Raw genomic sequence first — 230686 nt, 5'->3', positions numbered from 1 at the left:
CACACGATGGACATTCCCGGCGTCGCCATCCTCATCTCTGCCGGCAAGCGCGTGGCCAGGGTGAGCACGCCCGCGGTCCTCGGCGGCTGCATCGGCATCGCGGCGCGCACCGGTGCCCACGTGCTGCTGGGGTAGCTGCACTGTCAGTCCATGCGATGCCGCTTCGTGGCGCTTTTGTGAAATAATCATTGAATGACATCTCGCCGGCGCCAGACCGGAAACAGGATGGCATGGCGCTTGCAGACCCTGCATCACGCGCAAGCGTTCCCTTACTCCAACAGAGAAACGAGGACGACATGAATCTTGCCGATATCAGCAAACTGGGCGTTGCCAACCCGTTCCGCGAACGCTACGACAACTACATCGGCGGCCGCTTCACGGCGCCGGTGAAAGGCGAATACTTCGCCAACGTCACCCCGATCACGGGCCAGCCATTCTGCGAGGTGGCCCGCTCCACGGCGGAAGACATCGAGCTGGCGCTGGATGCCGCCCATGCCGCCCGTGAAGCCTGGGGCAAGACATCGCCGGCCGAGCGCGCGAACATCCTGAACCGCATCGCCGACCGCATGGAGCAGAACCTGGAGATGCTGGCCACCGCCGAGACCATCGACAACGGCAAGCCGATCCGCGAAACGAAGGCGGCCGACCTGCCGCTCGCCATCGATCATTTCCGCTATTTCGCCAGTTGCATCCGCACGCAGGAAGGCGCGATCTCCACGATCGACCATGAAACCTACGCCTACCACTTCCACGAGCCGCTCGGCGTGGTGGGCCAGATCATCCCGTGGAATTTCCCGATCCTGATGGCCGTGTGGAAGCTGGCCCCCGCGCTGGCGGCCGGCAACTGCGTGGTCATCAAACCGGCCGAGCAGACACCCGCGTCGATCATGGTGCTGGCCGAACTGATCGGCGACCTGCTGCCGGCCGGTGTGCTCAACATCGTCAACGGCTACGGGCTCGAAGCAGGCAAGCCGCTGGCCTCGTCCAAGCGCATTGCCAAGATCGCGTTCACCGGCGAAACGGCCACCGGGCGCCTGATCATGCAATACGCGGCGCAGAACCTGATCCCGGTAACGCTGGAACTGGGCGGCAAGTCGCCGAACATCTTCTTTGCGGACGTGATGGATGCGGACGACGATTTCTTCGACAAGTGCCTGGAAGGCTTCGCCATGTTCGCGCTGAACCAGGGCGAGGTGTGCACCTGTCCTTCGCGCGTGCTCGTGCAGGAATCGATCTACGAGAAATTCATCGAGAAGGCACTGGCCCGGGTGGCGCAGATCAAGGCCGGCAACCCGCTCGACGCGAACACGATGATCGGCGCGCAGGCTTCGCAGGAGCAGCTGGAAAAGATCCTCTCGTATCTCGACATCGGCCGCCAGGAAGGGGCGGAGGTACTGGCCGGCGGCGAACGCGCCACGCACGAAGGCGACCTGTCCGGCGGCTTCTACGTGCGGCCCACCGTGTTCAAGGGCGACAACAAAATGCGCATCTTCCAGGAAGAGATCTTCGGCCCGGTCGTTTCCGTGACCACGTTCAAGGATGAAGCCGATGCGCTGCGCATCGCCAACGACACGCTGTATGGCCTGGGCGCCGGCCTGTGGACGCGCGACGGCAGCCGCGCCTTCCGCGTCGGCCGCGCGATCCAGGCCGGCCGCGTGTGGACCAACTGCTACCACCTGTATCCGGCGCACGCCGCGTTCGGCGGCTACAAGCAGTCGGGCATCGGCCGCGAAAACCACAAGATGATGCTCGACCACTACCAGCAGACGAAGAACCTGCTGGTCAGCTACAGCCCGAAGGCGCTGGGTTTCTTCTGATGGCGCACGGCGACGCGATGACGGAACCCGTCCCACGCGTGACCGCGACCCCCGCCGCGCTGGCCTTCATCGGCGAGCTGCGGCGGCGCCACGGCTCGGTGATGTTCTTCCAGTCCGGCGGCTGCTGCGACGGCAGCGCGCCCATGTGCTACCCGGACGGCGAATTCAACGTCAGCGACACGGACGTCCGCCTGGGCGAGCTCGATGGCGCGCCGTTCTACATGGGCGCCGAGCAGTTCGCCTACTGGGAGCACACGCAATTGATCATCGACGTGGTGGAGGGCAACGGCGGCATGTTCTCGCTCGATAACGGCACGGGGCGGCGGTTTCTCACGCGCTCGCGGCTGTTCACGGACGAGGAGTGCGAACGGCTGCGGGCAGGCGGTTCCGGCCGCCGGTAGCCGGCCCACCGGGCTCCCATGGTCGCTTGCGGGCGCCATGCGCGCCCACGTCATTTCGGCTGCGGCATGAAGGCGTGGCCCATCGTCCATGCCGCGACCTTCCTGCCCACTTCGGCCCCGGCGGCGGTCGCGTAGCGGAAGTGCATGCCGCCGTAGATGCGCGCCATCCTGCTTTCGTCGGCCAGCGCATCGGTGTCCGTGTACGTGCGTGTTGCGTTGGTGACCTTGCTGTCCCAGGTGAAGGTGACCTGTTCGGTGCCGTAGTACTGCCGCAGCAACTCGCCCAGGGTGGCGGCGGAACAGGAATGCGCCGCGGGATATTCGGGATGGTTCGGCGTGGGCAGCACTGGCGTCCACGCGGGGTCGGCGGCGGTGGCCGGGTTGCCGTCCGTTCCCGCCAGTGGAATGGCGCTCTGCGGCCGCCATGTGTCGTAGTGGTACTTCGCTTCCAGGCACGCGCCGATGGCATCGGCATAGTTCGCGTAGATCGCCGCCATCAGCCGGGACGCATCGGCGGCATCCGCCGTGGTGCGGGCGAAGCGTCCGAAGTTGCGGATGAAATAGGCGGGCGGCGGTTCGGAATGGAAGCGCGCCGTTTCCAGTTGCTCCGCCGTGCGCCGCGTACTGTGCATTCCGCCGAGCTCCTTGACCTCGTTGAAGTCGGCCGCATACTCGGCGCTGTCGAGCGCGGGTGGTGGCGGCGGCCGGAACTGGGCGATGGTCGTCAGCGTGAAGGGGCGGATCGCCGGCCAGTGGCGGTTGATGGGGTCCTTGCCGCGGAACCGGCCCGGCGCTTCCCGCGCCTCGTAGCCGGGCAGCGAAGTCGCCCGGCCGTCGGCCGCGCGCCGCTCCAGGTGCGCCGCCGCGGACGCCTTGCCGAGCGCAATGCCGCGCGCCCTGGCGGCATCGTCGGGAAGCGCCGCGATGAAGCGTTCGTGGGCCTGGCGGTACTGGCCGGCACGGCCGGGAAAGAGCGCCAGCAGCACCTCGTAGGCGGCACTGCCCGCGGCCGCGTCGACGGAGGCTCCCGCGTCGGGCCGCTGCGGGGCATACAGGAACGGGCGGTAGCGGCGGTCGATGGCCATGACCGCGTCGTACATGGCCAGGTGCAGCGTCGCCATGTCGGCCGGGAACGCGGCATATTTTTCCGCCTCGGTCGTCGCCCCCGCGGCCTTCGCGGTGACGGTGGCCGCACCGATATCGTGCCAGTGGGCGATCGCATTGGTCTTGTCGGCTGCCAGGATGACACGCTGTGCCCCGGAAGCCTGGGCGTTGGCAGGGAAGGGGGCCATGATCGCGACAAGGGCGGCGCACAGGCACAGGATGGTGGCATGCATGAGTGTTCCTTTCGATGACAAGGCGGGGCGATTCTCGCGTGACTTCGCCACGCGAGATCAAAGGCGATAGTGCACCCGTTGCGCGGTGCGCTGTGTCACCGGTTGTCGTCGGTCTGTAAGGAACTGTACGTGTGGGTGGCGTGCAATGGCGATGGCGGCATCAGCGGCAACGCAACGGTGAAAGTGCTGCCCTTGCCGGCACCCGGGCTGGCCGCCGTGGCGCTGCCGCCATGCAATTCCGTCAGCCGCCTGACCAGCGACAGGCCGATACCGAGGCCGCCTTCGGTCCGGTCGGGCGTCAGCGCGGCTTGCGAGTACGGGTCGAATACGTGCGCCAGCATGTCGCCGGCGATGCCGATGCCATTGTCCTCCACCGTCACGACGGCGAATTCGTCGCGAGTAGCCAGGCGCACGGTGATGGACCCGCCCGCGGGCGTGTACTTGGCCGAATTGTTCAGCAGGTTCGACAGGATCTGCACCAGCCGTTTGGCATCGCCGCAGACGTGGACAGGCTCCGGCGGCAGGTCGACCCGGCATGTATGTTCCTTGCGTGCGATCAGCGGCCTCGCCTGTTCCAGCGCGCCCGCGACCTGCGTTCGCAGGTCGAGCACATGCCTGTCCAGTGCGATGCGGCCGCTGCTCAGGCGCTCGATGTCCAGCAGGTCGTTGACGAGGTGGACGAGATTGCCTGCCTGCGCCGCGACGATGCCGCCGATGCGCTGCCGGTCTTCCATTCTTTGCCCACCGCCCTGGCGCAGTACCTCGGCCGCGGCGGTGATGGGGGCGAGGGGATTGCGCAACTCGTGGGCGAGCGTCGCCAGGAAACGATCCTTCCTGTCCTGCTCGGCGCGCAGGTCGCGCAGGGCGCCCTGCAATTCGCGCTCGGCATTGAAGCGGGCCACGTCGGCGGACGAGAGCCGCAGCGCGAAGCGCCACGTAATGAGCAGGAACAGCACGATCATCGTCCACACGAACAATGGCAGCGTGGTTCCCGAGTCATGCAAACCATGGTGCGCCGCGATCACCGCTATCGTGCCCGCCGCGATCGGAACCACGAACGCGGAAATGAGCAGGCGGCGCGAGACGGCGGCGCCAGGCAGGTCGCCCGTCACCGCCGCCATCATCCCGCGGCGCGGATGGGCGAACAGGATACCCAGCGCGAGCAGGATTGCCTGGACCGTGGTCAGGATCGACGTGCCGCGGCCCGGCAGGAACTGGTACAGCACGGTATCGCGGAACAGGTAGCCGCCGAGGTTCAGCACCGCCAGCATGCACACCGCCAGTGCGGTGCCCTGTGCCACCATGATCCGTGTGCCGGCCGCCGACAGCAGCAGCGCGCTGCCCAGCAGGAAGAACATGAAGGCAGTGAGCGGCGAAGGCAGGCTGGCGGGGAATTCGCGGCCGCTTTGCGCGAGCCTGAAAGGCTCCGGCGCGGCCCCGGCCAGGTAGCAGATGCCGATGGCCGAGCAAAGCGCGATTGCCAGCGCAGGAAAGGCCCTGCCCAGGCCAGTGCGCCCCGGCCAGCGCCAGTGCACCCATAGACCCGCGGCGGCCAGCAGCGCAAGTATCGTGGTGACGGGAACCATCGACGGCAGGCCGGGCGCGACCGAAACGAGGAACTGCGCGCCGCCGATCCAGCCCGCCAGGTTCGCCGCGCCGATCAATGCGCAAAGCGCAGCCACGACGGGCGGCACGATCACGCTCGGCCCGTCGCTTGCCCGTCCATCCTTGTATTCATCCATGCCTGACCCGCGGCGCGGCGCATTGCCGCCCACAGGCTCCCCGATCAGTGTTCGTCATGCCATGGCCTGCCAGGTCGAAACCGCCATGTTGGCAGCGGCTGCGCGCACGTACTGTACGCGCGGCTACACAGGGAATGGAAAAGTGCGAATTACCGGTATGCAATCTTGAGCGATGCGCTGGACGTGAGCGATGCGCTGCCGCGCTGCGGCCGCCAGGCGTGGTGAAAGCGGTATCAGTGCGCCGCTTCCGGTGCCATCACGGGCCCGGCCGGCAGCGCGGCGATACCCTTCGGCTGGTTGACCGTCAGCGACGTGACATAGCTGGCCGAGGCATAGGCCTTGCCGGCCCGCTCGCCACCGGCCTTGTCCGTGTGCTTCGTCTCCAGCACATACATGCCGCGCCACGGCAGGTCGAACTGCACCGCGCCCTGCTCGTCGGTCGTCGCTTCCTTCGCCCAGCCGCTCGGCACGGTGGCGGCCACGGCCACCTTCGGCAGCGGCTGCCCTTTATAGAACACCTTGAACTGGCCGGCCTTGCCCGTGGGGACGATGTCCAGCGCCAGTTTCGGCTGCTGGGCGGCGAAGCTCGTGACCAGGCGCGCGGCCGGGATCCACACGTGCGTGCTGACCTGGCCGTCCTTGTTCGTTTCCCAGGAAGGGTAGTTGGCTTCCTCGGCCACGACCGATTCGCCGGCAGCCGGCGCGGCCGACATCACGAAGCCCTTCGCGGTCTTGTCGGCCGTGAGCGCACGTTCGCCGGAGGCGCCGATCAGCGTGGCAGTCGGGGCAACGAACTTGTCCAGCAGGCCGGGCGTGGTTTCGCGCTGGTTCAGGCCGAATTCGCCGAACTGCAGCTTGACGGTCTTGCCATCCTGCTCCAGCCAGACATGGTGGGCCTGGGCGGCCGGGGCGGCCAGGATGGCGAGGGAAAGCAGCAGTTTCTTCATGGGGTCGGTTTGGCGGTTGATGATAAGCATCGCATTGTAATGCGAATCATTCGCATCGGCAAACCGGGTGCCGTCAACCGTTGGCGTTTCGTTAGCGCAACTGGGAATGTTGCAAGAATACCGGTGACAGACACCGGTTTCGATATGCAGGCAAAAACCGGGGTCAGTCCCCTCGGTCTGCGCCAGCAACCGCGACCGCGGCAACAACTGGCGGGGACAGACCCCTGAGACTCGACCGCTCTTTCCACTTCATCCGCTGCTAACCAAGCGGCATTGGTGTCTGTCACCGGTTTTCAGGCTGCTGATGCAATCGCGTCAGCAAGCCGTCGGCTTGGCCCGCTCCACTTCGAGCCCGAACAGCGGGCGCAGTCGCGTACCGACGACGTTGCCGGCGAATGCCACCACGAGCCACAGCCAGCCGTGCAGGCTGCCCGAGACGATGCCGCTGAAGTACGCGCCGATATTGCAGCCGTAGGCCAGCCGCGCGCCGTAGCCGAGCAGCAGGCCGCCGACGATGGCCGCGACCAGCGAGCGCAGCGGGATGCGCCATACCGGCGCGTAACGGCCGGCCAGCGCGGCGGCCAGCATCGCACCGAGCACGATGCCGATGTCCATCACGGACGTCACGTCCTGCCAAACCGGTGCTGCAAGCGCGGCGGCGTTCTTGCCGGTGGACCAGTAGGTCCAGCTGCCGACGTCCACGCCGAGCAGCGCGGCACCCTTGGCGCCCCACAGCGCAAAGGCGGACGTCACGCCCCACGGCCGGCCGGACAGGGCCAGCGTGGCGAAATTGAGCACCACCAGCGCGATGGCACCGGCCACCAGCGGCCACGGGCCGTGCAGCCACGGCGACGCGTGCGCCGGCTGGGTGTGCGCAGCAACGAGCTTGCCATGCCGGCGCTTTTCAACCACGACGGTGATGGCCGCGATGGCCGCGAAGACGATCCAGTTCAGCGCCAGCGCGGGCGCCAGGCCCAGCGCCTTGACGGCGGAGATCGGCGCGAGCTGGGGCATCGACGTCCAGAACGGCATGTGCGCCGTGCCGATCACCGAGCCGGCGACGAAGGCGGCGAGCGTGACGATCATCCGCGTGCTGCCGCCGCCCACCGTGTACAGCGTGCCGGAAGCACAGCCACCGCCCAGCTGCATGCCGATGCCGAAAATGAACGCGCCCACGATCACCGACGTGCCGGCCGGCGACACGAGGCCCGTCACGGGATTGCCGAACAGGGTTCCCGCGGCGAGGGCAGGGAAGAACAGCGCCACGCCGATGGCAAGCATCAGCATCTGCGCGCGCAGGCCGGCACCGCGGCCATCGGCGATGAATACGCGCCAGGCGGACGTGAAGCCGAACGCCGCGTGGTACAGCGACACGCCGAGCAGCGCGCCGACGACATACAGCGCGGCCTGGGCCGGACCCACCGCCCGGGCCAGGAACCACGCGCCGAGCACGATCAAAAAGAGGGCTGCGCCGAGCGGCTTCGGATTGACGGCAGCGCGGCGGGGAAGGGTTGCAGTTGCAGAAAGAGACATGGCGAAGATACCGGAAAATTTCCTAAGCCCTTATTTTCGCTCGTTTTTTTGTTTCTTGCAGGACGTTGCCGGAACGTGGAAATACCGGCAATGGCCGCAATGGCACTATTTCGGCACCACGCGCCAGATCTCGCCCGTCACGTCGTCGTCCACCAGCAGCGAGCCATCGTCCTGCACCACCACCGAGGAGGGCCGCCCCCACACCTCCTTGTCGCTGACGACGAAGCCGGTCATGAAGTCCTGGTATTTCCCCGTCGGCACGCCATCCTTCATGAACACGCGCACCACCTTCGAGCCGGTGCGCGTGGCCCGGTTCCATGACCCATGCAGCGCCAGGAACAGGTCTCCTTCGTACTCGGCCGGGAAGCGCGCCTTCGCGCCGGCCGGTGCGCCGTACATGATCATCCCGAGCGGTGCCGAGTGCGCGGTCAGCAGCAGGTCCGGCGCCGTCACCTTGCCTTGCAGGTCCGGCCGGTGGCCCTTCAGCCGCGGTTCCTCGTGGTTGCCGATGTAGTACCACGGCCAGCCGTAATGGGCACCGGCCTTCACGCGCGTCAGGTAATCCGGGGGCAGGTTGTCGCCCAGGAGGTCGCGTTCGTTCACGCTGCACAGCAGGTCGCCCGTGCGCGGGTACAGGTACATGCCCACGCAGTTGCGCAGGCCCGTGGCGAAGGTGCGCCGGTTCTTGCCGTCCGGGTCGAATGCCAGCACGAGCGCGCGGTCGAACTCGGAACCCCATGGGGCACCCAGGCCGTGCTTCTTCTCCCATTGGGCAAGGGGTTCCGGTGGTCTCGGGCCGATCTCCTCGGCCACGTTCGAGGCGGAGCCGATCGACAGGAACATCGTCTTGCCGTCCGCGGAAAACACCAGCGTGCGCGACGAGTGGCTGCCCGTTTCGGCCGTCAGCCTCGGCACCACGGTTTCAGGTTCCGCGGTAGCCACCAGGTCGCCGTTCCTGTACGGGAAGCGCACGATCGAATTCACGTTCGCCACGTACAGGTATCGGGGATCCGGGCCGGCGGGCCAGAACGCAAAGCCGAACGGCCGGTCGAGCTTTGCCGCGAATACGCTGACCCGGTCGGCTTTCTCTCCCGTCGACGAACGGAATACCTTGATCAGCCGCTTCGTCGTGGAAGAGATGAAGATATCGCCGTTCGGAGCCTTCGCCATCACGCGGCCGCGGTCCGGGTCCGTCGCCCACAGGTTCACCTTGAAGTTGTCCGGTACGGCGGGCAGCACGCCCTGCGGCCGCGGCACGGTGCGCGGGTTGTTGCCGGCGCTGGCGCTGGCGAACGGCGGCGGCAGGTCCGCCATGCGCACTGCATGGATGCGGCCCGGCTTGTCGTCGCTCCAGTGTTCCTCGCCGTCCCGGGCCGTGGCCTGCGCCGGCGCAGCCGCCGATTCCTTTCCTTTTGCCGTGGCAAGCCAGGCGACGAAGGCGGCCCGTTCCCCGGCATCCGGCACGGCAACCGGCATCGTCGTTCCCGGTGCATAGGCTCCCGGGTCCTTCAGGAACAGGTCCAGCTCCCGCGCCGTCCAGCGCTTGCCCTTCGCGCCGATGGCGGCCAGCGCCTCCGAATAGCCGAAACCGGGCACGCCGGCCACCTTGCGGCCGATCGTGTTGAACAGCGGCGGGCCGGCCAGCGCCGCCATGTCCGGGGTCGCCGTATGGCAGATCGCGCAGTTGTTCTGGAAGATGCGCTGGCCGTCGGGTATCGACGGATCGGCGTGCGTGGAGGTGGCCAGGGCCAGGCCCAGGGCGGCCAGTCCCGCCGCGGTGATGGAATGCATGGAGTTCCCGTTGATGGTAGACGTAGCGTGGCAATCAGGTGGCCAATCAGGTGGCCGGCCACGCCATTGTCATCCGCCCGCGGGAAGCGTTTCAATCATTTGCGTGAGAAGATGCGCACGTCCACGCAGCGCCGGCAGCAAACGCGGTTGCGCACATGGGCACCGAACAGCAGCAGGGCGCCGGCCACGCTCACCGCCGCCTCGGCGCCGTGCCCGTAGCGCGGTTCGACGACGAACATGGCAATGGCCAGGCAGGCCAGGCCCGCGCCACCCAGCAGCGGCACGGCGGGGCGCCGGTGCGCCAGGTAGCCCGGCCCCAGCGAGACGACCGCGGCCAACAGCGCAAAGCCGAGCAGCACCTCGTGCAGGTGGTCATCCTCGGTCCAGCTCATGGCAGGCAGCACGGCCAGCAGCAGCGGCATGGCCAGGCAGTGGATCATGCACAGGACGGCGGCGAAGATGCCGGCGGCATCGGCCGCGCCGGTCAGTCTGTTCATGGTGATTCCTTTCAGAAGAAGTAGCGCAGCGAACCTTCGACCTGCGTGCGCGGCACGGTCGATACGAGCAGGCCGGCGGCGGTGCCGTAAGCGATGTCGCTGGCAAATTCGTGCGGCTGCACCACCAGCGACAGCGAGGCCTGCACTTTCCCCACGTCGTAGCCGGACTTGAAGGTGTAGCGCACAAAGGTCGGCATGTCGCGCTGTACGGAGGGCGTGCCGGTGTAGTAGGGATTGCGGGCCGTTACATACACGTCGCCATTGAGCGTGAGCCTGCCGGGGCCGAGCGCGCCGCGGTACTGGGCGCCGGCCTTCCACGTGTGCGCGGGCACGGACAGCAGCGCGCCCGCGCCGGGCGCCGGGTTGTCGATACGGGCGCGCAGGATGCGGCCGTAGCTCAGGTAGGCACCGAGCGCGCGGCCCGGCTGCCAGTTTACGTCCAACTCGTAGCCGCGGCGCGTGGTCTGGCCGGAAGGCAGGAACACGTCCGGCGCGGTGTTGACGATCTCGTCGTCGTTGCGGATGTCGTACATGGCGGCCCCCGCGTTCCATCCGGTGGCGGGGCGGGCGCCGATGCCGATGTCGCGCGAGCGCACTTTGCTCGGGTCGATGCCGGCATTGATCCGGCCGCCCGGCGCGCCCAGCGGGCCAAGGCTGCCGCTGGCGCTGATCTGCTCCGCGGCGGGCGAGCGGAAGCCCTGCGCCACGTTGGCGAACACGTCGAGCCAGGGCAGCGCGCTCCACGTCGCGCCGTACTTCGGCGTGAAGGCGGCGCCGCGGTAAGCGGTCGACGCGGCCGGCAGCTTGCGGTTGACGATGTCGTAGTCGAACCGGTCGTAGCGGGCGCCCGCGTGCAGCTTCAGCGCGGGCATCACGCGGTACTGGCCCTGGGCGAACGCACCGTAGGTGAGCAGGTCGAGATCCTGGTTGTTGACATAGTTCGCGGTGGGCTGGCGGTCCCGGTAATGGCGGCGCAGCGCGTCGCCCTTGTCGGTGCGCGTCTCGGCGCCGGCCGTCAGCACGGCCGTGTCGCCGAAGGTCCACGTATTGCCGGCCCGGCCGCCGTAGATCGTGCGGTCGTCGTAGCCGAACGTGTGCAGCGTGGCGCTGTTGGCGATCGCGCGGCCGCGCTGGAAATCCTCTGCATAGACGGTGGCGAACCAGCCGCCCGCGCCCGTCGGCTGGCGGTTGAACACGAGCGTCTTGCGGTGGGCGTCGCCAAAGCCGGGCAGGCCGAATTGCGTGGCATGCGGGTCGAGCCCCGCTTCCAGCGCCGGCAACGACAGGTAGCCGGCGCCCGCGTAGTCCGACCGGTAATAGCTCGCGCGCAGGCTGTAGAGGCCGTCGTCGAGCGTCGTCGACAGCTTCCAGAACAGGTTCGTGCGATCGTTGCTTACGCCGTGGCGGAAACCCTTGCTGCGGTAGCGGTCCGCGACCAGCAGCGAGCGCACGGCGCCATATTCGCCGGACAGCGTCAGCGAAGCGCGCCTGCCGCCGTAGCCGGCCAGCGTGATCGTCGCGCTCGACGGCGTGGCGGCGCCGCCTTCGCGCGTGGCGATGGCGATGGCGCCGGCGCGGTTCTGGTCGCCGAACAGCGCCGACACCGGGCCCTTGATCACGTCGACGGTGTCGATCATGTCCGCCGTCATCCATTCCAGGAAGGCGGGGCCGTGCCCGGCGCCGCCCTGGCTGGAGGGAATGTTCTGAGGCACCCCGTCAATGGTGATGGCGGTGTCGGCGCCGTGCGTGCCCTGCGTGGCGAAACCGCGCATGCGAAAACCGTTGCCCGTGTCGCCCTGGTCGATATTGTTGGCCACCACGCCGGGAATGCGCTGGAACACGTTCGAGATGTCGCGGCCGATGGCCAGCGTGGCGATGTCGTCGGCCGTGATCGTGTCGACGGTGCCTGGCAGCGCACTCGCCGCGACGGAAGGTTCGGTGCGGCTTTCGCCTTCCTTGCTGCCGCGGATCTCCACGACCTGGGGCAGGTCCAGTGGCTCCTCTTCTGCGCATGCGATGCCTTGGATGGCGCAGGCGATGAACACGGCGCGTGGCAGGGCCTGGACAGGCAGGCGGGAGGGGATGGGGCGGCGTGGCAGGGAAACCAAGGTGGGACTCCGGAGGGTGGCAGGCCTGTACTATACGATAATGAGAATGCATTATCAAGTTAACGTAAGGACGCTGCACCAAATGCGAACGGCGACCGAAGTCGCCGTACTATGACTGAAGCTTGCAAGATTCAAAACCGGGGTCAGTCCCCTCGGGACGTCAGCAGCAAGCGCCTCTGCCAACACTTACCGGGGACAGGAAGGAATGATCCCTTGCAAGGGATCACCGCTACGCAGGCGAGGAGCATGCTCCTCGAAACCCCTGCTACGCCCCCTGCGGCTCGGTAGCCATTTGCGACATCGAATGGCCAGCCCAGTCTGCGGGAGATGCGGCCGGTCAGATCGGGGCGAGCCGGCCCGTGCCCAGCAATGCCAGCAGCACGATGCCCAGCACGATCCGGTAGATCACGAACGGCATGAAGCCCCGGCTGCTGACGATCTTCAGGAAGCCGACGATGACGCCGTAGCCCACGAAGAACGCCACCACCGTCGCCAGCGCCGTGGGGCCGGGTGCCACCGGCCCGACGACGCCCCAGGTCTTCACCAGCTGGTAGCCGCCGGATGCCATCACGGCGGGAATCGCCAGCAGGAACGAGTAGCGCGCCGCCGCTTCGCGGGTATAGCCCATCAGCAGGCCGGCGGTGATCGTGCCGCCGGAGCGCGACACGCCGGGGATCAGCGCCATCGCCTGCGCGAAGCCGAAGATAATGCCGTCGCGCCAGGTCATCTGGCCAAGGGTCAGTCGCTGCTTGCCGGCGCGGTCGGCGGCGCCCAGCAGCACGCCGAATGCGATCAGCATCGTCGCCGTCAGGTACAGGTTGCGCAGGTAGGTTTCGATGGCGTCCCGCAGCAGCAGGCCCAGGACCGCGATGGGAATCGACCCGACGATGATCAGCCACCCCAGGCGCACGTCCGGATCCTTGCGGACCGTGGGGTCGGTAAGGCCGCGCAGCCAGGCGGTGGCGATGCGCGCGATGTCGTGGCGGAAGTAAAGCAGCACGGCGAGCTCGGTGCCGATCTGCGCGATGGCGGTGAAGGCGGCGCCGGGATCCATGCCGGAAGGCAAGAACGGGCCAATGATGCGCAGGTGCGCGCTGGAGGAAATCGGGAGGAATTCGGTCAAGCCCTGTATGAGTCCCAGAAATGCGGCTTCGAGCCATCCGATCGATGTTGCGGTCATGCGATGTTCATCCTGTCATGTCAAAAGTTCATCATGATAAACAACATTGCCTTGATCGCAGCAAAAATAACACCGGAAACCAGCACAGCCGATACCGCGGCGGTTACCAGGCCCGCCACGATCCACAGGCCATCGCGCTCGAGGATGCCCAGCGCCAACATGCTGATGGCCGCCGCGGGCAGCATGTTTCCTAGTGGAATTGGCAGCAGCACCACGATCGCCAGCAGCAGGCAGATCAGGCCAACGAGGTATTCCATCGGCGGCAGCGCCCAGGCGCTGCCGCGCGGGCGCAGCATGCGTTCGGCGCGCTGCAGCCAGGGGATGATGCGGGCGATCAGCGCCTGGAAATCCTTGCGCGCCATCGACCGTGTGGCGATGAACGCGGGCAGCCAGGGTTTGCGGGCAAACGCCAGCTGGGCCGCCAGGATCACCAGCGGCGCACCGAGGATCGCCGACGTGCCGGGCAGCGTCGGCAGCACGTTGGGGCAGGCGAACACGAACAGCAGGGCGGCCAGCGCCCGGTCCGCCAGTGCCGTCAGCAGGTCGCCGATCGAAACGCGCTCGCGCGCGACGTCGTCGGCGAGCTGGCGCAGGATCTCGGAGAGGGCCGGACCACCGGAATGCTTCGTCATGCGAGGGCCTCCCCGGTGTCGGCGGTGTCGATCCGGCGGATCGACACCTTGACGATGCGCCGTTCCTCCGCCGCCAGGATCTCGTAGCGCAGGCCGTCGATCTCGAGCGCCTGGCCCGTTTCAGGGAAGCCCTCGAAGCGGGCCAGCAGGAAGCCGGCCAGCGACGCATAGTCGTCGTCCTCGCTGACGAGCGCCGAGGTCTCCAGCACTTGTTCGAGCAGGTGCAGGTCCGCGGCACCGTCGACTTCCCATTCGCCTGGCGCCTTCGCCTGGATGGCCAGTTCCTCGTCCTCGTCGGGGAATTCGCCGGCGATCGCCTCCAGGATGTCCACGGGCGTGAGCAGGCCCTGCACCACGCCGTATTCGTCCGTCACCAGCACCACCTGGCCGTGCGCGCGTTTCAGCGTTTCCATCGCCTTCAGCACGCCGGCCGTATCGGGCAGCACGATCGGGGCGCGCATCTTGCCGGCGGCCGTATCGTCGATCCGTCCGCGCAGCAGCAGGTCGCCGATCAGGTCCTTCGTGCGGGCGATGCCGGCCACCTCGTCGAGCTGGCCGCGGCTGACCGGCAACCGGCTGTGCGGGGTCTGCTGCAACTGGCGCAGGATCGTGGCGGCGTCGTCGTCGAGGTTCACCCACGATATCTCCGAGCGCGGCGTCATGATCGAACGCACCGAACGGTCGCCCAGTGTCAGCACGCCGCTGACCATGTTGCGCTCCTCGACAGCGAAGGCTTCGCGTTCCGCGGCGGGCTTGTCGCCCTGGTCGTCCGAGGCGGCGTCCGCGCGCTTGCGGCCGCCCATCAGGCGCAACACCGTGTCGGCGGTGCGGTCGCGGAACGGCATGCGCGCCTCGTTCTTCAGGAAGTTACGGCGCGCGAACTGGTTCAGCGTCTCGATCACGATCGAGAAGCCGATGGCGGCGTACAGGTAGCCCTTCGGGATATGGAAGCCCAGGCCTTCGGCCACCAGGGACAGGCCGATCATCAGCAGGAACGACAGGCACAGCACCACCACGGTCGGATGCGCGTTCACGAAGCGCGTCAGCGGCTTCGAGGCCAGGATCATCACGCCGATCGAGATGACCACGGCCGCCATCATCACGGCCAGGTTGTCGACCATGCCGACGGCGGTGATCACCGCATCGAGCGAGAACACGGCATCGAGCACCACGATCTGCGCCACCACGGCGCCGAACCCGGCGTACACCTTGGAACCGGTTTGCACGTGCGTGATCCCTTCGAGCCGTTCATGCAGCTCGATCGTGGCCTTGAACAGCAGGAAGACCCCGCCGGCCAGCAGGATCAGGTCGCGCCCGGAAAAGTCCTGCGGGCCGATCGAGAACAGCGGCGTGGTCAGGGTGACGAGCCACGACACGATCGTCAGCAGGCCGAGCCGCATCAGCATCGCCAGCGACAGGCCGATGAGCCGCGCCTTGTCGCGCTGGTGGGGCGGCAGCTTGTCGGCCAGGATGGCGATGAAAATCAGGTTGTCGATGCCCAGGACGATTTCCAGGACGACAAGCGTCAGCAAGCCCGCCCAGATAGCCGGGTCGAAAAGCCATTCCATTTGATAAAACCTCGTTAAGACAACATCGTTGATGGCGCGCGGTCGCAACGGGCGACGGCGTGGCCGGGATCGGAAAAGGGGAGCAGCCGGGCGGCGCTGCGGGGCTACGCGCTGGGAGGCGGTTTTATCGGCGGCAGGGGATCGAGCCCGCGCCGGGGCGGCACGGGCAGGGTGGCCGAGCGCTCGGGCGGGATGGCAGCCGGCACGCGTTCGGCGCCATGCACGGTATCGTGGAAATCCATGCCTGCCGGCGGTGGCGGTTCGTCCGGATCGATGTCGTAGGCGATGTCATCGCCGGCCATATCGGGCGACGCCATGACCGCGTCGAACAGCGATACCACGGCGGCGCGTTCCGTCGCGCCGGTGCCCGGCATGGCCAACGTGGTCATTGCAGACGCGGGTAGCGACGACGCAGGCATGAACGACACCGACATCGACAGCGCGAGCACATTCAGGGGGAACAGCAGGGCAAGGAAGATGACGAATAATCGTCTCATAAACATAACGTTACACGGAACAAGGCCAGTGTACCACGCATTCATGCGGCCAGCCGACCGCACGGTTCGGGTACCATGGCGTCCGATCCAGAAAGTGTTCAAGGGGCAGCATGGCAGTCATACAACCAGGCGAAGTCGAGTTCACCGCCATCCGCGCCCAGGGGCCGGGCGGACAGAACGTCAACAAGGTGTCGTGCGCCGTGCATGCGCGCTTCGATATCGCCGCGTCATCGCTGCCGGAGCGGGTGAAGGAACGCCTGCTGGCGCTGCGCGACGCGCGCATCACGCAGGAGGGCGTGCTGGTCATCAAGGCGCAGGCGTCGCGCAGCCTGGAACAGAACAAGGAAGACGCGCTGCGTCGCCTGCAGGAGCTGGTGGACGCGGCGGCGCACGTTCCCGTGGTGCGCCGCGCCACGAAACCGACGCGCGGCTCGCAGGTGCGGCGCGTCGATGCCAAGGTGCGCAGCGGTAAGATCAAGGCGTTGCGGGGCAAGGTCACCGACTGACCTTCGGTGACCGGCTTCCTGCGGCAGGCTTCCGATGACCGGCTTCCGATGGCCGACTTTCAGCGCCCGTCGGTTTTCGCCGCCTTCGGGGCCTTCACCGGTGCCACGAACGCCAGCGCCTCCTCGAACGATTGCAGCACCATGTCCACCCGTTCGGCCACCTGTGCCGCATCGGCCGCCTGGCCATCCTCGCGCGGCCGGATCGTCACCAGCGGCACGTCCGGCAGGTTTTCGCGCAACGCGGCCACGGCTTCGCTCCATTCCACGAACGCCGTATCGATCGGGTAGACGACGAACACGGTCGACACGAGGTGCTCGGCATCCGGGCGCGTTTCGTCGTCGTCGGCGTCCAGCATGATGCTGCGCGCATCGATGCCCCCTTCGCGCAGCGCCAGCACCAGCAGCTCGGTGCGGAATTCCTCGCGGATGTTGGAAAAACCCACGCTCAGGACGATCGACCGCGCGGGCACGTCGAGCGAGCCTTGCCAGCGTCCCAGCCGTTCCTCGCGCAGGTGCCGCAAGTGCGCACCCACGCTCTCGTTGAGCATCGACACGTTCAGGCGGCGCGCCCGGCCCGTCGCCCTGCCGGCGGCCAGCGTTTCCGCCACGAGCGCGATGGTGGCGCGCAGGCGCTGTTCCTGCGCGTTGTCCGTCATCCCGCTGCGCAGGTCGCCGATGGCCATCGCCAGGCCTGGCAGCATCACCTGGTCGCAGTAGCGGGCCAGCGTCGACTTGCGCAGGAAGATGCGGGCATGGCCGATGATCGCGGCGGCATCGCCGGACAGCGCGCGCAGGTAGAAGCGCTGCGCCGCGCTGGCGTCCGGCATCTCGGCCAGCAGGATCGTGACCGGCTCGAGCACCTTGATGTAACGCCCGGCCACCACGAGGCACAGCGTGAGCGGCGTGGCCAGCAGCAGGCCCACCGGCCCCCACACGGCGCTCCAGAACAGCGCCGACACGATCACCGCCAGCGGCGACATGCCCGAGCTGTGGCCATACACGCGCGGTTCGATCACGTAGGCCAGCACTACCTCGAGCGCGACGAACAGCCCGAGGGCCACGAGGGCGAGCGTCCAGCCCGGGTCCACGGCCGCGGCGAACAGCGCGATCGCGCCGCCGGCGATCAGCGCGCCGATATAGGGCACGAAGCGCAGCACGGCACACAGCGCGGCCCACAGCACGGCATGGGGAATGCCCAGCAGCCACAGGATCGCGCCGATGACGGCGCCGAACACGATGTTGACGACGAACTGCGAGAAGAAGAAGCTGGACACGCCCTGCGCCGCGTCTTCCAGCCCTTTCAGCGTGCGGCTCACTTCGCGGTTCCCGGCCAGGCGAACGAGCCGGTCGCGCAGGTTTTCCTGGTCGAGGAGGATGAACACCAGCAGCACCAGCACGAGGCCCACCGCGCCGAGCGGGCCGGAAACGACGCCGATGGCCCGCGTCAGCGAATCCTGCGTGGACGTGGACTCGCGGATCACCACCGGCACCGGCTGCGTGGTGCCGCGGCGGGCGCGCAGCGACGAATTGGCCTGCGGCGTACCCGGCACCCCCTCCAGCAGCTCCGTCGGCAGCCGCGCCAGTGGCCGCTCGGTCAGTACCTGCACTTCCTTCAGCTTGGCGCGGATCTCGGCCCGGTATTGCGGCAGGTCGGTCGTCAGCGCGAACAGCTGGGCCACCAGCACGACACCCGCCCCGGCCAGCGCCGAGATCGACAGGCCCAGCGTGACGAAGGTGGCCGTGGTGCGCGGCACGCCCAGCGCGACGATGGAGCGGATCAGCGGCGCCAGCGCCAGGCTGAGCACCAGGGCCAGCGTGATCGGCTGCAGCACTTCGCGGCCGAAATGCAGCAGCGCGATCCCGCAAAGGATCGTCAGCAGGAAATTGGAGGAACGTTTCGGAAGCATGGAAACCGTTTATACGTATCCGGCCGGGGCGGGCGGCCGAATGGACGAGTTGGACATTGCGGGATGATAGTGCACTTTCCCGCCGGTGGCGCGACCCCATATCGGAAATCGCGTGCATGGCCGGTCTACGGGGGAGGGGGAGCGGGCGCAAGGCATGTGCATGCACCGACCGGAAGTCTGATATAATTTTCTAGTGCAATTATTATTTATATAAAGAAATAATAAGCTTTGCACCTGCAGCTTGCACCCGATGCGACGAAAAAAGTCCGCCGGGTCGTCGTCGGCCCAAACATCGCCGGCAGTTTTCCCCCACTGTCCGTTGTTACTGGAGCCTGCCCCATGCGCCTCAAATCCGTCCTGCTGTCCCTGTTCGCCGTTGCCACCCTGGGCACCGGCCTTGCCCACGCAAGCACCAATCTCGTCTCGAACGGTAACTTCGAGAAAACCACCAACGGCACCAACAAGCAGCTGTCCGCCACGATCACCAGCGAAGCGACGCGCACCACGATCAGCGACTGGACGAGCAGCAACGGCAACGATGGCGGCTACAACTTCGTGCTCGACGCGAAAACCGCACCCACGTGGGATTCGGCGATCTGGCTGAAAGGCACGAACAATGGCTACGACCCGCTGGATCAGCGCGGCAACATCTTCGCATCGGATTCGCAGTATTGGCCCGGCGTGCTGTCGCAGACGGTTGGCGGCCTGACGACCGGCAGCGCCTACACGCTGACGTTCGATTACGCGCTGGCCCAGCAGGTCGGCTTCGATGGCGCCAACGCCGACAATTACTGGCAGGTCGGATTCGGCGCCGCGACGCAGGACAGCACGGCGCTGTCGATCGACAACGGTGGCTTCAGCGGCTGGAAGACGGCGACGATGACGTTCACCGCCACGGGTGCCAGCCAGATCCTGACGTTCCTGGCCAAGGGCACTGCGCCTGGCGCGCCGCCTTTCCTGCTGCTCGACGGCGTGTCGCTGGTCTCGGCCGTGCCGGAACCGTCGACGTGGGCCATGCTGCTGGGCGGGATCGGCCTGGTGGGCTTTGCCGCGCGTCGTCGTGCAAGGAAGCCGGCATAAGCCTGCCACGGCTTTCACGCTTTCACGCTTTCACGCATTCGATCGATGGCAATGGTGAATGAATTCGCCGTCACCGCGCTGCGCCTGTTCCTCTGGCTGGCGCTGCTGACGGCACTCTTCGTGCCGCTCGAGCGGTGGTTCGGTGCGCACCAGCCGGGACGGTCGCGCCGCGAGCGGTTGCACGACCTGGCGTACTACGTGATCAGCAGCCTGGTGCCGATCGTTCTGCTGGCGGCGCCCATGGCGCTGCTCGCCGCCGCCGCGCAACACGTGGTGCCTGCCGCGCTGCCAGACGCCGTCGGCCAGCTGCCGGTGGCTGCGCGCATCGCGCTGGCCTTCGTCGTTGCCGAAACGGGATTCTATTGGGGGCACAGGCTCAGCCACGAATTGCCCTGGCTATGGCGCTTCCACGCGCTGCACCATGGCACGGAACACATGCACTTTCTCGCCAACACGCGTTCGCACCCGGTCGACATGGTGGTCACCCGCCTGTTCGGCCTCGTGCCGCTTTACCTGCTGGGGCTTGCCAGCCCCGGCGTGGCCGGCAGCGGCGCACCGGCGCTGCTGCTGGTGACCGGCACGCTGTGGGGGTTCTTCATCCACGCCAATGTGCGCTGGCGCCTCGGGCCGGTGGAATGGCTCGTCACGACGCCGGCCTTCCACCACTGGCACCACAGCCGCCGCGACCACATCAACCGCAACTACGCCTCCACGCTTCCGGTGCTGGACCGTCTGTTCGGCACCTACTACCTGCCGCGCCACTGGCCTGCCGAAGTAGGAACGGATACGCCGCTGGCGGCATCGCTGGCAGCGCAGCTGGTCGACCCGCTGCTGCCGTCGAAGCCGCCGCGGCGGTCCCCGGCCAGTCAGTAGACTTCACGCCGATCCATGGGCGCATGAGGATCGCCACGATCGGTAGTCCCTTGCGCCGGCCTCCCATGTCTTCGTCAGGCGACACGCAGCCGGTGGGCGGCACACGCTGGCCCGGCCGCGCAGGCTTGGAGGAAGGGGATTGCCGAATCCGTCGTCGCCACCCTCATGTTTTCACAATGCAGGGTTTTACAAATGCATGCACGGCGGGTCCGATGCCCGCCCGATCCCGGTATCAATCCAGGTAATCCGCATACTCCCGCTGCGCATACCCTTTCAGCTTCTGCCACGGCAGGTCCCGGGTCAGCCCCGCCGCCACTTTCAGTTCCGTGCGGTAGTAGAACGTGCCCGCCTTGTCGCCGCTTTCGATCACGAGCGGCAGCTGCTTCCTGTCGTCCCACAGCACCCGCTCGTACAGGCCGTTGCGTTCGCGTTCGCGCCAGCGCGCGCCGGGCACGGTCGATGCGCGCCTGGACACGGCCATGGCTTGCAGGCCCTTGGTATCGAGCAGGTGATAGGCATGGTCCCATGAGCCGTCGAAGCCCACGTTGTCGAACTCGCCCTGGGGAATCGAGATCAGTTCCTTCGTGTGCGCGTCGACATAGGCGAGGCGCAGCTTGCCGTTCTCCATGGCCACATGGCGCGGCAGCGTGACGGGGTTGAAGTGCTTGTGGCCGACGCTCTTGCGGGGCGCCGTCGTGTGCACGGCCTTGTGCGCCCCGGCTTTGGCGCCATGGCCGTGGTCATCGCCATGGCCATCATCGTGCTCGTGTTCGTCGCCATGTCCCTGCGTGGCCGATGGCAGCACGCGCGCGGTCCATACGTGGCCGGCGCGGCGCAGCATCGTTTCCTCGTAGCGGGCTTCGCGCGTCAGCCCCTCCGCGGTGACGACCTTGCTGTAGCGGGTGATGCGCAGGTCGACGTCGGCGCCGGCATGGGCGCTGCCCGCCGCGGCCACGGCGGCGGCAATCAAAAGAAGGGATTTCATATGCTCTCTCATATGCGTTCTTGTTATGCTGTCTTGAATGACAAGAAGCGGGCAAGCCCGCTCCCGAGGTTTCGACATCCTTGCAGGCCCTAAACTGCGGGCCCCGAATTGCACGTGAATTACACGTGAATTACAGGCCCGATGCGGTCCGCAGCAGGTTGAACACCTTCGTGTTGTCCAGCGTGCCCTTGAACGTTTTCGCGCCGGCACCGGTGGCGAACAGCTTCACGTCGCCGCCGCCGTGCGTTTCGCTGGACAGGCGCACGCCGGTCTCCTGCAGGTAGTTGTCGGCCAGCACGGTGTTGCTGTCCAGGTTCGTGCGCACGTTCGGGCGGTTCGGGCCGTTGCCGAACACGAGTGTCGTGTACGTGTTGCCGTCGGCATCGCGGTTCGGCTGGTTGTCCCGGTAGCCGCGGTTGATGTCCAGGATCGGGTTGCCGCGCTTGCCGTAGCCGTTGATCGTCAGCGTATGGTCATGGTCGGCAGTGACGACGACCAGCGTGTTGGCCAGCGTGGGATCGGTCTGCCTCGCCTTGGCCAGCGCCGCCTTGATGGCATCGTCGAACGCGATCGTGTCGGTCAGCGCGCGCTTGGCATTGGTGCCGTGCAGCGCGTGGTCGATGCGGCCGCCTTCCACCATCAGGAAGTAACCGTTCGTGTTCTGGCCCAGCAGGTCCATCGCCTTGACGGTCATCTCGGCCAGGCTCGGCTGGTTCGCGCCTTCGCCGACCGGCGGCGTGGCCGTGCGGTCCAGCTCATATTCGAGGTGGCTGCGGCTGCTGTACAGGCCGATGAATTTCTTGCCGGCCGCCGCCGCGTTCATCTCGGCCTTGTTGGCCGCCACCGTGTAGCCCCGGGCCGCCATTTCCGCCAGCAGGTTGCGGCCATCCGCGCGGCCGGCCGCATTGGTGCCGGCCACGAACGGCGTGAAGTGGTTGCGGCCGCCGCCCATCAGCACATCGACACCGTCGCCCAATGCGGCGTTGAAGCCGGCGCCGCCCGGCACCAGCTGGGCCGCGATCGCGTATTGCGCGTTGCGGTTGCAGATGTGCGACCAGGCGGTGGCCGGCGTGGCGTGCGTCAGCTCCGTCGTGGTGATCGTGCCCACGGCCTTGCCCCTGGCCTTGGCCAGTTCCAGGATCGTCACCGCCGGCGTGCCGTTGCCGGCGGCGCAGTTGTCGACGCCCAGGTTGCCGTTGGCATCGCGGCCCGGATTGGTGGCCACCGTTTCCGGCGACATCGAGATGACCTCGTTGTTCATCTTCACGCCGGTCATGTAGGCGGCCATCGACGGCGCGCTGTCGGTGGTTTGCGCATCGTGCGAGAACGTCTTGATGCGGGCGGTGCGTTCCAGCGTGTCCATCGTGAGGCTGCCGTCTTCGCCGTATTTGTAGATGCGGGCGGCGGTGATGGTGGAGGGGCCCATGCCATCGCCCAGGAAGAAGATGATGTTCCTGGCCTCGCCGGCGGCGTGCGCGGCGGTGAAGGAGAGCGCCAGCGCGGCGCCTAACATAGTGCGTTTCATGTTCGGTATCCGTATCGGGTTATTTTTGGTTTGCAGGCCTGGCTTACAGGCCGGCCGCAGTCTTGACCAGGCCGAAGACTTTCGTGTTGTCGATGGTGCCGCTGAACGTGTCGGCGCCCTTGCCGATGGCGCCCAGGAACACGTCGGTACCGCCGTGCGTTTCGCCGCCCACGCCCATGCGTACCGCCGCTTCCTGGTGGTAGGTGTTGGCGCTGGTGGCGTTGTCGTCCAGGGCCACCTGGCCGGCGCGGCTGGCCTGCACGCGGTTCTCGCCGTTGCCGAAGCCGATGATGGAGTAGGGTGCGCCATCGAGGTCCTTGTCGACTTCGCCCGTCACGTAGTTCTTCACCACGCCCAGCACGCCGGCATTGCCGGCCGCCGTCTTGCCCGTGCGCTTCGCGTAGCCGTTCAGCACCAGCGTGTGGTCATGGTCGGCCGTGACGACGATCAGCGTGTTCTTCAGGTCCGGATCGGTCGTCTTGGCTTTCGCGATCGCCGCCTTGATGGCGTTGTCGAAAGCCACCGTGTCCTGCAGTGCCTTCTTCGCCGTGGTTTCATGCAGCGCATGGTCGATGCGGCCGCCTTCGACCATCAGGAAGTAGCCCTTGCCGTTACGGGCCAGCACGTCCATCGCCTTGGTCGTCATGTCGGCCAGGCTGGGCTCCTTTGCCGGATCGCGGTCCAGGTCGTAGCTCATGTGGCTCGACGTGAAGAGACCCAACAGCTTGTCCGTCTTCGTGCCGTCGATGGCGGCGAACTCGGTGGCATTGCTGGCGTAGGCGTAGTTCTTCGCCTTCAGTTCGGTGGTCAGGTCGCGGCCGTCGGCACGCTTGCCGCCATCCTTGACCGGCTTGAAGAACTGGCTGCCGCCGCCCATGATCACGTCCAGGCCCGTGGTGCCCAGTGCGCTGTTGTAGCCCGTGGCGCCCGGCACGAGGGCCGCGGCGATGTCGTTTTCCAGGTCGCGGTGGCAGATGTGGCTGTAGGTGGCGGCCGGCGTGGCATGCGTGATGCGCGCGGTCGACACGACACCGGTGCCCAGGCCCTGCGCCTTGGCCAGTTCCAGCAGCGTGACGGCCGGCGTGCCGTTGTTCGTGCCGCAGTTGTTGCCCAGCCGGTTGCCGGCGGCGTCAACGACGGGATCGATCGCCCGGGTGTTCTGCGACATCGAGATGACTTCGTTGTTCATCTTCACGCCGGTCATGTAGGCCGCCATCGACGGTGCGCTGTCGGTCACCTGCGCATCGTTCGAGAACGTCTTCACGAACGCCGTTTCCGGCAGCGTGTCCATCGTCAGTTCGCCATCCTCGCCGACCGAGTAGATGCGCGCCGCCGTCATCGTCGTCAGGCCCATGCCGTCGCCCAGGAAGAAGATCACGTTCTTCGGGGCGGGCACGTCGACGCCGGGCGCCGGCGGTGGCGTGAAGATATCGGAGGTCTTGTTGTTGTCGCTGCCGCAGGCGGACAGCAGCGCCATGCTCAGGCCGGCGATGAAAATGGACTTGCGGTTCATGTTGTGGATCGGCTGTTGGAAAAGCCGAAACTTTAATCATGCAAGATGACCGCATGATGACGGAGCGATAATGCCGCTGTCCGATCATTTTTCCAAAGGAGGAATCCATGAGCTTCAGGCACCTTCGTTTCAGGCACCTTTGCCGGGCCGCTGCCGCGGCGCTGGCGATCGCCGCAGCCGGCGCTGCCCTGGCCGCCGAACCGCCCACACCGCTGGTCCGCATTGCCGAACTGAGGATCAAACCGCAGGACCTGGAGCGCTACAAGGCGGCGGTGCGCGAGGAAATCGAGGCATCGGTGCGGATCGAGCGGGGCGTCCTGGCGATCTACTGCGTGGCCGAGAAGGACGATCCCACGTCGCTGCGCTTCTTTGAAATCTATGCCGACGAGGCCGCATACCAGGCACACATCGCGTCGCCCCATTTCAGGAAATACTTCGAGACCACGAAGGACATGATCGTGTCGAAAAAGCTGATCGATACCGAGCCTGTGCAGCTCAGCGCGAAGTAGACACCTCCGTCGTCAGCGAGCCGGGGCCGCGACGAGCTCGATCCTTGCCCGCTGCGGGGTGCGTCGCCGCAGGATCCCGATATCCGAATCCATCGTTCCCAGCTTGACCAGGCCCTCCGAATAGCGGAACCCCTTGTGGAACAGCGCGAGATTGCCCCACGGCGCGAAATACGCGATGTCGCCCGGGCGGGGTTCATGGCCGGGCGGCGCGCCCCTGGTGTCCAGGCGTCTGGGCAGGTCGGCGATTTTCTCCGTGGCGGCGTAGTCGGTCAATGCCAGTGTCATTGGCAACAGGGCCGCAAAATCCCTGCCCGCCGCGCTGTCGGCAAGCGTGCCGGTAATGATGATGTCATCGATAGTGATCTGGATTTTCATTGGCTGTGAAGGTTGTGCCACGGCTGGATGCGCCAGTGCCGTTGCACCGGCAAAAAGGCAAAGGGCGGCCATCGCAGAATGCTTCATGTTGGCTCCGGGCGTAAACGTTGTCGATGCTGGATTGTAGGACGTTCGGGCGGTGCCATGGGCAGGCCTGCTTGGCGCTCGGCGAAGTGGCTTTCAGCGTCAGCGCCGTGCCCGAGCCGGAGCAGGCGCTGATGCTGCCCGCGGGCCTGCTGATGCTGGCCGCCTGGCGTGCCCGCCGCAACCGCCGCGCCGCCTGATCCATCAGCGAACGCCTTGAAGGGCCGGTTCCCGATCCTTCAGGAACGTCTGGCCGTTGACCAGCCATGCCACGCCGAACGCCGCCACGGCGCACGTTTCGGGCCAGAACACGGACTGGCCTTCCAGCGCGAGGCCCATGAACGCGATCGCCACGAACGACAGCAGCATGACGGCGCCGCAGATCCTGTACACGGCCCGCCGCCTGAGCGCTTGACGGTTCGCCGGCGCCGCTCCGGCGCCGAAACGGAAGAACACGAGGTAGAACGACAGCGCCGCGAACGTGATCGCGAAGGCCAGGTGGTAGCCGAGGATGCCGTGGTTCGAATAATGGGCCTGCGTGCCCAGGTCGGGATAGCGGGCCAGCAGTTCGGCCGCATACGTGGGGTCCATCGGGAACAGCGCCGCGCCGATCGCCGCAAGCCCGGCGACCGTGGCCACGATATTGTCGTGCAGATGAGCGGTGCGGTAGCACGCCAGCAGCACCCCGGTCAGCACGGTGGTCGCCACGAAGATGTCGCGCATGCTGGTGTAGTAATAGGCGCTGATCGAATCGGTGGTGCGGATGCCTTCGAGCAGCAGGCCGCCGCCCCGCACGGCCAGCGGCATCAGCAGCCCGGCCCAGCCGATCGTGTTCCGCAACGCCAGGTAGGAAACGATATAGTTATTTTCCATATGGTCATTTTCAACATGGCCATTTTCAACATGATCATTCTTGACATGATCATTTTTATCTGCACGCATGCTTTTCTCCGCAACGCCCGGGACGCCGATATCTCCATTGTAGGCAGCGTGACAAAGTGTGCATTTTTTTTCGATCCTGCGGTGCTACCCTGAGCCGGGGCCTGGCATCCGCCGGGCCATACGGGAAAAGGAACCGCCGATGGGAGCGCCAAGCGTTTTTCAGCAACTCTTCTACTTGATCTTCTTTGTTTTCTGGATCGGCGTGGTCGCCGTGCCCCTGTGGCGCATCGCGGTCAAGGCGGGCTACCCGGGTGCGCTGTCGCTGCTGATGTGGATCCCCCTGGTGAATATCCTGCTCCTGTGGCTGTTCGCGTTCATGAAGTGGCCGGCCGAGCGCAAGACGCAACTCGAATACGGCGGCGCGGTCGCGGGAAAATCGGCCGATTGATCGGTTGGCAGGCCGCATTCCGTTCATTTCCTTCTACAATCCAGTTTTCGTTCATCGAAGAAGGCTGGCCATGCTGAAATCCGTTGCGGGCGCGCTTGCCCTCGCCATCGTCACGATCGCCCCGGCAGGCGCCGAGCCGGCCAAAGCGGCCGCGCCGGTGAAAATCCTGATCGTCAGCGGCGGGTGCTGCCACGACTACCCGCAGCAGCGCAAGCTGCTCGAAGAGGGTCTGAAAGAGCGCATGGCCGCGCAGGTCAGCCACGTGTTCCACGATCCGAAGTCCGGCGAGAAAGCCACCCGCCCCGCGCTGCCGATCTACGGCAACCCGGATTACGCGAAGGGCTTCGACGTGGTGATCCATAACGAATGCGCGGCGGACGAAGACAGCGCGGCGGCCCTGGATGCCGTGCTGGCGCCGCACCGCGCGGGCGTACCCGCCGTGAACCTGCACTGCGCGATGCATTCCTATCGTTCGGGGGAGTGGAAGAAACCGGTGGCCGCCGGCGCGCCGAACGCGCGCTGGTTCGAGTTCACCGGCATCCAGTCCAGCGGCCATGGTCCGCAATCGCCGATCCGGCTGACGGCGGCGAACACCGGGCATCCGGTCGCCGCCGGCTTCCAGCCCTACACCACCGGCAGCGATGAGCTGTACAACAACCTGGCCACGTTCGACGTCACGCCCGTGCTGTACGGCGTGCAGCCGGAGTCGCAGGTGGCGGCGGACCGCGACAAGACCTATACGGTGGCGTGGACGCACCTGTATGGCCCGAAGCGCACGCGCGTCTTCAGCACCACGCTGGCCCACAACGAGGCCGTGATGGCCGATCCCCGCTACCTCGACCTCGTCGCCCGCGGTGTGCTGTGGGCGGTAGGACGCCTCTGATTTTCCGCAGGATTTCTTGTTTCTGTACCTGATTCCATCGCGAGGCAGTTCATGGCGGCGGCGCATCAGGGGTCTGTCCCCGCTAAGTGGTCGCATAATGCCCGGTCGTTAGCGTATCAAGGGGACTGACCCCGGTTTTCTGCCAGCGTACCGGTCTCTGGTGTGAAACATTCGCCGGGTATCGGGCACCAATCCCTCGCTTCCATCGCTCAAACTTTGCGTATCGTTTCGCTTGTTGTGGAAACGCTACCACCCTGCCATGAAATCGCTTTCATAATTACCAGCTCTCCGTTACCATCGTCGTCGGTACGTAATTACATAACAACAACGATTGGAGACCCATGAATACCACCGAAGTATTCCTGCTGGCGATGCTGCTGATTTTCGTCGTGCCATTCCTGATCTGGCGCGTCGGCAGGACCGATTATTTCGCACCGCTGGCCATCGTGCAGATCATCATGGGCATCGTGCTGGGGCCTGGCGTGCTGGGCGTGGCGATGCCCGAGTACTACGGCTTTGTCTTCACACCCGACGTGATAAAAACGCTCAACGGCATCGCGCTGTGGGGCGTGATGCTGTTCGTGATGCTGGCCGGCATCGAGCTGGATCTGAAAAAGGTGTGGCAATACCGCCGCGAAAGCGCCACCACGGCCGGCCTGTCGCTGGGCATGCCGCTGCTGTTCGGCTGCGGCGCGGCCTTCCTGCTGCTCGCGTATCCGGGCTGGGTCGGGCCGAAGGCGGCCACCTGGCAATTCCTGCTGGGCACCGGCATGGCCTGTGCCGTGACGGCGCTGCCCGTGCTGGTGCTGCTGATGGAAAAACTCGACATCCTGCGCCAGCCGATGGGCCAGCGCATCCTGCGTTACGCCAGCCTGGACGACGTGGCCATCTGGGGCGTGCTGGCGCTGATCATGCTCGACTGGGAACGCGTGGGCCGGCAGGTCGGCTTCCTCGTCGCGTTCGGTGTGCTGACGATGCTGTATCGCCGCCTGATGGCGCGCCTGTCGCGCAGCGACCGCTGGTACGTGGCACTGATCTGGCTGGTGGCGTGCGGCTTCGGCGCCGACTGGGCGGGCCTGCATTTCATGGTCGGCGCCTTTCTTGCCGGCGTGGTGATGGATGCCGACTGGTTCGGCCAGGAAGAACTCGACAACCTGTTCAAGAACGTGCTGCTGGTGATGATGCCGGTGTTCTTCCTCAGCACCGGCCTGAAGACGAAGTGGGATCTGGGCGGCTACGCGGTCTTCTTCGTCGGCGGCCTGCTGCTGCTTGCATCGGTGGGCGGCAAGCTGGCCGGCGCCCACATCGCGGGCCGCATGCTGGGCTGGAAGCAGGGCGAGGCCACGATCATCGGCTGGCTGCTGCAAACCAAGGGCCTGATCGAGATCATTTTCGCCAACATCCTGCTCGACAAGGGCATCATCACCAGTGAAACGTTCACCGCGCTGCTGCTGATGGCGGTGGGCAGCACGATGCTGACGATCCCGGTCGTGCATCCACGGCTGAACCGGGCGCAGAACCGCGACCTGGTCGGCCAGGCCAGTTCCTGAAGGAGGCAACCATGGCACGCAGCGGACTCACGAAACAGCAGGTCAGGGCGGTGCGCGACCAGCTGCTGGCGGCGGGGCGCTACCCGTCCGCCGACGCGGTGCGGCATGCGCTGGGCGATACCGGCTCGAAGTCGACCATCCACAGGTACCTGACGGAGCTGGCGGAGGAAGATCCGGCGAACGCCGCGCGGCGCGACGAGACCGAACACGCGCTGCTGGCGCTGGTCGGGCAGCTGGCGGAACGGCTGCATGCGGACGCCGAAGGCAGCGTGGGCGCGCTGCTGGCCGAACGGGACCGCGCATTGCGCCGCAAGGACGAGGAGCTGGCGGAACTGCGCCGCACGGTGGCCGCGCTGACTGCCCGCGTGGCCACGCTGGAAGGCCAGGTCGTTCACGGCAATGCGGCACCGGAGCCACACGAACGCGCGATGAACGAACGCTCGATGAACGAACGCGCGATACAGCGCAGCGGCCGCATCGAAGGCTTCGGCGATTTCGGCACGCTGCTGTCGAACTCGCGCTGCGGGCACCGCGACAGTTCGCCGTTCAGCATCCTGCTGGGCGGCGGCCGCTCGGAAGTGCTCGATCCTGGCGGCGACTGGCCGCAGCCGCTCTGAAACAGGGCGTCAGCGCGAAGGCGCGATGCGTTCCAGCTTGCGGTCGAGCGCATCGGAGCGCACGTCCAGGTTGCGCTCCGCCTGGTGCAGCTTGCGTTCGCTGGCATCGTCGATGGCGATGCCGCCCGGCGGCACGATGCGCGGCGTGATGACCACGATCGTCTCCGTCGACAGGCCGCCGTCGTCCGTGCTGGAAAACGCCTTGCCCACCACGGGCAAGTCGGCCAGGAACGGCACACCCTGGCGGCGATACGTGCGGCTGCTCTTGATCAGGCCGCCGATCAGCACCGCCTGCCCGTCGTTGGCCACCAGCTGCGTATTGACCTCGGTGGTCTTCTTCGACGGGATGCCGGCCGATACCGTGCCCGAACTGACCTCTGGCCGCACCTTCAGCACGATGCGGCCATCGGCGTCGACGGACGGCGTCACGCGCAGGATCACGCCCGTATCCAGGAACTGGATCGACTCGGACGTGACGTTGTTGATCGTCGTCGTCAGCCGGTAGCCCAGCTGGTCGCCCACGTTCGTCGTGGCTTCCTGGTCTTCCAGCGCCAGCAGGCGGGGCGTGGCCAGGGTGTGCACGCGGCCCTTGTTGCTGAGGGCACTCAGGTAGGCTTCGATGCTGTTGTTCACCACGTTCAGGTAGAAACGCGGGCCCACGCGGGTGGCGAAACCGGCCGCGCCCACCACGTCCGGCCCGTTGCCGTTGAAGACGCGCGACCAGTCGACGCCGAAGTTCTCGGCCTGGTCCAGCGTGATCTCGAGGATCTTCGCTTCGATGAGGATCTGCTGGGGCGCCACGTCGACCGCGCGCAATGCCTGCGTGGCGCGCTCGATGCCGGCCGCGGTGGATTCGATCACCACGCTCTTCGTTTGCTCCAGCACCGTCACGGTGCCCAATGCGCCCACCTGGCGCGCGAGGATCTCGCCCACCTTCTTCACGTCCGCATAGCGCACCTTCAGCGATTTCACCTGCGTGCCCGCGGCATCCTTCGCGCCGGCCTTCGGGTCCGAGATCAGGAAGCCGCCGGGCCGCTCGCTGACCGTGTAGCCGCCGGCCTCCGCGATGGCGTTGATCGCTTCGCGCACGGTCAGGTCGTACAGGTTGATCGACACATTGCCGTCCACGCCGCGTCCCAGCACGATGTTCACGCGGGCCGTACGCGAGATCATGTTGAACAGTTCGGCGACGGGCGTGTCGCGGAACGTGTACGACATCACTGCAGCCGGCGCCGCCGTAGCAACGGGAGCGGCGGGAGCCACGAGAGCCACGGGAGCGGCCGGGGTGGCCAGTGCGGCGTGGCCGGGCAGCAGCGCGCACAGCATGGCCAGCAGGATCGGTCGGTGCCGGAATTTCATTCGGTTTCCTTGTCATGTGGGCGTTCCTGCCCGGGTTCGCCCATCACGAGCAGTTTCTGGCGGCCGCCTTGCGCCACCAGCACGCCGCGCGCATCGATGCGGAGCACGGTATAGCCGGGCGCCTGGTCGCCCACGGCCAGCACGTCGCCGTCGATGTTGGCCAGCGAGCGGGCGCCGTTCAGGATCAGCGCACGCAGGCGCAGCGGCGGTGGCGGCACCATTGCCGCTGCCTGTACCTGTGCCGCCGCCGGCACGGCCGGGGCGGGGCGGGCGAACGGGTCGCGCAGTTCCGCCGCAAGGGCGGGTACCGCGGCGCAGAGGAGGATCGTCAACACGTGTTTCATGGCGAGGCAGGCGGGCCGTAGATGGCCAGTTGCAGCGTGACCTTGCGCTGCGCGCCGGCATCGCCGGGTTGCATGTCCAGTTGCACGATGCCCACGGCGGGCTGCGTGCGCTCGATGTCGTCCAGCCACGCGTGGATGGCGGCGTACGGGCCCGTGGCGGCGATGTCCACGGTCTGCTGGCGCAGGCCGGCCACGGTCCGTTCCGCGCCCTGCGCTGCCGAGGACACGGCCACGCCAGCCAGCTTCGCGCCCTGGCTCACCGTGCCGATCAGCACGAGGGGCGTGGGCGTCGCGGGCTGTGGGGCCGGCTTGGCGGCCGCCGCGAGCAGCGCGATGCCGGCGCTCGTGGCGGCCATGGCGGCATTCGAGGCCTGCAAGGCCATCACCGCCGCGCGCTGCTGGCGCCATGCGGCGAGCGGCGCACGCACGCCCGCACTCCACGCCAGCATCGCAGCAATCGCCACCACGCCGATGCAGAGCAGGTTCAGCTGACGCGCGGGCATGGCCGCCAGCGCGGCGCGAAGTCGTTCGTTCATGGCTGGTCCTTCCAGGCTAGCGTGACGACGGCGTGGAACGCGATCTCACCAGCGTCGGCGGCGCCGCTCGATTGCAGCTGCACGGTGGCCACCCCCGGCGCACGGCCGAGCTGGGCGAGGAACGCGGTCACGGCCGCATAATCCAGCGCCTGGCCGGACAGTTCGACGATGCTGCCGGCCGGCGCAGGATCGGCTGGCGCAGGGGCCGGCTGCGCGTTGCCGGATCCGATGGCGGCGCCGCCGACCGCCAGCACATCGCGGCGCAGCACGATGCCGGTCAGCCATGCATCGGGCGGCAGGGCGGCGTCGATGGCGCCCGCCAGGGTGGCCAGTTCGCCCTGGCGCCGCAGCGTGCGCAGCAGCGCTTGCTGTTGCGCGCGCTGTTCCTGCTCGGCGTGCACGGCGGCGTCCCGCGCCTGGTCCGATTGCGCCTGCGTGGCGGCTTCACGCAACTGCGCTGCCTGCCGTTCGAAGGCGGCGGCCTGCCAGCGCAGCCACCCGCTGCCCGCCGCGCCGGCCAGCACCACGATGGCCAGTGCGGCCCCGGTGCGGCGCAGCGCGCGGCGCACGCGGATGCCGTCGCGCCAGCTGCGCGGGATCATGTCGATATCAGCCATGCAGGCCTCCCCGCAGGGCCAGGCCTGCCGCCAGCGCGACCGGCGTAGCCAGTTCGGCGGCGCGAGCTTCCGGCAACACGTGGTCGAAGGCGCCCAGCGGATTGAGCAGGTGCACCGGCACGTCGATCAGTTCGCCGATGCGCGCATGGATGTCCGGATAGCGCGCCAGGCTGCCGTTCAGGTAGACGCGGCTGATCGAACTGCCGCGCGTGCGCGATGCCACGTAGACCTGGGTATGCGCCAGTTCGTCGGCCAGTGCCCGGCAGTCGGCATGCAGGATTTCGCGGATGGCCTGGCCCAGTTCGTCCTGGGCGCTGGCGCGGCCGCCGATGCCGTGTTCCCGCAGCAGGTGCGTGGCCGTGTCGACCGGCAGGTCCAGCGCGGCGGCAAGGCTGCGCGCCAGGCGGTCCTCGCCGAAATCGATCTCGCGGTCGAGCATCAGGCGGCGGCCCCAGATCACCGTCAGGTAGCTCTTGCTGCCGCCGAAATTGAGCAGCGCCACGGATTGCCCGACTTCGTTGCCGTGCATCGTGCCCAGCAGCCGGCTGATCGCGGTGGGGCCGATGTCGAGCGCCAGCGGTTCGAGCCGGGCCGCTTCCAGCGTGGCCAGGTAGGCCAGCACCCGCGACTGCAATGCCGCCGCCACGAGCACCTGCCGCTCGGTGCCGTCGGCATCCGCGCCGCGCACCTGGTAATAATCGAGCACGTAGTCCGCAGCGGTGCTGCCGAGTTGTTCGGCGGCCGCTTTCGCCACGGCCTGCGCTTCCGGCTGGCCCGCCGCGAGGTGCACGGTGAGGGGCAGGATGCGCACGTCCGCCGGCGGCAGCGCCGATACCACGCGGCGGCCCTGGAACGGCGCCGATGCCAGCGCCGCGTCGACGAAGCGCGCCAGCTGCTTCGGCGCGGCGAACAGCTCCGCGCGCGGCACCGGATACGGCACCGATGCCGCGGCGCGCAGGCGCCAGCGCCCGTCGTGCACGTCGGCCTGCACGAGGTTCAGGCGGCGCGCCGCGAAGTCGGCGCCGATGGGACGTGCGGTCGGTCGCTGGGCCGGCCGGGCAAACAGGGATGTCAGGCGTTTCATGGCGTCAGCAGGCTTTCGCGGTAACGACGCGCAGCACGGGACGCTGCTTGGCGGCGGCGTCGAGGCTGTGGAACGTGACAGCCTGGCCAGGATCGGCGAGGCGCAGCAGCATGCCGTAGTTGGCCAGGCGGCCGGTGGCCCAGCCGTCGACCAGGCCGGTCACATCCCATGAGTACGTGCTCGCGCCCACAACGGGCACGGTGGAGACGGCGGTGGTGCCGTAATCGCCACCGGTCCAGCCCACGTAGGCACGCGCGTAGCGCCAGGTGGCATAGACATCCCATTGCGTCGTCATGCGGTGCACCGAGACCGGCCGGCGCACGATGCTCGTGCCGTCCTGCGTGAGAATCAGGGTGGCCGACACCACGCGCGAATCCGCCGGAACTTCCAAAGCGGGCCAATACAGCAGCGCATGCGAGAGGTTCGAGACCAGGGCCAGTTCCCCGCGACCGCTGTCGGGCAGGAGGCGGCCATAGTCGATCGTCGTGTCGAGCGCGGCGCCGCCCAGGTCCTTGCTTTCGGTTTTCGAGAAATCGACGATATCCATGGTCGGGGGCGAGAGCGTACGGACCATGTCGCCCATGGTGGCGGTGGCGGTGATGTTCAGGCGCTTCGACGATGCCGTCTTTACCGTCGTCACGAACATGCCCGGACCGAACGCCGTGAGGGGAACCGCCGTGCTCGTACAACCCTTGATCTGGTTGCTCCATTTTGTCGCGGCGACGGCCGCCTCGGCCAGGTAGTCCACGGCGCGGCTGTCGTAGTCGCCCTGCACCGAGCGCGCATCCATGCCGGCAGCCCGGTTCAGCCCGAACGACAGCGCGGCCATCGTGGCCAGCAGCAGGGCCACCATCAGCAGCAGCGCGCCGGATTGCCGGCGCTTGTCCCGTCTCCTGTTCATGGCTGCACTCCAATGCGAACCGTGCGCGTGCGGGCCACGGTGTTGCCTTCGGCGCTCAGCGTCAGCGCGATGACCAGCAGTGGCCGGCCGTCGATGACTTCCGGCGCGGTCAGCCGGAAAGCCGTGACGTTGGAGGCAATGACGCTGGTGGTTCCCGCGTCCTTTTCCACCAGGTCGGTGCCTGCCAGCGTGTAGGTCACGGGCGCCAGCCAGGTTGCCGGTGCCACATCGGCACCCACCACCACCGGTTTATTCGCATCCTTGCCTGCCTTGGCCGCCTGCGCGGCGATGCGGCCCAGCGCAAAGCGGGCATCCCCGTTGAGATCGAGCGCGGCGCGCGTGATGCGCGCACTGTCGGCGCCGGTGCGCAGCATGTCGGCCAATGGCAGCACGAGGATCGCGGCGATGGCGAGGCCGGCCAGCAGCTCGACCAGCGTGAAGCCGCATTGCGCGCGCCGCCCAATCATCGCGCCACCAGCGTCGTCAGCGGATACGCATTGCCGGCCGTTGCATCGGCCAGGCGCACGCTCACGTACAGCAGGTTGTTGCCCGCACCGGCGGTGCCCAGCGTTTTCGTGGTGTCGTTGCCGTAGCGGGCGATGATCACGGCGAGGGCCGGACACGCAGCATCGGCGTTCGTGGAATAACTGGACTGCGCCTGGATCGTGCCCGCCGCCGCCAGCAGGCGGCTGTAAGGTTCGGCCAGCACCGTTTCCATCCGCGCGCTCACGCAATCGAGGTCGCGGCCTGCCAGCGCCGTGTTGCCGGGAGCGGCAAGGGCGCCGCGCAAGGCATTCGCGGCCGGCACGAGGCAGACGGAAAGCAGCAGCAGCGCCACGACGGCTTCCACCAGCGTCATGCCGGCGGCTGCCCGCTGCAGGGGGCTGGAAGGAAATGAAACGGACATGTTGTCGGAAGACGGTGTAGTCAGGAAGTTGTCACACGGCCGGTCACGTCGACCGTGACCGTCCGCGTGACGTTGCCGGTACCGAGCACGATCGCGCCGGATGTCAGCGCCTTGTCTCGAACGGTGGCGCTGCCCGTGCCGCGCACCGGGTTGCCGGCGGCGTCGAAGGCAACCGCCGATGCGGTGCCGCCATCGGCGAATACAAAAGTGCAGCGGGCGAGGGCGATATTGCTGCCCGCCGGTGCCGTGGCAAGCTGCACCGTGTAGGGTTTCCGGTCGACCGGATGAAGCACCGCCGAGGATTCGACCAGGATCGCGCCGCTGGCCGCCAGGCCCACGACGCGTATCTCGTTCGACTGCGGTTTGCACGTGAACACCCTCGGTTCGCCCGTGCGCAGCGCCTCGTCGCGGGCGAACCGCAATGCCAGCACGACTTCGCCGGCCGCGGCATCGGCGCGGAATTCCGCGACCGGCTGGGTCGATGGAATCGCCACCGTCGCCGCGATCGACAGCACCGCGCAGACGGCCAGCATTTCGGCCAGCGTGTAGCCGCGGTGAAATCGCCTGGTCACGGGCCAGGGAAAATCAACGTTCCGAGTACTTGCCGCCGTTCGGGTGGGCTGCCGAGTTGTTCATGATGAACTGGCCAGTGCCGGCGTTATAGGCCCAGCCGCTTCCATCGGCGGCAGGTGAAATGGCGTCCGTGGTGTTCGTGTACGTGATGGTAGCCGAGTCCTTGACCGGTTCCGCCGGGATGCCACGCGGCAGGTAGGGGCCGAAACGATAGGCAGCATCAGCGACGCTGCAAGTCTGGCCTTGCGCATTTGACGCGAACTGCAATTGGTCTTTCACTGCCTGCTCCGTTCCTGCTTCACCGGTTCCTTCGTCACCGGTGCACCCAGTACCGCCCTTCGACGCCTTCACGCCTGCCCGCGTCATGCCCGCATGCTGCAGGCGATACTGCTCGAGAGAGGTACGGATGCTGGCCAGGTTTGTATCGAGTGCGGCCAGCTTGGCATCGTCGGTACTTGCCGAAAACTGCGGAATCGCAATCGCCGCCAGAATCGCCAGGATAATGACGACGATCAGCAATTCGATGAGGGTAAAGCCGGCCGAAGCGGCGCGCTTGAAGGTCTTGGACATGATGTGCTCTAGGGGTAAAAAAGCCATCCTGGACGGCTTTATTGGTAGAAATGCGTAATTCCGTAGAGTAACACGAAGATATTGCTCTACGGACTCAAACTTTTGAACGCTCACTCTATTTGTCGTGCATCCGAAACACTTCAACGCGCCGCGCTCGATAGTTTGAAGATAGGCAGGATCAGCGAGCTGACGATGGTTCCCACCATCACGCCCATCACCAGCAGCATCACCGGCTCGGCCAGTTTCGACAGCCGGGCCAGCTGGCGGGTCAGCTCGCGGTCGTAGGAGTCGGCGATGCGGCCCATCACGCGGCCCAGCGTGCCGGTGGCCTCGCCGGTGGCGATCATCTGCCGCACGGCGACGGGCACGAACGGGCTGTTGTTGAATCCCGCGGCGATGCCCTTGCCCTCGGTGACATCCGTTTCCAGGTCGAGGATGAGACGCTGCACGTCGGCGTTCGTCACCACGGCGCGGCAGGCTTCCAGCGTGGCCAGGATCGTCACGCCCCGTTCCAGCGAAATCCCCATCACGCGCAGCAGCCGGGTCATGTAGATCTTTGCAAAGATATCCTTCAGCAGCGGGGTGCGCAGTTTCAGGCTGTCGATCCTTTCCCGCACGTCCGGCCGGCGGGCCAGCAGCCAGCCGCCGCCGCACAGCAGCGCCACGATGGCCGCGACGACGGCGCCGTGCTGCGTCAGCGCGTTGCTGACGACGAGCAGCACGCGCGTCGTCCACGGCAGCTGGTCGTGGATCGATGCGAACAGGGTGGAAAATTTCGGAAACACGGAAACCAGGATGAACAGCACCACCGCGCCGGAAAACGCCATCAGGAACAGCGGGTAGGACAGGGCGGAGACCAGCGTGGCGCGCAGCCGCGCCTCGTTCTCGTCCATCTCCACCAGCTGGGCCAGCACTTCGCCCATGAAGCCGCCGGCCTCGCTGGCCGCCACCAGGTTCACGTAGGTGACGGGGAACAGCGGGTGTTTCGCCAGCGCGGCGGAAAAGCGTTCGCCGGCCAGGATGTCGTCGGAAATCGTGCCGATCATCTGCTGCAGTTGCGGCTGGTCGGTCTGCTGGAGCAGCGATTGCAGCGCCGCGTGCAGCGGCACGCCCGTTTCCAGCAGCAGCGCCAGGCGTTCCGTGAACATCACGCGCTCGCGCACGCCGGGCGGCCGTTCGCCGAAGGCGATTTTCCGTGCGGCCCGCGGGGCGGCAGCGGAGGCGGGCGGGTCGAGTTCGAGCGGCATGGTTATGGACGATGCGTCACAGCGAGTGCACCACGCGGGCGATCTCTTCCGGCGTGGTGTGGCCTTCGAAGGCGCGCGCCATGCCGTCGGCGTACAGGTCGTGGTGGCCGGTGGCATTCACGTGCGCCGCCATCTGGTCCTTGCTGGCGTTCGCCACGATCATGCGCTGCAAATCATTCCCCACTTCCAGCAGTTCGTAGATGCCCATGCGGCCCTTGTAGCCCGAGTCGTAGCACGCCGGGCAGCCACGGCCGCGCATGAGGCGCAGGTCACCCTTGCCCCGGTAGCGGTAGGCGGCGGCCGCTTCCGGCGTGGCCAGGTAGCTGGTGCGGCAACCCTGGCACACGCGGCGCACGAGGCGCTGCGCCATCACGCCGATCAGCGCGGACGACAGCAGGTAGGGTTCCACGCCCATTTCCACCAGGCGCGACACGGCGCCCAGCGTGTCGTTGGTGTGCAGCGTGGTGAGTACCAGGTGGCCCGTCAGCGCGGCCTGCACCGCGATCTCGGCGGTCTGGCGGTCGCGGATCTCGCCGATCATGATGATGTCCGGGTCCTGCCGCAGCACGTGCTTCAGGATCTTCGGGAACGTCAGCCCGATCGCATCGTTGACCTGGTTCTGGTTGATGATGTCGAGCTGGTATTCGACCGGGTCCTCGATCGTGACGATGTTCTTCTCGATGCTCTTGAGGTGGCTGATCGCCGCATACAGGCTGGTGGTCTTGCCGCTGCCGGTCGGTCCCGTCACGAGGATCAGCCCGTGGCTGCGGCCCAGCAGGCGCTTGAACGACGTGACCGCGCCATCGTTCATGCCCAGCTTGTCCACGTCGAGGATCGACTGGTTCTTGTCGAGCACGCGCAGCACCACCTTTTCGCCGTAGATGCCGGGCAGCGACGAAAAGCGCAGGTCCACGGTGCGCCCCTGCGTGGCCACCTGGATGCGGCCATCCTGCGGCAGCCGCCGTTCGGCGATGTCCAGGTTGGCCATCACCTTCAGCCGGGACACGATGGCCGGATGCTGGTCCACCTTCGGCGCCATCACTTCATACAGGATGCCGTCGATGCGCAGGCGGATGCGCGCACGGTTGCGCGAGATCTCGATGTGGATGTCGCTGGCGCTGTCGCGGATCGCCCGCTGGATCACGGCATTGACCATGTTGATGACGGGGCTCGCGCCGGCCATCGCGTCGATCTGCGTGTAGTCGTCAGGGATCGTCGATTCGATCAGTTCGAGGTCGCTGGCCTCGGTGTGCACGAACTCGGGCAGCGTGCCGCCATACGCATCGTCGGCCACGCGGCGGATCTCGGCCGGCGGCGCGATCGCGATGCGGATGCGGCAACCGGTGCGGTTGCGCAGCTCGTCGATGTGGTGGATCGCCTGCGGGTCGGCGCTGGCCACCGTCAGCGTGTCGCGCACCTGGAACAGCGGCAGCACGTTCAGGCGGCGCGCGGCATCCTTGTCCAGCAACGCCAGCGCGGCCGGGTCGTACAGGCCGGCGCGCAGGTTCACGTAGGGAAGATCGAGCTGGTCGGCCAGCGCGGCGTACAGCGCCGCCTCGCTGATCCACTTGCGCTCCACCATGATCAGGCCCATGCGCTTGCCCGTCTGCTCCTGCAGGCGCGCCGCCTCGGCCACCTGTTCGGACGTCGCGGCGCCCCGTTCGACGAGGATGTCGCCCAGCTTGCTGCCCGGTTCGCGCGGGCGGCGCGGCGCCGCCGTGCGGGCGTCGAACGGCGGCAGCTGGTCATGCAGGCCGGTGGCCGCCAGGATCTCCTGCAGCAGCGGGTTCGGGTAGGCGAGTTTCAGCCAGCCGCCCAGGCCGGCCAGCCGTGCGGCCATGTCGGCCATCATGCCCAGCGCGCGGCCGCACAGCATCGGCACCTTGCCCAGGTCGACCACGATCGACACCTGGTGCTGGCCGATGCATTCGTTCAGCGCCGCTTCCAGCGCGCGCACGGCCTCGTCGGCCACGAGCGCCGTCACCGGCGCGAGATACGTCATCGCGCCGATGCGGCTGCGGGTGATCGTGTCCCCGCCGGCTAGCGCGCTGGTGAGCCCGCCGGTAAGCCCGCTGTTCATGCGGCAGTGGTCTCCGGTATGGCGTCGCGGGCGATGCCGAATGCGGCGATCCAGTCCGGCTCCGTGCGGCACACGATCGCGAAGGCGTCGACCACGGCCGGATCCAGCTGGGTGCCGGCCACCCGCGCGATCTCGGCCATCGCCACCTCGTGGCTGCGGCCGGCGCGGTAGGCGCGCGAGCTGGTGATCGAGTCATACGTATCGGCCACGGCGATGATGCGCGCGTTGTACGGGATGTCGTTGCCTTCCAGGCCGTGCGGATAGCCGGTGCCGTCGTACTTTTCCTGGTGGTGCCGCGCGCCCGGCACGGCACCCTTCAGGCGGTCGATGTGGCGCAGGATCTCGTAGCTGCGTTCCGGGTGCACCATGATGAAGGTGAACTCGTCGCGCGTCAGGCGGCCCGGCTTGCACAGCACCGCGTCGGGAATGCCGATCTTGCCCACGTCGTGCAGCAGCGAGCCCCAGAACAGGTTGTCCAGCTCGCGCGGCGGCAGCCGCAGCGCGCGGCCGATTTCCATCGAGATGTGGTGCACGCGCTCGGAGTGGCCGCGGGTATACGGGTCCTTGGCTTCCACCGCCTCGATCAGCGCGGCCGCCATCTGCTGGTTGAATTTGCTCGTTTCAGCCAGCATGCTGTGCATGCGCGACAGGCTCGAAAGATGGTTGGCGAGTACTTCGCCCAGCTTGCGGTCGCTGTTCGTGAAATCTTCCTTCTCCGCGTGGTTCAGCAGCACGAGGATCGCCACCACGGATTTGTCCTGGAACACCGGGCAGCACAGGATCTTGAACGGCATGTCCGTGAAGATGTAGGCGCGGCGTGGATCGTTCGTGTCGTTCATCACGATCGGCTGACGCGAGGAGTGCGCGAAGCGGTACAGGTCGCCGCGCATTTCCACCAGGACCAGGTCGAGGTTGTGGATCGGCGCGGACAGGTTGGTGGCCGACACGCACAGGTTGTCGGCCGGCTTGATGAAGGCGGCCACGTCGGCATTCATGTGCTCGGCCCAGCTTTCCAGCAGGGTGCCGAACACGTCTTCGCCGCTGGTCATGTCCTGCACCTGCTTGTCGATCGCATACACCAGGTGCAGTTCCTCGTAGCGGTCCGACAGTTCGTCGGCCATCGCGTTCAGTTCGCCGTGGGTGACGTAGTCGTCGCCGATCGACGCGGCGATGTCTTCCAGCGCCTCGGCCAGCGCATCCCATTCGAACGGCGCGTTGTCCGCGCCATCGACGCGGGCCACGCGCACCGCCAGCCAGCCGAGCCGCCGGCCTTTCGACATGACCGGCTGGTACAGCAGTGTCGCGTCGGGCGCGTCGTGCCGCTGCATCCCTTCGCCGTCGGCCTGCCACACGAAGCCCTCGGGGTTCAGGTGCAGCAGCCAGTGTTCCAGGTCGGCGTGCCCCGGCGCCGTCCAGCAAGGCACGCCGGCGCCGTCGCACACGGCCAGCGCCTGGTCGGCACCGGTGACGCGCAGCAGCCAGCGGGCGTGGCGGGAATGATCGAGACTGGACAGGAAACTACGGGGCATGGCTGGACTCCGGCGGGTTGCTCGCTGCCGCCAAAGCAGCGAAGTGGCGCCCCAGCCGCGCCACCAGCTGGCGCGGACTGAGGGGTTTTTCAAGGAATTCGGTGTTGGCAACGGCGCGCGCCCAGGCGCGTTCATCGAGTGCCGTCATCGACGTCATCACGAGGATCAGGAACGGATGGTCCGGGTACGTGCTGCGCGCCAGGGGGCACAGCGTGCGGCCATCCATGCCATCCATCTGGATATCGCTGATCAGCACATCGGGCAGGCGCTGCGCCATGGCCGCGAGCGCCGCATGGCCGTCGCTGGCGGTGGCCACGCTGTAGCCTTCGCGTTCGAGCGCGAGCCGCAACACGCGCAGCACGTGCGGCTCGTCGTCCACCAATAGAATGTGATGTTGGGTCATAGGACTGCCGCGCCGGTCGGGGCTGGGGCGCTTTTCAAGTGAATGGAGAACGTGCTGCCGACACCGGGTTCGCTGTCGACGGCGATGCGGCCATGGTGCAGTTCGACGATCTGCGCGGTCAGGTACAGGCCCAGGCCATGGCCGCCACGGGTCACCGGCGCGCCGCTTTCGCTGACGCGGTAGAACTTTTCAAAGATGCGGTCGCGGTCCGGCGCGGCGATGCCGATGCCGGTGTCGCGCACGCTGATGACGATCTCGTGGCCGTCGTTGCGCGCGGCCAGCGTCACGCTGCCGCCCGGGCGGTTGTACTTGATCGCGTTCGTCAGCAGGTTGTTCAGCGCGATGCGGAACAGGTCCTTGTCGATGGTGACGGCATCGAGGTCGCGCGGCAGGTCGAGGGCCACGTGCAGGCCCTTGCCTTCGGCGCGCGGAATGGCCTGGTCGTAGGCGTCGCGCAGCATGTCGTCGAGGCGCACGCGGTTGCGCTCGGGGCTCATGCTGCCCGCATCGAGCTTGCTCACGTTGAGCAGGTTGCCGACCAGCGCGTTCATGCGCTCGATTTCATCCTGGATCACGTTCAGCGATTCCACGCGCAGGCTTTCCTCGTCGGCATCGGCCAGCATCTCGGCATACATGCCGATCACGTTCAGCGGCGACTTCAGCTCGTGCGACACGTGGGCCACGAAGTCGTTGCCGGCCTGGCGCGCCAGGTGTTCTCGGGTCACGTCGCGCAGCACCACGAGCGTGCCGAACGACATCGCGCCATGTCCGCCGCTGAGCGGCTGCGCGGTGGCGCACAGCTGGCGGCCTTCCACGTTCGCCGGCGCGAAGTCCACGCTCTGCGGGCGCGCGCCCTCGCGAGCGGTGCCGGTGTAGCGGGCGAGCAGCGTGCGCAGCGCCGTGTCGCGGCACCAGTCGTCGACCGGCTTGCCCAGCAGCGCATCGGCGGGAATGCCGAGCAGCGGTTCCACCTTGCCGGAAACGAACGTCACGTCGCCGCCCGGATCGAGCATCAGCAGGCCGTCCGGCAGCGACTGCAGCGCGGCATTGAGTTTCTTGCTGCCGTATTGCAGCAGGCGGTTGTCGGCGGTCGAGTTGCGTGCGCCAAGCTCCAGCCGGGCGACGCGTTCGCCGGCCTGCGCAAGGTAGCCCTGCATGCCCGAAACGAGTTCGCGCATGTCGGCCACCCGGGCCAGCGGCTGGTCCGGCACGGCAAGCTGGCGCAGCTGGTCGTGCAGGCCGGCCAGCGGCGCCATCTCGCGCTTGATGACCAGGTAGATCACGGGCACCACGAGGAACATCATCAGGGCCAGCAGCGCCAGGAACGACACGTCGCGCGCCAGCACCGCGAAGCGCGGCTGCTGGAAGCCCACGCGCACGAAGGCGGTGCCACGGCTGCGGTCGGCCATCGGTCCATAGAATTCGCGCAGCGCGGGGCCGGTTGCGGAAGGGGGCAGTTCCCGCTCGCCGAAGCCGGTGGCGGCATCCGGCGGCAGCGGCGTGCCCGGTGTCATCGTGCCGCGGCTGGCCACTTCGGCCAGCGTGCGGCCGTTCGCATCGGTGATCGCGGCATAGGCGAAGTTGCCGTCGTCGTGGTAAGCCAGCAGGGTATTGAGCAGGCCGGCCGTCTTGCCGTCGTCGAGCTGCGCGACGGGGATGCCGCTCAGCGACTTCGCCAGCCCCACGCCCTTCACGCGCACCTGTGTCGACTGGCTGTCCTGCTGGCGCATGACGAGCAGCGTGACCACGAGCGTGATCGCCGCGAGCGCGCAGGCGATCAGGATGATGCCGATACGGGTGAGCTTCATTGGGTGACTGGAATGGAATACGGACGGAATTAACGCCGTGCAACTATAAAGCCGAAGTTGCATTGAGGCAAATCAAATTGCATGAATCTTGCATGAACGGGGGTTGGCATACAACACCCGGCCACGTTGCATGGCCGGACTGGCAAGATTTCAGGCGGGTGTCGAACCAGGGCGTTATACCCATGTCAACGTCCGCGCTGCATCGCCTCAGCGCCGGTCGTTCTCGCCCTTCGGCGGCTGCGCCAGCACCCACATGAAATACAGCGCCTTGGCAGCCTTGGCGCGCGTCACCCGGGTTTTCGGTTCCAGCAGCCGCCCGTTGACCATGCGCCCGCGCGCAATGCCGGCTTCCGACCGGATCAGGCCAAGTTCATAGGCGTCGCGCAATTTGTCCGCGTAGGCGGGCGCGATGGCGGCCGTGTCCTGCAACTGCGTCCAGCGCACGAGCGGGTAGTACATGGCGCCCTGCGCGCCGCTGTCCAGGTTCGGGTCGTAGCCGGGGCTGCCGGGCAGGGTGGTCTTGCCGTTGTAGTCGGTCATGTAAGCCGGCTTCGCGGTGAACTTCGTGTGATACGCATCGTGCAGGATGGCGCCCATCGTTTCGCGCGTCAGCGGGCCATCCCCGTAAGCTGGTAAATTCGCGGCCAGCGACGCAGCCGGCAAGGCCATCGCCTTCTTCAACGCCCCGGCGAATTCGTCGGTCCGCATGAGCGCCTGCGGATTGAAGTTGCCTTGTGCATCCTTGCGCAGCACGCCCAGCTGCAGCAGTTTTTCGATCTGGTTGCGGTAGTAGGCGCCATCGCCGCTGACGATATCGTTCGCGATCTCCGGGTAGATCGCGGACCAGTCGTTCGCCGCCACCGCCGCGCGCACGTCGCCGTCCAGCTGCGCCACGATGCCGGCCGCCACCTTGTCGCCTGCCGCGGCCAGGCGGGCAAGCTCCGTCACCACCAGCCGTGCGTACTGCTTCGACAGCGCTTCCTTGTAGTGCGTGCCGTCGATCTTGTTCGCCGGATGGCCATTGGCATAGCTGCCATCGTTGGTCTTGCCCGGCGTTTCGCCGGCCTCGATCGACATCACCATCGCCGTGATCGCATCGACGCCGGCGGCGTTGTAATACGCCACGCTGCGCGCGTTCAAATCCACCACGGTCACGCCCAGTTCTGCGCCCAGCTTCCTCATCAGGTCGGGAAACTTGCGCTTGCCGAACGAGTTCACGTAGGGCTCGTCCGGCTTCTGCGTGCCATTCACCCGGGACATCGGCGTGACGAACACCGGCACCATGCCGCGCGCGCGGATCGCCGGCAGGTACACCTCGCGGATCATTTCCTCGTACATCGCTTCGGTGGCGCCGCGGCCGTAGCGTTTCGTCTCATCGACACTTTCATCGTTGTGGCCGAACTGGATCATGATCACGTCGCCCACCCGGCCGGCCATCAGCAGGTCGTTCAGCCGGCCCTCGGCGTAGGCGTTGCGGAACGAGCGGCCGCCCATCGAGTAATTGAGCACCTTCACTTTCGCGGGATCGAACAGGCTGTCGAACACCTGGCCCCAGCCGCTCATCGGCGCCTCGTCGAACGTGTAGGTCTTCACGGTGGAGTCGCCCAGCGTGAACAGCGCCGGGCGCTCGCCGGCCGGCCGCCCCTGCGGCGCAATCGGCGTGAGCACGATCTCCGCCACGCCGACCGGTACGCCGGCTTTTCTTGGCTCGATCTCGATGTCGATGAAGCCGCGCCCGTTCACGTAGCGGTAGGCCCAGTCGCGCCCTTGCGCCGTCACGCGGGTCTGGTTGGGCATCAGGCTGGCCGCATCCCAGAAGACGGGGGAGGTCAGGCGGCTGGTCTGCATGCCGGTGACCGACACGATCGTATCGGCGGCGTACGACGTGGTGCGTACCTTCACCGCATACGCGCCCGGTGCCGCCTTGATGCGGAAGGCCATGCCGAAGTGGTTGTAGTGGTCGGGCACGCCGGTATCGATGGCCGCTTCGGTGATCGTGCAGCCATCGCTGCCGCAGCGGATGCCCTCCGTATGCACGGGGCGGGCGGGCAGGGCGGCCGTCCGGTTGACGAAGCCGTGGCCAGTGGCGGCATCGTACAAGGGCGCGTGGCCATTCCACTTGACCGCCACCGCGCCCGGCGCGGGACGTCCCGTGAAGTCGAAGCGCAGTTCGCCCTGCGGCGCCTTGTCCTGTACTGCGCCGTGCGCCGCAGGCACCGCCATGCACGCGGCGAGCATGAACGACACCGCACACCGGTGTTGATTATTCACTATGAACATCTTGTAATTTCTCCCCTGGTCGACAGATACTCGGCGGCTCCGGAAGGAGCCGCCCTCCTACTCATTTGAAAGGAACCATGTCCAGCCACCTGCAGCAATTTCTGCCGGGCCTGCTGCCAAGCCTGCGCCGCCGCTACGATGCCTTCATGGAAACCGTGCTGGCGATTCCCGCACCCGATTCCGCCGGCTTCACGTTCGACGAACAGGAAGTCGCCGCCCTGCACGAAGCCACGGCCGGCGCGGCGGGGGATGCCGTCGACGACCAGACGTGGCGCGACCTGCTGGCCGGCCGCTATCTCGCCACGCTGTCGGATGGTACCGGCATCTTCGGCCAGCAGGAGCTGTATCGCCGGCTGCGCGCCGGCACCGACGACACGACCTGCCATGCGCATGCGGACAGGATCCGTGCGCTGACGGCCGACGGCAAGCTGCGCGAATCGTTGGCCGGCGCATGCGCACCGCTGCGCCGCGCCAGGGTCGAGGTGGCGCGGCTGCTGTTCGCACCGGCGCCCGTCGAACCGGCGCCATGGTGGACGCACTGTTTCGGCGTGCTCGGCCCCGCATTCGTGCTGGCCGTGCTGGTATCGTTCGCCTGGCCCGCCGCCTGGCTGGCGGCCGGCGTGCTCGGCGTGCTGCTGGTGGCGACCAGCATCCGCTACAGCCGCGCCGTGCGTCTCTGGGAAATGCAGGCGGAAGCGCTGCAGCTGATGCTGGTGGCGTGCGAGATGCTCGGCGCGCGCGACGAAGCCATGCTCGCGCGGTTTCGCGACCTGCGCAGCCAGGCGGGAAAACTGCGCCGCGGTGTATCCCGTTCGCCGGTCGTGATGCGCCTGCCCGGCCTGAAAGAGTATGTGAACTGGTTCCTGCTGGGCGACGTGCGGCACTGTCTCAAGGGCCGGCGCCGCGTGCGCGCCGGCCTGCCCGCACTGCAGGAATGCTTCCTGCTGGTGGCCGACCTCGAAGCGGACCTTGCGCTGGCCCGCCACCTGGCCGCCGTGCCCGGGTTCTGCTGGGCCGAACGGCATCCCGGCAAGGCCATCGCGCTGGACGGCGTGGTCAATCCGCTGCTGGCGCAGCCGCTGCCGCTGTCGATCCACGTGGAAGGCAAGGGCGTCTTCCTGTCCGGCCGCAACGGCGTGGGCAAGAGCACGCTGCTGCGCACCGTCGGCCTGAACCTGCTGGCGGCGCGCGCGTTCGGCTTCTGTTACGCAACCGCCGCGGCGGTATCGACGCGCGTCGTCCACGCCAGCATGCAGAACGAGGACTCGCTGCTGGGCGGCGAAAGCCTGTACGTGGCTGAACTGCGGCGCGCACGCGAACTGCTCGCGTCGGCGCAGGGGCCGGATGCGGGCATCTACCTGATCGACGAAGTCTTCCGTGGCACGAATCATCTGGAATCCATTTCGGCGGCAGCCGCGGTGCTCGACGACATCGCCCGCCACGGCCTTGTCATCGTGTCCTCGCATAACCTGGTGCTGGCGTCGATCCTCGGCCACTGCCTGGCACCGATGCAGGTCACTGCCGGCGCTGGCCGCCTGGCGCTCGTGCCGGGCGTGCTCGTGGAAACGAACGGCATCGCGCTGCTGGCCGAGAAGGGGTTCGACGCGCGCGTGCAGGCGCGCGCCAACAAGGTGTTCAACTGGCTGAACGGCTACCTTGCCCACCCTGTCGGCGCAGTCGAGTTCTGACCAGGGGCTTGGCTGCCAGGGCGCCGGCTGCTACGGCGCCGGCGGCTGCGGCTTTTTCGGCCCGTAGTGATACGTCTTCACCTTGTCGGTGATGACCACGTCCGGGTTGTTCAGCAGCTTGATCATCTCGAAGCCGGCCAGCAGCACGGGTCCGTAGCCGGCCATGGCATTGATGCTGGTCGGCCGGTTGTAGTAATACACATGGTCGCTGGCGAAGGTGGTCGCCGTCACGCCGTCGACGACGCTGCCATCCGGCTTGATGCGGGCCGAGATGCCGGCCCATCCGGCCTGCGCGATGGAGCCATACGTGGTGGGGCTGATCCAGCCCTGGTTGATCGCATGCGCCAGCGCATAGACGAACATCGCCGTGCCCGACGTTTCCAGGTAGGAGTCGTGCCGGTCCAGCATCTGGTGCCACATGCCTTCGCCGGACTGCTGCTTGGCGATACCGCGCAGCGCGCGCCGGTGCTGCGCCAGCACTTTCGCGTAGCCGGGGTGGCTCTTCGGCAGCACGTCGAGCAGGTCGGACATGGCCAGCACCGCCCAGCCGTTCGCGCGGCCCCAGTAGAACTCGGGCGCATCCGGGTTGTTCATGTTCCAGCCATGCGTGTACAGGCCGGCCTGCTTGTCGAACAGGTATTTCGAGATGCCCAGCACGTTCTTCACGGCGTCGTCGTAGTAGCGCTTTTCTCCCGTCATGCGGCCCATCTCGGCCAGCGCGGGAATGCTCATGTACATGTCGTCCGCCCACACGGACCATGCCTGCGGGCGGTTGCGCGCCAGCGTGCCGTCCTTCAGCCGCACCTGCCTGCTGTGCACCCAGTCGGCGAGGGTGGCGATGACGGGCGACATGTCCGGCCCGATCTTTTCCAGGCGCGCGCGCACCAGTGCCGCGCACATGGAGCCTGAATCGTCGAGCGCATGGGGTTTCACCCAGCGCGCGAAGCTGTTCGCGCGGCCCAGCTTGAACTGCTTTTCCTGTTCCTGGAAGTAGCCGAGGCGCTGATGGAAGAAATCGAGGTGGCGTTCCGTCATGGCCGTCCACTTCGGATCGCCCGTCACGCGCCGGCCCAGCATCAGGCCCGCATGCACCACGCCCATCTCGTAATTCATGATGCCGAAATCGTTCGGCGACGGTTCCACGATGGCGCCGGCGACCGGCGCAGCGAAATCGGCAATGGGCTGGCCAGTGGCCTTGTCGACGATGCGGCTCGGCGTGGCGCGGTCGATGAAGCCGCGCACGGCGTCGAGCTGCGCGGTGATCTCGGCCACCACCGGCAATTTATAGGGCACCGGGTAGGTGCCTTCCAGCGGATCGTTCAGGTTCTTGTTGTCCGGATTGCGATACGGGCCGGCCGCCTGTACCGCGGTGACCGCGAGGGCGGACAGCAGCACTGCCAGTGCGAGCTTCTTCATTTGGTCACCCGGAAGTAGTCGGCATCGAGCCATGCGCCGGATGGTTGCAGCGCATCGCTGGCGCTATACAAACCCATCTGCGCGCCGACCCAGTGCCCCTTCGTGGCGGCGAACGGCGGGCCGGCATCCACGAACGTCTTGCCGTCCACGCTGTACTGGAAGCGGGCATTGGCGCCTTCGGCCATCGCCATGCGCAGCGTCAGCGCGGCGGGCGCCTTCGGCAGCAGCACGGTGGCGCTTTCCGTGCAGCGCGGCTTGAATGGCGTGCAGGTGGTGTACACCAGTTGCAGGTCCTTGCCGCGCTGGTGCAGGCCCAGCGCCGCGTAGCTCTGGCCGTTCAGGATCAGGCCCGCGCGGTCGCCATCCTTCGCGCCGCGCAGTTCGATGCGCGTCTCGGCGGTGAACGCGGCGGCGGGCAATTTCTGCGTGAGGATGTTCGGCGCGGCGCGCACGAAATCCTTCGATGCCGGCACGGCCTGCACGGGCAGGCGCAGGTGGCCGGGACGGGCGGCCAGCGAATACCACCCATCGCGCGGGTTGGCGTTCCACTGCCACTGCAGGCCCAGCGTCTTGCCGTCGAATTCGTCGGTGGTGGCCGGCACCAGGAACGGCAAGCTCGCGGGCTGCCCCGCCACCGGCTTGTCGTAGGTGGCAACGGGGTTGCCGACGCCGGGCTTCGGCCCCTGCTGGCCGATGACGGGCCAGCCGTCCCGCCACGCCATCGGCTGCAGGTGCACCACGCGGCCGTAGGCCTTGCGGTCCTGGAAGTGCAGGAACCAGTCCTTGCCGTCCTGCGCGCGCACCCAGGCGCCCTGGTGCGGGCCGTTGACAGGCGTATCGCCCTGTTCCATCACGATGCGGTCTTCATACGGCCCGTCGATGGTGCGCGAACGGAAGACCGATTGCCAGCCATGCTCCACGCCTCCGGCGGGCGCGAACACATAGTAATAGCCGTCGTGCTTGTAGAACTTCGGCCCCTCCAGCGTGCGGTAGCCCGGCAGCTTGTCGCCATCGACGATGACCTTGCCTTCGCCGTCGAGCAGCCGGCTGCCGTCCGGCGCCATGCTGCGCAGGGTCAGCCGGTTGTTGATGCCGGCACGGCTCTTCGCCCAGGCGTGCACGAGGTAAGCCTTGCCGTCGTCGTCCCACAGCGGCGAGGGATCGATGATGCCCTTGCCCGGCAACAGCAGGTGCGGCTCGCTCCACGGCCCCTTGAAGTCCGTGGCCGTCGTCACGTACACGCCGTGGTCCGGATCGGGATAGAAGATCCAGAACTTGCCGTCGTGGTGGCGCAGGCAGGGTGCCCACACGCCGCCGCCGTGGCGCGGCGTGGAGAAATGCGCGACGGGTACCTGTTTCGGCAGGGCGTGACCGACCAGCTGCCAGTTCACCATGTCCTTCGACTGCAGCAGCGGCAGGCCCGGTGCGCTGTTGAAGCTCGACGACGTCATGTAGAACGTGTCGCCGACGCGCACCGCGTCCGGGTCGGAGTAATCCGCGTTCAGCACCGGGTTCTGGTATTTGCCGTTGCCGAGATCCGGCACCCACGCCTCGGCGGCGTGGCCGGGGAGGGCGAGGAAGGACAGGCAAACGGCCAGGGGAAGCGCGCGCAGCGTGGTGGTCATCTTCATGGCGGCCTCAGAAGGTGTAGTTGGCGCGGATGTTCCAGGCGCGGCCGATCGGCTTGGACACGTTCTGGGCGAACACCACGCGCGAACCGATACGCTGGTTCGACAGCGGCGGGTCGTCGTCGAGCAGGTTGTTGACGCCCAGCGTGAGCTTCAGCTTGTCCGAAACGTTCCAGTTCGTGGCCAGGTTGTACAGGGTGTAATGGTCGATCTGGTTGAAGAACGGCTGGCCCGGCTTCTGGTTCGGCTGCGCATTCGTGTCCTCGTAGTGCGACGTGTAGGCCTGGGTCAGCTGCACGCCGAACTTCCGGTAATTCCACGAGACGCGCAGGTTGTGCTTCCAGCGGTACACGTAGGTATTGGCCGACGTGGACCCGGTGGCCAGCGCGCCCGGCCTGCCCACGCTGTCGACCCATTCGCCGCCTTCGTCGTTCTGGCCCTCGTAGCGGTCCACGTAGGTGCCGTCCAGGCCCACGCCGAACTTGCCCCACTGGGTGGTGGGCCAGGTGTAGGTGACGGCGGTATCGATGCCGCGCGTGCGCAGGCCGCCCATGTTCAGGCGCGTCTTGACGATGTAGTCCAGCGTGCCGTCGGCGTTGCGCACGAACAGGTCCTGGTACTGCCCCAGGTTGTCGAAGATGGAATCCTCGGTGATCTGCGCGATCGTGCGTTTCATCTTGATCGACCACCAGTCGAACGACACGGAGAGGTTCTTCACGGGCGAGAGCACGATGCCGGCGGTGAGGGTGCGGGCCTTCTCCGGCTCCAGGTCCGGGTTGGCGCCCTGCAGCGTGACCAGGTTGGTGTTGCAGACGCGCGCCGGGTCGAGATTCAGCCCCGCGTAGCGCGGATCGGTGGTCAGGCTGCCGGTGCCAGGCACGGAAGGCGTGGCGCTCGGGCACAGCAGCGGGTCATCCCACTTGCCGGTCGATGGCGTGCGCGTCTGCGGGGTGCCGTACAGTTCCGGCAGCGTCGGCGCACGGAAGCCGGTGCTCGCGGTACCGCGCAGCAGCACGGTCTGCGTGGGCTGCCAGCGCACGCTCAGCTTCGGGTTCACGGTGTTGCCGAAATCGCTGAAGTGGTCGGCGCGCACGGCGCCCGTCAGGGTCAGATCCTTCGTGACCGGCGCATCCGCTTCCAGGTACAGGGCCGATACCTTGCGTTCGCCGCGCGGGTAGGAATTCGGCGTGCCGGACACTTTGTAGGTCACCTCGTTGGCCACCGGGTCCGTCGCGTCGCGATAGGTCTCGCGGTGCCAGTCGCCGCCGATCGCCAGCGTCAGCGGGCCGCCCGGCAGGTCCAGCAGCGGACGGGCGATATTGAAGTCGGTACCCACGTAGCCCACGCGGGCGACGCGGTAGGTGAGGTCGTCGCGGCGGATGCTGTCCAGGTAGGCGGCGCCCTCGGCGTCCTGTGCGCCGAACGGGTTCAGCGTGCCATTGGCCACGCCCGCGTAGATGCCGTCGGTGGCGAAGAAGCCGCTCCTCCAGCCGACCGCGCGCTTGCTTTCGGCGGCGGTGACGCCGACGCGGTAGTCCCAGCCCATGAATTCGCCCTGGTCGGCGATCACCAGGCGGCGCGTGTTCTGGCGGTCGTCCGTCCTGGCGGGGCCCACTTCGTCCATGCTCCAGGTCAGCGCCAGGTCCTGGTTCGTGATGCCGGCGACGCCCGGCACGCCGCCGCTGCCGCCCGGATACCACCTGGAGGACGGTGTGATGAACAGCGGCTTGCGCACGCCGGGGTTGTACTTGTCGTAGTCCGTCTGGGCACCGAAGATCTGCGGCGGATTCTGCGCCTTGATGAACGATTCCGTGGCCAGCAGTTCGACCGTCAGCAGGCTGTCGCCATGGTGGCGCAGCGAGGCGCGCGTGAACAGCGAAGCCTGCATGTTATCGGGCAGCAGCTGCGGGTACAGGTCCGGGTCGAGGATGCAGGTGCCGACGCCGGCGCCAGTGGTCCTGGTCGATGGAATCGTGTACTGCGCGCCGCCGTACGGGGCGGCGCAGCCGTTGGCGAAATACGGGTTGCCGGTGCGGGTGGTGGGCCTGCCGTTCTGGTAGACGGTGAAGTTGGCCGGCGCCGACGACGACCCCGCAACGTCGGACGTGAACGGATTGCCGCCCAGCTGGGCGATCAGGTTCGGATCGCTGATATTGGGCCGGTCGCTCTGCGCCAGCCGGGCGCGCTGCTGGAAGTCCAGCGCGGCATACACGTTCCAGCCCTGTTCGGCCAGGTCGCCGATGCCGCTGACGATGCTGATGCGCTGCTGGTCCCCGCCGCCATGGCGCTCCGGCTGCACCCAGCCGCCGGTGACCGTGGTACCGGTATGCGTGCGCTTGGTGATGAAGTTGACCACGCCGGCGATGGCATCGGTGCCGTAGATCGACGAGGCGCCGTCGCGCAGCACTTCCACGCGCTCCACGGCGCTCATCGGCACCACGTCGACGTTGACGGAGCTGGCGCCGATCGCCTCGTTCGGCAGGCGCCGGCCGTTCAGCAGCACCAGCGTGCGGTTCGTGTTCAGGCCGCGCATGTTGATCATGGTGCCGCCGCCACCGCCGCCCACCGGTTCATTGGTGGAGCCGACCGTCAGCGACGTGGCCACCTCGGACATCGTGGTGAGCCCGCGCGCCACCAGTTCCTCGGACTTGATGGTGGTAAGCGGCAAGGCATTTTCGGTGGCCAGCTGGCGGATCGACGAGCCGGTGACTTCCACGCGCAGCATGGGCGATTCGGCTTGCGGTGCGGCTTGCGGCGCGGCCTGGGACGAGATTTGCTGGGCGGCTGCCGTTTGCGCGAGCGAGGCGGTGGCAAGGGCGATCGCGGTCAACGCGATCCGCTGGGGAATACGGTGCATCTGGTCTCCTGTTCGTTCTTTGACGGTGCTGTGTGCACGGTGGTCAGGCCGCTGAGTATTTGGCCTGACCAACCTTTTTTTAGGATGGCTTAAAATGCATGTTTACGCAAACAGTTTTCTACCGGGCAGCGTTAGGAAATTTACTTTTCACTCTGTTTTGGCCCGGTAGCGCAATCATCGGGGTGCTGGCGTTGATGGCCTGACCTGTTGTAAAGTGGTCAGGCCAGAAGCATCGGTGTCTGACACCATTTCCTCCGGAAATAGTGTCAGACACCGGTTTTTGCCAACAAAAACAGGGAGACACGGATGATGAGTCCAAGGGTTGCCGCATGTGCGGTCATGGTGGCGGTATCGATATCGGCCGTGGCAGCCAACCAGGTCGTGCGCATCGAAGCCGACGCTCCCGTGCGCACCGCCGGCGCGACAGCCGCCGATGCGTACGTCGAGGCGCGTTTCCGGCCGCTGGCCGGCGAACAAGGCGACGGCAAGCTGTATGTCGTCGGCCGCTACCAGGACGAAGGCAACTGGTATGGCGCTGGCCTGAGCTTCCAGTCCGCGGCGAAGCGCATGCAGGTGGAGATCGTGCGCATGCAGGGCGGGCAGCTCACGCGCCTGAAAGGCTTCGGCCGCGCCGCCGTCACCGATGGCCGCTTCCACACGGTGCGGCTCGAAATGGCCGGCAGCATGCTGGTCGTCTACCTGGACGGCGAACGGGTCACCAACGTCACCGATACGGCATTGCCGCTGGGCGGCCGGACCGGCGTGGTCGCCAGCGGCACCGCGTTCGAAGCAAGCATCCCGGTCACCGGCGACCCGGCGCAGAAGCCGGCGCGCCTGGCACTGGCTCGCGCGCCGCGGCTGGCGCAACTGACGCTGGGCGACGGCCCCGCGCGGCTCGACGTCAGCGCGCTGGGTACTTACCGCCAGGCCGGCGATCCCGCTTCCGCTGCGCCTCCTTCTACCGCATCCGCCGGCAAGCCCGGCACGTTCCTCACCACGGCCAGCCCGCCGACCGCCACCGCGTTCGGCGCCATGCCCTTCCGCTTTACCGCCTCGGCCGCGAATCCGTCCCTGGTGCGCGCGGAGGTGGGCGAAGGTTTCGTCACGCTGACGCCGCTGGCGACAGGCGCGACGACGGTGACGCTGGCCAGCCTGGACGACCCGAACGTGCAAACCGTTTTCGACGTGCGAATCGCGCAGCGCAAGGTGCCATCGGGCGCCGCCCATGCACTCGGCGGCGCGGTCGCTCCGGCCATCGGCGAGCGCAATGTGCCGTACGACACGCCGCTGCGCCTGCGCTTCGACGCGATGCCCACGCTGGGCACGGCCGGCGCGGTGCGCATCCACCGCAAGCGCGACGGCGCACTCGTCGACACGATCCACGCCGGCGGCGACTACGACCAGCTGGGCTACGCCGGCCAGGAGTACCGCCGCGCGGTGCGGCTGCAGCCGATCGCCATCGAAGGCCGCACTGCCGTCATCCACCTGCACAGCGCGAAGCTCCAGCCTGGCGAGGAATACGTCGTCACCATCGACGACGGCGTCTTCACTGGCAGCTTCAATGGCCAGCCGTTCGCCGGCATCGGGCCGCAGCAGGGCTGGACGTTCCGCACCCGTGCCGCCATCCCGCGCAGAGACAAACTCGTGGTGGACGACGACGGCGCGGCCGATTTCCGCACCGTGCAGGGCGCGCTCAATCACGCGATGCGGCATGCGCCCCGCAGCGCCCCCGTGACGGTGGACATCCGCAATGGCCGCTACCAGGAGCAGCTGTACCTGCGCGGCAAGGATAACGTGACCCTGCGCGGCCAGAGCCGCGACGGCGTGGTGATCGACGCGCTGAACGGCGATGGCCTGAACCCGGGTTCGGGCACGGCCCAGGATGCGCGATCGCCCGGCATCAACGGCGGCCGCGCGATCTTCCTCGTCGAGGATGCCGACATGCTCACGCTCGACACGCTGACGATCCGCAACAGCATGCTGCGCAATGCGCCCGACGGCGGCCAGGCCGAAACGGTGTTCTTCAACAGCGAAGGCCGGCTGGTCGCGAAGAACGCCAGCTTCTTCAGCGAGCAGGATACGATCCAGGTGCGCGGCTACGCGTGGTTTTACCGGACCCTGATCGCCGGCAACGTGGACTTCATCTGGGGAAATAGCCGCGCCGCGCTGTTCGAGGACAGCGAAATCCGCACCGTGGGCGACAGCGCCAATTCGAGGAACGGCGGCTACCTGCTGCAGGCACGCACGATGTCGGCTGCCGACAAAGGCTTCCTGTTCGTGAACAGCCGGCTCACGCACGGCCCTGGCCCGACCGGTAACGACGTTCCCGCCGGCGCCACCTGGCTCGCGCGCAGCCCCGGCTACGCGGGCACGTGGGACCACATCGCCTTCGTCAATTGCCGCATGGGGCCGCACATCGCGCCCGGCGGCTGGGCCGGGCCGAATGCGAAGCAGCCGGTGCCCAATCCTGCCGTGGCCACGGCTACGGCCGGGTGGCGGGAGTTCGGCTCGATGGATCTGGAGGGGAAGCCGCTCGATGTGAGTGGGCGGGTGCACGGGGCGGTGCTCGATGCGGAGGGGGCCAAGGCGGCCTACGGTTCGCGCGCCGCATTCTTTTCGGAGTTCGATGGCGGGAAGGGGTGGAAGCCGGTGCCGTGACGGCATCTGCTGTCAAGACACGAATACCGGTCCATCTTTCCGCAACAGCACCCGCGCGCCGGTGCCGTTTTCTTCCTCCTTGAGGGCCATTCGACGCAGGTCTGCGTGGCGTGGCCGAGTGTTGCCATGGGGTGCGGACAACGGGCGCGCTCGGTGCACGACCGTGCCATTTGCATGCGCAGTCAGTGAATCGTCGTTTTCCTGCAAAAAAGTTCCTTATAGCAAGCTGTTTCTCTAGCGTAACTGAGAAGCACGAACTATCATGCCAATAGGTCGTTCCCAATAGTATCGGTCACAGCCTCGCCGCAATGTCCGGCGGCGCTGGTCCGTTGATCGCGCCCCATCCCCGCGCTGTCGTCTCTCCAACTCGCCATTCCCATGAAAGGCCCCATGGCCCGTTCATTCGTACCCGCTCGCCTGGCTTGCCTGCTGGCGGCTGCTTTCACACTGCCCGCCGCCACGGCGCAAACCGTTGTCGACAACGCCACGCGCCAGGCCGATGTGCTGCAGCGCCAGAACCAGGAACGCATCCAGCGCGATATCGAAAACGCGTTGCCGCGCGATCGCACGCAGCCGGGCATCGACACGCGCGCGCTGGTGCCGCAGGTCGACGCGTCGGCGGCCGGCCGCAAGTGCCACCAGATCCACACGATCGCGATCGAAGGTGCGCCGAACCTGGACGGCAAGGTGCGCACCGACCTGGTCGAGCGCTTTTCGAACCAGTGCCTGGGCGTGGCGGAAGTCGAGCAGATACTGGGCGAGATCACACGCGACTACGTCGTGCGCGGCTACATCACCACCCGCGCCTACCTGCCGGCGCAGGACCTGTCCAAGGGCCGGCTGGTGATTCTCGTCCTGGAAGGGAAGATCGAATCGATCGAGCTGGAAGAGGGCGCGCGGCGCATCAACCCATGGAACCTGTTCCCGCGTGCCGGCGGTCTGTTCAACCTGCGCGACTTCGAGCAGGGCATCGAGCAGGCAAACAAGCTGGCCTCGAACAATGCCACGATGGACATCCAGCCCGGAGCCGAGGCGGGGGCGAGCAAGATCGTGATCCGAAACACGCCCGCGTTTCCGCTGCATGCCGGCCTCTCGGCCGACAACACGGGTTCCGAGAGCACCGGTCGCAACCAGCTGGGCGTCACAGCCAGCGCCGATGGCGTGCTGGGCTTGAACGAACTGCTGCTGTTCACCTATCGCCGCTCGCAGCCGAACGACCGCGCGCGCAAAGGTTCCACCAGCAAGAGCATGTCGTTCATCGTGCCGTTCCGCCATGTCACGCTGTCGTATTCCGGCAGCCGCTCCGAGTTCACCACGTCGGTGCCGGTGCCGAGTGGCGACCCGCTGCCATTCCAGGGCGAATCGAAGAACGACTCGCTGCGCGCGGACTGGATGGCTTACCGCGGCCAGGTCACGCGCCAGACGCTGTCGGCCACTGTGACCGTCAAGGACACGAAGAATTACCTGGCCGGCAATTATCTTGCCGTGTCCAGCCGCAGGCTGAGCATTCTCGACCTCGATGCGAACACCAGCACTGCGCTGTGGGGCGGCGCCTTGTCGCTCGACGCGGGCTGGTCGCAGGGCCTGTCGATCGCCGGCGCGCTGGACGACGCCGACGGCCTGCCGGATTCGGCGCCGCGCGCGCAGTTCGGCAAATTGCGTTATGGCGCCAGCTGGATGCGGGCCTTCCGGGCCGCTGGCGTGGACGCCACGTGGACCTCGGCGCTGACGGGACAGAAATCGCGCGACGTGCTGTACGGGTCGGAACAGGTGCTGATCGGTGGCCTGTACAGCGTGCGCGGCTTCGTGGACAACACGTTGTCCGGCGACGACGGCTGGTACGTGCGCAACGAACTGGCGGTGCGTCCCGTGCTGCCGCTGGTCGGGCTGCCCGTGCGCCTGTATGCCGGCATCGATTATGGCCGCATCACCAACCGCGCCGATGCCGCCGCGAGCGGCAGCCTGGCCGGCACGGTCATGGGCGTTTCGTTCGCCTGGAAAGGCATGTCGGTCGATGTCTCGACCACCCGCGCGCTGCATGAGCCGGGCGCGTTCAAGCGCGAGAGTGCGCAGACCTGGGTACGCCTGAACTTCGGCATCTGAGAATACACATAGAAAGCACCGATCCATGAACCGTTCGTACCGCCAAGTCTGGAGCGCCGCCCGCGGCGCCTACATCATCGCTCCTGAAACCGCCCGCGGCAGCGGCAAGGCCGGCCGCAGCGTGCGCGTCGTGCGTGCCGCGGCCGCGCTGGCCGCCGCCGCGGTTCTCGCGCAGGGCGCCACCGCGGCACCCGGCACGCCCTCGCTGGGCCCCGCGGCCACCACCGTAGTGCCCACCGGCGGCAATGCCAATGCCTACGTGTCCGCCAACGGCGTGCCGGTGGTGAACATCAATGCCGCCAACGCGGCCGGCCTGTCCCACAACCAGTTCACCCGCTACGACGTGGACAGCAAGGGCATGGTACTGAACAACAGCAGCTTCGCCAAGGCGGCGGTGGTGCAGTCGCAACTGGCGGGCCAGGTGGTGGGCAACATCAACCTGGGCGAACAGGCAAAAGTCATCCTGAACGAAGTGGTCTCCACCAACCGCAGCACGCTGGCCGGCTATACCGAAGTATTGGGCGGCAAGGCCGACGTGATCGTCGCCAACCCCTACGGCATCACCTGCTCCGCCTGCGGTTTCATCAACAGCGACCGGGTCACCTTGACCACGGGCGTGCCGTTCTTCAACGCGGATGGTTCCGTGGGCGGCTTCGACGTGCGCCGCGGCGATGTGCTCATCGATGGCGCGGGCCTGAATGCCAGCGCCCAGCAGATCCTGGATATCGTCACCCGCACCGTGCGCCTGGATGGCCAGGTCAACATGGCGGCCACGGGTGAACTGGGAATCTACGCGGGCCCGGTGCAATGGGCCTACGACAGCCGTACCGTCAGCGGCGCGGCGCAGGCCGATGGCGCCGCGCCGTCGTATGCGATCGATTCGAGCGCGCTGGGCGGCATGTACGCCGGCCGTATCCGCCTGATTGCCACCGAGGCGGGCGTGGGCGTCCGCATGCTGGGCGATGCCGCGGCGAGCGGTGCCGACTTCCGGCTCGACGCGGCGGGCAAGGTGCAATTGCAGGGCCGCGTATCGGCCAACAAGGATATCGCCATCACCCAGGCTGGCACGCAGGGTGCCGCGCAGCTGGAAATCGGCGGCGCCAATGCCTCGCTGACGGCGCAGGACAATGTCACGCTGACCGCCGCTGGCGGTATAACGCTGGACGAAGGCCCGGTGAAGGCCGGCAAGGACCTGCTGGTGCATGGCGCCAGCCTGGACGACGTTTCCAGCACGAACGCCACGCGCAACGCGGGTGGCAATGTCGACGTGGCCGTTGCCGGCAACGCGGCCATTGCCGGCACCACGTGGGGCGCCGGCGGTAGCCTGAAAGTCGCCGCGGGCGGCGATGCCGCCGTCAATGGTGCCACGCTGTACAGCGGCGGCACCGCCACGGCGGCTGATCGCGCGCTCGCCATCTCGGCCGGTGGCGATGCCACGTTCGCGAAATCGAAGGTGACCGGTACCGATGCGGTGACATTCGCTGCGGGCGGCAAGCTGGCCGCCGACGCGGGCACCGAGGCAACGGCTGCCGCCGACATGACCATGTCCGCCGCCGCCGGGTTCGATAACGCCGGCAAGCTGCTCTCAGGACGGAACATGCTGCTCCAGGGAAGCGCCGGCATGGCGGCGGCGAATGCCGGCCTGCTGCAGGCGCAGGGCGCGCTGGTACTCGGCGGGGATGCCAGGCTGGCGCTGGCCAACGTCGCCGGCGGCAAGCTGCTGGGCGGCAGCGTGGCCATCGACGCGACCACATTCGACAATGCCGGTACCGTGCAGGGTATCGACGGCGTCGTCGTGGCCGCTTCCGGCGCCTTCGCCAATGCCAGGGACGCGCTGGTGCTGGCGACGGCGGCCGGCAAGGACGTGACGATCCAGGCCGCGGCGCTGGACAATGCGGGGCGCATCCAGTCAGCCGGTGCGCTCGGCGCGACGGTCATGGGTGATCTCGCCAACAGCGGCGAACTGCTGACCACCTCGGCGGCTGATGGCGGCGCGAACGGCTCGCTCGCTATCGGGGCAATGAATATCGACAACCGTGGCCTGGCGGTCGCCGCCGGTGCCGCCACGCTGGACGCAACCGGGGCACTGGTCAACAGCGGCCAGGTCCAGGGCACCACGCTGGTCGTGGAAGCGGGAAGCTCGATCACGAACCGGGGCCCGGGCGGCGTGCTGCTGGCGCAGGGCGATGCCACCCTGCGCGGCGCGTCGCTGGACAACAGCGGCGCGGTGCAAGCGGGCGCCAACCTCGCCGTGAAAGTCGCCAACGCGCTGGTCAACAAGGGTGCACTACAAACCCGCGACAAGGCTGGCCAGCTGACGCTGGACGCGGCCACGATCGAGAATGCGGCGGCCGGCACGGTGGCCGCCGCCGGTGATGCCGCCTTGCGTGCAGCACACGGCGACCTGGCCAACGCGGGGCAGATCGACGTTGCCGGCGCGCTGGAATTGGGTGCCACCCGGGGCATCCTCAATCGCGGCGTGGCGGTTGCTGCCGACGCGGTCACGGCGCGTGGCGCCACCTTTGAAAACTCCGGCATGCTACAGGGCGGCGCGCAGCTTGCCGTGACGGCCAGCGGCGCCATCGGCAATCTGGGCACGTTGCAAGCTGTCGGCGCGAATGGCGCGGTGACGCTGCACGGCGCATTGATCGAAACAAGCGGCACAGTGCAGGCGGCCGGTTCTGCGACCTTGCAGGCGACGGGCAGGGACGTTGTCAACCGGGGCAAGATCCTGGCCGGTGGCAATCTCGCGATCACCGCCAGCGCATTGGTCGGCAACGCTGGAGCCGATGCCGTGATGGCTGCCCAGGCCAGCGTGACGCTGCGCGCCGCCGCACTGGAAAACGCCGGGACGATCGAGGCCGTGACCGGCTTGCAGGCCGATGTCGTGGGCCGCTTCAGCAACGCCGGCACCGTGCGGTCGACAGGCGATGGTCAGTCCCTGTCGGTCACGGCAGGGGATCTGGTCAACAATGGCTTCATCCTCACATCCGGCAAGGCCCGCGTGACCACGACGGAGGCCTCGCTGTACAACCACGGCGAAATATCCGCCATCGACGAGATGACGTTGCGGGCCGCGACAACGCTGGTCAACCGCGGGAGCCTCCTGTCGTACACCAGCCTGGCCGCGAAGGCCGCCGACTTCGACAGCCGCGGCACGGTACAGGGCGAGCGGGATGTGGAGGTCACGGCGACGGGCACGCTGACCAACAGCGGCCTGATGCTGACACGCTCGGCGGCCGGTGCGCTGGCACTGCGCGGTGGTTCGATCTCGACCAGCGGCACCGTGCAATCGGCCGGTACCGCGGTGCTGACATCCACCACCGGCGCGGTCACGAACAGAGGCAACATCACGGCGGACGGCGATATCGCCATCGACGGGGCCACGGCCTTCGACAATGCCGGCCCATCGAGCCAGGTCATCGGCTCGCAGGACGTGACGATCGGTGGCGGCAGCGGCTTCACCGCCGGTAACGCGGGCCGCGTGCAGGCGGCCGGCGACCTGGCCATCGGCGCGGCCAATGGGCGCGCCGCATCGCTGGTGAACACGGGCACGCTGTTCGGTACCGATGTCTCCGTGCATGGCGGCACCGTCGTCAACGAGGGGCGCCTCCAGGCGCTGGGCAACGGCACCGTCGACGCGGCGAGCCTGGACAACCAGGGCAGCACGGCAGTGCTGATTTTCGGCATCGACGAGGGCGATGCCGCCATCACGCTGACTGGCGAGCTGAGCAACAGCGGCGCCCTGCATTCCGGCGGCAACCTGTCGATCCGCGCCGCACGGGTGCAAAACACCGACACGGCCGGCATCTCGTCGCTGGCCGACACGACGATCACGGCGACTTCCGGCGGCATCAGCAATGCCGGCGCGCTGTATGCGGCCGACACGCTGGCCGCGACGGCCGCCGGCCAGGTCATCACCAATACCGATTCCGGCACGATGGATGCGACCGACATCGCCATCTCGGCCGGCACGTTCAACAATTACAATACCGTCATCGCGACCAACGATACGTCCATCACGACGACCGTCGCGTTCAACAACCTGCCGACCGGCCGTGTGCCCGACATCATCGTCGCGGACACCAGCTACGGCGCGGTCACCGTGCCGCACGATTCGGGCGAATACAACTGCAACATCCTTGGCGACTATTGCGACCAGATCCGCGTGTATGCGCAAAGCTACAAGGTCACGCAGGGCCTGGATGCGCCGATGCCGACGCAGAAAGGCGAGATCATCGCCGGCAACAAGATCACGATCTCCTATGGCCAATCGGGCCGCAACCAGGCCTCGCTGATCTCCGCGCCGACGATCGACATCAGCGGCGCGGGCACGTTCACGAACGAAGACCTGCACCTGGAAGAAATCAGCTACGTGCGCCGCTGGCGCGACTACAAGACCGACAGCACGTTCGGTTCGCTGAACCATGACTGGACATTCCCGACGACCACCGGGCAGTTCGGCTGCAATGACGGCGCCTGCTTCACGGGCACCGCCGGCAGCGCCAACGACGCGGCCAACAGCTCGGCGGCGCTGGAGACGGGCCGCCGCGTGATCCAGATCTGGCGCGCCGGTATCTATGCGACGAACCTGAACTTCAATGGCGGCGCGCTCATGAACCTGGGCTCGCCGTATGAGCAGGCCCCCGACGCCACCACGCAAACCGGCACCGGTGCCGCGACCGCCACGCAGGTATCGGGCAGCAGCGTGACGCCGTCCGCGGGCGGCCTGTTTCCATCGCTGACGGGCGTGAAAGTGAAGCCCCAGGCGGACAACCGCAGCGTGAAGGTGGACGCCGCGAATGCCGTGAGTTTCGTTGGCCTGAACCTGGCATTGCCGACCAACCCGAACGGCTACTTCGTGGCGGTCAAGGATCCGAAGGCGAACTACCTGGTCGAGACGAACCCGCTGTTCCAGGTGGGCAGCAATTCGGTCGGTTCCGACTACCTGTCGAAATTGCTGGGCATCGATCCCGACAAGCAGCAGAAGCGCCTGGGCGACTCGAATTACGAGGCCAAGCTGGTACGCGACCAGCTGATCGCGCAGACCGGCAACAACATCATCAAGGGCATGGCAAACGAGGCGGCGCAGATCCAGGCGCTGATGGACAACGCGGCAAGCCAGGCGGCCGGCCTGGGCCTCGCGTTCGGCCAGCCGCTCAGCAAGGAGCAGGCGGCTGCGCTGACCGAGGACATGGTGTGGATGGTCGAGCAGGTGGTCAAGGGCCAGAAGGTGCTGGTACCGGTCGTCTACCTGGCGCAGAGCACCCGCGACGCGATCGAAAAGGGCGGTCCGGTGATCTCGGCCACCAACGCCAATATCAAGGCCGGCACGCTGGCCAATACCGGCGGTACCATTGCCGGCGACACGCTGGCCATCGAGACCGAAGGGGACGTGCGCAATACGGGCGGCAAGATCAAGGGCGGCGACGTATCGGTGAAGTCGACCAATGGCAGCATCATCAATGAAACGGTGGCGCAGACCCAGGGCGGCAAGGACTTCGCCCGCACCGTGATCGGCGCCACCGGCTCCATCGAAAGCACCGGCAACCTGTCGCTCGACGCCGCCAAGGACATAACCGTGAAGGGCGCGAGCGTGAAGGCGGGCGGCGACGCCAGCCTGGCTGCCGGCGGCGCCGTCACGTTCGATACGATCCAGGACAAGAGCGCCGACACCACCTACAAGGCAACCGAGGGCCTGTGGGGCCTGTCCGGTTCCAGCGAAAAGACACATACCGCCACCACGACCAATATCGGGTCTACCCTGGAGACAGGCGGCAACCTGAAGGTGAAGAGCGGCGGCGACACGACGATCGCCGGTTCGAACGTGAAGGTGGGCGGCGACCTGGCCATGGATGCGGGCGGCGACGTCAACATCGTCTCGCGCCAGGACACGGTGGAAACCAGCAATTCGTCGAGCAAAAAGGGCCTTGGCGTGGGCGGCGGACTGTATGGTTCCACCGAGACCACGACGGATACCTTCAAGGGCCGCAACGTGGCGTCCGGCATCGAAGTGGGCGGCAATGCCACCGTCAACACGGATGGCACGCTGACCTTGCAGGGCTCGAAGCTGAAGGTCGGCGGGGACGCCGAGCTGAACGCGGCGGACGTGCAGGTGTTGGCCGGCAAGGACGAGGATCGAACCACGACCACGACGACCACCACGTCCTTCCTGAAGCTCTCGGCCGCTTCCGGCAGCGCCGATTCCGGCGCGGGCGCCCAGTCTGGCGCCGGTTCGTCGGCATCGTCCAGCAAGGGGAAAGGCGGCGCGCAGGCGGACGCGCAGGCAGGCGCCGCGGCGTCGGCCGGTGCCGAAGCCAGCGCGTCGGGCAGCGCAGGCCTGACCCTGGCCGAAACCACCACCACGAACTCGATGGACTACAAGTCGCGCGCTGTGGGATCGGAAATCGACATCGGCGGCAACCTGAAGGTCGATTCGAAGAAGGACATCGTGCTGCAGGGCGCTAACGTGAACGTCGGCGGCGACGCGGAGCTGAAGGCGGCGCAGGATGTGAAGATCCTCGCTTCGCAGGATATCGACATCTCGACCAGCAAGACCAGCACCACGCAGATCGGCCTGTACGTGGATTCGGAAAACAAGGCTTCCGCGGGCGCCGAGGCATCGGCAAGTGCGAACGCCGGTGCCAGTTCCGGGCGCAACGGCAGTGCCGCCGGCGCCAACGCACAGGCCGGGGCCCGTGCCGGCGCCGAGGCGTCGTCCGACACGAACATCGACCTGGTACGCACGCAGACCACCGAGACCAACAGCCTGGACATCCGCAACAATGGCACCACGCTGAACACGGGCGGCAAGCTGAAGATCGACGCGGGCAACAAGCTGACGGTGCAGGGTTCCGATGTGGCGGGCGAAGGCGGCGTGGCCCTGAAGGCGAAGGACATGGAGTTCCTGGCCGCGGAAGACGTCAGCGTGACGTCGACCAAGACCACGAAGACCAGTGCCGGCCTGTATATCAGCGGCAGCGCCAGTGCGGAGGCGGGCGCCTCGGCATCGGCCAGCGCCAGCGCCGGCCAGAACGCGGGTGGCCAGAACGCCAGCGCCAGCTTCAATGCGGAGGCGGGCGCCTCGGCCGAAGCAAAGGTCGGCGCGGGCATCCAGGCGCGCCATTCCACCGAATCGTCGACCGAAGGCTCGACGACGGCGCGTGTGTCGACGATCCGCTCCGGTTCGGGCGACATCGAGCGCACCGCCACCGGCAAGATCACCGACGTGGGCACGGAAATCGAGGCGGCGGGCGACTTCAGCCAGTCGGCCGAGACCATCGAGAGCCACGCCGCCAGGAATACCACGTTCTCGAGCAGCGAATCGCAATCCGACTCGATGAAGCTGGGCGTGTATGCCAAGGCGGGCGCCGAAGCCAAGGCCGAGGCCAGCGGTTCGGCCGATGCCGGCGCCGGCCTGCTTGGCCCGGGTATGGGCAGCGGCACGAAGAGCGGCGCCGAGGCGGGTGCGGACGTGAGCGCAGGCGTCGAGGCGCAGTATGCGCATTCGTCCAGCAGTTCGAGCAGCAACAGCAGCGAGGCGGTGGTGTCGACGATCAAGGCGGGCGGCAAGGTCACCAGCAAGTCGACCGGCAAGACCACGCTGGAAGGTACCCAGATCGCCGGCGGCGGTGACGTGTCGCTGGAAGCAAAGGAGCTGGACTTCAAGGCGGCCCGCAACACGGAATCGTCCAGCGAATCGAACCTGGACGTGAACGCGTCGGCCAGCGTCGGCCTGAACCTCGGTTCGTCCGGCGCAGTCGACGGCGCGCTGGGAGGTGGCTTCGAGAAGGGCAATGGCAGCGCATCGTCGTCGACGGCCGTGACGGGCAGCATCCAGTCAGGCGGGAACCTGGCAATCAAGACGCAGGGCGATGCCCGCTTCGAGGGCACCGATATCGGCGCCGGGGGCGATGCGTCGGTGGCGGCGGGCGGCAAGCTGGCGTTCGACGCGGCCCGCAACGAGAGCAGCGAAAGCAGCAGCTCGTCGAATGCCCAGGTCGACCTGTCGATCTCCAAGTCGCGTGGCGGCGACAGCGAATCGTCGGCTGGCCTGGAGGCATCCGGTGGCTTCGCCAACGACAAGTCGACGTCCAGCGAGGCGGTCACCGGCAAGATCGCCGCCGGGGGCAACCTTTCCCTTTCGTCGGGCAAGGACATGAAGTTCGAAGGCACCAGCGTGGCGGCGGGCGGCGATACCGATATCGCGGCCGGCGGCAACGTGGACTTCGCCGCTGCGCGCAACACCAGCAGCAGCACTTCGACCAGCGCTTCGGCCAGCCTGAGCCTGTCGGCATCGTCCAGCAGCGACAGCGCGGCCGGCACGAGCGAGAAGAGCAAGAGCGGTGCGTTCGGCGTCGAAGGCGGCTATTCGACCGAGAAGAGCTCCGAGGCGGTAGCCGGCTCCCTGGCGACGGGCGGCAACCTGAAGGTGAAGTCGGGCGGCAACGCCACGTTCGAGGGCACCGACATCGCGGCCGGTGGCAAGGCGGCCATCGACGCCAAGGGCGACGTGAACTTCAAGGCGGCCGAAACCACGTCCGAATCGTTCGGCGTGTCCGCGTCGATCGGCGCGGAAGCGACCAATACGACGAAGACCGGTGGTACGGCATCCCCGGGCGCGGCGTCCACGGGTCCCGCATCCACAGGCGCCGCGGCTGCGGGACCGGAAGTCGAGAAGGAGCGCGGCGGCAGTGTCGGCTTCGAGCTGGGCAAGTCGAGCAGCAGCGACAAGAAGGCGGCCACGATCAGCGCCGGCAGTATCGACATCACGTCGGGCCGCAACACGAACTTCGAAGGCACCAAGGTGGCCGCCGATGGCGACATCAATGTGGCGGCCAGGGGCGATGTCAATGTGACGACCGCGAAGAGCACCAGCAGCAACGTGGGCGTCTCGCTGAGCGGCGGGCACGAGTCGAGCGGCAACCCGGCCGATGCGGACAGCAAGGCATCGTCCACGCGAGTGGGGGCCGGCTTCGAAGTCGGTTCCTCGTCGACCAACGATGGGGCATCGTTCACGTCCGGCGGCAAGGTAGCGATCGGCGCCGGCGGCCGAGCCAATCTCGTCAGCACCGAAGTGAAGGCGGATGGCGGCCAGCAGGTCACCGCGGCAGGCGGCGTGACTCGCAGCACCGCCGTCGACACCGATAGCGGGTTCGGCATGTCGGCAGTGGCGCGTTCCGACACGAAGCCAAAGGAGGCCGCCACGCCCGCGGCCGGCGCGGCGGCTCCGGCGGGCGCCACCGTGGCGCCGCAGGCCGAAGCGGCACCGGCGGGTGAGGTGGTCAAGCCCGGCGCGGCGCAACCCTAAACCGCCCAGGCCGCACCGTCGGCCGTGGCGGCGAAGAAAGCGCCTGCCAGGAAGGCACCGTTGAAGAAGACCGTGGCGAAAGCCGCGGACGACGCGACAAAGTCCTGATTTACCACCAGGACGGGTAAAACCCCGATCAACGGCGGCCCGCGGGCCGCCGTTGGCTGTTTACAGTGGCGCGCACGGCGCAAACGCTCCGCGCCTGCGCGAAACGCTCAATTGATTGACCAATGAGCCCCCATGTCTCGCAGGCAAATGGCTTTATGATCTGGCACTGTCCCATAGACCACATCCAGAAGCCCCGATGCCCAAGATCCCCGCCTCGCTCCGTCGCCGCTGCCTTCCCCATCTCCTCCAATTGAGCCTTGCCGCGCTGGCGCTGCAGGCCGGCGCCCAGGAACTGGGCATTCCGCAGGCCTCCGATGCGCAGCAGCGCCAGGCGCAGGCCAACACCGCCGCCAATGCGCCGGTATTGCTGATGGCGGCCGTGCCGCTGTCGGCGCAAGGGAAGTTCAGCGTGTACTCGTCCAGCGATGGCGTCACGTTCACCACGCTGGCTTCCGAGGCGCATGCGCCGCAGGGCGCCACGCTGGCCGATCCGTCGATCGTGCGGCACGAAGGCCGGTACTACGCTGTGTATGCGCAGGGCGCGAACCTCGGCATCGCCCGCTCGGCGGATTTGAAGACGTGGGAAGCGGTCCGCACGGCGCCGCTGGCGCTGGCCGGCGGCGCGCAGGTGTCCGCGCCGCGCTGGGTGCGGGAACGGGACGGCGCCCTGAAAGTGGTCGTCGCGGCCGGAACGCAAACCTATATCGTCGCGCCGGATGCCGGCTTCACGGCGTGGTCCGCACCGCAGGCCGTGCAGGGGCTGTCGGGCGGCGCATCGGTCGTCGCCACGGAGAGCGGCGATGGTGCCTACACCGCGCTGGTGCGCAATGCCGGCAGCGGCGCGCTGGAAGTGGCCACCGCGCAAACCCTGGCGGGGCCTTGGGTCGCACAGCAGGGCAGCGGCCCGGGCGGATCGTCCGGCGGCCAGTCGCTGGTGAAGCTGGCCGACGGCACGTGGCGCGCCTACTTTGCCGACGCCGGGCAGTACTGGTTCTCGGACAGCCGCGACCTGCGCGCCTGGTCGCCGCGGGCGAAGGTGGGCGGCGTATCCGGCATGATCGGCGCCGCTTCCGTCATTGCCGAGGAGCGCAAGGCCTTCGCGGCGGCGACGAAGCCGAAAGGCCAGCCCAGGAAGGTGTCGTGGGACGAGCATTCGCTGAAAGTGGACGGCAAGCGCATCGTCGTCTGGTCCGGCGAGGTGCATCCGTTCCGCCTGCCCAGCCCCTCGCTGTGGCGTGACGTGATCCAGAAGATGAAGGCGCTCGGCTTCAACGGCATCGCCTTCTATTTCCACTGGGGCTACCATTCGCCGGCGCCGGGCGTGTACGACTTCAACGGCATCCGCAACGTGGAGCGCGCGATCGAGATCGCTGAAGAGGAGGGCATGTACATCATCGCCCGCACGGGCCCCTACATCAATTCGGAGCTGACCGGCGGCGGCTATCCGGGCTGGATGTTCCGCAACCGCGCCGAGGCGCGCACGGACGATCCGGTGTACCTGGCGGCGTCCGACGAGTGGATGACCCAGATTAACGCGATCATCGCACGCCACCAGGCCACCGATGGCGGCGGCAACATCGTCGCCTACCAGCTGGAGAACGAACTGGGCAAGGTGGAGCCGAAGCACGTGCGCCAGATGGACCACCTGGCGAAGAAGGCGCGTGCCGATGGCATCACCGTGCCGTTCTTCCACAACGCGGCGGGCCGCCTGCCCGACTGGACGCCGAAGAATTCGACGGCGCCTTGGGCAAACACCGGTCCGACCGACATCTACGCGTTCGACGGCTACCCGGGCGGCAGCTGCAACGTGTTCGCCGATCCGTCCGGCCCGAACAAGGCGCCCGACTGGGGCATCTACGCGCAGCCGGGGCCCAAGGCGGGCGCGCTGTCGTCGCCCGGCACGCCGGGCTTCGCGGCGGAGCTGGGCGGCGGCTGGTTCGATTACTGGGGCTCGAACGGCACCTACAACTGCACGGCCGAACGCCAGGGCAAGGGCTACCAGCGGGTGTTCTACGGCACCAACCTGATCAACCGCATCACGATCCACAACGTATACATGACGTTCGGCGGCACGTCGTGGGGCTGGCTGGGCGGGCCGGTGGTCTACACGTCCTACGATTACGGCGCGCCGATCTCGGAAGACCGCGGCCTGCGGCCGAAGGCGCTGGCGCTGAAGCAGCAGGGCATGTTCGTGCAGGCGGCCGAACAGGCCATCGCGCAGATGGACAAGGGACCGGCCATCGCCACGTCGTCGAACCGGGTCAAGGTCTACCACAACGTCAATCCGGCATTGGGATCGCACGTGCTGCTGGCCGTGCACAGCCCGTCGGACCTGCTGACCGACGACAGTTTCACCTTCGATCTCGCCACGAAGGACGGCGGCTACCGGGTGCCGCTGCGCCTGAACGGCCAGGATGCCAAGATGTTGCTGGCGAGCTATCCGCTGGAACGCCAGCACCTCGTGTATTCCACGTCCGAACTGCAGACGCATTTCAGGAACGGCGAGCGCGACATCGCGCTGCTGCATGGCCGCGACGGAGAAGCCGGCGAAACGGTGCTGCGCTTTACCGGCGCGCCAAAGGTGGAAGTCCTGGCCGGCAAGGTCGCTTCCAGCTTCGACGCGGCGAAGGGCGACCTGAAGCTGACGTACACGCACGATGGCCTGGCCCGGGTGCGCATCACCGGCGGCGGCCGCGCGCCCCTGCTGCTGCTGCTGGCCGACGAAAAATCCAGCCTGCAATTCTGGACGCAGAAAACGCCGGCAGGCCAGGTGCTGCAGATGACGCCCGCGCTGGTGCGCAGCGCCACGCTGGCCGGCGGCAAGCTGGCGCTGACGGGCGACACCACCGCGGCGAGCACGATCGAGATCTGGGGTCCGGCGTTCAGCGCCGCGACATTCAACGGCGAGGCATTGTCGTTGGCCGCGCAGCCGGACGGCAGCTTCAAGTCGAACGCGGTGAGTGGCCCGGCCGCCGTCAGGCTGCCGGATCTCGCGGCGCTGCCGTGGGTGCGCCGCACCGACAGCCCTGAGGCACAACCGGGCTTCGACGATGCCCAATGGGTAAAAGCGGACAGCCGCGCCTCGGCGGCGCAGACGTGGACGATGCCCGAGCGCGGCCAGCCCACGCTGGCGATGAGCGACTACGGCTTCCACCATGGCGACGTGTGGTACCGCGGGCACGTGGAGATCAAGGACAAGGGTAACGGTAAACCCACTAATCAGCTCGAACTGTTCTACGGCGCGGGCGGTGCCGGCATGCTGCAGGCATGGATCGACGGCCGCTTCGTCGGCCAGCACGAAATGGATACGGGCCGCTCGTTCCCCGAAACGACGGACAGCGTGAAGCTGTCGCTGGGCGACCTGAAACCGGGCAGGCACGTGATCGCCGTCATGGTGCGCAATAACTCCCATAACTGGAACCTGATGGCCGACGATTACCACCGCGAGGCGCGCGGCCTGATCTCGGCATCGCTGACGTCGAAAGGCGGCAAGCGCTTCGGCGTGCCGATCGACTGGCGCATCCAGGGCCGCCGCGGCGGCGAAACGCTCGTGGACGTGGCGCGCGGCCCGCTGAACAATGGCGGCCTGCATGGCGAGCGGGAAGGCTGGCATCTCCCATCGGCAGGAAAAGCCGCCGGCTGGACGGCGGCGAAACCGACCGATGCGCCACCGGCGGCCGGCACCTACTGGGTAAAGACCGGTTTCGACCTGGACCTGCCAACAGGGCACGATGTGCAATTGGGCCTGGCGTTCGGCGATGCGTCGCAACCCCGTTCCGACCGCGAGAACCGGGCACTGATCTTCGTGAACGGCTGGAACATGGGCCAGTTCATCGCCCATATCGGTCCGCAGCGCACGTTCGTGATCCCGCCGGGCATCCTGAACCCGAACGGCCGGAACACGATCGCGCTGGCGGTCACGACAGACGGCAAGAAGGAAAACGCGCTGGAACCCGTGCGCCTGGTCAACCTGCGCACCGCGCGGGGCGGCGTCCCGCTGGAGGTGGTGGCAACGCCGCAGGACCCGGCGCCGCAAAGGTAACGCCGCAGGAGGGCGGCCCTGCCAATGGCCCGGTCCGCGCCGGGCCATTGCCATGCCGGGTAAGTGCGCCAGCTAACGGACGGCGAGCCGCGACGGGTCCACCCTGTGACGGAACACAGGAGGATCCATGGACGCAGGGTATGTGAAGCTGAGCAATGAACCGGCGCTAGCGCAACTGGTCACGCGCACGGACCCCACGCTGGCCTGCTGGGCCGCGCTGGTGCAGGTGTGGGACGGCATCGAAGGCACGCTCGACGAGACCGACCCGCCCGGCAGCGCGGAGAACGCCACGCCGATGACGGCGGTGCGGCCGTTCGTCTGACCGCATCGGCCCTTTTGCCGGTTTCCTTCGTCGGAACTCAGCGCGGCGCCACCTTGGCGCCGCCGAACAGCTGCAGCGGTACCGCTTCGGCCATCGCGGCCATGCCCGCGTCGTTCGGATGCAGGTGGTCGCCGCCGTCGTATTTCGCCTGCAACCGCGATGGCCGCGCCGGATCGCGCAGCGCACGGTCGAAGTCGATCACCGAGTCGAACTCGCCGCCCTCGCGTATCCATTTGTTGACGGCCTGCCGCACGGCTTCCTTGGGCGCCGTGTAATAACCCGGGAAGACAGTGCCCTCGAACGGCGTCAGCGTGGCGCCGTGGATGGCGATGCCATGCGCGCGGGCGCGGGCGATCACCTGCCGGTAGCCGGCGATCAGGTCTTCCGCCGTGGGGCCCTCCGCGGCCGGCATCGAGCCGGTGCCGGGGTGGCCGATGTCGTTGATGCCGACGAGGAGCACCACATGGCGCACGCCCGCGGTGGCCAGCACGTCGCGATCGAAGCGGGCCAGCACGGCGCGGCCGAACGGCGGCCATTCGCCGGGATCGCGCAGCAAGCGGTTGCCGCCGATGCCGCGGTTGACGATACCGAAGGTCACATCGGGACGGCCCGTCTGCAGCCGCCGCGCCAGCACGTCGGGCCAGCGCCGGTTCGTGTCGGCCGTCGTGTTGGAGCCGTCGGTGATCGAATCGCCCAGCGCGACGATCGTCCCGGCCCCCGGGGCCATCACATCCACCGCCGTCAGGAAGGGCCATGACGTGATCGTGCGCTGCGTCGGGAACGCCGCGGCAGCCGTGAAGTTGCCGGGGCCGGACACGTAGCTGGTCTGGAATGCGTTGTTGTGGACCGTCGTTGCCCGTGCCTCGCCCGGCAGGTGCAGGCTCACGGCGAGGTCCGACCGCGCCGGTACGGCCAGGTCCACCGGGTCGGACAGCACCGGCGCGCCGGGCGGAATCACCACGGAGGGCCGGCCGCCGAATGTCAGCGCGCGGCCTGATTCGGCAACGATCCCTGCGCCGCCGGCGCGCAGCGCCAGGTGCGCCGCGCCGATGCGCAGCGGCGCGCTACCCAGTTCGTTCGATAGCCGGATACGTACCTTGCTGCCGCCGATGCTGGTGTGGACGATCAGCCGCAAGGTCTGGTCGTTGAACTTTTCCAGCGTCTTCGATGCCGCGTCGGCCGGTGCGGTGCCCCACGTGCCAGCCCAGTTGTCGTCCTGACCCCCGCTCGCTTCGGGTGCGCCATGGGCGAATGGCATGCCGGCCAGCGTGGCCAGCGCAAGGGCGGCGGCCAGCAGGTTGCGCCGCGCGGGCGCGAACGTCGTCTTCAAATCGGTCTCCTCGTTCGTTGCGGTCCCGCGTGTCGGGGCCAGGCGACACTGTAAGCAGCGCCGCCGTGGCGCGCAAGGGCGCATGGCGTTGTTCAAAGCACACAGCATCGTCAGCTTTTGCACCGAAACCGCCCATAACGGCTCAACTGCGTGAGTGATTGGTGCTCGGATCGCCTCGGCAAAATGATCTCGTCCTAAGATCGAACCGACTCCGGCAAACGGAGCATTAAAAAAACGAGGAGACGGTATGAAGTCCACGAAGCACATGGGGCATCGCGCGCTGCCGGCCGCGCGGTTGACCAGCCTGGCGCTCGCGATCGCCACGCTGGCGGCGCAGGCGGCCGCGCAGGAGCAGGTACAGGAACCGACGCCGCAGCCAGGCGCACAGCAAACCGCACCGCAAGCGGCGCAGCAGCCGGCACAGGATCCGAACGTCGTCGTCGTGACGGGGTTCCGGGCCAGCCTGAACAGCGCGCTGAACACGAAGAAGAATTCCGACGGCATCGTCGATGTGATCAAGGCCGAGGATATCGCCAAGTTCCCGGATGCGAACCTGGCCGAGTCGCTGCAGCGCGTGCCCGGCGTGGCGCTGGCGCGCGGCGACGGCGGCGAGGGCAAGCAGATCACCGTACGCGGCCTGAATGCCGGCTTCACCAGGGTGCGCATCAACGGCATCGAAGGCGTGGCGGCCACCGGTTCGTCGGACATCAACGGCAGCACGAACCGCGGCCGCGGCTTCGACTTTTCCGTGTTCGCTTCCGAACTGTTCAACAGCCTGGAAGTGCGCAAGACATCGGAGGCCGCCGTCGAGGAGGGCTCGCTGGGCGCCACCGTCGACCTGCGCACGGGGCGCCCGTTCGACTTCAAGGGCCGCACCGTCAGCGTGGGCGCGCAGGAGTACTACAACGACCTGTCGAAGAAAACGCAGCCGCGCGTGACCGCGTTGCTGTCGGACCGCTGGGAAACGCCGTACGGCAAGGTGGGCGCGCTCGTGTCCGGCGCCTGGTCGAAGCGCCGCGCGCTGGAAGAGGGTTATGAGGCGGTGGACCTGCTGTCGGCCAACGCCGACGGCGGCTTCTGCTCGCCGGCCGGCTTTGCGCCGCAGAATCCCGCGAACAGCGCGGCGAAGGGCATCGACGCGGCCAACTGCGGCTTCGGTGAACCGCGCACGTCGAACCTGGCGGCCTGGAACGACGTGATGGGCCGCACCGACAACAACGGCGGCACGATCGCCAGCCCTGCGGCCGGTTCGGGCGCGTTCCACCCGCGCATTCCGCGCTACCGCCGCTCGATGACGGACTACGAACGCACGGGCCTCACCGGTGCGCTGCAATGGAAGCCTTCGGCCGACACGGACGTCAACCTCGACCTCATGTACGGCAAGTTCGAGAACCGCCGCTACGACAACTACATTTCCGCGATCTCGTTCGGCCGCACGCTGCAGACGGCGAACGGCAAGCCGCAGACATCGATCGTGGAATCGCACTTCAACGACAACGGCAGCTGGGATTACGGCAAGTTCAACGGCGTGGACGTGCGCAGCGAAGGCCTGCTCGACGTTTACACGACCACGTTCAAGCAGTACGTGTTCTCCGGCGGCCACCGCTTCAGCGACCGCTTCAAGGTCAACTTCCTGCACGGCACGTCGAACTCGGAGCTGGACGAACCGATGCGCGCGACCGTGCAGTTCGATTCGCCGAACGTGGACGGCTTCTCGTACGACTTCCGCAACAACCGCAACGTGCCGGCGCTGAACTTCGGCATCGACGTGTCGAACCCGAACAGCTTCACGTTCGGGCCGCAGGAAGCGGACGGCACGCTGCATGGCCAGTTCGTGGGCCGCTACCTGAACACCCGCAACAAGCTGAAGACGACGGAGCTGAACGGTTCGTTCGAGCTGAACGACAACCTGACCTTGCGCGGCGGTTACTCGAACCGCAAGAACACGTGGAGCAACGTGGAGATCGGCTCGGGCGGCAACGGCCTGGCATTGCCGGCCGGCGTGACGGTGGCCGATATCTCGCAGCAGGTCTCGGGCTTCGGCAAGGGCCTCGGTGCGAACGTGCCGTCGTCGTGGGCGGCGGTGGACCTCGACAAGCTGCGCGCCATCTACGACATCGAATGCCACTGCGACGCGGTGCCCGGTTCGCAGTATGCGTACCTCACGCAGGCCAATCGCGCGGTGGAGGAAAAGATCGATGCGCTGTACGGCATGGTCGACTTCAACTACGACCTGTTCGGCATCGGCTGGCGCGGCAATGTGGGCGTGCGCGGCGCCGAAACGAAGGCCACGTCGATGGCGCTCATCAACGTCAACGGCCAGCTGCAGCCGAACATCGTCACGAAGAAGTACCGCGACTGGCTGCCGGCGTTCAACCTGACGGCGCAGCTGCCGCAGGACGTGTTCCTGCGCTTCTCGGCGGGCAAGACGCTGTCGCGGCCGGAATACGTGGACCTGGCGCCGTCGGCCACCGTGTCCGGCCAGTCCGGCACCGTGGGTATCGGCAACGGCGACCTCGATCCGATCCGCGCCAGAACGTACGACCTGCAGGCCGAGTGGTACTACGCGAAGAACGCCATGGTGTCGCTGGGCGTGTTCCGCAAGGAGATCGACAGCTTCATCCAGACCGTGTCCGAGCGCGCCGTGTACAACACGCTGGGCCTGCCGAACGACCTGCTGGTGTTCAACGGCTGCTCGATCACGGGCGGCACGCCGGGCTGCCCCACGTCGCCGACCGATTCGGTGGTGGTGAGCCGCAAGGTCAACACCCCGGGCGGCCCGCTGAACGGCCTGGAATTCAACCTGCAGGCGCCGTTCACCTTCCTGCCCGGCGTATGGAAGAACTTCGGCATGCTGGCCAACTACACGTACGTGAAGTCGAAGATCACCTACATCACGCGGGTCGACAATCCGCGCACCGACGCGAACGAGCTGCTGAGCGTGCGCGCCAACTTCACGGGCCTGTCGCCGCGCGCGCACAACCTGACGTTCTTCTACGAGGACGAGAAGTTCTCGGCGCGCGTCTCGAAGGCGCACCGTTCGTCGTACCTGCAGGCCGTGCTGGGCGACGTGCAGGGCCACGACTTCACGATCGTGGACGGGTCCACCAACATCGACGCCAGCGTTTCGTACCAGCTGACGCCGAACCTGCGCATCTCGCTCGAAGGCCAGAACCTGACCGACGAGCCGCTGCGCTATGGCCGCGACACGCAGCGCAACGACACGCTGCTGTACGTGCACTCGGGCCGCTCGGCCGTGCTGGGCCTCAGCTACAAATTCTGATTCCGCAGTAACACCGAACCCGCAGCCGCGGGTTCGGCGCATTCGCCAGTGTCTTGAATCGGTAATGAACATTCAGGGCACGAGACATCAACGCAAAAGAGGATGAGACATGCAAAGACCGCAACCGAAGTTGATAGCGCTTGCAGCACTGGCTGTGTGTGCGATGGCTGCCCACGCCAATGCCCAGCAGGCCACGGGTGAGGCGGGGCAGCCGGGTGGGCAGCAGGGAATCCAGACTGCGCAGGCAGCCGTGCCGGCGGACGCGCAGCCGGGCGTGCCGGCGGCAGGATTGGCCCCAGCATCGGCTGCAGCATCGGCCGCAATGCCGGCCACAGCAGAGGCCACGGCGCAGGCGCCCGCGCAATCGAGCGGCCAGTCCGGCGGGCAGGGCGCCACGGGTTCCTCCGCCCAGCCGGCCAGCCAGGGCAGTGGTGCCGAAGCCAATACCGTCGTCGTCACCGGCTTCCGGGCAAGCCTGAACAGCGCGCTGAACACGAAGAAGAACGCCGACGGCATCATCGATGTCATCAAGGCCGAGGACATCTCGAAATTCCCGGACGCGAACCTGGCCGAATCGCTGCAGCGCGTGCCCGGCGTGGCGCTGGAACGGGGCGATGGCGGCGAGGGCAGGCAGATCACCGTGCGCGGCCTCAATTCCGGCTTCACGCGGGTGCGCATCAACGGCATCGAAGGCGTGGCCGCGACCGGCGCCTCGGACATCAACGGCAGCACGAACCGGGGCCGCGGCTTCGACTTTTCCGTGTTCGCCTCGGAGCTGTTCAACAGCCTGTCCGTGCGCAAGACCGCCGAGGCGGCCGTGGAAGAGGGCTCGCTGGGCGCGACCGTCGACCTGCGCACGGGCCGCCCGTTCGACTTCAAGGGCCGCACGATCAGTTTCGGCCTGCAGGAATCCTACCGCGAGATGGGCAAGAAAACCCAGCCGCGCGTGACGGGCCTGATCTCCGACCGCTGGGAAACGCCGTATGGCCGCTTCGGTGCGCTGATTTCCGGCGCCTGGTCGAAGCGACGGGCGCAGGAAGAAGGCTACGAGGCCGTGAGCATCGTGGCCGCCAACACCGACGGCGGCTTCTGCTCGCCGGTCGGCGTGACGCCGCAAACGCCGCCCAATGACCCGCTCAAGGGCGTGAACGCCACCTCGTGCGGGCCGGGCGCCGACCGCCTCACCGACGCCACGGCCTACAACGAAGTGTTCGGCCGCCGCGACGACTACGGCGGCCTGCTGACCAACCCGGCCGCCGGCAATGGCGCGTTCCACCCGCGCATTCCCCGCTTCCGCCGCTCGATGACGGACTACGAGCGCCTGGGCCTGACGGGCGCGCTGCAATGGAAGCCGAATGCCGATACGGATGTCAACCTGGATCTCATGTACGGCAAGTTCGACAACATCCGCTACGACAACTACATCTCGGCCATCTCGTTCGGCCGCACGATGGCGCAGGCCAACGGCAAGCCGCAAACCTCGATCGTGGATGCGGAATTCAACGAGAACGGCCGCTGGATGTACGGCAAGTTCAACGACGTCGACATCCGCAGCGAGGGCCTCGTCGACATCTACAAGACCATCTTCAAGCAGCACGTGTTCACGGTGGGACACCGCTTCAGCGATACATTGCGGGGCAACTTCATGCACGGCGTGTCCGACTCGGAGCTGAACGAACCGCTGCGCGCCACCGTGCAGTTCGATGCGCCGAACGTCGATGGCTTCTCGTTCGACTTCCGCCAGAACCGCGACGTGCCGATCCTGAACTTCGGCATCGACGTGGCGAACCCGGACAACTTCACGTTCGGCCCGCAGGAAGCCAACGGCACGCTGCACGGCCAGTTCGTGGGCCGCTTCCTGAACACCACGAACCGGCTGCAGACCACGCAGGCCGACGTGGAGTGGGAAGTCAACGACAACATCACGTTCAAGACCGGCGTCTCGGCGCGCAAGAACCGCTGGACCAACCTGGAGCTGGCATCGGGCGGCAACGGCCTGCCGCTGCCGGCGGGCACCACGGTGGGCGACTACACGCAGCAGATCACCGGCTTCGGCAAGAACCTGGGCGGCACGGGCGTGCCGACATCGTGGGCCACGGTCGACCTGGACAAGTTCCGCTCCGCCTGGGATATCGAGTGCCACTGCGCCGCGGTGCCGGGCTCCGAGTACAACTACCTGACGCAATCGAACCGCTACGTGGAAGAGAAGATCAACGCGGTGTTCGCCAGCGTGGACTTCAAGTACGACGTGGGCCCGGTCACGCTGCGCGGCAATGCGGGCGTGCGCGGCGCCGAAACGAAGCTGAACTCGATGGCGCTCATCAACGTGAACGGCCAGCTGCAGCCGAACTACGGCTACAAGAAATACCGCGACTGGCTGCCCGCGCTGAACCTGACGGCGATCCTGCCGAACGACGTCTTCCTGCGTTTCTCGGCCGGCAAGGTGCTGTCGCGGCCCGACTACGTGGGCCTGACGCCTTCGGTTTCCGTCAACACCACCGGCCAGTCGGTCTCGATCGGCAATCCGAACCTGGATCCGATGCGCGCCGACACGTTCGACCTGCAGGGCGAATGGTATTACGCGAAAAACGCCATGGTGGGTCTTGGCCTGTTCCGCAAGAACATGAAGTCGTTCATCCAGGGCGCTTCCGAGCAGGCGATCTACTCGACCTTGGGCATTCCGAACGAACTGCTGCAGACGCCCACCGGCTGCTCGATCACCGGCGGCACGCCTGCATGCCCCACGACGCCCGACACGCTCGTGACGGTCAGCCGGCAGGTGAACACCAGCGGCGGCCCGCTGAAGGGCCTGGAATTTTCGTGGCAGACGCCGTTCTCGTTCCTGCCGGGCGCCTGGTCGAACTTCGGCATGATGGCCAACGTGACGCGCGTGCACTCGAAGATCAAGTACCTGACGCGCCTCGACAATCCTCGCACCGCGCCCAACGAGGAACTGTTCATGATCACGAACTTCACGGGCCTGTCGCCGCGCGCGAACAACCTGACCATCTACTACGATGACGAGAAGTTCAGCGCCCGTGTCTCGCGCGCCTACCGCTCCAGCTACTACCGGGGCATCCGCGGCAACGTGGACGGCCACGACTACCTGGTCGCCGACGGCTCGACCACGTTCGACATGAGCACGTCGTACCAGGTCACGCCGAACCTGCGCATCTCGCTCGAGGCGCAGAACCTGTCGAACGAACCGACCCGCTATTACAACGACACGCAGCGGCAGGATACGCTGCTGTACGTGAAGTCGGGCCGCACGGTCGTGCTGGGGGCGAGCTACAAGTTCTGATGTAAAGGCGGCAGAACCGGTGCCGCTCGTGCGGCACCGGTTTCATCGCTTTCCCGCTGTTCGTTCCGGCGGACGCACAGGCGGCCGACCGGCGCGGGAAACGCGCGCCGCTGACGCCGCCCGGCCATCAATGCTGGGCTCGGGTTTCGACATGATTGAGCTTGCGCCGGAACTATGGTGGATCAGTGCGTGTCTGCGTATCCGGGGTGCCGGATGCGGTTCCTCTCCTGCCGTTTTTCGTGCCTTCCGCAGGCGCTGCGTGATTTTGTACACCTGGCGAGAGGCCAGGCCCGACCGGCGTTTCCTTGTCGCCCCGAGCCAGTTTGTCCAGCATGTCGGGAACCAGCCGCTCTGCAAAGCCCGCGATGAAACACCACACCAACAGGCGGCCAAGGTCTTTTGCCGATTCCGGGATAAGACTGTTGAATACCGTCTGGATGGGCTTGCAATCGCCGGGACATTCGGACTGGAACTTGGGCAGGATATCCAGTGCCAGCAGCTTTTGCGCGATTTCGGAGACAAAGAGGAAGTACATGACGAGTGCGAATGCGCCACCGATGATGATCGACAGCTGTATTCCCGCGTCGCCGTTCGCTATCGTCGACATCCGCATGACGGGATCGGTGTCGCCCAGCGGCACGTCGGCAGCATCCTTGACGCGACGCGTGATGCTGATGGTCGCTCCAAGGATGCCCGCATAAATCGCCAGCAGGATGACGTTCAGCGCCCGGCCGTAGACGGCATGCGAGACGGCATGAGGGGCCGTTCCCATCATCACCGCGCCGTGGATTGCCACAATCAGGTTGAGCACGAGCATCGCCAGCAGCCCCAGGGTCATCCATCTGATCAACGTGAAACGGTAGCGCCGCATCCCATGTTCCATGACGATCGCGTTCAGATACCACCAGTGCCTGCCTTTCACCAGGTCGATCAGGTCGGCGCGGACATCGTCGATATCCGCCAGCTGCGCATCCGGCGGCCCGCTCGCAATATACTGGTTGTAGATTTCCGGACCGACCAGCTTGGAGTAGGTCGATCTGGTGCTCCATATCTTCGCGCGCACTGCGCGCTCCGGCATTGCACACAGCAACAGCATTTCCAGTTCAAACAGGTCGGCAAGCTTGACCTTGCACTTCGGTAACTGCTTGATCCTTGCGAGCCTTCTCAGGAACTTCGTGCGCGCCGGCTGCTCCGCCAGCGTACCGGCACCAAAGCTGGCAAACTCGCTCACCAATGTTCTACAGAAATTCCCGTTGTATTCTTTGCGCAGCTCGATGGCATGGGAAGAGCCAAGAAATAGTGCCTTCAATGCGCGCAATATCCGCGCGACTAGCCCGGGATCGTCAGTACTCTCCTCGCAATCCGCGCAGCCTGCAGCACGCCTCACATCGCGTTGACCGGTTCTCATGATTGCTCCTGTATCAAGCAAAGCCGTTGCCGCGCGAGCGACGCACCTCCACGATTCCCATCGTCGCAGCTGCCTCGTGCGGTTTGCAGCCACGTTTTGATCTAAGTCAAACGAAGCAAGGGGCGTTCCATACAAGAATTGTCATTCATAATCAATTCGATTGCATGTTGCAAGTTCCATTCTTCCGAGAGGAATGTAAGGCCTGCCGACACGCACTGCGGGGAGCAGGAGTACCCAGCGCCATGTAACCCGGTATTTTTTCCGGCGCGTCAGGCGCGCTGCACGATCTCCGCCAGCTTCGCATCCAGCCCCGGCACCGCCTCCGCCGCCAGCCCGAACGTGTTTTCCAGCAGGTGGAGCAGGGCGGCCGGCGTCGCGAGTTCCTCCCGCGTGGCCGTGCCATCCACCGCATAGAACGAGTACCGCCCGTTGTGCAGCACGTGCCGGCCATTGGCAACGGTGCGCACGGCGATCAGGTCGCGCGTGAAGTGGGAGACGGGATGGGTGGACACATACCAGTTCGACATCTCGAAGTCCACCGGATAGGCGGGCCGCAGCTCGAACGCATACAGCGGCGCCCAGCCGTCGCCGGTGTCCGTCTCGAGCAGGTAGCCCTCGTCTTCGGGCACGAGCCGGTACGTGCCGTGCGGCGTGGATTGCGCCAGGCCGGGCACCAGCCGCAGCGGCGCGGTGGGCGTCGCCTTGCCGAAGCCTGTATCGGACAGCCACTGTTCGCCGTCCACCTCCACCAGCAGCAGCATGTGCGTGCGCGGCGTAACGGTGCCCGGCGCTGCGTTGACGCGCACCCGGGCCAGCAATGGCGTGGTGCGGTAGCCGATCGCGTCGAGGGCGTGGCGGTACAGCAGGTTGTGCTCGAAGCAGGAGCCGCCGCGGCGGTGGGTGAACTTGTCCAGCAGGGCAGGGATGTCGAGCGGCACCTTCAGCCCGGCCAGCGGATTCAGGTTCTCGAATGGAATCGCCATGATGTGGCCGAGCTGCAGGCGGGCCAGCCCGGCGAGCGAGGGGCCGCCGGGGGCGGGCTGGCCGACCAGGCCGAAGTAGGAATCGATGGAGGCGTTGATGGAGGCGGTCACTGGGGTCTCCCGGATAACGATCACGGGAGCAGTGTAACCGCGGCCCGCTCAAGCCTGCACGAACCCTTCCACGTTCTCGGTCGTCACCGGCGTGCCGGTCACTTTCGCCACCCGCACGCCGCGCATCGACACGTTGCGGACCGGCGCCTCGCGTTCGGCCTTGATCAGGCAAAGGAACGTCGCGTCGCCCACGGTGATATTGGAAACGTGCAGGCCAGGCCCGCTTTTCCCTTTTTTGATGTTGCTTTGTGGAATTTTTGGCGTTAGTATCGGGTCATGGCCATCTCCGCAACCAGCGCGCTTGCTTCCGGCGTTTATACCCCGACAACGACCACGGTCGCCCGCACCAGCAATTCCATGCTGGCTGCCAAGGCGGCCAGCCTGTCGTCGACGGCCGGTATCGTCGCCACGATGAAAGGATCGTCGGGCGCGCAGGTCTATTCCCCGGCCGGACTGCTCAACACCCTGGTCAATGCCGGCACCGCATCGGCGGCGACCGGCAGTAGCGGGACAGGCACCGATACCAGTGCCGGCGCACTGGCGAACAGCGGCAACTGGGCGTCGATCCTGAAGGCCAACCCCTCCGCCGCGGCGTTCGTCATCGGCGCCTCCTACACCAGCGGCATCATCGATACGTTCGCCTGAGTCCGCAGTAAAACGTCAGGCCTGCATCGCGTAGCGCTCGAGCCAGTGCGCGTACGGCGCCGGCAGCACCCACGACGGACGGTCGAGCCCCAGGTCCTTGGCGGCGCGGTACGGATAGTGCGGATCGGCCAGCAGTGCGCGGCCCACCATCACCAGGTCCATCTGGCCATCGGCGACGACACGGTTTGCGATCGTGGGCGAATCGATGCCCCACGAGGCGGCTACCGGCAAGCCGGCTTCGCGGCGCACGCGTTCGGCGATCGGCGCCAGGAATGCCGGGCCCCACGGGATGGCCGTCTTCGGGATCGTGAAGCCGACCGACACGTTCAGCAAATCCAGGCCGCCGGCCTTCATCTTCTGCGTCAGGGCGATCGCTTCGAGCAGCGTTTCCTCGTCGCGGCCATCGTATTCGACGACGCCGAAGCGGGCCGTCAGCGGCAGGTTTTCCGGCCACACTTCGCGCACCGCGGCCAGCGTCTCGAGCAGGAAGCGGCCGCGGTTCTCGGCATTGCCGCCATAGATGTCGTCGCGCTGGTTCGAGTGGGCCGAGAAGAACGACTGGGCCAGGTAGCCGTGGGCAAAGTGCAGTTCGAGCCATTCGAAGCCGGCATCGCGGGCGCGCCGCGCGGCCTGCACGAAGCCGGCTTTTACCCGTTCGATGTCGGCGATCGTCATTGCCTGCGGCACTTTCGGCAGGTTGGCGCCGAAGGCGATGGCCGACGGGGCGATCGTCTGCCAGCCGCGCGGGTCGGTATCAAGGATATGGTCGTCGCCTTCCCACGGGCGGTTGGCGCTGGCCTTGCGGCCGGCGTGGGCGATCTGGATGCCCGGCACGGCGCCGCCGGCCTTGATCGCGGCGGCGATGCGCGCCATGCCGTCGGCCTGGCCGTCTTCCCACAGGCCCGTGCAGCCCGGCGTGATGCGGCCTTCCGGCGATACGGCGGTCGCTTCGACGATCACCAGGCCGGCACCGCCGCGCGCGATGCTCGTGTAGTGGGCCAGGTGCCAGTCGTTGGTGTAGCCGTCGACGGCGCTGTACTGGCACATCGGCGGCACGGCGATGCGGTTGCGCAGCGTGACGTCTTTCAGGGTGAATTCGGTAAAGAGTGCGGACATGGGGTTTCAGGTAAATAGGGAGGCTGCACTGTAAGCGGCCGCCGGCATCATGTAAACTGATGGCTCCTTATGTATCCCATTAGAGTTGCTTATGCATCCGCCGCAATGGCTGCAATCGTTCACCGCGCTGGCCCACACCGGCAGCTTTACCCGGGCTGCGGAACGGCTTGGGCTCACGCAGGCCGCCGTGAGCCAGCACGTGCGCCAACTGGAAGACCGCCTGGGGCCTCTGCTGATCCGCCGGCCGCGCGCCATCGAGCTCACGCCGGCGGGCGCCGCGCTGCTGCAGTACTGCGCCGAAATCGAGGAGGCGGACCGCCGCCTGGCCGTGCGTATCGCCGACGAGGAGGCGTGCTGCGGCGACGTGGGCCTGGTCACGCCGGGCAGCCTGGGCCTGTTCCTGTATCCGCTGCTGCTGGACTTCCAGCTGGCGCATCCCGGCCTGGCGATCCGCCACCGCTTCGCGCCCGACCGGGAAACGCTGGCCCAGGTGCTGGACAAGCGCTATGACCTGGGCATCGTCGCGCTGAAGCCGGACGATGCCCGGCTGGCCGCCACGCCGTTCGCCGAGGAAGCGCTGGAACTGGTGGTGCCGGCCGCCAGCGAGGTGCGCGGCTGGCAGGACCTGCAGGCGCTCGGCTTCATCGACCACCCGGAAGGACATGCGATGGCGACGCGCCTGCTGAGCCGCGCATTCCCGGGCAATCCCGGCATCGCCACCGTGCCGGCGCGCGGCTTTTCCAACCAGGTCGGCCTGCTGCTGGAACCGGTCGCGCGCGGGCTCGGATTCACCGTCATTCCCACGCATGCGCGGCGGGTCTTCGCGCGGCCCGATGCGATCCGCGTCATCGACATGGCCACGCCCGTCGTCGATACACTGTGGCTGATCCATCGCGCCGAATGGCCGCTGCCGGCGCGCGCGCGGCGCGTGGCCGACTACCTGCACGAACACATTTCAAAGAGGACCATCCGATGACCGAATACCTGGACTTCGCCCGCGAACTGGCCGATGCCGCCGCCGCCGCGGCCATGCCGCACTTCCGCACCCGCATCGAAGTGGAAAACAAGGAGCAGGGCGCCTACGACCCCGTCACCATCGCCGACCGGGCCGCCGAGCGGGCGATGCGCGACATGATCCACGCGCGCTACCCGGAGTACGGCATCGTCGGCGAGGAAGAGGGCATCCACCAAGGCAGCAGCCCGTATCATTGGGTGCTCGATCCGGTGGACGGCACGCGCGCGTTCATCTGCGGCCTGCCGCTGTGGGGCACGCTGATCGCACTGAACGACGGCACCCGGCCCGTCGTGGGCGCCATGTACCAGCCGTTTACGCGCGAGCTCTACACGGGCACGCCGCAAGGCGCGTGGCTGAACGGCGAACGCCTGCGCACGCGGCCCTGCGCGAACCTGGCTTCCGCCCGCATGATGACGACGGCGCCGGAAATCCTGCGCGTGCCCGCCCAGCGCGCCGCCTTCGATGCCCTGGCCGCCGAAGCCCAGCTGGTGCGCTTCGGCGCGGACTGCTATGCCTTTTGCATGCTGGCGGCCGGCCATATCGATGTCGTCGTCGAGGTGGGGCTGAAGCCGTTCGACATTCAGGCGCTGATCCCGATCGTCGAAGGCGCCGGCGGCATCGTCACGTCGTGGGACGGCGGCGACGCGCAGCACGGCGGCACCGTCCTCGCCTGCGGCGACCCCGTTCTGCACGCGCACTTGGTTTCCCGGCTGCGCGACGTTGTCTAATTAAAACATTCCTGAAAACAGGGGTCTGACCCCTGTTTTCAGGAAATTTGTTAAACAACGAAATGCACCAAGGGGCTTGCAAACGTTGTCAAGAAACGCAATGATGGGCGGTCATTTTCACAATTGCGGCTGGAACATGCTGTGATCAAAATGCTAAGCTATCGTTCGTTGCGCCGAGACCACACAAAAACAGGGCGCGTGCAGGAGAGCATGGGGAGACCAGGAATATGCTGAGAACGCATCGCATCGCGCTGCTTTTCAATGCAAACAAGATTTTCGACCGCGAAGTCATCACCGGCATTGCCGGCTACCTGGCCAGCACGCGCACGGCGTGGGACCTGTTCCTGGAAGAGGATTTCCGGCTGCGCCTGACCGGCATCGACGGCTGGCAGGGCGACGGCATCATCGCCGATTTCGACGATCCGCTGGTGGCCAGTGCGCTCGCGGCCACGCGCGTGCCGCTGGTGGCCGTCGGCGGCTCGTACGAGAGCCCGGCCGACTACCCGTGCGGCGTGCCCTACGTGGCCACCGATAACTTCAAGCTGATCAAGCTCGCCTACGACCACCTGATCGAGGCGGGCCTGCGCAACATCGCCTGTTTCAGCCTGCCCGAAGCGCAGGAGAACCGCTGGGCGCAGGAGCGCGAGAAGGCCTACTGCAAGCTGCTGTTGCGCGACAAGCTGCAGCCCGAGGTGTACCGCGGCCATGCCACCAGCGCGCAGCACTGGAGCGAGGCCGTGGAGCAGCAGATCGCCTGGCTGCACAGCCTGCCCAAGCCGGTCGGCATCATCGCCGTGACCGATGCGCGGGCGCGCCAGCTGATGCAGGCCTGCGCGCTGGCCGGCATCGAGGTGCCCGAGCAGGTGGCCGTCATCGGCATCGACAACGACCCGCTGGCGCGCATGCTCACGCGCATCCCGATGAGTTCCGTGATCCAGGGCGCGCAGGAAATGGGCCGCACGGCCGCCCACTTGCTGGACCAGATGCTGCACGGCGTGCGCCTGCCCGATACGCGCATCCTCGTGCCGCCGTCCGGCATCAACGTGCTCGCGTCCAGCAAGCACGAGGCGGGCAAGCACCCGCACGTGATGCGGGCGCGCCATTTCATCCGCCAGTATGCGTGCCAGGGCATCAAGACCGACCAGGTGGCCGAATACGTGGGCATCTCGCGCTCGTCGCTGGAGGCGCACTTCCGCGCCGAGCTGGGGCGCAGCGTGCATGACGAGATCCTGCGCCTGCGCCTGGAGGCCGCCACCGGTTTCCTGGCCCGCGGCACCTGCAACCTGGCCGACGTGGCGGTGCGCTGCGGCTTCACGTCCAGCCAGTACATGCATTCGGTGTTCAAGCGCGAACTGGGCTGCACCCCGCGCGCCTGGCAGGAGCGCCAGCGCAGCGCCGACGCGGCGAGCGACGTGCCAGGATGAACATCATGCCCCCCATCGCCGCCTCCGCCGCCACGGCCCAGCAATTCACGCTGACCAACGCGTGGGGCATGCGCGTGACGATCAGCGAGCGCGGCGCCGCGCTCGTGTCGTGGCAGGCGCCGGACCGCTATGGCCGCATGGCCGACATCCTGCTCGGCTATCCCGAGAACGAATACCTGCGCCATCACCGGCACGCCTGGTTCGGCGCGATCATCGGCCGCTGGGCCAACCGCATCGCGCGCGGCCGCTTCAAGCTCGACGGCCGCGTGGTGCAGGCGGACGTCAACGACCGCGGCAATCTGCTGCATGGCGGCGACGCCGGCTTTCACACCGCCCACTGGGATGGCGAGATGGCCCATGGCGGGCTGGCGCTGTCGTACGTGTCGCCGGACGGGCAGGGCGGCTTTCCCGGCACGCTGGCCGTGCAGGTGTTCTACCAGCTCGACGACGACGGCAGCCTGTCGATCGAATACCAGGCCACCTGCGACGCGCCCACGCCCGTGAACCTCACGTCGCACCCGTGCTTCAACCTGAACGGCGGCACGGCCGACGTGGGCGACCACATGCTGCGCATCGATGCCGATTACTACCTGGCCATCGATGAACTGGGCATTCCCGTCGGCCGCGCCGAAGTGGCCGGCACGCCGTTCGATTTCCGCCAGCCGGCCGCGATCGGGCCGCGCATGCGCTGGCCCGATCCGCAGATCCGCGTGGCCGGCGGCTTCGATCATTGCTACTGCCTGCCCACCGACCCGCGCGAGCCGGGCCGGCTGCGCAACGTGGCGCGCGTCATCGACCCCGGTTCCGGGCGCCAGCTGGACGTGGCCACCACCGAGGCGGGCCTGCAGTTCTACAGCGGCAATGGCCTGACGGGCGTGCGCGGCCGCCATGGTGTGACATATTCGCGACACGACGGCTTTTGCCTGGAAGCGGGCGCCTACCCCGACCAGCTCAATGGCAAAGGCGCCGCGGCCGTGATCCTGCGGCCCGGCCAGGTCTATCGACAGACCACCGTGTACAAGGTATCGCTGCAAACGTGAAATATTGTTTGACCGGCTGGTGAATTTCGTAATTGATGTGCGCAACCGTCCACGTCCAGAATGCTGGCAGAACCATAATGACGAGACGCCATGCGCCAAACCCTTTCGCCGCTGTTGCTGGCTACCCTGCTGGCGGGTGCCTCCGCACATGCGGCGGCTGCCGGGGCGGCCACGCCCGACCAACTGACGCTGTTCAAGAACCGCCCGGGCGCCGGCTGGCAGGTCACGGTCGCGGACCCGGAGAACGCCGTGCCGCTGCGTGGCGCAAGCACCGTCGTGCCGGCATCGGAAAAACAGCCGGAGGCCGTCGTGCGCGGCAAGGCCGGCAAGGTGGCGGGCCGCGATGCCCTCACGCTGGCGTGGCAAAAAACCTGGTATGCAAGCCTTCGTATTGAACACTCACCCGGGCACGCGCCCATCGATTTGCGTCCCTATGTCGACAAGGGCATCGTTGCGTTCGACCTGAACGTCGTCGAGATGGCGAGGGGCGGCATCGACTTCAAGCTCGATTGCGGCAAGGATTGCGAGCGCAAGGTGCCCTATGTGCTGCCGGGGCGCGCCGCCGCGGGGCAGGGCTGGAAAAGCGTGTCGTTCGCGTTGAGCTGCTTCGTCCGCGAGGGCGATTTTTTTGAAACGGTCATGAAACCGTTTTCAGTGGAGGCGACGGGGCAGGGCGAAGTGGCCATCGCCAACGTGCGCATCCTGAAATCCGGCACGCCGAACACCTCGTGCCCCGACTACCGGACGCGCTCCGTCACGCCCGAACCTTTGAACGAATCGTGGGCCATCGACTGGTGGATGCCGCGCCACGAGGAGAAGGTCAAGGACAACGCCCAGCGCCGCGTAGCCGGCACGCTGCCGCAACTGGTCTTCATCGGCGATTCGATCACCGAAGGCTGGGCCAAGGACGGCAAGGAAGAATTCGCGCGCCGCTACGCCCGCTATCACCCGATCAACCTGGGCTTCGGCGGCGACCGCACGGAAAACATCCTGTGGCGCGTGCAGCATGGCGAAGTCGACGGACTCGACCCGAAAGTGGTCGTGCTGATGGCCGGCACCAACAACACGGGCAGCCGGCAGGAAGACCCGGCGACGACGGCGGCCGGCCTGCGCCGCGTGATCGACGAGCTGCAGAAGCGCCTGCCGAACGCGAAGATCCTGCTGCTGGGCGTGTTCCCGCGCGACGCGGCGGACAGCGCGTCGCGCCGCATCAATAACGCCATCAACGAGCGCATCGCGACGTTCGCCGACAACCGCCGCGTATTCTTCGCCGATATCGGCAGCGCCTTCCTCGACGAAAACGGCACGCTGTCGAAGGACATCATGCCCGACCTGCTGCACCCGAACGCGCGCGGCTACGAAATCTGGGGCAGGGCGATGGACCCGGTCCTGCAGCCGCTGCTGACCGGCTACCGGTGGGACAGCGTGGCCATCGGCGGCGGCGGCTTCGTGCCGGCCGTGATCCCGACCACCGAGAAGGGCGTCGTGTATGCGCGCACGGACGTCGGCGGCGCCTACCGGTGGACAAGCGACAAGTGGGTGCCGCTGCTGGACTGGGTATCCGAAGACCAGACGGGCTTCCTGGGCGTGGATTCGCTGGCGGCCGATCCGCGCGATCCTTCAAAGGTTTACCTGCTGGCCGGCATCGCGTATCACAACGGTGGCCGTTCGGCGATCCTGCGCTCGCGCGACTACGGCAAGACGTTCGCGATCACCGATGTGACCGCACAATTCAAGACCCATGGCAACGGCGCGGGCCGCAACAACGGCGAACGCCTGGCCGTCGACCCCGGCGCCGGCAACGTGCTGTACGTGGGCACGCGCGCCAATGGCCTGTTCCGCAGCGACGACTTCGGCGCCACATGGAAGCGCCTGCCGGGCCTGGACGTGACGGGCACGCCGAACGGCGCCGGCATCGCCTTCGTTATCGCCGATCCCGCCAGCGTCAAGGAGGGCGGCACGGCGCAGCGGCTGTTCGTCGGCGTGTCGCGCGCCGGCACCAACCTCTTCCGAAGCGACGACGGCGGCGCCACCTTCACGCCGATGGATGCCACGCCGGACGGTCTGATGCCCCAGCGCGCCGCGCTGGACGGCGCCGGCCACCTGTACGTGACGTTCGCCAACGGCGCCGGCCCGCATCCGCGCGGCGACGAAAAGATGGACCAGGGCGCGGTGCGCAAGTACGGCATCGGCACTGGCGCAGGGCAGGATGTCACGCCGAAGGGCCCGGCCGCGTCATACTCGGGCATCAGCGTGGACCGCAACGACGCGCGCCGCCTGATCGCATCGACCATCAGCCTGTACGCACCGCAAAGCAGGGAGAAGGGCGCCGCGAAGGGCGACCGCTTCTACCTGTCGACCGACGGCGGCGCCACGTGGACCGACCTCGTCGCCCGCGGCTTCGAGATGGACGGCGCCGGCGTGCCGTGGGTGAAGGGCCATGCGATCCACTGGGCCAGCACCATCGCGTTCGACCCGTTCGATGCCAAGGCCGCGTGGGTCACGTCCGGCAACGGCGTCTTCAGGACGTCGAACCTGGAAGCGACGCCCACCGTATGGCGCTTCGACGTGAAGGGACTGGAGGAAACGGTGCCGCTGGGCCTCGTGAGCCGCGCCGGCGCGCCGCTGGTTTCCACGATCGGCGACTACGATGGCTTCATCCACGCGGACCTGACACAGTACGGCCGCATCCACGAACCGCAGATGGGCACCACGTTCGGCCTGGCCCATGCCGCGCTGCAGCCGCAGGTGCTGGCGCGCGTCGGCAAATCGGTCTACGTGACGCGCGATGGCGGCGCCACCTGGCGCAAGGCCCGCTCGATGAATGGCACCAAGGGCCAGCTGGCGCTGTCGGCCGATGCCAAGACGCTGCTGCATTCGCCGGAAAGGTCGCGTGTGACTTTCGTTTCGACAGACGATGGCGATTCGTGGACGGCCTCGAAGGGCATCGAAGGCGTGCGCCCCGTGGCGGACCCGGTCGATGCGAACCGCTTCTATGCCTACCAGGACGGCGCCTTCCTCGCCAGCACGGACGCCGGCCGCACGTTCGCCGCGAAGGCGCAATTGCCGAAGGGCGGTTCCGATGTGGTGCGCGCAGCCCCCGGCCGTAGCGGTGACGTGTGGGTAGCGCTGAAAAATGGCGGCCTGGCGCGTTCAGGCGATGCCGGCGCCACGTTCGCGATGCTCGATGGCGTCACGTACGCGGGCGCGGTCGGTTTCGGCAAGGCCGAGCGCGAAGGCGCCTACCCGGCCGTGTACATCTGGGGCACGGTCGATGGCCAGCGCGGCATCTGGCGCTCGCTCGACGAGGGCCGCAACTGGGTGCGCATCAACGACGACGCGCACCAGTACGGCGGCCCCGGCGACGGCCGCTTCATCGTGGGCGACATGAATGTGTTCGGCCGCGTCTACATGAGTACCGCCGGCCGCGGCATCGTTTATGGGGAAATCGCCAAATGATACGGATCGTCTTCACCGCCATGCTCGCTTCCTGCACGTTGACGGCTGCTGCCGCCCCTGCTGATTCCCGGACTGCACCGGACCTGACGCTGCGCTACGACCGCCCGGCCACCGACAACGCCGACGGCTGGGAGCGCGAGGCGCTGCCGGTCGGGAATGGCCGCATCGGCGCGATGGTCTTCGGCCAGCCGGGCCGCGAGCACCTGCAGTTCAACGACATCACGCTGTGGACGGGCGACGCGACATCGATGGGCGCGTTCCAGCCGTTCGGCGACCTGTATGTCGACCTGCCGGCCCACGCCGGCGCCACGGATTATTCGCGCACGCTGGACCTGGCGCGCGGCCTGCACACGGTCACGTATGTGCACAACGGCGTGCGCTACAAGCGCGAGACGATCGCCAGTCATCCGGCGGACGTGATCGTGCTGCGGCTGTCCGCCGACAAGCCCGGTGCCTACACGGGCGTGGTGCGGCTGACCGACCAGCATGGCGCGCACATCAATGCCTGGGGCAACCGCATCCATGCGACCGGTTCGCTGGCCGGCTTCGTGGTGCCGCGCGAACGGGGCAACCAGTGGACGCCGGCCCAGCAGCCGCTGACCGGCAACCAGATGGACTATGCCGCCCAGGTGCAGGTCGTGAACGAGGGCGGCAAGATCACGATGGAAGGCGACACCGTGCGCTTCGAGAACGTCGACGCGCTGACCCTGGTGCTGGGCGCAGGTACGAGCTATGTGCGCGATGGCAGCGTGAACTTCCAGGGCGCGCATCCGCTTTCGCGCGTCTCCGCGCAAGTGGACCGGGCGGCCGCACGCCCGTGGTCCATTTTGCAGGTCGAGCAGGAAAACGATTTCAAGAGCCTGTTCGGCCGCTTGAGCCTCGACGTGGGCCGCGCTGCCGACGAGCGCCGCGCATTGACGACGGACCGCCGCCTGACCGCCTACACGCAGCACGGCAACGACCCGGAACTGGAAGCGCAAGTGTTCCAGTATGGCCGCTACCTGCTGATCGGCAGCTCGCGCGGCCCGCTGCCGGCGAACCTGCAGGGCCTGTGGAACAACAGCCTCACGCCGCCGTGGAACGCCGACTACCACACCAACATCAACATCCAGATGAACTACTGGCCGGCGGAAACGGCCAACCTGTCCGAGATGGCGCAGCCGCTGTTCGGCTTCGTCGAATCGATGGTGCCGTCGTACCGCCGGCTGGTGGCCGAGAGCGCCGCGAATCCTTCGCGCGACGTGGAAGACGGGCAGGTGGTCGAGACGTTCCTGCGCAAGGACGGCAAGCCGGTGCGCGGCTGGACCGTGCGCACGGAAACCAACCCGTTCGGCTACATGCGGTGGAAGTGGAACAAGACGGCCAACGCCTGGTACGCCCAGCACTTCTGGGAACACTACGCGTTCACGCGCAATAAGCCTTTCCTGGCGAAGGTGGCCTACCCGCTGATGAAGGAAGTGAGCCAGTTCTGGCTCGACTACCTGAAGGAACTGCCCGATGGCAGGCTGGTGGCCCCGAACGGCTGGTCGCCCGAACACGGCCCCGTGGAAGATGGCGTGACCTACGACCAGCAGATCGTGTGGGACCTGTTCCAGAACACGGTGGAAGCCGCGGGCGAACTGAAGACGGATGCGGCGTTTGCCCGCCAGGTAGCCGCCGCGCGCGACCGCCTGGCCGCGCCGAAGGTGGGCAGCTGGGGCCAGTTGCTGGAATGGATGGAGGAAAAGAAGGACCCGGTCCTCGATACCCCGAACGACAACCACCGCCACGTGTCGCACCTGTTCGGCGTCTTCCCCGGCCGGCAGATCACCCCAAGCCGCACGCCGGTCCTTGCCGAGGCGGCCCGCGTATCGCTGGCGGCGCGCGGCGATGCCGGCACGGGCTGGTCGATGGCCTGGAAGGCCGCGTTCTGGGCCCGCTTGGGCGACGGCGACAAAGCCCATACAATGCTGCGCGGCGTGATCGCCACCCCTGGCGCACGGGCACAAGAGCACAAACCAGGCACCGAAGAGAACACGGCGGGCGGCATGTACCCGAACCTGCTGGACGCGCACCCGCCGTTCCAGATCGACGGCAATTTCGGTACCACCGCGGCCATCTGCGAGATGCTGCTGCAGTCGCACGACGGTGTGCTGCACCTGCTGCCGGCATTGCCCGCGGCGTGGAAAAACGGTTCGGTCGCGGGCCTGCGCGCGCGCGGCGGATATGAAGTGGACATGACGTGGCGCGACGGGCAGGTGACGTCGGCGACCGTCAAGGCGAAACCGGGTAACGGGACCGGCACCGTGCGCGTGCGCACGGGTGCGAAGACCGTGGTAGTGAGACTGAAGCAGGGTGAAACCAGGGAGCTGCCGGTGCTATGACGGCGCTGCGCTGAACGGTGCACGCCGGCCGCCAGTCCCGACGGTCGACTTCCCAGCAGCCCGGAAGATCATATTTTTAAGGAGATGCAGTTGAATCAATTCAAGCTCAACGCGATGGCGCTTGCCGCCGCACAGATCGCGTTCATGGCCGGCGCGGCCCACGCGCAAACCGCCGATACCGGCAGCGCGGCCAATACCGCCAACACCGCGACCGTGGTGGTGACGGGCCAGCGGGCCTCGCTGGAGAATGCCCAGAAGATCAAGCAGAACTCGGACGAGATCGTCGATTCGATCGTGGCCGCCGATATCGGCAAGCTGCCCGACAAGTCCGTGACCGAAGTGCTGCAGCGCGTGGTCGGCGTGACGATCGACCGCACCATGTCGCGCGGCGACCCGGAACACTATTCCGTCGAAGGTTCCGGCGTCTCGATCCGCGGCCTGTCGTTCGTGCGTTCGGAACTGAACGGCCGCGATGCGTTCTCGGCCAACGGCGGCCGCTCGCTGAATTTCGAGGACGTGCCGCCCGAGCTGATGGCCGGCCTGGACATCTACAAGAACCCGTCCGCCGAGCAGATCGAAGGCGGTATCGGCGGCCTGGTGAACCTGCGCACCGCGCTGCCGTTCGACTTCAAGGGCCGCAAGGTGGCGCTGTCCGCCTCGTCGACGTATTCGGAGCTGAAAAAAGGCAAATGGTCGCCGTCCGCGTCGATCCTGCTGTCGGACCGCTGGAAGACGGGCTTCGGCGAATTCGGCGTACTGGTCGACTTCGCGCACTCGGAGAGCAACACCCGCACCGATGCGTTCCAGGTCGAGCCCTACTTCCCGCGCGATAACGTCGTGGACGGCGAGACCGTGTGGATCCCGAAGGGCGCGCAATGGCGCACGCTGAACTTCAACCGCGAGCGCCAGGGCATGTACGGCGCGCTGCAGTGGAAGAAGGATGCCAACCTGCGTTCGCACGTCACGTTCTTCAAGTCGAAGTACCAGATGGACTGGGACGAGAACGCGATCTTCTCTTCCGCCGATCCGTACAAGATCATGGCCAGCCCGAATTCCACGTACGGCGCCAACAATCAGTTCCTGACCGGCACGCTGACCGCGCCGACGGAAAACGGCATCGACTTCGGCGCCGATACCCGCATCGCCAACCGCAAGTCCGACACCACCGACATTTCGTGGAACGTGGAATGGCGCGCCGGCGACAGCTGGACGTTCACGTCCGACCTGCAGCGCATCAAGGCGAAATCGAACGGCTTCGATTCCACCGTGGCTACCGCCGTGAAACTGCCCGGCCAGACGCTGGACCTGACCGGCAACGTGCCCGTGCTGAGCTTCACCGATGCCCAGCGCGCGCATATCGCCGATCCGAGCAAGTACTACTGGAACTTCACCCAGGAGCACATGGACCGCAGCGTTGCCGAGTCGAAGGCGCTGAAGCTCGACGCGAAGTACACGTTCGACAACCCGGTGCTGCGCGACCTGCGCTTCGGCGTGCGCTTCACGAAGCGCGATTCCACCAACGAAAACTCGAACCCGAGCTACAACTGGGATGCGATCACGGCACCGTGGATGGGTAACCTGAACGGCAACCTGGCCTACATGTCGGATCCGCGTTTCGCCGCGCCGACGATCCTGGGCACGTTCCCGAACTTCTTCAACGGCAAGGCCAGCGTGCCGGCCGTCGTGTTCCCCGGCGTTTCGCTGGCGCAGAACTACCCGCAAAGCTACACGCAGCTGCACGAGTTCTACCAGATCCTGTGCCGCGAGAATCCACCGACCGACGGCTCGGGCTGCGCACCATGGAATCCGGCGAAGTTCGGCGGCAACGCGGCCGGCATCAACGACCAGACGGAAAAAACCAAGGCCTTCTACACGCAGCTGCGCTTCGGCTTCGACGACTGGAAGTACCCGGTCGACGGCAACATCGGCGTGCGCTACGTGAAGACGGACATGAACGCCTATGGCTACACGGTGTTCAACGACACGAGCGACGACCATTACGGCAAGCCCGGCGCGCCGATCCCGGTCATGCCGGCCTACGAGTCGCCGCGCAACTACGACAACTCGTACCAGAACGTGCTGCCGAGCCTGAACCTGCGCCTGAAGGCGCGCGACGACCTGCAGTTCCGCTTTGCGATCGCCAAGGCCATCTCGCGCCCGGACTTCACGCAGCTGCAGGGCTACACCACGCTGACCCAGAGCGCGAACACCATCAACAACGGCAGCTTCGTCAGCAACGTGTCGCAAACGGGCGAAGGCCTGGGCAACCCGATGCTGCGCCCGGTCAAATCCGACCAGGTGGACCTGACCGGCGAATGGTACTTCGGCAAATCGTCGTCGATCACGCTGGGCCTGTTCCACAAGCGCCTGAAGGACGTGATCGTCAACCAGACCTACGGCTATGAACTGGCGGACGTGAACGGCACCCCGTACATGTTCAACGTGACGGCACCCGTGAACGGCGCGCGCGGCCGCGCCAGCGGCTACGAGATCGCCTACCAGCAGTACTTCAGCAACCTGCCGGGCGCATGGTCGGGTCTGGGCGTGCAGGCGAACTACACTTACGTGAGCAGCAAGACGAAGCTGTACAACGACAACTTCTCGGCATACTGCTCCGTCGGCAACACCGCGGCCAACATCAACCTGAACCAGAACGGCTGCGACACCAACGGCCAGGCGTTCGGCGACCTGCCGCTGCAGTACCTGTCGAAGAACTCGTACAACCTGGCGATCCTGTACGACTACGGCAAGTGGTCGGCCCGCGCCGCATGGAGCTGGCGTTCGAAGAACCTGCAGGGCGTGAACGTGAGCGGCAGCCGCGGCGACAACGGCACGGACACCAATCCGGACAGCCCGACCCGCGGCGCCACCAACATCGGCTGGGCAACGCCGCTGTGGGTGGACGATTACGGCCAGCTCGATGCTTCGGTGTCGTACCAGGTCAACGAGCGCACGCAGATCCTCGTCGACGGCACGAACCTGTCGGACTCGAAGTACAAGCAGCTGCAGCAGCAGGGCATCGGCATGATGGGCCGCGCCTGGTTCGTCTCCGGCCCGCGCTATTCGGCGCGCGTCAGCTACTCGTTCTGATAGAGGACCCATGAAAGCATACGCTGAGCCGATGTTGAAAAGAACGCTGGCTGCCGGTGCGTGCGCGATGGCGATGGCGATGGCGATGGTGGCGGGGTTGACAAGCCCTTCCACCATCGCCGCCGAACTGCCGCGCGTCGTATCGAAGGATGGCCGCCATGCGCTGATGGTCGATGGCGCGCCATACCTGATCCTGGGCGCGCAGGCGCACAATTCCAGCAACTACCCGAAGGCGTTGCCGCAGGTGTGGGCCGCCGTCGCCGATGCGCAGGCCAACACGCTGGAAATCCCGATCGCGTGGGAGCAGGTCGAACCTGTCGAGGGCAAGTTCGATTTCAGCTTCGTCGACACGCTGGTGAAGGAAGCGCGCGACAAGGACGTGCGCCTGGTGCTGCTGTGGTTCGGCACCTGGAAGAACACCGCGCCGGCCTACCTGCCGGAGTGGGTCAAGTTCGACAACAAGCGCTTCCCGCGCATGGTGGACGAGAAGGGCAAGAGCAGCTACAGCCACTCGCCGCATGCCGTTGAAACGCTGAAGGCCGACAAGCGCGCGTTCGTGGAGTTCATGAAACACCTGAAGGCCATCGATGGCGACAGGCAAACCGTCATCATGGTGCAGGTGCAGAACGAAGTGGGCACCTACGGCCTGGTGCGCGACCATAGCCCGGCCGCGCAGAAGGCGTTCAACGCCCCGGTGCCGGCCGCCGTGCTGGCGAAGCAGAAATCCCCCGTTGCCGGCAAGCGCTCCGGTACATGGAAGGAAGTCTACGGCGACTACGCGGACCAGTATTTCCACACGTGGGCGGTGGCCAACTACATCGAGGAAATCGCCAAGGCCGGCCGTGCCGTCTACGACCTGCCGATGTTCGTCAACAACGCGCTGCGCGATCCGGTGGAACCGCTGGCGCCATGGAAGGGCAACTTCGCCAGCGGCGGGCCGACCTACGACGTACTGGGCATCTACGAAGGGGCCGCGCCGCACATCGACGTGGCCGGCCCGGACATTTATCTGCACGAGTCGGACAAGATCGCCAAAACCCTCGAACAGTTCCACACCAGGGACAATCCGCTGTTCGTGCCGGAAATCGGCAACTCGGAAGACTTCGCGCGGGTGGCCTACGCCGTGTTCGGCCAGGGCGGGATCGGCTTTGCGCCGTTCGGCATCGACTACTTTGCATTCTCCAACTACCCGTTGGGATCGAAGGCCACCGACAGGACGATGACCGAGCCGTTCGGCAAGGTGTACGGCGCGTTCCGGCCGATGATGCGCGAATGGGCGAAGTGGGGCTTCGAAGGCCGCACCCGCGGCGTGTTCGAACATGACGACCGCAAGCCGCAGGACATCGCGCTGAACGGCTGGGAAGCCACCGTGAGCTTCCGCCAGCGCCAGTTCGGCGACTCGATGGAAAAGAACGATCCGATCGAAGGCACGGAAAAGCCGAATGGCGGCCTGGCCATCGCGCAGATCGCCGACAACGAATTCATCGTCGTCGCGCAGAATGCGCGCATCAAGTTCGACCCGGCCGGCCGCAATGCCGGCAAGTCGTCGATGTATGCGCGCGTGGAGGAGGGGCAGTATGCCGATGGCAAGTGGGTGATGGAACGCGTGTGGAACGGCGACCAGACCGACTACGGCCTCAACTTCGGCGCCAAGCCTTTCGTACTCAAAATCAAACTGGGGACCTATCAATGATCAACTCGAATATCAAAGCAGTGAGCCTGGCATGCCTGATGGTGGCGGCGGGCGCGCCGGCATGGGCCGGCACGTTCCAGCAGACTTCCACCGGCGTGACGATCGCGCCGGACAATGGCGCACGAGGTGGCAACGTCAAGGAGATCCGCCTCCAGGTCATGGCCGACAACATCGTCCACGTCGTGAAAGTGGACCAGGCCGGCAAGGAACTGACGCCGTCGCTGATGACGATCGCCAAGCCGTGCGCCTGCACGTTCGACGTGAAGAAGAGCGGCGACAGCGTTTCCCTGAGCACGAAAAAGCTGGTGGCCACCGTGTCGCTGAAGGACGGCCGCGTGCAGTTCGCCGATAAAGGCGGCGCCGTGTTCCTGAAGCAGGACGCCGAGGACATGCAGCCCGTCTCCGTGGGCGGGAAGCCGTACTTCGCCGTGAAGCAGGGCTTCAACTACGGCACGAAGGATGCGTTCTACGGCACCGGCCAGCACCAGAACAACCAGATGAACCTGAACGGCGAGGACGTCGATCTCCTGCAGCACAATATGGACATCGCGATCCCGCTGGTCGTCTCCGACAAGAACTACGGCATCCTGTGGGACAACAACGGCATCACCCGCTTCGGCGATGCCCGCCCTTACGGACCGATCGGCCGCGACCTGAAGCTGACGGACGCCGCCGGCAAGGAAGGCGCGCTGACCGCCCGCTACTACATCGGCGGCAAGCTGGCGCTGGAGCGCCGCGAAGACAAGATCAATTACCAGTACCTGAAGGACGTCGCCGAGTTCTGGCCGAAGGAACTCAAGCCGCTGAAGGAACTGAAGGACGTGAAGGTCGTCTGGGAAGGCAAGCTGGCCAGCGACAAGCCCGGCGTGCACAAGATGAAGCTGTACTCGTCCGACTATGCCACGCTGACCGTGGATGGCAAGCAGGTGATGGACGTGTGGCGCCAGGGCTGGAACCCGTGGTACCACAACTTCGAGGTGAACTTCGGCGCCAACAAGCCGGTGGACTTCAAGCTGGAGTGGAAGCCGGAAGGCGGCATGATCTACGTGGCGCACAACAATCCGCTGCCGAAAGCCGAGCGCCACTCGCTGCAGTTCTCGTCCGAGATCGCCGAAGGCCTGAACTACTACGTGATCCGCGGCACCAGCATCGACAACGTGATCGGCGGCTACCGCGTGCTGACGGGTACCCAGCCGCTGATGCCGAAGTGGGCCTATGGCTTCTGGCAGTCGCGCCAGCGCTACGAGACGCAGGAACAGCTGCTCGACACCGTGAAGACCTACCGCCAGAACGGCTGGCCGCTCGATAACATCGTGCAGGACTGGTTCTACTGGCCGGAAAACGGCTGGGGTTCGCACGACTGGGATCCGAAGCGCTTCCCCGACCCGAAGGGCATGGTGGATCAGGTGCACAAGATGAATGCGCGCATCATGCTGTCCGTCTGGGGCAAGTTCTACGAGAACACGGACAACTACCAGGAACTGAAGGCCAAGGGCCACATGTGGACCAAGAACGTCGAGGATGGCGCGCTGGACTGGGTCGGCCCGGGCTACAAGAACAGCCACTATTCGCCGTACACGCAGGAAGCCCGCGACATCTACTATCGCCAGATGAAGACCAAGCTGGTCGACCTGGGCTTCGACGCGTGGTGGCTGGACAATACCGAGCCGGACGTGCTGTCGAACTCGCGCCTGGAGGATTTCAAGGGGCTGATCGGCCCGACCGTCTACGGTCCCGGCGAAATCACCTTCAACTCGTACAGCCTGGTGCAGACCCAGGCGCTGTATGACGGCCTGAAACGCGACCAGCCCAACAAGCGGCAATTCATCCTGTCGCGCTCCGGTTTCGCAGGCGTGCAGCGCAACTACGTGGCCACGTGGAGCGGCGACACGGTGGGCCGCTGGAACAACCTGTACGACCAGATCTCGGCCGGCGTGGGCTCGACGATGTCCGGCGTGCCGAACTGGACGCACGATATCGGCGGCTATGCGCAGGAAACCCGCTTCCAGAGCGGCGAACTGGGTTCGGCGCAGGAAAACCGCGGCATCGGCGGCGTGGAAATCAAGCCGGAAGACCTGAAGGAATGGCGTGAGCTGAACCTGCGCTGGTGGCAGTTCGGCGCATTCACGCCGCTGTTCCGCTCGCACGGCGAAGTGGTCAAGCGCGAAATCCAGAACATCGCGCCGGAAGGTTCGCCGATGCGCGACTCGATGGTGTGGTACCTGAAGCTGCGCTATCGCCTGATGCCTTACATCTACGCGACCGCGTCGAGCACCTACTTCGACGAAGGCTCGATCATGCGCGGCCTGGTGATGGACTTCCCGACCGACCCGGGCTCGAAGGACATCAAGGATGAATACCTGTTCGGCCATGCCTTCCTGGTGGCGCCGGTGTCCGAGTACGGTGCCCGCGAGCGCAAGGTGTACCTGCCGAAGGGCGCGCAGTGGTACGACTACCATACCGGCGAGCGCCTGCAGGGCGGCCGCACGGTGACGGCCGCTGCGCCGGAAACGCGCATGCCGCTGTTCGTGAAAGCCGGCTCGATCGTGCCGATGGGTCCCGTGACGCAGTACGTCGACGAGAAGCCGGACGCGCCGATCACGCTGAAGGTATACACGGGCGCCAATGGCCAGTTCAGCTTCTACGAGGATGACGGCGTGACCGAGGACTACCAGCGCGGCAAGTACTCGCGCATCCCGCTGTCGTGGGACGAGAAGAAGGGCACGCTGACGATCGGCCAGCGCGGCGGCGACGGCTACGAAGGCATGGTGGCGAAGCGCACGTTCCGCGTGCATTTCGTGAAGCCGGGTGTTTCGAGCTCGGAAACGTTCGACGCGTCCGACAAGGAAATCGTTTATGAAGGCAAACCAGTGACGGTGAAACTGTAATGGTGGTGATGAAGAAAGTACTGGCCGTCGCCGTGGCGGCGGCCTTTGCCGGCGCGGCGCACGCTGCGCCCGATCCAGACAAGCGTGCCCAGGATACCGTGGCGCAGATGACGCAGGCGGAGAAGATGCTGCTCGTCTTCGGCTACTTCGGTGCCGAATTCGCCGGCGTCAAGCCGCCGAAGGATGCGATTCCGTACACGGCCGGCTATGTGCCGGGCGTGCCGCGGCTGAACATCCCGCCGCAGTGGCAGACCGACGCGGGCCTGGGCGTGGCGACGCAGCCATCGCCCGCGCCACGCGAACGGACGGCGCTGCCGTCCGGCATGGCCACGGCGTCCAGCTGGAACACGAAGCTGGCATACGAGGCGGGTGCGATGATCGGCCGCGAGGCGCGGCTGTCCGGGCACAACGTGATCCTGGGCGGCGCCGTGAACCTGCAGCGCGATCCGCGCAATGGCCGCAATTTCGAGTATGCGGGCGAGGATCCGCTGCTGGCCGGTATCATCACGGGCGAACAGATCCGCGGTAACCAGTCGAACAACATCGTCGGCACGATCAAGCACTTCGCGTTCAACGACCAGGAAACCAACCGCAACACGATCGACGTGAAGATCGACGAGCCGGCCGGGCAGATGTCCGACCTGCTGGCGATGCACATCGCGATCGAGCGGGGCGATCCGGGCTCGGTGATGTGCGCATACAACCTGGTCAACGGCGTGTATGCGTGCGAAAGCGACTGGCTGCTCAACCAGGTGCTGAAGAAGGACTGGGGCTATAAGGGCTTCGTGATGTCCGACTGGGGCGCCACGCACTCGACCACGCAGGCCGCCAATGGTGGCCTCGACCAGCAGTCCGGCTGGCCGTTCGACAAGTCGATGTACTTCGGCCCGGCGCTGAAGGAAGCGGTGGACAACGGCCATGTGCCGAAAGAGCGGCTGGACGACATGGCCCGCCGTATCCTGCGCGCCATGTATGCCAACAACCTGATGGACGCCCCGCAGCCGAAGGTCGAACCCGAGAAGATCGACTTCGCGGCCCACGCGAAAGTGACGCGGCAGGTGGCGGAAGAGGGCAGCGTGCTGCTCAAGAACGCCGGCAATGTGCTGCCTTTGACCGCTGATGTGAAGTCCATCGTCATCATCGGCGGGCATGCCGACAAGGCGGTGATCTCGGGCGGCGGCGCGGCGCAGGTGCACCCGCACGGCGGCAGCGCGGTGAAAGGCGAGGGGCCGAAGGGCTTCCCGGGCCCGATCATCTGGTTGCCGTCGTCGCCGATGAAGGCGCTGCAGGCGCGCACCAAGGCGCGCGTCACATACGTCGACGGCAAGGATGCCGCCGCCGCCGCGAAGGCCGCCGCCGGCGCCGACGTGGCGATCGTGTTCGCGACCCAGTGGGCGGCCGAGAGCCTCGATGCGCCATCGATGGCCCTGCCGGACAACCAGGATGCGCTGATTGCCGCCGTGGCCGGTGCCAACAAGCGTACCGTGGTCGTGCTGGAGACGGGCAACCCCGTCACCATGCCATGGCTGGACAACGTGGGCGCCGTGCTGGCCGCGTGGTTCCCGGGCTCCGCCGGCGGCGAGGCGATCGCCCGCCTGCTGACGGGCGAAGTCAACCCGTCCGGCCGCCTGGCCGCCACGTTCCCCGCCTCGGAAGCCCAGCTGCCGCGGCCGAAGATCGACGGCGACCCGACCAGCCGCGATGGCCGCTTCACCACCGACTACAACATCGAAGGCGCGGCCGTCGGCTACAAGTGGTTCGAGAAAACCGGCAAGAAGCCGCTGTTCGCGTTCGGCCACGGCCTGTCGTACACCACGTACGAATACCGCGACCTGAAGGCCCGCAACGATGGCGGCAAGGTGGTGCTGTCGTTCACGGTCGCCAACACCGGCAAGCGCGCCGGCCAGGCCGTGCCGCAGGTGTACGTGGGCCCGACCTCTGCCTCCGCCAAGGCCGCCGGCTGGGAAGCCCCGCGTCGCCTGGCGGGCTGGGACAAGGTGGCACTGCAGCCGGGCGAGAGCAAGTCCGTCAGCGTGACCGTCGACCCGCGCATGCTGGCCGTGTGGGAACCGAAATCCCGCGACTGGCAGCGCCGCCCCGGCACCTACGAGTTCACCCTCGGCGGCGCCTCCGACGCCATCACGTCCCGCACCACGCTGGCCTTGCCGAAGTAAGATATCTTGAAACCGGGGTCAGACCCCAGTTTCAGGAAATTAGTTGCCCAGAACCGGGGTCTGACCCCGGTCTGGGCAATTTTGTTAACGGCGGGGGACTTCGACTGCCGGGCATTTATAAAACTTTCCTGAAAACGGGGTCTGACCCCGGTTTTGGGAAATATTCTGGAGGGGACATGAAACTTGCTGTATCGGCATTGCTCACGCTGGCATCGGTGCCAGCGCTGGCGGCACAGTTCGATGTGCTGGTGTTTTCGCGCACGGCGGGGTGGCATCACGAGTCGATCCACGAGGGCGTGGCGGCGCTGCGCGAGCTGGGGCGCCTGCATGACTTCAACGTGTTCTGGACCGAGGATGCCAAGCGCGTCTTCAACGACAAGGAACTGGCGAAGTACAAGGCCGTGGTGTTCCTGTCGACGACGGGCGATGTGCTGGACGAGGAACAGCAGCGCGCGTTCGAGCGCTACATGCGCGCCGGCGGCGGCTATGTCGGCGTGCACGCGGCGGCGGATACGGAACATGGCTGGCCGTGGTATCGCCGGCTCGTGGGCCACATGTTCGTCACCCACCCGGCCGTGCAGTCGGCGGTGCTGAAGGTGGAGGACGCGAACTTCCCCGGCATGGAGCGCTTCGCGCCCCGCACGCTCGTGACGGAGGAGTGGTACGAATACGGCGCCGCCGAATCGAAGGGGCTGCGTTACCTGCTGTCCGTCGACGAATCCACGTACCGGCCGGAGACGGGCAAAGGCAAGGGGATGGGCGCGTTCCATCCCATCAGCTGGTACCAGCACTATGATGGCGGCCGGGCGTTCTACACGGCGCTTGGGCACCTGCCGGCGACCTACGGCGATCCGGTGTTCAGGCATCACCTGTATGGCGGCATCTATTGGGCCGCCACGGGCCGCGGCTACGCTGCGGGGCAGGCTCCCCGCACGGCAGCGAAATAGACGGGTCGCCAGGCTGGGGCTATCCCCAGACCTGGTAGGCCATGCCCTGTTCCATCACGCCCACCAGCTTGTCGTAGTTTTCCCGACTCTCGCTGAAGCCGAGCACCACGCCGGCAAGCGTGTCGCGGCCGGAGTCGAGGATGTCCACCCAGTGTTCGAGGCCGGCCGCTTCCGGCTCGCGGTTCAGCACGTTCTGGTACAGCGCCGTCACGACCGCCGCGTGGGAAGGCGCGGCGCCGTACAGGTCGCGAAACTCGGGCGATGCGACGAACCCCGCAGCCACCTGGCGAAGCGCCATTCCGGCATCCAGGTGAGCGATGTGAAAGCCGAAGCCCACTTCGTCCGGCAAGCGGCCGAGCGCCGCGCCATACAGGCGGTAAGCCTGCCCGGCGCTACCGTCCACGTCGAACGCCAGTGCCACGTCGGCAAAATCGAGCCGCTCGACATTGACGAGCGTATCGGCGCCATCGAGGCCGACGGTATCGGTGACGAACAGCCGGTGCCCCGTCGTGACCACGTCATAGTCGGCCAGGTTGCCCTCGTACCAGGCGGTATCGGTGCCGCTGCCGCCGTCGAGCAGGTCGTTGCCGCCTTCGCCGATCAGCAGGTCCCAGCCGGCATTGCCGTACAGCGCGTCGCTGGTGGCCGTGCCGGTGATTTCGTCGTCGTTCGCCGTGCCCTGGCCCAGCTGCACGGGAACCGTGTCCAGCTCTTCCAGGATCGCCAGCTCCACGCCGCCGCGTGGCGCCGTGGCCTGCTGCCAGGAGGCGTCGACGTAGTATTTGCCGCTGTACGGCGCGATGAAGCTCAGGCCGTCCTGGCCGGCGGGGCCCCAGCCGTCGTCCTCCGCGATCGGGTTGCCGGCGTTGTCGTAGACCACCAGGTGATATGGATCGAACCAGCTTTCGGAGGTGACCGTGTACAGCGCGCCCTCGACGGCCGTGAAGCTGAACACGGGGAAGGCGCCTTCACCCGGCGCGGTGCTGGTATAAATCGCGTCGTTGTCGTAGCCATCGTCGCCCAGCCTCGGGCCGAAGAACAGGTGCCGCGCATCGTTCATGTCCGCTACGTCGAGCAGCGGAAGGTAGGGAATCGCATCGTAGGCCATGTCCATACTCCTTGTCGGTATCGGGATAGCATAATCCGGCCCGTCCGCCGCGGGGCGGCCGGATTACACTTTGTTGCAATAGCGGCTACAAGGGAAACACCTTAGCCGTTGTCGACCACGAGCGTGTCGCCCACGTAGACACGGTAGCGGCGGATGCGGCCCGTCACGCCGTCCGGCCCCTGGCGCGGCGTGTAGCGCAGGCCGGCCACGTCGAACGGCGCACCCAGGTCGAGCACCAGCCGGTGCGGTGGCTGCGCCGCCGACTTGCTGTAGGCGGAGTGCCAGAAGTCGGTGTTCTGGCCATTGATCGCGTTCAGCGCCGTGCCGTCCTCCTTCGATGCCTCCTCGCTGCTGGCATAGGCGATCGTCCACAGCGTCTGGTTCAGCGTCTTGCCATCCTTGCCCAGCAATGCCAGTTCGGCAATCGCGGCGAACGGCTTGCCGTCGAACGCATCAAGCGCCTCGATGCATAGCTGGCGGCCGCTGGCCGGTTGCGCGAACGGCACGTCCTGCGTGGCGCCACCCGGCTGGAAGCGGCCTTCGTGCACCGGCTTCACGCCCTGCAGCGCCAGGCGTGCCGTGCTCGGCGGACGCGCCAGGTCGCGCTCCGGACGCAGGCGGTCGAGCACGGGTTTCGCCACGCCGGCAATGCGGTTGTCCTGCGGGCCGGTGAGGTCGAGCACCACGATGTCGTTGCGCCCCGCCTTGATCCACGGGCCGGGCAGGTACATCGTCTGCGTGGGGCCGATGCTCCAGTAGCGGCCCAGGCAGCGGCCGTTGATCCATACGATGCCCTGGCCCCACGTCGTCATGTCGAGGAACGTGTCGGCGGCGGTGGCGGCCTCGAAGCTGCCGCGCCAGAATGCCGGACCCTTCGCCTTGCCGGGCTTGAATTCCAGCGGCGGCAGCACGCCGTCCGCATCGAAGTCGATCGCGCGGATTTCCCAGTTTTCCAGCGCAACGGCTTCCTTGCCCTTCACGCGCAAGGTGACGGGGCCGTGCAGGCCCTTGCGGTCATGGATCTCCACGCCGAAGTTGACGCGCGCAATCGTGTACAGCAGGATTTCCAGCGTGGTGGTCGTGGTGCGTGCCGGCAGGTTGACGCGGAAGCGGCGGTAGCGCGTGTCCATCGTGCCCACTTGCTTGCCGTCGATGAATACCCATGCCAGGTCGCGCACCTTGGCCGCTTCCAGCGTCGCTGCCGGGCCGGCCGGCAGGGTGACGCGGTAGGCGATCACGCCGCGGCTGATGTCGTATTGCTCGATCGGTTTCGGCGTGATGTCGCGGATCACGCGCGACGGCAGGTTCGCGAACACGGGTGCGGTCTCGGCCAGCGTGAACGCGGGGATCGTCGTCACCGGCATGTGGGCCGGCGCTTGCGGCAGCTTTTCGCCGGGCTGCAGGTGCTTGCCGATGCCGGCGCGGTAGGCGTCGAACTTCTCGCCCACCCAGCCGGCCTCGCTGATCGGCGCATCGTAGTCGTAGCTCGTGGTGTCGGGCCGGAACGGCCGGTCGCAACCGCCCCAAAGGCCGAACGACGTGCCGCCATGCGCCATGTAGAGGCTGAACGAGCCGTTCGCCCCCAGCATCGCCTCGATGTCGGCCACCGCCTTGGCGGCGCTGCCGGTGCGGTGCGGCGCGCCCCACGTGTCGAACCAGCCCGAGTAGTACTCGCCGCACATCAGCGGGCCTTTCTGCACCTTGGCCAGTTCGGCGAAGCCGCGCTGCGGATCGCTGCCGAAGTTCGCCACCGAGAACAGTTCGGGGATGTGCGTCTTGGCCACCGCGTTGGTGGGATTGCACTGGAACAGCGGCACGTCGAAGCCGCCGTCCAGCAGCGCCTTGCGCATCACGCGCATGTATTCCAGGTCTTCGCCGAAGAAGCCGTATTCGTTCTCGACCTGCACCATCAGGATCGGCCCGCCCTGCGTGACCTGCTGCGGGCCCAGCACGCGGCCGACCTCGCGCATCCAGCGCCGCACCGGCTGCACGAAGTTCTCGTCGCGGGTGCGCAAGAACGCGTCTCCCGGGCTCTTCAGCAGCCACCAGGGCAGGCCGCCCATTTCCCATTCGGCGCAGGCGTAGGGGCCGGGGCGCAGGATCACCCACAGGCCCTCGGCCTGGGCCAGCCGGCAGAATTCGGCGGCGTCGCGCTGGCCGCTCCAGTCGTAGCGGCCTTCGCGCCACTCGTGGTAGTTCCAGAACAGGTAGGCGCACACGGCGTTCAGGCCCATCGCCTTGATCGCCTTCAGCCGGTGGATCCAGTATTCGCGCGGCACGCGGGCGAAGTGCACTTCGCCGCAGCGGATCTGCAGCGGCTTCCCGTCCAGCAGGAAGTCGTTGTCGCCCACGGCGAAACGGTGAGGAGAGGAGGACTGCGATGCGGCGCTGCCGAGCGGGGGCAGCATGGTGCTGCCGACGGCGGCCGCGGTGCCGAGCAGTACGCGCCGGCGGGATGGCTGGTTGATCATGGGTTTCTGGCGGTGGGTGAATGAACTGAGGAGTGAACTGCGGGATGGAGGGCGCGCAGGCGCGCCAGGCAAACGAGGCACAGCGCCGCGAACACGGCGCCGCAGCCCAGGGTAAGGCGGTAGTCGTGGCCGGACAGGTCCAGCAGCGGTCCCTGCACGATGCCGACGACGATCATGCCGGTAACGACGACGAAATCCTTGGTGGCGTTGAACTGCAGGAAGCGCTCGCGCGGGAACAGCGCCATCGGCATCGACGCGGCGGCCGTCCACCATGCGCCCGAAACGATCACATGGCACAGGTAGACGGCCTGGAAGCTGGCCGCATCGTCGACCACCACGGTGCCTGCCGCCGCGACCATGAAATAGGCCGCCATGACGGCGGCGGAAATGCGCATCGCGCCGCAGCGGTCGACCAGCCAGCCGATGGCGAACGCCGAGCCGATCGATACGGCATAGCCGATCGCGGTCAGCATGCCCAGCGTGGCTTTCGGTACCGCGCTGGCATGCGCGAAGAACTGGTAGAACGTGTTGAACGGGTTGAACGTGATGGCGGCGCAAACGAACATGGCGATGGCCCACAGGTTCGGGCGGGCCAGGAACCCGGCCGGCAGGCCGCGGCGCAGGGCCGACGAAGGGGCCGGCGGGCGTGCCGCCGGCGGGGGTGCCGTAGGTTCCCGCACGCCCGCGCACATCGCCGCGATGCAGCCGCCGAACAGCACGCCCGTGGCGACGAGGATCTCGGCCAGGTAGTGGTCCGTCAGCGCGAATACCCAGCGGTGGAACACGATGCCGGCGCCCAGCCCGATGATGCGGAACAGCGCATAGAAGCGCCCCAGCCAGCCGAACGGCACCACATCGTTGACGAGTCCCGTGAACAGCGACAGGGCGCACAGCGCGGCGCAGTCGAAGAAGGTCCAGAACAGGCCGAACGCCGCCAGCCGGCAGACCTGCGCGCCCGGCGACAGGTCGCCGAGCAGGGCATCGGCGGCCGCGCCCAGGGCGGGAGAGTAAGCCAGCCCCACGAGCGCGGCGCAGCCGGCCGGCGCGGCCGCCAGCAGGTACGGACGGCGCCGGCCCCAGCGGCCGCGGTGGCGGTCCGAATGCCAGCCCACCAGCGGCACGACGAACATCGACAGCAGCGCCGGCACGGTCGACAGCAGCAGCGACGTGGCCGTGTCCGACGCGCCGGCCACGCGCAGCAGTTCCAGGCCGGAGGGCAGCGCCGCGCGGTCGCGCATGGCGAGGCCCAGGTCGCCCAGCAGCAGCCAGCCCAGCATGCCGGCCAGCGCGGCCAGGCCGGCGCGCGCCATCAAGGTATTTTTTCTGCCTGGCGCGCCGCCGTCACGGCCATCCCGCTCGCCGGCCGCGGCGGACGGGGAGGGCGGGACGGTGACGGCACTGCCGGTCATTGCGCGGCGACGGGCCCGGTCGACTGCCGGATCACCAGTTCCATCGGGAAGGCCACCTTCGCCGGCGGCACCGCGCCCCCCTGGGCCAGCGTCACCACATCGCCCACCGCGCGCGCCGCCAGTTCATTCAGCGGCTGGCGCATCGTCGTCAGTGGCGGGAACACGTGGCTGGACAGGGGAATATCGTCGAAGCCGATCACGGAAATATCGGCCGGCACCTTCAGTCCGCAACTGTGGATCGCGTCGATCGCGCCATACGCCATCTCGTCGTTCGCGGCAAAGATCGCCGTCGGCGGCCGCTTCAGGGCCAGCAACTGCTGCGCCGCCGCGTTGCCGGCGGCCTGGTTGAACGCGCCGCCCACGACGAGCGCCGGATCGACGCGGATGCCGGCCCCGCGCAGCGCATCCTTGTAGCCCTTCTCGCGTTCGGCGCTCTGGCCGGTGGCCGTGGTGCCGGCCATGAAGGCGATGCGGTGGTGGCCCAGCGACAGCAGGTGCTCCACGGCCAGGCGGGCACCGTTGCGGTTTTCCAGCGCCACCACCGGCAGGCGCACGTCGCGCGCGTCGTAGTGCACCAGCACGCAGGGCATGTGGTGCTGTGCCAGCACGTCCAGGTAGCCGTCCGCGCCGCTCGGCATCACCAGCAGCAGGCCGTCGCACAGCTTGCTCAGCATGTCCACGGTGCCGGCCCTGGCCGGGCTGTCGAAGCTCTCGGCGTTGAACAGCAGGATGTCGTAGCCGCGTGCCCTGGCTTCCGCGCTGATCGCGCGGGTCACCTCGTGCAGCACGAGCGAGCCATAGTTGTTGACGAACACGCCGATCAGGTTGCTCTTGTCGCCGCGCATGCGGCGCGCCAGCATGTCCGGCGTGTAGTTCAGTTGCGCGGCCGCCTCCATGATCCGGGCACGCGCCGCTTCGGACACGTAGCCCACGCCGCGGATCGCCCGCGACGCGGTGATCGGCGATACGCCGGCGATCTTGGCGACTTCACTGAGCTTGCTGGACTTGCGCATGGACGGTATGCGTGGGCTGTTCGGGAGGCCCGACTGTACCAGAGCAGGCAAGGTTGCGGCGGGAATGTGGTCACGTTACCACATCGACCAATTTCGGTGTTCGTACTTTATTCAATGAAGTCAAAGACTTATGGATGGAGCACCAAACCGCTCAATTTCATGAGCGATTTCTCGCGAAAGGCTTGTGGTAACGTGACCATACTCGTGGCATCGAGATAACCATATTAAATCGGAGACGGAGATGAACAAGAAGCTTCTCGCCACCCTGCTGCCGCTGGCGCTGGCCGCGGCCTACGGCACCCATGCCAGTGCACAGGAGGCAGCCGCCGCGGTGGACGCGGGCACGCCGCTGGAAACCGCGCAACCGGGGCCCGACGCCTCGGGACAATCGACCACGGGCAGCACGTCCGCCGCTGCCCCCGCGGCGCCGGCCAGCCAGGATCCGGTCAGCACCGTCGTCGTCACGGGCTTCCGTTCCAGCCTGCAGAAGGCGCTGAACCTGAAGCAGCAGGCGATCGGCGTGCGCGACTCGATCGTGGCGGAAGACATCGGCAAGTTCCCCGAGGCGAACGTGGCCGAATCGCTGCAGCGCGTGCCGGGTGTGATCCTGAACCGCGACGAAAGCTCGGGCGAAGGCCAGCGCATATCGATCCGCGGCCTGCCCACCGAATACTCCGTCACCACGCTCAATGGCGCACCGGTGAACACCACGTCGACCAGCACGATCGGCAGTGCCGCGCGCGGCTTCAACTACGACGTGTTCGCGTCCGAACTGTTCGGCCGTATCGACTTCTACAAGTCGCCGCTGGCCGAACTGACCGAGGGTGGCCTGGGCGGTATCGTGGATCTGCAGACGCCGCGCCCGTTCGACAGTCCGAAGCGCCAGGTGCGCTACGGCCTCACGGCGGGCTACAACACGATGTCCGAGCGCTTCAACCCGGCCGGCTTCGCGCTGTATTCGAACACCTGGGGCAACTGGGGCTTCCTGGGCGGCGGCTCCCATTCCGGCAGCAAGAACAACCGCTCCGGCTTCGAAGCCACCGGCGGCTACAACAGTTCGGCCAACGGCAGCCGCACTCCGCTGCGCGGAAACTTCGCCGTGTCGCTCGACTACGATTCGCCGCTGGCCAACCTGGGCGGCTACACGCGCGACCAGATCGACAACGCACTGCTGCCGCGCATCTACCGCTTCTACGGTTCGCAGAACGACCGCACCCGCGATGGCCTCGTATCATCGCTGCAGTACAAGAACGGTGGCCTGAACATCAGCTTCGACACACTGTACTCCAAGCTGAAGAACGAGCGCGACGAGATGTACTTCGGCATCCTGGTGCGCAACAGCCGCACCACCAACCGCAATGCGCCGGCCGGCCAGAACGGCAACAACGGCTTCATTCCACTCAATGTCAGCATCGACCCCCGATCGAACCTGCTGGAGGGTACCTTCGGCAACACCTCGTACAGCAGCGGCGTCACCTATGCCGACGATGAAACGGAATTCGGCTACGGTGCGCTGAACCTGACCTGGAAGGCCAGCGACAAGCTGACGTTTACCGCCCAGGCCAGCGCCAACAACAGCAGCGCGCTGTCGTACCAGAGCACGCTGTCCGGCCAGATCTTCGGCATCACGTCGACCATCGACTATGGCGACGACCACGTGTACCCGTCGATGTCGTCGCCGACCAGCTACACGGACCCGAACAATTTCCAGGGCTTCCAGATCGGCACCGGCTGGACCAAGGAGTTCGACAAGGGCCGCCAGGCACGCGCGGCGGCGGAGTATTCGTACGAGCTGCCCGGCGGCTGGACCGGCAAGATGAAGAGCGGCTTCTCCTTCGTGGAAACCACCAAGGGCATCGACAAGCGCAATGGCACTTCGCTGGCCACGGCGCGGCTGAACCAGCTGGGCAATGCCGGCCTGCGCGCCGGCATGACGTCGAACCTGCCGATCTCGAACCTGGACATGGGCGGCGGCTGGCCGGGCGCCTGGGGCACGTTCGACCGCGGCTACACATATTCCACGTTCAATCCGCTCGAATACAACCCGAACTCCACGTTCACGCCGGCGCAAAGCTTCACCGCGCAGGAAAAGGTCAGTTCCGCGTTCGTGCAGTCGGACTTCCGTGGCGAGGTATTCGGCCGCGAACTGCGCTTCAATGCCGGGGTGCGCTACTCCGAAACCAAGACCTACATCGACAACTTCAAGCAGGCCGGCGCCAACAACGCGTATGTGCCGAACGAGGAAGAGGGCAAGTACAGCAACGTGATGCCGGCCGTCAGCGCCGCCTTCGACGTGACCGATACCCTGATGTGGCGTGCTTCGTGGGGCAAGACCATTTCCCGCGCATCGCTGGGCATCATCGCCGCGCAGACCGTCATCCCGAACCAGTTCGACAACACGGCCACCGCCGGCAACCCGAACCTGAAGCCGCAGCAGTCGAAGAACTTCGACACGAGCCTGGAGTGGTACTTCAAGCCGGGCAGCCTGCTGTCGGCCGGCTACTTCCGCAAGGTGCTGACGGATGCCACGGTATCGACCACGCAGAACGTGACCTTCGGTTCGCTGGGCCTGCCGGAAACGGCGCTGGGCCCGATCTTCCAGGATGCCAACGGCCGCATCGATCCGAACCTGCCGATGACGCTGCGCACGTACTCGAACGCGGGCAAGCAGGTGCTGAAGGGTTACGAGCTGGCTTACCAGCAGGCCTTCGACTTCCTGCCCGATCCGTTCAAGGGCTTCGGCGCACTGGCCAGCTTCACGCACATCGATCCGTTCAACAGCCAGCGCTGGATCACCAACGGGGGCCGCGAGATCGAAGTCAACTCGGTGCCGAAGTTCGCCTACAGCACCACCGGCTACTATGAGCGGGGCCCGCTGGCGGTGCGCCTGTCGTGGAACTACAAGGGCCGCTCGCTGCACGGCGACAACCCGCGCAACAACGGCGATGACCTGATCCGCTGGCGCGCCGCCCGCGGCTACCTGGACGGCAACATCAGCTACAAGATCAGCGACAAGCTGGAACTGCGGCTCGATGCGCTGAACCTGTCCAACACGCTGGCGTACGACTACTTCGAGGATGCCAACGGCGTGTTCGGCAGCGGCAAGAAGACCCGGATGGACTACGCCAAGTACGACGGCCGCACGATCAAGATCGGCATCCGCGGTTCGCTCTGATGCGGGGAACGTACCGAGGTACCGTGCTGGCGGCGATGCTTGGTGCGGCGCTGCTGGCCGGTTGTGCGGGCAGTGGCCAGCCCGGCGCGGACGTCGGCGTCATCGACGTCGCGCCGGGCTGGGCGGACAATTCCGTCAATGCCGTGATCTTCCGGCGTCACGCGCTCGTCAGCGACCGCGAATGGCAGTTCATCGCGTTCTACGATGCCGAGGGGCGGGTAGTGCTGGGCCGGCGCAAGCTGGACGCCAAGCGCTGGGAACTGTCGCCGACGCAGTACAGGGGGAATGTGCGCGATGCCCACAACAGCATCAGCATCGGGCTCGACGCCACGGGCGTGCTGCACGTGGCTTTCGACCACCACAACGGCCGGCTGCGCTATGCCCGCGGCATTGCCCCCCACGCGCTGGCGCTGGGCACGGAAGAGCCGATGACCGGGCGCGACGAGCGCTCCGTCACCTATCCCGAATTCCACCCGCTGGCGGGCGGCGCCATGCTGTTCCTGTACCGCGACGGCGGTTCCGGCCGGGGCAACCTGGTCGTCAACCGCTACGACCCGGCCGCGAAACGGTGGACCCGGCTGCACGACAATCTCATTTCCGGCGAGGGCAAGCGCAACGCCTACTGGCAGGCGGCCGTCGACGGCCAGGGCACGGTGCACGTGTCGTGGACGTGGCGCGAATCGCCGGACGTGGCCAGCAACCACGACATCGCCTATGCGCGCTCGCGGGACGGTGGCGTCACGTGGGAAGACAGCACCGGCCGCAAGCTGGCGCTGCCCGTCACGGAGGCGACCGCCGAGGTGGCGGCGCGCGTGCCGCAGAAAAGCGAATTGATCAACCAGACATCGATGGCTGCGGACGGTGCCGGCCGGCCCTATATCGCCACGTACTGGCGTAAGGTCGGCGAAGCGGTGCCGCAGTACCGCATCGTCCACCTGGGTGACAAGGGCTGGCGCACGCTGGACCTGCCGTTCCGTCGCACGCCGTTCTCGCTGTCCGGCATGGGCACGAAGGCGATTCCGGTATCGCGGCCGCAGCTCGTCGTCGACGCACGGGGCGCCCATGCGCTGCTGCTGTTCCGCGACGAGGAGCGCGGCAGCCGCGTATCGGCGGCGCTGGTCGACATCGCGCGCGGCAGCTGGACGGTGCGCGACCTGACCGAAACGCCGGTCGGCGCGTGGGAACCGAACCTGGACCCGGAGCGCTGGCGGCGCACGGGGGAATTGAACCTGTTCGTGCAGGATGTGCGGCAGGCGGATGGCGAAGGACTGGCACGCGGTGCGCCGTCGATGGTGCGCGTGCTGGCGTTCAAACCGAAGGAGTGGAATCGATGAAGCATGAATTGAAGAATCACTACGGTGCAATGAGCATGCTGCTTGCCGCCATGTTCGTGCTGGCGGGGTGCGCGGTGGAGCAGAGGGCGCCGCAGCAGCAGACCGCGCAGCAAGCCGGGCAACAGGAGAAAGCGCAGCAGGGCAGGGCGGAAGTCGTCGCCGCGATGGACAAGGTGAACGGCTACTGGCAAAAGACGACGCCGGCGCAGGAATGGCCGTTCTGGAACGTGGCCGCCTACCACACCGGCAACCTGGAAGCCTACAAGATCACGAAGAACGCGGCCTACCTGCGCTATACGCAGGACTGGGCGGAGCACAACAAGTGGATCGGCGCCAAGTCGACGGACAAGTCGAAGTGGAAGTACACGTATGGCGAGACCGACGAATTCGTGCTGTTCGGCGACTGGCAGACGTGCTTCCAGGTCTACGCGGACCTGTACAAGCTGCAGCCCGACCCGGCGAAGATCGCGCGCGCCCGCGAGGTGATGGAATACCAGATGAGCACCCCGAACGACGATTACTGGTGGTGGTCGGATGGGCTGTACATGGCCATGCCGGTGATGACGCGCATGTATTCGATCACGGGGAACAAGCAGTACCTGGCCAAGATGCACGAGTATTTTGCGCACGCGCGCAAGATCATGTACGACGAGGACGCGAAGCTGTTCTACCGCGATGCCCGCTACGTCTACCCGAAGCACAAGAGCGTCAACGGCAGCAAGGACTTCTGGTCGCGCGGCGTGGGCTGGGTATTCGCGGCGCTGCCGCGCGTGCTGGACGATCTGCCGAAGGACGATCCGCACCGCGCCGAGTACGAGCAGATGTTCCGCGACATGGCGGCATCGCTGAGGAAGGCGCAGCAGGCCGACGGCTACTGGACGCGCAGCCTGCTCGATCCCGCCCATGCACCGGGCCCGGAAACGAGCGGCACGGCGTTCTTCACGTACGGCTACCTGTGGGGCATCAACAACGGCCTGCTGGACAAGGGCGAATACCTGCCGACCGCGCAGAAGGGCTGGAAATACCTGACCACCGTGGCGGTACAGGACGATGGCCGGCTGGGCTACGTGCAGCCGATCGGCGACCGGGCGATTCCGGGCCAGGTGGTGGACAGGAATTCGACCGCGCACTTCGGCGTGGGGGCGTTCCTGCTGGCCGGGGCCGAGATGGTGCGCTTGATCGATAAAGGAGGCAATTGATGGAACGTCGTAACTTCATGCGCGGCCTGGCGGCCGCACCGGCGCTGGGTACCTCGGCACTGCTGGCCGGCGGCGGCGATGCGCTGGCGGCGGGCCAGCCAGGCTCGGTGTCGTCGTCGCCCGCCGATGCGCGCGCCTTCCAGCTCGGTCTGATGCAGAAGATGGCCGAACCGGTGCTTGCGAACATGGCGAAGGGTCAACTGAAGAAAACCTTCCAGCTCGAAGTGAGCCCCACGTGGGATGGCCGCGACAAGGGTGTCACGTACCTGGAGTGTTTCGGGCGGCTGATCGCCGGCGTGGCGCCATGGCTGGAGCTGCCCGATGACGGCACGGCCGAAGGCAAGTCCCGCAAGCGCCTGCGCGAGCTGGCGGTGCAGAGCTATGTGCATTCGGTCGATCCCAAGAGCCCGGACTACCTGCTGTGGAAGGGGCCGGGGCAGACGCTCGTCGATTCGGCCTACTTCACCAATGCGCTGATGCGCGCGCCGAAGGCACTGTGGGAGCCGCTCGATGCGACGACGAAGCGCCGCATCGTCGCCGAGATCAAGGGCCTGCGGCGCATCGAGCCGCCATACATCAACTGGCTGCTGTTCGCCGCGATGAACGAGGCATTCCTGTTGTCGATCGGCGAGGAGCACGACCCGATGCGGATGAACGTGGCGATCCGCAAGGTCAACGAGTGGTACGTGGGCGATGGCTGGATCAAGGATGGCGAGGCGTTCCACTTCGATTACTACTCGTCGTACGTGATGTACCCGATGCTCGTGGAAATCCTCGAAGTGCTGGCGGCGAAAAAAGGACCGTTCTGGAACGGCAAGCCGGAAGAGCTGCTGGCGCAGGCCTACCAGCGCATGCAGCGCTTCGGCGAACACCTGGAGCGCTTCATCTCGCCGCAGGGCACGTGGCCGCCGGTCGGCCGCTCGCTCACGTACCGCACCGCCGTGTTCCAGCCGCTGGCGCTGCTCGCGTGGCGCAAGAAGCTGCCGAAATCGCTGCCCGAAGGCCAGGTGCGCGCCGCGCTGGACGCCGCCCACCGCGCGATCTGGACGACGCCATCGAACTTCACGAGCGACGGCTACCTGACCATCGGCTTCATGGGCCACCAGCCGGAGCTGGGCGACTGGTATTCGAACAACGGCAGCATGTACATCGCCTCCGCCGGCTTCCTGTCGCTCGGCTTGCCCGCCACGGACAGCTACTGGACCGCACCGGCGCAGGACTGGACGCAGAAGAGGGCATTCTCCGGCGCGAAGTTTGCCAAGGATTACCCGGTCAACTACTGAGCTTGACGCGCAGCAAAACTGGGGACGTACCCCTGTTTCCAGGAAAGATGCCTGGAAACAGGGGTACGTCCCCAGTTTTTTCGTGCACAGTTATTGCCGTGACCGGTATTTGGAACGCGTCGTTGCCCGAGATTCAATCACGCGTCCCGATCAGCATCGATATCGATTCCCTTATCCAGCAAGTGCCAGGTGATAAATTCTTCCGGCAGGTCGAGGAGCCAGTCGCGCTGGGGATGCGGGAACGATTGCCCCTCGCGAACCCAGGCCTGCCGCCAATAGACGTTGACGATCTGCTGCATGGGATGTCCGGGAACGATCCAGGGTTGCCAGATGCCCGTGGCGGGGCAGGGCAGATCGTTGCCACAGAATCGAAGTGGTGCTGGATGGTCCATGCTCCGTGCGAGTCCACGCGCAGCGCGCGGCCGGACTTCGCCCTCGTCCGCATCGATGGTGAGCCAGTACTCCCACACCAGCCATGAGCCGACCGGCTTGCCGACATGCTCGTACACATGAGGGACACTGAAGCGCTCCCCTCGCGCATACAGGGCTGGCGACATGGCTGCTACGGTTTTCTGGATGGCATCCGGAGCGTCGGGCGCTTGCGGTTGCCAATAGCCGGCGAACGGCGCCGTTTTCTCCTGCGTTCTTTCGCCTGTACGGCGCAGGTGGAATACGGGGTCGAGGTTCTTGCAAGCGGCCTTTTGCGATGGCGTGACCGTTTTACCGTGGAGCGCTGGAAGGCAGCTACCCTTTGCCGCTTCGATCAGCGTGTTGGTGTCGCCGTTCCACGTAGGCAGGTTTGCGGGGGGCAGGGGAAGGACCTGGTCGAGGTTGGGGAAACGGAGGTCGGGATTGAACTCCAGGGCGTCTCCCAAAATGCGGTAGCGCTCGCCACGAGCCTTATCGATAAACGGTGGGATCATCTCCGACAGATCGAACGGGTGATCAAACTCGATGTACAGCTCCGAAGCGCATATATCGCAGCCGTGTTTTACTCCCTCGTGCAGGACAGACAAGGTACGAGCGCGTGTTTCCTGCGTGGGACTGCCGATCTGTTGGCCCTCAGGTGAGCGTGGGTAAAGGTACAGGTGCTGCAAGATGGCCGCAGCTGGTCCGTAGCCTTGGGATAGTGCACATTCGAGCATTTTTACTGCGACAGGAATGTTAGCCCAGTAGCCGGGAACCGCGCTATCTTTGGCAGCCCGAAGCTTGCCCGCCAAGTGTGTCATGGCTTGTGGATTTCCCATCTGTGCTGCACGTTGCCAGAACGCGAATGCTGTGGTGGCATCAGCTGGAACTCCGGTACCGTTCATGTAATACGTTCCCATACGATCGTACGCTGCTGGAATGCCGAGCCGCATTGCCGCCTCGACCAGTTGGACAGCGTCTTCGACACCTTTGGTTGCATCGCGCCCCTCAATGTAAAGGCTGGCGAGATTGAGCATGGCTTTCCAATGGCGACGTTCAGCGGCCAGCCTGGTCAACTGAACAATTCCCGGGTAATCGCGATCGTCAACATAAATCTCTGGATCTTCCAGCGCGCGAGCCCCGAGAAACCATGCCTGTGCTTCGGCGTCGACTGGTGGGACGTGATGTGTTTCAACTTTGCATTCGAACGACGGCATATGAGGATCGAACAACGGGAGAACCTCATTGCGGGGATACGGGTTGGTTACGTTGCTGTCCATACTGCACGCCTTTATCGTGAGGAAAATGAAGCACAGGGCCAAGAAGATTTTGACAAGCCGGGATTGGATTTTCAGCCGCGCCATAGTCAGCCCAGCCGCAACGTAGAACTGCGTGAGTCTTCCAACGGGAGAATAAAGCCCTTCAGTCGGCGGCCGTCAAGCTGGCTTGCCTGATTCGCGCGCATGAGTTTTTGCCAGTCTGCAAATGCCTGTGCAATTTCGCCGTTGCTGCCATCCCCTCCGTCGGCCACTTTGTCACTCAACTGCGACCAGATCTTCCGGCGCAGATCCGTCGTCAACTTCGGATCGATCGTGGCGAGATTCAATTCGCTGTCCGCCGTCATGCTGCGCTGGTTCAGGTTGGCGCTCCCCAAAGTGCAGAACACGTCATCCACGAGCAGAAGTTTTGAATGAATATAGATTTCGCGATAACGCCACTGTTTGCCATCGGAGCCGCATGCATTGAGCATCGCCGTACAGACCTTGATGCCGAATTCCCTCTCCAGCCTTTTAGGGTCGGGCTTGTCGATACCATTGGCGTGCGCTACGACCTCTGGCAGGGCATAGTGATGTGGTTGGGGCCGTCCGAACGTGCCATCCAAAGGATGTGCCGCTTTAGGCCTGGTCGCGGCCACGCGCCTGTTTTCATTGTCGATCAACACTTGCTGGCCCTTCATTGCCATGTGCTCCCCAAGATGTGCCAGCGCATCGTAGGTGCGGGGAATCATTTCCGCGCGTTCCGGTACGGGGATGACGACGAACACATGGAGCACAGGCATTTGGGCAAGAGTCTTTCCTGATGCGGTCCTGGCCTTGTTCCACAGTTTCATCACATGACGGCGTTTCTCCACCAGGCGTTTTGTCCATTCCTCATACTGGAAGTACTGGTTTTCAACGTAGAGATAACGGAAAGCCAGGCTCGCATTGTCCGCAGCCTTGAAGTACAGCTCGCGTATCGACATGTCGTTTTCCGCCGGTTGCGTACGAACGATCTGGACGGTGCTGTCGCCACGGCAGGGTTTGTGCAGCAAGGCCGATGGAACTCCCGCGTTCTCCGGTGCGGCATTGAAGTCCACGGCTGATCCGGCACTGGGGGCTTTCGACTTCGCCCTGTTCCAAGCGCCAATGAAGTTGTTGTACAAGGAAACGAGGGCGCCACCACGGTCGATGCGGCAAGCGTAGTCGCGAAATGGCTTCAAGGTCTTGAAGCTTCGTTCACCTTCGCGTGCCTTTGCAGCGTCAGCCGGATTTACTTCTTCGCGGCGCGGATTCTCCAATCGATGCGATACGGTGTCCCAATATTCGCTCACGGAATTCAGGCCCATTACATAGCCCACCGCTTTCTGGCCGTCCGCATGGTCGTAGTCGATCAATAGCGGCTTTTGGTGATGGGTGCCGAAATACTCCATGCATGCGTTCTCGGACAGTGCTGGCCGTGTGGCTTCGGTTGCCAGCTGCTGCTCGATGTTGTCTGGATCGCCGGTGTGCACGCGCAGTTCGATGTTTTTCAGTGAATTACCGCGTGCGGCTTGATACCAGCTGAAGCAATATTCCGCGCGGGCCAGCAGGGGAATGGTCTCTTCATGAATGTCGAACAGGGCCCGCTGGTTCTTGAGCGGATCGGATTTACCCTCTTTTGCCCGCGCATGCAGGTTGCGCAGTATGGAACTGCTATTGGTGGCGCTGAGTTTGTCGGCGTTCGGTTTCAATCCGCCATCCTGCCGCCACACGTGCCGGTCATGGGTCATGCCGGGCATATTCCGGGCCATGCCCGCCTTTGCGGCTGTCCAGTCAAACCACACCAGCAAGCGTACACGTACGCCACGGCGACCAGCCGCGATGAGCAAGTCGCCGTATGTGTCACCGCGCGGCCAGGTTCCATTGCGCTTGCGTTCCAGTTCCATGCCTGGATCGAAACCCCAGCAGCAGATATCGATGCTGCATTGCGCATTGCGGATTTCGTTGGCAATGTCACGAAACCCCTCTTCCCCGCAAATGAACATCGTCAGCTTGTTGTTATGTGTAATGGGATGAGTGGTCTTGCCCTTCAGGTTCCGGTTTTCCAGCAGCCACAGCACGGTGCAGCGGGCCGAACCCGTTGTCGCATCCACATAGGTTGTCTCAACACGATTGATTGATTTGTCCACGCCAGCTCCTCATTTCCAGCATAAAAATGCGTACAGGAAATTTACAGGCCAGTCGTCGAGAAAGTATTGCTGGATGTCAATATTCGAGAATGCAGAGTGCGTTTGGATTTCTGACGCTGAAATTGCCTCTTGCAGGCAGGTGGTTTCCGCCGGCCCTCAGCGTCAGTGCAATGGCACATGTTAAACTCCCCCGACGATCAACTCGTTTCTCCGCAGTTTTCGATATGTCCTCCACTACCACGTTCAACATCTCCCCCTCGACCAATCCCGCCTCCGCCGCCGACCGCGAGCAGAAGCTGAAGGCGATCCAGTTCGGCCGCGTGTTCACCGACCACATGGCCGTCGTCAAGTACAGCAACGGCACCTGGCACGATCCGGAAGTGAAGCCTTACGGCCCGCTGTCGCTCGATCCATCGGCTTCCGTGCTGCACTACGGCCAGGCGATCTTCGAGGGCTTCAAGGCCTACCGCCAGCCGGACAATTCGATCAGCCTGTTCCGCCCGGAGCAGAACGCCGAGCGCTTCAACCGCAGCGCGCACCGCCTGGCGATGCCGGCGATCCCGAAGGAGCTGTTCATTGGCGCGGCCGACGCGCTGGTCAAGCTCGACCAGGCATGGGTGCCGTCCGGCTCGGGCGAGAGCCTGTACCTGCGCCCGTTCATGATCGCCACCGACCCGTTCCTGGGCGTGCGTCCATCCAATGAATACCTGTTCCTGCTGATCGCATCGCCGGCCGGCGAGTATTTCCCGCAGGGCCTGAAGCCGGTGAGCGTGTGGGCCAGCAAGGAATACGTGCGCGCGGCGCCGGGCGGCACCGGTGAAGCCAAGTGCGCCGGCAACTACGCGGCCAGCCTGCTGGCGCAGGCCGAGGCGACGCAGCATGGTTGCGACCAGGTGATCTGGCTCGACGCGATCGAGCGCGAGTACATCGAAGAGATGGGTGGGATGAACCTGTTCTTCGTGTACCGGAAAGAGGGCAAGCCGGTCATCGTGACGCCGCAACTGACCGGCACGTTGCTGCCGGGCATCACGCGTTCGACCCTGCTGCAGCTGGCCGCCGACGAAGGCTACGAGGCCGAAGAGCGCCGCCTGTCGCTGACGGAAGTGCGCGCGGCCATCGAATCCGGCGAAATCTCCGAAGTGTTCGCGTGCGGCACCGCCGCCGTCATCACGCCGGTGGGCCTGATCAAGGGCCGCGGCTTCGAGGTCACCGTCAACAACAACGAGAATGGCCCGGTCGCCCTGGCCTTGCGCGATGCGCTGCTGGGCATCCAGCGCGGCACCGCGGCCGACACGCACGGCTGGCTGCACAAGGTCGCGCTGGGCTGATCGCCCGGTAAAGCGCTTTGTTGCTTCGAAAATGGGCGGTCCGGCGCTCCGGTCCGTCCCCATTTTTGAAGCAACTTTTCAACCCTACAAGGAGCAAGCATGGCCGGATTCAGTATCAACCTCGAAGAAAAAACCCTGTCGAACGACAACTTCCGTGAAGTGCTGTTCACCACGCCGCAAAGCCAGCTGGTCGTGATGACCCTGCAGGCGGGCGAGGAGATCGGCGCCGAGAAGCATGACGACACGGACCAGTTCATCCGCGTGGAAGCGGGGCAGGGCAAGGCGATCCTCGATGGCGAGGAACATGCGCTGGAAGACGGCGTGGGCGTCGTGATTCCTGCGGGCACCCATCACAATGTGATCAATACCGGCAGCGAGCCGATGAAGCTGTACACGCTGTATACGCCGCCGGAGCACCCGGACGGCACGATCCACAGGAACAAGGCCGAGGCGGATGCCTACGAGGCCGAGCACGGCCACCACTGATCGCCACAAGGCGGCGCCTGGCGCCGTGGCGGCACAAGAAGCGATACCGTCGAGGTATCGCTTTTTTTTTGTCGCCGCTCGTGCGCGGGTGTCCGCAAATGCCGGCATGACAGATTTTCCCGGCTGACGTTGATAACAGAAATATCTTCAATGCAATTGATATGCGCTACCAAATGGTTGCGCATCTCACACTGGCCTGACCACTCCGCAAGGGCCCTGTCATAGGGGAACTTGAGCGACAAATCCGCGCTGTTGCGCAAATGGTAGCGCTTAACAAACGATGTTAAAACATGTTGACATTGTGTCGTGCGACTCCTAAACTCGTCTGCGCTGTGCTACTAAAAGGCAACAGATGGCACGGCAGTGCTGATAAAAACAGGAGACACACCATGAATGATCGAACCACCGCAGGGCGGCGCGTCGCGCTCGGCCTGACCGTGATGGCAAGCCTGATCGCCCAGGCATATGCCCAGGACGCCACCACCGCTACCGCTACCGCTACCAACACCGCCACCAACCCAGTGACCGCGCCCGCAGCCGCCGAAGCGCCGATGCAGACCGTGCAGGTCACGGGCTATCGCAACAGCCTGCTGTCTTCCGCGCGCGACAAGAAGGAATCCGTGGGCTTCCAGGATTCGATCAACGCCGAGGACCTGGGCAAATTCCCCGACAAGAACATCGCCGAATCGCTGAGCCGCGTGCCCGGCGTGCAGGTCGCGCGCGACGTGACCGGCGAGGGCATGACGATCCAGATCCGTGGCCTGGGCTCCTCGTTCACGAAGATCCTGCTGAACAACTCGCCGATCGCCGTGGCGTCGTCCGGCCCGATCGATGGCGCGAACACGAACCGCGAGATCGACCTCGACCTGCTGCCGACCGACCTGTTCACCAAGCTCACCGTCAGCAAGAGCGCGGCGGCGAGCCAGATCGAAGGCGGCGCCGCCGGCGTCGTGAACCTGCGCAGCGCGCGGCCGTTCGACAAGGAAGGCCGCCAGCTGTCGATGGGCTTCACCGGCACGAAGCAGCAGATCGCCGACAAGGCGGGCTTCCGCGGCAACGTGATCGCATCGAACACGTGGGGCAGCAAGTTCGGCCTGCTGGGCGGCATCTCGTTCTCGCGCCAGGAAAGCCGCGTTACCGGCTTCGAGACCGTGGGCTGGACCAATCCGAACCTGACGGCCGCCCAAAGCAATTCGCCGGGCCGCAACGCGACCGGCGGCGGCAACTGGACCATCCCGGCCACCGTGCCGGCCAATGCCGGCAACGGCCTGGTGCCGGGCACGGCGATCAACCAGCAATTCCTGCTGGCGAACAATCCGGGCCTGTCGATCGACCAGATCGACAACGCGATCGTGCCGCGCCTGGGCCGCACGATGGAGTACTACGGCAACCGCGACAAGATCTCCGTCGTGCTGGCCGGCGAATACCGCCCGACCGAAAGCCTGCACTTCTACCTGGACACCATGTACAGCAAGAAGGACGACGACATGCAGCGCAACGCCTACACGTGGGCGGTGCGGAACAATGGGTCGATCCCGCTGAACATGACGGTGGACCGCAGCGACTGCGCCGCCGGCTGCGTGGTCAACTCGGGCACGTTCGCCAATGCGCTGAACTTCATCGAGTTCGGCCCGCGCCGCGACAAGGTCGACCTGCTGGGCATCAATCCGGGCGTGGAATGGAAGATCACGCCGAAGCTGACGTTCGACGCGGCCGGCAACTGGAACCGCAGCCGCTTCACGCACGAAGCGCCGACGATCATGCCGATCACTGCGCCGAACAGCGGCAACACGATCACGTATGAAAACAATGGCGGCGTGCCGTCGATCGTGTCGAACCTGGACCTGAACGATCCGAAGAACTACCAGTGGGTGGGCGGGCGCGTCAACATCCAGAACGAGCTGCGCGAGACGGAAACCAAGGGCTTCCACACGAACATGGCGTGGGGCGACAAGAAGCTGACGATCCGCACCGGCTTCGCGTGGGACGACATCAACCGCCGCATCCGCGCGCAGGACAATTCCGCCGCATGGCAGGCCGCCACCTGCGGCAACAACCCGAGCGTGTTCCTGCAAGGGCCGAACGGCGCGCCGCCATGCGACGGCGCCAGCACGCCGGGCGCCTCGGCCGCGGCCCTGTACCCGGGCTACGGCACCGGCTACACCGCCGGCCAGAACACTCCGCTGACCTATGGCGGCTCGCTGATCCCGAACGCCGCGCTGCAGAACTACCTGGTGCCCGGCCCGTACGGCCGCCTGGCGCTGGACTGGGACCGCTTCCGCAACGATTCGAACTACGACTACTTCAACAGCACGGCACCGGATTCGGGCGCGTCGTCGACCGGCGCGAGCGCCGGCTTCATCCGCGAGAAGTCGAAGGCGATCTACGTGGAAGCGAACGGCGAACTGCAGCCGGCCGGCTTCAACCTGCGCTGGAATGCCGGCGTGCGCTACGTGCGCACCGAGCAGCAGGTGGGCTCGCTGAACTCGACGTCCGATCCGCGCAACGCGAACCTCACGCTGAACGGCAGCAAGTACCCGAACGTCAGCCAGTGGGTGTACCAGAACACGAAGTACAGCAACACGCTGCCTTCCGCCACCGCCGCGCTGGACCTGACGAAGGACGTGGTGCTGCGTGCAGCCGCCTCGCGCAGCATGACGCGCGTGAACCCGAACGACCTGCGCCCGGGCATCAACTTCTCGTCGGTCTCGGCGGACGTGGGCACGATCGGCAATCCGGGCCTGAACCCCTACCTGTCGGATAACATCGACCTGGGCGTGGACTGGTACACGGGCCGCGAAGGCTACTTCTCGGTGACGGCATTCCAGAAGCGCCTGAACGGCTTCACGGTCAACGAAAACGTGTCGATGCCGTTCTCGAACCTGGCGCAGTACGGGATCAACTACAACACGCTGATCCCGGCGCAGCAGCTGGCGATCGATTCCCGCGGCGGCCCGGAAAGCGCCACCGTGGTGATGACCCGCCCACGCAACGCGGACGGCATCCTGCGCATCCGCGGTCTGGAAATCGGCTGGGTGCAGCCGCTGGACAAGATCCTGCCGTGGCGCGGTTTCGGCTTCAGCGAAACGCTCACGCTGATCAACCAGAAGGCCAGCGGCGAAGGTTCTTCCGGCTTCATCGCGCTGGGGGTGCCGAAGAAGACCAACAACTTCGGCGTCTACTACGAGAACCACGGCTACATGGTGCGCCTGTCGCACACGTACTCGCAGGGCAGCCAGGTGGCCAACGCGAACCAGAGCGGCATCACGGCCGCGGCGCTGTACGGCCGCGACTACAAGCAGGCGGACTTCTCGTCGAGCTTCGAGCTGGACCAGATCTTCGACCGCGAAGGCCTGCCGATGCTGACGTTCGACATCGTCAACCTGAACAAGGCCAAGCGCAGCGGCTACTTCCAGTTCGCCAACGCCACGATGTCGCAATACGATCCGGGCCGCACGTTTGCCCTCGGCCTGCGCATGAAGTTCTGATGCGCGCGGCGGCGCCTCGGCCGAGGCGCCGCCATGTTTGCAAGGGCGCCTGCCCATGCGGGTGGGCGCCATCGTCCCCGCAGTTACCGTCCTCCGCATCCTTCCCGTCCTTCGCGCCCAGAACTTCGCGCCCCTTATTGCAAACCCTGCAAACCCCGCGGCAAGGTCCGGATGCCGGCCATCCCGCGTCCTCCCATGCGCAAGCCTGCCGGTGGAATGTGGGCGCCCGGCTGTAGTAAGCTGCGGCCGGCGAAGAGCCGCACCGGCAAGCGGTCCCGGCTCGCGGACGCGCGATCGAAGCGCCTGATAATCAAGGATGTCTATGGCACCACAAGAATCGATATTGTGCATTCCAGGGGAGTGGACGGATCGCCACGCCCTGCTCGAACGGATCATCCGCGATAGCGATGGTTACCTTTTCGTCGGCCAGGTAATGATGCACATGGAGACCAAGGACAAGTTCGAGCTGCAGTTCGAGGAATTCGATACGCGTATGACCAGCGCATTTGTCAGCGCTGGGCGGCATTGGGAAGGCACTGACGACATGAACCGGATCGCCACGCATGCATCGGTCGTCTACCTGATCGGCGAGGGCGGCTCGCGAGCGAGTGCCGAGCGGCTGATGCTTGCGGGCGAGGGCTTGCTCAAGGCGGGCGGATTGGGCGTCAAAGTGGAAAGCAGCGGTGTCGCGCACAGTCCCCGCGCCTGGCGCGACCTTGTCGCTGCCCGGCATCTTTTCGGTGTACATGACGCCTTTGTCCTGTATGTGCGCGGCACGCACGTGTACTCGTGCGGAATGCATCACTTCGGGCTGCCGGAGGCAATGGTCGACGAAGCCGACGTTGACGATGCCGCGGAACTGCTGCGGACTTTTACACGGTATCTGCTCGACGAGAACCCGACGATCCGTGCCGGCCAGACCTTTGCGACAGCCGCCGATGCGCCGGTCTTTCGCATCGTCGAGGGCGTACCGATCGACTATGGCGCCGACTCGCTTTTCCGGAATACCCATGGTATGTGGCGGCTCGAACCGATACGGTCCGAGGCTCGCCCACGAAAGCCCGCCGGCTGGTGGCGCGGACTCCTGAACTGATCGGTATGCGCCGGCTCCCGGTCTGAACGCGGGTGCGAGTCTGGACGCGGGTGCGAAACGGACGCGCGATGAAGCGTCGCCAGCACCCGGGCCGCCGTGGGAGCGCGGCAGGCGCCGCAGGAAGGATCGGCCGGCTGATCCAGAGGGTTCAACAGCGTCGGCCATGCAAAAATATGCAACTAACTGAATGTGATGAGAAGCCTGGGCATGAACGCGCGGCGGTGGTGCGCGCCTTGCGCCGGGCCGACAGGTCGCGCGGTTCTCCCGCGCAGGCAGGGCAGGCAAAGCAGGCCAGCTTATCGGAGGCGATACCGGCGCGGCGTGCCCGGCAACCGGATCCCGAACGCCAGCTGCCGTCGCAGCTCAAGGGCCGACCATCACCGCCGCACTGACCACCCGCCCGCTCGCGTTCGACACCTCGACGGAATACCGCCCCGGCTCCCGCACCGAGACCACCGGGCCCGACGCGCCTTCCCTGCCGCCGCCGTCGGTACCGGAAGCGATCGGCTTCCCGTTCCGCAACCACCGGTACGAAGGCTCCGGTACCCCGGCAGCCCGCACGCTCAGCGTGGTATCCGCGCCGTTGGCGGCAGCCGCGGCCCGGGGCTGCGCCAGGATGATCGGCGCCAGCGCCGGCTGCCACCCGCCCAGCACCCAGGCCGGATCGCGGTATTGCGCGATCACGGCCGCGTCGCGCGTGGCATCGAGCTGCCGCGAGCGCGGGTGGCGGGCGGCGGTGTCGACCGGCTTGCCGTCGACAGTGCGCGAACCGAATTCCCAGAACTTCGCATGCGTGGCGCCATCGCCGATATCGGCCCACCCGGCGGGGCTGATGCCGTCCAGCGTGGCATCGATCAGCACCGCTTCGGCATACGGATAGTTCCTGCCCTTGTTGTCCGGCAGCCGGGCGATCTCCGTCGGCCCGCCGATCGCGGTGAAGCGGCAACCGACGAACACATTGCCGTGGTTTGCCTGCGTGTTCCTGATCCACATGAACGCACCTTTCGAGGCGATGTCGCAGCGTTCGAAGAATGCCGGGCCGCGCCCGAGGATCGTGTCGCCCTCGCCGATCAGCGTAAAGTGGCTGTAGTAGGCGCTGCCGTTGGTCTGCAGCGCATCGCCGGACCCACGCACGGTGACATGCGTGACGATATTGCGCGCGCCGTTCAGCAGCAGGCCCTCGGCCTGCCCCCTGGCCGTCGTCTCGATGGTCAGGTTGACGAGGGCGATGTCCTGCACGTTGTCCGCCATGAAGGCGGCGCGGCGCGAGGGGAAGGTGCCGGGCAGTTCGTTGGTGGCCACGTTCAGCGGGTGCGGGTTGAACACTTCGTTGTTGGCGTAGTGGATACGCACGTTGTCGCGGTCCTCGCCCACGATCGCCAGGTCGCGCTTGTTGCGGAAGTGGACGATCTCCTCGTAGTCGCCGTTCTTCACGAAGATCGTCGTGCGCCGGGCGGGCCGGTCCGGCACATGGTCGAGCGCACCCTGCACGGTTGAGAAATCGCCGTCGCCGCGTGCGCTGACGGTGAGCAGCGCCGCATCCTTCCCTGGGCCACGGGGCTTCGTCGTGAAGCGCCAGTCCTTGCCTGTCACGCCCTGGAAGCCGTCGCCCGACAGCACGCCCGGATCGACCTGCACGTAATACGTCCTGCCGTAGGCGAGCAGGTCGTGGTGCGGCGTGATCGAGGCTGTATTGCCGCGCACGATCACCGGATAGAAATGAAAGCCTTCCGTGCGGCCGCCGATGATCGTCAGCTGGAAGTCGCCGGGCGGGTTCACGGGCGCCGGATTCACGCCCGGCGTCGGCGTGCCCGGTTTCGTGTCGGCGTTGGTGCGGCGCGGTCCGCCGTAGGGATAGGGATGCGCGAGGTAGGGTGCGCGCGGGGCCGTGCGCCGCGCCGTCGGGCCGGGCGGGATCGACAGGTCCAGCGTGTCCACCAGCCGGTCGTCGGCGGCGTCGTAGATGCGGACCTGGCCGCGCGTGCCCGGCACGGGCGGCGTGTCGAACACGAGGCGCAACTGCGTGTCCGGATTGACGCCGGTGGCGCCGTCGCGGGGCAGCAGCTCGACGGCGAGGGCTGCCGGCGCCAGGGAAGCGCAGGCAAGGGCGATAGAGAGCGGCAGGATGGTAACGGCGGGCTTCATGGGTCTCCTCGGTTGTTGTCCCATTGTAGAGCGGGGTGCCCGCCAGTTGCGCTCAAGAGTTCGATCAACCGTCGTATACTGGCTTTCCGACAATTCAAGCCAGCGCATCCATGATCATTGCCCAGGAAACCGGCTTCTGGAACAACGCCATCCAACTTCCGGCGGAACGGCGCATCGGCCCGGCGCCGCAACAAATATTCGACGCACTGCGTGCCTCGCATCCGCACCTCGCACCCGCCGCCACGTCCGGCTTCGAAACCGACCTTGCGCAGGCGCTGGGCAGCCTGCCGCCCGCGGTGCTGGCGCGGCTGCACACCAGCTGGCTCGGCGCCTATCTGGTGGAGGGGCTGGAGCGCGAGGCGCTGACCGACCTCGTCGTGACGCCCGAGGGCGAATTCCTCGGCATCGCCACCTTGCTCGATGCGGGCGAGCTGGCGAACGTCACCGCGAACGGCTGGGCCAGCACGCGTGCCAGCGCGGCGTTTCCCGCGTCGCCTTCGCTGGTCGAGGTGCGCGTCGAGCACGAAGAAGCGGACACGCGCGCCAACGCGTTGCGCCTGCTGTTGCTGCACGAGGCGGGCAAGGCGCTGGCCGCCGGCCGCCGCTTCATCCCGGACTGGTGGACCGAAGGCGCGCAGGGAGAATACTCGTTCTTGCCCCTGTCATGGCAGGTGGACGATGCGGGGGCGATTGTGCCGCTCGTGCCGCTCGTGCCGCTGGACGATGCGGTGCGCCGCGCTGGCCCCGATGCCGGCGCCGCTGCCGCTTACCGGGCACTGGAAGGCACCGCCTGGCTCACGCCGTCCGGCGCGCAGTCCCCGCTCGACGATTTCGCCGAAGCGTTCGCGCTATATGCGCACATCGTGCTGTCCGGGCGGCCTTTCGCGGTACGCGCCTTCGAGGGCGCCGATCCCTATGACTACACGCCGCGCTGGGATGCGCCGCGCCTGGCCGGCAAGCTCGCGCTGCTGAAACGCTTCGTGCCGGACGTGGCCCATGAAGCCGACCCGGAGGTGGCGGCGGCCGCGCTGCCGTTCGCGCCGCTGGTGGGCACGGCGCCGCTGATGCGCCGGGCGTTCAACAAGCAGGACATGGCGCCGGTCGCGCAGGCGCTGCTGGCCCGCGCGGAGGCCGACCAGCTGGACGCCAATGCGTACCTCGACTTCGCGATCACGCTGCAGCTCACGGGTGACCGCGACGTGGCGATGGACGTCCAGGCAGAGGCGGTGCGCATCCGTCCACACTACACGCTGCCGGCGCGCCGGGGCGAGATGCTGCGCCTGCTGGTCATCATGGGCCTGGGCGACCTGATGGCGAACACACCGATCGAATTCCTGCTGGAAGACTCGGACGTCACCCTCGAATTCCTGTATGTGACCGCCGACGCGCCGTGGCCGGACGTGGTGCCCGAACACGACGTGATGATGGTCTGCATGGGCGAGAACGATGCCAACCAGCCGCTGCTGGCGCGCCTGTCCGAATGGATCGCCGGCTGGCCGCGGCCGGTGATCAACGGGCCGGACCGGATCGCCGTGCTGTCGCGCGACGGCGTGTGCAATGCGCTGTGCGGCATCGACGGTGTGGAAATGCCGCAGACGGTGCGGCTGGCGCGCGAGCAGCTCGCCGCGCTGGCGGCAGCCCCGGGCCTGCTGCGCGACCTGCTGCCGGATGGCGCGTTCCCGCTGATCGTGCGGCCGCTGGGGTCGCACGCCGGCCACGACCTGGACAAGATCGACACGCCCGCCATCCTGGCCGCCTACCTGGCGCGGGTGCCGGCGGAACGCTTCTACCTGTCGCGCTTCGTCGATTACCGCGGCGCGAACGGCCTGTTCGGCAAGTACCGCGTGGTGCTGGTAGAAGGCGTGCCTTACCTGGCGCACTTCGCCAGCTCCGAACACTGGATGGTGCACTACCTGAATGCCGGCATGGGCGAGAGCGAGGCCAAGCGCGCGCTGGAAGCGCAGGCGATGGCGCACTTCGACACCACGTTCGCGGCCCGCCACCGCGCTGCGCTGGCCGAGATCGACCGCCGCATCGGCCTGCCTTATGTCGGCATGGATTGCGCCGAGACGCCGGACGGCAAACTGCTCGTGTTCGAGGTCGACAACGCGATGATCGTGCATGCGATGGACGACGAGGCCATGTATCCGTACAAGAAGCCGGCCATGGGAAAGATTTTTGCGGCGTTCCGGCAGTTGCTGGAAAACGCCCGGGTCAGACGATAGCCCTGCTGCCTGGTGTCTGACATTTTTTCCGGGTGCTTCATCCGGAAAATGTGTCGGACACCAGGCCGCCGATCCTGTAACGCCTCGTCTACTGCGCCCCCTTCAGCCTCCGCGCCGCCAGCTCCTCCAACCCCTGCATCATCGCATCGATATCGCGCCGCTCGCTGCGATGATTGACGATCGCGACGCGGATCGCAACCTTGCCCCGCAACGTGGTCAGCGACGGCGCGGCGATGCCCGCTTCCTGCAAATCCGCCACCAGCGCGGCGTTGAAGTCGTCGGCGTCCTGGCCATCCACCTTGTAGCGGAAGCACACGATGTTCAGCGCCACCGGCGCCAGCAGCTCGAAAGCGGGGCGCTTGCGCACCTCGTCGGCCAGGTAGCGGGCCAGGGCACAGGTGCCGGCGATCGCTGCGCCCATCCGGTCCGTACCATAGGCCTGCAGCGTGAACCACGTCTTCAGGGCGCGGAACGAGCGGGACAGGTCGGGGCCGAAATCGCATGGCCACGGCGAGCCGCCGGCCATGCCGCGCGGTTCGCGCTTCAGGTAGCGCGGCGCGGCCGCGAACGTGTCGTGGTGCAGTCCGCCGTCGCGCACCAGCACGAAGCCGGCGTCGTACGGCACCTGCGCCCACTTGTGGAAATCAAAGGCGATCGAGTCGGCCGCGTCGATGCCGTCCAGCAGCGGCGCCAGTTCCGGCGACAGCATCGCCATCGCGCCGAACGCACCATCGACGTGGAACCACAGGCCGTTGGCATGGGCCACTTCCGCCACGCGCCGCAGCGGGTCGATCGCGGCCGTGTCCACGGTGCCGGCGGTGGCGGCCACGAAGAAGGGCCGCAGGCCCGCCTGCACGTCCGCGGCGATGGCCGCCTCCAGTGCTGCGGTATTCATGCGGAAATCGTCGTCGAGCGGCACCAGGCGCAGCGCGGCGCGGCCGATGCCGGTCAGGTCCATCGCCTGCGCGATGCAGTCGTGGGCCGCGGCGGACGTGTAGGCCACGAGCCCCTGTCCCAGCCTGGCGAGGCCCGCATCGCGCACCCCGAGCCCGAGGAGGCGGCGGCGTGCCACCAGTACCGCGATCATGTTCGCCATCGAGGTGCCGGTGACGAAAATGCCGCTGGCGGCTTGCGGGAAGCGGAACAGTTCGGCCATCCAGCGGGCCACCTGGCGCTCCACTTCGACGGGCACCTGGTCGCGGCCGCCCACGTTGGCGTTCAGGCCCGCCGACAGCATCTCGGCCAGCATGCCGACCGGCGTGCCGCCGCCATGCACCCAGCCGAAGAAACCGGGGTGCGCATTGCCGACCGCATAGGGCAGCACATCGTCCATGAACGTGCGGTGCAGGGCGGCGACGTCGCTTCCTTCGCGCGGCAGAGGGGCCTGCAGCCTTGCGCGCACCTGCGCGGGCGCCGGCTGCCACACCGGGCGCTCGCGCAGGTGTTCGAGGTAGTCGAACATGTCGTCGAGCATGCGGTGGCCCTGCTCGCGCAGCGCCGCCCAGTCGTCGGGATCGAGGGAAGTCTTGTGCTCGGCCATGGCAGCTCCTGGTAGCGATGGCCGCACTATACTGCACGGATGCGCCCGGCGGGCGCAGGGTTCACCCGAGGGTTCAGCGGAAGACTCAGCGCGAAGCGATCAGCTTCAGCCCCAGCCCGATGAACACGGTGCCGGCCACGCGGTCGAGTACCACGCCGGCACGCGGCTTGCGGCTCAGCCACTGGCCGATCGCACCCGCGAAATAACCGAGAAGGCCGAACAGCATGGCCGCCTGCAGCGTGAACGTGACGCCCAGCGCTGCCAGCTGCCAGGGCGCGTCGCCGCGCGAGGCCACCACGAACTGCGGCAGGAACGACAGGAAGAACAGCACCACTTTCGGATTGATCGCGTTGGCCAGACAGCCTTTCCAGAACAGCCGGGCAGGGGAGTCGGCCGGGGTGTCGACGGCGGCGACATTGACGGCGCCCGCATGGCGCCACGCACCCCAGCCAAGCTTGATGAGGTACAGGCCGCCCGCCACCTTCAGCACCGTGAACGCCGTGGGCGACGCCGCGATCAGCGCACTGACGCCGACCACCGCGAGCAGCGTGTGGCTCAGGCACCCGAATGCGCAACCGAGCCCGAACGCGATCCCCTGTTGCCGCCCTTTCGCCATGCCCATGCCGAGCACCATCAGGTTGTCGGGGCCGGGCGAGGCCGTCAGCACCATGGCGGCCAACAGGAAGGGGAAAAACTGGTCGGGGGTCAGCATCGGGGACTCGCGGGGAAAAGGGCGAGTATAAGGGATCCCAAATGCTGGATGTTGCGGATGGCGGTGGCGCATTGGGGTCTGTCCCGCCAGTCGTTGGCCCCACCCCAGTCGACAGCGCGAATCAAGGGGACTGACCCCAGTAGCTCAACCGCTATCCGCGACTTCTGACTGCTATCTCAAGGCGCGGCCGAGAACGACTCGTGCGACGGGAATTTCGCCATCATCCATTCCTTGCGCAATTGCAGCGCCTCGAGTACGTCGGCCGGCAGCGTGCCGATGGTTTCCGGGTCGTCGCTCGGGGTGTCGGCCAGCAGGCTGGCCAGGTGGATCACGCCGGCGAGCTGGCAGAACGGCTTGGCGGCCATCGGTTCGGACGAGCATTCCAGTGCGCGCACGATCTTGGCGGGGAAGTTCCAGCGGCGGCCCAGTTCGGCCGTGATCTGGCCTTCGGAGAAGCCCAGCAGGCGCTGTTCGCGTTCCCAGCGGCCGCCCGGCAAGTGCGGCTGCTGCTCGATTTCCGCGAAGTGGTCGGGGGCGACCTGCCAGATCAGCAGTTCGCCGAGGCGCAGCATCATGCCGGCCAGCCATGCTTCGCCGCCGTCGATGCCCAGGCCCGTGGCCAGCCATTTCGCGTAGCCGGCGCAGGCCATGCTGCTTTTCCAGAATTCGCCGGAGTCCAGGCCTGGCAGCTCGGGGAACGATTCGGCGAAACAGGTGGCCAGCGCCAGTGTGCGGATGTGCGACATGCCGGCCAGCGCCACCGCGTCGTCCAGCGAACTCACGCCGCGCGAAAAGCCGAAACGCGCGCTGTTCGCCAGGCGCATCAGCTTGGCGGTAAGGGCGGGATCGCGGGCGATGATGGCGGCCACGCTTTTCGACGACGCGTCGTCGTTGTCGAGGGTGGCGATCAGGGCGTGCGCCACTTCGGGGATGGTGGGCAGTTTAACGTCGGCAAAGAACTGGGTCAGCGTGGGCATGGGTGTCTCTCGGGATTGTTCGGGGCGGTTGACTGGTTCAGTGACCGCTGCGAACCAAGTGTAAGCCGGGTTCTGGCCGAAATCGCCGAAAGATTGCTTAAGATCAATGAAGACTGTTGCGGAAACGCAAGTCCGAGTTAATCGTACCCTCTCAATCGTACCCTGTCAGTCGTACCCTGTCAGTCATACCCTGTCAGTCATACTGTGCGCCGGCCGGCTGCACCGCCCACTCCGCGCCCGGCGGCGCCGGCGCGTCCGCCACCACCACGCAGTCGCGACCCGCCGCTTTCGCCGCGTACAGCGCGCCGTCGGCCCGCTTGATCAGGGCGCCGATATCCTCGTCCTGGGCGCGGGCGGCAATACCGAAAGATGCCGTCACGCGCAGGCCGGCCGGCCAGGAGCTCGCGTGCAATGCGGCACGCAGCTTCTCGGCCAGCTGGCGTGCCTGCTCCGCGCCGGTGGCCGGGCAAACGATGAGGAATTCCTCGCCACCCCAGCGCACCAGCTTGTCGTTGGCCCGGATCTCGCCGTGGATCATCGCCGCGAAGTCGCGCAGCACCGCGTCCCCCACGTCGTGGCCATGCCGGTCGTTGATGCGCTTGAAATGGTCGATGTCGGCGAACAGCACGGCCATCGGCGGTGCCAGCAGCGATGAAGTACTCATCAGCGCGGCGCGCAGGCCCTGCCGGTTCAGTGCTCCCGTCAGTGGATCGGTATTGGCCTGTTCCACCAGTTCGCGCGCTTCCAGCTGCAGCGCGGCGTTGATCTCGGCGAGCAGCGCCAGGCGCCGGCCGGTGTCACCGAGCTCGCGGCGCAGTTGCAGCGCGGTGAGGATCGGCCAGCTTATCGCGCACAGGATCCATGCCGCCATCAGGCCCATGTACAGCTCGCGGCTGGTGATCCATTTGCCATGCAGGCGCATCGAGCGCAGCTCGATCACGTGTTCGCCCGCCGTGCTGGAGGCGCCGGTCAGCAGCTCCACGCGCGTTACGTTATCGAGCCGCATGTCGGTGCGTTCGAGCGGCACCTTCATGTAGTCGATCCACCATGTCGCCGCATGCAGCACGTTCAGCGGCACGCGGATCGTACCGCTCGGGGGTACCGCGAACTCCAGTTCGTTGACTTTCTGCGACATCGGGTTCTCGAGCTTCGAGATGCCGGGTTCATAGTTCAACACCATCATGCGCAGCGCGTGGCGCCCGGGCCCGCGATACGACACGTCGAACGTCACGGCGTCGAATTCCGACAGGTCGATGCCGGCCTCCGTATCGGAAATGACGAACTGGTACTTGCAGGCGGGCCAGTCGATCGTGCGCGCCAGCCGGCAGCGCATCGTCATCGTCCCACCGCGCTGGTCCAGCGTCACGCGGCTCGTACCGCCCATCCAGCGGTCGTCCATCGCATCGCGCCGCACGTCGGGCCGCGTGGTCAGGTCGATCACGCGCTCCATGCCGAAGCGGTGCCAGACCAGCAGGCCGATGGTCGCCATCGCCAGGAGGACGATCACACGGTGCATCAGGCGGTGGGCGGGGGAAGAGGACACGTTGAAGAATCGCGTTGAAAACGGTTTCACAGGAAGACATGCAACGATACGCTTTTTATTGCTATGTGGCAATAAACTTTCTAGAAGTGTTACTCAAGACAGTACGGTAACGGCACATTTTGCCGGATGGAGGCAGTACGCGGCACAGCATTGACTGCCCGACAATTACCATGCGATATTTCAATTTTTCTTGTACATATAAGAAAGTTACGCATGCGCCACCACTTTTCCGCACTGACCCTGGCCGTGGGCCTGGCACTGGCCGCCACGGGCGCCTGTGCCCAGGCACCCGCCGACGCGCTGGCGAACCGCATCTCGGCCGACTCGCTGCGCGGCCACCTGTCGTTCCTCGCTTCCGACCTGCTGGAAGGGCGGGGCACGCCATCGCGCGGGCTGGACCTGGCGGCCGAATACATTGCCGCGCAATTCCGCCGCGCCGGCCTGGAAGCGGGGGGCGACGATGGCTACTTCCAGACGGCCAACTGGCAGCAGGCGCATCGCGACGGCAAGGACTTCACGTTTACCGTGCAGGCGGCGGGCAAGACGTTCGCCGTGCCGCTGGCCGCCGCCACCGCCAACTTCGTGCAACCGGTGACGCTGGGCGCGACGGGTGTGGTGCGCCTGGCGTGGAAGGAAGCGCTCGAAGCCGGCGCGGAGATCGACGGCAAGGTGCTGGTGGTGCCCGCCGCGCCGGTGTCCGGCGCCGCCGACGTGCTGCGCAGCGGCCTGAAGGCGCGGCCCGCGCTGGTGGTGATGGTCGACACGAAGGGCCAGCACCGCAACCGCAGCGAGGGCTGGCTGATCGATCCCGAGCAGGTGGCGCCGGCGGGCGCGCCGCCGGTCGTCGTGCTGCACGATGCCGCCGCGGCCACCGCGCTGGAAACGGAAGGCGCCACGGTGGCCGCCAGGGTCGGCGTGCCGGCGCTGCGCGCCGTGAAGCTGCGCAACGTCATCGGCGTGCTGCGCGGCAGCGACCCGCAGCTGAAGAACACCTACGTGATGCTGACGGCGCACTACGACCACCTGGGCATCCGCAACGGCGAGATCCACAATGGCGCCAACGACGATGCCAGCGGCACCGTGGCGGTGATCGACATTGCCGCCGCGCTCGCCGCCGACAAGACCCGCCCGCGCCGCAGCGTCGCGTTCGTGGCGCTGTTCGGCGAGGAACTGGGCCTGCTCGGCTCGCGCTACTACGGCCGCCACCCGGTGCTGCCGCTGCAGGATACGGTAGCGCACCTGAACCTGGAACAGATCGGCCGCACCGACGACAGCGAAGGCGCGCAAGTGGGCACGGCCACGCTGACCGGTTTCGATTATTCGACCGTGACGGACTACCTGAAGAAAGCCGGCGAGCGCACCGGCGTGCGCCTGTGGAAGCATGACGTCAACAGCGACCGCTATTTTGCCCGCAGCGACAACCAGGCGCTGGCCGACGTCGGCGTGCCGGCCCATACCCTCGCCGTGGCCTTCGGCTTCCCCGACTACCACGGCAAGGACGACGACTGGGCCAGGCTCGATTACGACAACATGGCGCGCATCAGCCGGATGGTGGCGCTGGCCGTGCAGGACATGGCCAACGATCCGAAGCGGCCGCAGTGGACCGGGGTGGAGAAGGCGGCGCCGTATGCGGAGGCGGGGCGGAAGTTGTTGGGGAAGTAGGGCTGGACAGAGGTCGCAGATAGCGCTGGCGTCACTGGGGGCGTAGCAGGGGTTTCGGAGAGCATGCTCTCCGCCTGCGTAGCGGTGATCCCTTGCAAGGGATCACTCCTTACTGTCCCCGGTAAGTGATGGCTTTTGTGCTTGCTGCTAGCTCATCGAGGGGACTGGAAGGAGAGATGGCATGCATGCCATCTCCGCTACGCAGGCGGAAAGCGAAGCTTCCCGAAACCCCTGCTACGCCCCCGGTTTTTTGTTGGCGCTGCAATGGAGCATGCAAAAACCGGGGTCAGTCCCCTTGTAACGTCTGCGACCCAGTTCGAGGCCAACACTTACCGGGGACAGACCCCTGCCTCGCGAGCGCCATCTGCGACATCAGGCAGGTCAAAACAACACCCGCTGCCGGCTCGTCAGCCCGGTGAAACTATCCCCCAGGAACGGCAGGATCGCATCGGCGATCGGCCGCAGCTGGCGGTCGAGGTAGTGCTCGTAGTCGATCGCGGCGCGCCGCGTTTCCAGCGGTTCGGGGCCGGCAGTCGTCATCAGGTAGCGGATCCAGCCGCGGTTCTGGTATTGCAGCGGCCGGCCCTGGGCGGCGTTGAATTCGTCGGCGATGCGGGCGGCGCGCACGTGCGGGGGCACGTTGCGGTCGTAGTCGCCCAGCGCGCGGCGCAGCCGCTTGCGGTAGACGAGCAGCTCGTCGAGTTCGCCGCGCAGCATGCGCTCCGTGTAGTCGCGCACGTAGTCGCGGTACGGCTCGCCGCGGAACACGAGGCCGTACAGCGTTTGCTGGAACTGCTGGGCCAGCGGGGTATAGTCGGTGCGCACCGTTTCCAGGCCCTTGAACACCATCTCCTCGCTACCGTCGGCGCGCCGCACCAGGCCCGCGTAGCGCTTCTTGCTGCCTTCGTCGGAATCGCGCACGGTCGGCATCAGGAAACGGCGGTAGTGCGTTTCGTATTGCAGTTCCAGCGCGCTGTCGAGGTCGAATTCCTCGCGCAGGTGCGCGCGCCACCAGTCGTTGACGCAGGCGACGAGCGCGCGGCCGATGGCGTCCGCTTCCTCCGTGCCGTGCGCGCGGCCCAGCCACACGAACGTGGAATCGGTGTCGCCATAGATCACCTGGTAACCCTGCTCCTCGATCAGCGCGCGCGTGCGGTGCATGATCTCGTGCCCGCGCATCGTGATCGACGACGCGAGGCGCGGGTCGAAGAAGCGGCAGCCATAGGCGCCCAGCACGCCGTAGAAGGCGTTCATGATGATCTTCAGCGCGAACGACAGCGGCGCGTTGCCGTCGCGCTTGGCGGCCTCGCGGCCTTGCCACACGCGCGTGACGATCGCCGGCAGGCAGTGGGACTTGCGGGAAAAACGCGCGCCCTTGAAGCCGGGCACCGTATCGGCCTCCGGCTCGCGCAGCCCTTCGATCAGCCCGACCGGGTCGATCAGGAACGTGCGGATGATGGACGGATACAGGCTCTTGTAGTCGAGTACCAGCACGGAGTCGTACAGCCCCGAGCGCGAATCCATCACGAAGCCGCCGGGGCTGTCGGCGTTCGCCACGTCGCCCAGGTTCGGCGCCACGAAGCCGGCGCGGTGCATCAGCGGCATGTACGAGTGCTCGAAGGCGGCCACGGAACCGCCGCTGCGGTCCGCGGGGAGCCCGGTCACGCTGGCGCGCTCCAGCAGGAAGGCCAGGATGCCCGTGTGCGCGAAGATGCGGGTGACGAGTTCGCAATCCTTCAGGTTGTAGCGGGCCAGCGCCGGCTTGTCTTGCGCGAACAGGCGGTTGATCTCGTCCATGCGGTCGTAGGGATTGTCGATCGCCTTGCCTTCGCCCAGCAGCGTCCGAGACACGTTCTCCAGGCTGAACGACGGAAAGCTCCACGTGGCCGAGCGCAGGGCCTCGATGCCGTCGATGAGCAGGCGGCCCGCCGCCGACGCGAAGAAATGCTGGCCGTTGTTGTGCTCGCGCCATTCCATCGGCGTGCCGCCGCGGCCCAGCAGCAGCGGCACGCCATAGCGATCCGCATGCTTCTGCAGAACGCGCAGGTCGAACTGGATCACGCTCCAGCCGATGATCGCATCCGGATCGTGGCGCGCCATCCAGTCGTTCAGCCGGGCCAGCAGTTCCGGGCGGTCGGCGCAATACACGAGGTCGAAGTCGATACCGGCCGCGTCGCCGTTCGGCGGCCCCAGCATGTACACGTCGCGCGCACCGCAGCCTTCGATCGCGATCGAATACAGCTCCCCATGGGCCGTCGTTTCGATGTCGAGCGACGCGAGGCGCAGTGCCGGGCGGTAGCCGTCGTGCGGCTTCAGGCGCGCGTCGCAGATGATGCCATCACGCTCGTCACCCTCGAACGTGACGGATGCCGTGATGAAGCGTTCCATCAGGTAGCGCTCGTGCGGCCGCACGTCGGCCTCGTAGACATCGATGCCGTGCTCGCGCAGCCGTTTCTCCAGCTTCAGCAACTGCCGGTAGTGGCGGCAGTACAGGCCCACGACGGGGCGGTGGCGGAAGTCGCACAGCGCAAGCGGGCGCAGTTCGCAACCCGGCTCGGCGCGCAGCACGGTCCTTGCGGCTTCTTCCCATTCGGCCGGAATGAAGGCGACGGAAGGCTGCGGCGGCAGCCGCACGCGGCGTGCGCCGGCATCGGTGGCGATCCAGAATTCGACCTCGGTACCGGTGTCGGTATCGCGCCAGTGGCGGGTCAGCAGGAAACCCGGCTGCATGGCTGTCGGCTGTCGGTTGCTACGGCGTGGCGCGCCACACCACGCGGTTGCGGCCGGCCTGCTTGGCGCGGTACAGGTGCGCGTCGGCGGCGGCGAACAGCGCCGCCGCGTCTTCGTCCGGCAGCAGCGTGGCGCCGCCGACGCTGACGGTCAGCACCGGCGCCACCGGCGAGGCCACGTGGGGGATCGCCAGCCGGTTGAGCGCATCGCGCAGCCGGTCCGCCAGGCCGCGCGCATGGGCCGCATCCGTTTCCGGCATCAGCAGCACGAGTTCCTCGCCGCCGTAGCGGGCCGCCAGGTCGCCGGGCCGGCGCACCCACGCCTCGGCCGTGCGCGCCACCGCGCGCAGCGCGCGGTCGCCGGCCGGGTGGCCATAGTGGTCGTTGTACTGCTTGAAGGCGTCGATGTCGAGCAGCGCCAGCGACAGCGGGGTGCCGCGGCGGCGCGCGCGCTGGTATTCGGCCTCGAACATCTCGTCGAAGCGGCGGCGGTTGGCCAGCTCGGTCAGGCCGTCCACGTGCGCCAGGTGCTCCAGCATGCGGCGCTGGCGCACCATCTGCAGGTGCAGCGCCACCCGCGCCATCACCACCGTGGCGTTGAACGGCTTGGAGATATAGTCGGAGGCGCCCAGCTTCAGCCCCTGCGCCTCGTCTTCGGGGCGGCCCAGGCCGGAAACGAAGATCACCGCGATATCGGCCGTGCGCGGGTCGGCGCGCAGGCGGCGCAGCACCTCGAAGCCGTCCATGTCGGGCATCATCACGTCGAGCAGCACCAGGTCGGGCACGTGGCGCGTGGCGCGGTCGAGAGCCTGCGTGCCATCCCTGGCAAGCAGTACGGTGTATTCCGGTTTCAGCAGTTCGGCGAGGACTTCGCGGTTGATCGCGTCGTCGTCGGCCACCAGGACTTTTTGCAGGACGTTCATGCAGTGTCTTCGAGAGTCAGTTCCAGCGCAAACGCCAGGCGGCTCAGCGGTTGCAGTGCAGCATGATACTCGATATCGGCCACGGCCCGCCCGATCGCGGCCAGCGGCTCGCGGTGGACCGCCACGGCGGGCAGGACACGCAGCTCGCGCAGCAGGTCTTCGGCGCGGGCGTCGTCGGCGCGCAGGCAGGTTGCCAGGTCGCGCAGCAGCGCCCGCACATCGGTCGCCGCGGGGGGCGTGGCCGTGGCCGTGGCCGCCAGCGGCGCCAGCCCCGCCAGCAGGGTGTCGAGCATGCCGACCAGTTCCGGCACCAGGGCCGCCAGCCGGCAGCGTTCATCGGCTCCTTCGCCGGTGCGCAGTGCCTGCTCGATATTGCCGGCCAGTTGCGACACCGCCGTCGCGCCGATGTACACCGCGCTCGACTTCAGGTTGTGCGCCAGTGTCGCCATCGTGCCCGTGTCGCCGGCCGCCAGCGCATCGCGCAATGCGCCCGGCGCCGGTGCATATTGGCGCACGAAGCCTTCCAGCCGCTTGTGCAGCCTGGCGCGCCGGCCTTCCACGCCAGCCAGCGCCGCCTGCCAGTCCACGCCCGGCAGCGCCGGCAGCGGCGCCTGCACGAGGTCGATCGGCGCAGGCGCTGTTTCGACGCGGGCAAGTGGCGGCAATCGGCCTGCCAGGCGCTTCGGGTCGATCCACCGCAGCAGCGCGGCGAACAGCAGATCCGGTTCGATCGGCTTGGTGAGGTGGCCGTTCATGCCGGCCGCCAGGCTCTTCTCGCGGTCGCCGGCCAGCGCGTGCGCCGTCATCGCCACGATGGGCATGCCGAGGCGGCCGGGCAGGGCGCGGATGCGGCGGGTGGCCGTCAGGCCATCCATCCCGCGCATCTGGATATCCATCAGCACCAGGTCGTAGTCGTTCGCCGCCACCATGCCGACCGCTTCCAGGCCGTCGACGGCCACGTCCACGTGCATGCGCGCCGCCGCCATGAAGTCGATCGCCACTTCGCGATTGTTGGCGTTGTCGTCGACCAGCAGCACGCGGGCACCGTCCAGGCGAGCCAGGTCGACGTCACGGACAGCCGGCTGGCCGGCGCCAGCCACCTCGTGCGTCTCCGCCCCCAGCACCTGTACCAGGCTGTGATACAGCAGCGCGGGGCCGACCGGCTTGGTCAGGAAGCCGGCCAGCGGCAACCGGTCGGCCTGCTGCAGCACTGCGTCGCGCGTGCACACGGTCAGCATCAGGATCGCGGGCGGCGCGGTGAGGCGCTTGTCGTCGCGGATGCGGTGGATCGTCTGCACGCCGTCCAGGCCCGGCATCAGGTAATCCATCAGCACCAGCTGGTAGGGCAGGCCGTCGCGCCGGGCCGCGTGCAGCATCAGCAGGCACTGTTCGCCCGAATCGGCGGTATCGGCGGCGATGCCGAAGCCGCCCAGCATTTCCACGATGGCTTCGCGCGCCGTGGCGCTGTCATCGACGACCAGCACGCGCGCCTGGTGCAGCGGCATTGCCGGCACCCGCGACGTGTCCGTGCCAGGCGCGTCGCCATCGCCGACACCCACCTCGACGGTGAATGCGAACGTGCTGCCGGCGCCGGGCCGGCTCCGCACCGCGATGCTCCCCCCCATCAGCTGCACCAGCTGCTGCGAGATCGTCAGGCCCAGGCCCGTGCCGCCGTAGCGCCGCGTGACCGAGGCGTCGCCCTGGCTGAAGGCCTGGAACAGGCCGGCCTGCTGTTCCCCGCTCATGCCGATACCGGTATCGCTGACGGAAAAGCGCAGCCTGACACTGTCCCGGCCCTGCTCCATGCCGCGCACCGCCGCCTTATCCACGTCCACGTCCACGTCCACGGCCACCACCACTTCGCCCTGCTCGGTGAACTTGACGGCGTTGCCGGCAAGGTTCAGCAGCACCTGGCCAAGCCGCAGCGGATCGCCGACGAGCGCCGCCGGTACGGCGCGGCCGACACGGAATACCAGTTCCACCTTGCGCCCGTCGGGCTTCAGGGCCGTCAGGCTGGACAGGTGGTCGAGCAGCGCATTGACATCGAACGGCACTTTCTCCAGCGTCATCTTGCCCGCCTCGATCTTGGAAAAGTCCAGGATGTCGTTGATGATGGCCAGCAGGTGCTCGCCGGCCCCGAGGATCTTGGTGAGGTAGTTGCGCAGCCGCGCATCCGGCCCTGCCATCAGCGCCAGCCGGCTCATGCCGAGGATGGCGTTCATCGGCGTGCGGATCTCGTGGCTCATGTTGGCCATGAATTCCGACTTCATGCGCGCTGCCGCCTCGGCACGCAGCATCGCCGTCTGCAGGCCCTTCGTGCGCAGCCCGAGGATGCGCATGTACACCAGCATGTCGATCGCGCTGGCCAGCTGCAGCGCATGCATCGTCCAGAACGTGGCTTCGAGCTTGCCGGCGAAAACCTGCGCGAACACCATCGCGCCAGCGAACGAAATGAGCCAGCTGGTCGTGAAATACCAGCCGACCGGATCGCCGCGGCGCATCAGCCGCCACGCACCGGGCAGGCCGAACAGCTTGGCCGTGGCGCCCAGCGTGGACACCACCAGCAGCAGCCCGTTCATGGGCAGGATGTCGAGCGCATAGGTGACGGCGGTCAGCGCCATCAGCGCCGCGCAGCCCTTCATCAGCAGGCTGAAACGACGGTCCATGCCGCGCCGCGCCAGCACCTGCTCGACGAACAGGTAGGCGCCGCACGAGGCCATCATCGCCGTGATGCCGCCGGCGTGCTCGATCATCCATGGGCTGCCCGGCCACAGGTATTGCTGGCCGACGCCGAAGAAGTCGATCCCGTACACCGCCAGGCCGAACGTGGCCAGCGCGAACTTGCCGAACGTGTGGTCGCGCAGCGTGACCCAGTGCGACAGGCTGTAGACGAGCAGGCAGAACGCCAGGCCCGCCAGCAGGCCCTGCACCATCTGCTCGAGCAGCTCGGTGCGGTGGAAGTGCGCCGCCTTTTCCAGCCGCACGGGCAGGATGATCGGACCGCGCGCCTCGACGCGCAGCAGCAGCGTGTGCTCGCCCCGCGGCAGCGTCAGCACGAATGCCGGCACGCGCGCCCCCAGCCGGGGCTCGGGCGGCGGCAGGCGGTTGCCGCCGGCCTGGTGGCGGCCGGGGCGGCCATCCGTGACGACCCATGTATCCACGCGGCCCAGCAGCGCATAGTCCAGCGCCAGCACCCATTGCCCGTCGGCGCCTTCCGGCACGCGGACCGGGATGCGCAGCCACAGCACGCGCTCGTACTTGCCGGTGGTGCCGCGCGCCAGCGCGGGCGGCCTGAACCGGTCGTGCGCCGCCAGCGCGGCGGGCGCATCGAGCTGGCGGTGGGGGTCGGGCAGCATGGTCATCGCGGACCAGGCGTCGGCTTCGTGCAGCGTATCGTCCAGCACGACCGGTGCGGCCCAGGCGAGGGCGCTCCAGCCGAAAGCAGCGACGGCGAGGAAGCAACGCAGTGCGAAAAGCACGCAGCGCTGCGCAGGAAGGACCACGCGCCGCGCAGGGGGCGATACGATGGGCGGCCTGCCGCTGCGGTGACGATGAAGCATGCGGTTCTGTCCCGGCGTTACTGGTAGCGGTAGTCGAAGCGCATGCCGAACGTGCGCGGCGCACCCGGCACCGTCATGCCGAAGCTGTCGATCGTGGCGGGCGCGATGCGGTTGCCGAGGTTGTGGCCGTAGGCGGACAGCGTCCACGGCGCATCGCCCGGCTGCCAGGCCAGCGTGGCGTCCACATGGGTCATCGCCGGGACGCGGTACTGCACCAGCTTCGACGGCACGCCGATCACGTAGGCCGCGCTGCGCCGTGCGTCGACGCCCGCGCGCACCTCGTGGCCGGGGAACCGCACGCGACGTTCGTAGCCGGCCGAGAGCACATGCGATGGCGCGCGGTCGAGCTTGCGGCCATTCCACGACTGGATGCCGTCCGGCGTGTACGACACGTAGTGCGCATCGAGCAGCGCCAGGCCCCAGGAGAACCGGTCGTCGGCGGTGGCCCGCACCTTGCCGTCCAGCTCCAGGCCGCGCACGCCGGCGATGCCGGCATTGGTCGTGATGAAGCGCGGCGCGCCGGCGACGATCGCGTTGCCGGACAGTTGCAGGTTCGTGTAGTCGTAATGGAATGCGGCCACGTCCAGGCTGGCCCGGTTGTTCCAGAAGCGCGTTTTCGCGCCCAGCTCGAGCGACTTCACCGCTTCCGGCTGGTAGTACAGGTAGCCGGGAGCGACGGCGGCAGCGGCGGGGCAGCCGGCACCCGGCACGGCGCCGGCCACGCAGCCGTCGTTGAAGCCGCCTGCCTTGTAGCCGGTGGACAGCGTGCCGTAGATGAACGTGGCGGGCGCCAGGTCGTAGTCCAGGCCCAGGCGCCACGTGCGCTTGCCTGTCTCGATCCGGGCAACGTTCGGCAGCCGGTAGTCCGTGGCCGGGTTGAACACGGGGCCCTGCTGGAAGCTGGTGGCGCCCACGCGCGACTTGTCGTCCTGCGTATGGCGCAGGCCGGCCGTGGCCCGCAGCCGCTCCGTGACGCGGTACGTGAGCTGGCCGAAGGCGGCGCGACTCTTCGCCAGCGTGGGGTCGGTGGGGAACGCGTAGTACGGCGTCAGGCCGATCGGCGCCAGGTCGCGGAACACGTAGTTCGAATGCGCCCGTTCGTCGAACCAGTACAGGCCCGCCTGCGCGGACAGCGCGCCGTCGCCGTTCGTGGCCACGCGCAGCTCGTGCGAATCCTGGCGCTGCCCGCCGTCGAAGTTCTGGTGCACGCCCAGCGTCACTGGTGGCGCCACACGATAGATGTAGTTCGTCAGGAAATCGAGGTCGAACCTGCGGTGCGCACCCAGGTAGTACAGCGTGGCCGGACCCAGGTTCCACGTCAGTTCTGCGCCGATGCCGGACGTGCGGTTGCGGCCATGGCCCTGTTCCGGCGCCATGTTGCGCGGCACGAAGCGGTTCGTCAGCCGGTCGCCGGCCGGGGCGCCGTACCACACGGGGTTGCCGCTGTCGGCGTTGCGGAAGAAGTTGTTGTCCGAGACGAAGGCGTCCGGGTTGTAGTCGTTCGTGGCATGGTCGGCGCGCAGCAGCAGCGAAGCCGTGGGGCCGATCTTCACGCTCGCGGACAGGCGGGCGGCGCGCCTGTCGGCATCCTGGCCCAGCGTGTGCGGCGTGCCCTGGCCGTTGCGAAGGTACGAATCGTGGCGGCTGGCAGCGACTGCGGCGCGGAGCGCCAGCCAGCCGGTGACGGGCACGTTCAGCATGGCGTTCGCCTTGCGGCTGCCGTAATTCCCCGCTTCCACGCCGAAGGCCCCTTCCAGTTGCCGCGTGGGCGCGTGCGAAATCACGTTCACGACGCCGGCGGTGGTGTTCCGGCCATACAGCGTGCCCTGCGGCCCGCGCAGCACTTCGATGCGGTCCACGTCCAGCAGCAGCCCGTTCTGGTTCTGCGGGCGGGCGATATAGATCCCGTCCAGCATGAAGGCGGCGGAAGGATCGCCCTTGTCGGTGGCATCGGAATTCGACACGCCGCGGATCGTGATCTTCAGGCCGTCGGCCGCGCCGTCCAGGTGCACGCCCGGCAGCCGCTTGGCCAGTTCCGCCGGCGTGCCGAAGCCGGCCGCCCGCAGGGCGTCGCCGGACAGCACGCTCATGGCGACGGGCGTCTTCGATGCCAGCGACATGGTGCGCTGGGCGGTGACGACGACTTCCTGCAGCTGTCCATCCGCGGCTTGCGCACGGGCTTGGCCGGCCGCGAGGCTGGCGCAGGCGGCGGCCACGAGGCCGGCGATCAGGGTGGTCGTGGAGGAAGTCGCCTTGCGCACTTGCATTACATCTCTTTCAGGTAAGGATGCACCGCGCAGAACGATCGATGCGTGATTTTCGGGCACGGTGCGGGTGAATTTCAGGCCGCAAGTCTAACAGTTGCTCATGCTTAATGATGGAAAATTACTGTGAAGCAAATTGAATTCTTGCGCATCTGTCGTCGGGAAACCACTGACAAGATCGCCATGCACACTGTCATGGCAGCGTCACATCGGGTCTTTACCATTCGGCACAGTTTGTATTTCGATCACTTCGTTCCGAAAGACTCCGATGCGCCAGCCTTCGTTCCGCCTCCGCCTGAAACCCCTTTGCCTATCGCTGCTGGCCGCACTGCCGGTGCTGTCGCTCGCCAACCCGGCCGATCCGATCGACCCCGCGGCGGATCCCGCCGGTGCGCCGCCGATGGCGATCGTGGAGGTGACGGGCACGGGCCAGTCGCGCCAGGTGCAGAACATCACGCGGGCCGACCTGCAGCAGGCCACCCCGGGCACGAGCGCCCTGAAGACGCTGGAAAAACTGCCCGGCGTGAGCTTCCAGTCGGCCGACCCGTTCGGCAGCTACGAATGGTCGACGCGGTTCTCGATCCGCGGCTTCAACCAGAACCAGCTGGGCTTCACGCTGGACGACATTCCGCTCGGCGACATGAGCTACGGGAACAACAACGGCCTGCACATCTCGCGTGCGATCTCGTCGGAGAACATCGGCCGCGTCGTCGTGTCGCAGGGCGCCGGTGCGATCGGTACCGCGTCGACCACCAACCTGGGCGGCACCGTGCAGTTCGTCACGCTGGGCCCGGCGGACGAGCAGGGCGTGACCGCCGCGCAAACGCTCGGCAGCGACGATACCTCGCGCACCTTCGTGCGTTTCGACAGCGGCGAGTTCGCCGGCGGCACGAAGTTCTACATCAGCGGCACGCGCATGCGCAGCGAGAAATGGAAAGGCGCCGGGCCGCAGGACCAGGACCAGTTCAACAGCCGTGTCGAGCGCCGCATCGGCGAGCACGTGCTGTCGGCATTCTTCAATTATTCGGACCGCCGCGAAGTGGATTACCAGGACCTGTCACACGAGATGGCGCGGCGCCTCGGCATGGACTGGGACAACTACTATCCGGACTGGCAGCGCGCCGTGAACGCGGCGAAAGGCGTGTACGGCGGTGCCGTCAACAGCCTGGACGACGCCTACTACCTGGGCCAGGGCCTGCGCAAGGACAAGCTGGGCGGCGCATCGGCCGAGCTGCAGCTGACGCCCGTGCTGGCCGCCAAGCTGACGGCCTACCACCACGGCAACGAGGGGCAGGGCCACTGGTACACGCCCTATACCCCGACATCGGCCGAGCTGCCGATCTCGATCCGCACCACCGAATACACGATCAGCCGGAACGGCGTGCTGGGCGACGTGACGTGGGACCTGGGCATGCACACGCTGAACGCGGGCTTCTGGGCCGAGCGCAACAAGCACATGCTGACCCGTAATTTCTACGCGGTGACCGATGGCCGCTATATCGACGACTTCCTGCGAAACCCGATGAGCACGGGCTTCCTGCAGTCGTTCGTCACCGACACCCGGCAGTTCTACGTGCAGGACACGATCGCGCTGCTCGATGGCCGGCTGAAGGTCAACGTGGGCTTCAAGAGCCCGAAAGTGGAGATCGACGCGCACACCTTCGCCGGCGACCGCGCCGACGGTTCGGTCACGGCGAAGAAGACATTCCTGCCGCAGGCCGGCATCACTTACCAGCTGTCGCGCAACGACGAGCTGTTCGCGTCCGGCGCGAAGAACATGCGCTCGTACCAGCCGGGCGTCAACGGCCCGTTCTCGCAGACGCGCGCCGGCTATGCGCTGTCCATCGCCAGCCTGAAGCCGGAAACGTCGACCACGTTCGACGTGGGCATGCGCTTCAAGCGCGACGCCGTGCAAGGCTCGGTGGCGGTGTACTACGCGAAGTTCGACGACCGCCAGCTCGGCATCGCCACCTGCGCCGGCATCGTCGGCTGCGCGGGCACCGTCGTCAACGTGGGCAAGGTGGAAACGCGTGGCCTGGAAGCGCTGGCCGTGTGGAAGATCGCTCCCGCCATCTCGTGGTTCAACACGTTCACGTACAACGATTCCACCTACGAATCGAACTACACGGACAATGGCCAGCTGGTGGCCGTGAAGGGCAAGCAGGTCGTCGACGCACCGAGGAAGATGTTCAACACGGAGCTGGCCTACGACGCGAACGGCTTCTTCGCGCGCCTGGGCGCCAAGTACACGGACAAGCGCTACTACACGTACACGAACGACAATTCGGTGCCGTCGTACGTGGTGGCCAACCTGTCCGGCGGCTACCGCCTGGGTTCGGCCGGCATGGTGAAGGACCTGACCTTGCAGGTCAACGTGACGAACCTGTTCGACAGGACCTATTTCGGCACGATCGGCTCGAACGGCTTCGCCGCGGCCGATCCGCAAGGCACGTCGATGACGCTGTTGTCCGGCGCGCCGCGGCAGGTATTCTTCACGCTGTCGGGCAAGCTGTAGGCCGTGCCTGCCGGCGGGCGGGGCACCTCAGCTGCGGCGCCGATCCGTTGCGCGTGAGCCGTTGCGGGGGCTGAGGGAACGGCGGCCGCGCTCGCAGCGGGCCCGGGGCTCGCAAGTGGGCGCAGCAGCACGTACGACGGGCCGCTTTCCAGGCCGGTGCCGGTACGCAGCGCGGCACCCAGTTCCGCCCAGTCGTCGAACCCGGCCGTCTGCCAGCGCGGATGGTCCCCGGACCACGGCGGCAGCGGTGCGGCACGGGTCGCGCCGCCGATGCCGATCCGGCCATGCGGCGACAGGCGCGCATCCTGCAGGGACCACGCGCCGGCGGACAAGGCGCGCTCGCACGTCACGCCATGCCACAGCTGCCCGATCGACGACGGATGGCTATCGGTTAGCAATAAGGCAATGATCCTGGCGGATTGCAAGCTGCCAGGCGGTAACGGCCTGACGGCGAGCCCGCCGCTCCGGTATCATTCGGGGATGAATGATATTTCTTTTCTTCCGTTCGTCATTGGTGTAGCTGGCGGAAGCGGCAGTGGCAAGTCGACGGTATCCCAGCAGGTACTGGCGTCGTTCGGGGCCGACATGGTCTCGGTCGTGATGCAGGACGATTACTACCGCGACCAGTCCGATCTCGCTCCCGAAGTCCGCCGCCAGCAAAACTACGACCATCCGAACGCCTTCGACTGGCCGCTGCTGGTGCAGCACATCCAGGCCCTGCGCAATGGCGAATCGATCGCCATGCCGGTGTACGACTTCACGATCGACAACCGTTCCGACAGGACCATCCTCGTCGAGCCGGCCCCCGTCATCGTGATCGAAGGGCTGTTCGCCCTGTATGACGCGGACCTGCGCGACATGATGTCGCTGAAGATCTTCGTCGACACCGCGCCCGACGTGCGCTTCATCCGCCGCCTGCAGCGGGACATCACGGAGCGCGGCCGCTCGGTCGACAGCATCGTCAACCAGTACCTGGAAACGGTACGCCCCATGCACAAGCAGTTCATCGAGCCGACCAGGCGCCACGCCGATGTCATCCTGCCGCACGGTGCCAACGTGCCGGCCGTCGATGTCATCACCACCAAGGTGGCGAGCGTGATCGGGCAGATGAAGCCCGGCAACTGAAGTCGGGCCCCGCTGTACCTGGCCTGGACGAGACGAGGTCGCGGACGGCGTTCGCGTGGTTGGGGTCTGTCCCCGCCAGTCGGCAAAGCAGAACCCGGTCGCCAGCCCTGATCCAGGGGACTGACCCCGGTTTTTTAGCCGGACAACTGCAGCCGGCAGCTGAAGCGGCAATGGTTCTGTCGCTCGCTCTCAGCGCGCGATCCCGTAGCGCCGCAGTGCCGGCAGCCACGCCTGCTCGAACAGCCGGGCAAACCCCCGGTTGGTCGGATGCATCTCGTTGGCCCAGTCGTCCTTGTAGCCGCCGCCGCGTTCGAGGATGCCCCGGCTGTCGATGTGGATCACGTGCCCGGCAGGATCGTGCAGCGGGGCGAACACGTCGTCGTTCAGGCGGTCGATCAGCGTGCGGGCGATGTCGCGCCGCAGCGCCATGTCGGCCGGCACGCGGCAGGCGTCCATCGCCGGCGCCAGCCAGGGACCGGAGCGGATCAGGCCGAAGCCGAAGCCGCGGCCGTCCGGCACGGGGTAGTCATAGCCATGGATGAAGATGGGGCGGGGCAGCACGGTGCCTTGCGTGCCGGCGCGGATCGCGGCGACCAGCAGGTCCATCGCGGCGGCCAGGTCGCCCAGCAGCTCGTCCATCGCCACGTCGTCGATGCAGTCGGCGGCAGTGCGGGCGCCGCTGCAATCCGGGTGCAGCGCCAGGCGCACGTCCACGGCATCGTTGCCGGCGCCGCTGATATAGAACTCGCTGAACGTTTCCGCATACGGCGGCTGGAGGAAGTGCGCGACCGTGTCGGCGAAGCGGCCGTCGCCCACGTAGTCGCGCAGCCTTGCGCCGTTGTAGCCGACCAGTTGCACATTGCCGTGGTCGGCGGACATGTCCGGATGCCGCACGAGCGTGCCCAGCATGCTGTTGTTGAGGTACCAGAACCACGAATCGCCGATGGCGAGGGCGGCCGGGAAGCCGATCCCGGTGTCCCAGTGTTCTTCCGGCTTGTAGATATGGGGCATGACGATCTCCTCGGCGGGGCGCACAAGCGGCCTCGGCATGAGAAGGATCGTACCGCAGTCATCCCGGCACCGCACGGCGCCGCGTGTCCTGCAGTGCCGCTCAGGCCGCCGGCCCGGCCACCTCGACCTTGCCGAAGAAGCCATATTGCAGGCTGGCGGCGATGCGCTTCGCGACGATGAGCAGTTCATCGGCCACCGGCGGCGCGAACAGGCGGCGCGCGGTGGCGTCGAACAGGTCCAGCCAGCGCTGGAAGTGGGCTGGCGTCACGCCCTCCAGGGTCATGTGCTTGCCGTAGACATTGCCCTGGAATGCCGGCATGCCGGGCGTGCGGCCCAGCATCACGTCGCTCCAGAAGGCGACCATGCGGTCCAGGTGCGCATCCCAGTCGTCGCCGATGCGGGGGCCGAACACGGCGGCCAGCAGCGGGTCGCGCCGCACCTCGGCATAGAATTCGTGGACCAAGCGGGCGAGGGATGCGGGATCGGCGGCGGCGTACATGGCAAGGGCCCAAGCATGAAAAATCGGTGGAAACCCGCATTGTAGTCCCGCCGCGACCACGTACAATGGCGGATTGCCCAGCTGCCGCCATGTCCCTTCCAGCCAATACCCCCCGCCCCCATATCTTCACGCTCGCGTGGCCCCTGCTCGTCGAACTCGTGCTCGCCGTCGCCATCGGCATCGCCGGCACCTGGCTGGCGTCGCACCTGTCCGATACGGCCGGTGCCGCGTTCGCGATCGCGCATAACATTTCCGTGACCCTGTTCCTGCTGTTCCGGATCGTCGGTTCCGGTGTCGGCGTCGTCATCACGCAGGGCCTGGGGGCGGGGCAGCGCGAGCGCGCCAACCGGGTGGCACTGGCCTCCGTCGGCGCCAGCACGTGGATCGGCGCGGTCACGGCGCTGGTGGCGCTGTTCGGCGCCGGGCCGTTGCTGGAACTGCTGCAGACGCCGGCCGACGTGTTCCCGCTGGCCGTGCCGTTCCTGATGGCACTGGCGCCGGCGCTGCTGTTCGACGCATGGAACGCGTCGATGGCGGCAGTGATGCGTGCCCACCTGCGCACCCGCGACACCCTGCTGGTGCTGGTGGCGATGCACGCCTCGCACGTGCTGCTGGCGGTGCCGCTGATGCATGGCTGGGGGCCGCTGCCCGCCCTCGGCCTGCCCGGCTTCGCGCTGGCGCTGACGGCCAGCCGCGCGCTCGGCCTGGTGCTGCACCTGGTGCTGTGGCGCAGCCATCTCGGCATCGTCACGCAGCGGGCCGACTGGTGGCGGCTGCCGCGCAAGGAACTGGCCGAGGTGCTGCACATCGGCATTCCGGCGGCGGCCGAGAATATCGCCTGGCGGCTGGCGTTCATGGCCGCCATGGCGGCCGCCGGCACGCTCGGCGCCGCGGCGCTGGCCACGCACGCCTATGTGCAGCAGATCGGCAGCATGGTGATCGTGTTCAGCCTGGCCACGGCGTTCGCCGTGGAGATCATGGTCGGCCACATGGTGGGCGCCGGCGAACTGGGCGAGGCGCACCGGCTCGTGCGCACTGCACTGGGCCGGGGGCTCGTCATCAGTGGCGTGGTGTCGGCCGCCGTCGCGCTGGCCGGGCCGTGGCTGCTGGGCGCGTTCACGAACGACGCGGCGATCATCGCCGAAGGCAGCAAGCTGCTGTGGATCGGCGTGCTGGTGGAACTGGGCCGCACGTTCAACCTGGTGGTCATCAACGCGCTGCGCGCCACCGGCGACGTGCGCTTCCCGGTGGCCGCCGGTGCCGCGTCGATGGCGCTGGTGCTGGCCGGCGGCAGCTGGGTGCTGGGCATCCACTTCGGCTTCGGCCTGGCGGGCCTGTACATCGCGTTCGCCGCGGACGAGTGGATCCGCGGCCTGATCATGTGGCGGCGCTGGGCCGTGCAGGCCTGGGTGCCGCACGCCCGGGCGGCCCGCCGTAAATTACGGCCGCTGGAAACCGCCCGGGGCGGCCGGGTCAGAAGTTGACCCGCAGCTTGGCGGCGTAGCGCGGCCCGGACGAGAACCACGCCCGGCCCTTCATGCCGATGTGCTGCTGCATCACTTGCCGGAAGATCGAATCGGTCAGGTTGGTGCCTTCCAGGCCGAACGTCACGTGCTCGTTGATCTTGTAGAACAGCGAGGCGTCGACCTGGCCATACTGGTCGGTCCACACGGGCAGGCTCCAGTTCAGGTTGCGCTGGCCATAGGTGGGGCTGGCAGGATTGGTGTCGAGGGCCTCGCCGCCGCGCGTGCCGCTGGTCGTCAGCAGGCTTTTCGAGCGCCATGACCATGCCACCCGCGCCGACCACGGTCCCTTGTCGTACATGAAGGCCAGGTTGGCGGCCCGCTTGGACAGGCCTTCCAGCGGCAGGTTGCCGAAGGTGCGGCCATCCGTGTCGCAGCCGTTCAGGGCCATGTTCAGGTTGGCCTGCGTGCTGCCGCCCGAGCAGTATTCCTGGAACACGGGGTTGTACAGGTCCTTTTCGCTGTCCACATACGTGAAGTTGGCCTGCACGCCGAAGCCGGACAGCCATCCCGGCAACATATCAAAATATTGTTGATACGCCAGCTCGACGCCGCGCGCCCGGCCCTTGGCGCCATTGACCGGCGAGTCGACGATGAATTCCTGCGGCTGGCCCGCGCTGTCGGCCACTGTGAACGTCGACAGCTGCTTGATGATGATGTCCTTCAGGTCCTTGTTGAACACGGCCACCGTGAACGAGCCCACCTGCGACCAGTAGTACTCGGCCGTCAGGTCGAGCTGCTTCGACGACACGGGCTTCAGGAACGGGTTGCCCGAAGCCGTGCCGGTCAGGTTGTTGCTCGCTACGATCAGCCGCTGGTTGGCCGCATCCGGCGTGGCCGTGATGGACTGCGACAGGCTCGTGTAGCCCTGCAGCTGCGAGAAGTCCGGCCGCGAGATGCCCTTTGAAAACGCCAGGCGCAGCTGCAGCTGGTCGCTGACCTTCATGCGCAGGTTCAGGCTGGGCAGCACGTTGCCGTAGCTGCGCTCGTAGTTGCGCGGCTCGGCATACGCGGGAATCCGCGGCACGGCCGGGCCCACCACCGTGTAGCCTTCCGGCACCAGGTTTGCCGGCGGCGTGAACGTCACGTAGCCGGCCGCGTTCATGTTGGTGCGCACGTAGCGCACGCCGATATTGCCGTCGACCGGGTAGCGCAGGTCGTCCCAGCCGAAGCGCAGCTGCGTGTAGAGGGCCTTGGTCTTTTCTTCCTGCCGGTTCACGCCCGCCGGATCGGTGCCCCACGCGGCCGGTTTCCACGGCGTGCAGGTGGAGCCGAACTCCTTGCACAGCAGCTCGTGGTAGCTGTGCAGTTTCGCGTAGCTGCCGGGGTAGCCGGTGGTCAGCGCCACGTCCGGGAACAGCATCGACGGCGGCGCGGGGGCATCGCCATTGAAGTAGTTCGGGAAGGTGCGCACCGAGGCGCCGCCGGCGAAGCGCGGGTCGCCCAGGTAGGCCAGCTGGCCGATCTGGGAGCCGAGCATCCACGGTTCGGAAACGGCCGCCCAGTTGTAGCTGGGGTTCGAATTCGTGTTCAGCGAATCGCGGTCGGTCAGCCGCACGCCGAAGCGCACGTCGCGCAGCACCGGGTGGTCGAACGTGTATTTCGCATCCGTGCGCCAGGCCGTTTCGTTGGCCACGCTGGCGTCGCGGTGCTCCATCGTGAAGTCCCAGAAATAGTTGTTCGGGTCCAGCAGGAACGCGCGGTCGGCGTCGTCGAACGTGATGCGCGGCACCTTGCCGGTCAGGTCCAGGCGCTCTTTCGGCACGAGGATGCCGGTGGCGATGAGCGAATCGAAGGCGGCGGTGCGGGCGCGGATGCGCTGCAGGTCCGTGGACACCGTCCATGCCTGGCTGGGGCGCCATTCGAGGTTCCATGCCACGTCGGTGGTGGACGACTCGCGGTCGGCCGAGCGCGTGTCGTTGCCGAAGTTGATGCCGGTGGAGTGGGGCGTTTCCAGCGTGCCGGTCAGCATCACGCCATTGGCGTCGTAGACGGTATCGGCGCTGGGGAAGACGCGGTACGGTTCGGCCGAGGCGAACACCGCGTTCTCGTCCCAATGGATCTTGTACTTCGACTTGAAATAGGTCAGCGAACTTTTCAGCGTGTTGTCCAGCTTCCATTGCAGCGCGCCGTACAGGCCGTCGCGTTCGCGGTCGTACGTCATCGTGCGCCACTGGGCCGCCTTCGGCACCCATACCCGGCCGCCCGGCCGCACGTCGTCGCGCGGGAAGTAGGCGTCGACCTGGAACGCATCCGTGCGCACCTTGCTGTTGGACGATGCCACGTCGACCAGCGCGCCGAACTCGCCGAAACCCGTCTTCCAGCGCTGCGACACGAGGATGGAGCCGCTGGGGCGGTCACGTTCCTTGCGCAGCTCGGAATACGTGGTATCGAGCGAGGCGCCGAATTTAAAACCCTTGAAGTCGAACGGCATCGCCGTGCGCAGGTTGACGAGGCCGCCCACCGAGCCTTCGATCTGCTCGGCCGACGGGCTCTTGTACACATCCACGCCGGCCATCAGCTCGGGCGGCACGTCCTCGAAGTTGAGCGCGCGGCCGCCGTTGGCGGAAAACGAGTCGCGCCCGTTCAGTTCCGAGCGCACGTAGTTCAGGCCGCGGATCGACACGCCCGATCCCTCCACCGAAAAATGTTCGTCGTCGCCCTTGGCCAGCATGCGGTCGATCGTCACGCCCACCACGCGCTGCAGTACTTCGGTGACGGACTTGTCCGGCAGCTTGCCGATATCCTCGGCCACGATGGAATCGACGATCTCGTCGGCATCCTGCTTGATCTTCTGGGCCGAGTTCAGCGCGGCGCGCTGGCCGGTCACCGTTACCACGGCGGGCGTGGTGGCGGAGGCGGTGCTGGCCGCGGCGTCCTGGCCCGTCGCCGCTTCCTGCGCCCAGGCGGCGCCGGACAGCATGGCGATGTGCGCGACGCCGATGGCGATCGCGGTGCGGCGAAGTTGGTGCATCCCTGCGTGCTTCCCTGTGTGCATGGCGTGTCTCCGTGATTGTTGTCGATGTTGTTGTGTCGCGTGGGCCGAGGGTGAAAGTCACGTTTGTATTAAATATATAAAAACCCAGCGTAGTGAAATCATCATGCGCTTTGCAAACGTTTTCAATTAAGAGAACGACGAAGCAACATTATGAAAATCGCCAAATGCGCGGGGGCTTACCCGTGCGTGCAAATGCTGCCAAACGGCCGCTTGCGCCTACAATGGTGCTATCACCACTACCGCAAACACGATGAACGCACCCTTGCACCTGTTCGCGCTGGCTGGCAGCGCACCGTTCGGCCAGCGCGTGGCCCGGCACCTGGGCATGCCGCTGACCGCCCACGAGGAGAAGGATTTCGACGACGGCGAATATGTCGTGCGCGCCCCTGCCGCGGTGCGCGGCGGCCATGCCTGCGTGATCCATTCGCTGGCGGGCGAGCCGGGGCAGGGCAGCGGCGAGCGCCTGTGCCGGCTGCTGTTCTTCATCGGCACGCTGCGCGATGCCGGCGCGGCCCGCATCACGGCTGTGCTGCCCTATGTGGCGTTCGCGCGGCAGGACACCCGGCAGCAGGCCGGCGACCCGCTGACGCTGCGCTACGTGGCCACGCTGCTGGAAGCGGCCGGGGTCGATACGGTGCTGGCGCTGGACGTGCACAACCTGTCGGCATTCCAGAACGCGTTCCGCTGCCGCACCGAGCACCTGGACGGCAGCGCGCTGTTCGCGGCGCACTTCGCCGGCGTGGCCGGAACGGCCGACGTGTGCGTGGTGGCGCCGGACGGCGGCGGCATCCGCCGCGCCGAGGGCTTGCGCAAGGCCCTGGCGCGTGAACTGAACCGCCCGGTGGGCCTTGCCTTTGTCGAGAAACATCGCAACGGCAACGAACTGACGGGCGACCACATGGCCGGCGACGTGGCCGGCAAGCTGGCCATCGTGTTCGACGACATCATCGGCACCGGCAGCACGATGGCGCGCGCGGTCAAGGCGTGCCGCGACCGTGGCGCCGCGCGCGTGATGGCCGCGGCAACGCACGCCGTCTTCGCCGGCGACGCGGCCGGCACGCTGGCCCACGCCGGGCTGGATGCGGGCGCCGTGGCCGACACGGTGGCCGATGGCAGCCGCGCCGGCGGCCTGTTCACGGTGCTGGACAGCGGCATGCTGTTCGCCCGCGCGATCCGCGCACTGCACGACGATGTGCCGCTGGGCCGGCTGCTGGGGTAGGCTCGGCGTGAACGGCCCAGCTCGTGTCCACCTTGGGGTCAACCCTGTTTTCGGACACGAGCTCGACTGCATTACGGCAGGGCTCGTGTCCGATTTTGGGGCTGACCCCATGGTGGACACGGACTCGGCGCCTTGGCACGACTGCGGCCGGCATGTGGAAACCGGGCATGATAGGATCACAACAAGAACAACAACAGGAGTTCACCGTGTCCACACGCCCCTTCGTACCCCCCGAACGATTCGACGATCCCGCTGCCGCGCTGGCGCGCGTGCGGGAGATCTACGATGACAGCATCCGCCACCTGCGCGAGAGCCTGCAGCGCTTCGTGGAAGGCGAAACGCCGTCCCACGTGCGCGCCTGCTACCCGTTCGTGCGCGTGCAGACGGAAACGTTCGCGCGCGCCGACACGCGGCTGTCCTTCGGCTTCGTCGAAGGCCCCGGCACCTATGAAACGACGCTGACGCGCCCCGACCTGTTCGCGCGCTACTACCACGAGCAGTTCCGCCTGCTGCTGAAGAACCACGGCCAGCAGCAGGTGCAGCTGGAAGTCGGCCTGTCGTCGCAGCCGATCCCCATCCACTTCTCGTTCGCGGAACACGACCACATCGAGGGCAACATGAGCCCTGAGCGGCGCGCGATGATGCGCGACGTGTTCGACCTGCCGAACCTGGCGGCGATGGACGACGGCATCGCCAACGGCACCTGCGAACCCGCGCCGGGCGAGGCGCTGCCGCTGTCGCTGTTCACGGGCCCGCGCGTCGACTATTCGCTGCAGCGGCTGCGGCACTACACGGGCACGTCGCCCGAGCATTTCCAAAAGTTCGTGCTGTTCACGAACTACCAGTTCTACATCGACGAATTCGTGCGCCTCGGCCACGCGATCATGAGCCGGGAACCGTCCAGCCCGGAAGACCAGTACGTGGCCTTCGTGGAGCCGGGCAACCTCGTCACACGCCGCGCCGGCCAGGATGCGCAGCCGGGCGACACGTTCGGCGCACCGCCATTGCGGCTACCGCAGATGCCGGGCTACCACCTGGTGCGGGCCGACGGCAGCGGCATCAGCATGGTCAACATCGGCGTGGGCCCGGCCAACGCCAAGACGATCACCGACCACGTGGCCGTGCTGCGCCCCCATGCGTGGCTGATGCTGGGCCACTGCGCCGGCCTGCGCAACACGCAGCAGCTGGGCGACTACGTGCTGGCCCACGGCTACGTGCGCGAAGACCACGTGCTGGACGAAGACTTGCCGCTGTGGGTGCCGATCCCCGCCCTGGCCGAAGTGCAGGTGGCGATCGAAGCCGCCGTGGCCGAGGTCACGCAGCTGACGGGCCACGACCTGAAGCGCGTGCTGCGCACCGGCACCGTGGCCAGCACCGACAACCGCAACTGGGAACTGCTGCCGCAGCGCACGCCGGAGCGACGGTTCTCGCAAAGCCGCGCCGTGGCGCTGGACATGGAAAGCGCCACGATCGCCGCCAACGGCTTCCGCTTCCGGGTGCCCTACGGCACGCTGCTGTGCGTATCCGACAAGCCGCTGCACGGCGAGATCAAGCTGCCCGGCATGGCGAACCAGTTCTACCGGGACCGCGTCGACCAGCACCTGCGCATCGGCATCCGCGCACTGGAACTGCTGCGCGCACTGGGCGTGGACCGGCTGCACAGCCGCAAGCTGAGGAGCTTTGCCGAGGTGGCGTTCCAGTAGGGGGGCAGCAGGGCAGGCGGGGCCGATGCCGGCATCGGCCCGCTGCCATGCGGCGGCGGCTTCAGCCGATGGCCGGAACTCCGTGGTGCCGGCCGTCGGCCGGCACCCGCGCCGATGCGCCGCCAGCGGGCCCATTGAGGTTCCTGATCGCGGTATTCAACTGCTGCACCGCGGCCTCGAGCGCCTCGTTGGCCTTTTCCCATTTCCTCAGCGCGTCCTTCATGCGCCGAACGTCGCTTGCAGTCGCCTTGCCTTTCAAGGTCGAGAGGTCACGGAACAGCAGCAGGCGCTGGTTCTGCGCCGCCAGGATCCTGCCGTAACTGGGGTCGGTGGCGAAGGCGGCGGGCAGCTTGCCGAATGCGGCGATCGACTGCTGCGTCATCGCGGCGAGTTCCGTGATCTGTTCAGCGAATTTGCTCAGCTCGTGGGGGCCGGGGCCGTCGAGATAAGCGCGAAATATCTGCAGCGTCGGGTTGCTGCCGTTGTGCAGGGAATTCTGGATACTCGCCGACAGTCCGGCGAGGCTGGCCTGCAGTTCGGTCAGCCGGGCCGCCTTGTCCGTGGCATTGGCGCGGTCGGTTTGCTGCTGCACGAAGGCCGTCGTGTCCTGCGTCAGCTTCAGCAGGTCGGACAGCAGGTCGACGAACTGGCCAACGACGTCCACCTTCAGCTTGAGCCCGCCGTCGGCAGCGGCCGCGGGCCGCATCGGTGCCGCCAGCAGCAGGCACGCACCGGCTGCTGCGAGCCCGAGGACAGTCCTCCTGGACAGTGGTGCAGCCGGCACCGGTGGGGACATCGGTGGCTTTGCGGGCATGGCGGCCTCCTGCGGGCGGGTTGAAGGGCCGGTTGGCAGTGCCGGCGGTATTGCCTACGGTATTGCCTACGGTACCTCCGTTGGCCCCGGGTGCCAACGCTGGCAAGCGTATTGTTGCGAACGGGCGACGCTTCGCGCATCGCCATGCTTCGTCAATCGGAAAGCGCGGCAAACCACGCCGCATACGGCGTGTTCTTCGCCATGCGCCGGTTGTAATCCGGCGCGCCGTCCGTCCACCATGCCGGGCCGCGTTCGCCGAGCGCGCGCTTGGCCTCGTCCACGTCGTTGCGGGCGCTACGTTCCGCAGCGGCATCGCCCGCCTTTTTGGCCACGCCGACCTGCCGGCGCGCCCGCATCAGCCGGTCGACGAGTTCCTGCCGCACTTCCGGCGCCAGGTGCGGATTGCTCGTGCGCCAGAGCCGGCCGTCGACGACGAAATAGCGGCCATCGGGCGTGACGGGATGGCTCAATCGTCCCCCACGTCGCCGGCCTCCCGCCGCGCCAGCCGCAGCTGCGCCAGGATCTCTTCCACGGCATCGATCCGGTACGGCTTGTAGAGGAAGCGCACGCCGGGCGGCACGTCGTCGCCGAGCGCCCGCCCGCTGACGATCACCACCGGCAGCGCGGGGTTGTCGGACAGCCGCCGCGCCAGTTCCAGGCCGCTCATGCCGGGCAGTTCCACATCGGTGAACACGGCACCGATACCGCCCGCCGCCAGCGAGTCGAACGCCGCCTCGGCACTGCCGACCCCCGTGGCCTGCCAGCCCAGGGCCATGATCATTTCGCATGTCAGGTCGCGCAGGTCGTCGTTGTCTTCCACCACGAGTACGCGCTGCGGGGCCGCCGGCGGTGCTTCCGCCGGCGGGACGCAGCGTTCGTCCAGCACGGTGCGCACCTTGCGCGCCAGTTCGTCGCGGCGGTAGGGCTTGGACAGCAGGTGCGTGCCCGGTTCGAGCTGGCCGCCGTGCTGGGCCGCGTCCTGCGTGTAGCCGGACGTGAACAGCACGGCGATGCCCGGGCGCAGCTGCCGCGCCTCGCGCGCCAGTTCGGCCACCGGCAGCGTGCCGGGCATGACGACATCGGTGAACAGCAGGTCCACCGGCACGCCACCGCGCAGCACGCGGACCGCCTCGTCGGCGTCGCCTGCCTCGATCACGGTATAGCGCAGGCAGCGCAGCATCGCCGCCACCGTGTCGCGCACGGCGGCATCGTCGTCCACCAGCAGCACCGTTTCCGTGCCGCCGGTAGCGGGGGCCGCCTGTTCCGGCACCGGCGCGGCTTCCGGCGCGCCGGACCGGGGGAAGTACAGCCGCATCGTGGTGCCCACGCCGACCTCGCTGTGCACGCGGATGTGCCCGCCGGTCTGCCGCACGAAGCCGTAGGCCATCGACAGGCCCAGGCCCGTGCCCACGCCTTCGGGCTTCGTCGTGAAGAAGGGCTCGAACATGCGCTCCTGCACGTCCGGCGGCATGCCGCTGCCGTCGTCGGACACGGCCAGCAGCACGTAGTCCCCCGGCACCGCTTCGGACATCACCTCCGGCACCACCGCGGCATCGTGCTCGTCCAGCACCGTGTTCGACAGTTCGATCGTCAGCCTGCCCCGGCCGGCCATCGCGTCGCGCGCATTGATCGCCAGGTTCAGCACCACGTTCTCCAGCTGGCTCGGGTCCACCAGCGTGTTCCATAGCCCCGCTTCCACGCGCGTCGCCAGCTCGATGCCTTCGCCGAGCGCGCGGTGCAGCAGGTCGTCGATGTTGCGCAACAGCCGCGCCAGGTTGATCACCACCGGTTCGAGCGGCTGGCGGCGGGCAAAGGCCAGCAGCTGGCGCGACAGGTTGGCGCCCCGTTCGACGGCGGCCAGCGCACCCTCGAGCCGGCGCGGCGCATCCGGCGCGCGCGGCGCCATGGCCACCGCCTGCACGTTGCCGTAGATGACCTGCAACACGTTGTTGAAGTCGTGGGCCACGCCGCCCGTCAGCTTGCCGACGGCTTCCAGTTTCTGTGCCCGGTTCAGCGCCTGCTGCGCCTGCTGCAGGTCGCGCTGGCGTTCCGCCTCGCGCGCCGCCGCCGCTTTCCTTGCGGACAGGTCACGGAGGAAAACATGCAATTCCGGCTCGCCGTTCGGTTCGGCATCGCTGTCGGCGCGCGAACAGGAAAGCTCGACGGGCACGGCCAGGCCCTCGCGGGTTGCCGCCAGCAATTCGATTCGCTGGCCGCGGCCGCCGGCGAACGCCGCATCGCCGGATGCCAGCAGGCGGTCCAGCTCCGGCTGCTCGCCCGGGAACAGGTCGCGCAGCGACCGGCCCAGCGCCTCCTGCACATTCCAGCCGAAGATGCGCTCGGCCCGGGCATTCCAGTAGCCGATGCGGCCGGCCGCGTCCACGGCCACGAACGCATCGTTGGCGTTTTCCAGGATGCTGATCAGCCGAGCGCGCTCCTGGCGCAGCGTGCCATACGAGCGCTGCAGGTCGTCCGTCATGCGGCGGGCCAGCTGGCGCGCGCGCCTGCGGCCCTGCGCCAGCAGCCACACGAGCGTGGCCGACAGCATGCTGACGATGAGGCCGGACACGCCCGCCCATGTGGCCTGCCGCGACGCCATGCGCTGCTCGAAGGCGGGGTTGCTGCGCACGCGCAGGATCCACGGCCGGCCGGCGATGTCGAGCGTGCGCTGCGTGTCCAGCCGGGCGGCGCCGCCGGCATAGGCACAGCCGTACATGCAGTTTGCCGGCGCGGCTGCCGCGTCGTACACGGCCATGTGCAGGTCGGCCTCGCGCTCGCCGTTCAGGCCCTGCATGAAGTCGTGCATGCGGAACGCGCCGTAGACCCAGCCATGCAAGGCCTGCCGGCGCGCCGCCACGTCGGCCGAAACGCCGGGCATGGCCGAATACAGCGGCATGTACATCAGAAAACCCGGCTGGCCCGCGCCGCTGCCTTCCTGCACCAGCCGTACCTGGCCCGTCAGCGCGGGATTGCCCGTGTCGCGGGCGCGCGCCATCGCGACCTGGCGCACCGGCTCGGCGAACATGTCGTAGCCGAGGGCGCGGCGGTTCATCACATCCAGCGGCTCGATCATAACGACCGCGCTGCCGGTGCCGCGCGGCCCGTCCAGCAGGGCGATGCCCACGCCCTGGATGCCGGGATAGTGCCGGCGCAACTGCAACGTGCCGACATACGTGCGGAATGCCGCGGCACCGGGCAGCGGCGCCGTGGCCAGCGCATAGGCCTGGGCGCCGCGCAGCACCTGTTCGTAGGTCGCCATGCGGCGGCCGACACGCAGTTGCAGCTCGCGCACCCGGTAGTCGAATTCGGCGCGCAGCTGCGCATCGTGGCCGGCACGCAGGCCGTTCCATACCCATCCTGTAGCGACCAGGCCCGCGCACAGCGTGCCCAATGCCAGCGCGAGTGGCAGGATGAGACCGGTCTTGCCGGGCAGCGGAGAAGGGGAAACGACATTCGGCATCGCGCCATCGTACTCCCCCGGCCGGCTCGTCAGCGCGCGGTTATGTAAGATATTGTTTATGAGAACCGGCTTTGTGGCGCTGCCAACGGCGCTGTGCCGTGGCCTGGCCGCACCGCATCAAGGCTCGAGGATGCCGCGCCGGATCGCGATCGTCACGGCGTGGGTGCGGTCGCGCGCGCCGAGCTTGCCGAGCACGGTGCTCATGTGGGCTTTCACGGTCTCCTCCGCAATGCCGAGCGCCTGGGCCACGCGCTTGTTGGAATTGCCGTCGGCGACCAGGCCCAGTACTTCGGTTTCGCGGGCGGACAGGGAATCGGCATCGATGTGGGCCGCCAGTTCGATGGCGATTTCGGGGGGGATATGGCGCTGGCCCGCGTGCACGCGGCCGATCGCGTCGGCCAGTTCGGTGCGCAGCATGCTTTTCAACAGGTAGCCCATGGCCCCGGCCTTCAGCGCGCGCAGCACCTGCACGTCGCCCTTGTAGGTGGTGAGTACGATGATGCGTGCCTGGGGGGCGATCGCGCGGATGGCCACGATCGCATCGAGTCCGTTCATCACCGGCATCTGCAAGTCCATCAGCACCACGTCCGGCTGGTGGCGCACGAACTGTTCCAGTGCCTGGCGACCGTCGCCGGCTTCGGCCACCAGTTCGAAGCGGCCCGTGATCGACAGCACGGCGGCGATCCCTTCGCGCAGCAAAGGGTGGTCGTCCACCACCATCACGCGCACCGGCGCGCCCGTCGTATCCCGCATGCTGTCGCTCCCGATCACGCTGATGTTGCGTCGCTCCTGCGCTGAAAACGCGCAGTCGTTCGTTACTTGAAAGGTATCCATCTTACACGCCGGGAACCGCGCTGGCAGCCTCCCCGATCGGGGGATCGCCGCGACAGCCTATCGGGGCAGCGAACGCCCGCCCGTTACGGGATGGGCCGACGCAGGCCGGCCACGTACCCTTCGCCCATGGAAAGCCCTGACAGACATGCCGGCGGCGCGCTTGCCTTCGGCCGCCACCTTTTCGATCCCCAGCAAGGCGAGTTGCGCACCGCCGGCGGCCCCCCGGTGCCGCTGGGACTGCGCGCCGCGCGCCTGCTGCAGGCGCTGATCGAAGCGGGCGGACGGGTGCTGAGCCGCGACGATCTGCGGCGGCGGGCGTGGCCGGGCCAGGACATCGACGACGGCAACCTGCGCGTGCAGATCGCCGCGCTGCGCCGCGCGCTGGCGGACGATCGCGCGCTGATCGGCACGGTGGCCGGACGAGGCTACCTGTTCGCGGGCAGGGCGGAGCGGCGCGCGGCCCCCCGCCCTCGGCTGCCCCGCCCGATAGCCGATTGCAAGGGCCGCGACGCGCTGGTGGAAGCACTGCTGGCCCGCGTGGCAACGAGCCGGCTCGTCACGCTGGCCGGCGCCGCCGGCATCGGCAAGACGACGGTGGCGCTGGCGGCCGCGCACCGCCATGGCGGCAACGTGGCATGGGCCGAGCTCGACACAGCCGGTACGGCGGAGGGCGTAGTGGCCGCCGTGGCCGCGGCGCTCGGGTTGACAGTGGAACAAACGTGCGGACAGTGGCAACCGGCGCGCGGCGGCATGCCTGGCGCGCTGGCGGCGCGCATGCCGGCCGGGCCGCTGCTGCTCGTGCTGGACAACTGCGAACACGTGGCCGACGCCAGCAGCGCGCTGGCCGAAGCGCTGCTGGCGCGCTGCCCCCAATTGAGCGTGCTGGCCACGAGCCGCCAGCCACTGCTGGCGCATGGCGAAACGGTGGTGCGCGTGCCCGCGCTGGATTTGCCGTCGCTTGACGAGACGGATCCGGCCCGGCTGGCATCGAGCAGTGCGGTAGCGCTGTTCGTGGCGCGTGCGATGGCATCGGACACTGCGTTCGTGCCGGATGCCGCCAGCCTGGTACTGGCGGCCGCGATCTGCCGCCGGCTCGACGGCCTGCCGCTGGCAATCGGGCTGGCCGCCGCGCAGGTGCCGGTGCTGGGGCTGCAACGGGTGGAGGCCGGGCTGGACGACATGCTGCGCCTGCTGCAGGCGCAGTCCGGGGCCGTCACGCCGCGGCACCGCACGCTGCGCGCGGCACTGGACTGGAGCTGCGTCCTGCTGCCGCCTGCGGCCCGGCGCGCGCTGCGCCGTCTCGCCACGCTGCCCGGCTGGTTTACGCTCGACGAAGCGGCCGCGCTGCTGGCAGAGGAGGGGAGCCTCGGCCATGCCGGCTACGAGGCGATCGACAGCCTGGCCGTGCTGGCCGCGCATTCGCTGCTGGTGATCGAGCACGGGCAGCAGGCGCGCTTTCGTCTCCTGGCTACAACACGGGCCTACGCATTGTCGCTCGACAATCATTGATTGGTTCGTTTCTAAAACCGTTGTTTCGCCCTAAAATGATCAGATGAGTGAGCGTTTTGCTCATTTCCTGAGCATCCGATACCAAAAATGATATTGCAAATTGGTAAAATTTGATTGGATCGATTTCGGCACCGCGCCTAAGATCGGTCCACGGCGCGAAGTTCATCCTGCGCGCTGGTTGCATACGTCGTTGCATACATATAACAAGCAAAGAAACGTCGGAGACCCATGAAGCACATCTCCCCAGGCATGGCCATGCCCGGTTTCACTTCTTCCAACCCGAACGTTTCCCCCTGCATCGTTGACGGTTTCCGGACAGGGTACACCCCATGGTCCGCGCAGCCACGCTATTGAAGAAGAGGAAGACATGGAGACTCAAAAACTATCCACGCTGGAGAAGGTAGGCTTCGGCGCCGGCGACATGGCGTTGAACGTCGTCATCTCGTCGATGCTGTTGTTCATCACGTTCTTCTACACCGACATCTACGGGCTCGACCCGGTCGACATGGGTATCCTGTTCTTCGTGGTGAAGATCGTGGGCGCATTCAGCGACCTGGCGATGGGCCAGATCACCGACCGCATCACCACCCGTTTCGGCCGCTACCGGCCATGGCTGGCCTGGCTGTCGATACCATTCGGCATTACCGTCTACCTCGTGTTCAGCACGCCGGAGTGGAGCTACACGGCGAAGCTGATCTGGGCTTACTGCGCCTACATCCTGATGACGCTGATCACGTCCGGCGTGGGCATTCCCTACATCTCCCTGCCCAGCGCGATCACGGCCGACCCGAAGGAGCGCCTGTCCGCGAACGGCTACCGGCTGTTCTTCGCCAAGATCGCCGGCTTCCTCGTGGTCGTGGGCGTGCCGCTGCTGGCCGAACGGTGGACGGTGAACGGCAACGTGGCGGGCGGCTACCAGTCGGCCATGGCCGTGATGGCGGCGCTGGGCGTGACGATGTTCCTGTTCTGCTACTTCACCACGAAGGAGCGCGTGCACCATGTGATCGTGCGCCAGTCGCTGTTGAGCCAGACGAAGCTGCTGTTCCAGAATGACCAGTGGCTGCTGCTGGCCGGCGCGTGCGTCGTGGGCACGGTGGGCTACGTGGTGCGCAACGCCGTGGCGCTGCACTATGGCCAGTACTACATGGGCTTCGATCCGACCACCCTGAAGGCCTTCATGGCCACCGGCGTTTCGGCCGCCATCTGCGCGATGGTGGTGTCCACCTGGATCACCAAGATCTACTGCAAGGTCAAGCTGTTCGCGTTTTCCCAGATCGCCGTGGCGATCATCAGCCTGCTGCTGTACGTGGGCGTGAAGCCGGGCGACACGGCGCTGGCCTTCCTGCTGTATTTCCTGCTGTCGCTGGTGGTCGACCTGCATGCGCCGGTATTCTGGTCCGCCATCGCCGAAACGATCGACTATGGCCACATCAAGAGCGGCAAGCGGGTCTCCGGCTTCGCCTACGGCGGCATTTCCGTCGGCCAGAAGATCGGCATGGGCGTCGGCGGCCTGATGGTGGGCATGCTGCTGGCGCACTTCGGCTACCAGCCGAACCAGCCGCAGACGGCCTACGCCATGACGGGCATCGCCATGATGCTGACGGTGATCCCGGGCTTCTTCCACCTGCTGATGGGCCTGCTGATGCTGAAGTACCGCATCAACGATTCCTACTATGTCGAATTGAAGGCCGACATGAACAAGCGCGGCTATGCGGCCAGCTGACCATTGAACGATCCAAGGTAATAACATGACTACACCAACCGTTGAAAAACTGACTCCCCTGATCCTGCAGCGCGCCGATCCGCACATCTACCGCCACAGCGACGGCTACTATTACTTCACCGCCTCGGTGCCGCAATACGACCGCATCGAGATCCGCCGCGCCACGACGATCGCCGGCCTGGCCGACGCTACGCCGAAGGATGTGTGGACCAAGCCCGACAGTGGCCCGTACAGCGAGCTGCTGTGGGCGCCGGAGCTGCACTACAACGAAGGCGCGTGGTATGTGTACTTCGCCGCCGCTCCGAGCCGCGAGATCAAGGACGACCTCTTCCAGCACCGCATGTACTGCGTGCGCAACCAGAACGCCAACCCGCTCGAAGGCGAGTGGGAGTTCATGGGCCAGATCGACACCGGCATCGACTCGTTCTGCCTGGATGCCACCACGTTCACGCACAAGGGCCAGCTGTACTACCTGTGGGCGCAGAAGGACAAGGAAATCCGCGGCAACTCGAACCTGTACATCGCGCCGATGAGCAACCCGTGGACGATCGCGGGCAAGCCGGTCATGCTGAGCAAGCCCGAATACGACTGGGAAATCGAGCGCTTCTGGGTCAACGAAGGCCCGTCGGTGGTCAAGCGCAACGGCCGGATCTTCATCACCTATTCGGCCAGCGGCACCGGCATCGAGTACGCGATGGGTCTCCTCTGGGCCGACGAAAACGCCGACCTGCTCGACCCGGCATCGTGGACGAAGTCGAAGGAGCCCGTGCTGCAGAGCTGCCTGGAACACGGCATCTACGGCCCCGGCCACAATTCGTTCACCGTCTCCGAGGACGGCGAAGGCGTGATGCTGGTCTATCACGCGCGTACCTACACGGAAATCATCGGCGACCCGCTGTGGAACCCGGACCGCCACACGTTCGTGAAGCCGCTGCGCTGGGACGACGAGGGCATGCCGGTATTCGGCCGCCCGTCGATCGCCTGAACGGCGCGCGCACGCGCATCGGCGATCCCGGCTGGTGATCCTTGCAGGTAATGGACGACACGCGAAGGCAAGACCATGTGGCAGGCTCAATTTCTGGAAAGAGAGAATGAAGTGGGAGACATCCTGCAGCCGCTGATCGAGCAGCGTGCCGATCCGCATATCTACCGGCACACGGACGGCTATTACTACTTTACCGCCTCGGTGCCGCAGTACGACCGCATCGAGCTGCGCCGCGCGAAAACAATCGAAGGGCTGGCCTCGGCGCAGACGCGCACCGTGTGGCGCAAGAGTCCAGGCGGCCCTTGCGCTGACCTGGTCTGGGCGCCGGAAATCCATCGCAACGGCGGCGACTGGTACGTGTACTTCGCGGCTGCCCCGTCGCGCGATTGCCGGAACAAGCTGTTCCAGCATCGCATGTACGCGATCCGCAATACCAACGCCAATCCGCTGGTGGGCGAATGGGAATTCCTCGGGCAGGTGGAGACGGGCGTCGACACGTTCTGCCTCGATGCGACGACCTTCACCCACGAGGGCCAGCTGTACTACCTGTGGGCGCAGAAGCAGGACGACATCGAGGGCAATTCGAACCTCTACATCGCGCCCATGAAGACGCCGTGGCAACTCGGCGGCACGCCGGTCATGCTGAGCAAGCCGGAATTCGAATGGGAATGCCAGGGCTTCCGCGTCAACGGCGGCCCGTCGGTGCTGAAGAAAAATGGCAGGATCTTCGTCACCTATTCGGCCAGCGCCACGAACCATCATTACGCGATGGGCCTGCTGTGGGCCGACGAGCATGCGAACCTGCTGGACCCGGCGTCGTGGTCCAAGTCCGCGGAGCCGGTGCTGCAGACATGCTTCGAGCACAAGATCTACGGTCCCGGCCATAACAGCTTTACCGTGGCCGAGGATGGATCAACCGTGCTCCTGGTGTACCATGCGCGGACTTATACTGAAATCGAAGGCGATCCGCTGTGGAATCCGGATCGCCATACCTTCGTCAAACCCTTGCGCTGGCGCGATGACGGCATGCCGGACTTTGGCCGGCCCTCGGTTGCATGAGCAATTGATGAGTGATCGCCGCGGTGAAAGCCCTGTCGCGCCGGCGCCTTTAGGAACAACTACGGATGGAATTGAGCATCGAGCAGGAACCGTTCGGCACGGCGCCGGATGGCCAGGCGCTGAGCCTCTATATACTGCGCAACCGCAGCGGGATGGTCGTCAAGATCACGAACTACGGCGGCATCATCACCGAGCTGCACGTGCCCGACAAGGCCGGCAACCTGGCGGATGTGACGTTCGGCTTCGATGAAGCCGCGCCATACTTCACCGACGCGGTGCCGTACTTCGGCGCGCTGATCGGCCGCTACGGCAACCGCATCGCGGCGGGCCGCTTCGCGCTGGACGGCCAGCCGGTGCAGCTGGAAGTGAACAACGGCCCGAACCACCTGCACGGCGGTTCGCTCGGCTTCCACAAGCAGGTGTGGCACGCCGTGCCGCTGGTGACGGACCTGACGATCGGCCTGAAGCTCACGCTCACGAGCCCGGACGGCGACCACGGCTACCCGGGCAACCTGGACGTGACGGTCACGTATGAACTGAACGACGCCAACGAACTGCTGGTGAAGTACGGCGCCACGACCGACAAGGCCACGCCCGTCAACCTCACGCACCACGCCTACTTCAACCTGGCCGGCCGCGGGTCGATCCTGGACCACGAACTGACGATCCACGCCGACCGCTACACGCCGATCGACGCGAACTCGATCCCGCTGGGCCCGCTGGCATCGGTGGAAGGCACGCCCTTCGACTTCCGCACGGCACGGCCGATCGGCGAGCAGATCGACGCCGCCGACGAACAGCTGAAGAACGGCCTGGGCTACGACCACAACTTCGTGCTGAACAAGTCGGAAGCTAAAACGCTGAGCCTGGCCGCGACGTTGCGCGATCCGGCATCCGGCCGCGTACTGGAACTCTACACGCAGGAACCGGGCGTACAGTTCTACAGCGGCAACTTCCTGGACGGTTCGCTGTCCGGCAAGGGCTGGCAGTTCGGCCACCGCGAAGCACTCTGCCTCGAACCGCAGCACTACCCCGACTCGCCGAACCGCCCCGACTACCCAAGCACCATCCTGCGCCCGGGCGAAACCTATTCGACGCGGTCGCTGTACCGTTTTACTGTTCAGTCCTGAACTAGTTGCTTCAAAAATGGGGACGTACCCCATTTTTCGGGAAATATTTCCTGGAAAATGGGGTCCGTCCCCATTATTTTTGCGCCAAAACCCGGGGGCAACACCTGGGGTCAGACCCGCTGGGGCTGACCCCGGCCTCTGCCGTTGGGTGAAAATAGCCCGTAAACCCGGTTTGAAGCTGATTTTTGCTTGCTCAGATATCTTTTTTCATATCGCTGATCATTTTTTATTCATTGGAATAACATCATTCCATTCTTTAACATTCGTAAATCAAAGCTCGACGGGGGATTGCCAGTTCGCCGGGCGCAGAACAACTCTGGAGAAGCGAATGTCTGAGACGAAAAAGAATGTAAAGCTGCGGTCCGCCGAATGGTTCGGCACGCAGGACAAGAACGGCTTCATGTACCGCAGCTGGATGAAGAACCAGGGCATTCCTGACCACGAGTTCCAGGGCAAGCCCATCATCGGTATCTGCAATACCTGGTCGGAGCTGACCCCTTGCAACGCCCACTTCCGCAAGATCGCCGAGCACGTCAAGAAGGGCATCATCGAAGCCGGCGGCTGGCCCGTCGAGTTCCCGGTCTTCTCGAGCGGCGAATCGAACCTGCGCCCGACCGCGATGCTGACCCGTAACCTGGCGTCGATGGATGTCGAGGAATCGATCCGCGGCAATCCGATGGATGCCGTCGTGCTGCTGGTCGGCTGCGACAAGACCACCCCCGCGCTGCTGATGGGCGCCGCATCGTGCGACATCCCGGCGATCGTCGTCACCGGCGGCCCGATGCTGAACGGCAAGCTGAACGGCAAGAGCATCGGCTCCGGCACCGCCGTCTGGCAGCTGCACGAACAAGTCAAGGCTGGCGAAATCTCGATGCACGATTTCCTGGCCGCAGAAGCGGGCCACTCGCGCTCGGCCGGCACCTGCAACACGATGGGCACCGCCTCCACGATGGCCTGCATGGCCGAGGCACTGGGCACGTCGCTGCCGCATAACGCCGCGATCCCCGCCGTCGACGCGCGCCGCTACGTGCTGGCGCACATGTCCGGCATGCGCATCGTCGACATGGTGTGGGAAGACCTGCGCCTGTCGAAGATCCTGACCAAGGAAGCATTCGAGAACGCGATCCGCGTGAACGCCGCGATCGGCGGCTCCACGAACGCCGTGATCCACCTGAAGGCGATCGCCGGCCGGATGGGCGTCGAACTGGAACTGGAAGACTGGACCCGCGTGGGCCGCGGCACGCCGACCGTCGTCGACCTGCTGCCTTCGGGCCGCTTCCTGATGGAAGAGTTCTACTACGCCGGCGGCCTGCCGGGCGTGCTGCGCCGCCTGGGCGAGAACGGCCTGCTGCCGAACCCGGAAGCGCTGACCGCGAACGGCAAGACGATCTGGGAAAACAACAAGGATGCGCCGATCTACGACGACGAAGTCATCCGCCCATTGGACAACCCGCTGATCAAGGATGGCGGCATCTGCATCCTGCGCGGCAACCTGGCGCCGCGCGGCGCCGTGCTGAAACCGTCCGCCGCATCGCCGCACCTGATGCAGCACCGCGGCCGCGCCATCGTGTTCGAGGACTTCGACCACTACAAGACGCGCATCCTGGATCCGGACCTGGACGTCGACGAGAACTGCGTGCTGGTGATGAAGAACTGCGGCCCGAAAGGCTACCCGGGCATGGCCGAAGTGGGCAACATGGGCCTGCCGCCGAAGATCCTGGCCAAGGGCATCAAGGACATGGTACGCATCTCCGACGCGCGCATGAGCGGCACCGCCTACGGTACCGTCGTGCTGCACGTGGCGCCGGAAGCGATGGCCGGCGGCCCGCTGGGCATCGTCAAGGATGGCGACATCGTGTCGCTGGACTGCGCCGGCGGCCGCCTCGACCTGGAGATTTCCGACGAAGAGATGGCGGCCCGCCTGGCCGCCCGCGCCGAGGTGAAGAACGACCTGCCGAAGACCGGCTACGCCGGGCTGTACATCGACCACGTGCTGCAGGCCGACGAAGGCTGCGACTTCGACTTCCTGGTCGGCACGCGCGGTTCCAAGGTACCGAAGCACTCGCACTAAGGTCACGCCAGGCCGCACAGGCCCGGGCGAACAACGCTTTCATCGCCGGCGCCGCTGCCCACTCCCCCTCGTGGCGGCGCCGGCACCCAATTTTCGGAGTCCTCCCATGCTGCTCGTACAATTCAAGAACAAAGACGGCGCCCGCCACGTGGGCATCCTGGAAAACGACACGCTGCGCGTGATCGACGGCTACACCACCACCTACGCGCTGGCGCAGGACGCCATCCGCAAGAAGCAGGGCCTGGCCGCGCTGGCCGAAGCCACGGCCGGCCTGACCACGGTGGCTTATGCGGACGTGACGCCGCTGGCACCGCTGGACCATGAAGACGACGCCCACACCTACGTGACCGGCACCGGCCTGACCCACCTGGGTTCCGCCGATGCGCGCGACGCGATGCACAAGAAGATCGGCGGCGACGTCGAAACGCTGTCGGACTCGATGAAGATGTTCCGCATGGGCGTGGAGGGTGGCAAGCCCGCGGCAGGCGAGGCCGGCGTGCAGCCGGAGTGGTTCTACAAGGGCGACGGATCGATCGTGGCCGCCACGGGCGAAGCGCTGGCCATGCCCGACTTCGCGCTGGACGGCGGCGAGGAACCGGAAATCGCCGGCCTGTACGTGATCGGCGACGATGGCCAGCCATACCGCCTGGGCTACGCGATCGGCAACGAGTTCTCCGACCACGTGACCGAGCGCCAGAACTACCTGTACCTGGCCCACTCGAAGCTGCGCGTATGCGGCGTGGGCCCGGCCCTGCTGGTGGGCGAGTTGCCGGCGCACATCGACGGCGTGTCGCGCGTGCTGGATACCGACGGCAACGTGCGCTGGGAAAAGGCGTTCGTCTCCGGCGAAAACAATATGTCGCACACGATCGCCAACCTGGAACACCACCACTTCAAGTACCAGCTGTTCAAGCGCCCGGGCGACGTGCACGTGCACTTCTTCGGCACCGCCACGCTGAGCTTCGCGGACAACATCTCCGTGCAGCCGGGCGAAACGTTCGAAGTGGCATCCCCGGCCTTCGGCCCGGCGCTGCGCAACAAGCTGACCGTCGTCGAAACGCAGGTGGCACAGGTCAAGGCCTTATGATCGACACGAACCGCGGCATCATCACCGGCGAATCCCTGGTCGGCGGCAGCGCCGTGCGGGGCACGGGCAGCGACTTCAAGGCCTGGAACCCGGCCCTGAACGCGCACATCGAGCCGTCGTTCCACACAGCCGAGGCGGACCAGATCGACCAGGCGTGCCGCCTGGCCGGCGCCGCGTTCGACACGTTCCGCGCCACGACGGACCAGGAGCGCGCGGCGTTCCTGGAAACGGTGGCCGAACAGATCGTGGCCATCGGCGACGACCTGATCGAGCGCGCGATGGCCGAGACGGGCCTGCCGCGCGTGCGCCTCGAAGGCGAGCGTGGCCGCACGGTGAACCAGCTGAAACTGTTCGCCGAGCTGCTGCGCGAAGGTTCGTACCGCGACGTTCGCATCGATTCCGCGCTGCCGGAACGTGCGCCGCCGCGCCCGGACCTGCGCTACCGCCTGATCGGCGTGGGCCCGGTGGCCGTGTTCGGCGCATCGAATTTCCCGCTGGCGTTCTCGGTCGCCGGTGGCGACACGGCGTCGGCGTTCGCCGCGGGTTGCCCGGTCGTGCTGAAGGCGCATCCGGCACACCCGGGCACGTCCGAACTGGTGGGCCGCGCGGTGGTGAAAGCCGTCGAGCTGTCTGGCCTGCCGGCCGGCGTGTTCGCGCTGCTGACGGGTACCGGCAACGCCATCGGGCAGACGCTGGTGGCGCATCCCGAGATCCAGGCCGTGGGCTTCACGGGCTCGCGTTTCGGCGGCATGGCGCTGATGGCGGTGGCCGCGGCGCGTCCGCAGCCGATCCCCGTGTACGCGGAGATGAGCAGCATCAATCCGCTGTTCCTGCTGCCGGGCGCCCTGAAGGCGCGCGGCTTTGATATCGCCCAGCAGTTCGCCGGATCGCTGACGATGGGTGTCGGCCAGTTCTGCACGAACCCGGGGCTGGTGCTCGGCATCGCCGGCCCGGACTTCGACGCTTTCGCCCATGCCGCGGCCGCCGCGCTGGGTGGCGTTGCAGCGGGCACCATGCTGACCGCCGGAATCGCCGGTGCCTACCAGCAGGGCGTGGCCGCGCTGGCGGGCCAGCAGGGCGTGAAGACGCTGGCGCTGGGCCAGCATGCGGAAGGCAAGGGGGGCGCGGCGCTGTTCGTCACGTCGGCCGATGCCTTCCTGGCCGAGAAAGCCCTGCACGGCGAAGTATTCGGCCCGGTCTCGCTGATGGTGGCCTGCCGCGACGTGGAAGAGATGCGCCGCGTGACGGACCATCTCGAAGGCCAGTTGACCGCCACGCTGCAGCTGGAAGAGGATGATTACGATGCCGCCGCCACGCTGCTGCCGGCACTGGAGCGCAAGGTCGGCCGTATCCTCGCGAATGGCTTCCCGACGGGCGTCGAAGTGTCGACGGCGATGGTGCACGGCGGGCCGTTCCCGGCCACGGCCGATGGCCGCAGCACATCGGTGGGTACCGGTGCCATCCTGCGCTTCCTGCGCCCGGTGTGCTACCAGAACCTGCCGCAGCCGCTGCTGCCGGAAGCGCTGCGCGACGGCAACCCGCTGGGCATCTGGCGCCGCCGCGATGGCGTGCTGGGAAAGCAATGAGCGACAGGCTCGAACAACAGTTGTTGGATAAAAGTTGGATAAGAACGGGAGACAGAGCATGACTGATTTTGCCAAGTTCGGCAGTTTGCGCGGCAAGCGCGTATTCGTCACCGGTGGCGGCACCGGCATCGGTGAAGCGATCGTTGCATCGTATGCGGAGCAGGGCGCGATCGTCGCGTTCGTCGACATCGCGAAGGAACCCAGCCTGGCGCTGGTGGAGCGCATCAAGGCCGCCGGCCACCCGGCGCCCCTGTACCGCTACTGCGACATCACGGACATTCCCGCGCTGCAGAACACGATCGCCGAACTGGCGGCGGAGATCGGCGACTTCGATGTGCTCGTCAACAACGCCGCCAACGACCAGCGCCACAAGCCGGAAGAAGTCACGCTGGAATACTGGAACGAACGCATTGCGATCAACCAGCGCCCCATGTTCTTCACCTGCCAGTCCGTGCTGGAAGGCATGAAGAAGAAGGGCGGCGGCTCGATCATCAACGTCAGCTCCATGTCGTGGCATGCCAAGAACCCCGGCTATCCCGTCTACGGCACCACGAAGGCGGCCGTGATCGGCCTCACGCGCTGCCTGGCGCGCGACTTCGGCCCGCACAACATCCGCGTCAACACCGTGACGCCGGGCTGGGTGATGACCCAGCGGCAGATCGACCTGTGGCTCGACGACGCCGGCGAAGCGGAAATCAAGCGCGCCCAGTGCCTGCCGGGCAAGCTGATGCCGGAACACGTGGCCGCGATGATCCTGTTCCTGGGCGCCGACGACAGCGCCATGTGCACGGGCCAGGAATTCATCGTCGACGCGGGCTGGGTATAACACTGCGCAGTCGAGCCCTGGTTGTGCGTGCACAACCAGGGCTCAGCCACGCATGCTCGCTTTGTAGTTCCGATCGCAGCACGCTGCCACGGCAGCGCTTTTCATCGTTAGCCACCATGAAACCTGCCTTGTTCCGGATACTGGCGGTGTCGGCCCTCGCCGCGCCGGCCGCCGCGTTTGCAGCACCACCTTCCCAGCCCGCAGCACAAACCCTCGCGAGCCCCGACGGCAAGCTGGCCGTCACCGTCGCGCAGACGAAAGAGGGCGCCGTCACCTACAGGATCGCGCGTGCCGGCAAGCCGGTGCTGCGCGAGTCGGCGCTGGGCCTGTCGTTCGACGGCGCCGATTTCACGAAGAAGCTCGCCGCGCAGGACGTATCGGCCGAGCGCACGGTCAACGAGCAGTACGAGCTCGTTTCCGGCAAGCGCCGCAACGTCACGTATGCCGCCAACGAGCGCACGTGGCGCTACCTGAACGGCGAAAAACAGCAGCTCGAGATCACGTTCCGCGTCTCGAACGACGGCGTGGCCTTCCGCTACACGGCGCGCGCGCCGCAGCTGAAGTTCAGGGAAGAGGCCACCACGTTCGCGTTCGCGCCGCAGGCACGCGCGTGGCTGCAGCCGATGTCGGTTGCCAAGACGGGCTTCGCGCGCACCAATCCTTCGTACGAAGAGCACTATCAGGTCGATATCCCCGTCGGCACGCCGTCGCCGATGCCGGCCGGCTGGGTCTTCCCGGCGCTGTTCCGCACCGGCGATCGCAGTGATTCAACCTACGTCGCGCTGACGGAAGCGAACCTCGACGGTACATTCCACGCCTCGCGCCTGGCCGCGCAGTCGAAGGGCGGCGTGTATCGCATCGCCGGCCCGGCGCCGCAGGAAACGTTTACGGATGGCGCGTTGCTGCCCACGGCGCAAGGCCAGATGACGACGCCGTGGCGCGTGCTGGCCATCGGCAGCCTGGCCACCGTCGTCGATTCCACGCTGGGCACCGACCTGGCTGCACCCGCGCAAGGCCCTATTCCCCCTTGGATCGAGCCGGGCCATTCGTCCTGGAGCTGGGCGATCCTGAAGGATGACTTCACCACGTTCGGCACGCAGAAGCAGTTCATCGACTACGCGGCCGACATGGGCTGGGACTACACGCTGATCGATGCCTACTGGGACCAGAAGATCGGCTATGAAAAAGTCAAGGAGCTGGTGGAGTACGCGAAGCCGAAGAACGTGGGCATCCTCGTCTGGTACAACTCGGCCGGCGCATGGAACGATACCGACATGACGCCGCGCGGCAAGCTGCTCACGTCCGCCGACCGGCGTGCCGAGTTCGCGAAGCTGCGCACCATGGGCGTCAAGGGCATCAAGGTCGATTTCTTCGGCGGCGACGGCCAGTCGATGATCGACTACTACGTGGGCATCCTGCGCGATGCGTACGATGCGCAGCTGCTCGTGAACTTCCACGGCGCCACGCTGCCGCGCGGCTGGTCGCGCACGTGGCCCAACCTGGTCACGGCGGAAGCGGTGCGCGGCTTCGAGTTCGGCACGTTCGAGCAGAAGGACCAGGACCCGATCGCAAGCCACGCGGCCATGCTGCCATTCACGCGCAACCTGTTCGACCCGATGGACTTCACGCCGATGGTGTTCGGCGACATTCCCAAGATCAAGCGCGCCACGCGCAACGGCTTCGAACTGGCCGAATCCGTGCTGTTCGTTTCCGGCATCCAGCATTTCGCTGAAGTCCCGCAAGGCATGGCCACCGTGCCCGCCTATGTGAAGGACTTCCTGCGCACGCTGCCGGCGCAGTGGGACGACAGCCGCTTCATCGCCGGCGAACCGGGCAAGTATGCCGTGATCGCGCGCCAGGCCGGCGGCAAGTGGTACGTGGCCGGCTTCAACGGCGCCGCGCAGGAGCGCACCGTCGTGCTGGACCTGGCCTTCATCGGCAGTCAGGAAAAGCAGGGCAAGCTCATTACGGACGGCGCGACCGACCGGGCGTTCACGCAGGCCAATGTCGCCGCATCGAAAAAAACCAGCATCAAGCTGAAAGCACGTGGCGGCTTCGTTGCCGTCTTCGAATAAAAACCATATCAGGAGATCTCATGATCAAGCGTACCATCCTCGCACTCTCATTGGCCGTCTGCGGCAGCGCCTTCGCGCAGGTCGCCGTCACCATCGACACGGCCAAGCCGGGTCCCGTCATCGACAAGAACGTGTACGGCCAGTTCGCCGAACACCTGGGCACCGGCATCTACGAAGGCATGTGGGTGGGCCCGGGATCGAAGATTCCCAACACGAAGGGCTGGCGTAACGACGTGGTGGGCGCGCTGAAGGAGCTGCGCGTGCCGCTGGTGCGCTGGCCGGGCGGCTGCTTCGCCGACGAATATCACTGGAAGGACGGCATCGGCCCGCGCAGCAAGCGCCCGGTGAAGGTCAACACGAACTGGGGTAACGTCACCGAGGACAACGCCGTCGGCACGCACGAATTCTTCGACCTCGCCGAGCTGCTGGGTTCCCAGGTGTACATCAACGGCAACCTGGGCACCGGCTCCGTGCAGGAGATGAGCGAGTGGATCGAGTACATGACGTCGCCGAGCAAGTCCACGCTGGCCGAGATGCGCCGCAAGAACGGCCGCGACAAGCCGTGGAAAGTAGACTTCTTCGCCGTCGGTAACGAGATGTGGGGCTGCGGCGGCAACATGAACCCGGAACACTACGCGAACCTGTACAAGAACACCACCACGTTCATCCGCGCGCCGAAGGAATACAAGCCGCAGATCATCGCCAGCGGCGGCCACACGGACGACGTGAAATGGGCCGACGTGCTGACGCGCGAAGTCAAGAACGACATGGCCGGCGTGAGCTTCCACTACTACACGATCCCCACGGGCAAGTGGGAAGTGAAGGGCGCCGCCACCGGCTTCCCGGAAGCGCAGTGGTTCAGCACGATGCAGAACACGCTGAAGATGGACAAGTTCATCCGCGACAACAAGGTCGTGATGGACAAGAACGACCCGGAGAAGAAGGTTGGCCTGTTCGTCGACGAATGGGGCACCTGGTATGACGTGGAACCGGGCACCAACGCCGGCTTCCTGTACCAGCAGAACAGCCTGCGCGACGCCGTCGTCGCCGCGCTGAACTTCAATATCTTCCACGAACACGCCGATCGCGTGCGCATGACGAACATCGCGCAGATGGTCAACGTGCTGCAGGCGATGATCCTGACCGACAAGACGCGCATGGTGCTGACGCCGACCTACCACGCCTACAAGATGTATGTGCCGTTCCAGGATGCGACGTCGCTGCCGGTGACGCTGGAGAACAATACCGCGTACAGCGCGGGCACCCAGGCGGTACCGCAGGTGAGCGCTTCGGCAGCGCGCGCCAAGGATGGCAAGGTGTACCTGGCACTGGTGAACACGGACCCGAACAAGGCCACCGAAGTCACCGTCAACGTGGGTGGTGGCGCCGCCGGAAAATTCTCTGGCCAGGTGCTGACGTCCGCGAAGATGGATGCCCACAACACGTTCGACGCGCCGAACGCCGTGAAGCCGGCGGCGTATGCCGCGCAGGCCGCGGGCGGCAAGCTGACCATCCAGCTGCCGGCGAAGTCCGTGGTTGTCGGCTCCGTCGAGTAAGCGCATGAAGACAGGAACGCTCGCGGCCTCGCTGGCCGCGGCGGGCCTGCTGACCCTCGCCGCCTGTGGCGGCGGGGGCGGCAGCGACTCGCCCGCGGCGAATTCACCCCCCGTAACCCCTCCCGTGGTGACCGCCCCGACTACCCCGACCACGCCGACCGCCCCGGTGCAGGCGCCGGTCACGTTCGCCAATGTCGGCGTGCACGACCCTTCCGTCGTGCGCGTGGACGGCACCTTCTACATCTTCGGTTCGCACCTCGCCGCGGCGAAGTCGACGGACCTGATGAACTGGACGAAGATCGCCGACGGCGCCACCGCCACCAATCCGCTGTTCGCGGACGTGACGAAGGCGCTGGCGGAAACCTTCGCCTGGGCGCAGTCCAACACGCTGTGGGCGCCGGACGTGATCCGGCTCGACGACGGCAAGTTCTATTTCTACTACAACGCCTGCAAGGGCGATTCGCCCCGTTCCGCGCTGGGCGTGGCCGTGGCCGACAGGATCGAAGGCCCGTACGTGGACAAGGGCATCATCCTGAAGTCCGGCATGTGGGGCGAGGCGGGTGCCGACGGCACGATCTACGATGCGGTGAAACATCCGAACGTGGTCGACCCGCAGGTCTTCCGCGACAAGGACAACAAGCTGTGGATGGTCTACGGTTCCTACTCGGGCGGCATCTTCATCCTGGCGATGGACCCGGCCACCGGCAAGCCGCTGCCGGGCCAGGGCTACGGCAAGCACATGCTGGGCGGGAACCATGCCCGTATCGAAGGCGCCTACGTGCAGTACAGTCCGGAGAGCGGGTACTACTACCTGTTCACGTCGTTCGGCGGCCTCGATGCGAACGGTGCCTACAACGTGCGCGTGGCGCGTTCGCGCAATGCCGACGGTCCCTACGTGGATGCGAAGGGCACCGACATGGCGACCGTGAAATCGGATCCATCGAAGCCGCTGTTCGACGACGCCAGCATCGCGCCGCACGGCCAGAAGCTGATGGGCAACCACCAGTTCGCGCTGGCCGCCGGCGAAACCGGTACGGCCGCCGGCTACGTTTCGCCGGGCCACAACAGCACATACTACGACCCGGCCACGAAGCAGTACTTCATCATCTTCCATGCCCGCTTCCCTGGCACGGGCGAATTCCATGAAGTGCGCACGCACGAGATGTTCATCAACGAGGATGGCTGGCCGGTCGTGGCGCCGTTCCGCTACGTGCCACTGAGCCGGGCGGCGGGTGCGCCAGCGGCAACGGTCGCCGCGGCCGATGTCGCCGGTTCGTACAAGCTGGTCAACCACGGCAAGGACATCACGGCAGCCATCAGGCAGTCGCAGGCCATTACGCTGTCGGCCGACGGCAAGGTGTCGGGCGCGGTATCGGGCACGTGGACGCACAAGGGCAGCAACCGCATCGCACTGGCCATCGACGGCACGGCGGCGGCGTACAGCGGCGTGCTCTCGCGCCAATACAATGCCAACGCGAATGCGTTCACGGTGACCTTCTCCGCGCAGAATGCGGACGGGGTGTCGCTGTGGGGCGCCAGGGTTGGCAACTGAGGCAGCGTTAGCGAAGCAGTTAACTGAAGCGAATGCCGTGCGCAGGGGTTTCCCCGGTCCGCATGCATTTACTCCAAGAGCGTGAGGCTGGGGTCAGGGAGGAGTGCTGGCATGCATGCCAGCACCGTTCCGCGGGCGCGAAGCATGCTTCCCGAAACCCCCGCTTCACCCCGCCGGGTCTGACCCCAGCAGTTCGCAGCTGGGTGTCATGCATGCGTTCCCAGCGCGCGAGCAGTGCGGCAAGAGTAACCGAAGGAGATATGCAATGAAGTTTCGCAGTTTTGTACTGGCGGCGGCGCTGCTGGCCGGCGCCGCGGGCGCCCAGGCTACGCAGGTCGGCGTGCACGACCCGGTCATGGCAAAGGACGGCAACACGTACTACGTGTTCTCCACCGGCCCCGGCATCACGTTCTACAGCTCGAAGGACATGAAGAACTGGCGCCCCGAAGGGCGCGTGTTCGCGCAGGATCCTGTCTGGGCAAAGAAGGCCGCACCGTCGTTCGATGGCCATATCTGGGCGCCGGACATCGTCCAGCGCAACGGCAAGTACTACCTGTATTACTCGGTGTCCGGCTTCGGCAAGAACACGTCCGGCATGGGCGTGACGGTCAACAAGACGCTGGACCCGCGCTCGCCCGACTACAAGTGGGAAGACCAGGGCATGGTGATCCAGTCGGTGCCGGGCCGCGACCTGTGGAACGCGATCGACCCGGCCGTCATCGCCGATGAACAGGGCAATGGCTGGATGTCGTTCGGCTCGTTCTGGACGGGCCTGAAGCTCTTCAAGCTGAACGCCGACTGGACGAAACCGGCGGAGCCGCAGGAATGGCACACGATCGCGCGCCGCGAACGTCCCGCGTTCGAGCCCGACGAATCGGCCGCGCCGGCGGAAATCGAGGCGCCGTTCATCTTCCGCAAGAACGGCTACTACTACCTGTTCGCTTCGTGGGGCCTGTGCTGCAAGAAGGAGCAAAGCACGTACCACGTCGTGGTCGGCCGCTCCAGGGCGATCACCGGGCCTTACCTGGACAAGGACGGCAAGGACATGGCCAAGGGCGGCGGCTCGCTCGTCATCAAGGGCAACCGCGAGTGGGTGGGCCTGGGCCACAACAGCGCCTACACGTTCGACAACCGCGACGTGCTCGTGCTGCATGCCTACGAAACCGGCGACGATTACCGCCAGAAGCTGAAGGTACTCGACATGAAGTGGGATGCTGCCGGCTGGCCGGTCGTCGACCCCGCGCAGTTGAACAGCTACCGGAGCGTGCTGCTGCCGGCCGGCGGCAAGTAAGCGCCGGTTGTAGTGCGGATCCAGTGCCCGGCTCGGAAGAGATGAGGTCGGGGACAGTGTCCGCGTCGCAGGGGTCTGTCCCCGCCAGTCGGCGAAACGGAACCCGGTCGCCAGCACTGATCCAGGGGACTGACCCCGGTTTGCTGCCAGATGATCGGCGGCACCAGCAAGAAAACCGGGGTCAGTCCCCTCGAGACGCCAAAAGCGAGCTCCATTGCTGACGCTTACCGGGGACAGACCCCTGAAGCGCCGGCGCTCTCTCGACATCAAGCTCTGAGAACAGGAAAAGTCCATGCCCACACTCCGCCACCTCGCCTTCGCCGCCGCCTTGTGCGCGGCAAACTCCGCCCATGCCGCCGACCTGTTCCAGCTGCGCGACGTGCGCCTGACGGCCAGCCCGTTCCTGCAAGCGCAGCAAACGGACTTGCGCTACCTGATGGCGCTCGATCCGGACCGCCTGCTGGCGCCGTTCCGCCGCGAGGCGGGGCTGCCGGCGGTGAAGCAGTCGTATGGCAACTGGGAGTCCAGCGGCCTCGATGGCCACATGGGCGGACACTACCTGTCCGCGCTGGCGCTGATGCATGCGGCGACCGGCGACCAGGCGGTCAAGGACCGCCTCGATTACTTCGTGCGCGAGCTGAAACGCTGCCAGGAAGCGAGCGGCGACGGCTATCTTGGCGGCGTCCCCGGGGGTAAGGAAGCGCTGGACAAGATCGCCAAAGGCGAGCTGCACGCGGATAATTTCAGCGTCAACGGCAAGTGGGTGCCGTGGTACAACCTGCACAAGACTTTTGCCGGCCTGCGCGATGCCTACAAGATTGGCGGCAATGCCGATGCCAAGACAATGCTCATCAAGTATTCTGACTGGGCGCTCGCCCTCACGTCGAAACTGACCGACACGCAGATGCAGGCCATGCTGCGCGCCGAGCATGGCGGCATGAACGAGGTGATGGCCGACGTGGCGGAGATGACGGGCGACGACAGATACCTGAAGCTGGCGCAGCGTTTTTCCCATCGCGCCGTGCTCGACCCGCTGGAGCAGGGCAAGGACCAGTTGACCGGCCTGCACGCGAACACGCAGATCCCGAAGGTAATCGGCTTCGAGCGCGTGGGCACGCTGGCGAACGATCCGAAGATGCGGGCGGCGGCGCGCTTCTTCTGGCAGACGGTGGTCGACAACCGCAGCGTGGCCATCGGCGGCAACAGCGTGCGCGAGCACTTCCACGACCACAAGGACTTCGGTCCCATGATCGACGACGTGGAAGGCCCGGAAACCTGCAACACGTACAACATGCTCAAGCTCACCGAGCTGCTGTTCGCCGACAAGCCCCAGTCGCGCTATGGCGACTACTACGAGCGCGCGCTGTACAACCACATCCTGTCGTCGCAGCGCCCCGAGACCGGTGGTTTCGTGTACTTCACGCCGATGCGCCCGAACCACTACCGCGTGTACTCGCAGGTGGAGGAGGGCATGTGGTGCTGCGTGGGCTCCGGCATCGAGAGCCACGCGAAATACGGGCAGTTCATCTACGCCAAGGAGGCGGATGCGCTGTTCGTGAACCTGTTCATTCCGTCCGAATTGAACTGGGCGGAAAAGAACGTGCGCATCACGCAGGCCACGGCCTTCCCCGATGAGGACACCACGCGCGTCACCGTCCAGGGTACGGGAAAATTCAAGATCAAGCTGCGCCATCCGGCCTGGGTGGCGAAGGGCGCGCTGGCGGTGAAGGTCAATGGCAAGCCGGTGAACGCCACGCCCGGCGACGATGGCTACGTCAGCATCGACCGGGAATGGCACGATGGCGATACGGTCGATCTGAAGTTGCCGATGAAGACGCACCTGGAACAGATGCCGGACAAGTCGAACTGGTATGCCGTGATGCACGGCCCGATCGTGCTGGCCGCGAAGACGGCACCATTCAAGGACGAGAAGCTGAACGTGCTGGCCAACGATTCGCGCATGGGCCACATCGCCAAGGGCGAGATCTGCCCGCTGGGCGCGGCACCCATGTTCGTGTCGGACGCGAAGGATTTCACGAGCAGGATCCGCCCCGTCAAAGGGCAACCGCTGACGTTCACGGCGCCGGACCTGATCCGCGGCCCGGGCAATGCGAAGAACCTGCAGCTGATCCCGTTCTTCCGCCTGCATGACGCGCGCTACACGATGTACTGGCAGCGTTCCACGCCGTCCGGCTACGCGGCCCTGCAGCAGCAGACCGCGCAGGAGGAAAAGGAACGCCTGGCCCTGAGCGCCCGCACGATCGACCAGGTGGCGCCCGGCGAGCAGCAGCCCGAGTCCGACCACGCCTTCAAGGGAGAGGGCGCGGATGCCGGCGTCAACGCGGGCCGCCACTGGCGCCACGCCACGGGCTGGTTCAGCTATGTGCTGAATAACCCGAAGGGCGAGGCGAAAGTGCTGCGCCTCACGTTCGCCTCCGGCGATGCGGGCCGCAAATTCGACATCCTCGTCGACGGCAAGCCGCTGCAGTCGGTAACGCTGAAGCAGGAAAGCGAGGCGTTCTACACGCGCGACGTCACCTTGCCGGAAGGGCTGGGCACGAAGATCGAAGTGAAATTCGCGGCGAAGGAAGGCTCGATCGCCGGCGGCCTGTATGGCTTGCGGCTGCTGCGATAGCAAAAAAGATATGAGACGGCCATAAAAATATATTGGTTCGGCATGGCAATTTCTTCTACCATAGCCGCAAAAGAATAATGGCATTCGCCCATATTGCATGGATCGTCTGCTTCCGCAATCCGCACCACCCTACAGCACGGAGACACGCATGACTGTACAGCGCAGGACTTTCATCGCCGCAGCGGCATTGGCATTGGCCGGTACCGCTTTCCCCGCCCTCGCGGCCAAACCCCTCGTGATGGGCTTCTCGCAAGTCGGCGCGGAATCGGAATGGCGCACCGCGAACACCGTGTCCGTCAAGGATGCCGCCAAGAAGGCCGGCATCAACCTGAAATTCGCCGACGCGCAGCAGCGCCAGGAAAACCAGGTCAAGGCGATCCGCTCGTTCATCGCCCAGAAAGTGGACGTGATCGCGTTCTCGCCCGTGGTGGAATCGGGCTGGGACACGGTGCTGCGCGAGGCCAAGGCCGCCAACATCCCCGTGATCCTGACCGACCGCGACGTCAACGTGGCGGACAAATCGCTGTACGTGACGCTGATCGGTTCCGACTTCGTCGAGGAAGGCCGCCGCGCCGGCCGCTGGCTCAACGAATTCGTGAAGAAGCAGCCGGGCAAGACGTTCAATGTCGTGGAACTGCAGGGCACCGTGGGTTCGGCGCCGGCGATCGACCGCAAGGCCGGTTTCGACGAAGTCACCAAGGGCAATGCGCAGCTCAAGCTGCTGCGCACGCAGACCGCCGAATTCACCCGCGCCAAGGGCAAGGAGGTGATGGAAGCGTTCCTGAAAGCGCACGGCAAGACCATCAACGTGCTGTTCTCGCACAACGACGACATGGCCATCGGCGCCATCCAGGCCATCGAGGAAGCGGGCCTGAAACCGGGCAAGGACATCGTCATCGTGTCGATCGACGGGGTGCGCGGCGCGTTCGAAGCCATGATCCAGGGCAAGCTGAACGTGTCCGTGGAATGCAATCCGCTGCTCGGGCCCTTGCTGATGCAGACGGCGAAGGACGTGAAGGCCGGCAAGCAGGTGCCGAAGCGCCTCGTCGTCGAGGAACGCGTGTTCCCGGCCGAGGTAGCGCTGAAAGAATTCCCGAACCGTAAGTACTGAGCATGGCAGCCAATCAGCCGGTCCTGGAGCTGACCGGCATCCATAAAAGCTTCCCCGGCGTGAAGGCGCTGTCCAATGCGGGCCTGCGCCTGTACCCCGGCGAAGTGCACACGCTGATGGGCCAGAACGGCGCCGGCAAGTCCACGCTGATCAAGGTGCTGACGGGTGTGTACACGCCGGACGAAGGCACCATGGTGCTCGACGGCCGGCCGATCCAGCCCGATTCCACGCTCGAGGCCCAGGAACTGGGCATCTCCACGGTGTACCAGGAAGTCAACCTGTGCCCAAACCTGTCGGTGGCGGAAAACATTTTCATCGGCCGCTACCCGCGCATGTGGTTCGGCGTCGACTGGAAATCGATGCGCGAGCAGGCCGCCACGCTGCTGCGCCAGCTGGAAGTCGATATCGACGTGACGCAGCCGCTGGCCCGCTACTCGCTGGCGATCCAGCAGATGGTGGCGATTTCGCGGGCGCTGAACACGTCGGCGAAAGTGCTGATCCTCGACGAGCCGACGTCCAGCCTGGACGAAGCCGAAGTGCAGCTGCTGTTCCGCGTGCTGCGCCGCCTGCGCGAAGAGGGCATGGCGATCCTGTTCGTCACGCACTTCCTCGACCAGACGTATGCCATCTCGGACCGCATCACGGTGATGCGCAACGGCGAGCGCGAAGGCGAGTACCCGGCCAGCGAACTGTCCCGCCTTGCGCTGGTCAATAAGATGATCGGCGCGCCGGCGCAGCAGGCCGAGGAGACGGCACCGAAGGCACAGGAAGCACATCACGCCGGCGGTACGCTGATGACGATCGAGGGCCTGGGCCGCCGCGGCGCCCTGAAGCCCATCGATGCTGACGTGAAGCAGGGCGAAGTGCTGGGCCTCGTCGGCCTGCTGGGCTCCGGCCGCACGGAACTGGCGCGCCTGCTGTTCGGCGCGGACAAGGCCGACACGGGCAGTATCACGATCGGCGGCAAGTCGGGCCGGTTCGATACGCCGCGCGACGCGATCGCGGCCGGCATCGGCTTCTGCTCGGAAGACCGCAAGCATGAAGGCGCGATCCTGTCGCTGTCGGTGCGCGAGAACCTGATCCTGGCGATGCAGGCCCGCGCCGGCGTGATGCGCGCGATCCCGATGAAGCTGCAGCAGGAAATCGCCGAGAACTACGTGAAATGGCTGGGCATCAAGACGGCCAGTATCGAAACGCCGATCGGCACGCTGTCCGGCGGTAACCAGCAGAAGGTGTTGCTGGCGCGCTGGCTGGCGACCGATCCGAAGCTGATGATCCTGGACGAACCCACGCGCGGCATCGATGTGCGCGCCAAGGGCGAGATCATGGATTACGTGACCACGCTATGCAAGACGGGCATGTCGGTGCTGTTCATCTCGTCCGAACTGCCCGAGGTGCTGCGCTGCAGCGACCGCATGGTGGTGCTGCGCGACCGCGAGAAATGCGGCGAGTACGTGCGGGGCGACCTGGACGACCAGACCGTGCTGCAGGTGATCGCGGGAGAAGAAGTGGAAGGAATTCGCGCATGACGCAAGCAAACATGGCGCCGCCGGCGCCAGCCGCCACGGTGGCGAAACCCGCGCCGGCCAGGGCTTCCCTGCTGTCGCACTCGCTGGCCAAGCCGATCCTGGCGCTGGCCGCGCTGCTGGTGCTGGACATCGTCTTCATTCCCGGCTTCCTCAGCCTGGAAATCAAGGATGGCCACCTGTATGGCCCGCTGATCGACATCCTGAACCGCGCGGCGCCGCTGATGCTGGCGGCGCTGGGCATGACGCTGGTCATCGCCACGCGCGGCATCGATATTTCCGTGGGGGCGGTGGTAGCGCTCTCCGGCACCGTGGCCGCCATGCTGATCGGCGGCACCATGGTCATCAACAATGGCCAGCCCGAATACGTGGCGAACACGCCGATGCCGGTGGCGCTGGCCGCCGCACTGGGCATCGCGATCCTGTGCGGCGCGTGGAACGGCGTGCTGGTCGCCGGCCTGAAACTGCAGCCGATCGTGGCCACGCTGATCCTGATGGTGGCCGGCCGCGGCCTGGCGCAGCTGTTCACGGATGGCCAGATCGTGACCGTGTACTACGAGCCGTTCTTCTTCCTGGGCAGCGGCTACCTGCTTGGCTTGCCGTTCTCGCTGTGGGTCGTGGCGGCCGTGCTGCTGGTCGTGGGCCTGCTGCTGAAGAAAACGGCGCTGGGCCTGTTCATCCAGTCGGTCGGCATCAACCCGGTGGCCGCGCGGCTGGCCGGCATCCGCACCGCCACGCTGATCTTCTTCACCTACGTGTTCTGCTCCCTGTGCGCGGGCATGGCCGGTTTGATGATCAGCTCGAACATCAAGAGCGCCGATGCGAACAATGCGGGGATGCTGCTCGAACTGGACGCCATCCTGGCCGTCACGCTGGGCGGCACGTCGCTGGCCGGCGGCAAGTTCAGCCTGGTGGGCAGCATGATCGGCGCGCTGATCATCCAGACGCTGACGTGGACGATCTATTCGCTGGGTGTGCCGCCGGAAATCAACATGGTCGTGAAAGCTGTCGTCGTCTTCATCGTGTGCCTGTCGCAGTCGACGGGTTTCCAGAAGCTGTGGAAGGGCCGTAAATGAATACCGCTGTCTTGAATAGCACCGGAACCGGCAAGGCTGCGGGGCCCGGCATCACCAGTGCGCCGTGGTTCACGTCGCTCGTCACCGTGATCCTGCTGGCCGTGCTGCTGGGCGCCGGCGGCGCCGCCTACGAAGGCTTCCTGTCCGGGCAGGTGATGCTGAACCTGCTGATCGACAATGCGCACCTGCTGGTGATCGCCGTGGGCATGGGCTACGTGATCCTGGCCGGCGGCATCGACCTGTCGGTCGGTTCCGTGCTGGCGCTGACGACGATGATCGCGGCCTGGCTGCTGAGCGCCGGGTGGAATCCGCTGGCCGTCATTGCCATCGTGCTGGCCTTCGGCGCCGTGTTCGGCGCGTTCCAGGGCGCGCTGATCCATTATTTCCAGCTGCAGCCGTTCATCGTCACGCTGGCCGGCATGTTCCTGGCCCGCGGCCTGTGCTACCTGATCAGCATCGAATCGATCACGATCGAAGACCCGCTGTTCGTGGCCGCGTCGCAGACGCAGATTCCCTTCATCGGCGGGTTTATCTCGCCAAGCGCGGCGATCGCACTGGTCGTGCTGGCGATCGCCATCTGGGCTTCGCGCCGCACCGCCTTCGGCCGTGGCGTGTACGCCATCGGCGGCAACGAGCAGTCGGCATTGATGATGGGCCTGGACGTGGCCCGCACCAAGATCGGCGTGTACGCGTTTTCCGGTTTCTGCGCCGCGCTGGGCGGCGTGCTGTTCGCGTTCTACATGCTGTCCGGCTATGGCCAGCATGCGCAGGGCACCGAACTCGATGCGATCGCCGCGGTCGTCATCGGCGGCACGCTGCTGACCGGTGGCTACGGCTACGTGGCCGGTGCACTCTCCGGCGTGCTGGTGCTCGGCACGATCCAGACCCTGATCGCCTTCGATGGCACGCTGAGTTCCTGGTGGACGAAGATCGTCATCGGCGGCCTGCTGTTCCTGTTCTGCGTGGTGCAACGGCTGCTGTCCGTCCGCTCGCAACAATCCTGAGGAGTTTTAGATGAAGAAGCAAAGCCTCGGCGCCCTGGCGCTCGCGGTGGCGGCCGCCTGCGCGTGCGCCACGGCCAGCGCCGGCAATCCCCTGTTCTCCGACAAGTTCACGGCCGATCCCGCCGTACTGGTCGACAAGGGCCGCGTCTACCTGTACACCGGCCACGACGAAGCGCGCCCCAAGCCGCAGGACAAGGATTTCGTGCTGAACGAATGGCTCGTGTACTCGACCTGCGACATGAAGAACTGGACGGCGCACGGCACCGCGCTGCGCTACGACGTGTTCAAGTGGTCGGGCGGCTCCGCCTGGGCCAGCGACATCACGAAGGTCGGCAACAAGTATTATTTCTATGCGACCGTGCATGACAACAGCACCAACGCCAAGGGCATCGGCGTGGCCGTGTCGGACAGCCCGACGGGCCCGTTCCGCGACGCCATCGGCAAGGCGCTGATCACGAACGACATGACGATGGAAACCGACATCGCCTGGGACGACATCGATCCGGGCATCTTCATCGACGACGACGGCACGCCGTGGCTGTTCTGGGGCAACCAGACGCTCAAGTTCGTCAAGCTGAAGAAGAACATGATCGCGATGGATGGCGACATCCAGACCACCAGCCTGCCGCATTACACGGAAGCGCCATACGTCCACAAGCGCAACGGCATCTATTACCTGTCGTACTCGCGCGAATTCCCCGAGCACACGGTGTACGCAACGGCGAAGAAGGTGACGGGCCCGTGGCACTACCGCGGCAAGATCATGGACCAGAACAAGAAGACGCCGACGATCCACCAGGCGTTCGCCGAATTCAACGGCAAGTCCTATATCTTCTACCACAACGCCGAACTGCCGACCGGCGACGAGTTCCGCCGCTCGGTGGCCGTGGAAGAGTTCAAGTACAACGCGGACGGCACGATCCCGTTCATTCCACAGACGACCGAAGGCCCGGCCGCGAATCCGACCGCGGCCTGCAAGAAGTAACCGCGCGGGCCCGCTCGCAGCGAAAGCCTGGATACACCCCGACGGCAAGTGCCGGGGTCAGACCCGACGGGTCTGACCCCAGTCGCCGCATTCGGGGTTTATCTGAATGGCATCGTCGTCGGCGGGTACTCCCACAGAAACGACGTTCCTGGATTTGGAGACACCTTGTTCATGCCTACCTTAGTCAATCGTGCCATCATTACCGCAGCGGCCACGCTGTGCGCCGCCACGGCGCTGGCCGGCAACCCCCTCGTGAAGGACAAGTTCACCGCCGACCCGGCCTTGCTGGTCGACGGCGGCCGCGCCTACGTGTACGCGGGTCGCGACGAATCGCCCGACGACAAGGGCTACGTGATGAACGAGTGGCTGGTGCTGTCCAGCTGCGACATGAAGAACTGGAAGGAGCACGGCACCGCGCTGCGCTACGACACGTTCAAATGGGCCAAGGATTCCGCCTGGGCCAGCGACATCGTCAAGCACGACGGCAAGTACTGGTTCTTCGCGACGGTGTCCGAGCGGGCCGCCGACGCCAAGGCGATCGGCGTGGCGGTATCCGACAGCCCGACCGGTCCTTTCCGCGACGCCATCGGCAAGCCGCTGATCACCAACGCGCAGACGTTGCAGACCGATATCGGCTGGGACGACATCGATCCGACGATCTTCATCGACGACGACGGCACGCCGTACATGTACTGGGGTAACCAGGTGCTGAAGTACGCAAAACTGAAGCGCAACATGACGGAACTCGATGGTCCGATCGTCACCGAAGGGCTGCCGCAGTTCACCGAGGCGCCTTACCTGCACAAGCGCAACGGCATCTATTATCTGTCGTACTCGCGCGACTGGCCCGAGTACACCGTGTACGCGACGAGCGACAAGGCGACGGGGCCGTGGCGCTACCGCGGCAAGATCATGGATGCGAACAAGAAGACCAAGACGGTGCACCACGCGTTTGCGGAGTTCAACGGCAAGTCGTATGTGGTGTACCACAACGCCGACCTGCCGGCGGGCGGCGAGCACCGCCGCTCGGTGGCGGTCGAGGAATTCAAGTACAACGCGGACGGCACCATCCCGTTCATTCCGCAAACCGTGGAAGGCCCGGCCGCCAACCCGACGGCAAGCTGCAAGTAAAGACGCCGTTTGGTAAGGACTGCCGAGACCCGGGAAAGCGGGTTTCGGCGCGGCCTTCGTGGCTCACCCGATGCCGCAGTGAAACTCGGCAATGATATGATTCGCCGATGGATACACTCAATCCCAACTGGTTCCTGCGCGCGCGCCTGAAAACGCGGCAGCTCTTGCTGCTGATCGCGCTGGACGAACAACGCAACATCCACCGCGCCGCGGAAACGCTGCACATGACACAGCCGGCGGCCTCGAAGCAGATCAAGGATCTCGAAGAGATGCTGGACGTGAAGCTCTTCGAGCGCCTGCCGCGCGGCATGGAGCCCACGCTTTTCGGCGAAACGATGATCCGCCATGCGCGCATGGCCCTCACGAGCCTGTCGCTGGCGCATGACGACGTGCTGGCGCTGAAATCGGGCCTCGTCGGCCAGGTCGAAGTGGGCGTCATCATGACGCCGGCCATGTCGCTGCTGCCGAAGGCGATCGCCAAGGTGAAGCAGCAGGCGCCGCTGCTGCGTATCGGCGTGCACATGGAACCTTCCAACACGCTGATCAACATGCTCGAGCGGGGCACGCTGGACTTCATGATCGGCCGCATCCTCGAGCACGATACCAATTCGCGGCTCACCTACGAGGAACTGACCGAGGAACCCGCGTGCGCCGTGGCGCGCATCGGCCACCCTCTCGCCAGTTCCACCAACCTCACGCTGAAGGACATCGCCGGCCACCCGTGGGTGCTGCCGCCGCAGGGCAGCATCCTGCGCCACCGCGTGGACATGATGTTCCGCCGCGCCGGCCTTGAGCCGCCGGCCAATACGGTCGACACCACGGCGCTGCTGCTGATCACGGCGCTGCTGCAGCAGACCGACACGCTCCACGTGATGCCGGTGGACGTGGCGCGCTACTACCAGTCGCTGAACGTGCTGACGATCCTGCCGATCGAGCTGCCGTTCAAGATGGATGCCTTCGGCATCATCCAGCAGCAGGACCACCTGCTGTCGCCCGGTGCCACCCTGCTGCTCACGGCCGTGCGCAGCGCCGCCAAGGAGGTTTACTGATGTCGTTCGTGTTTTCGAGCCTGAACCACCCGCAAAGGGTGCCGCTGGCGGCGGAACTGCATTCGCGGCCGTTCCTGAAGCTGCGCGCGCCGGAACGCGTGTCGCACATCGCCGTGTTCGGCCATGGCCGCAACAATAATGCGCAAGCCCAGCACGAGCTGCTGGCGGCGCTGTGCGCGCACTTCGGCGTGACCGCGCCGGCCCGCGACGGCGGCTTCTTCTACCATGACTTCGGCCGCTTCCGGCTCAAGTGGGAACTGCATTCCGAGTTCGCCACGTACACATTCGCCGAGCGCACGGACGACGCGGAAGACTTCGAGCGCATGCCGATCGAGCATGTGCCGCAAGAGTGGCTGCTGTCGCTGAAGGGAAGGATCCTGGTGGCGGCGCACGTCATCCTGCGCAAGGGCGGGGCCGGCGACCACGCGCCGGTGCAGGAACTGTTCGAAGGCGTGTCGCTGGCCGCCAGCAACGTGATGCAGGGCGGCGAAGTATGCTCGGACTTCGCGATCCAGGCCGACGGCTTCTCGCGCTTCGTCGTCAACGACGTGCGCATGCGCGAGCAGCAGGCCGGGCGCCTCGTGCAGCGCGTGCTGGAAATCGAAACCTACCGGATGATGGCGCTTTATGCGCTGCCGGCCGCGCAGCGCGCCGTGCCGGAACTGAACGCGGTCGAAAAGGAGCTGGCCGAAGCCACCGAGGCGCTGCTGCAGTCCGACGGCACGACCGAACAGTCGCTGCTGCAGAAGATCACGCACCTGGCGGCAAGGATCGAGAAGCTGTCGCTCGACAACAGCTACCGCTTCGCGGCGTCGAAGGCTTACTTCAAGCTGGTCAACACGCGCATCGACGAGCTGCGCGAGACGCGGATCGAAGGCGTGCCCACCGTCGCCGAATTCATGGAACGGCGCCTTGCCCCGGCAATGAGCACGTGCGAAGCCGTCGCCGCCCGGCAGGAAGCGCTGGCCCGCCGCATCGGCAACAGCAACGACCTGCTGCGCACCCGCGTGGGCATCGTGCAGGAAACGCAGAACCGGCAGATCCTGCAGTCGCTGAACGCCCGCGCCGCCCAGCAGCTGCGGCTCCAGCAGGCGGTCGAGGGCCTGTCGGTGGCGGCGATTTCCTATTACGTCGTCGGCCTGCTCGGCTATTCGATCAAGGGCGCCAAGGTGCTCGGCCTCGTGCCGAACCCCGACGCGCTGATCGGCATCGCCGTCCCGCTGGTCGCCGGCGCCGTCTGGCTCACGCTGCGCAACATGCACAAGCGGCTGCACCACGGCGGCCACGCCTGATACTCCCCGGCAAACATTGCCAAAAATCGGGGACTGTCCCCGATTCCTGGAAATATTGCCGGAATGCGGGGACTGTCCCCGGTGTTGTGCGTTGTTGGAATGCCACGGTTGTGGGGGCTCGGGCATAATGCTGCGTTGACTGGACATGCGGGATGCCATGGTGCGTTGGACGATGTGGGCGGTGGCGTTGTGCCTGGCCGGATGCGCGGCAGGGGAAGTGGTGCCGGCCGGGCGCGAGGTGGCGGCGCTGCGCTTCATCGGCGAGCAGCGCATTGCGTGGAAGGCGCAATTCCAGTGCACCACGGTCGGCGGGCTGTCCGGCATCGACTACGATGCGGCGCGGGGCAGCTGGATCCTGGCCAGCGATGACCGTTCGGGCATCGATCCCGCGCGCTTTTACCGGGCCAGGCTGCGCTTCACGCCAGGCTCGTTCGATGCGGTGGAACTGACCTCCGTGCACTATTTTCGCCAGGCCGATGGCGCCACGTACCCGGGCGTGCGCCAGCGTGGGCAAGGCGGCGTGGTGGCCGATATCGAATCGGTGCGCGTCGATCCCCGCGACGGCACGATCTGGTACACGAGCGAGGGCGATGGCCGCCTCGGTCTCGATCCGTTCGTGCGCCAGGCCGACGCCGCCGGCCTGCTGCGCGCGGAGCTGCCGCTGCCGCCGGCATTGCGCGAGCGGCCCGCCCACGAGCGGGGCGTGCGCAACAACCTGAACCTGGAAGGTCTGTCGTTCGCGCCGGACGGCACCGGCCTGTGGCTGGCGCTGGAGGCGCCGCTGGTGGAGGATGGCCCGCTGCCCACGCTGGAGCACGGCGCGCCGGCCCGCATCACGCACTTCGACCGTGCCGGCAATATGCTGGGCCAGTATGCCTATCCGCTCGATGCCATTCCGGCGCGGCCGGGCGAGGGCAGGTTCGCCGACAACGGCATTTCCGAGATCGTCGCCACCGGCCCGCGCACGCTGCTGGTGCTGGAGCGCTCGGCCGTGCAGGGCGACGATGGGCGCTACCGCAACCATATCCGCCTGTACGAGGCGGACCTGCGCGGCGCGGGCGACATCCGCACCGTGCCCGCCCTGGCCGGCGCCGCGTTCAAGCCCGCCACCAAGCGGCTGGTGCTGGACTTCGCCACGCTCGGCCTTCCGGTGCTCGACAATGTCGAGGGCTTCGCCTTCGGCCCGCCGCTGCCGAACGGGCATGCCACGCTGGTCTTCGTCACGGACGACAATTTCAGCGAGCGCCAGGTCACGCAGCTGCTGCTGTTCGAGGTGGTGCCGCCGTGAGCCGTGCTCGGTAAATTCATGAAAGACGGTAAGCTTGCCGTGAAGGATTCCAGGCACCCACATGGACGACACCGATTTCGGCAGGCTGATTCTGGACGAGACGCCCGACGCGGTGGTCGTCACTACCACCGATGGCGTGGTGCTGTACTGGACGAAGGGCGCCGAATCCGTGTTCGGCTACACGGCGCAGGAAGCGCGCGGCCACACGCTGGGCGAGTTGATCGTGCCGCCCGAACTGCTCCACACCGAACGCACCATCCTCTTCGACACGCTCGCCAACGGGTCGGCCAGCTACGAATCGATGCGCCGCGCCAAGGATGGCTCGCTGGTCTATATCGACAGCTCGAGCAAGGCGATACGCGGCGCCGATGGCCGGCCTGACTGCATCCTGTGGACGAAGAAGGACGTGACACCGCTGCGCGTGACGCGCGACGCGGCGCTGGTCGGCGCCCGTTTCGGCACGCTGCTGGCATCGATGCCCGACGCGATCATCATGGCCAACGCGGCCGGCCGCATCGTGCTGGCCAACCGCCAGGCCGACGAACTGTTCGGCTATCCGGAGGGCGAGTTGCGCGGCCAGCTGCTCGAAGTGCTGATCCCGCAGCGCTACCGGCGCGAGCACGTGGGCCAGCGTGTCGCGTTTTCGCTCGCGCCCTCGCAGCGGCCGATGGGCATCGGCCGCGAGCTGTATGGCCTGCGCCGCAGCGGCGAGGAATTCCCCGTCGAAATCAGCCTGTCGCCATTGGCGACGGAAGAGGGCACGCTCGTGATGAGCGCGATCCGCGACATCAGCGAACGCAAGCGCATCGAGCGCGCGCTGCAGGACAAGAATGCCGAACTGGCCGACGCCAGCCTGGCGAAGGACCGCTTCCTGTCGTCGATGTCGCACGAGCTGCGCACGCCGCTCAATGCCATCATCGGCTTCACCGGCACGCTGCTGATGCAGCTGCCCGGCCCCGTCAACGTGGAACAGGAGCGGCAGCTGCGCACGATCCAGTCCAGCGCGCGGCACCTGCTCTCGCTGATCAACGACATCCTCGACATCACCAAGATCGCTTCCGGCAAGGTGCAGCTGAACCGGGAGCTGTTCGACTGCCGCCGGCTCGTGCAGGACGTGACGGCGATGTTCGCGCCGCTGGCGCATGAAAAGGGCCTGGCGCTGCACGTGAAGCAGGCCGAGCGCAACGTCACCGTCTGCACCGACCGGCGCGCGGTGCAGCAGATCGTCATCAACCTGATGAACAACGCGGTCAAGTTCACCGAGCGGGGCGAGGTGCGGGTGGAGGTGAGTATCGACGAGGGGGGGGGCAACGGCGCCGGCGAACGCGCGGTGCTGATCGACGTGATCGACACGGGCATCGGCATCGCGCCCGACAAGCTCGGCCTGCTGTTCAAGCCCTTCACGCAGATCGACCAGAGCACCACGCGGCAGTTCGAAGGCACCGGCCTGGGGCTGCACCTGTCCGAGCGGCTGGCCGCGCTGATCGGCGCGCGCATCGCCGTGCGCAGCGAATTCGGCAAGGGCAGCGTGTTTACGCTGCGGCTGCCGTTCGCGCTGGAAGAATGCGCGGTGCCGCCGGGCTGACCAGGGCGGGCGCGCGGCCAGCGCCACCATGCGGCGCATCATTCCCACGACCCGGCATGCGGTAGTGAGGCATCGATTCAGGCATCGATTCAGGCAGCGATTCAGGCGTCGGCGGCCTCACGCGCCTTTCCCCCGTCTTTGCCGCCGTCGTTGCCGATCAGCTGCTGCACCGCCAGGTGGCGCAGCGTGGACAGGATAGCCAGTTCCATGCCGCCGAGCCGGCGCGGGCGCGTGTCGATCACGCACAGGCTCCCCATCGCATAGCCGGACGGCAGCACGAGCGGCGCGCCGGCGTAGAAGCGGATGTGCGGCAGGCCCGTCACCAGCGGGTTGTCGGCGAAGCGCGGATCGAGCCCGGCATCCTCGACGACCATGATCTCGCTCTTGAGGATCGTGTGGCCGCAAAACGAGATGTCGCGGCTGGTCTGGCACGTGGCGCCCATGCCGATGGCCGCCTTGAACCACTGGCGGTCGTTGTCGAGCAGGGTGATCAGGGCGATGGGCACGTCGAATTCCGCTGCCGCGAATTCGACGATGCGGTCGAAGCGCTTCTCCGGCTGTGTGTCGAGCACCAGCAGGGCATACAGGGCGGCAATGCGGGAGGCTTCGTTATCGGGTTTCGGCGGTGCGAACATGATTTAACGGTGAGACACGGGCCGTTCCACTCTACCATGGCGCGATTCGCCGCTTACACTTTTTTGTTCCCGTTTGCGTTGGATTTCTGGCAAGATGCGCCGCAGAGAAACTTCGCGGAGGCGATGCATGGCAGCAGGACGCAGGGGCCGCTGGGTCCGGCGCATCGGGTGGGGCGTGCTGGCCCTGGCGGTCGTCGTGGTGATGACGGTATGGTTTTTCCTGCGCGGCAGCCTGGCCCAGCTCGACGGCAAGCGCGCCGTGCCCGGCCTGCATGGCGCCGTGACCGTGCATCGCGATGCGCTGGGCATTCCATCGATCTCCGGCGGGGACCGGCTCGACGTGGCCTATGCCACCGGTTTCGTGCACGCCCAGGACCGCTTCTTCCAGATGGACCTGCTGCGCCGCGTGGCGGCAGGCGAACTGGCCGAACTGTTCGGCCCGAAGGCGTTGCCGACGGACCGCGAACACCGGCTGCACCGCTTCCGGGCCCGCGCCGCCGAAGCCTATCGCCACCTTTCCGAACCCGACAAGCAACTGATCGAGCGCTACGCGACGGGCGTCAACGACGGCCTGAACGCGCTGGGCACACGGCCGTTCGAATACGGCCTGCTGGCCCAGGCACCGCGGGCCTGGTCGGCGCACGACACGCTGCTGGTGATCTGGGCGATGTACTTCGACCTGCAGGGAGCCGGCGCGCGGCGCGAACTGTCGCGCGGCTGGCTGCGCGACAATTCGACGCCGGAGCAACTGGCATTCCTGCTGCCGCCGGCCTCCCGCTGGGATGCACCGGTCGATGCCGCCGACATCCCGCTCGCGCCGGCGCCGATTCCCGCCACGGCGCCGTCGTGGTGGGGGCAACCCGGCCCGCGCGACGCGGCGTTGCTGGCGGCGGCGGAAACGCTCGACACGATGGAAAGCAATGTAGGGAGTAACAACTGGGCCGTGGCCGGCGCGCGCAGCGCGACCGGCGGCGCCATCGTGGCCGACGACATGCACCTGGGGATCAAGCTGCCCAACACGTGGTACCGCGCGCTGCTGCAGGTCCCGGGCAGCAACGGCAGCACGCGCCGCATCGTCGGCGTCACGCTGCCCGGCACGCCGTTCGTCGTGGTCGGCAGCAATGGCCACGTGGCGTGGGGCTTCACGAACAGCTATGGCGACTTCCAGGACCTGGTGCCGGCCACCGCCGACCCGGCGCGGCCCGGCCAGGTGCGGCTGAACGGCAAGTGGGAAACGCCGGCGCTGCACCGCGAAACCATCCTCGTGAAAGGCGCGCCGGCCGAGACGCTGACGGTGCGCGAAACGTCGCGCGGGCCGCTGTTCGACAGCGCCGGACGCACTTATGCGCTGCACTGGATCGCCCACGAAAGCACGCTGCTGAACGTGAACCTGCGGCGCCTGGAAACGGTCGACACGCTCGACGAGGCGCTGGCGGTGGCCAATGCCGCCGGCATGCCGGCGCAGAATTTCATCGCCGGCGACGCAGCCGGCAACATCGGCTGGACCATTGCCGGGCCGCTGCCGCGCCGCGCCGGCGCTGCCGATGCCACGTATCCGCTGGCCGAGGGCAGCGCCGGCTGGCAGGGCTGGCTGCGCGGCGCCGAATACCCGCGCGTGGTGAACCCCGCCGCGGGGCAGCTCGTGACGGCGAACAGCCGCCAGCTGGCCGGGCCGGGCGCCGCGCTGCTGGGCGACGGCGGCTACGACCTGGGTGCGCGCACCCGCCAGGCACGCGACGCGCTCGCGGCGCTGGGCCCGCGGACGGACGAGAAGGGCGTGTATGGCGTGATGCTGGATGACCGCGCGCTGTTCCTGGCGCCGTGGCGCGACCGGGCGCTGGCGCTGCTGGACGCCGCCGCCGTGAAGGCCAGGCCGCAGCGCGCCGAAGCCGCGCGCCTGCTGCGCTCGGGCTGGACGGGGCGCGCCAGCGTGGAAGCAAGCGGCTACCGGATCGCGCGCGGCTTCATGTGGAACCTGTACGACCTGCTGTACGGCGGCGCCAACTCGCACCTGCACGAGTGGAACGGCAGTGCGGCGCTCGCCGGCAAGCGCTGGCCGGACGTGCTCGAGCGCCTCCTCGCCGAGCAGCCGGCCGCCTGGCTGCCGCGCCAGTATGCCAGCTGGCGCGACCTGCAACTGGCCGCGCTCGACCGTACGATCGCCGACCTGGCACCGGATGGCAAGCCGCTGCGCGACGCCACGTGGGGTGTCTTCAACACGGCGGCGATCGCGCACCCGATCGCCGGGGCCGTGCCGGCGCTGCGCCAATGGCTGAGCGTGCCGGCCGACCAGCTGCCCGGCGACAGCAACATGCCGCGCGTGGCCGGCCCCACGTTCGGCCAGTCCGAGCGCTTCGCCGTTTCGCCCGGCAAGGAAGAGGGCGGCATCTTCAACATGCCGGGCGGGCAGAGCGGCCATCCGCTGTCGCCGTACTTCCTGGCCGGCCACGCGGACTGGGTGCGCGGGCGCGCCACGCCGTTGCTGCCGGGGCAAGCGGAGCACACGTTAGCCTTTGGGCCGTGATCCGGCCGTTCTTTGGGTGCATAATGTGGCAGCGTAATGACAACCGAGAGGCGTGCATGATCAACGATTTCGCTGCGGCGGCGCAGGCCACGATGGCCTATCTGCGCCGCCGGACTGGATTGCAGTTGTGGATGGTGACACGGACGGAAGGAGACGACTGGATCGTGCTGCATGCGGACGAGGCCGAAGCGGGGCAGGGTGGCGGCTACGGCGTCAAGCCGGGCCTGTCGATCCCCTGGACCGACACGTTCTGCTCGCGCATGGTGCTGGGCCATGGCCCCGGCATCGCGCCATCGACCCTTGACATACCCGCCTATGCCCACGTGCCCATGGCCGCGAAGTTGCCGGCGGGCGCCTATGTGGGCGTGCCCTTGCGGCGTTCGGATGGCTCGCTGTTCGGCACGCTGTGCGGCATCGACCCGCAGGCGCAGCCCGAGGCGCTGCGCGACGAGCTCGATACCGTGAACCTGATGGGCGAACTGCTCAGCAAGATCCTCGCCACCGAACTCGATGCCGGGGCCGAGTCGCGGCGCGCGGACCGCGTGGATGCCGATGCCACCCGCGATCCGCTCACGGGCCTCGTCAACCGCCGCGGCTGGGAGCTGCTGGTGCAGCGCGAGGAAGAGCGCTGCAGCCGCTATGGCCATTCGGCCTGCGTGGTGTCCCTCGACGTCGACGACCTGCAGTTCACCAACGACACGCAGGGCAGGGCGGCCGGCGACAGCCTGCTGATCCGTACCGCGCGGGCGCTGGAAGGCGTTACGCGCGGCACCGATACGGTGGCTCGCCTGGGCGACGACGAGTTCGCGATGCTGATGGTCGAGTGCGATTATTTCGATGCGCAGGCGCTGCTGCTGCGGGTGCAGGAAGCGCTGGCCGCGGCAGACGTGCGGGCAGCGTTGGGCATGGCGCTGCGCAAGCCCGGCTACGACCTCGAGGAAACGTTTGCGATGGCCGATGCCGAGATGGGGCGGGCCAAGCGCGGCCGCAAGGTACTGAACTGAGGTCCTGAGCCGAAGCACGGAACCGAAGTGCCGAACCGGGCGTCAACCGGTGGACCGGGTTGCCGTCGCCACGGCGGCCCCGTCCTGGGCCTTGTCTTTGGCCCGGTGTGCGGCGCCGTCTTCGGTCCGGTCTTTGGCCCCGTCTTTGCCCCATTCTGTAGCCCGATCCTTGCCTTTCAAGCCGAATAGCGGCCTCAGCAGCGGCACGCGGCGCACGATCTCGAAGATGCCGAAGCTGGCCGTGACGGTCAGCACGATCAGCACCAGCCCTTCGGCGGCCGGCGGCAGCGCCGAAGCTGCGAGTAGCCGCGTGAAGCAGACGATCAAGGTCTGGTGCAGGATATAGACCGGGAACACGGCCTGCGCCAGGTAGTGCCGTGCCGGGCCGTCGCCCGACAGGTGGCGGCGGGCAAAGCCGCAGGCCGCCACGATCGCGCACCACTGGCACATGGTCCATGCGACGCGGCTGGCCACCGGCCACGTCTGCAAGGCTTCAGGCTGCAAGTAGTAGCCCACCAGCGCTGCCCAGCTGGCCAGCGCAATGCCGAGCGCCGGCCAGCGCAGGCGCTCCAGCTCCGCCCAGAACGCCATTTGGCCGGACAGCACGGCACCGGCCAGGAACAGCGGCAGGTACGTGGCATGGTTGAACCAGTCGTCGACCAGCGCGTGGGTTTCCTCGAAATGGGGCTTGAGCAGGATGCGCACGAGGGCCAGCAGCGCCACCGGCAGTACGAGCGCCTTCCATCCCGCCAGCAAAAGCGCCAGCCGGGCGCCGGCGCGAGCGAGCCGTGCATGGCCCGCAATGGCCGCCAGCGCCGCCAGGACCAGCGTGTACGCCCACACGTAGGGCAGGTACCACAGGTGGTTCCACGTGGGCAGCACCAGGCAGTCGCCATCCCTGCAGAAGCCGCCGTACGCCTGGAGGTACAGGCGCATGAAGTCCGCGTAGCTGCCGGCGTAACGCAGCTTTTCGACGACCTCGAAATATGGCTGCGGCGGCACGATCACGAGCATGCCGAACAGCAGCGGCACCAGCAGCCGCGCGCTGCGCCCGCGCACGAACGAGACCGTGGCCGCCTTCCTCAGCAGGAACCCGGCCGCGGCGCCCGAGACCAGGAACAGCAGCGACATCCGCCATGGCGACGACAGCAGCATCAGCGGCTCGATCGCCGCGCCGGCGTGCGGGCTTTTCACGTGCCAGTCCCACGTCACGTAGTACATGCCCGTGTGGTACAGGATCAGCAGGACGAAGGCGAGGATGCGGAGCCAGTCGAGGAAGTACAGGCGTTGGTCGGTAGGCATGGTGTGGCAGTCATGGAGAGGGATGACGGCAGTGTGGACCGGCGCGCGCGGGCCGGCGAGGGATCTGGGGCGAAACGGAGTGGCGCGGGGCGAAACGGCGCGGTTGGCTGCTGCTGAGCTCGTGTTGCCGGACCATGGTCCGGCTGCCAGGCACCGGGACACGAGCTCATCCGCTGGTTGGTGGCAGAGGGGTGGCGGCGGACAGCGCGGCGAGCAGGGCGGGGCGGTATTGCCGGCTCAGCGGGACGGTGCCGCCGTCGGTCAGTTCCACGTGGCCGTCGCCCTTGTCGTTGGCGACGATGCGGGCGATCCACGGCAGGTGGACGGCGGCGCGGCGGTGGCAGCGGACGAAGGCGGGCCCCATCGTGGCCATCAGGCCGCCGAGCGTTTGCCGCAGCAGCGGCGCGCCGGCGCCATCGTGCAGCGCGACGTAGTTGTCGGCCGTTTCCAGCCAGCGGATGTCGGCGATGCGCACGATGCGCGTGACGCCCCGTTCGGTGACGAGCAACTGGCGCAGCGGCAGCCCGGCGGCCGGCCGCAGTGCCTGCGTTCCTGGCGCCGCGCGGTTCGCCAGCCGCGCATCGAGCCTTTCCCTCAACCGCGCCAGCGCGCGTGCCAGCCGGGCCGGATCGCACGGTTTCAGCAGGTAGTCGATGGCGTCGGCGTCGAAGGCGCGCAGCGCATAGTCGTCGTGGGCGGTGACGAAGACCACCATCGGCGCGGGCGCAGGCAGCGAGGCCGCCACTTCCAGCCCCGAAAGGCCCGGCATCCGGATATCGAGCAGCAGGGCGTCTGGCTGGAACGTGTCCACCTTTGCCAGTGCTTCCATGCCGTCGCGGGCCTCGTCGACGGCATCGATGCCCGGCTGGCCGGCGAGCAGACGGCGCAGGCGGTCGCGCGCGGGCCGTTCGTCGTCGACGATCAGGATGCGCATGGGGCCTCCACGCAGGGCAGCGCCAGCTCGGCGCGCACGCCTCCCTGCGCCCGCGCTACCAGCGTCAACGTAGCGGCGTCGCCATGCAGCGCGGCGAGCCGGGCGCGCAGGTTCGCCAGCGCGCTGCCGGTGCCGCCAGCGGCCGGCGGGCCATCGAGCGTGCCGGCGTCGTCCTCGATGGCGAGCAGCAGGCGGTCGCCGTCGCGCCGCGCCGTGACGGCGATACGAACATGGCCGCTGCGCTGTTCGACCGTATGGCGAAACACGTTCTCCAGCAGCGGCTGCAGGCACATGGCCGGTACCAGCAGCGCGTCGGTGCCGGGTTCCACATGCCAGGCGATCGTCACGCGATCGATGAAACGTTCGGCCATCAGGTCGGCATAGCCGCGCAGCAGGCGCAGTTCCGCCGCCAGCGGCACCTGCTGCGCGCCGCTGCCCAGCGAGGCGCGCAGCAAATCGGCCAGGCGCACCAGCAGCGCATCGGCGCGGTCGACGTCTTCGTGCATCACGGCGGCGATCGTGTTCAGCGTATTGAACAGGAAGTGCGGCTGCACCTGCTGCGCGAGCTGGTGCAGCTGGGCGGTGCGCAGCTGCCCCGCCATGCGCTCGGCGCGCAGGCGCTCGGCCTGCATTACCTGCCACGACAGCACGCCGAACATGATGACCACGAAGATGGCGAAGAATATCGTGATCTTGATGTTCTCGTAGATGAATACGCGGGGCCACGATGCGTGCGGGTACACGTCGCCCGCCATCGCGTAGACGGCATGGCGCATGCCGAACGCGATCGGCACGAAGGCGATCCAGTACGCCAGCAGCCAGGGCGCCTGCCGGGCGAACCAGGCGCGCGGGTGCGCCACCAGGCCATCGTGCCTGCGGCTGAAGCGGCGCTGCACCAGCAGCAGCAGGGTGGCGGTGACGGCGGACGAACCTTCCCACAGCAGCGGGCGCCACAGCGGACCGTCGTCGTTGCGCAGGAAATCCTGCACCGCCGTCACCATCATCAGGATCCAGAACAGGATCCATGCCGCGGCGATGACGAGGCGCACACGCCGCTGCAGCGCGTCCGTCATTGCTTGTGCCGCGCCTCGACGAGATCGATCTCGCGCACCAGCTTGCGCGATATCTCGTCGGAGATGTGCTCGTGGCGCGCCAGGCTGAAGATGGCGCGGCGTTCAGCCTGCAGCGCGGCGAGGCGCAGCACGCGCTCGGCCGCGGCAAGCTTGCGGAAGCGGGCCACGTCCTCGTCGTCGACGGCGGCCGTGCTGTCGAGGCGGTGCTGGTACAGCGCGATCACGCGTGCCGCCGCTTCCGGATACATGTCGGCGTCGAGGCCGCCCTGCAGCTGCTCCATCTGCGCCCGTTCGACGGCGGCGATCGCCGCGCTGGCCGCCTCGCGCCGGGCCAGGTCTTCTTCCTGCTGTTCCGCCGGCTCTTCCGGGAAGTCCATGCCGGCCAGCAGCCGCGGCAGCGCCACGCTGGCCAGCACCAGCGAGATCAGGATCACAGTGGAGGCCAGGAAGATCGTCAGGTCGCGCGCCGGGAAGGGCACGCCCGATGGCAGCGTGAGCGGCAGCGTCATCACGCCGGCCAGCGTGATCGCGCCGCGTACGCCGGCCAGCGACGTGGCCAGCAGCAGCCGCAGTGGCGGGCGCGGCGCCGCTTCGCCACGACGGTCCTTGCGGTACAGGGTGATGCGCAGCGTGGTCCACACCCAGATGAAGCGCAGCACGAGCAGGCCGAACGAGATCGAGAACCCGTACAGCACGAGCCACCAGGGATTCAGGTGGCCGCTCTGGTCCAGCGAGACGCGGGCACCGTGCAGGATGTCCGGCAACTGCTCGCCCAGCAGCACGAACATCACGCCGTTCAATGCGAACTGCACCGTGTCCCACACGGCCGAACGCTGGATGCGCGTGGCCGCCATCACCTGGCCGGACAGCTCCACGTAGCTCATCGTGACACCGGCCGAGACGGCGGCCAGGATGCCCGAGGCGTTCGTATGTTCGGCCACCAGGTAGGCGCCGAACGGGATCAGGAGATTGACGAGGATCGGCGACCCGGACGGTTCGCCGAAGTGCCGGAACAGCCAGCGCTGCGTCCACGTTACCAGCAGCGTGACGCCGACGCCGGCCGCGATGCCGCCGCCCACCAGCCACACGAACGTCAGCGATGCCTGGGTCAGCGAAAACGTGCCGGTCATCGCGGCGGCGACGGCGAAGCGGAAGCATACGAGGCCGCTGGCATCGTTCAGCAGCGATTCGCCTTCCAGGATGTGCATCAGCCGTTTCGGGATCGGCGCGCGCGAGGCGATCGAGCCGACGGCCACCGGATCGGTCGGCGACACGATGGCCGCCAGCGCGAACGCCACCGGCAGCGGCATTGCCGGGATCAGCCAGTGGATCAGGAAACCGGCACCGACGACCGTGAAGATGACGAGGCCGAACGCCAGCTCGAGGATGATGCCCTTGTCGCGAAACAGGCCGCTCTTGGGAATGCGCCAGCCGTCGAGGAACAGCAGCGGCGGCAGGAACAGCAGGAAGAACAGCCCGGGATCGAGTTGCACGCCGTGGCCCGTGTAGCCGGCGATCGCGGCGCCCAGCCCGATCTGCACGAGCGGCAAGGGCAGCGCGACCGGCAATACCCGAACGAGATAGGCGCTGGCCACCACGGCCAGCAGCATGGCCAGTACGATTTCGATCGAATCCATCGTTGCGAGTTGCTCCTTGTGTTGATGTGAAAGTGAAACTTTGCAATTATAGGAGGATGGGCGCGACAAGCAGGTCCGGAACGGGCTTGCCGGCTGGCGCCCCAAAAAAAAGCCCGCGGCGGGCGCCGCGGGCGAACAGGAAAATCGATCGGTCAGGCGCGCCGCAGGCGCTGGCGGCGAACCGCCACCATTGCGCACAGGCCGGCGCCGAGGATCGCCAGCGAGGCCGGTTCCGGCACTTCCTGCTGCAGCGCGCTCACCAGCGTGTTGTGCTGCACCGTGATCTGGTAGTCGCGGTTGGCCAGCAGCAGCGGCGACGTCGCCGTGAAGTGGCCCGCGTCGACGGGCAGGCTGTACAGCGATGTGCCGGTATTGCCGTGCGTGCGGCTGACCGTGGCCATGCCGTTGAGCTCGCCAGGTGCGTAGTGGAAGATGGAGGTGCCGGTCACGAGGTCGACGATGTTCGCGCTCCAGGAAATGCGCGCGTTCGCGGTCGTGACGGGCCGACCTTCGGGCGACGCGTAGGCCATGGCATAGGCCATGGCGTCGAACGAGATCGTCATCGAATCGGCTTTGTCGAGGCGGAACGACATCGTGTTCGAACTGCCGACCGACGAGTTGCTGTTGGCAAACTGCATATTCAGGTTGGTGGCCACGTCGGCCCGGGTTTGCGAATGCGCGCCGGCGGCGCCATTCATGGAAATGCCGGAACCCGTGAAGTTCTGGTCCGCGTAGCCGAAGTTGCCGCTCATTGGCGCCAGCGAGTGGTAGGGCGTGAAGTTGTTTTCGCCGAAGGCGGGGCAGGGCGTGCCCACGCACTGGTGCGCCACGTCCGGCCTGGGGCCGATGGCCGACCTGCTCACCTGGAGAGCGTTCAGCGAGGCCGTGGCGTGCGCATCGTTCACGCCGACGAGTTTCGTGAAATCCGTGTTCTTGTACACGTCGCCTTTGGCGTTCAGGATCTTGAAGTTGCTCATGTCGAGGATCGCCGAGGCGAACGTGCTGGCGCTTGCGGACTGCATGCCGAATGTGGCGGCCGCGGCCCCCACGAGCAATGTTTTATAGGTTCGTATCATGTTGGACCCTGGAGTTGGCTGGTTGGCGTGACCCGGCGCACACCGGGTAGCCATCACCAGAGCATTAATAGTGCCAGGGAAATTTATATTGCAATTTCAATTGCTTAGCATTGCCGAGGCCGCTCCTCGGCAAAAAGTGCAAAGAACACCGACGGTGCGCGGCCCAGCTTCTCCAGGGGCGGCCACGGGGCCCGTGGCGAAATCCTTGCAACCGACTCTGGTAATTGTCAAAACGGTCTGGCATAATCATGCCTCTTCTGCGGGAGTAGCTCAGTTGGTAGAGCGCAACCTTGCCAAGGTTGAGGTCGAGAGTTCGAGACTCTTCTCCCGCTCCAGGATTCAAAACGGCAGCCTTCGAGCTGCCGTTTTTCGTTGCAATCCGCCGTGCCCGTCATTCCGCGTAGTCCCGTTCCCGTCGCGCCACAAAGTGTTGTTTCTCGGCACTATTCGTCATTAGCTTAATGTACAGGAACGACAGTGCGCGAAGTTTTCTCGCCTATACTCACTTTCATTCGCGCCGCCAGGCGGCCACCTATGACGACCGGGGAACACTGATGAAAAGCGTACAACAGGACATCGACGAACGTACCAACCTCACCAACACGAACAAATTCGAACTGCTGCTGTTCCGCCTTGGTGGCGACGAGAACGGCGACCGTTCCGAACTGTATGGCATCAACGTGTTCAAGATTCGTGAAATCGTGGCGATGCCGCCGGTGACGGCGGTGGCCGGCGCGCAGCCGCACATGCTGGGCGTGGTCAACCTGCGCGGCCAGATCATCCCCGTGATGGACTTGCCGGCGATCGTCGGCGTCAAGCCCAAGACCGGCCTGAACATCATGCTGGTGACGGAATTTGCCCGCACCACGCAGGCCTTCGCCGTGGAATCGGTGGAAGAGATCGTGCGCATGGATTGGAGCCAGGTACTGACCGCCGAAGGCAGCAACGCCACCGGCATGGTGACCTCGATCGCCCGCCTCGACGGCGACACGGCCGGCACGCGACTGGCCCAGGTGCTGGACGTGGAAACGATCCTGCGCCGCATGGTGCCGGTCGAAGGCAAGGAAGTGGATCCGGAATCGATTCCGACCATCGCGCTGAAGCAGGGCGCCTTCATCCTGGCGGCGGACGACTCGGTGGTGGCGCGCAACCTGATCGAACAGGGCCTGCAGGCGATGCATGCGCCGTTCGTGATGACGAAGTCCGGCAAGGAAGCGTGGGACAAACTCAACAGCATCGCCGTGGGCTGCAAGGCCGAAGGCATCGACGTGGCCGACCGCGTCGCGCTCGTGCTGACCGACCTGGAAATGCCGGAGATGGACGGCTTCACGCTGACCCGCAAGATCAAGCAGGACCCGCGCTTCTCGAAGATCCCGGTGGTGATCCATTCCTCGCTGTCCGGCAAGACCAACGAGGATCACGTGAAGGGCGTGGGCGCCGACGCCTACGTGGCCAAGTTCGTGGCCGAAGACCTGGCCGCCACCATCAAGAGCGTGCTGCACAAGAAGGAAGCGTAAGCTTTCCACACAAACAAACTGGGGACGTACCCCTGTTTAAAGGCACTATTTGCCTGAAAACAGGGGTCTGTCCCCAGTTTTTTTCGTTCCCGTTTTCGTGCTATCCAAGGCTGGATTATTGCCTCTAAACAGGGGTACGCCGGGATGCCGTATCACCCCAGTTTTTCTTGGTGTTATGATTGCCTTTCGTTCAACCAGGGGAGGCAAGCATGGCAGCCAAAACCATTCTGTTCCTGACCGGCGACTTCGCCGAGGACTATGAAACGATGGTGCCGTTCCAGGCACTGCAGGCCGTGGGGCACACGGTGCACGCCGTCTGCCCCGGCAAGGGCGCGGGCGACAAGATCAAGACGGCCATCCACGATTTCGAGGGCGACCAGACCTACACCGAGAAGCCCGGCCACCAGTTCACGCTGAACGCGGCGTTCGACGATGTCGACGTGGCGAACTACGATGCGCTGGCGATCGCCGGTGGCCGCGCGCCCGAATACCTGCGCCTGAATCCCCGCGTGATCGAGATCGTCCGGCAGTTCGCCGACAGCGGCAAGCCGATTGCCGCCGTGTGCCATGGCGCGCAAGTGCTGGCGGCGGCGGACGTGATCCGCGGCCGGAAGATCTCCTGCTATCCGGCCTGCGCGCCGGAAGTGAGACTGGCCGGCGCGGACTTCGCCGACATCGCCGTCGATGCCGCCGTGACGGACGGCCAGTTCGTCACGGCGCCCGCCTGGCCCGCGCACCCGCAATGGATCGCGCAGTTCCTGCAGAAGCTGGGCACAGAGATCAAGCTGTGATGCATGAAGCTGTGATGCATAAAGCTGTGATGCATAAAGCTGTGATGCATCGGGCCGTAAAGCGCGAAGCTTCGGGCACTACAGCTGCGGCGCGTGCCAGCGCAGGTGATCTTCCATGAACGTGGTGATGAAGTAATACCCGTGGTCGTAGCCCGCGTGCCGGCGCAGCGTCAGCGGCTGGCCCGCCTTCGCGCAGGCCGTCTCGAACAGCTCGGGTTTCAGCTGCTCGTGCAGGAACTTGTCGGCCAGGCCCTGGTCGATGAGGATCCCGTTCGGGAAGGGCGTGCAGCGGTGCGCCATCAATACCGTTGCATCGTGCTCGGCCCAGGCGAATTCGTCCGCGCCCAGGTAGCCCATGAACGCCTTGCGGCCCCACGGGCACTGGCCCGGCGCGGCGATCGGCGCGAAAGCCGATACTGACTTGAACAGGTCCGGCCGACGCAGCGCCAGCGTCAGCGCGCCATGGCCGCCCATCGAATGCCCGAAGATGCCGATCCGCGCGCCGTCGACGGGCAATTCGCGCACCACCAGTTCGCGCAGCTCGTGGATATAGCTCTCCATCCGGTAATGCCGGGCCCACGGCTCCTGCGTCGCATCGAGATAGAAGCCGGCGCCCACGCCGAAGTCCCAGGCATCCGTCTCGCCGGGCACGCCGGCACCGCGCGGGCTCGTATCCGGCGCCACCAGCACCAGGCCCAGTTCCGCCGCCACGCGCTGCGCGCCGGCCTTGGTCATGAAGGTCTCTTCCGTGCAGGTCAGCCCCGCCAGGTAGACCAGCGCCGGCAGGGTCGATCCCGCGGCGTGCGGCGGAATGAAGACGGAAAAGCGCATCGGCAGCCCGATCGCCTGCGAGTCGTGCTTGTAGAAGCGCTGCACGCCGCCATGGCAGGCATGCTCGCTGACCAGTTCCAGCATGGTTATCCTCTTGGTATATCGATAAGTGTCCGCATTGTACTGCAGCGAGCTGTGCGACGCCGGGACGGATCTTGCTATATAGTCATCTTACGGATGAGTTTTCCTTGCAACACCGGTCATTATCAACTACATTCGCGCAAATGTAGTTTCCGCCGATCCTGCCCGGCCCAAGTACCCAACAATAGGAGGAACCCTAATGCCAGATTTCCTGGTCATCTCGGCCGATCTCGCGTGGCCGCTCGCTGTCCTGCTCGCCTGGCTCGCCGGCGAATTCATTCACCGTTATACCCGCCTTCCGCGTATCAGTGTGTATGGCCTCGTCGGCTTCGTGTGTGCCCAGGCGTTTCCGGACCTGTTCGCCACGGAGGCGGGCAGTCCCGTCGCCGTGATGGCCAACGTCGCGTTCGGCCTGATCCTGTTCGAGCTGGGCTACCGGGTCAACCTGAACTGGCTGCGCGTGAACCCGTGGGTGGCCGTCAGCGGCCTTGCGGAGAGCTTCGCCACGTTCGCCATCGTCTACCTGATCGCCAGCCTCTGGGGCATGGACACCATGCCGTCGCTGCTGCTGGCTTCACTGGCCATGTCCACGTCGCCGGCCGGGGTGCTGCGTGTCATCAACGAGCAGCGCAGCTCCGGCCAGGCCACCGAACGGTTGCTCCACCTGGTGGCGCTGAACTGCGTGCTGGCCGTGCTGACGTTCAAGGTCATCGTCGGCTTCTGGGTCTTCAACACGTCGGGCAGCCTGACGCAGGCGATTTCGCTGTCGGCCATCGAGCTGGTGTCGTCGGCCCTGCTGGGCGCCGTGTGCGGCATGCTCGTGCCGGCCGTGCTGCGCCGGCTGGGCAACCTGGCGCGCGAAGGCACGCTGGCATTCGCCCTGGTGGTGGTGATCCTGGTGGCGATCACGCATGCATACGACCTGTCGCCCGTGCTGGCCACGCTGGCCTTCGGCCTGACGGCGCGCCATCGCCGCGTGGCCTTCACGCGCACCCAGCGCAATTTCGGCGCCATCGGCGAACTGCTGATGATCCTGCTGTTCGTGTTTGCCGTGTCCACGCTCGACTGGAACAACGTCGTCAACGGCGGCATGCTGGCCTTCGTGCTGCTGATCGCCCGCTTCGCCGTGAAGACGGCCGGCGTGGCCGCGTTCTCGCAGCTTTCGGGCATCCCGTGGCGCAAGGGCTTGGCCACCGGGATGGCGCTGGCGCCGATGTCCGTGTTCGTCGTGCTGCTGCTCGAGCAGACCAAGAATTCCGGCGTCGTGTTCATCGACGAGCTGGCGGCCGTGGCGGCGATGACCGTGTTCATGGAAGTGCTCGGCCCCATCATTACCCAGCGTGCCCTGATCTGGGCGCGTGAAACGACGAAAGAGGTATAAGCATGGCACTGGAACCGTTCAAGGAATCGACGCCGCTGACGATGGGCGTGGAGCTCGAGCTGCAGCTCGTCAGTTTTTCCGACTACGACCTCACCGCGTCGAGCCCGGACCTGCTGCACCTGCTGGCGCAAAAGCCGTTCCCCGGCCACGTGACGCCGGAGATCACGGAAAGCATGATCGAGATTAACAGCGACGTGCATACCCGCCACAACGAGCTGCTGGCGCAGTTGCACGAGGTGCGCGACACGCTCGTGCAGGCCGGCGAAAAGCTCAACATCGGCATCTGCGGCGGCGGTACGCACCCGTTCCAGAAGTGGGTGGACCGCCGCATCTTCGAGAAGCCCCGCTTCAAGGAAGTCTCGTCGCTGTACGGCTACCTGGCCAAGCAGTTCACCGTCTTTGGCCAGCACGTGCACATCGGCACCGGCAATGGCGACAACGCGCTGTTCCTGCTGCATTCGCTGTCGCGCTACCTGCCGCACTTCATCGCGCTGTCGGCCTCGTCGCCGTTCGTGCAGGGCGGCGACACGCTGTTCAATTCGGCGCGCCTGAATTCCGTGTTCGCGTTCCCCATGAGCGGCCGCGCGCCGTTCACGCTGTCGTGGGACGAATTCGCCAACGGCTACTTTGCCAAGATGGAGCACACGGGCGTCATCAAGAGCATGAAGGACTTCTACTGGGACCTGCGCCCGAAGCCCGAATACGGCACCATCGAGCTGCGCGTGTGCGACACGCCGCTGACGGTGGAGCGGGCGGCCGCGCTGGCCTCGTACCTGCAGGCGCTGTGCGCCTACCTGCTGGACCGGAAAGAGGAAGCGCCGGCCGAGGACGATTACCTCGTCTACAACTACAACCGCTTCCAGGCATGCCGCTTCGGCCTCGATGGTACCGTGGTGCACCCGAAAACCTACGAAAGCCTGTCGCTGCGCGAGGACATCCTCACCACGCTGCGGCGCATGGATCCTTACGCCGAAAAGCTCGGTGGCAGCGCCGCGCTGAACCACCTGGTGCAGGTGACGCACATGGGCAGCGACGCGCAATACCTGCGCGACCAGTTCGCCTCCAGCGGCAGCGTGGAGGGCATCGTGGACGCGGCCGTGCAGCGCTTCCGCGGCCGGCGCTGACAGTCGATGCGATAGGGGAGGGGCTTGATGTTGCTTCTGGTGTCGGACACTTTTTTCCGGCTTCATGGAAAAAGGTGTCCGACACCGGTTGTCCCCCGATACATCCACCAACCACCGGTGTCTGACACCATTTCCGGATGAGTCGCTCGGAAATAGTGTCAGACACCAGCACGCGAACGCCGCAGGCTAGAACCGCGTCTCGCGCGCCACGCGCAGGAAGTTGTCGAGGATGCCGGTGCAATCGAGGAGTTCCTGCCCGCCGGCGCGGTGGAATTCCGGGTGCCACTGCAGGCCCATCACGAACGGCGCCTTGCGGTAGCGGATCGCCTCGATCATCTGGTCGGGCACCGACAGTGCCTCGACATCCATGTCGCGCCCCAGCGTCTTCACGGCCTGGTGGTGGATCGAGTTGACGACACCGCCCTTGGTTTCCTTGAACAGCTTGGCCAGCGACGAGCCGGGCGGGAAGCTGATCTCGTGGCGGTGGCGGTCATAGTCGTCGTGCACGTGCGGCATCGCAGTGGGCACGTCGGTGGCGATGTCCTGGTACAGCGTGCCGCCGAACGCCACGTTGATCAGCTGGCAGCCGCGGCAGATACCCATCACCGGCTTGCCGGCTTCCACGAATTCATGCAGCAGTTCCAGTTCATACATGTCGCGCGCGCGGTCGCCGCTCCATTCGGGGCGGGTGGGCGCTTCGGAATACGTGTGCGGCGATACGTCGGCGCCGCCCTGCAGTACGAGGCCGTCCAGGTGCCGCGCATAGTCGCGCAAGCGGATGTTGGACGGATGCAGCAGCCCGCTGGTGTTCACGGTGGGGATCATGAACACGAGCACGTCGCGCGACATCACCCAGTGCGCGATCGACTCTTCCAGGTATTGCAGGTTCTTGCTGCGCAGGCCCGTGGCGCCGGCTTCGGGATGAAAGATGCGTGCCGAGATGCCGATGCGCAGCGGTCGCTGCATGACATGGCGCGTCAGCGACGCGGCGATGCGCTGGTAGCGCGCGCGGATGACCCGGCCCCACAGGGAAAACACCGAATCGCCGTGGTCGAGATAACGCGGGGTATCGTCCTTCCTTCGCGAGTGTTCGCGGTCGGTGCCGCGCTGCTCGTCGTTCATTCCGTTCCTTTATATGTGGCGATATGCCATGTGGCGATCTGCTATGTGGCGATATGCTATTTGCTGAATGCCATGTGGCGATATGCGTGTTTACATCGTGAAGGGCATTGGCTGCAGGCCGAACCCTTCGTCCAGGTCTTCGATCGATTCCAGCAGGCCCTGCAGGCCCGTGTTCAGCTTGGCCAGTTCGGCACCGTCCAGCTTTGCCAGCGCTTCCGGCAGCAGGCCGCGCGCCGGTTTCGGCGCTGTGTCCAGCAATGCCTGGCCGGCATCGGACAATGCCAGTTTTACCACACGCGCATCTTCGAGGTCGCGCGTCTTGACGACGTAACCCTTCCTTACGAGGCCATCGAGCAGGTTGCTGGTCGTGGTCTGCGCGATGGCCAGGCGCGCCGTGACCTGGCCCACGCGCAGTCCGGGCACGTCGGCCAGTTCCTGCATGATCCACAGCTGCGCGCCGTTCACACCGCACTGTTTCTCGATCCACAGGGAATGGCGCTGCGCCGCGCGGATGACGATGCGCAGCTTCTGCAGCGCTTCCAGGTGTGGCGTCGGGGCGCCGTCCGGCGTCCTGCCGTCGGATTTCATGGTGCTGCTCATGGCTTGCGCATCTCCTTCGTGCGTGGCATAAATACATTTTTAGGAATATAATTCCGCGGTTTGTTCCGTCCATCGGGCAACGCCCGCCGGCCGCGGCAGTTGACTGTCCAGCTTGTCTTCCGTGACACTCAACGCACGGGCGTGCCAAATGGTTTACCCAGCTGCACATCCGCGCGCCGGTTCGCGCCGTGCGCGGGTGTCATGTCACCGGCAAGCGGCCGTGCCGCCCGCCACCAGTAGAGAGCCAATGCAGGAAATCAGTCCCACCCTGCGCAGCTTCGTGCTGACGCTGCCATCCGTACCGTTCCTGGAAGCGCTGCTGCTGCTGCACGGCGCGCCCGACCAGATCTGGACCACCGAAGCGATTGCCCAGCGGCTCTACCTGCAATCCGTGGCCCGGGCCGACGAGCTCGTTCGCGAGCTGGCCCGCCGTGGCTTTTGCAACTGCACGCCCGACGGGCAGCTGATCTACCAGCCGGCCGACGACGCGCGCCATGTGCTGATCGACGAGCTGGCCCGGGAGTATCCGCAGCGGCTCATCGAGATCACGAGGCTGGTGCACGGCTGACAGGCCATGTCGTGGACGCCAGGCAGAAGCGCCATGGGCGCGTTGTTCCGTCCCGCCATACGGGCATAGTGTCTTCGACGGCGCGCCTCGCCCCGAAGCTTGCCAGGCATTCCGGTGGTGCCCTTGTCTCGAACAGGCTGCCGCAAATCTGCGTCAATGCGGGTGCGAATTGCCAGAACCTTTTGTTTTTGTTGTGGTCAAAAGCACATTCGGGTGCTTCGCGACGCCTGCAGGCTTATCCTTAATGCATGAATGGAGTAGACTTCAGTGCTCTGTAGACCACACCGATTCCACATGTCGCAATCCGGTAAGCCCGAGGCGGAAAACGCCGACCTGAACGTCGCCCCCAGCCACCTGCGTTTTCCCGTCGTCGGGTTGGGCGCCTCGGCTGGCGGGCTGCCGGCGCTGCTGCAGTTCTTCGCACACGTGCCGCGCGACAGCGGCATGGCCTTCGTGGTGATCCTGCACCTGTCGCCGAAGCACCAGAGCTCGGCGGACAACGTGCTGCAGCGGGCCACGCAGATGCCCGTCCTCCAGGTCACCGAACGCACGGCCCTCAAGCCCGACCACGTGTACGTGATCGCGCCGAACCAGCAGCTGTCGATGGATGACGGCAGCCTCAGCGTTTCGGAACTGAAGCGCAGCCCCGGCTTTCACATCGCGATCGACGTGTTCTTCCGCACGCTGGCGGCGGCGCACCGCGAACGGGCCTTTGCGATCGTGCTGTCGGGCACCGGCTCCGATGGCGCCGTCGGCATCGAGCGCGTCAAGGAGCAGGGCGGCATCACGCTGGCGCAGGAGCCGTCCGATGCCGAGCACGAAGGCATGCCCCAGGCGGCGATCAATACCGGCATGATCGACTTCGTGCTGCCCGCCGCCGGCATGGGCCGCAAGCTGGTCGAACTGTGGGAAAACGCCCGCCAGATCCACTTGCCGCCGCCCGGCGATGGCGACGGTGCGATCGGCCCGGTGCCGGAAGAAGAAGAGATCGACGACGAAGAAGCGCTGCAGAGCGTGATCAGCATGCTGTGCGCGCACACGGGCCACGACTTCCGCCATTACAAGCGCGCCACCGTGCTGCGCCGCATCGAGCGCCGGCTGCAGGTGAAAGCCGTGTCGACGCTGCCCGATTACGCCCAGCTGCTCGAACGCGAGCCCGGCGAATTCAAGGCGCTGCTGAACGACATGCTCATCGGCGTGACGAACTTCTTCCGCGACCGCGAGGCGTTCGAGGAACTCGAGCGCAACGTGATCCCGGACCTGTTCCGCGACAAGGTGCGCGGCGAGCAGGTGCGTGTCTGGGTGGCGGCCTGCGCGACCGGCCAGGAAGCGTATTCGGTCACCATGCTGCTGGCCGACCAGGCCTCGCAGCTGGACCGGCCGCCGGAAATCCAGGTGTTCGCGTCGGACATCGACGAGCACGCGATCAGCACGGCTCGGGCCGGCATCTATCCGGCATCGATCGTGATGGACGTGCCGCCCACGCGGCTGCGCCAGTTCTTCACGAAGGAAGACGATCGCTTCCGCATCCGCAAGACGATCCGCGACCGTATCCTGTTCGCCTCGCACAACCTGCTGCGCGATCCGCCGTTCTCCAAGCTGGACATGATCTCGTGCCGCAACCTGCTGATCTACCTGAACCGTGACGTGCAGTTGCGCGTGATGGAGATGTTCCACTCGGCGCTCAAGCCCGATGGCTTCCTGTTCCTCGGTTCGTCCGAATCGGCCGACGCGGCAGCGGAATTCTTCGTGCCGTTCGACAAGAAGAACCGCATCTACCGGGCCCGCCCGCTGTCGCGCGCGGCGCGCTACGTGCCGGCGCTGTCGAGCGCGCCCGTCACCCGCGTGCCGGAGCACGTCCACGTGGGGGGCGCCGTGCGCCGCCAGTTCTCGTACTCGGAAGTGCACCAGCGCGCGCTGTCGCGGTTCGCCCCGCCCAGCCTGGTGGTGGACCGCGAATCGAACATCGTCCACATGTCCGATTCCGCCGGCCGCTTCCTGCGCCACGTGGGCGGCGAGCCGTCGCGCAATGCGCTCGCCCTGGTGCTGCCGGACCTGCGTCTGGAACTGCGCACGGCGCTGTTCCAGGCCCAGCAGTCCGGCAAGAGCGTCGAGGCCCAGCGTGTGCTCGTCAAGCGCGACGACAAGGCCTGGTTCGTCAACATCGTCGTGCGGCCGTTCAACGACGAGCTGGCCAACATGGAATTCGCCCTCGTGCAATTCGAGGAAACCGCCCAGTCGCCGAACGGCGACACGATCGAGGTGCTTGCACAACACAAGGACCTGGTGCTGAACCAGCTCGAGGCCGAACTGCAGCGCAGCAAGGAAAAACTGCAGGAAACCATCGAGCATGCCGAGGTTTCCAACGAGGAACTGCGCGCATCGAACGAGGAACTGCAGGCCATCAACGAGGAACTGCGCTCGGCCACCGAGGAACTGGAAACCTCGAAGGAAGAACTGCAGTCGGTCAACGAGGAGCTCATCACCGTCAACTACGAGCTGAAGGTGAAGGTCGAGGAAACGGGCAAGGCCAACGACGACCTGAACAACCTGATCGCCTCCACCGACATCGCCACCATCTTTGTCGACCGGGCCATGCGCATCAAGCGCTTCACGCCGCGCGCGGCCGACATCTTCTCGATCATCCCCACCGACATCGGCCGCTCGCTGCTCGACATCACGCACCGGCTCGACTACGACCAGCTGGCCGGCGACGTGTCGTCCACCTTTGAAACGCTGCGCCCCGTCGAGCGCGAGGTGCGCAGCAACGAGGGCCGCTACTACATCGTGCGCCTGCTGCCCTACCGCACCACCGAGGACAAGATCGAGGGCGCCGTGATGACGTTCTTCGACATCACCGGCCGCCGCGAGGCCGAGGAGCAGGTGCGCAGCGGCGAGATGTGGATGCGCCTGGTGGCCGAGAGCACCAACGATTTCGCCATCATCGCCGTGGATGCCGACGGCTTCGTCACGGGCTGGAACAAGGGCGCCGAGCGCAATTTCGGCTGGAGCGAGCAGGAGATGCTGGGCAAGAGCCTGGACATCATCTTCACGCCGGAAGACCGGGCAGTCGGCGCGCCGGAAGGTGAACGCCGCCGCGCCGCCGAGGAAGGCCGCGCCGAGGACGAACGCTGGCACCTGCGCAAGGACGGTTCGCGTTTCTACTGCAGCGGTATCACCACGCCGCTGCAGCGCGGCAACTTCCACGGCTTTGCCAAGATCGCGCGCGACCAGACATCCCGCGCGCAGCAGGAAAACCGGCGCGAGGCCGCGCTCACGACCGAGCAGGCCGGCCGCACGCAGGCCGAGAGCATCAGCGCCATGAAGGATGAATTCCTGGCCGTGATGTCGCACGAGCTGCGCCATCCGCTGAACCTCATCTACATCAACGTGGAACTGCTGTCGCGGCTGCCCGCCGTGCGGCAATCGCCGCCGGCGCTGCGGGCTGCGTCCATCATCCGCAATTCCGTGGCCAGCCAGGCCAAGATCATCGAAGACCTGATGGACATGTCGCGCGTGTCCACGGGCAAGCTGGCGCTGGCCTGCCGCGATGTCGACATGGCCGACATTGCCGCCCGCCTCATCGACGTGATGCGCGCCGACCCCGTGGTGGAGGGGCTCACGCTGCGCTTCGAACCCTATGAACAGCCGCTGATGGTGTCGGTGGATCCGGTGCGCATCGAACAGGTGCTGCTGAACCTGCTCAGCAACGCGGTGAAATTCACGCCGGCGGGCGGCACCGTGGCGCTGCGGCTGACGCGCGAGGACGGCATGGCGCGCGTGGACGTGGAAGACAATGGCGCCGGCATCGACCCGGCGCACCTGCCCGACATGTTCCGCATGTACCGCCAGGGCGGCGCGCAGGCCATGCGCACCAAGGCCGGCCTGGGCATCGGCCTGGCCCTGGTGCGCCAGCTCGTGGAACTGCACGGCGGCAGCGTGGAAGCCGCGTCCGACGGGCCGGGCAAGGGCAGCCGTTTCACGGTGCGCCTGCCGCTGGTGTCGGAACTGCATCCGGAGGAAACGGGTGGCGTGGCCGGCAGCGATGGCGCGCTGGCCGGCCGTCGCGTGCTGATCCTCGACGACACCGAGGAAACGGCCGAAACCTTCCAGGCGCTGCTGGAACTGGAGGGTGCCGAGGTGCTGGTGGCAACGCGCGCCCGCCGCGCGCTGGAACTGTTGCGCGAGCACGAGATCGACCTGGTGATTTCCGACCTGTCGATGCCCGACATGGACGGCTTCGAGTTCATGCGCGCGGTGCGTGCCGACCCGGCCTTGCGGGAACTGCCGTCGATCGCGCTGAGCGGGCTGGCCCGCGAGCAGGACATCCGGCACGCGCGCGACGCCGGGTTCTCCGATTTCATGACCAAGCCGGTCACGCTGGAGCTGCTGAGCGAGCGTGTTGACCGGCTGTTGCCACGCAAATAGAACGGGACGGAGGAGAGCGCTGTGTGTCCCAGCGTACTGACCGACAAAGCGCCTGTGGGCATGCTGATACGATGACCCAATCTCCTATTTTTGCCGCCAATGACGCGGTCGTGATCGGAACCTCCACCGGCGGCGTCGAAGCTTTGCGAATGCTCGTCGCCGCCCTGCCGAAGAACTTCGCGGCCGCTGTCCTTGTCGTCATGCACGTGGGGGATCGCGACAGCATCCTGCCGTCGCTGCTGGCCGGCGCCACGCGGCTGCCGGTGCGCCACGCGCACGACGGCGACGTGATCCAGCCGGGCCGGATCCTCGTCGCGCCGCCTAACGTCCACCTGATGGTCGTGCGGGACAAGGCCGACGGCGGCCGCGTGTGCCGTGCGGTGCTGTCGCGCGGCGCGCGGGAAAATCACACCCGGCCGGCCATCGACCCGCTGTTCCGGTCGGCCGCCGCCGCGTTCGGGCCGCGCGCCATCGGCGTGATCCTCACCGGCATGCTCGACGATGGCACCGCCGGCCTGCAGGCCATCAAGGCCTGCGGCGGCAAGGCCATCGTGCAGCTGCCCGAGGAGGCGCTCGCGCCGGACATGCCGGAAAGCGCGCTCCGCAATGTCGACGTGGACCGCGTGCTGCGCCTGGCCGACATCGGCCATGCGCTCGAGCAGATGGTCGACGCCAACCTGGCCGCCGACCGCAACGGGCCGCGCGAGGTACCGGAATGGGTGCGGCTGGAAAACCGTTTTGTGCTGGAGGACAGCAGCATGGAGGCATTGTCACGCATTGCTTCGCCGTCCACGTTCACGTGCCCGGAATGCCATGGCTCGCTGTGGGAAATGCACGGCGTGGTGCCGAAGCGCTATCGCTGCCACACGGGCCATGCGTTCACCCAGCGACACCTGTGCGAGGAGCAGGGCACGGCCGTCGAGGAGGCGCTGTGGTCGGCCATGCGGGCGCTGCAGGAAAAGGAAAAGCTGCTGCGCCAGATGGCCGACAGCGCGATCGCCGCCGGCTATGCGCAAGCTGCCGCCGAGCACCTGGAAGGCGCTGCCCGCGCGCAGCACGACGGCGAAGTGTTGCGGCGCGTATTGACGGCGGAAGGGACGGCGCAGCATGCCGGCCAGCCCGACCGTGTCGAATGATGCGGCCACGATTCAGGCCGGTGCGGCTGGCCGATGGGGTGTTGCAAATCGGTCGGGCGTTGTCCTACAACCCCTGCCGCCGCGTTCCTATACTTGCACTTTTTCTAAACGTTCATGATGTGCATGCCGGTGTTGTGCGGCCTCGGCAGTAATGCCCTGGCCGTACTGTACCGGCATCCATGAACCGATTAGGAGGGAGTAATGTTTGCACATAACAAGCGTTTGCAATACACCGTACGGGTCAGCGAACCGAATCCTGGCCTGGCAAACCTGATGCTGGAGCAATTCGGCGGCCCGCAGGGCGAACTCGCGGCGGCCATGCGCTACTTCACGCAAGCCGTTGCCGAGGACGATCCAGGCCGCAAGGACATGCTGTTCGACATTGCGACCGAAGAGCTCAGCCACCTCGAAGTGATCGGTAATATCGTCTGTATGCTGAACAAGGGTGCCAAGGGCCGCCTGTCCGAGGCCGTCGATGAAGAAGGCGAGATGTACCGCCGCATCACCGGCGCCGGCAACGACAGCCACATCACGCAGGTGCTGTATGGCGCGGGTGCCCCGCTGACCAACTCGGCCGGCGTGCCCTGGACTGCCGCCTATATCGACTCGATCAGCGAGCCGACCGCCGACCTGCGCTCGAACATCGCCGCCGAGGCGCGCGCCAAGATCGTCTACGAGCGCCTCATCGCGCTGACCCCCGACCCGGGCGTGCGCGAAGCGCTGGGCTTCCTGATGACGCGCGAGATCGCCCACCAGAAGTCGTTCGAAAAGGCGCTGTATGCGATCCAGCCGAACTTCCCGCCGGGCAAAACAGCCGGCCGTCCGGAATTCGCCAGCGTGTACTACAACATGTCGCAGGGCGGCCCGGAACTGAACGGCCCGTGGAACAGCGGCGAGAAATGGCAGGTCGTTTCCGACCGCGACCAGCAGATGGACGTGGACGGCGGTGGCGGCGATGCCACGGTGACGCTCGATGCGGGCGACGCCGAACTGCTCAACGCGATGGCCGCGCGCACGATGTCCGACCCGGGTGTCGATCCGCTGACCGGTGCCGAACTGGGCATGATGGCCGATCCGGGCCAGATCGATTCCGCCTCGGCGACGGGCGGCTCGGTGCCGTCCACGCCGGACGGCTCCGCCCCCAAGACCGGAGCCTGACATGCCGCTGGCGCGCGTCTTCCCCGTCTGGCGCTATGCGCTCGGTGCCGCGATCTGCCTCGGCGGAGCGCTGGCACTGATGCAGGAGATCGTCAGCGGCGTGCAGGCGTTCGACGCCAGCGTGCATGGCGCACTGATGGGCGGCGCCACGGCCGCCCTGGCAACGGCACTCGGCACCTTGCCGGTGCTGCTGTCGCAGAATTTCTCGCAACGCACCTATGATGCTTTCCTGGGGTTCGGCGCCGGCGTGATGCTGGCCGCCACTGCATTCTCGCTCGTGATGCCGTCGATCGCGGCGGCCAGGAGCCAGGGTGCGGGTGCGCTCGAAGCCAGTTCGATCGCCGGCGGCGGCATCCTGCTCGGCATGGGGCTCGTGCTGCTGCTGGACCGCCTGGTCCGCGAACAGAACATCCTCGAAGGCGTGGATGCCGGCAAGGATGGGGCGTTACGGCGCGATTCGCTCAAGCGGGCATGGCTGTTCGTGGCCGCCGTGGCGATCCATAACTTGCCGGAAGGGCTGGCGATAGGCGTCGCCTATGCCGGCGTGGACGTGACCAAGGCGCACAGCCTGGCGACCGGCATCTCGATCCAGGACGTGCCGGAAGGCCTGGTGGTGGCGATGGCGCTGCGCACGGTCGGCTATGGCCGGCTGTTCTCATGTGCGCTGGGCGTGGCTTCCGGGCTGATCGAACCGGTGGCGGCCGTTGGCGGTGCCGTGCTGATCGACTATGCGCGGTGGATGCTGCCCTGGGGCCTGGCGCTGGCGGCCGGCGCGATGCTGTTCGTGATCAGCCATGACGTGATCCCCGAAGCGCACCGCAACGGCCACGCGAAAAGCGCCTCGTGCTCGGTGGTGGTCGGCTTCATCGTGATGATGGTGCTCGATACGGCGCTGGCCTGATATGGGCTCGACCGTGCGGACTCGCGTCCGGGCAACCCTGTTGTGAACCCTTTGCAAACCCTGTTGCAAACCCTTTTGCAATCGCTGTCAGGCTACCCTGTCCAGCAAGCGGATCACTTCCGCTTCCTCAACTTGCGGGAAGACCTCGAAATGCCGGCTGACGGAAATGAAATTGAGCGGCGTGGCCAGCACGGTCACATCGTCGCACAGCGGCGTGATCAGGTCGACGGCTTCGCGCGAGGCGACGGGCACGCAGGCGATCAGCCGGCGCGGCTGGCGCGCACGCAGCACGCGCAACGCTGCGGCCATCGTCGACCCGGTGGCCAGGCCATCGTCGACGACGATCACGATACGGTCGCGCACGTCCGCCGACGGGCCGTAGGCGGCGCGGCGGCGCCGCATGAGCGCCACCTGTTCGCGCACCTGTAGCGTGACCCATTCCATGCCGGTGCGAGTGCGATGGAAATAGGGCGCCAGCTCCACCGTGCCGTGTTCGTCCACGGCGCCCACGGCCAGCTCCGGATCGATCGCGGAAGGGATCTTGCGCACCATGACCACATCGAGCTCGCCTTCGATGCGGTCGGCAACGATGCGGCCCATCGGCACGGCGCCGCGCGGGATCGCCAGCACGAGGGGTTTGCAGCCGCGCCAGCGCAGCAGGTATTCGCCCAGCAGTTCGGCCGCCTGGGCCCGGTCGCGGAAGGGCAGCCTGGCCTCGCGGGTGCATGGCCCGCAGGGCCCGTATGGACCAAAGGACTCGAATGGCGCTCCGCCCGGCAGTTCGAACAACCGGCCTGCGTCGTCCCGCTGTAGATTACTCATCATGCGGCCTCGCGGAGCTGTGGAACCACCTAGCATAGCGCGATCCGTTGAAAGGGCGCGCTACGCAGGCGGTTCGGCCTGATCCGACGTGGGTACGAGGCGTGTGCCTACAGCCGTAAAAGCCGCGCGTGCCAGAATCAGTCTGGCAGAGGAGGGAAAAGAATGACGACTGCTTCGTTGATCACGCCGTTCAGGCCGGGAGACCGCGTGCTGGTCGCCAGCGCCGACCATGCGCTGGCCGAGGCGCTGGCCAGCACATTCGGCACCGCCGGGTTTTCCGTGCGGACCGCGTTCGATGGCGTGGCCGCGCTCGACAAGGCGCGCGCCTTTTTCCCGACCGCCGCAGTGCTGGGCCTGGACCTGCGCTATCTCGACGGATTCCAGCTGGCGCGGGCGCTGCGCACGATTCCCGGCTGCGCGCGGATGCGCGTGCTGGCCCTGCTGCCGCCGGCGATCGGCCTGCTGGACCGGCACCGCTGCTTCGACTATGTGATGCGCACCCCGCGCACCGCGCACGGGGCGCGGCCGATGTGGGTGGTCGATACCGATTGCCTGGGCATCCGCCCCACGCTCGTGCCCTGAACGCCCCGTGAAACCACGGCTCAGACGCTGGCCGGGTGCGGCCGCGCGCCCTGGCCGGCCAGCGCATCGGTGATGCGATCGAGCAGTTCACTGACCTTGTAGGGTTTCGGCAGCACCGGAAACGCGGGACTGCGCGCATCCGGCAGCTGTTCCATGTAGCCGGTGGCCAGCAGGATCGGCAGGCCGGGCTGGCGCCGCCGCACTTCCTCGGCCAGTTGTACACCTGTCATCCCGCCGGGCATGATCACGTCGGAAAACAGCAGGCCGACCTCATCATGCTCATCCAGCAACTGCAGGGCTTCCTCGCCGCTCGCCGCCGTCAAGACCGCATAACCATGCGCTTCCAGCATCGTCTGGCCCAGCTGACGCACGTCTTCGTTGTCTTCCACCAGCAGGATCGTTTGCTTGTCGCTGCCGGTGCCGGTGGGGGTGTCGGTCGCGGACGCGTGCACGGTTGCAGCCTGGTCGGCGACCGGGAAGATCATCCGGACGGTGGTGCCACGGCCCGGCTTGCTCTCGATATCGAGCCGGCCATGCGACTGCTGCACGAAACCGTGCACCATCGCCAGGCCCAGGCCCGTGCCCGGCCCCTTGGTGGTAAAGAAAGGCTCGGTGGCGCGGCGCAGCACTTCCGGCGTCATGCCCGCGCCCTTGTCGACCACGCAGATCACCACGTACTGGCCCGGCGGCAGGTGATGGATGGCCAGGCGCCGCGCATCGGTGAGCACCGACGTGCCGACCGTGACTTCGCCACGGCCGCTTAGCGCATCGCGTGCGTTGATCAGCACGTTCAGGAGCGCCATCTCCAGGTGGGTGGGATCCAGCACGCATGGCGGCAGGCCGGGCCGCAGGTCGAGCTGCAGCTGCACTTCCTGTCCGAGCGTGCGCACCAGCATCTCGGCAAATTCCAGCACCAGGGCATTGAGGTTGATGCGGCGCGGCTCGAGGCGCTGCTTGCGGGCGAAGGTCAGCAACTGCTGCGTCAGCGCGCCGCCTTTCATGGCGGCGCGCTGGGCGCGGCCGATCGCCTGCAGTGCCTGGGGCTTGGCGTCGATCAGGCGCTGGGCCAGCTCGAGGTTGCCGTTGACGACCTGCAGCAGGTTGTTGAAATCGTGCGCCAGCCCGGCCGTCAGCTGGCCGATCGCCTCCATCTTCTGCGCCTGCAGGTACGATTGTTCGTGGATGCGCCGCTGCGTGATGTCCATCTGCGATGCAAAGTAATACTGCAGCTTGCCGGCCTTGTCGAAAATCGGTCCGATGAACAGCGCGTTCCAGAACGGCGTGCCGTCGGCCTTGTAGTTCAGGATGTCGACGGCCACGGCGCGCTGTTCGCGCAGTGCCTCGCGCACCTCGGCCACGGTAGCCGGATCGGTATCCGGACCCTGCAGCATGCGGCAATTGCGGCCCAATAACTCCGATTCCTGGTACTGGGTCAGGTCGAGGAGGGCGCCGTTGACGAACACGATGGGATCGTCCGGCTGGTTCGGATCGGTGATCAGCATCGGCATCCGCGTCATCTCGACGGCGGCAAAGAAGATATTGCCGCGCTCGCCCAGGTCCGGCTTGTCGAGGTAAGTGGCCTGCCAGTGCCGCACACCGGGATTGCCGAGCGTCGATACCGCGTTGCCTTCCAGTTCGCCGCAGGCCAGCTTGCCGATGACCTGGCCGCCGGCCTGTTCCTCGGTCGGTACGCTGGCATCATCCTTTTGCCGTCCGATCGTCATGGTTGCTCCTCCCAAGCCGTTGTTTCTGATTCGTTTGCGGCTCATCGTAAGGGCCGCGCGGGCGCTTCGCTGTTCGCGCGCGCACATATCCGTCACGGCCAGCCGTGCCGCGCCCGCCAACGGTTTTGCCTACAATGACGGCAAGGGAGGACACCATGGAAGAGATCAGGAACGAGAGCAGCATCGAGAAGGCAGGCATGAGCGGCATTCGCAGTTCCGGCTACGACGTGGCGCAGATCATGGGCGCGCTGTACGGCGACGGTTTCACGGCGCTGAAGGGCGCTTTTTCACGCGACTGGGTACAGCGCCTGCGCGAGGATATCGATGCGCTGTTCGCCGAAGCGCAGCGCCAGCCCGGCGGCGCGCTGCCCCGCGGGCCGAACCGCTTCTACGTCGAGATCCATCCGGAACGGCTGCGCGGTTTCGGCGACATCATCGCGCACCCATGGGTGGTGGCGGTGTGCGAGGCGATTCTCGGACCGGACTATAAAATCGTCGAAGCCGGCTTCGACGTGCCCGGGCCCGGCGCCCTGCACCAGCCATGGCACCGCGATTTCGCGAGTCCGGAAGCCACGCTGCGGGGGCGCCGCCTGAACTCGCTGGCCTTCAACATCACCACGGTCGACGTGACCGAGGACATGGGCCCCTTCGAGATCGCCCCCGGCACCCAGTGGGACGACCTGGCCGGTGGCCACCACATGTTCCCGGCCCAGGACCTGTGGCCGCGCTACGAGGCGCGCGCGCAGCGCAAGCTGGCGCAGATGGGCGACATCTCGGCACGCTCGGCGTTGACGATCCACCGCGGCACGGCCAACCATTCCAATAAATCGCGGCCCGTGTTCGTGCTCGGCGTGGATGCGCCGGACGGCACGAACGCCGACAAGCACGACCTGCAAGTCACGCACGGTTACTGGGACAGCCTGCCGGAACACGTGCGCCGCCACCTGGCATGCCGCGTCGTGGACCGGCTCGAGCCGATCGTGCAAGGGCATGCGATCGAAGGCTTGCTGCAGGGTGTCGGCGAGCCGACGATGGGCGGCCCGGGCTGAGGAAGTTATCGGGAAGTCAGGCCGTGGCGCACAGCCGCGCCACCAGTGCCGGCAATTCCGCCATCTCGCCGAACACGTGCGCGGCGCCCGCGTCGCGCAGCAGTTGCGCCTGGCCCGGAGGGCTGTGCTCGCCGCCGCCGAAACCCAGCACGGTCGCGCCGGCGGCCACTGCCGCATGCACACCGGTAACGCTGTCTTCGATGACGAGGCAGCGTGCCGGGGCAACACCCATGCCGGCCGCGGCAGCCAGGTACACGGCCGGATCGGGCTTCGGGCGGCCGGCGATGTCGGCCGTATAGATACCCCCTTCGAACAGCGAAGCCAGGCCAGTGCGCGCCAGTAATCCCTGCACGCGCACGTTGCGGCTGTTGCTGGCCACGGCCTTCGCCAGCGGGATCGCCGCGTAGGCTTCGCGCACGCCCGGTATCGGCTGGGCCTTGCGGTCGCATTCGCCTTCCACCACGGAGCGCATCACGGCCAGGTCGGGCACCGTGGGTTCGGGCAGGTGCAGCTCGGCGCACACCCCCAGCACGAGCGCCTCGAGCTTCAGCCCGAGGCGCGGGCGGATCAATGCGGCCAGCGCGGCGCGGTCCGCATGCAGCGGCGCCAGGTAATCGACGAGGGCTTGCAGGGCCACGGCTTCGCTGTCGATCAGCACGCCGTCGCAATCGGAAATCAAGTGGGTGAAGTGTGTGCCGAGTGGTTCAGTGGAGTGTCCACCGGGTGGTGCGGTAAGCGTCATGCCAGGTCCGTCCGAAAAGAGTTCGGGCGATCATGCCACATCGGCGCGAATTGAACAGGCGTAACGGATCTCCCGGATGGGGGACACGAATCAGGCGCGGATGTCGATCAGCGTGCCGAGACGCTCGTCGGCTGCCTGGATCAGCTTGGCGGACAGGTCGAAGCCGGCCTTGTACATGAGCGAATTGGTCAGCGACGACGCGAACGCCGCGGCCGGGTCGGTGCCGGACGGCGCGCCGCCGATATTGTCGGCGGCCGACAGGTCGCGCGCCGCGATCGACAGCGTGACGCCGGTGCCGGCCGGCCGCGCTTCGTTGAACGTGGCCGACTGGGGGACGAAATGACCGGTGTTCATGTTGGCGGTGTTATGCGCCGCCACACCCAGTGCGTTGCCATTGGCTTGCAGTCCCGTCAAGCCGATGCCCAATGCCGAAATCGCCACCCGGTTTCCCCCT

161 protein-coding genes and 1 tRNA gene (1 of these 162 cut by a window edge) are annotated in these 230686 nt (G+C 66.6%); 85 read left to right on the top strand and 77 right to left on the bottom strand.

Annotated elements, in window-relative coordinates:
* From ACY65G_RS01310 to ACY65G_RS01300, 3 genes are all read left to right on the top strand, one after another.
* Positions 1 to 135, top strand: partial view of a nucleoside recognition domain-containing protein gene (locus ACY65G_RS01310; RefSeq protein ID WP_464995577.1) — the end only. Its footprint begins 801 nt before the window's first position; only the last 135 of its 936 coding nucleotides appear in the window; its start codon lies off the left edge, out of view; the stop codon is at positions 133 to 135.
* Between the two features lie 161 nt (positions 136 to 296).
* The gene (gene adh / locus ACY65G_RS01305; RefSeq protein WP_464995576.1) at positions 297 to 1817 is read left to right on the top strand and encodes an aldehyde dehydrogenase; all 1521 of its coding nucleotides are present in this window, start codon (positions 297 to 299) and stop codon (positions 1815 to 1817) included.
* Positions 1818 to 1834: 17 nt separating this feature from the next.
* Positions 1835 to 2218 carry a DUF779 domain-containing protein gene (locus tag ACY65G_RS01300; protein ID WP_464995575.1) on the top strand — a complete coding sequence of 128 codons (384 nt, stop codon included), beginning with the start codon at positions 1835 to 1837 and terminating at the stop codon, positions 2216 to 2218.
* Between the two features lie 50 nt (positions 2219 to 2268).
* On the opposite strand, the gene ACY65G_RS01295 is transcribed toward ACY65G_RS01300, so the two are convergent.
* The 11 genes from ACY65G_RS01295 to ACY65G_RS01245 form a co-directional block, all read right to left on the bottom strand.
* Positions 2269 to 3555 (bottom strand): vanadium-dependent haloperoxidase, encoded by a 1287-nt coding sequence (locus ACY65G_RS01295; protein WP_464995574.1) that lies wholly within the window; start codon positions 3553 to 3555, stop codon positions 2269 to 2271.
* 95 nt (positions 3556 to 3650) lie between these two features.
* On the bottom strand, positions 3651 to 5297 hold the full coding sequence (locus ACY65G_RS01290; protein ID WP_464995573.1) for a sensor histidine kinase: 1647 nt from the start codon (positions 5295 to 5297) through the stop codon (positions 3651 to 3653).
* 233 nt (positions 5298 to 5530) lie between these two features.
* Entirely contained in the window at positions 5531 to 6244 is a 714-nt protein-coding gene (locus ACY65G_RS01285) for a DUF4198 domain-containing protein (protein WP_464995572.1), read from the bottom strand.
* 315 nt (positions 6245 to 6559) lie between these two features.
* On the bottom strand, positions 6560 to 7777 hold the full coding sequence (locus ACY65G_RS01280; RefSeq protein ID WP_464995571.1) for a YeeE/YedE family protein: 1218 nt from the start codon (positions 7775 to 7777) through the stop codon (positions 6560 to 6562).
* Positions 7778 to 7882: 105 nt separating this feature from the next.
* A complete protein-coding gene (locus tag ACY65G_RS01275; protein ID WP_464995570.1) occupies positions 7883 to 9568 on the bottom strand; it encodes a PQQ-dependent sugar dehydrogenase in 1686 nt (561 codons plus the stop codon).
* Positions 9569 to 9663: 95 nt separating this feature from the next.
* Positions 9664 to 10065: a MerC domain-containing protein gene (locus ACY65G_RS01270; RefSeq protein ID WP_464995569.1), complete on the bottom strand. Its 402-nt coding sequence runs from the start codon at positions 10063 to 10065 to the stop codon at positions 9664 to 9666.
* An 11-nt stretch (positions 10066 to 10076) separates the two neighbouring features.
* The gene (locus tag ACY65G_RS01265; protein ID WP_464995568.1) at positions 10077 to 12173 is read right to left on the bottom strand and encodes a TonB-dependent receptor; all 2097 of its coding nucleotides are present in this window, start codon (positions 12171 to 12173) and stop codon (positions 10077 to 10079) included.
* A 337-nt stretch (positions 12174 to 12510) separates the two neighbouring features.
* The gene (locus tag ACY65G_RS01260) at positions 12511 to 13353 is read right to left on the bottom strand and encodes an undecaprenyl-diphosphate phosphatase (protein ID WP_464995567.1); all 843 of its coding nucleotides are present in this window, start codon (positions 13351 to 13353) and stop codon (positions 12511 to 12513) included.
* Between the two features lie 20 nt (positions 13354 to 13373).
* Positions 13374 to 13985, bottom strand: a complete 612-nt coding sequence (locus ACY65G_RS01255; RefSeq protein WP_464995566.1) for an exopolysaccharide biosynthesis protein — start codon at positions 13983 to 13985, stop codon at positions 13374 to 13376.
* Positions 13982 to 15553, bottom strand: coding sequence for a TerC family protein (locus ACY65G_RS01250; protein WP_464995565.1), 1572 nt, complete (start codon positions 15551 to 15553; stop codon positions 13982 to 13984). Before ACY65G_RS01250 ends, ACY65G_RS01255 begins: the two co-directional genes overlap by 4 nt.
* Positions 15554 to 15657: 104 nt before the next feature.
* Complete coding sequence (locus ACY65G_RS01245) at positions 15658 to 16050, bottom strand: hypothetical protein (protein WP_464995564.1); 393 nt, start codon at positions 16048 to 16050, stop codon at positions 15658 to 15660.
* A 110-nt stretch (positions 16051 to 16160) separates the two neighbouring features.
* Between ACY65G_RS01245 and arfB the strand changes: the two genes are divergently transcribed.
* Complete coding sequence (gene arfB / locus ACY65G_RS01240; RefSeq protein ID WP_464995563.1) at positions 16161 to 16556, top strand: alternative ribosome rescue aminoacyl-tRNA hydrolase ArfB; 396 nt, start codon at positions 16161 to 16163, stop codon at positions 16554 to 16556.
* Between the two features lie 59 nt (positions 16557 to 16615).
* Here arfB and ACY65G_RS01235 read toward each other — a convergent pair whose 3' ends face one another.
* Complete coding sequence (locus tag ACY65G_RS01235; RefSeq protein ID WP_464995562.1) at positions 16616 to 18463, bottom strand: AI-2E family transporter; 1848 nt, start codon at positions 18461 to 18463, stop codon at positions 16616 to 16618.
* 339 nt (positions 18464 to 18802) lie between these two features.
* Here ACY65G_RS01235 and ACY65G_RS01230 point away from each other — a divergent pair, with 339 nt between their 5' ends.
* Positions 18803 to 19543, top strand: coding sequence for an FxDxF family PEP-CTERM protein (locus ACY65G_RS01230; protein WP_464995561.1), 741 nt, complete (start codon positions 18803 to 18805; stop codon positions 19541 to 19543).
* Positions 19544 to 19594: 51 nt separating this feature from the next.
* The gene (locus tag ACY65G_RS01225) at positions 19595 to 20416 is read left to right on the top strand and encodes a sterol desaturase family protein (RefSeq protein WP_464995560.1); all 822 of its coding nucleotides are present in this window, start codon (positions 19595 to 19597) and stop codon (positions 20414 to 20416) included.
* Between the two features lie 232 nt (positions 20417 to 20648).
* On the opposite strand, the gene ACY65G_RS01220 is transcribed toward ACY65G_RS01225, so the two are convergent.
* The 3 genes from ACY65G_RS01220 to ACY65G_RS01210 form a co-directional block, all read right to left on the bottom strand.
* Positions 20649 to 21401 carry a hypothetical protein gene (locus ACY65G_RS01220; protein ID WP_464995559.1) on the bottom strand — a complete coding sequence of 251 codons (753 nt, stop codon included), beginning with the start codon at positions 21399 to 21401 and terminating at the stop codon, positions 20649 to 20651.
* A gap of 130 nt (positions 21402 to 21531) precedes the next feature.
* The gene (locus tag ACY65G_RS01215; RefSeq protein ID WP_464995558.1) at positions 21532 to 22926 is read right to left on the bottom strand and encodes an alkaline phosphatase; all 1395 of its coding nucleotides are present in this window, start codon (positions 22924 to 22926) and stop codon (positions 21532 to 21534) included.
* A 43-nt stretch (positions 22927 to 22969) separates the two neighbouring features.
* Positions 22970 to 24439: an alkaline phosphatase gene (locus ACY65G_RS01210; protein ID WP_464995557.1), complete on the bottom strand. Its 1470-nt coding sequence runs from the start codon at positions 24437 to 24439 to the stop codon at positions 22970 to 22972.
* Between the two features lie 107 nt (positions 24440 to 24546).
* Between ACY65G_RS01210 and ACY65G_RS01205 the strand changes: the two genes are divergently transcribed.
* On the top strand, positions 24547 to 24948 hold the full coding sequence (locus ACY65G_RS01205; RefSeq protein WP_464995556.1) for a putative quinol monooxygenase: 402 nt from the start codon (positions 24547 to 24549) through the stop codon (positions 24946 to 24948).
* Positions 24949 to 24960: 12 nt separating this feature from the next.
* On the opposite strand, the gene ACY65G_RS01200 is transcribed toward ACY65G_RS01205, so the two are convergent.
* Entirely contained in the window at positions 24961 to 25410 is a 450-nt protein-coding gene (locus ACY65G_RS01200; protein WP_464995555.1) for a cyclophilin-like fold protein, read from the bottom strand.
* Between the two features lie 86 nt (positions 25411 to 25496).
* On the opposite strand from ACY65G_RS01200, the gene ACY65G_RS01195 reads away from it, so the two are divergent.
* The gene (locus tag ACY65G_RS01195) at positions 25497 to 25607 is read left to right on the top strand and encodes a PEP-CTERM sorting domain-containing protein (RefSeq protein ID WP_464995554.1); all 111 of its coding nucleotides are present in this window, start codon (positions 25497 to 25499) and stop codon (positions 25605 to 25607) included.
* A gap of 4 nt (positions 25608 to 25611) precedes the next feature.
* Here the strand turns inward: ACY65G_RS01195 and ACY65G_RS01190 are convergent, their stop codons facing one another.
* Positions 25612 to 26280, bottom strand: coding sequence for a hypothetical protein (locus ACY65G_RS01190; protein WP_464995553.1), 669 nt, complete (start codon positions 26278 to 26280; stop codon positions 25612 to 25614).
* Positions 26281 to 26524: 244 nt separating this feature from the next.
* On the opposite strand from ACY65G_RS01190, the gene ACY65G_RS01185 reads away from it, so the two are divergent.
* From ACY65G_RS01185 to ACY65G_RS01170, 4 genes are all read left to right on the top strand, one after another.
* Positions 26525 to 26737 (top strand): hypothetical protein, encoded by a 213-nt coding sequence (locus ACY65G_RS01185; RefSeq protein ID WP_464995552.1) that lies wholly within the window; start codon positions 26525 to 26527, stop codon positions 26735 to 26737.
* Between the two features lie 70 nt (positions 26738 to 26807).
* Positions 26808 to 27620: a ThuA domain-containing protein gene (locus tag ACY65G_RS01180; RefSeq protein WP_464995551.1), complete on the top strand. Its 813-nt coding sequence runs from the start codon at positions 26808 to 26810 to the stop codon at positions 27618 to 27620.
* A gap of 341 nt (positions 27621 to 27961) precedes the next feature.
* Complete coding sequence (locus ACY65G_RS01175) at positions 27962 to 29170, top strand: cation:proton antiporter (RefSeq protein WP_464995550.1); 1209 nt, start codon at positions 27962 to 27964, stop codon at positions 29168 to 29170.
* An 11-nt stretch (positions 29171 to 29181) separates the two neighbouring features.
* On the top strand, positions 29182 to 29787 hold the full coding sequence (locus ACY65G_RS01170) for a DNA-binding protein (RefSeq protein ID WP_464995549.1): 606 nt from the start codon (positions 29182 to 29184) through the stop codon (positions 29785 to 29787).
* Positions 29788 to 29796: 9 nt separating this feature from the next.
* Here the strand turns inward: ACY65G_RS01170 and ACY65G_RS01165 are convergent, their stop codons facing one another.
* The 16 genes from ACY65G_RS01165 to ACY65G_RS01090 all read right to left on the bottom strand — a co-directional run bounded on the left by ACY65G_RS01165 (position 29797) and on the right by ACY65G_RS01090 (position 46016).
* Positions 29797 to 31146 (bottom strand): type II secretion system protein GspD, encoded by a 1350-nt coding sequence (locus tag ACY65G_RS01165; protein ID WP_464995548.1) that lies wholly within the window; start codon positions 31144 to 31146, stop codon positions 29797 to 29799.
* Positions 31143 to 31478 (bottom strand): hypothetical protein, encoded by a 336-nt coding sequence (locus ACY65G_RS01160; RefSeq protein ID WP_464995547.1) that lies wholly within the window; start codon positions 31476 to 31478, stop codon positions 31143 to 31145. The genes ACY65G_RS01165 and ACY65G_RS01160 overlap by 4 nt, the downstream gene beginning before the upstream one ends.
* A gap of 8 nt (positions 31479 to 31486) precedes the next feature.
* On the bottom strand, positions 31487 to 32026 hold the full coding sequence (locus ACY65G_RS01155) for a GspMb/PilO family protein (RefSeq protein WP_464995546.1): 540 nt from the start codon (positions 32024 to 32026) through the stop codon (positions 31487 to 31489).
* Complete coding sequence (locus tag ACY65G_RS01150; protein ID WP_464995545.1) at positions 32023 to 32643, bottom strand: hypothetical protein; 621 nt, start codon at positions 32641 to 32643, stop codon at positions 32023 to 32025. Before ACY65G_RS01150 ends, ACY65G_RS01155 begins: the two co-directional genes overlap by 4 nt.
* Entirely contained in the window at positions 32636 to 33727 is a 1092-nt protein-coding gene (gene pilM / locus ACY65G_RS01145; protein WP_464995544.1) for a pilus assembly protein PilM, read from the bottom strand. Before pilM ends, ACY65G_RS01150 begins: the two co-directional genes overlap by 8 nt.
* A gap of 4 nt (positions 33728 to 33731) precedes the next feature.
* Positions 33732 to 34628 (bottom strand): DNRLRE domain-containing protein, encoded by an 897-nt coding sequence (locus tag ACY65G_RS01140; RefSeq protein ID WP_464995543.1) that lies wholly within the window; start codon positions 34626 to 34628, stop codon positions 33732 to 33734.
* Complete coding sequence (locus ACY65G_RS01135) at positions 34625 to 35095, bottom strand: PilW family protein (RefSeq protein WP_464995542.1); 471 nt, start codon at positions 35093 to 35095, stop codon at positions 34625 to 34627. The genes ACY65G_RS01140 and ACY65G_RS01135 overlap by 4 nt, the downstream gene beginning before the upstream one ends.
* Positions 35092 to 35535, bottom strand: a complete 444-nt coding sequence (locus ACY65G_RS01130; protein WP_464995541.1) for a prepilin-type N-terminal cleavage/methylation domain-containing protein — start codon at positions 35533 to 35535, stop codon at positions 35092 to 35094. The genes ACY65G_RS01135 and ACY65G_RS01130 overlap by 4 nt, the downstream gene beginning before the upstream one ends.
* A gap of 20 nt (positions 35536 to 35555) precedes the next feature.
* Complete coding sequence (locus ACY65G_RS01125; RefSeq protein ID WP_464995540.1) at positions 35556 to 36107, bottom strand: pilus assembly FimT family protein; 552 nt, start codon at positions 36105 to 36107, stop codon at positions 35556 to 35558.
* A 13-nt stretch (positions 36108 to 36120) separates the two neighbouring features.
* Positions 36121 to 36678 carry a type II secretion system protein gene (locus ACY65G_RS01120; protein WP_464995539.1) on the bottom strand — a complete coding sequence of 186 codons (558 nt, stop codon included), beginning with the start codon at positions 36676 to 36678 and terminating at the stop codon, positions 36121 to 36123.
* Between the two features lie 140 nt (positions 36679 to 36818).
* Positions 36819 to 37925: a type II secretion system F family protein gene (locus tag ACY65G_RS01115; protein WP_464995538.1), complete on the bottom strand. Its 1107-nt coding sequence runs from the start codon at positions 37923 to 37925 to the stop codon at positions 36819 to 36821.
* A gap of 16 nt (positions 37926 to 37941) precedes the next feature.
* The gene (locus tag ACY65G_RS01110) at positions 37942 to 40005 is read right to left on the bottom strand and encodes an ATPase, T2SS/T4P/T4SS family (protein WP_464995537.1); all 2064 of its coding nucleotides are present in this window, start codon (positions 40003 to 40005) and stop codon (positions 37942 to 37944) included.
* Positions 40002 to 41534, bottom strand: a complete 1533-nt coding sequence (locus ACY65G_RS01105) for an HD domain-containing phosphohydrolase (protein WP_464995536.1) — start codon at positions 41532 to 41534, stop codon at positions 40002 to 40004. Before ACY65G_RS01105 ends, ACY65G_RS01110 begins: the two co-directional genes overlap by 4 nt.
* Positions 41524 to 41937: a response regulator transcription factor gene (locus ACY65G_RS01100; RefSeq protein WP_464995535.1), complete on the bottom strand. Its 414-nt coding sequence runs from the start codon at positions 41935 to 41937 to the stop codon at positions 41524 to 41526. The genes ACY65G_RS01105 and ACY65G_RS01100 overlap by 11 nt, the downstream gene beginning before the upstream one ends.
* Complete coding sequence (locus ACY65G_RS01095) at positions 41934 to 43745, bottom strand: sensor histidine kinase (protein WP_464995534.1); 1812 nt, start codon at positions 43743 to 43745, stop codon at positions 41934 to 41936. Before ACY65G_RS01095 ends, ACY65G_RS01100 begins: the two co-directional genes overlap by 4 nt.
* A gap of 207 nt (positions 43746 to 43952) precedes the next feature.
* Positions 43953 to 46016: a GDSL-type esterase/lipase family protein gene (locus ACY65G_RS01090; RefSeq protein WP_464995533.1), complete on the bottom strand. Its 2064-nt coding sequence runs from the start codon at positions 46014 to 46016 to the stop codon at positions 43953 to 43955.
* Positions 46017 to 46102: 86 nt separating this feature from the next.
* Between ACY65G_RS01090 and ACY65G_RS01085 the strand changes: the two genes are divergently transcribed.
* Complete coding sequence (locus ACY65G_RS01085; protein ID WP_464995532.1) at positions 46103 to 47713, top strand: MutS-related protein; 1611 nt, start codon at positions 46103 to 46105, stop codon at positions 47711 to 47713.
* 30 nt (positions 47714 to 47743) lie between these two features.
* Here ACY65G_RS01085 and ACY65G_RS01080 read toward each other — a convergent pair whose 3' ends face one another.
* Genes ACY65G_RS01080 through ACY65G_RS01070 form a run of 3 tightly spaced genes read right to left on the bottom strand, consistent with a single transcriptional unit; the run spans position 47744 to position 53614 of the window.
* Positions 47744 to 49129 (bottom strand): glycoside hydrolase family 88/105 protein, encoded by a 1386-nt coding sequence (locus ACY65G_RS01080; RefSeq protein WP_464995531.1) that lies wholly within the window; start codon positions 49127 to 49129, stop codon positions 47744 to 47746.
* Positions 49126 to 50760, bottom strand: coding sequence for a glycoside hydrolase family 43 protein (locus ACY65G_RS01075; protein ID WP_464995530.1), 1635 nt, complete (start codon positions 50758 to 50760; stop codon positions 49126 to 49128). The genes ACY65G_RS01080 and ACY65G_RS01075 overlap by 4 nt, the downstream gene beginning before the upstream one ends.
* Positions 50761 to 50767: 7 nt before the next feature.
* Positions 50768 to 53614 (bottom strand): TonB-dependent receptor domain-containing protein, encoded by a 2847-nt coding sequence (locus tag ACY65G_RS01070; RefSeq protein WP_464995529.1) that lies wholly within the window; start codon positions 53612 to 53614, stop codon positions 50768 to 50770.
* A gap of 306 nt (positions 53615 to 53920) precedes the next feature.
* Between ACY65G_RS01070 and ACY65G_RS01065 the strand changes: the two genes are divergently transcribed.
* The 5 genes from ACY65G_RS01065 (at position 53921) to ACY65G_RS01045 (ending at position 72157) form a co-directional block, all read left to right on the top strand.
* A complete protein-coding gene (locus tag ACY65G_RS01065; RefSeq protein ID WP_464995528.1) occupies positions 53921 to 56272 on the top strand; it encodes a pectinesterase family protein in 2352 nt (783 codons plus the stop codon).
* Positions 56273 to 56662: 390 nt separating this feature from the next.
* A complete protein-coding gene (locus tag ACY65G_RS01060) occupies positions 56663 to 58375 on the top strand; it encodes a ShlB/FhaC/HecB family hemolysin secretion/activation protein (RefSeq protein ID WP_464995527.1) in 1713 nt (570 codons plus the stop codon).
* 25 nt (positions 58376 to 58400) lie between these two features.
* Positions 58401 to 67685: a hemagglutinin repeat-containing protein gene (locus ACY65G_RS01055; protein WP_464995526.1), complete on the top strand. Its 9285-nt coding sequence runs from the start codon at positions 58401 to 58403 to the stop codon at positions 67683 to 67685.
* Between the two features lie 304 nt (positions 67686 to 67989).
* Entirely contained in the window at positions 67990 to 71835 is a 3846-nt protein-coding gene (locus ACY65G_RS01050) for a beta-galactosidase (protein ID WP_464995525.1), read from the top strand.
* A gap of 127 nt (positions 71836 to 71962) precedes the next feature.
* Positions 71963 to 72157 carry a hypothetical protein gene (locus tag ACY65G_RS01045; RefSeq protein ID WP_464995524.1) on the top strand — a complete coding sequence of 65 codons (195 nt, stop codon included), beginning with the start codon at positions 71963 to 71965 and terminating at the stop codon, positions 72155 to 72157.
* A 37-nt stretch (positions 72158 to 72194) separates the two neighbouring features.
* Here the strand turns inward: ACY65G_RS01045 and ACY65G_RS01040 are convergent, their stop codons facing one another.
* Positions 72195 to 73487, bottom strand: a complete 1293-nt coding sequence (locus ACY65G_RS01040) for an SGNH/GDSL hydrolase family protein (protein ID WP_464995523.1) — start codon at positions 73485 to 73487, stop codon at positions 72195 to 72197.
* Positions 73488 to 73734: 247 nt separating this feature from the next.
* Between ACY65G_RS01040 and ACY65G_RS01035 the strand changes: the two genes are divergently transcribed.
* On the top strand, positions 73735 to 76770 hold the full coding sequence (locus ACY65G_RS01035) for a TonB-dependent receptor (RefSeq protein ID WP_464995522.1): 3036 nt from the start codon (positions 73735 to 73737) through the stop codon (positions 76768 to 76770).
* Positions 76771 to 76879: 109 nt separating this feature from the next.
* On the top strand, positions 76880 to 80071 hold the full coding sequence (locus ACY65G_RS01030) for a TonB-dependent receptor (protein WP_464995521.1): 3192 nt from the start codon (positions 76880 to 76882) through the stop codon (positions 80069 to 80071).
* A 172-nt stretch (positions 80072 to 80243) separates the two neighbouring features.
* Here ACY65G_RS01030 and ACY65G_RS01025 read toward each other — a convergent pair whose 3' ends face one another.
* From ACY65G_RS01025 to ACY65G_RS01015, 3 genes are all read right to left on the bottom strand, one after another.
* Positions 80244 to 81479, bottom strand: a complete 1236-nt coding sequence (locus ACY65G_RS01025; protein WP_464995520.1) for a hypothetical protein — start codon at positions 81477 to 81479, stop codon at positions 80244 to 80246.
* Positions 81480 to 81748: 269 nt separating this feature from the next.
* Positions 81749 to 82573, bottom strand: coding sequence for an arylamine N-acetyltransferase family protein (locus tag ACY65G_RS01020; RefSeq protein ID WP_464995519.1), 825 nt, complete (start codon positions 82571 to 82573; stop codon positions 81749 to 81751).
* Positions 82574 to 82621: 48 nt separating this feature from the next.
* On the bottom strand, positions 82622 to 82765 hold the full coding sequence (locus ACY65G_RS01015) for a hypothetical protein (protein WP_464995518.1): 144 nt from the start codon (positions 82763 to 82765) through the stop codon (positions 82622 to 82624).
* Positions 82766 to 82849: 84 nt separating this feature from the next.
* On the opposite strand from ACY65G_RS01015, the gene ACY65G_RS01010 reads away from it, so the two are divergent.
* Positions 82850 to 83218: a hypothetical protein gene (locus ACY65G_RS01010; RefSeq protein WP_464995517.1), complete on the top strand. Its 369-nt coding sequence runs from the start codon at positions 82850 to 82852 to the stop codon at positions 83216 to 83218.
* Between the two features lie 15 nt (positions 83219 to 83233).
* Here ACY65G_RS01010 and ACY65G_RS01005 read toward each other — a convergent pair whose 3' ends face one another.
* Entirely contained in the window at positions 83234 to 84334 is a 1101-nt protein-coding gene (locus tag ACY65G_RS01005) for an NADH:flavin oxidoreductase/NADH oxidase (RefSeq protein ID WP_464995516.1), read from the bottom strand.
* 91 nt (positions 84335 to 84425) lie between these two features.
* Between ACY65G_RS01005 and ACY65G_RS01000 the strand changes: the two genes are divergently transcribed.
* From ACY65G_RS01000 to ACY65G_RS00950, 11 genes are all read left to right on the top strand, one after another.
* Positions 84426 to 85310, top strand: coding sequence for a LysR family transcriptional regulator (locus ACY65G_RS01000; RefSeq protein WP_464995515.1), 885 nt, complete (start codon positions 84426 to 84428; stop codon positions 85308 to 85310).
* On the top strand, positions 85307 to 86077 hold the full coding sequence (gene hisN, locus ACY65G_RS00995) for a histidinol-phosphatase (protein ID WP_464995514.1): 771 nt from the start codon (positions 85307 to 85309) through the stop codon (positions 86075 to 86077). The genes ACY65G_RS01000 and hisN overlap by 4 nt, the downstream gene beginning before the upstream one ends.
* 227 nt (positions 86078 to 86304) lie before the next feature.
* Positions 86305 to 87501, top strand: a complete 1197-nt coding sequence (locus ACY65G_RS00990) for a XylR family transcriptional regulator (protein ID WP_464995513.1) — start codon at positions 86305 to 86307, stop codon at positions 87499 to 87501.
* Between the two features lie 5 nt (positions 87502 to 87506).
* Positions 87507 to 88541 carry an aldose epimerase family protein gene (locus tag ACY65G_RS00985; protein WP_464995512.1) on the top strand — a complete coding sequence of 345 codons (1035 nt, stop codon included), beginning with the start codon at positions 87507 to 87509 and terminating at the stop codon, positions 88539 to 88541.
* A 90-nt stretch (positions 88542 to 88631) separates the two neighbouring features.
* Positions 88632 to 92000 (top strand): GDSL-type esterase/lipase family protein, encoded by a 3369-nt coding sequence (locus ACY65G_RS00980; RefSeq protein ID WP_464995511.1) that lies wholly within the window; start codon positions 88632 to 88634, stop codon positions 91998 to 92000.
* Positions 91997 to 94363 (top strand): glycoside hydrolase family 95 protein, encoded by a 2367-nt coding sequence (locus tag ACY65G_RS00975; protein WP_464995510.1) that lies wholly within the window; start codon positions 91997 to 91999, stop codon positions 94361 to 94363. Before ACY65G_RS00980 ends, ACY65G_RS00975 begins: the two co-directional genes overlap by 4 nt.
* 90 nt (positions 94364 to 94453) lie before the next feature.
* Positions 94454 to 97453, top strand: coding sequence for a TonB-dependent receptor (locus tag ACY65G_RS00970; protein ID WP_464995509.1), 3000 nt, complete (start codon positions 94454 to 94456; stop codon positions 97451 to 97453).
* A 10-nt stretch (positions 97454 to 97463) separates the two neighbouring features.
* Complete coding sequence (locus ACY65G_RS00965) at positions 97464 to 99146, top strand: GH35 family beta-galactosidase (protein WP_464995508.1); 1683 nt, start codon at positions 97464 to 97466, stop codon at positions 99144 to 99146.
* Positions 99143 to 102034: a glycoside hydrolase family 31 protein gene (locus ACY65G_RS00960; protein WP_464995507.1), complete on the top strand. Its 2892-nt coding sequence runs from the start codon at positions 99143 to 99145 to the stop codon at positions 102032 to 102034. Before ACY65G_RS00965 ends, ACY65G_RS00960 begins: the two co-directional genes overlap by 4 nt.
* 8 nt (positions 102035 to 102042) lie before the next feature.
* Positions 102043 to 104208, top strand: a complete 2166-nt coding sequence (locus tag ACY65G_RS00955; RefSeq protein ID WP_464995506.1) for a beta-glucosidase — start codon at positions 102043 to 102045, stop codon at positions 104206 to 104208.
* 176 nt (positions 104209 to 104384) lie between these two features.
* Positions 104385 to 105155, top strand: coding sequence for a ThuA domain-containing protein (locus ACY65G_RS00950; RefSeq protein WP_464995505.1), 771 nt, complete (start codon positions 104385 to 104387; stop codon positions 105153 to 105155).
* Positions 105156 to 105174: 19 nt separating this feature from the next.
* Here ACY65G_RS00950 and ACY65G_RS00945 read toward each other — a convergent pair whose 3' ends face one another.
* The 4 genes from ACY65G_RS00945 to ACY65G_RS00930 form a co-directional block, all read right to left on the bottom strand.
* Entirely contained in the window at positions 105175 to 106263 is a 1089-nt protein-coding gene (locus ACY65G_RS00945) for a DUF4214 domain-containing protein (protein WP_464995504.1), read from the bottom strand.
* A 101-nt stretch (positions 106264 to 106364) separates the two neighbouring features.
* Positions 106365 to 108734, bottom strand: a complete 2370-nt coding sequence (locus ACY65G_RS00940; protein ID WP_464995503.1) for a beta-galactosidase — start codon at positions 108732 to 108734, stop codon at positions 106365 to 106367.
* The gene (locus tag ACY65G_RS00935; protein ID WP_464995890.1) at positions 108731 to 110044 is read right to left on the bottom strand and encodes an MFS transporter; all 1314 of its coding nucleotides are present in this window, start codon (positions 110042 to 110044) and stop codon (positions 108731 to 108733) included. The genes ACY65G_RS00940 and ACY65G_RS00935 overlap by 4 nt, the downstream gene beginning before the upstream one ends.
* A gap of 95 nt (positions 110045 to 110139) precedes the next feature.
* Complete coding sequence (locus ACY65G_RS00930; protein ID WP_464995502.1) at positions 110140 to 111156, bottom strand: LacI family DNA-binding transcriptional regulator; 1017 nt, start codon at positions 111154 to 111156, stop codon at positions 110140 to 110142.
* A 241-nt stretch (positions 111157 to 111397) separates the two neighbouring features.
* Here ACY65G_RS00930 and ACY65G_RS00925 point away from each other — a divergent pair, with 241 nt between their 5' ends.
* The 4 genes from ACY65G_RS00925 to ACY65G_RS00910 are packed head-to-tail and all read left to right on the top strand — an operon-like array spanning position 111398 to position 118147.
* Positions 111398 to 114331, top strand: coding sequence for a TonB-dependent receptor (locus ACY65G_RS00925; protein ID WP_464995501.1), 2934 nt, complete (start codon positions 111398 to 111400; stop codon positions 114329 to 114331).
* Positions 114331 to 115665, top strand: a complete 1335-nt coding sequence (locus ACY65G_RS00920; protein ID WP_464995500.1) for a BNR repeat-containing protein — start codon at positions 114331 to 114333, stop codon at positions 115663 to 115665. Before ACY65G_RS00925 ends, ACY65G_RS00920 begins: the two co-directional genes overlap by 1 nt.
* Complete coding sequence (locus ACY65G_RS00915) at positions 115662 to 116864, top strand: glycoside hydrolase family 88/105 protein (protein ID WP_464995499.1); 1203 nt, start codon at positions 115662 to 115664, stop codon at positions 116862 to 116864. The genes ACY65G_RS00920 and ACY65G_RS00915 overlap by 4 nt, the downstream gene beginning before the upstream one ends.
* The gene (locus ACY65G_RS00910) at positions 116864 to 118147 is read left to right on the top strand and encodes a DUF2264 domain-containing protein (RefSeq protein ID WP_464995498.1); all 1284 of its coding nucleotides are present in this window, start codon (positions 116864 to 116866) and stop codon (positions 118145 to 118147) included. Before ACY65G_RS00915 ends, ACY65G_RS00910 begins: the two co-directional genes overlap by 1 nt.
* A gap of 137 nt (positions 118148 to 118284) precedes the next feature.
* Here the strand turns inward: ACY65G_RS00910 and ACY65G_RS00905 are convergent, their stop codons facing one another.
* Positions 118285 to 119919 carry an SEL1-like repeat protein gene (locus tag ACY65G_RS00905; protein WP_464995497.1) on the bottom strand — a complete coding sequence of 545 codons (1635 nt, stop codon included), beginning with the start codon at positions 119917 to 119919 and terminating at the stop codon, positions 118285 to 118287.
* Positions 119920 to 119921: 2 nt separating this feature from the next.
* Positions 119922 to 121982 carry a phospholipase D-like domain-containing protein gene (locus ACY65G_RS00900; protein ID WP_464995496.1) on the bottom strand — a complete coding sequence of 687 codons (2061 nt, stop codon included), beginning with the start codon at positions 121980 to 121982 and terminating at the stop codon, positions 119922 to 119924.
* Between the two features lie 224 nt (positions 121983 to 122206).
* On the opposite strand from ACY65G_RS00900, the gene ACY65G_RS00895 reads away from it, so the two are divergent.
* The 4 genes from ACY65G_RS00895 to ACY65G_RS00880 all read left to right on the top strand — a co-directional run bounded on the left by ACY65G_RS00895 (position 122207) and on the right by ACY65G_RS00880 (position 128377).
* On the top strand, positions 122207 to 123310 hold the full coding sequence (locus tag ACY65G_RS00895) for a branched-chain amino acid aminotransferase (RefSeq protein ID WP_464995495.1): 1104 nt from the start codon (positions 122207 to 122209) through the stop codon (positions 123308 to 123310).
* A gap of 99 nt (positions 123311 to 123409) precedes the next feature.
* Positions 123410 to 123796, top strand: coding sequence for a cupin domain-containing protein (locus ACY65G_RS00890; RefSeq protein ID WP_464995494.1), 387 nt, complete (start codon positions 123410 to 123412; stop codon positions 123794 to 123796).
* 389 nt (positions 123797 to 124185) lie between these two features.
* Positions 124186 to 127284, top strand: a complete 3099-nt coding sequence (locus tag ACY65G_RS00885) for a TonB-dependent receptor (RefSeq protein WP_464995493.1) — start codon at positions 124186 to 124188, stop codon at positions 127282 to 127284.
* Between the two features lie 322 nt (positions 127285 to 127606).
* Positions 127607 to 128377, top strand: coding sequence for a DUF4261 domain-containing protein (locus ACY65G_RS00880; protein WP_464995492.1), 771 nt, complete (start codon positions 127607 to 127609; stop codon positions 128375 to 128377).
* A 363-nt stretch (positions 128378 to 128740) separates the two neighbouring features.
* On the opposite strand, the gene ACY65G_RS00875 is transcribed toward ACY65G_RS00880, so the two are convergent.
* Positions 128741 to 130522, bottom strand: a complete 1782-nt coding sequence (locus tag ACY65G_RS00875) for a pectinesterase family protein (RefSeq protein ID WP_464995491.1) — start codon at positions 130520 to 130522, stop codon at positions 128741 to 128743.
* 110 nt (positions 130523 to 130632) lie between these two features.
* Here ACY65G_RS00875 and ACY65G_RS00870 point away from each other — a divergent pair, with 110 nt between their 5' ends.
* Positions 130633 to 132747, top strand: coding sequence for an ATP-grasp domain-containing protein (locus ACY65G_RS00870; protein WP_464995490.1), 2115 nt, complete (start codon positions 130633 to 130635; stop codon positions 132745 to 132747).
* Positions 132748 to 132835: 88 nt separating this feature from the next.
* On the opposite strand, the gene ACY65G_RS00865 is transcribed toward ACY65G_RS00870, so the two are convergent.
* The 4 genes from ACY65G_RS00865 to ACY65G_RS00850 form a co-directional block, all read right to left on the bottom strand.
* Complete coding sequence (locus ACY65G_RS00865; protein WP_464995489.1) at positions 132836 to 134287, bottom strand: pyridoxal phosphate-dependent decarboxylase family protein; 1452 nt, start codon at positions 134285 to 134287, stop codon at positions 132836 to 132838.
* Positions 134288 to 134372: 85 nt separating this feature from the next.
* Entirely contained in the window at positions 134373 to 134999 is a 627-nt protein-coding gene (locus ACY65G_RS00860; protein WP_464995488.1) for a LysE family translocator, read from the bottom strand.
* A 176-nt stretch (positions 135000 to 135175) separates the two neighbouring features.
* On the bottom strand, positions 135176 to 135976 hold the full coding sequence (locus tag ACY65G_RS00855; protein WP_464995487.1) for an HDOD domain-containing protein: 801 nt from the start codon (positions 135974 to 135976) through the stop codon (positions 135176 to 135178).
* Positions 135977 to 136169: 193 nt separating this feature from the next.
* Positions 136170 to 137519 (bottom strand): GGDEF domain-containing protein, encoded by a 1350-nt coding sequence (locus ACY65G_RS00850; protein ID WP_464995486.1) that lies wholly within the window; start codon positions 137517 to 137519, stop codon positions 136170 to 136172.
* Positions 137520 to 137732: 213 nt separating this feature from the next.
* On the opposite strand from ACY65G_RS00850, the gene ACY65G_RS00845 reads away from it, so the two are divergent.
* Positions 137733 to 139181, top strand: coding sequence for a M28 family peptidase (locus tag ACY65G_RS00845; RefSeq protein ID WP_464995485.1), 1449 nt, complete (start codon positions 137733 to 137735; stop codon positions 139179 to 139181).
* A gap of 381 nt (positions 139182 to 139562) precedes the next feature.
* Here the strand turns inward: ACY65G_RS00845 and ACY65G_RS00840 are convergent, their stop codons facing one another.
* The 4 genes from ACY65G_RS00840 to ACY65G_RS00825 all read right to left on the bottom strand — a co-directional run bounded on the left by ACY65G_RS00840 (position 139563) and on the right by ACY65G_RS00825 (position 148660).
* A complete protein-coding gene (locus ACY65G_RS00840) occupies positions 139563 to 141911 on the bottom strand; it encodes a DNA polymerase II (RefSeq protein WP_464995484.1) in 2349 nt (782 codons plus the stop codon).
* A gap of 19 nt (positions 141912 to 141930) precedes the next feature.
* The gene (locus tag ACY65G_RS00835; RefSeq protein ID WP_464995483.1) at positions 141931 to 142833 is read right to left on the bottom strand and encodes a diguanylate cyclase domain-containing protein; all 903 of its coding nucleotides are present in this window, start codon (positions 142831 to 142833) and stop codon (positions 141931 to 141933) included.
* Positions 142830 to 146312: a response regulator gene (locus ACY65G_RS00830; RefSeq protein WP_464995482.1), complete on the bottom strand. Its 3483-nt coding sequence runs from the start codon at positions 146310 to 146312 to the stop codon at positions 142830 to 142832. Before ACY65G_RS00830 ends, ACY65G_RS00835 begins: the two co-directional genes overlap by 4 nt.
* 98 nt (positions 146313 to 146410) lie before the next feature.
* Positions 146411 to 148660, bottom strand: a complete 2250-nt coding sequence (locus ACY65G_RS00825) for a TonB-dependent receptor (protein WP_464995481.1) — start codon at positions 148658 to 148660, stop codon at positions 146411 to 146413.
* A 265-nt stretch (positions 148661 to 148925) separates the two neighbouring features.
* Between ACY65G_RS00825 and ACY65G_RS00820 the strand changes: the two genes are divergently transcribed.
* Positions 148926 to 151172, top strand: a complete 2247-nt coding sequence (locus tag ACY65G_RS00820; RefSeq protein WP_464995480.1) for a TonB-dependent receptor — start codon at positions 148926 to 148928, stop codon at positions 151170 to 151172.
* Here ACY65G_RS00820 and ACY65G_RS00815 read toward each other — a convergent pair.
* Entirely contained in the window at positions 151055 to 151570 is a 516-nt protein-coding gene (locus ACY65G_RS00815; protein ID WP_464995479.1) for a hypothetical protein, read from the bottom strand. The two genes, ACY65G_RS00820 and ACY65G_RS00815, sit on opposite strands and share 118 nt — an antisense overlap.
* A gap of 82 nt (positions 151571 to 151652) precedes the next feature.
* On the opposite strand from ACY65G_RS00815, the gene udk reads away from it, so the two are divergent.
* A complete protein-coding gene (udk, locus tag ACY65G_RS00810) occupies positions 151653 to 152297 on the top strand; it encodes a uridine kinase (RefSeq protein ID WP_464995478.1) in 645 nt (214 codons plus the stop codon).
* A gap of 189 nt (positions 152298 to 152486) precedes the next feature.
* Here the strand turns inward: udk and ACY65G_RS00805 are convergent, their stop codons facing one another.
* Both ACY65G_RS00805 and ACY65G_RS00800 read right to left on the bottom strand, forming a co-directional pair.
* Positions 152487 to 153347: a hypothetical protein gene (locus ACY65G_RS00805; RefSeq protein ID WP_464995477.1), complete on the bottom strand. Its 861-nt coding sequence runs from the start codon at positions 153345 to 153347 to the stop codon at positions 152487 to 152489.
* Positions 153348 to 153408: 61 nt separating this feature from the next.
* Positions 153409 to 153807, bottom strand: coding sequence for a group III truncated hemoglobin (locus tag ACY65G_RS00800; protein WP_464995476.1), 399 nt, complete (start codon positions 153805 to 153807; stop codon positions 153409 to 153411).
* Between the two features lie 89 nt (positions 153808 to 153896).
* Between ACY65G_RS00800 and ACY65G_RS00795 the strand changes: the two genes are divergently transcribed.
* Positions 153897 to 155291 (top strand): MATE family efflux transporter, encoded by a 1395-nt coding sequence (locus tag ACY65G_RS00795; protein WP_464995475.1) that lies wholly within the window; start codon positions 153897 to 153899, stop codon positions 155289 to 155291.
* Here the strand turns inward: ACY65G_RS00795 and ACY65G_RS00790 are convergent.
* A complete protein-coding gene (locus ACY65G_RS00790) occupies positions 155281 to 158304 on the bottom strand; it encodes a TonB-dependent receptor (RefSeq protein WP_464995474.1) in 3024 nt (1007 codons plus the stop codon). The two genes, ACY65G_RS00795 and ACY65G_RS00790, sit on opposite strands and share 11 nt — an antisense overlap.
* 274 nt (positions 158305 to 158578) lie before the next feature.
* Between ACY65G_RS00790 and ACY65G_RS00785 the strand changes: the two genes are divergently transcribed.
* Both ACY65G_RS00785 and ACY65G_RS00780 read left to right on the top strand, forming a co-directional pair.
* Positions 158579 to 159547: a ribose-phosphate diphosphokinase gene (locus ACY65G_RS00785; RefSeq protein WP_464995473.1), complete on the top strand. Its 969-nt coding sequence runs from the start codon at positions 158579 to 158581 to the stop codon at positions 159545 to 159547.
* Between the two features lie 206 nt (positions 159548 to 159753).
* The gene (locus ACY65G_RS00780; RefSeq protein WP_464995472.1) at positions 159754 to 161250 is read left to right on the top strand and encodes an AMP nucleosidase; all 1497 of its coding nucleotides are present in this window, start codon (positions 159754 to 159756) and stop codon (positions 161248 to 161250) included.
* A gap of 61 nt (positions 161251 to 161311) precedes the next feature.
* Here ACY65G_RS00780 and ACY65G_RS00775 read toward each other — a convergent pair whose 3' ends face one another.
* From ACY65G_RS00775 to ACY65G_RS00760, 4 genes are all read right to left on the bottom strand, one after another.
* Positions 161312 to 162064, bottom strand: coding sequence for a hypothetical protein (locus ACY65G_RS00775; protein ID WP_464995471.1), 753 nt, complete (start codon positions 162062 to 162064; stop codon positions 161312 to 161314).
* 152 nt (positions 162065 to 162216) lie between these two features.
* On the bottom strand, positions 162217 to 162534 hold the full coding sequence (locus ACY65G_RS00770) for a hypothetical protein (protein ID WP_464995470.1): 318 nt from the start codon (positions 162532 to 162534) through the stop codon (positions 162217 to 162219).
* Positions 162531 to 165524 (bottom strand): CHASE domain-containing protein, encoded by a 2994-nt coding sequence (locus ACY65G_RS00765; protein ID WP_464995469.1) that lies wholly within the window; start codon positions 165522 to 165524, stop codon positions 162531 to 162533. Before ACY65G_RS00765 ends, ACY65G_RS00770 begins: the two co-directional genes overlap by 4 nt.
* Before the next feature lie 117 nt (positions 165525 to 165641).
* Positions 165642 to 166277, bottom strand: a complete 636-nt coding sequence (locus ACY65G_RS00760) for a response regulator (protein WP_464995468.1) — start codon at positions 166275 to 166277, stop codon at positions 165642 to 165644.
* A 207-nt stretch (positions 166278 to 166484) separates the two neighbouring features.
* Between ACY65G_RS00760 and ACY65G_RS00755 the strand changes: the two genes are divergently transcribed.
* The 24 genes from ACY65G_RS00755 to ACY65G_RS00640 all read left to right on the top strand — a co-directional run bounded on the left by ACY65G_RS00755 (position 166485) and on the right by ACY65G_RS00640 (position 199490).
* On the top strand, positions 166485 to 167867 hold the full coding sequence (locus tag ACY65G_RS00755) for an ATP-binding protein (RefSeq protein ID WP_464995467.1): 1383 nt from the start codon (positions 166485 to 166487) through the stop codon (positions 167865 to 167867).
* 367 nt (positions 167868 to 168234) lie between these two features.
* Positions 168235 to 169590, top strand: a complete 1356-nt coding sequence (locus ACY65G_RS00750) for an MFS transporter (RefSeq protein WP_464995466.1) — start codon at positions 168235 to 168237, stop codon at positions 169588 to 169590.
* Between the two features lie 25 nt (positions 169591 to 169615).
* Positions 169616 to 170575 carry a glycoside hydrolase family 43 protein gene (locus ACY65G_RS00745; RefSeq protein WP_464995465.1) on the top strand — a complete coding sequence of 320 codons (960 nt, stop codon included), beginning with the start codon at positions 169616 to 169618 and terminating at the stop codon, positions 170573 to 170575.
* Between the two features lie 111 nt (positions 170576 to 170686).
* Positions 170687 to 171634, top strand: a complete 948-nt coding sequence (locus tag ACY65G_RS00740; RefSeq protein WP_464995464.1) for a glycoside hydrolase family 43 protein — start codon at positions 170687 to 170689, stop codon at positions 171632 to 171634.
* 65 nt (positions 171635 to 171699) lie between these two features.
* Positions 171700 to 172764: an aldose epimerase family protein gene (locus ACY65G_RS00735; RefSeq protein WP_464995463.1), complete on the top strand. Its 1065-nt coding sequence runs from the start codon at positions 171700 to 171702 to the stop codon at positions 172762 to 172764.
* A gap of 328 nt (positions 172765 to 173092) precedes the next feature.
* Entirely contained in the window at positions 173093 to 174835 is a 1743-nt protein-coding gene (locus ACY65G_RS00730; RefSeq protein WP_464995462.1) for an IlvD/Edd family dehydratase, read from the top strand.
* Between the two features lie 106 nt (positions 174836 to 174941).
* Entirely contained in the window at positions 174942 to 175922 is a 981-nt protein-coding gene (gene araD1 / locus ACY65G_RS00725; RefSeq protein WP_464995461.1) for an AraD1 family protein, read from the top strand.
* Positions 175919 to 177508, top strand: coding sequence for an aldehyde dehydrogenase (NADP(+)) (locus ACY65G_RS00720; protein WP_464995460.1), 1590 nt, complete (start codon positions 175919 to 175921; stop codon positions 177506 to 177508). Before araD1 ends, ACY65G_RS00720 begins: the two co-directional genes overlap by 4 nt.
* A gap of 58 nt (positions 177509 to 177566) precedes the next feature.
* Entirely contained in the window at positions 177567 to 178334 is a 768-nt protein-coding gene (locus ACY65G_RS00715) for an SDR family NAD(P)-dependent oxidoreductase (RefSeq protein ID WP_464995459.1), read from the top strand.
* Between the two features lie 116 nt (positions 178335 to 178450).
* A complete protein-coding gene (locus ACY65G_RS00710; protein ID WP_464995458.1) occupies positions 178451 to 180409 on the top strand; it encodes a glycoside hydrolase family 97 protein in 1959 nt (652 codons plus the stop codon).
* A 20-nt stretch (positions 180410 to 180429) separates the two neighbouring features.
* A complete protein-coding gene (locus ACY65G_RS00705) occupies positions 180430 to 181965 on the top strand; it encodes an alpha-N-arabinofuranosidase (protein ID WP_464995457.1) in 1536 nt (511 codons plus the stop codon).
* 4 nt (positions 181966 to 181969) lie between these two features.
* Complete coding sequence (locus ACY65G_RS00700; protein WP_464995456.1) at positions 181970 to 183517, top strand: glycoside hydrolase family 43 protein; 1548 nt, start codon at positions 181970 to 181972, stop codon at positions 183515 to 183517.
* A 265-nt stretch (positions 183518 to 183782) separates the two neighbouring features.
* Complete coding sequence (locus ACY65G_RS00695; RefSeq protein ID WP_464995455.1) at positions 183783 to 184808, top strand: family 43 glycosylhydrolase; 1026 nt, start codon at positions 183783 to 183785, stop codon at positions 184806 to 184808.
* Positions 184809 to 185100: 292 nt separating this feature from the next.
* On the top strand, positions 185101 to 187443 hold the full coding sequence (locus ACY65G_RS00690; RefSeq protein ID WP_464995454.1) for a beta-L-arabinofuranosidase domain-containing protein: 2343 nt from the start codon (positions 185101 to 185103) through the stop codon (positions 187441 to 187443).
* 148 nt (positions 187444 to 187591) lie between these two features.
* Positions 187592 to 188554: an ABC transporter substrate-binding protein gene (locus ACY65G_RS00685; RefSeq protein WP_464995453.1), complete on the top strand. Its 963-nt coding sequence runs from the start codon at positions 187592 to 187594 to the stop codon at positions 188552 to 188554.
* A gap of 2 nt (positions 188555 to 188556) precedes the next feature.
* The gene (locus ACY65G_RS00680) at positions 188557 to 190083 is read left to right on the top strand and encodes a sugar ABC transporter ATP-binding protein (protein WP_464995452.1); all 1527 of its coding nucleotides are present in this window, start codon (positions 188557 to 188559) and stop codon (positions 190081 to 190083) included.
* 11 nt (positions 190084 to 190094) lie between these two features.
* Complete coding sequence (locus ACY65G_RS00675) at positions 190095 to 191156, top strand: ABC transporter permease (protein WP_464995889.1); 1062 nt, start codon at positions 190095 to 190097, stop codon at positions 191154 to 191156.
* Positions 191153 to 192160 carry a galactofuranose ABC transporter, permease protein YjfF gene (gene yjfF / locus ACY65G_RS00670; RefSeq protein ID WP_464995451.1) on the top strand — a complete coding sequence of 336 codons (1008 nt, stop codon included), beginning with the start codon at positions 191153 to 191155 and terminating at the stop codon, positions 192158 to 192160. The genes ACY65G_RS00675 and yjfF overlap by 4 nt, the downstream gene beginning before the upstream one ends.
* Before the next feature lie 10 nt (positions 192161 to 192170).
* Positions 192171 to 193145, top strand: coding sequence for a glycoside hydrolase family 43 protein (locus tag ACY65G_RS00665; protein WP_464995450.1), 975 nt, complete (start codon positions 192171 to 192173; stop codon positions 193143 to 193145).
* Positions 193146 to 193316: 171 nt separating this feature from the next.
* A complete protein-coding gene (locus ACY65G_RS00660; protein WP_464995449.1) occupies positions 193317 to 194276 on the top strand; it encodes a glycoside hydrolase family 43 protein in 960 nt (319 codons plus the stop codon).
* A gap of 107 nt (positions 194277 to 194383) precedes the next feature.
* Complete coding sequence (locus tag ACY65G_RS00655; RefSeq protein ID WP_464995448.1) at positions 194384 to 195325, top strand: LysR family transcriptional regulator; 942 nt, start codon at positions 194384 to 194386, stop codon at positions 195323 to 195325.
* Positions 195325 to 196617 (top strand): DUF3422 family protein, encoded by a 1293-nt coding sequence (locus ACY65G_RS00650; protein WP_464995447.1) that lies wholly within the window; start codon positions 195325 to 195327, stop codon positions 196615 to 196617. Before ACY65G_RS00655 ends, ACY65G_RS00650 begins: the two co-directional genes overlap by 1 nt.
* A 157-nt stretch (positions 196618 to 196774) precedes the next feature.
* Entirely contained in the window at positions 196775 to 197905 is a 1131-nt protein-coding gene (locus tag ACY65G_RS00645; RefSeq protein WP_464995446.1) for an esterase-like activity of phytase family protein, read from the top strand.
* A gap of 61 nt (positions 197906 to 197966) precedes the next feature.
* Positions 197967 to 199490, top strand: coding sequence for a PAS domain-containing sensor histidine kinase (locus ACY65G_RS00640; RefSeq protein ID WP_464995445.1), 1524 nt, complete (start codon positions 197967 to 197969; stop codon positions 199488 to 199490).
* A gap of 101 nt (positions 199491 to 199591) precedes the next feature.
* Here the strand turns inward: ACY65G_RS00640 and ACY65G_RS00635 are convergent, their stop codons facing one another.
* Positions 199592 to 200125 carry a GAF domain-containing protein gene (locus ACY65G_RS00635; protein WP_464995444.1) on the bottom strand — a complete coding sequence of 178 codons (534 nt, stop codon included), beginning with the start codon at positions 200123 to 200125 and terminating at the stop codon, positions 199592 to 199594.
* A 127-nt stretch (positions 200126 to 200252) separates the two neighbouring features.
* Between ACY65G_RS00635 and ACY65G_RS00630 the strand changes: the two genes are divergently transcribed.
* Both ACY65G_RS00630 and ACY65G_RS00625 read left to right on the top strand, forming a co-directional pair.
* Entirely contained in the window at positions 200253 to 202649 is a 2397-nt protein-coding gene (locus ACY65G_RS00630; protein WP_464995443.1) for a penicillin acylase family protein, read from the top strand.
* Positions 202650 to 202705: 56 nt separating this feature from the next.
* A complete protein-coding gene (locus ACY65G_RS00625) occupies positions 202706 to 203653 on the top strand; it encodes a GGDEF domain-containing protein (protein ID WP_464995442.1) in 948 nt (315 codons plus the stop codon).
* A gap of 42 nt (positions 203654 to 203695) precedes the next feature.
* On the opposite strand, the gene ACY65G_RS00620 is transcribed toward ACY65G_RS00625, so the two are convergent.
* From ACY65G_RS00620 to ACY65G_RS00600, 5 genes are all read right to left on the bottom strand, one after another.
* On the bottom strand, positions 203696 to 204955 hold the full coding sequence (locus tag ACY65G_RS00620; protein ID WP_464995441.1) for an acyltransferase family protein: 1260 nt from the start codon (positions 204953 to 204955) through the stop codon (positions 203696 to 203698).
* A 166-nt stretch (positions 204956 to 205121) separates the two neighbouring features.
* A complete protein-coding gene (locus ACY65G_RS00615; protein WP_464995440.1) occupies positions 205122 to 205889 on the bottom strand; it encodes a LytR/AlgR family response regulator transcription factor in 768 nt (255 codons plus the stop codon).
* Positions 205877 to 206962, bottom strand: a complete 1086-nt coding sequence (locus ACY65G_RS00610) for a sensor histidine kinase (RefSeq protein ID WP_464995439.1) — start codon at positions 206960 to 206962, stop codon at positions 205877 to 205879. The genes ACY65G_RS00615 and ACY65G_RS00610 overlap by 13 nt, the downstream gene beginning before the upstream one ends.
* Positions 206959 to 208599: a Na+/H+ antiporter gene (locus tag ACY65G_RS00605; RefSeq protein WP_464995438.1), complete on the bottom strand. Its 1641-nt coding sequence runs from the start codon at positions 208597 to 208599 to the stop codon at positions 206959 to 206961. The genes ACY65G_RS00610 and ACY65G_RS00605 overlap by 4 nt, the downstream gene beginning before the upstream one ends.
* A 152-nt stretch (positions 208600 to 208751) precedes the next feature.
* Positions 208752 to 209675, bottom strand: coding sequence for an EDSAP-1 family PEP-CTERM protein (locus tag ACY65G_RS00600; RefSeq protein ID WP_464995437.1), 924 nt, complete (start codon positions 209673 to 209675; stop codon positions 208752 to 208754).
* A 259-nt stretch (positions 209676 to 209934) separates the two neighbouring features.
* Here ACY65G_RS00600 and ACY65G_RS00595 point away from each other — a divergent pair.
* The 3 genes from ACY65G_RS00595 (at position 209935) to ACY65G_RS00585 (ending at position 211983) form a co-directional block, all read left to right on the top strand.
* Positions 209935 to 210010, top strand: a tRNA-Gly gene (locus ACY65G_RS00595).
* Positions 210011 to 210229: 219 nt separating this feature from the next.
* Positions 210230 to 211192, top strand: a complete 963-nt coding sequence (locus ACY65G_RS00590) for a chemotaxis protein (protein ID WP_464995436.1) — start codon at positions 210230 to 210232, stop codon at positions 211190 to 211192.
* A 209-nt stretch (positions 211193 to 211401) separates the two neighbouring features.
* Entirely contained in the window at positions 211402 to 211983 is a 582-nt protein-coding gene (locus ACY65G_RS00585) for a DJ-1/PfpI family protein (RefSeq protein WP_464995435.1), read from the top strand.
* A 78-nt stretch (positions 211984 to 212061) separates the two neighbouring features.
* On the opposite strand, the gene fghA is transcribed toward ACY65G_RS00585, so the two are convergent.
* The gene (gene fghA, locus ACY65G_RS00580) at positions 212062 to 212898 is read right to left on the bottom strand and encodes an S-formylglutathione hydrolase (protein ID WP_464995434.1); all 837 of its coding nucleotides are present in this window, start codon (positions 212896 to 212898) and stop codon (positions 212062 to 212064) included.
* 196 nt (positions 212899 to 213094) lie between these two features.
* Between fghA and ACY65G_RS00575 the strand changes: the two genes are divergently transcribed.
* Together ACY65G_RS00575 and ACY65G_RS00570 are read left to right on the top strand one after the other, a co-directional pair.
* Positions 213095 to 214276: a cation:proton antiporter gene (locus tag ACY65G_RS00575; protein WP_464995433.1), complete on the top strand. Its 1182-nt coding sequence runs from the start codon at positions 213095 to 213097 to the stop codon at positions 214274 to 214276.
* Positions 214277 to 214278: 2 nt separating this feature from the next.
* The gene (locus ACY65G_RS00570) at positions 214279 to 215400 is read left to right on the top strand and encodes a YbdK family carboxylate-amine ligase (RefSeq protein ID WP_464995432.1); all 1122 of its coding nucleotides are present in this window, start codon (positions 214279 to 214281) and stop codon (positions 215398 to 215400) included.
* A gap of 186 nt (positions 215401 to 215586) precedes the next feature.
* Here ACY65G_RS00570 and ACY65G_RS00565 read toward each other — a convergent pair whose 3' ends face one another.
* Positions 215587 to 216522, bottom strand: coding sequence for a gamma-glutamyl-gamma-aminobutyrate hydrolase family protein (locus tag ACY65G_RS00565; protein ID WP_464995431.1), 936 nt, complete (start codon positions 216520 to 216522; stop codon positions 215587 to 215589).
* 90 nt (positions 216523 to 216612) lie between these two features.
* A complete protein-coding gene (locus tag ACY65G_RS00560; protein WP_464995430.1) occupies positions 216613 to 217122 on the bottom strand; it encodes a MarR family winged helix-turn-helix transcriptional regulator in 510 nt (169 codons plus the stop codon).
* Between the two features lie 247 nt (positions 217123 to 217369).
* Between ACY65G_RS00560 and ACY65G_RS00555 the strand changes: the two genes are divergently transcribed.
* The 5 genes from ACY65G_RS00555 to ACY65G_RS00535 all read left to right on the top strand — a co-directional run bounded on the left by ACY65G_RS00555 (position 217370) and on the right by ACY65G_RS00535 (position 225313).
* A complete protein-coding gene (locus tag ACY65G_RS00555) occupies positions 217370 to 217690 on the top strand; it encodes a hypothetical protein (RefSeq protein WP_464995429.1) in 321 nt (106 codons plus the stop codon).
* A gap of 294 nt (positions 217691 to 217984) precedes the next feature.
* A complete protein-coding gene (locus tag ACY65G_RS00550) occupies positions 217985 to 222118 on the top strand; it encodes a CheR family methyltransferase (protein WP_464995428.1) in 4134 nt (1377 codons plus the stop codon).
* A gap of 71 nt (positions 222119 to 222189) precedes the next feature.
* Positions 222190 to 223254, top strand: a complete 1065-nt coding sequence (locus tag ACY65G_RS00545; protein ID WP_464995427.1) for a chemotaxis protein CheB — start codon at positions 222190 to 222192, stop codon at positions 223252 to 223254.
* A gap of 201 nt (positions 223255 to 223455) precedes the next feature.
* Positions 223456 to 224412, top strand: a complete 957-nt coding sequence (locus tag ACY65G_RS00540) for a manganese catalase family protein (protein ID WP_130188678.1) — start codon at positions 223456 to 223458, stop codon at positions 224410 to 224412.
* Between the two features lies 1 nt (position 224413).
* Positions 224414 to 225313 carry a ZIP family metal transporter gene (locus tag ACY65G_RS00535; protein ID WP_464995426.1) on the top strand — a complete coding sequence of 300 codons (900 nt, stop codon included), beginning with the start codon at positions 224414 to 224416 and terminating at the stop codon, positions 225311 to 225313.
* 87 nt (positions 225314 to 225400) lie between these two features.
* Here the strand turns inward: ACY65G_RS00535 and ACY65G_RS00530 are convergent, their stop codons facing one another.
* Entirely contained in the window at positions 225401 to 226138 is a 738-nt protein-coding gene (locus ACY65G_RS00530; RefSeq protein WP_464995425.1) for a phosphoribosyltransferase, read from the bottom strand.
* A 159-nt stretch (positions 226139 to 226297) separates the two neighbouring features.
* Between ACY65G_RS00530 and ACY65G_RS00525 the strand changes: the two genes are divergently transcribed.
* Positions 226298 to 226717 carry a response regulator transcription factor gene (locus ACY65G_RS00525; RefSeq protein ID WP_464995424.1) on the top strand — a complete coding sequence of 140 codons (420 nt, stop codon included), beginning with the start codon at positions 226298 to 226300 and terminating at the stop codon, positions 226715 to 226717.
* A gap of 20 nt (positions 226718 to 226737) precedes the next feature.
* Here ACY65G_RS00525 and ACY65G_RS00520 read toward each other — a convergent pair whose 3' ends face one another.
* Positions 226738 to 228441, bottom strand: a complete 1704-nt coding sequence (locus tag ACY65G_RS00520) for a histidine kinase famiy protein (RefSeq protein ID WP_464995423.1) — start codon at positions 228439 to 228441, stop codon at positions 226738 to 226740.
* Positions 228442 to 228596: 155 nt separating this feature from the next.
* Here ACY65G_RS00520 and ACY65G_RS00515 point away from each other — a divergent pair, with 155 nt between their 5' ends.
* Positions 228597 to 229490, top strand: a complete 894-nt coding sequence (locus ACY65G_RS00515) for a phytanoyl-CoA dioxygenase family protein (RefSeq protein ID WP_464995422.1) — start codon at positions 228597 to 228599, stop codon at positions 229488 to 229490.
* A gap of 16 nt (positions 229491 to 229506) precedes the next feature.
* Here ACY65G_RS00515 and ACY65G_RS00510 read toward each other — a convergent pair whose 3' ends face one another.
* On the bottom strand, positions 229507 to 230232 hold the full coding sequence (locus tag ACY65G_RS00510) for an HAD-IA family hydrolase (protein WP_464995421.1): 726 nt from the start codon (positions 230230 to 230232) through the stop codon (positions 229507 to 229509).
* Positions 230233 to 230322: 90 nt separating this feature from the next.
* Positions 230323 to 230646 carry a hypothetical protein gene (locus ACY65G_RS00505; RefSeq protein WP_464995420.1) on the bottom strand — a complete coding sequence of 108 codons (324 nt, stop codon included), beginning with the start codon at positions 230644 to 230646 and terminating at the stop codon, positions 230323 to 230325.
* Positions 230647 to 230686: the final 40 nt, after the last annotated feature.

It is taken from the genome of Pseudoduganella sp. jia 12 (assembly GCF_055502675.1).
The sequence above is the reverse complement of the archived record's forward strand: the minus strand, read 5'-3'. Positions and strand labels throughout refer to the sequence as shown.

What these genes read in the sequence shown, in the direction of transcription:
- ACY65G_RS00745 (WP_464995465.1), top strand. Translation starts at nt 169,616, where the DNA reads ATGACTACACCAACCGTTGAAAAACTGACTCCCCTGATCCTGCAGCGC.
- ACY65G_RS00790 (WP_464995474.1), bottom strand. Translation starts at nt 158,304, where the DNA reads ATGCACCAACTTCGCCGCACCGCGATCGCCATCGGCGTCGCGCACATC.
- ACY65G_RS01210 (WP_464995557.1), bottom strand. Translation starts at nt 24,439, where the DNA reads ATGAACCGCAAGTCCATTTTCATCGCCGGCCTGAGCATGGCGCTGCTG.
- ACY65G_RS00690 (WP_464995454.1), top strand. Translation starts at nt 185,101, where the DNA reads ATGCCCACACTCCGCCACCTCGCCTTCGCCGCCGCCTTGTGCGCGGCA.
- ACY65G_RS00795 (WP_464995475.1), top strand. Translation starts at nt 153,897, where the DNA reads ATGTCCCTTCCAGCCAATACCCCCCGCCCCCATATCTTCACGCTCGCG.
- ACY65G_RS00560 (WP_464995430.1), bottom strand. Translation starts at nt 217,122, where the DNA reads ATGAGCAGCACCATGAAATCCGACGGCAGGACGCCGGACGGCGCCCCG.
- ACY65G_RS00525 (WP_464995424.1), top strand. Translation starts at nt 226,298, where the DNA reads ATGACGACTGCTTCGTTGATCACGCCGTTCAGGCCGGGAGACCGCGTG.
- ACY65G_RS00875 (WP_464995491.1), bottom strand. Translation starts at nt 130,522, where the DNA reads ATGAAGCCCGCCGTTACCATCCTGCCGCTCTCTATCGCCCTTGCCTGC.
- ACY65G_RS00600 (WP_464995437.1), bottom strand. Translation starts at nt 209,675, where the DNA reads ATGATACGAACCTATAAAACATTGCTCGTGGGGGCCGCGGCCGCCACA.
- ACY65G_RS00520 (WP_464995423.1), bottom strand. Translation starts at nt 228,441, where the DNA reads ATGACGATCGGACGGCAAAAGGATGATGCCAGCGTACCGACCGAGGAA.
- ACY65G_RS01120 (WP_464995539.1), bottom strand. Translation starts at nt 36,678, where the DNA reads ATGTCCAAGACCTTCAAGCGCGCCGCTTCGGCCGGCTTTACCCTCATC.
- ACY65G_RS00555 (WP_464995429.1), top strand. Translation starts at nt 217,370, where the DNA reads ATGCAGGAAATCAGTCCCACCCTGCGCAGCTTCGTGCTGACGCTGCCA.
- ACY65G_RS00650 (WP_464995447.1), top strand. Translation starts at nt 195,325, where the DNA reads ATGTCGTTCGTGTTTTCGAGCCTGAACCACCCGCAAAGGGTGCCGCTG.
- ACY65G_RS00630 (WP_464995443.1), top strand. Translation starts at nt 200,253, where the DNA reads ATGGCAGCAGGACGCAGGGGCCGCTGGGTCCGGCGCATCGGGTGGGGC.
- ACY65G_RS00700 (WP_464995456.1), top strand. Translation starts at nt 181,970, where the DNA reads ATGAAGACAGGAACGCTCGCGGCCTCGCTGGCCGCGGCGGGCCTGCTG.
- ACY65G_RS00825 (WP_464995481.1), bottom strand. Translation starts at nt 148,660, where the DNA reads ATGCAAGTGCGCAAGGCGACTTCCTCCACGACCACCCTGATCGCCGGC.
- ACY65G_RS00715 (WP_464995459.1), top strand. Translation starts at nt 177,567, where the DNA reads ATGACTGATTTTGCCAAGTTCGGCAGTTTGCGCGGCAAGCGCGTATTC.
- ACY65G_RS00710 (WP_464995458.1), top strand. Translation starts at nt 178,451, where the DNA reads ATGAAACCTGCCTTGTTCCGGATACTGGCGGTGTCGGCCCTCGCCGCG.
- hisN (WP_464995514.1), top strand. Translation starts at nt 85,307, where the DNA reads ATGACCGAATACCTGGACTTCGCCCGCGAACTGGCCGATGCCGCCGCC.
- ACY65G_RS01030 (WP_464995521.1), top strand. Translation starts at nt 76,880, where the DNA reads ATGCAAAGACCGCAACCGAAGTTGATAGCGCTTGCAGCACTGGCTGTG.
- ACY65G_RS01175 (WP_464995550.1), top strand. Translation starts at nt 27,962, where the DNA reads ATGAATACCACCGAAGTATTCCTGCTGGCGATGCTGCTGATTTTCGTC.
- ACY65G_RS01130 (WP_464995541.1), bottom strand. Translation starts at nt 35,535, where the DNA reads ATGTCCGTTTCATTTCCTTCCAGCCCCCTGCAGCGGGCAGCCGCCGGC.
- ACY65G_RS00835 (WP_464995483.1), bottom strand. Translation starts at nt 142,833, where the DNA reads ATGAACGTCCTGCAAAAAGTCCTGGTGGCCGACGACGACGCGATCAAC.
- ACY65G_RS01290 (WP_464995573.1), bottom strand. Translation starts at nt 5,297, where the DNA reads ATGGATGAATACAAGGATGGACGGGCAAGCGACGGGCCGAGCGTGATC.
- ACY65G_RS00640 (WP_464995445.1), top strand. Translation starts at nt 197,967, where the DNA reads ATGGACGACACCGATTTCGGCAGGCTGATTCTGGACGAGACGCCCGAC.
- ACY65G_RS00975 (WP_464995510.1), top strand. Translation starts at nt 91,997, where the DNA reads ATGATACGGATCGTCTTCACCGCCATGCTCGCTTCCTGCACGTTGACG.
- ACY65G_RS00515 (WP_464995422.1), top strand. Translation starts at nt 228,597, where the DNA reads ATGGAAGAGATCAGGAACGAGAGCAGCATCGAGAAGGCAGGCATGAGC.
- ACY65G_RS00570 (WP_464995432.1), top strand. Translation starts at nt 214,279, where the DNA reads ATGGCACTGGAACCGTTCAAGGAATCGACGCCGCTGACGATGGGCGTG.
- ACY65G_RS01285 (WP_464995572.1), bottom strand. Translation starts at nt 6,244, where the DNA reads ATGAAGAAACTGCTGCTTTCCCTCGCCATCCTGGCCGCCCCGGCCGCC.
- ACY65G_RS00540 (WP_130188678.1), top strand. Translation starts at nt 223,456, where the DNA reads ATGTTTGCACATAACAAGCGTTTGCAATACACCGTACGGGTCAGCGAA.
- ACY65G_RS01260 (WP_464995567.1), bottom strand. Translation starts at nt 13,353, where the DNA reads ATGACCGCAACATCGATCGGATGGCTCGAAGCCGCATTTCTGGGACTC.
- ACY65G_RS00575 (WP_464995433.1), top strand. Translation starts at nt 213,095, where the DNA reads ATGCCAGATTTCCTGGTCATCTCGGCCGATCTCGCGTGGCCGCTCGCT.
- ACY65G_RS00615 (WP_464995440.1), bottom strand. Translation starts at nt 205,889, where the DNA reads ATGCGCATCCTGATCGTCGACGACGAACGGCCCGCGCGCGACCGCCTG.
- ACY65G_RS01095 (WP_464995534.1), bottom strand. Translation starts at nt 43,745, where the DNA reads ATGAAGCTCACCCGTATCGGCATCATCCTGATCGCCTGCGCGCTCGCG.
- ACY65G_RS00905 (WP_464995497.1), bottom strand. Translation starts at nt 119,919, where the DNA reads ATGGCGCGGCTGAAAATCCAATCCCGGCTTGTCAAAATCTTCTTGGCC.
- ACY65G_RS01200 (WP_464995555.1), bottom strand. Translation starts at nt 25,410, where the DNA reads ATGAAGCATTCTGCGATGGCCGCCCTTTGCCTTTTTGCCGGTGCAACG.
- ACY65G_RS00665 (WP_464995450.1), top strand. Translation starts at nt 192,171, where the DNA reads ATGAAGAAGCAAAGCCTCGGCGCCCTGGCGCTCGCGGTGGCGGCCGCC.
- ACY65G_RS01100 (WP_464995535.1), bottom strand. Translation starts at nt 41,937, where the DNA reads ATGACCCAACATCACATTCTATTGGTGGACGACGAGCCGCACGTGCTG.
- ACY65G_RS01105 (WP_464995536.1), bottom strand. Translation starts at nt 41,534, where the DNA reads ATGCCCCGTAGTTTCCTGTCCAGTCTCGATCATTCCCGCCACGCCCGC.
- ACY65G_RS01215 (WP_464995558.1), bottom strand. Translation starts at nt 22,926, where the DNA reads ATGAAACGCACTATGTTAGGCGCCGCGCTGGCGCTCTCCTTCACCGCC.
- pilM (WP_464995544.1), bottom strand. Translation starts at nt 33,727, where the DNA reads ATGAAACGCCTGACATCCCTGTTTGCCCGGCCGGCCCAGCGACCGACC.
- ACY65G_RS01115 (WP_464995538.1), bottom strand. Translation starts at nt 37,925, where the DNA reads ATGCCGCTCGAACTCGACCCGCCCGCCTCCGCTGCCGCCCCGCGGGCC.
- ACY65G_RS01000 (WP_464995515.1), top strand. Translation starts at nt 84,426, where the DNA reads ATGCATCCGCCGCAATGGCTGCAATCGTTCACCGCGCTGGCCCACACC.
- ACY65G_RS00860 (WP_464995488.1), bottom strand. Translation starts at nt 134,999, where the DNA reads ATGCTGACCCCCGACCAGTTTTTCCCCTTCCTGTTGGCCGCCATGGTG.
- ACY65G_RS00910 (WP_464995498.1), top strand. Translation starts at nt 116,864, where the DNA reads ATGGAACGTCGTAACTTCATGCGCGGCCTGGCGGCCGCACCGGCGCTG.
- ACY65G_RS01110 (WP_464995537.1), bottom strand. Translation starts at nt 40,005, where the DNA reads ATGAACAGCGGGCTTACCGGCGGGCTCACCAGCGCGCTAGCCGGCGGG.
- ACY65G_RS01230 (WP_464995561.1), top strand. Translation starts at nt 18,803, where the DNA reads ATGCGCCTCAAATCCGTCCTGCTGTCCCTGTTCGCCGTTGCCACCCTG.
- ACY65G_RS01150 (WP_464995545.1), bottom strand. Translation starts at nt 32,643, where the DNA reads ATGGCTGATATCGACATGATCCCGCGCAGCTGGCGCGACGGCATCCGC.
- ACY65G_RS00760 (WP_464995468.1), bottom strand. Translation starts at nt 166,277, where the DNA reads ATGCGGGATACGACGGGCGCGCCGGTGCGCGTGATGGTGGTGGACGAC.
- ACY65G_RS01070 (WP_464995529.1), bottom strand. Translation starts at nt 53,614, where the DNA reads ATGCACCGTATTCCCCAGCGGATCGCGTTGACCGCGATCGCCCTTGCC.
- ACY65G_RS01225 (WP_464995560.1), top strand. Translation starts at nt 19,595, where the DNA reads ATGGTGAATGAATTCGCCGTCACCGCGCTGCGCCTGTTCCTCTGGCTG.
- ACY65G_RS01085 (WP_464995532.1), top strand. Translation starts at nt 46,103, where the DNA reads ATGTCCAGCCACCTGCAGCAATTTCTGCCGGGCCTGCTGCCAAGCCTG.
- ACY65G_RS00955 (WP_464995506.1), top strand. Translation starts at nt 102,043, where the DNA reads ATGAAGAAAGTACTGGCCGTCGCCGTGGCGGCGGCCTTTGCCGGCGCG.
- ACY65G_RS00730 (WP_464995462.1), top strand. Translation starts at nt 173,093, where the DNA reads ATGTCTGAGACGAAAAAGAATGTAAAGCTGCGGTCCGCCGAATGGTTC.
- ACY65G_RS00590 (WP_464995436.1), top strand. Translation starts at nt 210,230, where the DNA reads ATGAAAAGCGTACAACAGGACATCGACGAACGTACCAACCTCACCAAC.
- ACY65G_RS01025 (WP_464995520.1), bottom strand. Translation starts at nt 81,479, where the DNA reads ATGAGAACCGGTCAACGCGATGTGAGGCGTGCTGCAGGCTGCGCGGAT.
- ACY65G_RS00880 (WP_464995492.1), top strand. Translation starts at nt 127,607, where the DNA reads ATGGCACCACAAGAATCGATATTGTGCATTCCAGGGGAGTGGACGGAT.
- ACY65G_RS00695 (WP_464995455.1), top strand. Translation starts at nt 183,783, where the DNA reads ATGAAGTTTCGCAGTTTTGTACTGGCGGCGGCGCTGCTGGCCGGCGCC.
- ACY65G_RS01165 (WP_464995548.1), bottom strand. Translation starts at nt 31,146, where the DNA reads ATGAAATTCCGGCACCGACCGATCCTGCTGGCCATGCTGTGCGCGCTG.
- ACY65G_RS00750 (WP_464995466.1), top strand. Translation starts at nt 168,235, where the DNA reads ATGGAGACTCAAAAACTATCCACGCTGGAGAAGGTAGGCTTCGGCGCC.
- ACY65G_RS00645 (WP_464995446.1), top strand. Translation starts at nt 196,775, where the DNA reads ATGGTGCGTTGGACGATGTGGGCGGTGGCGTTGTGCCTGGCCGGATGC.
- ACY65G_RS01075 (WP_464995530.1), bottom strand. Translation starts at nt 50,760, where the DNA reads ATGAAGATGACCACCACGCTGCGCGCGCTTCCCCTGGCCGTTTGCCTG.
- fghA (WP_464995434.1), bottom strand. Translation starts at nt 212,898, where the DNA reads ATGCTGGAACTGGTCAGCGAGCATGCCTGCCATGGCGGCGTGCAGCGC.
- ACY65G_RS00675 (WP_464995889.1), top strand. Translation starts at nt 190,095, where the DNA reads ATGGCGCCGCCGGCGCCAGCCGCCACGGTGGCGAAACCCGCGCCGGCC.
- ACY65G_RS00655 (WP_464995448.1), top strand. Translation starts at nt 194,384, where the DNA reads ATGGATACACTCAATCCCAACTGGTTCCTGCGCGCGCGCCTGAAAACG.
- ACY65G_RS01005 (WP_464995516.1), bottom strand. Translation starts at nt 84,334, where the DNA reads ATGTCCGCACTCTTTACCGAATTCACCCTGAAAGACGTCACGCTGCGC.
- ACY65G_RS01055 (WP_464995526.1), top strand. Translation starts at nt 58,401, where the DNA reads ATGAACCGTTCGTACCGCCAAGTCTGGAGCGCCGCCCGCGGCGCCTAC.
- ACY65G_RS01045 (WP_464995524.1), top strand. Translation starts at nt 71,963, where the DNA reads ATGGACGCAGGGTATGTGAAGCTGAGCAATGAACCGGCGCTAGCGCAA.
- ACY65G_RS00890 (WP_464995494.1), top strand. Translation starts at nt 123,410, where the DNA reads ATGGCCGGATTCAGTATCAACCTCGAAGAAAAAACCCTGTCGAACGAC.
- ACY65G_RS00660 (WP_464995449.1), top strand. Translation starts at nt 193,317, where the DNA reads ATGCCTACCTTAGTCAATCGTGCCATCATTACCGCAGCGGCCACGCTG.
- ACY65G_RS00980 (WP_464995511.1), top strand. Translation starts at nt 88,632, where the DNA reads ATGCGCCAAACCCTTTCGCCGCTGTTGCTGGCTACCCTGCTGGCGGGT.
- ACY65G_RS01270 (WP_464995569.1), bottom strand. Translation starts at nt 10,065, where the DNA reads ATGAACAGACTGACCGGCGCGGCCGATGCCGCCGGCATCTTCGCCGCC.
- ACY65G_RS00620 (WP_464995441.1), bottom strand. Translation starts at nt 204,955, where the DNA reads ATGCCTACCGACCAACGCCTGTACTTCCTCGACTGGCTCCGCATCCTC.
- ACY65G_RS00930 (WP_464995502.1), bottom strand. Translation starts at nt 111,156, where the DNA reads ATGCGCAAGTCCAGCAAGCTCAGTGAAGTCGCCAAGATCGCCGGCGTA.
- ACY65G_RS00545 (WP_464995427.1), top strand. Translation starts at nt 222,190, where the DNA reads ATGACCCAATCTCCTATTTTTGCCGCCAATGACGCGGTCGTGATCGGA.
- ACY65G_RS00775 (WP_464995471.1), bottom strand. Translation starts at nt 162,064, where the DNA reads ATGCCCGCAAAGCCACCGATGTCCCCACCGGTGCCGGCTGCACCACTG.
- ACY65G_RS00805 (WP_464995477.1), bottom strand. Translation starts at nt 153,347, where the DNA reads ATGCCGAGGCCGCTTGTGCGCCCCGCCGAGGAGATCGTCATGCCCCAT.
- araD1 (WP_464995461.1), top strand. Translation starts at nt 174,942, where the DNA reads ATGCTGCTCGTACAATTCAAGAACAAAGACGGCGCCCGCCACGTGGGC.
- ACY65G_RS00885 (WP_464995493.1), top strand. Translation starts at nt 124,186, where the DNA reads ATGAATGATCGAACCACCGCAGGGCGGCGCGTCGCGCTCGGCCTGACC.
- ACY65G_RS01295 (WP_464995574.1), bottom strand. Translation starts at nt 3,555, where the DNA reads ATGCATGCCACCATCCTGTGCCTGTGCGCCGCCCTTGTCGCGATCATG.
- ACY65G_RS01170 (WP_464995549.1), top strand. Translation starts at nt 29,182, where the DNA reads ATGGCACGCAGCGGACTCACGAAACAGCAGGTCAGGGCGGTGCGCGAC.
- ACY65G_RS01140 (WP_464995543.1), bottom strand. Translation starts at nt 34,628, where the DNA reads ATGAACAGGAGACGGGACAAGCGCCGGCAATCCGGCGCGCTGCTGCTG.
- ACY65G_RS00865 (WP_464995489.1), bottom strand. Translation starts at nt 134,287, where the DNA reads ATGGCCGAGCACAAGACTTCCCTCGATCCCGACGACTGGGCGGCGCTG.
- ACY65G_RS01060 (WP_464995527.1), top strand. Translation starts at nt 56,663, where the DNA reads ATGGCCCGTTCATTCGTACCCGCTCGCCTGGCTTGCCTGCTGGCGGCT.
- ACY65G_RS00915 (WP_464995499.1), top strand. Translation starts at nt 115,662, where the DNA reads ATGAAGCATGAATTGAAGAATCACTACGGTGCAATGAGCATGCTGCTT.
- ACY65G_RS01255 (WP_464995566.1), bottom strand. Translation starts at nt 13,985, where the DNA reads ATGACGAAGCATTCCGGTGGTCCGGCCCTCTCCGAGATCCTGCGCCAG.
- ACY65G_RS00720 (WP_464995460.1), top strand. Translation starts at nt 175,919, where the DNA reads ATGATCGACACGAACCGCGGCATCATCACCGGCGAATCCCTGGTCGGC.
- ACY65G_RS00510 (WP_464995421.1), bottom strand. Translation starts at nt 230,232, where the DNA reads ATGACGCTTACCGCACCACCCGGTGGACACTCCACTGAACCACTCGGC.
- ACY65G_RS00565 (WP_464995431.1), bottom strand. Translation starts at nt 216,522, where the DNA reads ATGAACGACGAGCAGCGCGGCACCGACCGCGAACACTCGCGAAGGAAG.
- ACY65G_RS00985 (WP_464995512.1), top strand. Translation starts at nt 87,507, where the DNA reads ATGCCCCCCATCGCCGCCTCCGCCGCCACGGCCCAGCAATTCACGCTG.
- ACY65G_RS00870 (WP_464995490.1), top strand. Translation starts at nt 130,633, where the DNA reads ATGATCATTGCCCAGGAAACCGGCTTCTGGAACAACGCCATCCAACTT.
- ACY65G_RS00945 (WP_464995504.1), bottom strand. Translation starts at nt 106,263, where the DNA reads ATGGCCTACGATGCGATTCCCTACCTTCCGCTGCTCGACGTAGCGGAC.
- ACY65G_RS00535 (WP_464995426.1), top strand. Translation starts at nt 224,414, where the DNA reads ATGCCGCTGGCGCGCGTCTTCCCCGTCTGGCGCTATGCGCTCGGTGCC.
- ACY65G_RS00605 (WP_464995438.1), bottom strand. Translation starts at nt 208,599, where the DNA reads ATGGATTCGATCGAAATCGTACTGGCCATGCTGCTGGCCGTGGTGGCC.
- ACY65G_RS01155 (WP_464995546.1), bottom strand. Translation starts at nt 32,026, where the DNA reads ATGAACGAACGACTTCGCGCCGCGCTGGCGGCCATGCCCGCGCGTCAG.
- ACY65G_RS01220 (WP_464995559.1), bottom strand. Translation starts at nt 21,401, where the DNA reads ATGAAATCCCTTCTTTTGATTGCCGCCGCCGTGGCCGCGGCGGGCAGC.
- ACY65G_RS00785 (WP_464995473.1), top strand. Translation starts at nt 158,579, where the DNA reads ATGAACGCACCCTTGCACCTGTTCGCGCTGGCTGGCAGCGCACCGTTC.
- ACY65G_RS00965 (WP_464995508.1), top strand. Translation starts at nt 97,464, where the DNA reads ATGAAAGCATACGCTGAGCCGATGTTGAAAAGAACGCTGGCTGCCGGT.
- ACY65G_RS01250 (WP_464995565.1), bottom strand. Translation starts at nt 15,553, where the DNA reads ATGGAATGGCTTTTCGACCCGGCTATCTGGGCGGGCTTGCTGACGCTT.
- ACY65G_RS00855 (WP_464995487.1), bottom strand. Translation starts at nt 135,976, where the DNA reads ATGCCCACGCTGACCCAGTTCTTTGCCGACGTTAAACTGCCCACCATC.
- ACY65G_RS00550 (WP_464995428.1), top strand. Translation starts at nt 217,985, where the DNA reads ATGTCGCAATCCGGTAAGCCCGAGGCGGAAAACGCCGACCTGAACGTC.
- ACY65G_RS00705 (WP_464995457.1), top strand. Translation starts at nt 180,430, where the DNA reads ATGATCAAGCGTACCATCCTCGCACTCTCATTGGCCGTCTGCGGCAGC.
- yjfF (WP_464995451.1), top strand. Translation starts at nt 191,153, where the DNA reads ATGAATACCGCTGTCTTGAATAGCACCGGAACCGGCAAGGCTGCGGGG.
- ACY65G_RS00845 (WP_464995485.1), top strand. Translation starts at nt 137,733, where the DNA reads ATGCGCCACCACTTTTCCGCACTGACCCTGGCCGTGGGCCTGGCACTG.
- ACY65G_RS01065 (WP_464995528.1), top strand. Translation starts at nt 53,921, where the DNA reads ATGATGAGTCCAAGGGTTGCCGCATGTGCGGTCATGGTGGCGGTATCG.
- ACY65G_RS01010 (WP_464995517.1), top strand. Translation starts at nt 82,850, where the DNA reads ATGGCCATCTCCGCAACCAGCGCGCTTGCTTCCGGCGTTTATACCCCG.
- ACY65G_RS00840 (WP_464995484.1), bottom strand. Translation starts at nt 141,911, where the DNA reads ATGCAGCCGGGTTTCCTGCTGACCCGCCACTGGCGCGATACCGACACC.
- adh (WP_464995576.1), top strand. Translation starts at nt 297, where the DNA reads ATGAATCTTGCCGATATCAGCAAACTGGGCGTTGCCAACCCGTTCCGC.
- ACY65G_RS00635 (WP_464995444.1), bottom strand. Translation starts at nt 200,125, where the DNA reads ATGTTCGCACCGCCGAAACCCGATAACGAAGCCTCCCGCATTGCCGCC.
- ACY65G_RS00585 (WP_464995435.1), top strand. Translation starts at nt 211,402, where the DNA reads ATGGCAGCCAAAACCATTCTGTTCCTGACCGGCGACTTCGCCGAGGAC.
- ACY65G_RS01245 (WP_464995564.1), bottom strand. Translation starts at nt 16,050, where the DNA reads ATGAGACGATTATTCGTCATCTTCCTTGCCCTGCTGTTCCCCCTGAAT.
- ACY65G_RS01275 (WP_464995570.1), bottom strand. Translation starts at nt 9,568, where the DNA reads ATGCATTCCATCACCGCGGCGGGACTGGCCGCCCTGGGCCTGGCCCTG.
- ACY65G_RS00765 (WP_464995469.1), bottom strand. Translation starts at nt 165,524, where the DNA reads ATGCCGAATGTCGTTTCCCCTTCTCCGCTGCCCGGCAAGACCGGTCTC.
- ACY65G_RS00895 (WP_464995495.1), top strand. Translation starts at nt 122,207, where the DNA reads ATGTCCTCCACTACCACGTTCAACATCTCCCCCTCGACCAATCCCGCC.
- ACY65G_RS00800 (WP_464995476.1), bottom strand. Translation starts at nt 153,807, where the DNA reads ATGTACGCCGCCGCCGATCCCGCATCCCTCGCCCGCTTGGTCCACGAA.
- ACY65G_RS00920 (WP_464995500.1), top strand. Translation starts at nt 114,331, where the DNA reads ATGCGGGGAACGTACCGAGGTACCGTGCTGGCGGCGATGCTTGGTGCG.
- ACY65G_RS00530 (WP_464995425.1), bottom strand. Translation starts at nt 226,138, where the DNA reads ATGATGAGTAATCTACAGCGGGACGACGCAGGCCGGTTGTTCGAACTG.
- ACY65G_RS00935 (WP_464995890.1), bottom strand. Translation starts at nt 110,044, where the DNA reads ATGGCGCGCGCCGGCCTGGCCGCGCTGGCCGGCATGCTGGGCTGGCTG.
- ACY65G_RS01080 (WP_464995531.1), bottom strand. Translation starts at nt 49,129, where the DNA reads ATGAAGAAGCTCGCACTGGCAGTGCTGCTGTCCGCCCTCGCGGTCACC.
- ACY65G_RS00960 (WP_464995507.1), top strand. Translation starts at nt 99,143, where the DNA reads ATGATCAACTCGAATATCAAAGCAGTGAGCCTGGCATGCCTGATGGTG.
- ACY65G_RS01280 (WP_464995571.1), bottom strand. Translation starts at nt 7,777, where the DNA reads ATGTCTCTTTCTGCAACTGCAACCCTTCCCCGCCGCGCTGCCGTCAAT.
- ACY65G_RS01235 (WP_464995562.1), bottom strand. Translation starts at nt 18,463, where the DNA reads ATGCTTCCGAAACGTTCCTCCAATTTCCTGCTGACGATCCTTTGCGGG.
- ACY65G_RS00610 (WP_464995439.1), bottom strand. Translation starts at nt 206,962, where the DNA reads ATGACGGACGCGCTGCAGCGGCGTGTGCGCCTCGTCATCGCCGCGGCA.
- ACY65G_RS00685 (WP_464995453.1), top strand. Translation starts at nt 187,592, where the DNA reads ATGACTGTACAGCGCAGGACTTTCATCGCCGCAGCGGCATTGGCATTG.
- ACY65G_RS01180 (WP_464995551.1), top strand. Translation starts at nt 26,808, where the DNA reads ATGCTGAAATCCGTTGCGGGCGCGCTTGCCCTCGCCATCGTCACGATC.
- ACY65G_RS00940 (WP_464995503.1), bottom strand. Translation starts at nt 108,734, where the DNA reads ATGATCAACCAGCCATCCCGCCGGCGCGTACTGCTCGGCACCGCGGCC.
- ACY65G_RS00625 (WP_464995442.1), top strand. Translation starts at nt 202,706, where the DNA reads ATGATCAACGATTTCGCTGCGGCGGCGCAGGCCACGATGGCCTATCTG.
- ACY65G_RS00950 (WP_464995505.1), top strand. Translation starts at nt 104,385, where the DNA reads ATGAAACTTGCTGTATCGGCATTGCTCACGCTGGCATCGGTGCCAGCG.
- ACY65G_RS01135 (WP_464995542.1), bottom strand. Translation starts at nt 35,095, where the DNA reads ATGATTGGGCGGCGCGCGCAATGCGGCTTCACGCTGGTCGAGCTGCTG.
- ACY65G_RS00755 (WP_464995467.1), top strand. Translation starts at nt 166,485, where the DNA reads ATGGAAAGCCCTGACAGACATGCCGGCGGCGCGCTTGCCTTCGGCCGC.
- ACY65G_RS01035 (WP_464995522.1), top strand. Translation starts at nt 73,735, where the DNA reads ATGAAGTCCACGAAGCACATGGGGCATCGCGCGCTGCCGGCCGCGCGG.
- ACY65G_RS01050 (WP_464995525.1), top strand. Translation starts at nt 67,990, where the DNA reads ATGCCCAAGATCCCCGCCTCGCTCCGTCGCCGCTGCCTTCCCCATCTC.
- arfB (WP_464995563.1), top strand. Translation starts at nt 16,161, where the DNA reads ATGGCAGTCATACAACCAGGCGAAGTCGAGTTCACCGCCATCCGCGCC.
- ACY65G_RS00990 (WP_464995513.1), top strand. Translation starts at nt 86,305, where the DNA reads ATGCTGAGAACGCATCGCATCGCGCTGCTTTTCAATGCAAACAAGATT.
- ACY65G_RS00680 (WP_464995452.1), top strand. Translation starts at nt 188,557, where the DNA reads ATGGCAGCCAATCAGCCGGTCCTGGAGCTGACCGGCATCCATAAAAGC.
- ACY65G_RS01205 (WP_464995556.1), top strand. Translation starts at nt 24,547, where the DNA reads ATGAGCTTCAGGCACCTTCGTTTCAGGCACCTTTGCCGGGCCGCTGCC.
- ACY65G_RS01300 (WP_464995575.1), top strand. Translation starts at nt 1,835, where the DNA reads ATGACGGAACCCGTCCCACGCGTGACCGCGACCCCCGCCGCGCTGGCC.
- ACY65G_RS00820 (WP_464995480.1), top strand. Translation starts at nt 148,926, where the DNA reads ATGCGCCAGCCTTCGTTCCGCCTCCGCCTGAAACCCCTTTGCCTATCG.
- ACY65G_RS00735 (WP_464995463.1), top strand. Translation starts at nt 171,700, where the DNA reads ATGGAATTGAGCATCGAGCAGGAACCGTTCGGCACGGCGCCGGATGGC.
- udk (WP_464995478.1), top strand. Translation starts at nt 151,653, where the DNA reads ATGAATGATATTTCTTTTCTTCCGTTCGTCATTGGTGTAGCTGGCGGA.
- ACY65G_RS01190 (WP_464995553.1), bottom strand. Translation starts at nt 26,280, where the DNA reads ATGGAAAATAACTATATCGTTTCCTACCTGGCGTTGCGGAACACGATC.
- ACY65G_RS00925 (WP_464995501.1), top strand. Translation starts at nt 111,398, where the DNA reads ATGAACAAGAAGCTTCTCGCCACCCTGCTGCCGCTGGCGCTGGCCGCG.